172 protein-coding genes, 8 tRNA genes, 1 other RNA gene and 1 pseudogene (1 of these 182 running past the window's edge) are annotated in these 169311 nt (G+C 63.2%); 111 read left to right on the top strand and 71 right to left on the bottom strand.

Annotated features, from left to right (window positions below; all coding sequences use genetic code 11):
• Both N0K08_RS17935 and N0K08_RS17930 read right to left on the bottom strand, forming a co-directional pair.
• Positions 1 to 1641, bottom strand: a 1641-nt coding sequence (locus tag N0K08_RS17935) for a DUF5801 repeats-in-toxin domain-containing protein (RefSeq protein ID WP_261501765.1), incomplete at its 3' end; no start/stop codon positions are given.
• A gap of 864 nt (positions 1642 to 2505) precedes the next feature.
• The gene (locus N0K08_RS17930; RefSeq protein WP_261501764.1) at positions 2506 to 3708 is read right to left on the bottom strand and encodes an MFS transporter; all 1203 of its coding nucleotides are present in this window, start codon (positions 3706 to 3708) and stop codon (positions 2506 to 2508) included.
• Between the two features lie 106 nt (positions 3709 to 3814).
• Between N0K08_RS17930 and N0K08_RS17925 the strand changes: the two genes are divergently transcribed.
• Together N0K08_RS17925 and N0K08_RS17920 are read left to right on the top strand one after the other, a co-directional pair.
• The gene (locus N0K08_RS17925) at positions 3815 to 4261 is read left to right on the top strand and encodes a winged helix-turn-helix transcriptional regulator (protein WP_261501763.1); all 447 of its coding nucleotides are present in this window, start codon (positions 3815 to 3817) and stop codon (positions 4259 to 4261) included.
• Positions 4262 to 4363: 102 nt separating this feature from the next.
• Positions 4364 to 4924, top strand: a complete 561-nt coding sequence (locus N0K08_RS17920; protein ID WP_261501762.1) for a methylated-DNA--[protein]-cysteine S-methyltransferase — start codon at positions 4364 to 4366, stop codon at positions 4922 to 4924.
• A gap of 57 nt (positions 4925 to 4981) precedes the next feature.
• Here N0K08_RS17920 and N0K08_RS17915 read toward each other — a convergent pair whose 3' ends face one another.
• Both N0K08_RS17915 and N0K08_RS17910 read right to left on the bottom strand, forming a co-directional pair.
• The gene (locus tag N0K08_RS17915) at positions 4982 to 5356 is read right to left on the bottom strand and encodes a nucleotide pyrophosphohydrolase (RefSeq protein ID WP_261501761.1); all 375 of its coding nucleotides are present in this window, start codon (positions 5354 to 5356) and stop codon (positions 4982 to 4984) included.
• Positions 5357 to 5413: 57 nt separating this feature from the next.
• The gene (locus N0K08_RS17910; RefSeq protein ID WP_261501760.1) at positions 5414 to 5572 is read right to left on the bottom strand and encodes a hypothetical protein; all 159 of its coding nucleotides are present in this window, start codon (positions 5570 to 5572) and stop codon (positions 5414 to 5416) included.
• Positions 5573 to 5671: 99 nt separating this feature from the next.
• Here N0K08_RS17910 and N0K08_RS17905 point away from each other — a divergent pair, with 99 nt between their 5' ends.
• The 3 genes from N0K08_RS17905 to N0K08_RS17895 all read left to right on the top strand — a co-directional run bounded on the left by N0K08_RS17905 (position 5672) and on the right by N0K08_RS17895 (position 9877).
• Complete coding sequence (locus N0K08_RS17905; protein WP_261501759.1) at positions 5672 to 6394, top strand: Crp/Fnr family transcriptional regulator; 723 nt, start codon at positions 5672 to 5674, stop codon at positions 6392 to 6394.
• 224 nt (positions 6395 to 6618) lie between these two features.
• Complete coding sequence (locus N0K08_RS17900) at positions 6619 to 8157, top strand: methyl-accepting chemotaxis protein (protein WP_261501758.1); 1539 nt, start codon at positions 6619 to 6621, stop codon at positions 8155 to 8157.
• A gap of 1 nt (position 8158) precedes the next feature.
• Positions 8159 to 9877: a putative bifunctional diguanylate cyclase/phosphodiesterase gene (locus N0K08_RS17895; protein WP_261501757.1), complete on the top strand. Its 1719-nt coding sequence runs from the start codon at positions 8159 to 8161 to the stop codon at positions 9875 to 9877.
• Positions 9878 to 9913: 36 nt separating this feature from the next.
• Here N0K08_RS17895 and N0K08_RS17890 read toward each other — a convergent pair whose 3' ends face one another.
• Positions 9914 to 10918, bottom strand: coding sequence for a Bug family tripartite tricarboxylate transporter substrate binding protein (locus N0K08_RS17890; RefSeq protein WP_261501756.1), 1005 nt, complete (start codon positions 10916 to 10918; stop codon positions 9914 to 9916).
• Between the two features lie 26 nt (positions 10919 to 10944).
• Positions 10945 to 12153, bottom strand: coding sequence for a CaiB/BaiF CoA transferase family protein (locus N0K08_RS17885; RefSeq protein ID WP_261501755.1), 1209 nt, complete (start codon positions 12151 to 12153; stop codon positions 10945 to 10947).
• Positions 12154 to 12308: 155 nt separating this feature from the next.
• Between N0K08_RS17885 and N0K08_RS17880 the strand changes: the two genes are divergently transcribed.
• Together N0K08_RS17880 and N0K08_RS17875 are read left to right on the top strand one after the other, a co-directional pair.
• Positions 12309 to 13226, top strand: a complete 918-nt coding sequence (locus N0K08_RS17880) for a LysR family transcriptional regulator (protein ID WP_261501754.1) — start codon at positions 12309 to 12311, stop codon at positions 13224 to 13226.
• Positions 13227 to 13413: 187 nt separating this feature from the next.
• On the top strand, positions 13414 to 14601 hold the full coding sequence (locus N0K08_RS17875) for a tetratricopeptide repeat protein (RefSeq protein WP_261501753.1): 1188 nt from the start codon (positions 13414 to 13416) through the stop codon (positions 14599 to 14601).
• Here N0K08_RS17875 and N0K08_RS17870 read toward each other — a convergent pair whose 3' ends face one another.
• Genes N0K08_RS17870 through N0K08_RS17860 form a run of 3 tightly spaced genes read right to left on the bottom strand, consistent with a single transcriptional unit; the run spans position 14602 to position 17868 of the window.
• Complete coding sequence (locus N0K08_RS17870; RefSeq protein WP_261501752.1) at positions 14602 to 15582, bottom strand: Bug family tripartite tricarboxylate transporter substrate binding protein; 981 nt, start codon at positions 15580 to 15582, stop codon at positions 14602 to 14604.
• 49 nt (positions 15583 to 15631) lie between these two features.
• A complete protein-coding gene (locus N0K08_RS17865) occupies positions 15632 to 16648 on the bottom strand; it encodes a hydroxymethylglutaryl-CoA lyase (protein WP_261501751.1) in 1017 nt (338 codons plus the stop codon).
• Positions 16645 to 17868, bottom strand: a complete 1224-nt coding sequence (locus N0K08_RS17860) for a CaiB/BaiF CoA transferase family protein (protein WP_261501750.1) — start codon at positions 17866 to 17868, stop codon at positions 16645 to 16647. Before N0K08_RS17860 ends, N0K08_RS17865 begins: the two co-directional genes overlap by 4 nt.
• 199 nt (positions 17869 to 18067) lie before the next feature.
• On the opposite strand from N0K08_RS17860, the gene N0K08_RS17855 reads away from it, so the two are divergent.
• The gene (locus tag N0K08_RS17855) at positions 18068 to 18952 is read left to right on the top strand and encodes a LysR family transcriptional regulator (protein ID WP_261501749.1); all 885 of its coding nucleotides are present in this window, start codon (positions 18068 to 18070) and stop codon (positions 18950 to 18952) included.
• A 157-nt stretch (positions 18953 to 19109) separates the two neighbouring features.
• Positions 19110 to 20267, top strand: coding sequence for a GGDEF domain-containing protein (locus tag N0K08_RS17850; RefSeq protein WP_261501748.1), 1158 nt, complete (start codon positions 19110 to 19112; stop codon positions 20265 to 20267).
• 33 nt (positions 20268 to 20300) lie between these two features.
• Here N0K08_RS17850 and N0K08_RS17845 read toward each other — a convergent pair whose 3' ends face one another.
• Complete coding sequence (locus N0K08_RS17845) at positions 20301 to 20837, bottom strand: carboxymuconolactone decarboxylase family protein (protein WP_261501747.1); 537 nt, start codon at positions 20835 to 20837, stop codon at positions 20301 to 20303.
• 227 nt (positions 20838 to 21064) lie between these two features.
• On the opposite strand from N0K08_RS17845, the gene N0K08_RS17840 reads away from it, so the two are divergent.
• On the top strand, positions 21065 to 22216 hold the full coding sequence (locus N0K08_RS17840) for a GGDEF domain-containing protein (protein WP_261501746.1): 1152 nt from the start codon (positions 21065 to 21067) through the stop codon (positions 22214 to 22216).
• A 283-nt stretch (positions 22217 to 22499) separates the two neighbouring features.
• Here N0K08_RS17840 and argG read toward each other — a convergent pair whose 3' ends face one another.
• From argG to N0K08_RS17820, 4 genes are all read right to left on the bottom strand, one after another.
• Entirely contained in the window at positions 22500 to 23837 is a 1338-nt protein-coding gene (argG, locus tag N0K08_RS17835) for an argininosuccinate synthase (protein ID WP_261501745.1), read from the bottom strand.
• Between the two features lie 45 nt (positions 23838 to 23882).
• A complete protein-coding gene (ppnP, locus tag N0K08_RS17830) occupies positions 23883 to 24200 on the bottom strand; it encodes a pyrimidine/purine nucleoside phosphorylase (protein ID WP_261501744.1) in 318 nt (105 codons plus the stop codon).
• Positions 24201 to 24364: 164 nt separating this feature from the next.
• Positions 24365 to 25090, bottom strand: a complete 726-nt coding sequence (locus tag N0K08_RS17825) for a glycine zipper 2TM domain-containing protein (protein WP_261501743.1) — start codon at positions 25088 to 25090, stop codon at positions 24365 to 24367.
• Between the two features lie 148 nt (positions 25091 to 25238).
• Positions 25239 to 25583, bottom strand: coding sequence for an ArsC family reductase (locus N0K08_RS17820; RefSeq protein ID WP_261501742.1), 345 nt, complete (start codon positions 25581 to 25583; stop codon positions 25239 to 25241).
• A gap of 59 nt (positions 25584 to 25642) precedes the next feature.
• Here N0K08_RS17820 and folC point away from each other — a divergent pair, with 59 nt between their 5' ends.
• The 14 genes from folC (at position 25643) to N0K08_RS17750 (ending at position 33897) form a co-directional block, all read left to right on the top strand.
• Entirely contained in the window at positions 25643 to 26968 is a 1326-nt protein-coding gene (gene folC, locus N0K08_RS17815) for a bifunctional tetrahydrofolate synthase/dihydrofolate synthase (protein WP_261501741.1), read from the top strand.
• 22 nt (positions 26969 to 26990) lie between these two features.
• Complete coding sequence (locus tag N0K08_RS17810) at positions 26991 to 27863, top strand: SPOR domain-containing protein (protein ID WP_261501740.1); 873 nt, start codon at positions 26991 to 26993, stop codon at positions 27861 to 27863.
• 41 nt (positions 27864 to 27904) lie between these two features.
• Positions 27905 to 28396, top strand: a complete 492-nt coding sequence (locus N0K08_RS17805) for a CvpA family protein (RefSeq protein ID WP_261501739.1) — start codon at positions 27905 to 27907, stop codon at positions 28394 to 28396.
• Between the two features lie 73 nt (positions 28397 to 28469).
• Entirely contained in the window at positions 28470 to 29978 is a 1509-nt protein-coding gene (gene purF, locus N0K08_RS17800; protein ID WP_261501738.1) for an amidophosphoribosyltransferase, read from the top strand.
• 198 nt (positions 29979 to 30176) lie between these two features.
• Positions 30177 to 31391 (top strand): O-succinylhomoserine sulfhydrylase, encoded by a 1215-nt coding sequence (locus tag N0K08_RS17795; protein WP_261501737.1) that lies wholly within the window; start codon positions 30177 to 30179, stop codon positions 31389 to 31391.
• Complete coding sequence (gene gltX / locus N0K08_RS17790) at positions 31388 to 32791, top strand: glutamate--tRNA ligase (protein WP_261501736.1); 1404 nt, start codon at positions 31388 to 31390, stop codon at positions 32789 to 32791. Before N0K08_RS17795 ends, gltX begins: the two co-directional genes overlap by 4 nt.
• 62 nt (positions 32792 to 32853) lie before the next feature.
• Positions 32854 to 32929, top strand: a tRNA-Ala gene (locus N0K08_RS17785).
• 34 nt (positions 32930 to 32963) lie between these two features.
• Positions 32964 to 33039: transfer RNA gene (locus tag N0K08_RS17780), tRNA-Glu, on the top strand.
• Positions 33040 to 33096: 57 nt separating this feature from the next.
• Positions 33097 to 33173, top strand: a tRNA-Asp gene (locus N0K08_RS17775).
• A 37-nt stretch (positions 33174 to 33210) separates the two neighbouring features.
• A tRNA-Ala gene (locus N0K08_RS17770) sits at positions 33211 to 33286 on the top strand.
• A gap of 29 nt (positions 33287 to 33315) precedes the next feature.
• Positions 33316 to 33391 (top strand) — tRNA-Glu (locus N0K08_RS17765).
• Between the two features lie 49 nt (positions 33392 to 33440).
• Positions 33441 to 33517: transfer RNA gene (locus N0K08_RS17760), tRNA-Asp, on the top strand.
• Positions 33518 to 33695: 178 nt separating this feature from the next.
• Positions 33696 to 33771: transfer RNA gene (locus tag N0K08_RS17755), tRNA-Glu, on the top strand.
• A 49-nt stretch (positions 33772 to 33820) separates the two neighbouring features.
• Positions 33821 to 33897, top strand: a tRNA-Asp gene (locus N0K08_RS17750).
• A 317-nt stretch (positions 33898 to 34214) separates the two neighbouring features.
• On the opposite strand, the gene N0K08_RS17745 is transcribed toward N0K08_RS17750, so the two are convergent.
• The gene (locus tag N0K08_RS17745; RefSeq protein ID WP_261501735.1) at positions 34215 to 34973 is read right to left on the bottom strand and encodes a 3-hydroxyacyl-CoA dehydrogenase; all 759 of its coding nucleotides are present in this window, start codon (positions 34971 to 34973) and stop codon (positions 34215 to 34217) included.
• Between the two features lie 20 nt (positions 34974 to 34993).
• On the opposite strand from N0K08_RS17745, the gene N0K08_RS17740 reads away from it, so the two are divergent.
• Positions 34994 to 35128, top strand: coding sequence for a hypothetical protein (locus tag N0K08_RS17740; RefSeq protein WP_261501734.1), 135 nt, complete (start codon positions 34994 to 34996; stop codon positions 35126 to 35128).
• On the opposite strand, the gene N0K08_RS17735 is transcribed toward N0K08_RS17740, so the two are convergent.
• Both N0K08_RS17735 and N0K08_RS17730 read right to left on the bottom strand, forming a co-directional pair.
• A complete protein-coding gene (locus tag N0K08_RS17735; protein WP_261501733.1) occupies positions 35121 to 36170 on the bottom strand; it encodes an extracellular solute-binding protein in 1050 nt (349 codons plus the stop codon). The genes N0K08_RS17740 and N0K08_RS17735 overlap by 8 nt on opposite strands.
• A gap of 263 nt (positions 36171 to 36433) precedes the next feature.
• Complete coding sequence (locus N0K08_RS17730) at positions 36434 to 36979, bottom strand: phasin family protein (RefSeq protein WP_261501732.1); 546 nt, start codon at positions 36977 to 36979, stop codon at positions 36434 to 36436.
• A 247-nt stretch (positions 36980 to 37226) separates the two neighbouring features.
• Between N0K08_RS17730 and N0K08_RS17725 the strand changes: the two genes are divergently transcribed.
• The 6 genes from N0K08_RS17725 (at position 37227) to N0K08_RS17700 (ending at position 44513) form a co-directional block, all read left to right on the top strand.
• A complete protein-coding gene (locus N0K08_RS17725; protein WP_261501731.1) occupies positions 37227 to 37712 on the top strand; it encodes an acyl-CoA thioesterase in 486 nt (161 codons plus the stop codon).
• A 130-nt stretch (positions 37713 to 37842) separates the two neighbouring features.
• Positions 37843 to 39051, top strand: a complete 1209-nt coding sequence (gene pncB / locus N0K08_RS17720; protein WP_261501730.1) for a nicotinate phosphoribosyltransferase — start codon at positions 37843 to 37845, stop codon at positions 39049 to 39051.
• Positions 39052 to 39080: 29 nt separating this feature from the next.
• Positions 39081 to 40493, top strand: a complete 1413-nt coding sequence (locus N0K08_RS17715; RefSeq protein ID WP_261501729.1) for a sodium:proton antiporter — start codon at positions 39081 to 39083, stop codon at positions 40491 to 40493.
• An 18-nt stretch (positions 40494 to 40511) separates the two neighbouring features.
• The gene (locus N0K08_RS17710) at positions 40512 to 41516 is read left to right on the top strand and encodes a 2-hydroxyacid dehydrogenase (RefSeq protein ID WP_261501728.1); all 1005 of its coding nucleotides are present in this window, start codon (positions 40512 to 40514) and stop codon (positions 41514 to 41516) included.
• A 61-nt stretch (positions 41517 to 41577) separates the two neighbouring features.
• A complete protein-coding gene (rmuC, locus tag N0K08_RS17705) occupies positions 41578 to 43320 on the top strand; it encodes a DNA recombination protein RmuC (protein ID WP_261501727.1) in 1743 nt (580 codons plus the stop codon).
• Positions 43317 to 44513: an MFS transporter gene (locus N0K08_RS17700; RefSeq protein ID WP_261501726.1), complete on the top strand. Its 1197-nt coding sequence runs from the start codon at positions 43317 to 43319 to the stop codon at positions 44511 to 44513. Before rmuC ends, N0K08_RS17700 begins: the two co-directional genes overlap by 4 nt.
• Before the next feature lie 178 nt (positions 44514 to 44691).
• Here N0K08_RS17700 and N0K08_RS17695 read toward each other — a convergent pair whose 3' ends face one another.
• The 18 genes from N0K08_RS17695 to gyrA form a co-directional block, all read right to left on the bottom strand.
• Positions 44692 to 45567, bottom strand: a complete 876-nt coding sequence (locus tag N0K08_RS17695) for an LOG family protein (RefSeq protein WP_261501725.1) — start codon at positions 45565 to 45567, stop codon at positions 44692 to 44694.
• 90 nt (positions 45568 to 45657) lie between these two features.
• On the bottom strand, positions 45658 to 46041 hold the full coding sequence (gene crcB, locus N0K08_RS17690; RefSeq protein WP_261501724.1) for a fluoride efflux transporter CrcB: 384 nt from the start codon (positions 46039 to 46041) through the stop codon (positions 45658 to 45660).
• Between the two features lie 15 nt (positions 46042 to 46056).
• Positions 46057 to 46440 carry a monovalent cation/H(+) antiporter subunit G gene (gene mnhG, locus N0K08_RS17685; RefSeq protein ID WP_261501723.1) on the bottom strand — a complete coding sequence of 128 codons (384 nt, stop codon included), beginning with the start codon at positions 46438 to 46440 and terminating at the stop codon, positions 46057 to 46059.
• On the bottom strand, positions 46437 to 46715 hold the full coding sequence (locus N0K08_RS17680) for a K+/H+ antiporter subunit F (protein WP_261501722.1): 279 nt from the start codon (positions 46713 to 46715) through the stop codon (positions 46437 to 46439). The genes mnhG and N0K08_RS17680 overlap by 4 nt, the downstream gene beginning before the upstream one ends.
• Positions 46712 to 47200, bottom strand: a complete 489-nt coding sequence (locus tag N0K08_RS17675; RefSeq protein WP_261501721.1) for a Na+/H+ antiporter subunit E — start codon at positions 47198 to 47200, stop codon at positions 46712 to 46714. Before N0K08_RS17675 ends, N0K08_RS17680 begins: the two co-directional genes overlap by 4 nt.
• A complete protein-coding gene (locus N0K08_RS17670) occupies positions 47197 to 48891 on the bottom strand; it encodes a monovalent cation/H+ antiporter subunit D (protein WP_261501720.1) in 1695 nt (564 codons plus the stop codon). The genes N0K08_RS17675 and N0K08_RS17670 overlap by 4 nt, the downstream gene beginning before the upstream one ends.
• A complete protein-coding gene (locus N0K08_RS17665) occupies positions 48888 to 49253 on the bottom strand; it encodes a Na+/H+ antiporter subunit C (RefSeq protein ID WP_261501719.1) in 366 nt (121 codons plus the stop codon). Before N0K08_RS17665 ends, N0K08_RS17670 begins: the two co-directional genes overlap by 4 nt.
• Entirely contained in the window at positions 49253 to 52186 is a 2934-nt protein-coding gene (locus tag N0K08_RS17660) for a monovalent cation/H+ antiporter subunit A (protein WP_261501718.1), read from the bottom strand. The genes N0K08_RS17665 and N0K08_RS17660 overlap by 1 nt, the downstream gene beginning before the upstream one ends.
• Before the next feature lie 222 nt (positions 52187 to 52408).
• Positions 52409 to 52756, bottom strand: a complete 348-nt coding sequence (locus N0K08_RS17655) for a ComEA family DNA-binding protein (protein WP_261501717.1) — start codon at positions 52754 to 52756, stop codon at positions 52409 to 52411.
• 103 nt (positions 52757 to 52859) lie between these two features.
• The gene (lapB, locus tag N0K08_RS17650) at positions 52860 to 54017 is read right to left on the bottom strand and encodes a lipopolysaccharide assembly protein LapB (RefSeq protein ID WP_261501716.1); all 1158 of its coding nucleotides are present in this window, start codon (positions 54015 to 54017) and stop codon (positions 52860 to 52862) included.
• Complete coding sequence (locus N0K08_RS17645) at positions 54007 to 54327, bottom strand: LapA family protein (protein ID WP_261501715.1); 321 nt, start codon at positions 54325 to 54327, stop codon at positions 54007 to 54009. The genes lapB and N0K08_RS17645 overlap by 11 nt, the downstream gene beginning before the upstream one ends.
• A 66-nt stretch (positions 54328 to 54393) precedes the next feature.
• Positions 54394 to 54741, bottom strand: a complete 348-nt coding sequence (locus N0K08_RS17640) for an integration host factor subunit beta (protein ID WP_261501714.1) — start codon at positions 54739 to 54741, stop codon at positions 54394 to 54396.
• Between the two features lie 106 nt (positions 54742 to 54847).
• Entirely contained in the window at positions 54848 to 56533 is a 1686-nt protein-coding gene (gene rpsA, locus N0K08_RS17635) for a 30S ribosomal protein S1 (RefSeq protein WP_261501713.1), read from the bottom strand.
• Positions 56534 to 56691: 158 nt separating this feature from the next.
• Complete coding sequence (locus N0K08_RS17630; RefSeq protein ID WP_261501712.1) at positions 56692 to 58725, bottom strand: bifunctional 3-phosphoshikimate 1-carboxyvinyltransferase/cytidylate kinase; 2034 nt, start codon at positions 58723 to 58725, stop codon at positions 56692 to 56694.
• 23 nt (positions 58726 to 58748) lie between these two features.
• Positions 58749 to 59654, bottom strand: a complete 906-nt coding sequence (locus N0K08_RS17625) for a prephenate dehydrogenase (protein WP_261501711.1) — start codon at positions 59652 to 59654, stop codon at positions 58749 to 58751.
• 15 nt (positions 59655 to 59669) lie between these two features.
• On the bottom strand, positions 59670 to 60767 hold the full coding sequence (gene pheA, locus N0K08_RS17620; RefSeq protein WP_261501710.1) for a prephenate dehydratase: 1098 nt from the start codon (positions 60765 to 60767) through the stop codon (positions 59670 to 59672).
• Positions 60768 to 60780: 13 nt separating this feature from the next.
• The gene (serC, locus tag N0K08_RS17615) at positions 60781 to 61890 is read right to left on the bottom strand and encodes a 3-phosphoserine/phosphohydroxythreonine transaminase (protein ID WP_261501709.1); all 1110 of its coding nucleotides are present in this window, start codon (positions 61888 to 61890) and stop codon (positions 60781 to 60783) included.
• Positions 61891 to 62002: 112 nt separating this feature from the next.
• Complete coding sequence (gene gyrA, locus N0K08_RS17610; protein WP_261501708.1) at positions 62003 to 64672, bottom strand: DNA gyrase subunit A; 2670 nt, start codon at positions 64670 to 64672, stop codon at positions 62003 to 62005.
• A 227-nt stretch (positions 64673 to 64899) separates the two neighbouring features.
• On the opposite strand from gyrA, the gene ompA reads away from it, so the two are divergent.
• The 4 genes from ompA to ssrA all read left to right on the top strand — a co-directional run bounded on the left by ompA (position 64900) and on the right by ssrA (position 67409).
• Complete coding sequence (gene ompA, locus N0K08_RS17605) at positions 64900 to 65553, top strand: outer membrane protein OmpA (RefSeq protein WP_315968015.1); 654 nt, start codon at positions 64900 to 64902, stop codon at positions 65551 to 65553.
• An 81-nt stretch (positions 65554 to 65634) separates the two neighbouring features.
• Positions 65635 to 66348 (top strand): bifunctional 2-polyprenyl-6-hydroxyphenol methylase/3-demethylubiquinol 3-O-methyltransferase UbiG, encoded by a 714-nt coding sequence (ubiG, locus tag N0K08_RS17600; protein WP_261501707.1) that lies wholly within the window; start codon positions 65635 to 65637, stop codon positions 66346 to 66348.
• Positions 66345 to 67019: an HAD-IA family hydrolase gene (locus N0K08_RS17595; RefSeq protein ID WP_261501706.1), complete on the top strand. Its 675-nt coding sequence runs from the start codon at positions 66345 to 66347 to the stop codon at positions 67017 to 67019. Before ubiG ends, N0K08_RS17595 begins: the two co-directional genes overlap by 4 nt.
• A 12-nt stretch (positions 67020 to 67031) precedes the next feature.
• Positions 67032 to 67409, top strand: a transfer-messenger RNA (tmRNA) gene (ssrA, locus tag N0K08_RS17590).
• A 119-nt stretch (positions 67410 to 67528) separates the two neighbouring features.
• Here the strand turns inward: ssrA and N0K08_RS17585 are convergent.
• The 4 genes from N0K08_RS17585 to N0K08_RS17570 form a co-directional block, all read right to left on the bottom strand.
• On the bottom strand, positions 67529 to 68704 hold the full coding sequence (locus tag N0K08_RS17585; RefSeq protein WP_261501705.1) for a site-specific integrase: 1176 nt from the start codon (positions 68702 to 68704) through the stop codon (positions 67529 to 67531).
• Positions 68665 to 68916: an excisionase family protein gene (locus tag N0K08_RS17580; RefSeq protein WP_261501704.1), complete on the bottom strand. Its 252-nt coding sequence runs from the start codon at positions 68914 to 68916 to the stop codon at positions 68665 to 68667. The genes N0K08_RS17585 and N0K08_RS17580 overlap by 40 nt, the downstream gene beginning before the upstream one ends.
• 92 nt (positions 68917 to 69008) lie before the next feature.
• Positions 69009 to 69701, bottom strand: a complete 693-nt coding sequence (locus N0K08_RS17575) for a hypothetical protein (protein WP_261501703.1) — start codon at positions 69699 to 69701, stop codon at positions 69009 to 69011.
• Between the two features lie 80 nt (positions 69702 to 69781).
• Positions 69782 to 71806 carry a DNA cytosine methyltransferase gene (locus tag N0K08_RS17570; protein ID WP_261501702.1) on the bottom strand — a complete coding sequence of 675 codons (2025 nt, stop codon included), beginning with the start codon at positions 71804 to 71806 and terminating at the stop codon, positions 69782 to 69784.
• An 84-nt stretch (positions 71807 to 71890) separates the two neighbouring features.
• Here N0K08_RS17570 and N0K08_RS17565 point away from each other — a divergent pair, with 84 nt between their 5' ends.
• Together N0K08_RS17565 and N0K08_RS17560 are read left to right on the top strand one after the other, a co-directional pair.
• Positions 71891 to 72475 (top strand): hypothetical protein, encoded by a 585-nt coding sequence (locus N0K08_RS17565; protein WP_261501701.1) that lies wholly within the window; start codon positions 71891 to 71893, stop codon positions 72473 to 72475.
• 234 nt (positions 72476 to 72709) lie between these two features.
• Positions 72710 to 73888 (top strand): annotated as a pseudogene (locus N0K08_RS17560) (IS30 family transposase).
• A gap of 500 nt (positions 73889 to 74388) precedes the next feature.
• On the opposite strand, the gene N0K08_RS17555 reads toward N0K08_RS17560, so the two are convergent.
• From N0K08_RS17555 to N0K08_RS17515, 9 genes are all read right to left on the bottom strand, one after another.
• The gene (locus tag N0K08_RS17555; protein WP_261501700.1) at positions 74389 to 74748 is read right to left on the bottom strand and encodes a KTSC domain-containing protein; all 360 of its coding nucleotides are present in this window, start codon (positions 74746 to 74748) and stop codon (positions 74389 to 74391) included.
• Positions 74749 to 74804: 56 nt separating this feature from the next.
• Positions 74805 to 76649 carry a YqaJ viral recombinase family protein gene (locus N0K08_RS17550; RefSeq protein WP_261501699.1) on the bottom strand — a complete coding sequence of 615 codons (1845 nt, stop codon included), beginning with the start codon at positions 76647 to 76649 and terminating at the stop codon, positions 74805 to 74807.
• The gene (locus N0K08_RS17545) at positions 76646 to 77599 is read right to left on the bottom strand and encodes a recombinase RecT (protein ID WP_261501698.1); all 954 of its coding nucleotides are present in this window, start codon (positions 77597 to 77599) and stop codon (positions 76646 to 76648) included. The genes N0K08_RS17550 and N0K08_RS17545 overlap by 4 nt, the downstream gene beginning before the upstream one ends.
• 99 nt (positions 77600 to 77698) lie before the next feature.
• A complete protein-coding gene (locus tag N0K08_RS17540) occupies positions 77699 to 77902 on the bottom strand; it encodes a hypothetical protein (RefSeq protein WP_261501697.1) in 204 nt (67 codons plus the stop codon).
• Between the two features lie 192 nt (positions 77903 to 78094).
• Positions 78095 to 78436 (bottom strand): hypothetical protein, encoded by a 342-nt coding sequence (locus N0K08_RS17535; protein WP_261501696.1) that lies wholly within the window; start codon positions 78434 to 78436, stop codon positions 78095 to 78097.
• Positions 78437 to 78618: 182 nt separating this feature from the next.
• Entirely contained in the window at positions 78619 to 79089 is a 471-nt protein-coding gene (locus tag N0K08_RS17530; protein WP_261501695.1) for a hypothetical protein, read from the bottom strand.
• A gap of 574 nt (positions 79090 to 79663) precedes the next feature.
• Positions 79664 to 80083, bottom strand: coding sequence for a hypothetical protein (locus N0K08_RS17525; protein WP_261501694.1), 420 nt, complete (start codon positions 80081 to 80083; stop codon positions 79664 to 79666).
• Positions 80076 to 80336, bottom strand: a complete 261-nt coding sequence (locus N0K08_RS17520) for a hypothetical protein (RefSeq protein ID WP_261501693.1) — start codon at positions 80334 to 80336, stop codon at positions 80076 to 80078. The genes N0K08_RS17525 and N0K08_RS17520 overlap by 8 nt, the downstream gene beginning before the upstream one ends.
• Before the next feature lie 36 nt (positions 80337 to 80372).
• Positions 80373 to 80810: a S24 family peptidase gene (locus N0K08_RS17515; protein WP_261501692.1), complete on the bottom strand. Its 438-nt coding sequence runs from the start codon at positions 80808 to 80810 to the stop codon at positions 80373 to 80375.
• A 326-nt stretch (positions 80811 to 81136) separates the two neighbouring features.
• On the opposite strand from N0K08_RS17515, the gene N0K08_RS17510 reads away from it, so the two are divergent.
• The gene (locus N0K08_RS17510) at positions 81137 to 81385 is read left to right on the top strand and encodes a transcriptional regulator (protein ID WP_261501691.1); all 249 of its coding nucleotides are present in this window, start codon (positions 81137 to 81139) and stop codon (positions 81383 to 81385) included.
• A 1-nt stretch (position 81386) separates the two neighbouring features.
• Here the strand turns inward: N0K08_RS17510 and N0K08_RS17505 are convergent, their stop codons facing one another.
• Positions 81387 to 81878 carry a hypothetical protein gene (locus tag N0K08_RS17505; protein WP_261501690.1) on the bottom strand — a complete coding sequence of 164 codons (492 nt, stop codon included), beginning with the start codon at positions 81876 to 81878 and terminating at the stop codon, positions 81387 to 81389.
• Positions 81879 to 81990: 112 nt separating this feature from the next.
• Between N0K08_RS17505 and N0K08_RS17500 the strand changes: the two genes are divergently transcribed.
• From N0K08_RS17500 to terL, 11 genes are all read left to right on the top strand, one after another.
• Positions 81991 to 82197 carry a hypothetical protein gene (locus N0K08_RS17500; RefSeq protein ID WP_261501689.1) on the top strand — a complete coding sequence of 69 codons (207 nt, stop codon included), beginning with the start codon at positions 81991 to 81993 and terminating at the stop codon, positions 82195 to 82197.
• A 239-nt stretch (positions 82198 to 82436) separates the two neighbouring features.
• Positions 82437 to 82715, top strand: coding sequence for a helix-turn-helix domain-containing protein (locus tag N0K08_RS17495; RefSeq protein WP_261501688.1), 279 nt, complete (start codon positions 82437 to 82439; stop codon positions 82713 to 82715).
• The gene (locus N0K08_RS17490; RefSeq protein WP_261501687.1) at positions 82712 to 83539 is read left to right on the top strand and encodes a helix-turn-helix domain-containing protein; all 828 of its coding nucleotides are present in this window, start codon (positions 82712 to 82714) and stop codon (positions 83537 to 83539) included. Before N0K08_RS17495 ends, N0K08_RS17490 begins: the two co-directional genes overlap by 4 nt.
• Positions 83539 to 84324 carry an ATP-binding protein gene (locus tag N0K08_RS17485; RefSeq protein ID WP_261501686.1) on the top strand — a complete coding sequence of 262 codons (786 nt, stop codon included), beginning with the start codon at positions 83539 to 83541 and terminating at the stop codon, positions 84322 to 84324. Before N0K08_RS17490 ends, N0K08_RS17485 begins: the two co-directional genes overlap by 1 nt.
• Positions 84321 to 84641 (top strand): hypothetical protein, encoded by a 321-nt coding sequence (locus N0K08_RS17480; RefSeq protein WP_261501685.1) that lies wholly within the window; start codon positions 84321 to 84323, stop codon positions 84639 to 84641. Before N0K08_RS17485 ends, N0K08_RS17480 begins: the two co-directional genes overlap by 4 nt.
• The gene (locus N0K08_RS17475) at positions 84638 to 85372 is read left to right on the top strand and encodes a metallophosphoesterase (RefSeq protein WP_261501684.1); all 735 of its coding nucleotides are present in this window, start codon (positions 84638 to 84640) and stop codon (positions 85370 to 85372) included. The genes N0K08_RS17480 and N0K08_RS17475 overlap by 4 nt, the downstream gene beginning before the upstream one ends.
• Positions 85369 to 85785, top strand: coding sequence for a recombination protein NinB (locus tag N0K08_RS17470; protein WP_261501683.1), 417 nt, complete (start codon positions 85369 to 85371; stop codon positions 85783 to 85785). The genes N0K08_RS17475 and N0K08_RS17470 overlap by 4 nt, the downstream gene beginning before the upstream one ends.
• Entirely contained in the window at positions 85785 to 86357 is a 573-nt protein-coding gene (locus N0K08_RS17465; protein ID WP_261501682.1) for a recombination protein NinG, read from the top strand. The genes N0K08_RS17470 and N0K08_RS17465 overlap by 1 nt, the downstream gene beginning before the upstream one ends.
• Positions 86354 to 86860, top strand: coding sequence for a hypothetical protein (locus N0K08_RS17460; RefSeq protein WP_261501681.1), 507 nt, complete (start codon positions 86354 to 86356; stop codon positions 86858 to 86860). The genes N0K08_RS17465 and N0K08_RS17460 overlap by 4 nt, the downstream gene beginning before the upstream one ends.
• Before the next feature lie 3 nt (positions 86861 to 86863).
• Positions 86864 to 87418, top strand: a complete 555-nt coding sequence (locus N0K08_RS17455) for a helix-turn-helix domain-containing protein (RefSeq protein ID WP_261501680.1) — start codon at positions 86864 to 86866, stop codon at positions 87416 to 87418.
• Complete coding sequence (gene terL / locus N0K08_RS17450) at positions 87399 to 88817, top strand: phage terminase large subunit (RefSeq protein ID WP_261501679.1); 1419 nt, start codon at positions 87399 to 87401, stop codon at positions 88815 to 88817. The genes N0K08_RS17455 and terL overlap by 20 nt, the downstream gene beginning before the upstream one ends.
• Here terL and N0K08_RS17445 read toward each other — a convergent pair.
• Positions 88810 to 89865, bottom strand: a complete 1056-nt coding sequence (locus N0K08_RS17445) for a DUF4238 domain-containing protein (RefSeq protein WP_261501678.1) — start codon at positions 89863 to 89865, stop codon at positions 88810 to 88812. The genes terL and N0K08_RS17445 overlap by 8 nt on opposite strands.
• 48 nt (positions 89866 to 89913) lie before the next feature.
• Between N0K08_RS17445 and N0K08_RS17440 the strand changes: the two genes are divergently transcribed.
• Both N0K08_RS17440 and N0K08_RS17435 read left to right on the top strand, forming a co-directional pair.
• Positions 89914 to 91287, top strand: coding sequence for a DUF1073 domain-containing protein (locus N0K08_RS17440; RefSeq protein ID WP_261501677.1), 1374 nt, complete (start codon positions 89914 to 89916; stop codon positions 91285 to 91287).
• A gap of 212 nt (positions 91288 to 91499) precedes the next feature.
• The gene (locus tag N0K08_RS17435) at positions 91500 to 92423 is read left to right on the top strand and encodes a phage minor head protein (protein ID WP_261501676.1); all 924 of its coding nucleotides are present in this window, start codon (positions 91500 to 91502) and stop codon (positions 92421 to 92423) included.
• Here the strand turns inward: N0K08_RS17435 and N0K08_RS17430 are convergent.
• Complete coding sequence (locus N0K08_RS17430) at positions 92420 to 93118, bottom strand: hypothetical protein (RefSeq protein WP_261501675.1); 699 nt, start codon at positions 93116 to 93118, stop codon at positions 92420 to 92422. The genes N0K08_RS17435 and N0K08_RS17430 overlap by 4 nt on opposite strands.
• A gap of 83 nt (positions 93119 to 93201) precedes the next feature.
• Here N0K08_RS17430 and N0K08_RS17425 point away from each other — a divergent pair, with 83 nt between their 5' ends.
• From N0K08_RS17425 to N0K08_RS17360, 14 genes are all read left to right on the top strand, one after another.
• On the top strand, positions 93202 to 94491 hold the full coding sequence (locus N0K08_RS17425) for a hypothetical protein (protein ID WP_261501674.1): 1290 nt from the start codon (positions 93202 to 93204) through the stop codon (positions 94489 to 94491).
• Positions 94492 to 94500: 9 nt separating this feature from the next.
• Complete coding sequence (locus tag N0K08_RS17420) at positions 94501 to 94962, top strand: hypothetical protein (RefSeq protein WP_261501673.1); 462 nt, start codon at positions 94501 to 94503, stop codon at positions 94960 to 94962.
• Between the two features lie 9 nt (positions 94963 to 94971).
• Positions 94972 to 95970 (top strand): bacteriocin family protein, encoded by a 999-nt coding sequence (locus N0K08_RS17415; RefSeq protein ID WP_261501672.1) that lies wholly within the window; start codon positions 94972 to 94974, stop codon positions 95968 to 95970.
• A 12-nt stretch (positions 95971 to 95982) separates the two neighbouring features.
• On the top strand, positions 95983 to 96480 hold the full coding sequence (locus N0K08_RS17410; RefSeq protein ID WP_261501671.1) for a hypothetical protein: 498 nt from the start codon (positions 95983 to 95985) through the stop codon (positions 96478 to 96480).
• Positions 96477 to 96848, top strand: coding sequence for a DUF7370 family protein (locus N0K08_RS17405; protein WP_261501670.1), 372 nt, complete (start codon positions 96477 to 96479; stop codon positions 96846 to 96848). The genes N0K08_RS17410 and N0K08_RS17405 overlap by 4 nt, the downstream gene beginning before the upstream one ends.
• Positions 96845 to 97186, top strand: coding sequence for a hypothetical protein (locus N0K08_RS17400; protein WP_261501669.1), 342 nt, complete (start codon positions 96845 to 96847; stop codon positions 97184 to 97186). The genes N0K08_RS17405 and N0K08_RS17400 overlap by 4 nt, the downstream gene beginning before the upstream one ends.
• A gap of 78 nt (positions 97187 to 97264) precedes the next feature.
• Complete coding sequence (locus tag N0K08_RS17395) at positions 97265 to 97543, top strand: hypothetical protein (protein ID WP_261501668.1); 279 nt, start codon at positions 97265 to 97267, stop codon at positions 97541 to 97543.
• 21 nt (positions 97544 to 97564) lie between these two features.
• Positions 97565 to 97912 carry a phage tail termination protein gene (locus tag N0K08_RS17390; protein ID WP_261501667.1) on the top strand — a complete coding sequence of 116 codons (348 nt, stop codon included), beginning with the start codon at positions 97565 to 97567 and terminating at the stop codon, positions 97910 to 97912.
• Between the two features lie 11 nt (positions 97913 to 97923).
• Positions 97924 to 98376: a phage tail tube protein gene (locus N0K08_RS17385; protein ID WP_261501666.1), complete on the top strand. Its 453-nt coding sequence runs from the start codon at positions 97924 to 97926 to the stop codon at positions 98374 to 98376.
• A gap of 11 nt (positions 98377 to 98387) precedes the next feature.
• Positions 98388 to 98732: a hypothetical protein gene (locus N0K08_RS17380; protein WP_261501665.1), complete on the top strand. Its 345-nt coding sequence runs from the start codon at positions 98388 to 98390 to the stop codon at positions 98730 to 98732.
• Positions 98732 to 99295, top strand: coding sequence for a DUF6246 family protein (locus N0K08_RS17375; protein ID WP_261501664.1), 564 nt, complete (start codon positions 98732 to 98734; stop codon positions 99293 to 99295). The genes N0K08_RS17380 and N0K08_RS17375 overlap by 1 nt, the downstream gene beginning before the upstream one ends.
• Positions 99296 to 99548: 253 nt before the next feature.
• Positions 99549 to 99725, top strand: a complete 177-nt coding sequence (locus tag N0K08_RS17370; RefSeq protein ID WP_261501663.1) for a hypothetical protein — start codon at positions 99549 to 99551, stop codon at positions 99723 to 99725.
• Between the two features lie 32 nt (positions 99726 to 99757).
• On the top strand, positions 99758 to 100231 hold the full coding sequence (locus N0K08_RS17365; protein ID WP_261501662.1) for a hypothetical protein: 474 nt from the start codon (positions 99758 to 99760) through the stop codon (positions 100229 to 100231).
• 174 nt (positions 100232 to 100405) lie between these two features.
• Positions 100406 to 103609, top strand: a complete 3204-nt coding sequence (locus tag N0K08_RS17360) for a tape measure protein (protein WP_261501661.1) — start codon at positions 100406 to 100408, stop codon at positions 103607 to 103609.
• Between the two features lie 3 nt (positions 103610 to 103612).
• Here N0K08_RS17360 and N0K08_RS17355 read toward each other — a convergent pair whose 3' ends face one another.
• The gene (locus N0K08_RS17355; protein WP_261501660.1) at positions 103613 to 104017 is read right to left on the bottom strand and encodes a hypothetical protein; all 405 of its coding nucleotides are present in this window, start codon (positions 104015 to 104017) and stop codon (positions 103613 to 103615) included.
• 71 nt (positions 104018 to 104088) lie between these two features.
• Here N0K08_RS17355 and N0K08_RS17350 point away from each other — a divergent pair, with 71 nt between their 5' ends.
• The 8 genes from N0K08_RS17350 to N0K08_RS17315 are packed head-to-tail and all read left to right on the top strand — an operon-like array spanning position 104089 to position 111168.
• Positions 104089 to 104565 (top strand): hypothetical protein, encoded by a 477-nt coding sequence (locus N0K08_RS17350; RefSeq protein ID WP_261501659.1) that lies wholly within the window; start codon positions 104089 to 104091, stop codon positions 104563 to 104565.
• Between the two features lies 1 nt (position 104566).
• Complete coding sequence (locus N0K08_RS17345) at positions 104567 to 105049, top strand: DUF1833 domain-containing protein (RefSeq protein WP_261501658.1); 483 nt, start codon at positions 104567 to 104569, stop codon at positions 105047 to 105049.
• Positions 105046 to 105447, top strand: a complete 402-nt coding sequence (locus tag N0K08_RS17340) for an NlpC/P60 family protein (protein WP_261501657.1) — start codon at positions 105046 to 105048, stop codon at positions 105445 to 105447. The genes N0K08_RS17345 and N0K08_RS17340 overlap by 4 nt, the downstream gene beginning before the upstream one ends.
• Positions 105441 to 107906 (top strand): phage tail protein, encoded by a 2466-nt coding sequence (locus N0K08_RS17335; RefSeq protein WP_261501656.1) that lies wholly within the window; start codon positions 105441 to 105443, stop codon positions 107904 to 107906. Before N0K08_RS17340 ends, N0K08_RS17335 begins: the two co-directional genes overlap by 7 nt.
• Entirely contained in the window at positions 107903 to 109996 is a 2094-nt protein-coding gene (locus N0K08_RS17330) for an SGNH/GDSL hydrolase family protein (protein ID WP_261501655.1), read from the top strand. Before N0K08_RS17335 ends, N0K08_RS17330 begins: the two co-directional genes overlap by 4 nt.
• A 52-nt stretch (positions 109997 to 110048) precedes the next feature.
• Entirely contained in the window at positions 110049 to 110447 is a 399-nt protein-coding gene (locus N0K08_RS17325; RefSeq protein ID WP_261501654.1) for a hypothetical protein, read from the top strand.
• On the top strand, positions 110444 to 110746 hold the full coding sequence (locus N0K08_RS17320) for a hypothetical protein (protein WP_261501653.1): 303 nt from the start codon (positions 110444 to 110446) through the stop codon (positions 110744 to 110746). The genes N0K08_RS17325 and N0K08_RS17320 overlap by 4 nt, the downstream gene beginning before the upstream one ends.
• Positions 110743 to 111168, top strand: coding sequence for a glycoside hydrolase family protein (locus N0K08_RS17315; protein WP_261501652.1), 426 nt, complete (start codon positions 110743 to 110745; stop codon positions 111166 to 111168). The genes N0K08_RS17320 and N0K08_RS17315 overlap by 4 nt, the downstream gene beginning before the upstream one ends.
• A 116-nt stretch (positions 111169 to 111284) precedes the next feature.
• Here the strand turns inward: N0K08_RS17315 and N0K08_RS17310 are convergent, their stop codons facing one another.
• Positions 111285 to 111626: a hypothetical protein gene (locus N0K08_RS17310; protein WP_261501651.1), complete on the bottom strand. Its 342-nt coding sequence runs from the start codon at positions 111624 to 111626 to the stop codon at positions 111285 to 111287.
• A gap of 194 nt (positions 111627 to 111820) precedes the next feature.
• Here N0K08_RS17310 and N0K08_RS17305 point away from each other — a divergent pair, with 194 nt between their 5' ends.
• Positions 111821 to 112231 (top strand): GNAT family N-acetyltransferase, encoded by a 411-nt coding sequence (locus N0K08_RS17305; protein WP_261501650.1) that lies wholly within the window; start codon positions 111821 to 111823, stop codon positions 112229 to 112231.
• Positions 112232 to 112838: 607 nt separating this feature from the next.
• Here the strand turns inward: N0K08_RS17305 and N0K08_RS17300 are convergent.
• On the bottom strand, positions 112839 to 113783 hold the full coding sequence (locus N0K08_RS17300) for a DNA adenine methylase (RefSeq protein WP_261501649.1): 945 nt from the start codon (positions 113781 to 113783) through the stop codon (positions 112839 to 112841).
• 44 nt (positions 113784 to 113827) lie between these two features.
• Entirely contained in the window at positions 113828 to 115507 is a 1680-nt protein-coding gene (locus N0K08_RS17295; protein WP_261501648.1) for a hypothetical protein, read from the bottom strand.
• A gap of 1286 nt (positions 115508 to 116793) precedes the next feature.
• Between N0K08_RS17295 and N0K08_RS17290 the strand changes: the two genes are divergently transcribed.
• Together N0K08_RS17290 and N0K08_RS17285 are read left to right on the top strand one after the other, a co-directional pair.
• Positions 116794 to 116973: a CsbD family protein gene (locus N0K08_RS17290; protein ID WP_261501647.1), complete on the top strand. Its 180-nt coding sequence runs from the start codon at positions 116794 to 116796 to the stop codon at positions 116971 to 116973.
• 189 nt (positions 116974 to 117162) lie between these two features.
• Positions 117163 to 117372: a hypothetical protein gene (locus N0K08_RS17285; protein WP_261501646.1), complete on the top strand. Its 210-nt coding sequence runs from the start codon at positions 117163 to 117165 to the stop codon at positions 117370 to 117372.
• Between the two features lie 13 nt (positions 117373 to 117385).
• Here N0K08_RS17285 and N0K08_RS17280 read toward each other — a convergent pair whose 3' ends face one another.
• Positions 117386 to 117565 carry a hypothetical protein gene (locus N0K08_RS17280; RefSeq protein WP_261501645.1) on the bottom strand — a complete coding sequence of 60 codons (180 nt, stop codon included), beginning with the start codon at positions 117563 to 117565 and terminating at the stop codon, positions 117386 to 117388.
• A 15-nt stretch (positions 117566 to 117580) separates the two neighbouring features.
• Here N0K08_RS17280 and N0K08_RS17275 point away from each other — a divergent pair, with 15 nt between their 5' ends.
• On the top strand, positions 117581 to 118444 hold the full coding sequence (locus tag N0K08_RS17275) for a DMT family transporter (RefSeq protein ID WP_261501644.1): 864 nt from the start codon (positions 117581 to 117583) through the stop codon (positions 118442 to 118444).
• On the opposite strand, the gene N0K08_RS17270 is transcribed toward N0K08_RS17275, so the two are convergent.
• The 4 genes from N0K08_RS17270 to N0K08_RS17255 form a co-directional block, all read right to left on the bottom strand.
• Positions 118441 to 119607, bottom strand: a complete 1167-nt coding sequence (locus N0K08_RS17270; protein ID WP_261501643.1) for a mandelate racemase/muconate lactonizing enzyme family protein — start codon at positions 119605 to 119607, stop codon at positions 118441 to 118443. The two genes, N0K08_RS17275 and N0K08_RS17270, sit on opposite strands and share 4 nt — an antisense overlap.
• A gap of 25 nt (positions 119608 to 119632) precedes the next feature.
• The gene (locus N0K08_RS17265; protein ID WP_261501642.1) at positions 119633 to 120337 is read right to left on the bottom strand and encodes an SDR family NAD(P)-dependent oxidoreductase; all 705 of its coding nucleotides are present in this window, start codon (positions 120335 to 120337) and stop codon (positions 119633 to 119635) included.
• Positions 120327 to 121292 (bottom strand): Bug family tripartite tricarboxylate transporter substrate binding protein, encoded by a 966-nt coding sequence (locus N0K08_RS17260; protein ID WP_261501641.1) that lies wholly within the window; start codon positions 121290 to 121292, stop codon positions 120327 to 120329. The genes N0K08_RS17265 and N0K08_RS17260 overlap by 11 nt, the downstream gene beginning before the upstream one ends.
• A gap of 71 nt (positions 121293 to 121363) precedes the next feature.
• The gene (locus N0K08_RS17255) at positions 121364 to 122302 is read right to left on the bottom strand and encodes a dihydrodipicolinate synthase family protein (protein ID WP_261501640.1); all 939 of its coding nucleotides are present in this window, start codon (positions 122300 to 122302) and stop codon (positions 121364 to 121366) included.
• A 122-nt stretch (positions 122303 to 122424) separates the two neighbouring features.
• On the opposite strand from N0K08_RS17255, the gene N0K08_RS17250 reads away from it, so the two are divergent.
• The 13 genes from N0K08_RS17250 (at position 122425) to N0K08_RS17190 (ending at position 140241) form a co-directional block, all read left to right on the top strand.
• Positions 122425 to 123378, top strand: a complete 954-nt coding sequence (locus N0K08_RS17250) for a LysR family transcriptional regulator (protein ID WP_261501639.1) — start codon at positions 122425 to 122427, stop codon at positions 123376 to 123378.
• Positions 123379 to 123590: 212 nt separating this feature from the next.
• Entirely contained in the window at positions 123591 to 124673 is a 1083-nt protein-coding gene (locus N0K08_RS17245; RefSeq protein WP_261501638.1) for a LuxE/PaaK family acyltransferase, read from the top strand.
• The gene (locus N0K08_RS17240; protein ID WP_261501637.1) at positions 124670 to 126148 is read left to right on the top strand and encodes an acyl-CoA reductase; all 1479 of its coding nucleotides are present in this window, start codon (positions 124670 to 124672) and stop codon (positions 126146 to 126148) included. Before N0K08_RS17245 ends, N0K08_RS17240 begins: the two co-directional genes overlap by 4 nt.
• A gap of 2 nt (positions 126149 to 126150) precedes the next feature.
• Positions 126151 to 126897, top strand: coding sequence for an ABC transporter ATP-binding protein (locus N0K08_RS17235; protein ID WP_261501636.1), 747 nt, complete (start codon positions 126151 to 126153; stop codon positions 126895 to 126897).
• Positions 126894 to 127691, top strand: a complete 798-nt coding sequence (locus N0K08_RS17230; RefSeq protein WP_261501635.1) for an ABC transporter permease — start codon at positions 126894 to 126896, stop codon at positions 127689 to 127691. The genes N0K08_RS17235 and N0K08_RS17230 overlap by 4 nt, the downstream gene beginning before the upstream one ends.
• Positions 127692 to 127696: 5 nt before the next feature.
• Entirely contained in the window at positions 127697 to 128716 is a 1020-nt protein-coding gene (locus tag N0K08_RS17225) for an ABC transporter substrate-binding protein (RefSeq protein WP_261501634.1), read from the top strand.
• A gap of 19 nt (positions 128717 to 128735) precedes the next feature.
• The gene (locus N0K08_RS17220) at positions 128736 to 129503 is read left to right on the top strand and encodes an SDR family oxidoreductase (protein WP_456301237.1); all 768 of its coding nucleotides are present in this window, start codon (positions 128736 to 128738) and stop codon (positions 129501 to 129503) included.
• Positions 129504 to 129594: 91 nt separating this feature from the next.
• Positions 129595 to 130959, top strand: a complete 1365-nt coding sequence (locus N0K08_RS17215; protein WP_261501632.1) for an efflux RND transporter periplasmic adaptor subunit — start codon at positions 129595 to 129597, stop codon at positions 130957 to 130959.
• 61 nt (positions 130960 to 131020) lie between these two features.
• Positions 131021 to 134215, top strand: coding sequence for a multidrug efflux RND transporter permease subunit (locus N0K08_RS17210; protein ID WP_261501631.1), 3195 nt, complete (start codon positions 131021 to 131023; stop codon positions 134213 to 134215).
• Between the two features lie 27 nt (positions 134216 to 134242).
• Positions 134243 to 137419: a multidrug efflux RND transporter permease subunit gene (locus tag N0K08_RS17205; protein ID WP_261501630.1), complete on the top strand. Its 3177-nt coding sequence runs from the start codon at positions 134243 to 134245 to the stop codon at positions 137417 to 137419.
• A 59-nt stretch (positions 137420 to 137478) separates the two neighbouring features.
• Complete coding sequence (locus N0K08_RS17200; protein ID WP_261501629.1) at positions 137479 to 138981, top strand: efflux transporter outer membrane subunit; 1503 nt, start codon at positions 137479 to 137481, stop codon at positions 138979 to 138981.
• A gap of 411 nt (positions 138982 to 139392) precedes the next feature.
• The gene (locus N0K08_RS17195) at positions 139393 to 139737 is read left to right on the top strand and encodes a hypothetical protein (protein ID WP_261501628.1); all 345 of its coding nucleotides are present in this window, start codon (positions 139393 to 139395) and stop codon (positions 139735 to 139737) included.
• Positions 139738 to 139863: 126 nt separating this feature from the next.
• A complete protein-coding gene (locus N0K08_RS17190) occupies positions 139864 to 140241 on the top strand; it encodes a SpoIIAA family protein (protein WP_261501627.1) in 378 nt (125 codons plus the stop codon).
• Between the two features lie 57 nt (positions 140242 to 140298).
• On the opposite strand, the gene fusA is transcribed toward N0K08_RS17190, so the two are convergent.
• The 3 genes from fusA to N0K08_RS17175 form a co-directional block, all read right to left on the bottom strand.
• Positions 140299 to 142422: an elongation factor G gene (gene fusA / locus N0K08_RS17185; protein ID WP_261501626.1), complete on the bottom strand. Its 2124-nt coding sequence runs from the start codon at positions 142420 to 142422 to the stop codon at positions 140299 to 140301.
• A gap of 246 nt (positions 142423 to 142668) precedes the next feature.
• Complete coding sequence (locus N0K08_RS17180) at positions 142669 to 144039, bottom strand: dihydrolipoyl dehydrogenase (RefSeq protein ID WP_261501625.1); 1371 nt, start codon at positions 144037 to 144039, stop codon at positions 142669 to 142671.
• 50 nt (positions 144040 to 144089) lie between these two features.
• Positions 144090 to 144893: a sulfite exporter TauE/SafE family protein gene (locus N0K08_RS17175; RefSeq protein ID WP_261501768.1), complete on the bottom strand. Its 804-nt coding sequence runs from the start codon at positions 144891 to 144893 to the stop codon at positions 144090 to 144092.
• Between the two features lie 203 nt (positions 144894 to 145096).
• Here N0K08_RS17175 and N0K08_RS17170 point away from each other — a divergent pair, with 203 nt between their 5' ends.
• The 3 genes from N0K08_RS17170 to N0K08_RS17160 all read left to right on the top strand — a co-directional run bounded on the left by N0K08_RS17170 (position 145097) and on the right by N0K08_RS17160 (position 148234).
• Entirely contained in the window at positions 145097 to 145765 is a 669-nt protein-coding gene (locus tag N0K08_RS17170) for a response regulator (protein WP_261501624.1), read from the top strand.
• Entirely contained in the window at positions 145762 to 147090 is a 1329-nt protein-coding gene (locus N0K08_RS17165; RefSeq protein ID WP_261501623.1) for an ATP-binding protein, read from the top strand. The genes N0K08_RS17170 and N0K08_RS17165 overlap by 4 nt, the downstream gene beginning before the upstream one ends.
• Before the next feature lie 97 nt (positions 147091 to 147187).
• Positions 147188 to 148234: a TerB family tellurite resistance protein gene (locus tag N0K08_RS17160; RefSeq protein ID WP_261501622.1), complete on the top strand. Its 1047-nt coding sequence runs from the start codon at positions 147188 to 147190 to the stop codon at positions 148232 to 148234.
• A 16-nt stretch (positions 148235 to 148250) separates the two neighbouring features.
• Here N0K08_RS17160 and N0K08_RS17155 read toward each other — a convergent pair whose 3' ends face one another.
• From N0K08_RS17155 to N0K08_RS17145, 3 genes are read right to left on the bottom strand one after another with little or no spacing between them, the layout of a single operon-like run.
• On the bottom strand, positions 148251 to 148811 hold the full coding sequence (locus N0K08_RS17155; protein WP_261501621.1) for a TetR/AcrR family transcriptional regulator: 561 nt from the start codon (positions 148809 to 148811) through the stop codon (positions 148251 to 148253).
• Positions 148808 to 149344: a dihydrofolate reductase family protein gene (locus N0K08_RS17150; RefSeq protein ID WP_261501620.1), complete on the bottom strand. Its 537-nt coding sequence runs from the start codon at positions 149342 to 149344 to the stop codon at positions 148808 to 148810. Before N0K08_RS17150 ends, N0K08_RS17155 begins: the two co-directional genes overlap by 4 nt.
• A 34-nt stretch (positions 149345 to 149378) precedes the next feature.
• Positions 149379 to 149810, bottom strand: a complete 432-nt coding sequence (locus N0K08_RS17145) for a helix-turn-helix domain-containing protein (RefSeq protein WP_261501619.1) — start codon at positions 149808 to 149810, stop codon at positions 149379 to 149381.
• A gap of 81 nt (positions 149811 to 149891) precedes the next feature.
• On the opposite strand from N0K08_RS17145, the gene N0K08_RS17140 reads away from it, so the two are divergent.
• The 16 genes from N0K08_RS17140 to N0K08_RS17065 all read left to right on the top strand — a co-directional run bounded on the left by N0K08_RS17140 (position 149892) and on the right by N0K08_RS17065 (position 162060).
• Positions 149892 to 150377 (top strand): DUF2938 domain-containing protein, encoded by a 486-nt coding sequence (locus N0K08_RS17140; RefSeq protein ID WP_261501618.1) that lies wholly within the window; start codon positions 149892 to 149894, stop codon positions 150375 to 150377.
• 110 nt (positions 150378 to 150487) lie between these two features.
• Entirely contained in the window at positions 150488 to 150832 is a 345-nt protein-coding gene (locus tag N0K08_RS17135; RefSeq protein ID WP_261501617.1) for a hypothetical protein, read from the top strand.
• A 321-nt stretch (positions 150833 to 151153) separates the two neighbouring features.
• Positions 151154 to 151306, top strand: a complete 153-nt coding sequence (locus N0K08_RS17130) for a hypothetical protein (RefSeq protein WP_261501616.1) — start codon at positions 151154 to 151156, stop codon at positions 151304 to 151306.
• Positions 151307 to 151557: 251 nt separating this feature from the next.
• Positions 151558 to 152010 carry a type III secretion system chaperone gene (locus tag N0K08_RS17125; RefSeq protein ID WP_261501615.1) on the top strand — a complete coding sequence of 151 codons (453 nt, stop codon included), beginning with the start codon at positions 151558 to 151560 and terminating at the stop codon, positions 152008 to 152010.
• Positions 152011 to 152051: 41 nt separating this feature from the next.
• Positions 152052 to 152477, top strand: coding sequence for a type III secretion system chaperone (locus tag N0K08_RS17120; protein ID WP_261501614.1), 426 nt, complete (start codon positions 152052 to 152054; stop codon positions 152475 to 152477).
• A 31-nt stretch (positions 152478 to 152508) separates the two neighbouring features.
• Positions 152509 to 152937, top strand: a complete 429-nt coding sequence (locus tag N0K08_RS17115; protein ID WP_261501613.1) for a CesT family type III secretion system chaperone — start codon at positions 152509 to 152511, stop codon at positions 152935 to 152937.
• 16 nt (positions 152938 to 152953) lie between these two features.
• Entirely contained in the window at positions 152954 to 155239 is a 2286-nt protein-coding gene (locus N0K08_RS17110; RefSeq protein ID WP_261501612.1) for a hypothetical protein, read from the top strand.
• Positions 155240 to 155299: 60 nt separating this feature from the next.
• On the top strand, positions 155300 to 155716 hold the full coding sequence (locus N0K08_RS17105) for a hypothetical protein (protein ID WP_261501611.1): 417 nt from the start codon (positions 155300 to 155302) through the stop codon (positions 155714 to 155716).
• A gap of 100 nt (positions 155717 to 155816) precedes the next feature.
• On the top strand, positions 155817 to 156116 hold the full coding sequence (locus N0K08_RS17100; RefSeq protein ID WP_261501610.1) for a hypothetical protein: 300 nt from the start codon (positions 155817 to 155819) through the stop codon (positions 156114 to 156116).
• Entirely contained in the window at positions 156113 to 157546 is a 1434-nt protein-coding gene (locus tag N0K08_RS17095; RefSeq protein ID WP_261501609.1) for a TolC family protein, read from the top strand. The genes N0K08_RS17100 and N0K08_RS17095 overlap by 4 nt, the downstream gene beginning before the upstream one ends.
• A 2-nt stretch (positions 157547 to 157548) precedes the next feature.
• A complete protein-coding gene (locus N0K08_RS17090; RefSeq protein ID WP_261501608.1) occupies positions 157549 to 158922 on the top strand; it encodes a multicopper oxidase family protein in 1374 nt (457 codons plus the stop codon).
• Between the two features lie 18 nt (positions 158923 to 158940).
• A complete protein-coding gene (locus tag N0K08_RS17085; RefSeq protein ID WP_261501607.1) occupies positions 158941 to 159426 on the top strand; it encodes a cupredoxin domain-containing protein in 486 nt (161 codons plus the stop codon).
• 27 nt (positions 159427 to 159453) lie between these two features.
• On the top strand, positions 159454 to 159942 hold the full coding sequence (locus tag N0K08_RS17080) for a DUF411 domain-containing protein (RefSeq protein WP_261501606.1): 489 nt from the start codon (positions 159454 to 159456) through the stop codon (positions 159940 to 159942).
• A gap of 23 nt (positions 159943 to 159965) precedes the next feature.
• Complete coding sequence (locus N0K08_RS17075; RefSeq protein WP_261501605.1) at positions 159966 to 160376, top strand: copper-binding protein; 411 nt, start codon at positions 159966 to 159968, stop codon at positions 160374 to 160376.
• 132 nt (positions 160377 to 160508) lie between these two features.
• Positions 160509 to 161321: a class I SAM-dependent methyltransferase gene (locus tag N0K08_RS17070; protein WP_261501604.1), complete on the top strand. Its 813-nt coding sequence runs from the start codon at positions 160509 to 160511 to the stop codon at positions 161319 to 161321.
• 64 nt (positions 161322 to 161385) lie between these two features.
• The gene (locus N0K08_RS17065; protein WP_261501603.1) at positions 161386 to 162060 is read left to right on the top strand and encodes a phosphoribosyltransferase; all 675 of its coding nucleotides are present in this window, start codon (positions 161386 to 161388) and stop codon (positions 162058 to 162060) included.
• A 98-nt stretch (positions 162061 to 162158) separates the two neighbouring features.
• Here N0K08_RS17065 and N0K08_RS17060 read toward each other — a convergent pair whose 3' ends face one another.
• On the bottom strand, positions 162159 to 163541 hold the full coding sequence (locus N0K08_RS17060) for an aminotransferase-like domain-containing protein (RefSeq protein ID WP_261501602.1): 1383 nt from the start codon (positions 163539 to 163541) through the stop codon (positions 162159 to 162161).
• Between the two features lie 163 nt (positions 163542 to 163704).
• Between N0K08_RS17060 and N0K08_RS17055 the strand changes: the two genes are divergently transcribed.
• Positions 163705 to 163938: a hypothetical protein gene (locus N0K08_RS17055; protein WP_261501601.1), complete on the top strand. Its 234-nt coding sequence runs from the start codon at positions 163705 to 163707 to the stop codon at positions 163936 to 163938.
• Positions 163939 to 163947: 9 nt separating this feature from the next.
• Here the strand turns inward: N0K08_RS17055 and N0K08_RS17050 are convergent, their stop codons facing one another.
• Genes N0K08_RS17050 through N0K08_RS17040 form a run of 3 tightly spaced genes read right to left on the bottom strand, consistent with a single transcriptional unit; the run spans position 163948 to position 167736 of the window.
• Positions 163948 to 164994: an XdhC family protein gene (locus N0K08_RS17050; RefSeq protein WP_261501600.1), complete on the bottom strand. Its 1047-nt coding sequence runs from the start codon at positions 164992 to 164994 to the stop codon at positions 163948 to 163950.
• 5 nt (positions 164995 to 164999) lie between these two features.
• Positions 165000 to 167249 carry a xanthine dehydrogenase family protein molybdopterin-binding subunit gene (locus N0K08_RS17045; protein WP_261501599.1) on the bottom strand — a complete coding sequence of 750 codons (2250 nt, stop codon included), beginning with the start codon at positions 167247 to 167249 and terminating at the stop codon, positions 165000 to 165002.
• Positions 167250 to 167262: 13 nt separating this feature from the next.
• Positions 167263 to 167736 (bottom strand): (2Fe-2S)-binding protein, encoded by a 474-nt coding sequence (locus tag N0K08_RS17040; protein ID WP_261501598.1) that lies wholly within the window; start codon positions 167734 to 167736, stop codon positions 167263 to 167265.
• Positions 167737 to 168083: 347 nt separating this feature from the next.
• On the opposite strand from N0K08_RS17040, the gene N0K08_RS17035 reads away from it, so the two are divergent.
• Positions 168084 to 168992 carry an AraC family transcriptional regulator gene (locus N0K08_RS17035; RefSeq protein WP_261501597.1) on the top strand — a complete coding sequence of 303 codons (909 nt, stop codon included), beginning with the start codon at positions 168084 to 168086 and terminating at the stop codon, positions 168990 to 168992.
• A gap of 256 nt (positions 168993 to 169248) precedes the next feature.
• On the opposite strand, the gene N0K08_RS17030 is transcribed toward N0K08_RS17035, so the two are convergent.
• A protein-coding gene (locus N0K08_RS17030) for a tetratricopeptide repeat protein (RefSeq protein ID WP_261501596.1) crosses the window boundary here: on the bottom strand, positions 169249 to 169311 show its 3' portion. 723 nt of this gene lie beyond the right edge of the window; the window shows 63 of its 786 coding nt (coding positions 724–786); the start codon falls outside the window, past its right edge; it ends in the stop codon at positions 169249 to 169251.

The following is a 169311-nucleotide window of genomic DNA, read 5'->3' as shown; positions in this document are numbered from 1 at the left end:
CGTGAACACCAGGACGTTGGTCGTCGCCGTGCGGCCTTGGACCACGCCGCCCACCAGCGACAGGTTCACCGCCTCGTTGGTGGCCGTGTCCACCAGCCCCGAGGCACCCACCACCACGCCCAGTGCATAGCTCAGCCCGCTGGCACCGGCACCGTCAGCGCCGAAGACCGGGCTGAAGTTGGCCGCGAAATTGGCCGTCGCATTGGTCGCCAGCACGGTCTCGTCCACTGTCAGCGTCGGCTCGGTGCCGGTCGTGCTGACGCTGGGCCCGTCGTCTTCGAAGGACATCTTGGAGCCGATTTCTGCGGTTCCCGTGGAGATCTGGAGCAGTTTGAAGCCGCCAATATCGAAATCGGCGTGGTCATTGCCCTTGGCCGTCAGTGCGGCCCCGTTCTCGACGAGCACGCGGTCGTGATCGGTCGTCGTGGTGTATTCGATCCGGTAGCCGGCCAGGACGCCAGTGATGGTGGCGACACCGGCTGCAAAGCTGATGGCTATGCTGGGATCATTCACCGATCCATTCGAGTTTTCGATAACCTGCCCGGTTGCGGCATTGATCACGCGAACATTCGTGATGGCGACGGTGTTGTCGTTTGCATAGCCATTGATGAAATTGACGCCACTCTCAGCGGCCGTGTTGAGGGCGGTGATCTTGACCTGGGCACTCTTGCCGCTTTGCAACTGGACCACGTCGAAGGAGGCGGTCCGTGTGCCGAAGACGGCGGTGAAGTCGATATTGGCTTCAACGTCTGCTTCGTTCTGGTCAAGATTGGGAATGGTGAAGTTCTGCAGGGCGCCAGTGACGAACGTGAAACGGATGCCCTCCTGCTCAGTGATCATCTGGTTGTTGGTGCCAAATGTCGTTGGGCCGCCCGCCTGGCTGGTATTGATCGTGTCGCCGGTGTTGATGTTTACGCCAGTCGACTGATCGGCCGGATTCTTGCCGGTCGCGATGATAGACACGTCCGAAATCCTGCCGTTGACCACCGTGGGGTTCGCCGTCGTGAACATCAGGAAGAGGTTCTGTCCGGAAGGGGCGTTGGCCAGACTGAACGTCGAGTCCTGGGTGGTTCCGATGAAGACCTTGTTCAGCAGATTGAGCGAATCATCGGGGTTGGTGGGGTCGTTGTGATAGAGCGGCTGGTACAGCGTGGTCCAGATCTTGCCTCCCGTCATCGACGCTCCGGTCTCCTCGATATAGGCAGCGAAAACGATCGCCCCATTGGGGTCCGCGCTGCCATCCGTTGCGGCTGCGCGACCGAGCACGATGTTGTTGTCCGTCGTGTCGGTATAGAGGTAAATGTTGGCACCGCTGGCGGTGTCAAGTCCGCTATCGAGCCCATCAAGCAGGGCGCCGGTGGAGTCGGTAAATCGGATATCCGTGATGGTTCCGCCGGAATCAGGCGTGATCGTGAAGGCATTGAGGCCTGTGTTTGAACCGTCGTAGCCACTCAATGCGGCGTCGATGGCCGCACCAGCGTTCAGCGTCGTCAGGCGCCCGGAAAACGCCAGTGGCAGAGAGCTCGCCAAAATGTCATTGTCGTCAGCGTCTCCCGGAATCGCTGGCGTGATGGTTGCGTTCTGCAAGTTCGGTGTTTCGTCAAGAGCCACCTTGACGCCGGTTGTCGTGATGAGTGCCATGATCGTTCTTCCCTTGGCAACTGAATGCCTGAGTTGGTGCCCTCAGGAGACATTTGCAAATCAATCCTTTCTGCGATTCAAGGCGGCCGAAGCGATGTCGAAGGCGGGAATGAAAGGGCCTTATGTTTAGGGCAGTTTGATAAAGCCGAAATGATTCTGCGATCGGGTATCTGCGCCAGCAATCCTCAAAAAATGGCCAAGCTACTTGCGTCAGGAGGGTCTCATTTCGCAGGTTTTTTGCCCTTTTGAGCTCAGTCTCCAGAGGGAAAAGTCATGTTTTCATGGTTTCCATGGGCGAAAAAATGGGGGTGTTTTTTTGTGTCAGTTCTGGTGGGTTCCAGAAAAATGTGTTAAGGATTTTCAATTTCTGGGAGCATCCGGAACAGGGGCTTTGTTGAGCACATGGACTGCCCTGAATTCATCCATCTGCAGCAGCACGTAGGCAGGCAGCTGGCTTGCTGGCCTAAAATTCTTGAGGCAGAGCGGCGCGCTCAGCAGCGGCTTGGAGCATCGCCAGCGCCGGCTGAAGAATCTGTTGCGCGGTCATTTTTTGACAATGCCCATGCTGGCGAAGGATTCATGCGGGAATGCTCAGCCGGAACCCGGCCCGCACTCTCCAGGCGGGTCTCGCCCCCGTGCAAAGAGGCGATCTGACGCACCATATTTCTCGCCCGAACTCAGACCGTTGGCCGCATCGCAATTTCCGCCGTTGGTCGCCATCGCCGGGGTATGCAACACGTCGTCCACCTGGAACACCTTCATTGAGGAGCCTGGGAGGGTATTCCTTGGCAGAAAAATGAAGCTGAGCGTTTCTGAGCACCGCAAAGCCGTCACCAGTAGCCAGCCAGGTGGTGGTCTTTGCCGTCATCGAAAGCAGGCCGGCGCAGTGCTGCGCCAGGTCACCCACCAGAACAGCAGCGCTGTCAGGCTGACGGCCGCCCCCAGCAGGCATACGCCTTGCCAGCCGGCATGGGCGTAGGTGATGGTCGTGCCTATGGCCCCGAGCCCGCTGCCGACCGCGTAGAACAGCATGTAAAGCCCAATCAGGCGGCTGTGCGCTTCTGGCCGGGTGCGAAAAATCAGGCTCTGGCTGGTGACATGCAGCGCCTGACCGCCCAGGTCGAGCAGCACGATGCCGAGCACCAGGGCCCACAGCGACTGCTCCATCAGCGACAGCGGCCACCAGGCCAGTACCAGCACGGCGAGTGCCGCCGCGCTGGTGCGCTGGCCATGGCCGCGATCGGCCCAGTGCCCGGCGCGTGCCGCCGCCAGCGCGCCCACCACGCCGACCAGTCCAAACGCGCCGATGAGCGTGTGCGAAAAGCGGTAGGGTGGCGCACTCAACGGCAGTACCAGCGCACTCCAGAAGATGTTGAACGCGGCGAACATCAGCAGCGCCAGGATGCCGCGCACTTGCAACACCTTTTCCTGCCGCAGCAGCGTCAGCATGGACGCGATCAGGCGCGGATAGCTCAAGGTGTTGGTGGAGACGGGCAGGGCGGGCAGACGGCGCCATAGCGGCAGTGCGACCGCCAGCATCAGCACTGCCGAGCAGAAGTACACGCCGCGCCAGCCGGCCAGGTCGCTCACGCCACCAGAGAAGACGCGGGCCAGCAGCAAGCCGATGAACACGCCGCCCTGCGCGGCGCCGACAACGCGCCCCTGCTCATGGGGAGCGGCCGCACTGGCTGCGTAGGCGATCAGCCCCTGCGCCATGGCCGTGCCCAGCAGGCCCACGCAAAGCATGGCCGCCAGCAGCGCGGACGCCGATTGCGCCATGCCTACGGCCAGCAACGCCGCCACCAAGCCGAGCATTTGCACCGCCATCAGGCGTCGGCGATCCATGCGATCGCCCAGCGGCACCAGCAGCAGCAAAGCCAGCGCGCAGCCGATCTGCGTGGCCGTGACCACACCACCGACGGCCGCATGGCTGATCGCGAAATCTCGCGCCAGCGCATCCAGCAAAGGCTGCGCGTAGTAGACATTCGCCACGCTCAAGCCACTGGCGGCGGCGAACAGCCACACCAGGCTGCGTGGCAAGGTCGGGGGGAGTGAAGAAGTCGTCATGATTCAACATGCAATCTAGTTGCAAAACAAAACTAGTTGAATGCTATGACATACGGTTTTAAAATGCAACCACATTCATTTCGCTTTTCAACCCATCGGAGATGTCATGCCACGCCGTGAACCCTTGACCGCTGAGCCTTGTCCGGTCGCCCGTTCCGTCGATGTCGTCGGGGATCGCTGGTCGCTGCTGATCGTGCGCGATGCCTTCGACGGCATGCGCCGTTTTGGTGACTTCCAACGCAGCCTGGGCGTGGCCCGCAACATCCTGTCCGATCGCCTGCGCAGGCTGGTCGAGGCGGGCGTGCTGCAAACGCAGGCGGCATCGGATGGCAGCGCCTATCAGGAATACGTGCTGACGGCCAAGGGGGAGAGCCTGTTCCCCATCGTGGTGGCGCTGCGGCAATGGGGGGAGCAGCATTTGTTCGCGCGTGGCGAGCGCCACTCCGTGCTGATAGACAAGCGCACGGGACAGCCCATTGCGCTGATGACGCCGCAGTCCACGGATGGCTCATTGCTGCTGCCGGCCGCTACCGAGGTGCAAAAAGTGCCGTAAGGCGATATCGCCGTGCATGTCGCATCGGCTCACCTTGCGGGCCATGCGCCGCCGCCCCATCTCTTGCTGGATAGCCAGCGTATCCATTTCATCGGACCCACCATGGCAGCACTGAATTTTCGACTGGAAAGATTCTCGACCCCGATAGGCCAGTTGCTGCTGGTCAGCGACGAACAGCAGCAGGTGCGTGCCCTCGACTGGCATGACTATGAGGAGCGCATGCATTTGCTGATGCGGCGCCAATACAAGGGGCTTGCCCTGGCGCTGCGGGAGACCAGCGCGGTGTCGCCCGCCGCGCGCATCCTGCAGGCCTATTTCGAAGGCGACCTGGGCGGCATAGAGAACATCCAGGTGGCCTTGGGCGGGACCGATTTCCAACGCCAGGTATGGCTGGCGTTGCGCAGCATTCCGGCGGGCCAGGTGCTCAGTTATCGGGATTTCGCCATGCGTCTGGGTCGGCCAGCGGCCACCCGGGCGGTGGGATTGGCCAACGGCGCGAATCCCGTCAGCATTGTGCTGCCATGCCATCGCGTCATTGGCAGCAATGCCTCGCTGACCGGCTATGGCGGTGGGCTGCACCGCAAGCGCTGGCTGCTGGAACATGAAAATGCCATTCCCGCCCTCGAAGCCGTGCCGCAAACCGCAAGCCTGCCGGGGTTCTGAGATGGAGCATCGCTGCCGCTGCCGCTGCACGTCACGCAATGATGACGAGCTGGACCGTCATGATTGGGGCAATTGGTCGTACTTGGTGCTGACGCCCCGCGATGCGGCGACAGGGTATTTGGCGGCATTGGAGGCCAGCTTGCTGACGATGGCGGCATTGAGGTCCACCCCCAGCACGTCCGCCAGATGAATGAGGTAAAGCGCGACATCCGCCAGTTCATCGCTCACCGCGCGGGCCGTTGCCGGCGCCGAAGCCGCGCCATGTGAATCGGCCTCGCTCATCCACTGAAAGATCTCGGTCAGCTCACCGACCTCGCCCGAGAGGGCCATGACCAAATTCTTGGGCGAATGGAACTGTTGCCAGTCCCGCTCCTGGGCAAATTGCCTGAGCGCCTGGGTTGCGCCGTCTACGGCTATCAAAGTCTTGTTCACGTTCTGTCCTTTTCAGGACAGATTGTTGCCGATTCGCCTGGACTGGGCGCTTCTTTGTCACGGGTCGGGATGAACCTGCAAAGCCGGTGCGATCAGCGAATCGCTGGCTTCCAGAAGGGGTTGCGGCATTTCATGGCGGGTGCCCATGAAACATGGCAAACGGAAATCCGGTGCGGCAAACGACAATAGGCGCATATTTGTAACCAAACGAATCATCTCGCCCCATCGAATGCATTATTTCCATCGCTTTGCTCAAGCCATGCACATGTGTACCGCCCGCTTGTCGATGCCTCTCCCCACGGATCCGCACCAGCCATGACCGTCCGTTCCAGGCGTGTGATGGGGGCCGCATCCGGAAACTGTCAGCAGTGCTTTACCCAGCAGTCATGCCCGGTGATCTGCACCCTGGGTGATCGAGTGGCCGAGCTTCAAGTCAAGGAGCACAGCTTTCGCGCCGGTGATGTGCTGGTGACGCAAGGAGCGACCTCGGCCGTCATCCTTATCATCAAGTCGGGCGCCACCATGCTGCTGCGCGACTCAGGCTACAGCCAGCGCCAGTCGATCGGCATGTTCGGGCGGGGTACGGTGATCGGCAGCTTTGGATTGCTGGGCCGGACCAATCCGGTCACACATGTCGGCATTCTGGAAGGTCGCTATTGCGAGCTGTCGCCCGCATCGCTGCAGCGCAGCGGGTTGCTCGAAGATCCTGTTTTCCTGGGCCACATACTCAATGCACTGGCGCATGTGCTCGAGAGCCATTTCAACTGGTGCCAGTTGAGCAAGGGCGACGGCGTGGTGCGGCGGCTGGCCGGGGCCTTGTTGCATCTGAGCGATCTGCAGTGCAGCTTGCGTGTACGCCTGCCGACCCAGACCATCCTGGCCGGTCTGCTGGGGACTACACGCGAGTCTATCGCCCGGGCTTTTGCCCGGATTGAAAGGGATGGCGGCGCCAGCCGCTGCGGCCGCAATTACTGCGACCTTCACTTGCCCAACCTGTTGCGGCATCTCGAAACACCGAGTCCGTCCTCGCTGCAATAACTCCACGAGTCAGGCTGCCTGGGCGGGCGTCGCTTTTCCGCACAGCAGGGGCGGCATGCAGTGACATGGATCACATCTGATGCAGATACCAGACCAATCGGGTGGATGCCCGCTATGGTCGGCACAGTTATTTTCCACAATGGTTTCTTCGCTGTCGCAGCGCCGCACGGAAGCGGCGGTGCGACCGGCGGATGCCCTGCATGTTGACCTGATCTACTTTCCCTATGAAAAACAACGGCCCCGTCACGCAGCGTGAGTACCCTGTGGGTGAGCATGAGACATTGCTGTCTGCCACCGACTTGAAGGGCCGCATCACGTATGCCAACGACGCCTTCATCGCCTGCAGCGGCTTTCAGCGCGACGAGCTGTATGGCAAGGCTCACAACCTGGTGCGGCACCCCGACATGCCGACCGCGGCCTTTGATGACATGTGGAGCACCGTCAAGAGCGGCCGCACCTGGACGGCACTGGTCAAGAACCGCCGCAAGGACGGCGATCACTATTGGGTGCGCGCCAACGCCGCGCCCATCCGCCAGCAGGGTGAAGTGACGGGCTACCTGTCGGTGCGCACCCGGCCCGACCGCGACAGTGTGGCCGCGCACGAGAATATCTATCGCGAGATCCGCACGGGAAGCCCACAGCTGGGCTTGCTGCGTGGCCAGGTGGTGCGCAAGAGCCTGCTGGGCTGGCACACGCGCTGGCGCTTCGTTTCGCTGGCCACGCGCATGCGCTTGGGCTTGAGTGCCTTATGGCTGGTGGGCGCCGCAGCCATGGCGTGGTCGGGGGGGCAATGGCCAGCGCTGGCGGGCTGGACGCTGGCCGTGCTGCTCAGCGGCTGGTGGTTGCGCGCGGCGCTGCATGGGCCGCTGCGACAGCTCGTGGCGCAGGCGCAGGCGGTGGCCAGCGGTCAGCGCGCCGCGCCCTTGTTCCTGAACCGCTGCGACGAGATCGGCGTGGTGATGCGAGGCATCGATCAGGCATCGCTCAACCTGATCTCGTTGGTGGGCGACATCCAGGGCAAGGTGGTTCGTCTGCGCAGCGGCGCGGGCGACCTGAAGCGGGGCAACGATGAATTGGCCCAGCGCACCCAGGAGGCCGCAGCCAGCCTGGAGGAAACCGCCGCCGCCAATGAACAGCTGGCCGCGACCGTTGGCAGCAACAGCGAGACCGCCATCCAGGCCGCGCAGATGGCGGCGCAGGCGGTGCGGGTGGCATCCCAAAGCGCGGCCATGGTGGCGCAAGCCCAGGAAGAAATGCGCGGCGTCTCGGCATCGAGCCAGAAGGTGGCCGACATCACCCGCCTGATCGACGCCATTGCCTTCCAGACCAACCTGCTTGCACTCAATGCCGCGGTCGAGGCGGCGTGCGCAGGTGAGCATGGCAAGGGTTTCGCGGTCGTTGCCTCGGAGGTGCGCGCCCTGTCGGTCAAGAGCGCGAGTGCCGCCAAGGAGATCAAGGAGCTCATGGACGCATCCATCGCGCAAATCGATGTGGGCAACCGCAGCGTAGCTTCGGCCGCCAGCATGCTGACCGAAGCCGTGCAGGTCGTCGAGCGCGTGGCCGCCATGATGGACGGCATACGCCTGGCCGGCCAGGAGCAGGCACATGGGGTGGCACAGATCAACCTGGCGCTGGCACAACTGGAGCAAATGACCCAGCTCAATGCCGTGCAGGTGCAGCACAACGCCCAACTGAGCCAGGTGCTGGGCGAGCAGGCCTTGCGCCTCGACGAGGCCGCATCGGTGTTCCAGCAAGGGGTGTGAAATGTACCGAACTTCCAACGAAGAAGACCTCGCCATGGCCGCACTGGAAGCTGCGCCGGACGGCATACTTATCGTGGATGATGTCGGCACCATCCTCAAAGCCAACCCGGCCACGGAGTTGTTGACTGGCTACAGCCCCGACGAGTTGTGGGGCCAGCCGATCAGCGTGTTTCTGCCGCCGCACATGCGCAGCAAGCACAGCCATCTGGTGAAGAGCTTTTTTCTGCACCCGGTGTCACGGCCCATGGGTATGGTCAGTCAGTTGCAACTGCTGCGCAAGGACGGCCTGCCGGTACCCGTCGACATCGCCTTGGGGCACTGCACCATGGGCGAGCGCTCGGTGGCGGTGGTATTCATACGTGACATGACCGCGGTGAAGCGTCTGCAGGAAGATATGCACTACCAGGCCACGCACGACGGACTCACGGGACTGGTGAACCGTTGGATGTTCATGCAGCACTTCGAGCAGGCCATCCAGCGGGCACGGCGCAGTGGCCGGATGATGGGACTCTTGCTGCTGGACCTCGACGAGTTCAAGGACGTCAACGATTCCCATGGCCATGCGGCGGGCGATCAGGTGTTGATCGAGGTGGCACGCAGACTGCGCAGCGGCTTGCGCGCCGGCGATGTGATTGCTCGGCTCGGTGGTGACGAGTTCACCGTGCTGCTGCCCGAGCTGCCATCGAAGGACCATGCGGTAGAGGTCGCGCAGAAGCTGCAGCGCAGTCTTTCGGCGCGCTGCCAGCTCACGATGGGTGAGGTCAGCCTGAGCGCCAGCATCGGAATGACCGTGTTCCCTGATGATGCGCAGGACACAGGCACGCTGATGCGCTTTGCCGACATGGCCATGTACGCGGCCAAGGCCCATGGGCGGAGCACGCACGCCATGTACCGGCCCGAAATGAGTGAAGCCCTGCGCCAACGCAGCCAGATTCACGAGCGGCTCAAGCGTGCCGTCGAGGCGCAGGCCCTCGAGCTGCACTACCAGCCCCAGGTGGATGTGAGCACAGGAACCATCGTGGGCGTGGAGGCGCTGCTGCGCTGGCAGGATGCCGAGTTGGGGAACGTGCCGCCCGATCGCTTCATTCCAGTCGCCGTGTCCACCGGCCTGATTCATCCGCTGGGTGACTGGGTGCTGGAAACCGCTTGTCGCCAGGCTGCCGAGTGGGCGGACAACGGAACACCGGTGCGCGTTTCCATCAACCTGTCGGCGCAGCAGTTTCGCCAGCAGCAGCTGCCGATGCGCCTGCAGCAATTGCTGGATCAGTACGGCGCGCGGGCCGAGCTGATCGAACTCGAGATCACGGAGACCGAAGCCATGGCCGACCCCGATGCGACCCGGCAGGTGTGCGCCAGGCTCTGCGCTTTGGGCTTCAGTATTGCGTTGGACGATTTTGGCACGGGCTACTCATCGTTGTCGTACCTGCGCCTGCTGCCGGTGTCACGCTTGAAGATCGACCGCGAGTTCATCCGCCAGCTGACGCACAACGACAACGATGCGGTGCTGGTACGCGCGGTGATCGCGATGGCCCACACCCTCGGTCTGCCGGTGGTGGCCGAAGGTGTGGAAACAGCCGCGCAATTGGCATTTCTGCGCAGCAATGGATGCGAAAGCTTCCAGGGTTGGTTGTTCGCCAAGGCCTTGCCTGCGGTTGATATCTCGCGCATGCTCGGCACCCCCGGCAGCCCGATCACGTTGACGCAGCGCTACTTTGCCTAGAGCTGCGCGTGAACTGCGGCTGCAGGGCGCCTGGCTTTACAGCGCCGAGATGTTCTTGTCCTTGGCGATCTTGCTCCAGCGCGTGTAGTCGGCCGCCAGGCGCTTGCGCATGGTTTCGGAGTCCTGGTAGTTGGCCACGGCGCCCGCGCCGATCAGCTTCTTTTGCAGCTCGGGGTCAGCCAGGATCACTTTCAGTTCCTTGTTCAGCTGGTCCACCACGGCGCGGGGCGTGCCCAGGGGGGCGATCAGGCCGCCCCAGGTGTCGGCGTCAAAGCCGGCAAAGCCCTGCTCGGCCACGGACTTGATGCCCGGCAGCAGCAGTTTGGCCTTGTTGGAGCTGCCGGCGATGGCGCGCAGCTTGCCTGCCTGGATGTGGGGCAGGGCGGCGACCACGTCGGCAAACATCACCGGGATCTGGCCGCCGATCAGATCGGTCACGGCGGGGGCGCTGCCGCGGTAGGGAATGTGCTGCATCTCGAAGCCGCCCAGATCCTTGAGCTGCTCCATCGACAGGTGGCCGAAGCTGCCGGTGCCCGAGCTGGTGTAGTTCAGCGGCGTTTCCGCGGCCTTGGCGTGGGCGATCAGCTGCTGCAGGTTGGTCACGTTGGGCAGCACGCGCGGGTTGATGACGATGGCCATGGGCAGGTCATAGACCGTGGCCACGGGCAGGAAGTCCTTGCGCACGTCGTAGGCGTTGTTGTTGAACAGCAGCGGAGCGAGCAGCGCCGGCATGCCGAACATCGACAGGTTGTAGCCGTCGGCGGGGGACTTGATGAACGCGGCCGTGCCGATCGAGCCCGAGGCGCCGGGGCGGTTTTCCACGATCATGGTCTGGCCCAGGCGTTCGCTGAGCTTCTGCGCCACGATGCGCGCGGCCGTGTCGGTGGGGCCGCCGGGCGGGAAGGCGACAACGATCTTCACCAGCTTGTTGGGCCAGGCCGGATCGGCGGCGAAGCTGATGCCCGAAACGGCGCTCAGCGCGCCGGCGGCGCCAGCGGCCAGCAGGTGGCGGCGATTGAGGGAAGCTTGTGGCTTGGTCATATCTTGTCTCCAGTAAAAAACGCTATTTAGATGATGTTGCTCGCGCGCAGTGCGGCAATGGCGTCGGGGGCCATTCCCAGCTGCTCGCTCAGCACGGCGTCGGTATGTTCGCCCAGGTGGGGCGGGGGCATGCGCACGGGAAGGCGTTCGCCGTCCATGGCGTAAGGGGGGGCGAGCACGGCTTGCGTACCGGCTTCGGTGTCGTCATAGCGGTGCAGCAGACCCGCGGCCTGCGTGCGCTCGGACTGCAGCGCGTCGAGCAGGCCCAGCACTTCACCGCAGGGAATCTGCGCGGCTGTGAGCTGGGCCAGCAGTTGGGCGCGTGGTCGCTGGCGCAGCGCTGCGTGGATCAGCGGCATCAGGACATGGCGGTGGGCCGAGCGTGCGGTGTTGGTGGCAAAGCGCTCGTCGGTCGCCCATTCGGGGTGGTCGATGATTTCGTTGCAAAAGCGCTGGAACTGGCCGTTGTTGCCCACGGTGATCACCAGCGGGCCGTCGGCGGCTTCGAACACGCCGTAAGGCACGATGGACGGGTGGGCGTTGCCGAACTTCGGCGGGTCGCCATCCTTGAGCAGCGCTTCCATGCCGTAGTAGCTGGTGATCATCAGGCCGCAGTCGTACAGCGCCATCTGCACATGGCGTCCCTTGCCCGTGGTGTGCCGCTCGTACAGGGCGGCGAGGATGGCCTGGGCGGAATACATGCCGGTGAACATGTCCACGGCGGCCACGCCGAATTTGAGCGGGCCCTGGCCTTCTTCACCATTCATGGCCATCAGGCCGGCTTCGCCTTGCACCACCAGGTCGTAGCCGGGGCGCTTGGCTTCGGGGCCGGAGCGCGAGTAGCCCGAGATCGAGCAATACACCAGGCGCGGGTTGAGGGCGCTGAGCTGTTCGTAGCCCAGGCCCAGCTTTTCGGCGCCGCCGACCTTGAAGTTCTGGATCACCACGTCGCTTTTCGCGGCCAGCTGCAGCGCGATCTCCTGGCCCTTGGGCGACTGCAGATCCAGGCTGATGGAGCGCTTGTTGCGGTTGGCGCTGTTGAAGTACGAGGTGTTGCGGCTGCCCACGCGCACGCCCCAGTCGCGCGTGTCATCGCCGCGGCTCGGGTGCTCGACCTTGATCACATCGGCGCCCAGGTCGGCCAGCGACATGGCGCACATGGGGCCGGCCAGTACGCGCGACAGATCGAGAACACGCAGACCAGCCAGCGGCTGGATGGGAAGGGGAGCGTTCATGCAACAAGGCCTTGTCCAGGAAATCTAAAACGAGGCACACAGACCCCACTAATTCGCGGTGCGTGCGATGCACCGTTCAGGTGCGTATTTTCATATGTTTAAAAAATTTAGCAATTGTGATAAAAATTGGACATTGTGTATCTGAAATATTGACAATGAATCTGGCGAATCTGTCCCTTCTGGTGGACATCATCGAAGCGGGCAATCTCAGCAAGGCCGCCGTGCGCCTGGGCGTGAGCCGGGCCAATGTGAGCCAGCGGCTCAACCAGTTCGAGCGCGAGCTGGACCAGCAGCTGCTGCGCCGCACCACGCGCCAGATCGAGCCCACCGAACTGGGCTGGAAGCTGTATGAACACGGCCGCGCCATCCGCCAGGAGCTGCTGGCCGCCACCGAGTCGGTGAGCAGCCTGGGCCAGAGCCTGCAGGGCACGGTGCGCTTGTCGGTGCCCAGCGGCTATGGCCAATTGACCATGTCGTCCTGGCTCACGGAGTTCATGCAGCGCTATTCGGGCGTCACGCTGGAGGTGGTCTTCGACAACGATATCGAGGACTTGCTCGAAGGCAAGGTGGATTTCGCCATGCGGGTGATGACCGAGCCGCCGCCGCATCTGGTCGCGCGCAACATGGGGCCGGTGCACTATGTGGCCTGCGCGGCGCCCGCCTTGGCGCAGGCCGGCGGAATGCCGAGCAGCCTGGCACAGCTGCACCGCGTGCCGCTCATCACGTCGAATCTCACCGGTCAGAAGCTGCGCCTGGCCGGCCACCACGTGGGCAGCAGCGCGCAGCTGCGCATAGAGCCGCGGCTGATGTCGGCCAACTTCTACTTTCTGCGCGACGCGGTTCTGCAAGGCCTGGGCGTGGGCATCGTGCCCGACTACATGGTGCGCGAGCCGCTGCAGCGCGGCGAGCTGGTGCGCCTGCCGTTCGAGCCCGGCAGCCTGGACTTCCTGTCCACGAACAAGTACCTGCTGTACATGCCCACGCGCTACCAGACCAAGGCAATCGCGACGCTGATCGACTTCCTGCTGGGCAAGGCGCAGGAGCAGGGCGCCCTGCCTGACGGGCCGCGGTGAGCGTTCGGCCTGGGCCGCGGCAGCGTGAAACCGGTTCTTGCCGGCTTGTTTGGCGGCAAAATCAAGCCATCCGCTGCATCGCGTCGCGCACGCTTTCTCTTCTTCTCTTTCTTTCCCGGACCACGCCGCCGAGCCCAGGTTTGATCTCCTCAAACGCTGTGCAAACCGTCCGCACCCCATCCCCCGTATGAAACACTCCCTGCATCGCCTGTTGAACACGCTTTTGATCGCCACGCCACTGGGCCTGGCGGCCCTGCCCGCCGCCGCAGGCTGGGACGAAGGCCTCGCGGCCTACAACGCGCAGAATTTTCCGCTCGCCCTGAAGGAGTTCCAGGCGCTGGCCGACCAGGGCGATGCCCGCGCGCAACTCAAGCTGGGCATCATGTACGACCATGGCCGGGGCCTTGCCAAGAGCGCCGCCGACGCCGCGCGCTGGTACCTCCAGGCCGCCGCACAAGGCGATGTCACCGCGCAGAACAACCTGGCCGTGCTCTACAGTGAAGGCGACGGCGTTCCCAAGGACGAGGCGCTGGCCGCCGCCTGGTACCGCAAGGCCGCCGATCAGGGCTTTGCCAGCGCGCAGTTCAACCTGGGCCTGATCTACCAGAAGGGCCAAGGCGTGGCGCAGGATGAGCGGCTGGCCGCCCAATGGTTTCGCAAGGCGGCCGAGCAGGGCCACCGGGGTGCGCAATTCAACCTGGGCGTGATGCTGGACGAAGGCCTGGGCATGGCCAAGGACGAGGCCCAGGCGGTGCACTGGTACCGCAAGGCGGCCGAGCAAGGACAGCGCGACGCGCAGAACAACCTGGCCATGATGCTGGAGGAGGGGCGCGGCGTGGCGCCCAATGCGCAGGAGGCGGTCGACTGGTATCGCAAATCGGCGCTGCAGGGCACGCACAGCGCGCAGTTCAATCTGGGCATAGCCTACGACCAGGGACAGGGCGTGGCCGTGGACAAGCGCGAAGCCGCGAAGTGGTACCTGCAGGCCGCGAAGGGCGGGAATGTGAATGCCCAGTTCAATCTCGGCCTGATGTATGCCGGCGGCCAGGGCATTCCCCAGGACCAGGCCCAATCGCTGCACTGGTACGGCCAAGCCGCGGAGCAGGGCGATGCGGGCGCGCTGCAGAACCTGGGCGGTATCTACAGCAAGGCCCTGGGCGTGCCCCGCAACCGCGTGGTGGCCTATGCGCTGTACGACGCGGCGGCGGCACGCGACCCGTCGGCCGAGAACTTCGCGCCAGGCCTGCGCGACAAGCTGATCAAGTTTCTCAACCCGACCGAGCTGGCGCAGGCCAAAGCCCTGGGCCAGTCCCTGCGCAGCCCGGACGCGCCGGTGCTGCAAACCATCAGCGAGCAACTGGCGCGCAAGCGCTGATCACTCCGCCTGGATGTTGGCTTCCTTCACCACTTTGGCCCACATGTCCCAGTCGCGCTTGACCATGGCGCCCAGCGCCTTGCCGTCCTTGAAGTCGGCGGTCGCGCCCTGATCCAAGGCTTTCTTCTGGAAAGCGGCATCGCCCAGCATGGTGCGCACATCGGCTTCGAGCTTGCGCACGATGGCATTGGGGGTCTTGGCGGGCGCAAACAGCGCAAACCACGAAGTGGCGTTCACGCCGGGAAGGCCTGCTTCCGCCGTGGTGGGCACGTTGGCCAGGCTGGGCAGGCGCTCCTTGCCGGTCACCGCCAGCACCTTGAGCTTGCCGGCCTGGATATGGGGCATGAACGGCGGCGCGGTGCCGAAGGTCAGATCCACCTGGCCGCTGAGCAAGTCCTGCAATGCCGGGCCCGTGCCCTTGTACGGCACGTGCACCATGCGCACGCCCGCGGCTTGTTCCAGCTGCACGCCGGTCACGTGCTGCAGCGAGCCGTTGCCCGAAGAGGCGTAGTTCAGCTTCATCGGGTTGGCCTTGGCGTAGGCCACGAGTTCCTGCATGTTGTTCACGGGCAGATCACGGCGCACCACCACGATTTGCGGGGCGGACAGGACATTGGCCACGGGCACGAAGTCGGCCAGCTCCCAGGGGCTCTTGGCCAGATGGGGCGAGATCACGTGAAAGCCCGAATACTGCATCAGCAAGGTATAGCCGTCGGCTTCGGCGCGCTTGACCTGTGCTGCCGCGATGTTGCCGTTGCCGCCGCCCTTGTTCTCCACGACGATGGTTTGTCCCAGCGCCGGGCCCAAGGCCTGCGCCGTCATGCGGGCGGCCAGATCGGTGGTGCCTCCGGCGGATGCCGGCACCACCATGTTGATGGACTTGCTGGGGTAGTCGGTGCGCGCGGCGGCAGTGCCGGCCAGGCCCAGGGCCAGGCCGGTCGCCAGCGCGAGCTGGGCAAATTGTTTACGCGTCATTGTCATTGGTGTCTCCTTCGATTTTGTAATGGGCCAAGCCCTTGTAGTGGGGGCCTCAAAGCCCCTGTTCTGTCGCCTGCAGCCGCTCCTGCGCGCGCGCTCGAACCTCTTGCAGCGATGCGGGCGCGGGGTGCAATTGGTGCACCGTGCCGGCCTTGACGATCGCACTGGGAATGTCGTGGCCGATCTGCGCCGGCAGGCCCGCGGCCACCTGCGTCAGCGCCGCCAGGTCCACACCGGTGTCATAGCCCATGAGCTGCAGCGCATGCACCAGCTCCTCCGTGCAGGCATTGCCACTGGCGCCTGGCGCGTAAGGGCAGCCGCCCAGGCCGCCCACCGACGCGTCAAACCGGTCCGCCCCGGCAGCGATGGCCGCCAGCACATTGGCCAGGGCCATGGCGCGCGTGTCGTGGAAATGCAAGGTCAGCGTGGTCTGCGGCCAGCGGCGCTTGAACGCCGCCACCAGGGCATGCACCTGCGCCGGATGGGCCATGCCCGTGGTGTCGCACAAGGTGATGCCTTGCACGCCCAGGGCGATGAAGCGCTGCGCCCAGTCGAGCACGACTTCGGCCGGCACATCGCCTTCCATGGGGCAGCCGAAGCTGCACGACAGCGAGACGTTGACGGCCACCTGGCCCTGCTGTGCGACGGCAATCACCTCCTGCAGGCCGGCAAAGGACTGCACGCGCAACATGCGCAGATTGCACAGGTTATGCGTTTCGCTGACCGACATCACGAGGTTCAACTCATCCGCGCCGGCGCACATCGCGCGCTCGGCGCCTTTGACGTTGGGCACCAGGCAGGTCATCACGGTGCCGGGTGGGCGTTCAATGCCGCGCAGCACCAGCTCCGCATCGGCCAGCGCGGGAATCGCCGTGGGCGACACAAAGGCCGTCACTTCCACCTTGGCCATGCCGGCGTTGGACAAGGCATTGACCATGGCAATCTTCTGCGCCGTGGGCACAAACACTTTTTCCATTTGCAGGCCGTCGCGCGGGCCGACTTCCTGGAGGTAGATGCGCCGGCCCGCGCCGTTCCAGACCTGGGCCGCAGCTACGCCGGTCGCGGTCATTGGATCACCCCCTGTGCGCGCAGCGTGGCAATCTGCTCGGGGCCCAGGCCCATGCCGGCCAGCACCGCGTCGGTGTCGTCGCCCAGCTGGGGCGCGCTGGAGCGGATCGTGCCCGGCGTGGCCGACAGCTTGGGCACGATGCCCGGCACTTCGAGGCTGTAGCCGTCGCGCGTTTGCTGCTGCAGGATCATGTCGCGCGCCCGGTAGTGCGGGTCTTCGCAAATGTCTTTCGCGGTGTAGACGCGGCCTGCGGGCACGCGGGCCGCTCCCAGTTGCTCCAGCACGTCGGCGATGCTGCGGGTTTGCGTCCAGGCGCCGATCGCGGCGTCGATTTCCTGCACGCGCGCCACGCGCCCGGCGTTGCTGGCGAGATCGGGGGTGTTGCCCAGGTCTTCGCGGCCGATGGTCTGCATCAGGCGCTTGAAGATGCTGTCGCCATTGCCCGCGACCAGCACCCAGCCGTCGGCGCAGGGGTAGGCGTTGGATGGCGCAATGCCTGGCAAGGCGCTGCCGGCCGCTTCGCGCACCGCGCCAAAGGCGCTGTACTCGGGAATCAGGCTTTCCATGACGTTGAACACGGCTTCGTGCAGCGCCACATCGATCACCTGGCCTTTGCCGCCATGGGCCTTGCGGTGGTAGAGCGCCGTGAGCACGCCGATGGTGCCGTGCAGGGCCGCCAGGGTGTCGCCGATCGACACGCCCACGCGCACCGGCACGCGTCCGGGCTCGCCCGTGAGATGGCGCAGGCCGCCCATGGCTTCGCCGACCACGCCAAAACCGGGCAGATCGCGGTAGGGGCCGGTCTGGCCGTAGCCGGAGATGCGCAAGATGATCAGGCCGGGGTTGATGGCATGCAGCTCATCGGGCGACATGCCCCAGCCCTCGAGCGTGCCGGGGCGGAAGTTCTCGATCAGCACGTCCGCTTCCTTGAGCAGCTGGCGCGCCAGGTCCTGGCCTTGGGGCTGGCGCAGATCCAGGGCCACCGATTTCTTGTTGCGCGACTGCACCTGCCACCACACGGAAGTGCCGTCCTTGATCATGCGCCAGTTGCGCAGGGGATCGCCGTCCCCGGGCGCTTCGATCTTGATCACATCGGCGCCAAACTCGCCCAAGGTCTTGCCGGCGAAAGGGCCGGCGATGAGTTGCCCCATCTCGATCACGCGCACGCCCGCGAGTGCGCCAGCGTCCAATGTAGGCAGGTGTTCCAGAGTTTCTTGCATTCGTTTCTTCTCTCTTCGCAGCGCAGATGTCGCAGCGTGAAGTGGGCCATGATGCAAAAGTGCGCCCGTTGCGCAAAACGCTGATTCACGTTGCTGCCATCGCATTTCGGCATAGCTGCGAAAAAATTCAGTAGATACCCTTGGTAAAAAAAGCCGAGAACGCGAGTGCATTGCATTTTTGGCAAAGCAAAATGCCAGGATGCGACTTGATCCCACCTCTTTGCGCCTGTTCGTCGCCGTCATGGAAGAGCAGGCCATTGCCCGCGCCGCGGTGCGTGAGCACATTGCCACCTCGGCCGCCAGCCGCCGCCTGGCGGAGCTGGAGACGCAGCTGAAAGTGCGCCTGTTCGAGCGCAGCAACCGCGGCATCGCGCCCACGCCGGCCGCCTACACCTTGCTGGGCATGGCGCGCAGCGTGCTCGGCGAGATGGACGGCATCGCGCGGCAGATGCGCGAGTACGGCAGCGGCATGCGCGGCCATGTGCGCATGGTGGCCAACATCTCGGCGATCACGCAGTTCCTGCCCGCGCAGCTGCAGGGCTTCATGACGCAGCACCCCGAAGTGCAGGTGCATCTGCAGGAGAAGATCAGCAGCGAGATCGCGCTGGCGGTGGCACAGAACACGGCCGATTTCGGCATCCTGAACGCAGGCCGCTATGGCGGTGACCTGTCCTATCTGCCTTACCGTCAGGACGAGTTGATCCTGATCGCCCCGCATGGCCACCCGCTGACGCAGGAGGAGCAAGTGGACATGCAGCAGGCGCTGGCCTATGACTTTGTGGGCGCGCATCCTGGCAGCGCCATCAACGCCATGCTCACGCGCAGCGCCGCGCAGCTGGACATGCCCTTGAAGCTGCGCATCCAGGTGACCAGTTACGACGCCTTGTGCCTGATGGTCGCCGCCGGCCTGGGCGTGGGCGTGTTGCCGCGCCAGAGCGCGGCCTTGTATGCAGGCACGCTGGCCATCACCGCGGTGCGCTTGAACGAAGCCTGGGCCCAGCGCCAGTTGCTGCTGTGCATGCGTTCCCTGGATGCCCTGCCGCCCGTCGCCCGGGCGCTGGTGGAGCATCTGGTGCGGCCTTGAGGGCGCTGCAAAAGCGGGTTCGTGTGGACGTCCATCGCGCATGCGGGCGCGGGTCAGCCGGCGGAAAAAATTCGGGTGTTTGCACGGCGGAAGCTACACTTTGCGCTCTCTCGGTGGCGTTTTCCCTGGCAGACCGTAAGTTTTCCCTACCTTTTCCGTGCCTTCTGATCCCTATTTCGCGCTGATCGTGCCAGCCTGTTCGTTGCTGTTGGGCGTGGCATTGATTGCCTGCTGGACAGCCATGCGCCAGCAGCGCTATCTGCTGTGGATTGCGGCCGGCTTCATCGTGGTGGCGTTCCCCTTGGGGGCGCAAAGCCTGATGAGCAATAACCAGTTGCCGAACTGGGCAGTCCTGGCGGGTGCGCTCTACCTGGGCAGTGTTTGGGCGATTTCGCGGGGCATGGCCGAGCGCTACGGAGGCACGGCGCATCCCCGGGTGGCGCTGCTGATTGCTGCCGTGACGCTGGCGCTGCTTTACTACTTCTCCGCAGTCTCGGACAAGTTGTGGCTGCGCATCCTGATCTTGAACGCCGGGATGTTTCTGCTGCGCGTGCTGCCCGTCCGGAGCATTCTTCGCCGGGCAGTCTTCACCAATGGTTTGGAGCGCTTGCTGTGGGCCAGCTATCTGCTGCTGGTTGCGAACTCCGTGGTTCGCCCGCTGGCCATCATCATCCTGATGCCCGCGGAGCACATGGGTGAGCTGACGCAGTCGGGATTGTGGCGGGCCATGCTGGCGGTCAATATGCTGATCGGCCTGGCTTATGTGCTGACGCTGCTGGCATCTTCCGTACGGAATATTTTGCAGACCTTGCGCAACGAGCGCGACCACGATGCGTTGACCTGTCTGCTCAATCGCCGCTCCTTTTGGGAGTCTGCGCAGCAGTGCCTGCACGGCCCCAGGCCGCCGGGCTGGGCGCTGCTGGTGTGCGATGTCGACCATTTCAAGGCGGTCAACGATGCCTGGGGGCACGCTGCCGGCGACCGGGTATTGCAGATCGTGGGACAGACCCTGCTGCAGCAGGTCCGGCAGGAGGACCTGGTGGCCCGCTTTGGTGGCGAGGAGTTTGTGGTGCTGCTGCGCTGCGCCAATGTGTCGGACGCCGCAGGCGTGGCAGAGCGCATGCGACGGCAGCTTGCCCAAACCCATTGCCATGCCATCAAGGGCGCGGTCACGGCCAGTTTCGGCGTGGCCTGGGTGCTTTCCTTCCAGGATTTGCCGCAAGCGCTGGAGCGTGCCGATGGCTTGCTCTACCAGGCCAAGAAGTCGGGTCGCAATCAGGTGATCTACGACGTCCAGGCCATTGGCCGCCTTTGAGTGGCGGCCGCCGCCCGGCGGCAGTCTTGCGGGTCAGGCAATGGCTGGGAAGTCCAGGGTCGTATCGTTGATGCGGTTGACCAGGTTGGTGAACGTGATCGATGAGATCACGAGTGCGATTTCTATCACCTGGCGCTCGCTGTAGCCGGCCGTTCGCAGCGCTTTCAGCGCGGCGGCAGGCAGGGTGCCGCGTGTGGTGACCAACTGGTGGACGAAATGCACCAAGGCATCCCGCTTGGCGTCGCCGGTCGAGGCGTTGGCCCGAATCTGTTTCATGGCCTCAGGCGTGAGTCCGGCGAGCTTGCCCATGAGCGTGTGCGCGGCAAGACAATAGTCGCAACCCGCGGCTTCGCTGACCGCCAGCTTGATGGCTTCGATATCGCTTTTCGACAGCGAACCCTTGGCGATCGTCGCTTCCGTGACGAGCATGCTGGCCAGTGCATCCGGGCTGTGGCTGCCTATCGTGGCATAGGCGTTGGGCACCTTGCCAGCCGCTTTCTTGATATTGCCGAACAATTCGGCGGCGGCACCGGTCGCTTCGGCGGGCTGGATCATGGAAAGACGAGACATGGCTGAGCTCCTTGGATAAAGGGGGGGCAACAAGCGCCTTGCAGCGTGTGTGGAAGAATACGCCAGCGCTCCAGATTTCCCTATGCTGCTGGAGCCTATTTCATGCGCCATGGTTTGCCGTGGCGGTTCTGATCCATCCGTGGCCATGTAGAAAATGACGCCCGCCAGGCGGCCCTTGCACTTCGCGCCGTCTCGGTGGTGCATCGCCAGTCTTCCCTGCCTCCACCGTGCCTGCTGATCAATATTTCGCGCTGATTGTGCCGGCTTGCTCCTTGCTGCTTGGCTCGGCATTGATTGCCTGCTGGACGGCCATGCGCGAGCAGCGCTATCTGCTGTGGATTGCTGCGGGCTATATCGTGCCGGCCTTCCCTTTGGCGGCGCAAAGCTTGATGGGCAATGCGCAGTTGGCGGACTGGGCGGTCCTGGCCGGTGCTTTTTATCTGGCGGGTGCCTGGGCGATTTCACGGGGCATGGCCGATCGCTATGGGGGCAGGGCGCATCCAGGGCTGGCGGCGGGGATTGCGGCCGTCACGCTGGCACTGCTTTACTACTTCTCCCAGGTACTGGACCAGCTGTGGCTGCGCATGCTGATCCTCAACGCGGGCATGTTTGGAATCCAGGTGCTGCCGGTTCGCAGCATTCTTCGCGTGGCGGCCTTCAGCCATCGCCTGGAGCGCTGGCTGTGGGGCAGCTATCTGCTGCTGATCGCATACACCTTGATCCGCGCCATGGTGGTCGCCGCTTTGCTGCCGGCGGCGCATATGGATGAGCTGACGCGCTCGGGATGGTGGGTGCTGATGCTGGCCGCGAACATGGTGATCAGCCTGGGATATCTGCTGATCCTGCTGGCCTGCACGGTGCGGGAGACCTTGCAGACCTTGCGCAACGAGCGTGACCGCGATGCATTGACCGGTCTATTGAACCGGCGCTCCTTTGTGGAGTCTGCGCAGCAGCGCCTGCGCGGCCCCAAGTCGCCGGGCTGGGCGCTGCTGGTGTGCGATGTCGACCATTTCAAGGCGGTCAACGATGCCTGGGGCCACGCTGCCGGAGACCAGGTCCTGCACACGGTGGGGCAGACTCTGCAGCAGCAGGTGAGGGAGGATGATCTGGTGGCCCGCTTTGGTGGCGAGGAGTTTGTCGTGCTGCTGCGCTGCGCCGATATGTCGGTTGCCGCCAGCGTGGCGGAGCGCATGCGAAGGCAGCTGTCCCACACCCATTGCAGCGCCATTGCGGGGGCGGTCACGGCCAGTTTCGGTGTGGCCTGGGTGGCGTGCTTCCAGGACCTGGCGCAAGCGCTGGAGCGTGCCGATGCCTTGCTCTACCAGGCGAAGAAGTCGGGGCGCAATCAGGTGGTGTGCGACGGCCAAGCCCTGTCATGACAGGTCGACGTTCCAGAGCGACGATCAGGGCGCGGGCGCAGGCCCATGGGCGCCGTCCTGGTACTCCATGAACTTGCGCCATGCCATGGGGTCCTCCTTTGCGTTGGACGACGGTGCTGTGCACAGTCAGGAACGAGGCAGGAGCGCCAGGGGGACCGTGCGCTTCTTGCTGGGGCATTTCCATCTGGGATGGCTGTGAAGCTCAAACCCCAATCTTCGCCGCATGAAAAAAGCCACGCCTATCTCGCGATGGCGTGGCTTTTTCATGCCCTCAGGCGCGGGCTCAGGACTTGTCGGTGCCCAGTTGGGGCAGTGCCGAGTTGCTGCCCATGGACAGCAGGCCGGCCTTGGCGTAGATCGCCAGCTTGTCGCGCGTGTCCATCAGGTCCAGGTTGCGCATGGTCAGCTGGCCGATGCGGTCCGCGGGCGAGAAGGGCGCGTCTTCGACTTTTTCCATCGACAGGCGCTCGGGCTGGTACGTCAGGTTGGACGACTCGGTGTTGAGCAGCGAGTAGTCGTTGCCGCGGCGCAGTTCCAGCGTCACGGTGCCGGTGATGGCGCGGGCCACCCAGCGCTGGGCGGTTTCGCGCAGCATGATGGCCTGGGGGTCGAACCAGCGGCCCTGGTACAGCAGACGGCCCAGGCGCAGACCGTTGATGCGGTACTGCTCGATGGTGTCTTCGTTGTGGATGCCGGTCACCAGACGCTCGTAGGCGATGTGCAGCAAGGCCATGCCCGGGGCTTCGTAGATGCCGCGGCTCTTGGCTTCGATGATGCGGTTCTCGATCTGGTCGCTCATGCCCAGGCCGTGGCGGCCGCCGATGCGGTTGGCTTCGAGGAACAGTTCCACGGGGTCTTCAATGCGCTTGCCATTGAGGGCCACGGGACGGCCTTCCTCGAAGGTCACCGAAACTTCCTCGGCCTTGACTTCGACTTCAGGCTTCCAGAATGCCACGCCCATGATGGGGTTCACGATGTGCATGCCGCTGGACAGCAGTTCCAGGTCCTTGGCTTCGTGCGTTGCGCCCAGCATGTTGGAGTCGGTCGAGTAGGCCTTTTCGGCGCTCATCTTGTAGCCGAAACCTTCCTTGGTCATGAAGGCCGACATTTCGGCGCGACCGCCGAGTTCGTCGATGAAGGCCTGGTCCAGCCAGGGCTTGTAGATGCGCAGCGCGGGGTTGGTCAGCAGACCGTAGCGGTAGAAGCGCTCGATGTCGTTGCCCTTGAAAGTCGAGCCGTCGCCCCAGATGTGGACGTCGTCGGCCTTCATGGCGGCCACCAGCATGGTGCCGGTCACGGCACGGCCCAGGGGCGTGGTGTTGAAATAGGTGATGCCGCCGGTGGAGATATGGAAAGCGCCGGCCTGGATGGCGGCAATGCCTTCATTGGCCAGCTGGGTGCGGCAGTCGATCAGACGGGCCTGCTCGGCGCCGTATTCCATGGCCTTGCGGGGAATTTCGTCGTAATCGGCTTCGTCGGGCTGGCCCAGATTGGCCGTGTAGGCGTAGGGCACGGCGCCCTTGTTCTTCATCCAGCGCAGCGCGGCGCTGGTGTCCAGGCCGCCGGAGAAGGCGATGCCGACTTTTTGGCCGACGGGGAGGTTTTTGAGAATGGTTTCCATATCAGTGCACTCTGGGTAAGAGAAAAAGGGACGCGGCCGCAAGGCTCAGGCGTAGTGACAGATGTAGTGGTAAGCCTCTGTCACGCGAATGTCGAACTTCGAATTCGCGGGAATGTGGAAGGACTCACCGGCCTGGGAGCTGAGCCATTGGTCGGTGCCGTCCAGGCGGTATTCGCAGGCGCCGCCCACGCATTCCATGATTTCAGCAGCAGCCGTGCCAAAAGTCAGCGTGGCGGGCAGGACCACGCCCACCGATTTCTTGGTGCCGTCGGCAAGGGTGAAGCTGTGGCTCACGCACTTGCCGTCAAAGTACACGTTGGCTTTGGTTGTGAGGGTAACGCCGGCGAAGATTTCGGTGGTCATGAAAAGCGCAGTCCGTGGAAGTGGGCAAAGGACTGATTTTAGGCCAGTCAGCTTGCCCCGTGCTGCATGCATGGACGTCGCCATGCAAAGCGCCCCGGCAAGCACAGCTCGCGGGGCGCTGGGTGGGGCCTCAGCCGCCGGATTTTCCGGTGTCAGGCCGGCATTCAACGACGCCAGCCGTGTGGGCGAGGGCGGTAACCATGGCCGTAGTAATAGCCACGGGGGCGGAATGCATAGTGCGCGCCGGCGGCAATCGTGGCGCCAATCAGGATTGGCGCGATGTAGTCGGAAGCGCGGTAGCCCGAGTCCACGGGGTAGGTGTAGACGGGCTGGGGCGTGGCATAGGTGACCGGTGGCAAGGCCTGGGCAGGATAGCCTTCGCTGCTGTAGTAGCCGGGGTTGTAGGCGGGAGCGTAGCTGGGCGCCTGGGCCGGCTGCACGCTCAGCGCAATCCAGTCGCCCGGAGGGGTGGCGGTGCGCGTCGTGTACTGGCGACCGGCGTACTCATAGACCACGTCGTAGCCCACGGCCTGGTTGCGGTAGAAATTCTGGGTGGTGCAGCGGCGCACGGTTTCGTAGCCCACGCTGCCATTGCCTTCAAGCTGGTTGCCCAGCATGGCGCCGCCCACCAGGCCCGCGCCCGTGGCGGCTGCGCGGCCACCGCCGCTGCCGATGGCATTGCCCGCCAGTCCGCCGACCACGGCGCCCAGGACGGCGCCCGCGCCCGAGCTGCGCTGGCGCACGGGCACGGTTTCGTCCTGGCAGACCTGCTGCGGCACGGATACCTGCTGCTGCACCGGGGAAACGGACAGCACGCGGCCTTGTTCCTGGGCCATTGCAGCGCCGGTAGACAAGGCGGCTGCAGCCCCGATCCAGATCATGTTCTTCATGGCTTTCGCTCCTTTGTGGCCGAAGACGCTCACGCCCAGGCCGTAAGAGAAAGTGTAGGGGTGGTCGGTGAACCGTGTGAGCCAGGTGGGTAAACGGATGTAAAAAAATGTATTCCTACGCCATCCACGCAACGCCTGGCCGGCACTTTTAGCTGCGCGCCGCCCAGTCCTCGGCTTTGAAGCCGACACTGATGCTGCCGTCGGACCATTCGACCACGGGGCGCTTGATGAGGCTGGGCTGGGCCGTGACCAGTGCGCTGGCGCTGGCAGCGTCGGTGACGCCTGCCTGGGTGGCCGCATCGAGCTTGCGCCAGGTCGTACCCTGGCGGTTGACGATTTTTTCCCAGCCCAGGGCCTCTACCCAGCGAGCCAGGTGCTCGGGCGGAACGCCCTGCTTCTTGAAATCATGGAACTGGTAGTCCTGGCCGTGGGCGGTGAGCCACAGGCGGGCTTTCTTGACGGTGTCGCAGTTGGGAATGCCAAAAACAATCATGGGGGATACTCGCAGTGAAGCCTATGAATTTGCCGCCGCTGGGCGACAATGCGCGCAGTATGCACACCACATTCCCCACTCTGGAAGCATGGCTCTCGTATTGTGAGCGCTTGCACCCCCAAAACATCGCCATGGGCCTGGATCGCGTGCGCGAAGTGGCCCAGCGCCTGGAACTGCGTTTTGACTGCCCGGTGATCACCGTGGCCGGCACCAATGGCAAGGGCTCGACCTGCGCCATGCTGGAAGCCGTGGCCTTGCAGTCCGGCTACAAGCCCGGGGTCTATACCTCGCCGCACCTGGTGCATTTTGAGGAGCGTTGCCGCATTGGCGGTGAAATCGCCAGCGCCGAGCAGTTGATGGGCAGCTTTGAAGCGGTCGAGGCTGCGCGCGTTCAGGGCGGCAAGGAAGTGCAGCTGACCTATTTCGAATTCACCACGCTGGGCATCATGCATTTGCTCAGCCGCTCGGGCCTGGACGTGGCCATTTTGGAAGTCGGCCTGGGCGGGCGCCTGGATGCGACGAACGTGATCGACACCGACTGCGCCATCATCACCAGCATCGACATCGACCATGCCGAGCTGCTGGGCAAGGACCGCGAAACCATTGGCCGCGAAAAGGCCGGCATCATGCGTCCCGGCCGTCCGGTGATCGTCAGCGATCCGGTCGCGCCGCAAAGCGTGATCGACCATGCCAACGAGATCGGCGCGCAGCTGTGGAAGTTCGGCGAGGACTTCAATTTCTCCGGCGACAAGCAGCAATGGGGCTGGGCCGGCCGTGGGCGCCGCTATTCGGGCCTGGCCTATCCCGCGCTGCGTGGCGCGAACCAGCTGGTCAATGCCTCGGGCGCGCTGGCCGCATTCGAAGCCTTGCGCGAGCGCTTGCCGGTCACGGCCCAGGCCGTGCGCACGGGCATGGCCATGGTCGAGCTGCCCGGGCGTTTCCAGATCGTGCCCGGCCAGCCGACGCTGGTGCTCGATGTGGCGCACAACCCGCATTCGGTGGCGGCCTTGACCGCCAACCTCGACGCCATGGGCTTTTTCCCCACGACCCATGCGGTTTTTGGCGCCATGTCCGACAAGGACCTCGCACCGATGTTCGCCAAGGTCGGCCCGCTAATCGATCGCTGGTACTTCTGTGACCTGCCCACGCCGCGTGCCGATACGGCCGTTAGCCTGCAGCAGAAATGGAATGCCGTGCAAATGGTGGCGGGTGGACGGCGCGAAGCGGCCACCAGCCTGCATGCGACTCCCGAGTTGGCCTTGCAGGCCGCCGTGGCGGCAGCGGACCCCGCTGATAGAATCGTGGTCTTTGGTTCGTTTTATACGGTAGGTGGTGTGCTGCTCCATGGCACACCGCGCCTGCAAGCCAAACATTTGGGCGAATAAGCCCCGCACGAGTCCGCACTTCATGGCATTTTTCAAGTTTTCTTGGCCTGGCAAGGCTGCTGACAAGTCCGCCCCACGTTCCCGCTCGGCGCAGGTCGAGAGCGTGGATGTGATGCGCAGCCGCGCACGCCACCGGTTGATCGGCGCTGCCGTGCTGGTGCTGGTCGGCGTGGTGGGTTTTCCGCTGCTGTTCGACACCCAGCCCCGGCCCATTCCCGTCGATGTCCCGATTGAAATTCCCGACCGCGGCCATGTGGCACCGCTGGTAGTGCCTGGCGCCGGTGCCGCGGCGGCGCGGGAGTCCGCTCCCTTGACGCCCGAGTCCTCGCTGGACAAGGGCGAAGAGGTGTTCGAGCCCCAGCAGCGTCCTGCAGTCGCCGCGACGCCTGGCCCCGTGCTCACGCCGCCGGCCATGGTGCCGCCGCTGCCGCAAGTGGCGGCGCGGCCCGATCCGGTCAAAGTGGAGCCGCCCAAGCCCAAGGTCGAAGCGCCCAAGCCCAAGGTGGAAGCACCCAAGCCCAAGCCTGAACCGAAGCCCGAGCCCAAGCCCGAGCCGAAACCAGAAAAACACGAAGCCAAACCCGAGCCCAAGCCGGCCAAGGTCGATGACGCGGCGCGCGCGCGCGCCCTGCTCGAAGGCCGTCCAGCGGCGGCTGAAACCACGGCTGAACGCATGGTGGTCCAGGTTGGCGCTTTCAGCGATGCCGACAAGGCGCGAGAAATCCGCGCCAAGCTCGAGGGCGCGGGCCTCAAGGCCTATACCCAGGTGGTCACGACCAAGGATGGCCAGCGCACTCGGGTGCGCGTGGGCCCGTACAACAGCCGCGCCGAAGCCGACAAGGCAGCGGGGCGGATCAAGGGCCTGGGTTTGCCGGCCTCGGTGATCAAGCCCTGATGCCAGTGGTGGCATTGGGGTCGCAAACGGCGGGTGCTTGAATGACCGCTGTGGACTGGTTTTTTCTGGCGGTGGTGCTGGGTTCGTTTCTGCTCGGCGCCTGGCGCGGACTGGTATATGAACTGCTGTCGCTGGTAGGGTGGTTGGTGGCTTTTGTCGCCGCGCGCTACTGGGCTGAGAATATGGCCTTGTGGCTGCCTTTGGGCGATATCGATGGGTCTGTGCGCTATGCCGCGGGCTTTGTCGTGGTGTTCATCGGGGCGGCATTTGCCTGGGGGCTGCTGTCCTGGCTCGCCAAGCGCTTGATCGACGGCGTCGGCTTGCGGCCTGTGGACCGCACGCTGGGAGCGGTGTTCGGCCTGCTGCGTGGTTGTCTGCTGGTGCTGGTAGTGACCCTGGTGGTCGGCTACACGCCTTTGCAGCAAGCGGATGGCTGGCAGCAATCGCTGATTGCGCCAGTGCTGAGCGGCTTGCTGCAGGAGTGGATGCCGGCGCTGCCGCAGGAATTGGGAAGGTATTTGCCTTCAAGATAAGGGCAGGGTGGCTCCAGAAGGGCGGCCTTGCAAGAATGGCGGGACTTTTCCCGCGGATGGATGGAACGCAACTATGTGTGGAATCGTCGGTGTAGTCAGCACTGCACCCGTGAATCAGCTGATCTATGACGCGCTGCTGCTGCTGCAGCACCGCGGTCAGGATGCAGCGGGCATCGTGACCCAGCAGGAACGCAAGTTCTTCATGCACAAGGCCAAGGGCATGGTGCGCGACGTGTTCCGCACGCGCAATATGCGGGCACTGCCTGGCAATATTGGCCTGGGACAGGTGCGTTACCCAACAGCCGGCAATGCGGCCAGCGAAGAAGAGGCCCAGCCTTTCTACGTCAACGCGCCGTTCGGCATTGTCATGGTGCACAACGGCAACCTGACCAATGCCAAGGCGCTGCGCGCGGAACTCGCCGACACGGACCATCGCCATACCAACACGGACAGCGACTCGGAAGTGCTGCTGAACGTGCTGGCCCATGAGCTGGCCCGTGCCACGAGCGGCGCGCCGCTCAAGAGCGTGGACGTGTTCAAGGCGGTGCGCGCAGTGCACAGCCGCGTCAAGGGTTCGTATGCGGTGATCGCACTGATCGCCGGCTACGGCCTGCTGGCGTTCCGTGACCCCTACGGCATTCGCCCGCTGTGCATGGGCCGCGGCGCTGACGGCACCATCATGCTGGGCAGCGAGTCCGTGGCCCTGGAAGGCACGCTGCACACGCTGGACCGCGACATCGCTCCCGGCGAAGCCGTGTTCATCTCCACCGACGGCACGGTGCAGTTCGAGCAGTGCTCCGACAAGAGCGAGCTGCACCCCTGCATTTTCGAATACGTCTACCTGGCCCGTCCGGACTCGGTGATGGACGGTATTTCCGTCTACCAGGCGCGTCTGAACCTGGGTGAATCGCTGGCCAAGCGCGTGATCTCCACCGTGCCGCCGAGCCAGATCGACGTGATCATGCCGATTCCGGAATCGAGCCGTCCGAGCGCCATGCAGCTTGCCCAGTTGCTGGGCCTGCCGTACCGCGAAGGCTTCGTCAAGAACCGCTATGTGGGTCGCACCTTCATCATGCCCGGCCAGGGCGCGCGCAAGAAGTCGGTGCGCCAGAAGCTCAACGCCATCGGCAGCGAGTTCAAGGGCCGCAACGTGCTGCTGGTGGATGACTCCATCGTGCGCGGTACGACGTCCAAGGAAATCGTGCAGATGGCCCGCGATGCCGGCGCCAGCAAGGTCTATCTGGCCAGCGCCGCGCCGCCAGTGCGCTTCCCCAACGTCTACGGCATCGACATGCCCACCAAGAGCGAGCTGGTCGCCCACGATCGCACGGTGGAAGAAATTCGCCAGGTGATCGGCTGCGACGCGCTGATTTACCAGGACGTGGACGGCATGAAGAAGGCGATTGGTTCGCTGAACCCCGCCGTGAACGGCTTTGAAGCTTCGTGCTTTGACGGCGTGTACGTGACTGGCGACATTTCCGAAGGCGATATTGCCGCCCTCAATGCAGGCCGTACCGGTGTTGCCGAAGAAGGCGATGTAGACACTTCGCGCCTGTCGCTGCCCAACGCCCAGGACGCCTGAGCACCACAACGATTGCAAGCAGCGGTGCGCGCAGATCGCCTGTAAGCCAATGAAAAAGAGCTGAAAACGCGGGAGCGCCAGAGTTTCGAGGTAGATGCCTCGAAGCCTGGCGAGCCCAGCGGGTTTGGCTCATTTTTCTTTGTGCTGACGGCCGGCCCAGTGCCACTGCGCCTCCACTGGACAACCAGGAATTCAACCGTGACCGAACGATCCCTTCCCGACGGCCTGCACCCTGACACCCTCGCGGTGCGTGAAGCTGTGGAACGCAGCCAATGGGGCGAGCACAGCGAAGCGCTGTACCTCACCAGCAGCTTTGTGCAACCCGACGCCGCCACCGCCGCGCGGCGCTTCGCCAATGAAGAGCCGGGTTACACCTACAGCCGCACGTCCAACCCCACCGTGACCAGCTTCGAGCGGCGTCTGGCCTCCATGGAAGGCACGGAATCGGCAGTGGCGACCTCGACCGGCATGTCGGCCATCCTGCTGCTGGCGTTGACCATGCTCAAGGCGGGTGACCATGTGATCTGCTCGCAGTCCATGTTCGGCTCGACCATCAAGCTCATCGGCACCGAAATGGCGCGTTTTGGCGTGACCACCAGCTTCGTGTCGCAGACCGATGTGGCTGCCTGGCAGGCTGCGATCCGCCCCGAAACCCGTTTGCTGTTTGCCGAAACCCCGACCAATCCGCTGGGCGACCTGTGCGACATCGCGGCCCTGGCCGAGATCGCCCACGCCCATGGCGCGCTGCTGGCCGTGGACAACAGCTTTGCTTCGCCCGTGCTGCAGCAGCCCGTGAAGTTCGGCGCCGACCTGGTCGTGCATTCGGGCACCAAGCTGCTCGACGGCCAGGGCCGGGTCATGGCCGGCGCGGTCTGCGGCTCCAAGGCGCTGGTGGAAGACAAGATGGGCGCCTTCATGCGCGGCGGCGGGCTGAACCTGGCGCCGTTCAACGCCTGGGTGGTGCTCAAGGGCATGGAAACCCTGTCGCTGCGCGTCAAGGCCATGAGCGCGGCCGCGCTGGAACTGGCCCAGTGGCTGCGGACCCACCCCAAGGTGGCGCGTGTCTATTACGCCGGCCTGCCAGACCATCCCCAGTACGCGCTGGCCATGCGCCAGCAGTCGGGCATGGGCGGAGGTGTGTTGGCCTTTGACGTGGTCGGCTCGGACCCCGAAGCCTTGCGCGCCAATGCGTTCCATGTGATCGACAGCACCCGCGTGTGCAGCATCACGGCCAACCTCGGCGACGTGAAGACCACCATTACCCACCCGGCCAGCACTTCGCATGGCCGCCTGGCCGAAGATCAGCGCCTGGCCGCTGGCATCAGCCAGGGCCTGATCCGCCTGTCGGTCGGCCTGGAACATATTGAAGACATCAAGGCAGATCTCTGCCGTGGACTGGATACCCTGTCATGAGCAACAAAGTACGCACCCGTTTCGCCCCTTCGCCCACCGGTTTCATCCACCTGGGCAATATCCGCTCGGCCCTGTACCCCTGGGCTTTCGCACGTGCCCATGGCGGCGATTTCATCCTGCGCATCGAAGACACGGACGTGGAACGCTCCAACCAGGCGTCGGTCGACGTGATTCTGGAAAGCATGGAGTGGCTGCAGCTGACGCCTGACGAAGGCCCGTTCTATCAGATGCAGCGCATGGACCGCTATAAGGAAGTGCTGGCCCAGCTGCAGGAAAAAGGCCTGGTCTACCCTTGCTACATGAGCATGGAAGCACTGGACGCGCTGCGCGAGCAGCAGATGGCCAACAAGGAAAAGCCGCGCTATGACGGCACCTGGCGCCCCGAGCCGGGCAAGGTGCTGCCGCCCGTGCCCGAAGGCGTTCAGCCCGTGCTGCGCTTCAAGACGCCGCAGGGCGGGGTGGTGGCCTGGGAAGACAAGTGCAAGGGCCGCATCGAATTCCAGAACAGCGAACTCGATGACCTGGTGATCGCGCGCCCCGACGGCACGCCCACCTACAACTTCTGCGTTTGCGTCGACGACATGGACATGCAGATCACCCACGTGATCCGCGGTGACGACCATATCAACAACACGCCGCGCCAGATCCACATCTTCGAAGCGCTGGGCGCTCCGGAGCCGGTGTTTGCCCACCTGCCCACGGTGCTCAACGAGCAGGGCGAGAAGATGAGCAAGCGCAATGGCGCCAAGGCCGTGACGCAGTACCGTGACGAAGGCTATCTGGCCGACGCCATGGTCAACTACCTGGCCCGCCTGGGCTGGAGCCATGGCGATGATGAAATCTTCAGCCGCGCCCAATTCCTGGAGTGGTTCAATCTGGACCACCTGGGACGCAGCGCCGGCCAGTTCGACGAAGCCAAGCTGCGCTGGGTGAATGCCCAGCATTTGAAGGCCATGGACGACCAGGCCCTGGCCGTGCTGGTCAAGCCTTTCCTGGAAAAGCGCGGCATCGCTGCGGCCGAGCTCGATGCCGGCGACCAGCTGGTGCGCATTTGCGGCCTGTTCAAGGACCGCTGCGAAACCCTGGTGGCGCTGGCCGACTGGGCCCAGGTGTTCTACCGCGACGTCACGCCCAATGCCGAAGAGCATGCCAAGCATGTGACCGAAGCCGTGCAGCCGGCGATTGCCGCGCTGGCCGCGGCGCTGGCGGAATGCGAATGGACTCGTGAAGCGATCTCCGCAGCCTTCAAGGAAGTGCTCAAGGCACAGGGCTTGAAGATGCCGCAATTGGCCATGCCCGTGCGCGTGCTGACGGTGGGCTCAGCCCACACGCCATCGGTCGATGCAGTGCTTGAATTGCTCGGTCGTGAAAAAATTGCTGCGAGATTGCAAAAGGTCTAAAAACCTGTCTATAATTCGAGTCTTCAACGACACACAGCAAGAAATTGATTGTGTTGTCAAGAGGGGGTATAGCTCAGCTGGGAGAGCGCTTGCATGGCATGCAAGAGGTCATCGGTTCGATCCCGTTTACCTCCACCAAAAAAAGTTGAAGACGGACTAGTTCCAAGGTTTTGACCCTATCGTCTAGAGGCCTAGGACATCACCCTTTCACGGTGAGTACCGGGGTTCGAATCCCCGTAGGGTCGCCAAGTTTGAAGCACTTGGGTTTTGCAAATTTATTTGCTCAATCACAAAGCTTTCTGCCAGGAGTGGTAGTTCAGTTGGTTAGAATACCGGCCTGTCACGCCGGGGGTCGCGGGTTCGAGTCCCGTCCACTCCGCCACAGTTAAAGGGTTCATGCCTTACAGCACGGATCCATTGGGGGTATAGCTCAGCTGGGAGAGCGCTTGCATGGCATGCAAGAGGTCATCGGTTCGATCCCGTTTACCTCCACCAAAAATTGAGAACGGAAGTTCCAAGGCTACGACCCTATCGTCTAGAGGCCTAGGACATCACCCTTTCACGGTGAGTACCGGGGTTCGAATCCCCGTAGGGTCGCCAAGTTATAGCGCTTGGCCTGTATCAAGTACAGGCGCAAAGCTATCTACCAGGAGTGGTAGTTCAGTTGGTTAGAATACCGGCCTGTCACGCCGGGGGTCGCGGGTTCGAGTCCCGTCCACTCCGCCATAGTTTGAGGGTTGACGCTTGCGTTGATTTCGCTGATTGCGAAAAAGGCACTGTGTTCTGCGCAGTGCCTTTTTTCGTTAGGTATACAGCTCGGTTGGGAGAGCGCTTGCATGGCAGGCAAGAGGTCATCGCTTCGATGGCTTCCCCAGAGAAATGAGAACGGAAGTTCCAAGGTTTTGACCCTATCGTCTAGAGGCCTAGGACATCACCCTTTCACGGTGAGTACCGGGGTTCGAATCCCCGTAGGGTCGCCAAGTTATAGCGCTTGGCCTGTATCAAATACAGGCGCAAAGCTATCTACCAGGAGTGGTAGTTCAGTTGGTTAGAATACCGGCCTGTCACGCCGGGGGTCGCGGGTTCGAGTCCCGTCCACTCCGCCATGATTGTTGGTCAACGTCTGTGTTGATTCGGCTTTTACGAAAACGGCACTGTGCTTTGCGCAGTGCCGTTTTTCGTTGTGCGTAAAAAATGCTGAATGGTATTTGCCGCGGAAATAAGGCGGAGTGCTCGCCCGGGCATATTCGAAATACCCGGGCCATGCGGATTTTCTTTTGCGCCCCGAGTTTGGCGAAGGCGCAAAGTACCGCATTGGGCCGCTATTTCTCTTTCCCGCTGTGCCGCCGGCAATGCCCTAGCGCGGGATCGGTGTCACGCCTGCGCCAGCAGCCCTGCGCGGGCCCTGGCGCGCAGGCGCGCATCAGCGTGGTGCCAGGCGGATAGCGCCGTCGAGGCGTATGACTTCGCCGTTGAGCATGTCGTTTTCGAAGATATGGCGCGCCAGCTTGGCGTAATCCTCGGGCGTGCCCAGGCGGCTGGGGAAGGGCACGCCGGCAGCCAGCGCGTCCTGCACTTCCTGGGGCATGCCGAACAGCATGGGCGTGCCGAAGATGCCGGGAGCGATGGTCATGTTGCGGATGCCGTTGCGCGCCAGATCGCGGGCAATGGGCAAGGTCATGCCGACGATGCCGCCCTTGGACGCCGCATAGGCCGCCTGGCCGATCTGGCCGTCATAGGCCGCGACGCTGGCCGTGGAAATCATCACACCGCGCTCGCCCGTGGATTCGGGTTCGTTCTTGCTCATGGCCTCGGCGGCCAGGCGAATCATGTTGAAGCTGCCGATCAGGTTGACGGTGATGGTCTTGCTGAAAACGCCCAGCGAATGCGCGCCGCTCTTGCCCACGGTTTTCTCGGCCGGCGCGATGCCGGCGCAATTGACCAGACCCATCAGCTTGCCCAGCTGGGTGGCCTGCTCGACCACGGCCCGGGCGTCGGCTTCGTTGCTGACGTCGCAGTGTACAAAGCTGCCGCCTATGTCCTGGGCGACGGCGCGGCCCTTTTCGTCCTGCATGTCGGCAATCACCACCGTGCCGCCCTGGACTGCCAGCATGCGTGCCGTGCCTTCGCCCAAGCCTGATGCGCCACCCGTCACAATGAATACCTTGCCTGCGATGTCCATGGTTTGTCCCTTTGATTGACGTGAACGTAAACGTCAATTATGGCGACAAACAGGCGCTGCTGTCCTGCGCAAAGGCGGCAATGTGCGGCAAGAAGGCAAAAAAAAGCCCGGCCATGGGGCCGGGCTGTTGCGCTGTGCGCTGGCTTATCAGTTGAAACCGACGCGGTCCAGCATCTGCTGCACCTTGGTCATGTTCTTGCCCACAGCGCTGATCGGGATGGTTTCGCTCTTGAAGGGCTTGCCATTGGTCATTGCCTTGAGGGCAGGGTTGTCCAGCTGGATGCCCTTGGCGGCAGGCCACTCGTTGTTGCCGTTGGCAAAGTAGTTCTGCGCAGCAGGGCTGGCCAGGTATTCCAGGAACTTGACCGCATTGGCCTGGTTCTTGGTGTGGCGGGCGACGGCGCCGCCGGCAATGTTCATGTGCGTGCCCCAGGATTGCTGGTTGGGGAACACCACGCCGACCTTGTTGGCCACAGCCACTTCGTCGGGCTTGCTCGAACGGATCATGCGGGCCAGGTAGTAGCTGTTGGTGACGGCGATATCGCACTCACCCGAGGCCACGGCCTTGATCTGGTCGGTGTCGCCACCCTTGGGGGGACGCGCGAGGTTGGCGACCACGCCCTTGAGCCAGGTTTCAGCCTGTTGCTCGCCCATGTGCTCGGTGATGGCACCGAACAGGCTCAGGTTGTAGGGGTGCGAACCCGAGCGGATGCACAGCTTGCCCTTGAATTTGGGATCGGCGAGCGACTCGTAGGTCTGCACATCCTTGGGGTTGACCTTGATCTTGTTGTAGACGATCACGCGGGCCCGGGTGGACAGACCGAACCACGAAATGCCGCCGTCGGCAGCGGGTTGGCTGCGCAGGTTGCTGGGAATCGCGTCTTCCAGGGGCTTGGAGTGGATCGGCAGGAACAGGCCGTCGACTTCGCCGCGGTACAGGCGCGCGGCATCCACCAGCAGGATCACGTCGGCGGGCGACGAAGTGCCTTCGGCCTTGAGGCGTGCCAGGATGCCGGCGTCATCCGCGTCCACGCGGTTGACCTTGATGCCAGTGGCCTTGGTGAAGTTGTCGTAGAGCGCTTCGTCCGTGGCGTAGTGCCGGGCGGAGTAAAGGTTGACGACGCCATCGTCGGCAAAGGCTGCGCCTGCAGCAGCCAGTGTGCAGGCAGCGATCAAGGTATTGAGAATCTTCGGCATGGCAAAGCAGTGGTTGTGTGGAGTCCGTAGATGATACGTTAAACGCGAATTGTTCTCAATAATTTCAAGAGAATTTGGTCACTGCCGGCGTGCGGGCAAAAAAAAGCCCGGTCAAGGACCGGGCTAGAAAGGATCCAAGAAACAGGGTTTCGAGAGGATCCAAGGAGACAACTGGTGGTTTTGACTTTCGCCAAAACGATGGGTCTATTATGCGGGTATTCCCTGAATTTGTGCAGGGAATATCGCTAAAAACCTTGTGTCAATTAGTTACTTTGCGTGCTGGCCTTGACAGCCTCGCTCACGTTCTTGGTGGCAGCTTGCAGATTGGCCTGGGCCATGTCCGAAGCTTGCTTGACAGCCTTTTGCACCGATTCCACGGCGTTGTTGGCGGCCGAAACAGCATTCTTCATGACGCTCACAGCGGCTTCGGTGCCGGCGGGAGCATTCTTGGTCGTGCTGTCGATCAGGTCGCCGATGTCCTTTTGCACTTCGGCTGCGCGGGCTTCGACAGCCTGGGTGAGCTCAGCGCCCGTGCCGTTGGCGATGTCGAACAGGCTGCGGCTGTAAGCAGCGGTTTTTTCTGCCAGGGGCTGAAACCACTGGGCTTGCAGGGCCAGCAATTGCTGCGCATCCTTGACGCCCAGCAGCTGCTGGCTGTGGCTGGCGGCGTCCGACAGTGCGGCACGCGAGGCCGACACGTTCAGTTCGACCAGCTTTTCCACGCCGTCAAAAGCTTTTTGGGTCAGGCCGAACAAAGTCTCCAGGTTGGACTTGTGGGCGTTGAGGATGGTTTCAGGGGTCAGCGTCATGTAAATTCTCCTTGGGTGACGGTATTCATACCGGGCTTGCGAGATATCTGCGCTGAGTGACCCGAGGTCATGTTGCAGTGCAGCATGAGTGCGATTCTAGGCGGTCTTGGCGCAGATGCAAGCTTTTTGTTGCGCTGCAACAAATTTGCTGAAAAGGCGTGTCTGACATCCCCGTGACATGAAAGCGGCCAGGAATGCGGGTTGGCAGGGAGCGACAGCGCTGGGGCGGGTTGGCACAATCGTGGCCATGTCCGACGCTGTCTCCACCCCCACTTCCTCCCCGGCCGCCGTGCCATCCGTGGCCCGTGCCGCGCCGCAGCCGCGCTCGGCCTATCGGGCTTTTCGCAGCATTTCCACGCGCTGGGGGGACAACGACGTTTACGGTCACGTCAACAATGTCGTTTACTACAGCTGGTTTGACACCGCGGTGAACGCCCATTTGATAGAGCAGGGCGCGCTCGACATCGAGCATGGCACGACCATAGGCCTGGTGATCGAGACCCAGTGCAATTACTTTGCGCCCCTGGCGTTTCCGCAGACCGTCGAAGCCGGCATCCGCGTGGCGCGCGTGGGCAGCAGCAGCGTGCGCTACGAGGTGGGGCTGTTCGCGCAGGGTGAAGCAATGACGGCAGCGGCTGGGCACTTCATCCACGTCTATGTGGACAGAGTCACGCGCCGGCCCTGTGCCTTGCCGGCGCGCTTGCGCGAAGTGCTGCAGTTGCTGGCCGGGTGAACTCAGGGTGGTGCAAGCGCCCGTTCTCGCCGTGGACGGGCGGCTCTGGCAGGCCTGAAGGCACGATGGGATCGCCTACACTGTGGGTTGCCTGCCATTGCCAGCGAGGACCCTGTCCCTCGTCTCGCCCATGATCATTACCAGTTTGCTCGACACCGACCTGTACAAGTTCACCATGATGCAGGTGGTGCTGCACCAGTTTCCGAGCGCTCAGGTCGAATACCGTTTCAAGTGCCGCAACCCCGGCGTGGAACTGGCGCCCTATGTCGAGGAGATCCGCGAGGAAATCCGCTGCCTGTGCAGTCTGCAGTTCAGGGATGCGGAGCTGGCCTATCTGAGCAGCTTGCGTTTCATCAAAAGCGATTTCGTCGATTTCCTGGGGCTGTTTCGCCTCAATGAGAAATACATTGAAGTGACGGCCTTGCCCAGCGGCGAGATCGACATCACGATTCGCGGTCCCTGGCTGCACACCATCCTGTTCGAGATCCCGGTGCTGGCCATCGTCAACGAGGTGTATTTTCGCAATACCCAGCAAGTGCCGGACTTCCCCGAAGGGCGCCGGCGCCTGGAGGAAAAGATCGACCTACTGCAGGGCGAAGGCCTGGAGTCGCTGAAGATTGCCGACTACGGCACACGCCGGCGCTTTTCCCGGGCCTGGCACGAGGAAGTGCTGCGCGTGCTGTGCGCACGCCTGGGCACGGGCGAGGGGCGCGCGGGATCGGGTCGCCTCGCAGGCCAGTTCGCGGGCACCAGCAATGTCTTGTATGCGATGAAGCTGGGCGTGACGCCGCTGGGCACCTTGGCGCACGAGTACCTGCAGGCCTGCCAGGCGCTGGGGCCGCGGCTGCGCGACAGCCAGGTGTTCGGCTTCGAGTCCTGGGCGCGCGAGTACCGCGGCGACCTGGGCATTGCGCTGTCGGATGTCTACGGCATGACGGCCTTTCTGCGCGACTTCGACCTGTATTTCTGCAAGCTGTTCGACGGCGCGCGCCATGACAGCGGCGACCCGTTCAGCTGGGGCGAGCGCCTGCTCGAGCACTACCGCATCAATCGCGTGGATCCGCTGACCAAGACACTGATCTTCAGCGATGGACTGACGGTGCCGCGCACCATTGCGCTGTACCGGCGCTTCCACGGCCGCTGCCTGCTGGCTTTCGGCATAGGCACCAATCTGACCAACGACCTGGGCTACGAGCCGCTGCAGGTCGTGATCAAGATGACGCGCTGCAACGGCCAGCCCGTGGCCAAGCTGTCGGATTCGCCGGGCAAGAGCATGTGCGACGACGAGAAGTACCTGGCCTATCTGCGCCAGGTGTTTGACATTGCCCCGACGGCCTGAGCCGGCAGGCGCAGAAGGAATCCTTTTTCATGAAATTTTCGCGTGGTGCGGCCGTGGCCGCCTTCTTGGGGGCGCCGGGCTGGGCCTTGGCGGCCGACATCAACGGCGGCGCGCTGTCGGGCTGGTGGGGCGTGCCGTTCGCGGGCCTGCTGCTGTCGATTGCGCTGGTGCCGCTGCTGGCGCCGATTTTCTGGCACCACCATTTCGGCAAGGTGACGGCGGGCTGGGCCCTGGCGTTTTTGCTGCCGTTTGCCGCGATGTTCGGCCTGGGCGCGACGGGCGCGAGCCTGGTGCACGCACTGCTGGGCGAATACCTGCCGTTTGTGATCCTGCTGCTGGCGCTGTTCACGGTGGCGGGCGGCATTTACATCCGCGGCAGCCTGCGCGGCACGCCAGCGCTCAACGTTGCCATCCTGGCCACGGGCGCCGTGCTGGCGAGCTTCATGGGCACGACAGGCGCTTCCATGCTGCTGATCCGTCCGTTGATCCGCGCCAACGCGGGGCGCAAGCACACGGCCCACATCGTGGTTTTTTTCATTTTCATCGTCTCCAACGCCGGCGGGGCGCTCACGCCTTTGGGCGATCCGCCGCTGTTCCTGGGTTTCCTCAAAGGCGTGGATTTCTTCTGGACCCTGAAGCACATCTTCCCCCAGACGCTGTTCCTGGTGGGCACCTTGCTGGCGCTGTTTTTCGCGCTGGACAGCTGGTTCATGCGCCAGCCCGGTGAATGGTCGGCGCCGGCTACGGCCAGCGACAGCGCGGAGCGCTTCGGTTTTGACGGCAAGGCCAATTTCGCGCTGCTGGGCGTGATCGTGGCGCTGGTGTTGACCAGCGGCATCTGGAAGTCGTCCGTCGCGTTCGACATCGCCGGCACGACCGTGGGCCTGCCCGGTCTGGTGCGCGATCTGGGGCTGCTGGCCGTGGCCTGGGTGTCGCTGCGCATCACGCCTTTGGATGTGCACGCGCGCAACCAGTTCGGCTGGGCGCCGATGGCCGAAGTGGCCAAGCTGTTTGCCGGCATTTTCCTGACCATCATCCCGGTCATTGCCATGCTCAAGGCCGGCGTGGACGGGCCGTTCGGTGCCATCGTGCGTGCGGTCACGCGCGCCGACGGCTCGCCCGATCCGGCCATGTACTTCTGGGCCGCGGGCACCTTGTCGTCGTTTCTCGACAATGCGCCGACCTATCTGGTGTTCTTCAACACCGCCGGTGGCGACGCGCAGCAGCTCATGACGGCGCTGGCGCCGACACTGGCCGCCGTTTCCGCGGGCGCGGTGTTCATGGGCGCCAATACCTATATAGGCAACGCGCCCAACCTGATGGTCAAGGCGATTGCCGAAGACCGTGGCGTGAAGATGCCCAGCTTCTTTGGCTACATGCTGTGGTCGGTCGGGATCTTGCTGCCGCTGTTTGCCCTCATGACCTGGATCTGGTTTGTTTGACCTGAAAGAGAGACTGCCGTGAGTCGACCCAAAATTCTGCTGTCGCGCGCGATTGCGCCCGAAGTGGTGGCGCATTTGGCGCAGCATTTCGAAGTGCAATCCAACCCCCAGGACGTCCAGTGGACGCGGGCGGAGCTGATTGCCCGGCTGCAGGGCCAGGACGGGCTGCTCGATACCGGCACGCAGCGCATCGATGCGGACTTGCTGGCCGCCTGCCCGCAACTGAAGATCGTGGCCAATCTGTCGGTGGGCTTCAACAACTTCGATGTGCCGGCCATGGTGGCCGCGGGCGTACAAGGCACGAACGCGCCGGATGTGCTGACCGAGACCACGGCCGACTTCGGTTTTGCGCTGCTGATGGCCACGGCGCGGCGCATCTGCGAGAGCGAGCACTATCTGCGCGCCGGCAAATGGCAGTCCTGGAGCCACGACCTGTTTGCCGGTGCCGAAGTGCACGGCACTACGCTGGGCATTCTGGGCATGGGCCGCATAGGCCAGGCGATTGCGCGGCGCGGCGCCCATGGCTTTGGCATGAAGGTGATCTATCACAACCGATCGCAGCTCACGCCCGAACTGGAAGCCGAGTGCAAGGCGCGTTACGTGGACAAGCAGGAGCTGCTGCGCAGCGCCGACCACCTGGTGCTGGTGCTGCCGTATACGGCACAAAGCCACCACGCGGTGGGCGCGGCCGAGCTGGCGCTGATGAAACCCACGGCCACGCTGATCAATATCGCGCGCGGCGGCATCGTCGATGACGCAGCCCTGGCCCGCGCGCTGCGTGCGCGCACGATTGCGGCCGCCGGCCTGGACGTGTTCGAAGGCGAGCCCAGCCTGCACCCCGATCTGCTGGAAGTTCCCAATGTGGTGCTGACCCCGCATATCGCCAGCGCTACCGGGCCCACGCGCCGCGCGATGGCGCAGTTGGCGGCGGATAATCTGCAGGCCTTTTTTGCAGGCGAGGGCGCGCTCACTCCGGTGAACACGCCGGATGCCGCGGCGGCACGCGTGCGCGCAGCGCTCTGACGGCCAGCGGCGGCCTAGGCGCGACGTTTCGTCCTTTTTCCTATTTTTTTGAAGTATCACTTTGTCCTTTGAATCCCTGGTCGTGCTTGCGGCGCTCGCGTTGGTGGTGGTTTTGCAAATCCTGGCCTTGCTGCGCCGCGCTGGGGGGGAGAGCGCCCAGCAGCTGCAATCGCTGGAGCGCAGCATGCAGGCCACCCAACTGGCCATTGCCAAGAACGAAGGCGCCCTCGAAGGCATGGGCCAGCAGCTGCGTGGCTTGACGCAGACCCAGCAGATGGGCGCGCAGGCCTTGCGCCAGGTGATCGATGAGGGCCTGGCCCAGACCACGGCCGAGTCGCGTGCCGGCCGCAGCGAACTGGTCGAGGCCTTCAACGGCTTCGAAGCGCGCCTGGCCCAGCGGCTGCAGGCGGCGGACCAGGCCCTGGTTCAGCGGGTGGTGGGACTGCAAGCCACGCTGGGCGAGGCCCTGGCGGGGTTTCGCAGCGAACTCACGGCGACCACGGCCGCGCTGACCGGCGAGAGCGCGCGCTCGCGCCAGGCCATGGCCGACAGCACGGCCTTGTTCGAGCAGCGCATCCAGCAGCGTTTCGAAGCCCTGGCCGAAGCCACGCGCGGTACGCTGGATTCGCTCAAGGGCGATGTGCAAAGCCAGTTGACGGCCATGTCGACAGCGCTCAAGGACCAGCTCGAAGGCAACGGCCACCAGATCCGCCACCAGTTCGGGGTGCTGCAGGACGCCGTGAGCCAGCAGCTCGCGGGCCTGGTGCAGGGCAGCCAGCAGAGCGCCGAGCAGCTGCGCAGCGCGCTCAACGAGCGACTGGCGGCCATCCAGGCCGACAACTCGAGCAAGCTCGAGGAAATGCGCCGCACGGTGGACGAAAAACTCCACGCCACGCTGGAGCAGCGCCTGGGGGAATCCTTCAAGCTGGTCAGCGACCGGCTGGAGCAGGTGCACAAGGGCCTGGGCGAAATGCAGACGCTGGCCGGCAGCGTGGGCGATCTCAAGCGCGTGATGACCAATGTGAAGTCGCGCGGCACCTGGGGCGAAATGCAGCTGGGCGCGATCATCGACAACGTGCTCACGCCCGAGCAGTTCGCGCGCAACGTCAAGACCGTGCCAGGCAGCGACGAGCTGGTGGAATTTGCCATCCGTCTGCCCGGCCGTGCCGATGACCAGCCCGTCTGGCTGCCCATCGATTCCAAGTACCCGGTGGAGCACTACCAGCGGCTGATGGATGCCCAGGATGCGGCGGACAAGCTGCAGATCCAGAGCGCGGGAACGGCGTTCGAGACGTCGATCAAGTTCGAGGCCAAGAAGATCTACGCCAAGTACGTGTCGCCGCCGCACACCACCGACTTCGCCATCCTGTACCTGCCGACCGAAGGCCTGTTTGCCGAAGTCATGCGCCGGCCCGGTCTGGTGGAAGCCATACAGAACGACTGCCGGGTGATGATCACCGGCCCGGCCAACCTCGCGGCCATGCTCAACAGCCTGCAAATGGGCTTCAAGACACTGGCCATCGAGCAGCGCTCGTCGGAAGTCTGGGGCTTGCTGGGCGCCGTCAAGACCGAGTTTGCCAAGTTTGGCGAAGTGGTCGCGGCGACGAAGAAATCCATCGATGCCGCCGCGCGCAAGTTCGATGAAGTGGGTGTGCGCACCCGGGCCATACAGCGCAAGCTGCGCGAGGTGCAGGACTTGCCCGCGCCTGTGCCCGCGGCGGTCACGGTGCCGGGGCTGCAGGTCGTGGATGTCGACACGGACGATCTCGACGCCGACGAGTCGGTGCAAGGCGGTGCGCAATGAACGCCGCATTGTTCAAGGTGATCGCCTCGCAGGTGGCCGTGCATACCACCATGGCCGGGGTGCGGCTGGCCGCGCCGCTGCTGGCGCTCAAGCAGGGTTACAGTGCACCGGCGGTGGGCGTGTTGCTGGCATTGTTTGCGCTGACCCAGGTGTTTCTGGCCCTGCCGGCGGGGCGCTATGCCGACCGCCATGGCTTTCGCAAACCCTTTTTCGGTGGCATGCTGCTGGCGAGCATAGGCTGCGCCGCGGCCATGTTTTTCCCCACGTTTGCCGTGCTGTGTTTCACGGCGCTGTGCACGGGCGGAGCGGCCGGCATTGTGGTGATTGCGGTGCAGCGCCATGTGGGCCGCGTGGCGCACGAGCCGGCGCAGCTCAAGAAGGTGTTCAGCTGGCTGGCCATCGGGCCGGCGATTGCCAATTTCATCGGGCCTTTCGCCACCGGTCTGCTGATTGACCACGCGACTTTTGGCGGCAGTGATACGTCAGGCTACCGCGTGGCGTTCGGCCTGCTGGCACTGAGCCCCATCTGCGCCTGGCTGTGGGTGCGCAATACCCCGGAAACGCCGCTGGCCCCGCGCCCGGCAGGCACGGGCACGCAACGCGCCTGGGACCTGCTCAACGACCCGGCGTTTCGCATGGTGCTGATCGTCAACTGGCTGCAGTCGGCGAGCTGGGATGTGCATACCTTTGTGCTGCCGCTGCTGGGCCACGAGCGCGGCATGAGTGCTTCGGTCATCGGTACGCTGCTGGGCCTGTTTGCCATCGCGGCGGCGGCCATCCGCCTGCTGATGCCGCTGGTCGCGGACCGGCTGCGCGAAGGCGCGGTCATCGCCTGTGCGATGGCGGTCACCGCCTGTATTTTCATCGTCTACCCGTTCACGAACAGCGTGCTGACCATGGGCCTGTGCTCGGTGCTGCTGGGCTTTTCGCTGGGCTCGGTACAGCCCATGGTGATGAGCATGCTGCACCAGATCACGCCCCAGCACCGCCAGGGCGAGGCGCTGGGCCTGCGGCTGATGGCGATCAATGCGTCCAGCGTGGTCATGCCCATGCTGTTTGGCGCGGCCGGGGGCGTGATAGGGATTTCGGCGCTGTTCTGGACCGTGGGCGTGGGCGTGAGCGCGGGAGTGCGCGCGGCCTGGCGTCTGGGCCAGGCCGGAGACAAGGCGCAGGCGGCGCAGTTGCCGCCTTAGTAATCCACAGCGCTCGCCGTCGCCCCAAGCCCATGCAACTGGCGCGTCCTAGCTCAGGGGCACCGAGCAAGCGCCGCCGCGCAGCGAGGGTGCCGTCCCTGGCCGGGCGCCCCCCTCCACCGAAGGTTGAGAGGGGGAAGCGGGGGCCGGCCATCCGGCGAAGCCGCTCAGGGGGTGCTTACATGTAAGCGCCGGTCTCGTTGTACTTCTTGATCAGTGCCCAGGCTTCGGCCGGGTCGTCGGTGTAGTGGAACAGTTCCAGATTCTTGGCCGAAATCGTGCCCTCTTCAATCAGCAGGTCGAAGTTGATCAGTTTTTTCCAGAACTCGGAGCCGAACAGAATCACCGGCACGGACTGCGTCTTGTGCGTTTGCACCAGGGTCAGCACTTCGAACAGTTCATCCAAGGTGCCGAAGCCGCCGGGGAAGGCCACCAGGGCCTTGGCGCGCATCATGAAATGCATTTTGCGCAAGGCAAAGTAGTGGAATTTGAAGCTCAGCTCGGGCGTGATGAAACGGTTGCCGTTCTGCTCATGGGGCAGGGCGATGTTCATGCCGATGTTGGGTACGCCCACATCATGGGCGCCGCGGTTGGCGGCTTCCATGATGCCTGGGCCGCCGCCGGTGCAGATGTAGAGGCGCTCTTGCGGTGACTGCTTGAGGCTGTCGGTGGCGACGATGCGCGCGAACTGGCGGGCCTGGTCGTAGCGCTGGGCGTTGCGCACTGCCTGCTGTGCCTGGGCGATGCACTGCGCATCGCCGCTGGCCTGGGCTTCCTCTAGCTGGGCGGCCGCCTGCTCCGGATCGACAAAGCGTGCGCTGCCGTAGACCACGATCGTGTTCTCGATGCCGTGCTCTTGCTGGGTCAGGTCGGGCTTGAGCAGCTCGAGCTGCATGCGGATGCCGCGGGTTTCGCGACGGAACATGAATTCCGGGTCGGCAAAGGCCAGGCGATGGGAGTTGGTTTGCAATGCGTTGCCGTTGTGGGCCTGGTCGTGCAACTGGGCCCAGGCATCGGCCAGGTCGGTTTCAGACAGGGGGTTGGAAACTTGCATGTGTCCTCGATCAAGTGAAAGCCAAGGTGGCGAATGAATAGCGACTGCTGTGCCCTTGTTCAACTCACTATACGCTCACAAACTCATAGCTCAGAGGTGGCGCGGCCACAGCGCCTGGGTGCTGGCGATGCCGGCCACTGTCATGGCCAGCGAGCCCAGCACATGCACGCTGGTCCAGCCCAGTGCCGCCGCATAGCGCTGGTGCTGCAGCATGGTGATGACTTCGGCCGAAAAGCTGGAAAACGTGGTCAACGCGCCCAGGAACCCGGTGACCAGGGCCAGGCGCCACACCGGGTCGAGTTGCGGCAGGGCATTGAAGACGGCGACGCAGATGCCGATCAGGTAGCCACCCACCAGGTTGGCGGCCAGCGTGCCCCAGGGCAGGCTGTGGCCGACGCTGAGCCACACTCCCAGGCGCCAGCGCGCCAGGGCCCCGAGGCAGGCGCCGATGCAGATGGCAAGAACCGGCAGCATGGCGTCGTCCGTGGATCAGTACCGGTTGTCCGGATGCGCCGGGTCGCTGGGCACGACGCTGCTGACGGACGCGGGCACATTCTGGCCGGTACGCCGGGCCCGGAACAGCGCCGCGCGCATCAGGAAAATCGTGGTGATGGGCGCGGTCACCGAGACGAAGACGGCGATCAGCAGGGCGTGCAGTGCCAGGCGCTGCTCGAGCACAGAGAAGAACAGCACGGTGGCGTACATGATGCACCAGCAGGCCAGCGTGGCGATGATGGACGGCGAGTGCACGCGCTCGAAATAGCTTTTGAGGCGCACCAGGCCCAGGGCACCCAGCAGCGCGATAAAGGCGCCGAAAACCACCAGCAGAGCGACGACCACCTGGGCCCAGATCGGGAGTACGGCTTCGGTCATTCGATGGCCTCCCCGCGCAGCAGGAACTTGGCCATGGCCGTGGAGCCGACGCAGCCGAACAGCGCGATCAACAGCGCGGCTTCGAAGTAATCGGTGCTGCTGTACATGATGCCCAGCACCAGCATGGCCAGCATGCCGGTGGTGTACATGCAGTCGAGCGCGAGCACGCGGTCCTGGGCCGCAGGCCCCTTGATCAGGCGGATCAGCGCGCAGGCCATGGCCACCACCAGCAGAAAGAGCGCCAGGGACAGCGCCCAGTTGAAATAGGGGCTCATTCGAAAATCTCCATCAGGGGGCGCTCGTAGTGGTGCTTGACGTGGTCTATGACTTCCTGGGGGTTGCCCACTTCGAGCACATGCAGCAGCAGCATGGAGCGATCACGCGACAGTTCTGCCCAGGCCGTGCCCGGCGTGATGCAGACAATCATGGCCAGCACGGCCAGGGCGTTGGGGTCGCGCAGTTCCAGCGGAATGTGCACGAAATCCGCCGCATGCTTGCGCTGCGAGGGAAACATCAGAAAGCGCACCACGGTCAGGTTGGACACGGTGGAGTCGTAGACCACGGTGGCGGCCAGCCGAAGAACGGTCAGCGGGTGGCGGATGCGCACCGGCAGGGGCCGCAGGCCGCGCAGCAGTATGGGAATCAGCAGGCCCAGAATGGCGCCCAGCAGCATGTGGCCGCCACTGAGCGTCTGGTTGAGCAGCAGCCAGAGCAGGAACAAGGCCACCGACAGCAGTGGCGCGGGCAGCAGATGCTTCATGGAGCCTCCTGTGCAGTGGATGGCGCCGGGTTGGGCACGGGCCGCTGTGTCAATACGGCGCGGATATAGGTATTGGGCGAGTGCAGGGCATCGGCCGCGTGCTGCATGTAGCGCATCACCGGACCGGCCTGCACGGTCATGAGCAGGCAGCACAGCAGCAGCACGGCGATGGGCAGGCCTTCGGCGACACGCAACTGTGGCGTGTTGCGATCGTGGCTGGCCCAGAAATGGCGCATGCCGACGCGGATCAAGGCGATCGAGGCAATCAGCCCCGTGCCGATCATCAAGGCCAGCAAGGCCCAGCCCCAGAAACCGGGCTGGTAGCCTGCGGAAGTGCCTATGCCCAGCGGATTGAGCACGGCGTTGAGCATGGCCAGCTTGCCCACGAAACCCGACATCGGTGGCAGGCCCGCGATCACCAGGGTGCAGACCATGAAGGCCAGGCCCAGGAAAGCGGCCGCCGCGGGAATCACACGGCCGATCAGCACTTCCTCGTCTTCGTCGAGGTTCAGGCCGGCCGTGGGCACCAGTTCAGCGTTGAGGAAGGGCGCTTCGTCGTCTTCGTAAGGCGCGGTGCGCGCGCCGGCATTGCGCCAGCGGTCGATCAGATCCGACAGCAGGAACAGCGCGGCGATGGCCAGCGTGGAGCTGGGCAGGTAGTACAGCAGGCCGGCCGTCAGCAGGTTCTGGCCGAAGCCGGCGGCGGCGAGCAGCGATCCCGAGGACAGGATGGCGGCATAGCCGGCGAGGTTGGACAGGCGCTGCGAGCCCAGCATGCCGATGGCGCCGAAGACCATGGTCAGCATGCCGCCGCCGATCAGCCAGGCGCTGCCGAACAGCGCGGACTCGCCGGCCTGGCTGCTGAACAGCAAGGTCCACAGGCGCAGCACGGTGTAGACACCGAGCTTGGTCATCATGGCGAACAGCGCCCCCACCGGGGCCGTGGCCGCGCTGTAGGCCGGCACCAGCCAGAAGTTCAGCGGCCACATCGCGGCCTTGATCAAAAAGGCCATGGCCAGGATGGCGGCCGCGGCGTGCAGCAGGCCGCGGTCGGAGGCCTCCACTTGGGGAATGGCGGCGGCCAGGTCGGCCATGTTGAGCGTGCCGGTGATGCCGTAGAGCATGGACACGCCGACCAGGAACAGCGAAGACGCGGCCAGGTTGATCGCGATGTAATGCAGGCCCGACTGGATGCGCGCGCGCCCCGAGCCGTGCAGCAGCAAGCCGTAGGAGGCGACCAGCGTGATCTCGAAGAACACGAACAGGTTGAACAGGTCGGCCGTGAGGAAGGCGCCGGCCAGGCCCATCAGCTGGAACTGAAACAGCGGGTGGTAGTGCACGCCGGCGCGGTGCCAGCGGGCGGCGGCGAAGACGATGGACGCCAGGGCCACGATGCTGGTCAGCACCAGCATCATCGCCGACAGCCGGTCCAGTGCCAGCGAGATGCCGAACGGTGCGGGCCAGTTGCCCGGCAGGTACACGCCCATGGTCACGGGCGCGCCGGCCTGGTCGGTCCATGCCAGCAGGGCGGCGGCGATCACCAGCCCCAGCAGGGTGGACAAAATATTGATGCCCAGCTTGAGGCGCTGCTGCTCTTCGCGCATCAGCAGCATCATCGCTGCGGTGAGCATGGGCAGCGCGATGGGCGCCAGCATCAGGTGCGGCATGAGTTGGCTGGTGATGTCGTTCATGGCATCTCCTGCACATCACGCGAGTGGACGCCGTCCACATGGTCATTGCCCGCCGTGCCGCGGGAGGCCAGCAGCACCACCAGGAACAGCGCGGTCGAGGCAAAGCCGATGACGATGGCCGTGAGCACCAGGGCCTGGGGCATGGGGTCAGCATAGTTCAGCAGATCCTGGGCCACGCCGGGCCGCAGCACGGGTTCCTTGTCGATGGACAGGCCCTGACGGCCCATGCTGAAGATGAACAGGTTGACGGCATAGGCCATCAAGGACAGGCCCATGATGACCTGGTAGGTCCGCGGGCGCAGCAGCAGCCAGACGCCCGAGCCGGTGAGTACGCCGATGGCGATAGCGAGCACGATTTCCATCAGTGGGCTCCCTCGGTCTCGTCCAGGTGTTCATCATCGAGCAGACGCGCGTGGTAGCGGTGGCCGCGTACGGATTGGTGGGCAATGGCCGTCAATATCAACATCGTGGAGCCGACGACCAGCGAAAACACGCCCAGGTCGAAGAAGGTGGCGCTGGCCAGGTGGATATCGCCAATCAGCGGCAGCGTCAGGTGGAAGGTGTGGCTGGTCAGGAAGGGATAGCCGGCGGCGACCGCGCCCAAGCCCGTGAACAGTGCCAGCAGCAGGCCGGTGGCGATCCAGCGGCGTGGGTAGAGCGCGAAGTGGGCTTCGACCCATTGAGTGCCGGAAATGATGTACTGCAACAGTAGCGCGACCGAGAACACCAGGCCGGCGATGAAGCCGCCGCCGGGCTCGTTGTGGCCGCGCATGAACAGGTAGACCGCGACCAGCGTGGCAAAAGGCAGCAGCAGCCGGACCAGCACGGCCGGCACCATCAGATAGCCGACGGCCGTATCGCTGGCATGGCGGGGGTTGACCAGATCGGTCTGCAGATCGCCGGGCACGAAACGTTGTTGCTCGGGCAGGTCCATGGTCTCGCGTGCCGGCCTGAAGCGCCGCAGCAGCGCGTACACCGTCAAGGCCACCACGCCCAGCACCACGATTTCGCCGAAAGTGTCAAAAGCACGGAAGTCCACCAGCATCACGTTCACCACATTGGCGCCGCCGCCGCCCGTGAGCGCGTTTTCGAGGAAGAAGGTCGAAGTGCTGTCGTGGAAAGGCCGACTCATCATGGCAAAAGCCAGCCAGGCCATGCCACTGCCCGCGGCCACGGCCAGGCCCAGGTCGCGCAGGCGGCGCGCGCGCGCCCGGCTATGGGTGGACAGGGCGGGAATGCGCAGGTTCTTGTCCCGCTTGGGCAGCCAGCGCAGGCCCAGCAGGATCAGCACCGTGGTGACCACTTCCACCACCAGTTGGGTCAAGGCCAGGTCGGGGGCCGAGAACCAGAGGAAAGTAATGCAGACGCACAGGCCGCACACGCCCAGCATGATCAACGCGGCCATCCGATGGAACTTGGCTTTCCAGGCGGCGGCGAGCGCGCAGGTGCAGCCCAGCACCCACAGCAGCACGAAGGCCGGAGACAGCGGCAGCGTGCCTCGGTTGCCCAGTTGCATGCCTTGCATCCACAGCGGCATGAAGCCCGCGGCCAGCGCCAGGCACACCAGCCACAGCATTTGCCACTGCAGGCGCATGGTGCTCAGCGCGCGGCGCCCTTTGCGGCCCGCGCTCTGCAGCAGTGTCAGCGAAGTTTCGAAAAAGCGCCGGCCGTCGAAGTAGTGCGCGATGGGCGCGGTTTCCGCACGGCCGGCCTTGCGCAGCCAGGTCAGCAGGGTGTGGATGCCAATGCCGCCGATGAGCGCCAGAATGCTCATGATCAAGGGTGCATTCACGCCATGCCAGACGGCGAGACTGAATTCGGGCAGGGTGCCGCCCACCACGGGCAGTGCCGCGGCGCGCAGGAAGTCGCCCATCGCCCAGGCCGGGAAAACTCCGACCACCAGGCAGGCCAGCACCAGCAGCTCGACAGGAACACGCATCCAGTGCGGCGGCTCGTGCGGCGTCAGCGGCAGGTCGGTGGCGGGCTTGCCGAAAAAGACATCGGCCGTGAAGCGCAGCGAATAGGCCACGCTGAACATGCCGGCGAGCGTGGCGGCAACGGGCAACCAGGTGCGCACCCAGGGGGAGGCATCAAGGTAGACCGTTTCGGCAAAGAACATTTCCTTGGACAGGAAGCCGTTGAGCAGCGGCACGCCGGCCATGGCCGCGCTGGCCACCATGGCCAGGGTGGCCGTGACGGGCATCATGGTGCGCAGGCCCGACAGGCGGCGGATGTCACGCGTTCCGCTTTCGTGGTCGACGATGCCCACGGCCATGAACAGCGAGGCCTTGAACGTGGCGTGGTTCATGATGTGGAACACGGCGGCCACGGCGGCCAGCGGGCTGTTGAGGCCCAGCAGCAGGGTGATCAAGCCCAGGTGCGAGATGGTGGAGTAGGCCAGCAGCGCCTTGAGGTCGTTCTGGAACATCGCCAGATAACCGCCCAGCAGCAAAGTGCACAGACCTGCGCCGCCGACCAGCCAGAACCAGGCGTCGGTGTCGCCGAGCACGGGCCACATCCGGGCCAGCAGGAACACGCCGGCCTTGACCATGGTCGCCGAGTGCAGGTAGGCCGAGACCGGGGTGGGCGCGGCCATGGCATGGGGCAGCCAGAAATGGAAGGGGAATTGCGCGCTTTTGCTCAAGGCACCGAGCAGGATCAGCACCAATGCCGTCAGGTAGAGGTGGTGATCGCGAATTTGCTGACCGGCCGCGAGGATGTGGTCAAGGTCGTAGCTGCCGACGATATGGCCCAGCACCAGCATGCCGGCGAGCATGCACAGGCCGCCCGTGCCGGTGACGGTCATGGCCATGCGCGCACCTTGGCGCGCGTCCTTGCGGTGGTGCCAGTAGCCGATCAGCAGAAAGGAAAACAGGCTGGTCAGCTCCCAGAAAAAGGCCAGCTGGATCACATTGCCCGACAGCACAACGCCCATCATGGCGCCCATGAAGGCCAGGAAGAACGAGAAGAAGCGCGGCACGGGGTCCGCGGGGGACATGTAGTAGCGCGCGTACAGCACCACCAGCGAGCCTATGCCCAGCACCAGCATGCAGAACATCCAGGCAAAGCCATCCATGCGCACGATCAGATTCAATCCCAGGGCCGGCATCCATTCGATTTCCTGGCGCAACACGCCGCCGGCGGCCACCTCGGGGAACAGCATGGCGGTCTGGATGGCACAGCCCAATGCGATCAAGCCGGCCAGCGTGGACTCGGTATTGCGGGCATTGGTCGGCAACACGGCAGCCAGCAGGCTGCCGAGGAATGGCAGAAGAATGAGAAAGATCAAGGGCATGTGCGTTTCATTTTACGGGCAACCGTCGCAAATGCGCTATGAAAACCTGAGCAGGTTTTCAATTATGGTCATGGTGTAGACATAAAAAAAGGCCCCCATGCTTCCGACTGCCTGTGGCCGCTGCCCCCAAGGGGGCGTTTTCATCCTGGGGCGGCCTGCCGATAAAAAACCCGCCTGAGCGGATGCTGTGGCGGGTGCGGTTCTGAGCGGGTGTGCAGGCTTTCAGGGGCGGGCCTGCAGCTGGATTCTGGCGGGTGCGGCGGAGGGCATGGCGGATGCCTGGGGGGTCGAGGGCGGGGGCGGGCTCAAATACGGCTGGCCGTTGACCGTGAGCCCGCTCGCGGAAAGCTTGGCTGCGGAAGCCCTTCCCACGCCATGCACGCGGTCGATCAGATCGGACCAATCGATGAAAGGGGATTTCTTGCGTTGGGCAATGATTCGCTCCGCCAGTGCGGGTCCTATGCCTTTGACGGCATCCAGTTCGGCCTTGGAGGCCTGGTTGGCGTCCAGCCCGGCGAAAGCACAGGCGGCATACAGCAGCGCGGCAACAGTCAGTAGTTTTTTCAGCATCCGGCGCTCCTTGTGCAGGCAAAGCTGAGCTTCGCCCCGAACATCGTACTGTAGGCGCGAGCCTGGCTTGAACCGGGGAAAACCCCGGAACGTGCGGTCAGCGCTACAGCTCTTCCACGCGGCGCGCGGGGTAGCTGTCCCAGCTCTGGCAACCGGGGCAGTGCCAGAAATGTTGCCGCGCTTCAAATCCGCAGGCGGCACAGCGATAACGTGTCAGCGGCTTGCTCGCATGCTCGAGCGCCCGTTGTATCGAAGGGTGGTGTTGCTCGTCGTGCAGCGTTTCGCTGGCCAGCCAGCGCGTGGCGGCCACCAGCGAAGGCTCCTTGCCCAGATGCTGGATGTAGCGCTCGCGGCCGGGCGCATCCGCCTGGCCGCTGTCCGCGTCCAGGGTGACCAGGGCTTGCAGCAGGTCCAGCGAAGGCGTCTGGCGGTACTGGTCTTCGAGCCAGCGCTGAATCTCCTGCATGTTGCCCAAGGCCTTGGCGATGTCCGGCAGCAGGGCGGCGGCCAGGGGCAGGGCGCTCGGGCTGTTGTGGGCCAGTGCTTGCAAGGTGCTCCAGGCCTGCTGGTGCTGGCCCATGCGGTGCTGCAGGCGAGCCAGGTCGATGTGTGCACGCGCGGCGCCCGGTGCGAGCTGCAATGCCTGTTGGTAGGCTACCTGTGCCTGCTCCAGCTGGCCGTTCGTGGCCTGCACATCGCCTTGTTCGCACAGGTAGTGCGCCAGGCGCGCGCTGAAGTCGCCCTGGCCCGCGGCCTGCATGCGCTGGGCGATCTCGCTGGCCTGTTTCCAGTCGCGCGAGCGTTCGTAAATGGCCAGCAGGGCCAGTCGCGCTTCGGCTTCGTAGCTCGTGCCTTCGAGCCGGCGCAGCGCGTCTTCGGCGCGGTCCAGCAGTCCGGCCTTGAGAAAGTCGAGCGCCAGTGCATGCTGGGCACGGTTGCGGTCGGTGCGGTTCAGGTCGCCGCGTGACAGCAGGTGCTCATGGACCCGCACGGCGCGGTTGTATTCGCCGCGGCGGCGAAACAGGTTGCCCAGTGCAAAGTGCAGCTCCGACGTATCGGGGTCGTTCTGCACCGCCTCGATGAAGGCATCGATGGCCTTGTCCTGCTGCTCGTTGAGCAGAAAATTCAAGCCCTTGAAGTAGGCCTTGGGGGCGCTGCGGTTGTATGCGCGCATCTGGCGGGCGTCGAAACGCGAGGCCAGCCAGCCCAGTGCAAACGCCAGGGGCAAGCCCAGCAAGATCCAGCTGATATCAAATTCCATGGAGATTGTGTGGGGGCAAAGAGGGCTGGGATTCCGCCGTGTCCGCGACAGTCGCGGGTGCTTCGGTTGCGGCGACTGCCGGTGCTGCTGCACGCTGCGCGGCACTGCGGTGCTTCAACCAGCGCGGCACCATGCCTAGCACCCCTGCCACCAGCCCTGCGGCAAAGGCGGTCAGCACGACCAGCACCAGAGGCGCGGTCCATTGGGTGCCAAAGAAAAAATGCACCGTGGCGTTTTGCTGGTTGTTCAGCGCAAAGGCGAACAGCGTAAAAAAAATGGCCGCCTTGAGCAGCCACAGTATGTATTTCATGCGACCCCTTGTGTGACTGTTGGATTTTAGACTTTAGTTCACAGGCGAGGGGCGTTCGCTGCGGCGTCAGGGCAGATTGCCGGCGCGCAAGGCACTTGCAGCCAGCAGTGCCTGGGCACCGCCGAGTTCAAACGTGCGCTGGTCCACGGCTTCGCGCAAGGCTTTGCCGGGCTTGAAGTGGGGGACGCGCTTTTGGGGAATGTGCACGGCTTCGCCGCTGCGTGGGTTGCGGCCCATGCGCGCAGGGCGGTGGTTGACAGAAAAGCTGCCAAAGCCGCGGATTTCAATGCGCTGGCCACGTACCAGGGCATCGCCCACTGCATCCAAAATGGTTTTGACAGCGAGTTCGGCGTCGCGTTGCGTCAATTGACCGAAACGAGCAGCCAGTTCTTCGACGAGATCAGAGCGGGTCATCGAAAAGGAATCCTGTGGGTACCGGAGAAAACCGGTTTGAAAGAAAAAAAGCGGCGGGCGCCTGTAGCGCCCGCCGCATTCAACTCAAGTCAAGCGGGTGAGTGCTTTACTTTTCCGAGTTGTCCAGCTTGGCGCGCAGCAGTGCGCCCAGGCTGGTCGTGCCGGCGCTTTCGCGCGTCGATTGTGCCGACAGGGATGCCATGGCTTCTTGTTGGTCGACCATGTCCTTCTGCTTGATGGACAGTTGAATGTTGCGGGTCTTGCGATCCACGTTCAACACCACGGCAGTGACTTCGTCACCTTCCTTGAGCACCGAGCGGGCATCTTCCACGCGGTCGCGGGAGATTTCCGAAACGCGCAGGTAGCCCAGGATGTCTTCGCCGAGGTCGATTTCAGCGCCACGAGCGTCCACGGTCTTGACCTTGCCGGTCACGATCTGGCCCTTGTCGTTGACAGTGGCGAAGGTCGTGAAGGGATCGCTGTCCAGCTGCTTGATGCCCAGGCTGATACGTTCGCGTTCCACGTCCACGGCCAACACGATGGCTTCGACTTCTTGGCCCTTCTTGTAGTTACGAACAGCGGCTTCGCCGGTTTCGTTCCACGACAGGTCGGACAGGTGAACCAGGCCGTCGATGCCGGCAGCCAGACCAACGAACACGCCGAAGTCGGTGATCGACTTGATCGGGCCCTTGACGCGGTCGCCGCGCTTGGTGTTCTGGGCAAATTCTTGCCAAGGGTTGGCCTTGCACTGCTTCATGCCCAGGGAGATGCGACGCTTGTCTTCGTCGATTTCCAGGACCATGACTTCGACTTCGTCGCCCAGGGACACGAGCTTGGAAGGAGCAATGTTCTTGTTCGTCCAGTCCATTTCGGAAACGTGGACCAGGCCTTCGATGCCGGGTTCCAGTTCCACGAATGCGCCGTAGTCAGCAATGTTCGTGACCTTGCCGAACAGACGGGTAGCCGAAGGATAGCGACGCGAAACGCCCATCCAAGGATCGTCGCCCATTTGCTTCAGGCCCAGGGACACGCGGTTCTTTTCGGTGTCGAATTTCAGGATCTTGGCCGTGATTTCTTGGCCAGCCGTCACCACTTCCGATGGGTGACGCACGCGACGCCATGCCATGTCGGTGATGTGCAGCAGACCGTCGATACCGCCCAGGTCCACGAACGCACCGTATTCGGTGATGTTCTTGACCACGCCTTGGACGATAGCGCCTTCCTTCAGCGTTTCCATCAGCTTGGCGCGCTCTTCGCCCATCGAGGCTTCCACCACAGCGCGGCGGCTCAGCACCACGTTGTTGCGCTTGCGGTCGAGCTTGATGACCTTGAATTCCAGGGTCTTGTTTTCGTAAGGCGTCAGATCCTTGATCGGACGCGTGTCGATCAGCGAACCGGGCAGGAATGCGCGGATGCCGTTGACCAGAACGGTCAGGCCGCCCTTGACCTTGCCCGATGTGGTGCCGGTCACGAATTCGCCGGATTCCAGGGCCTTTTCCAGGGCCAGCCAGGAAGCCAGACGCTTGGCGGTGTCGCGCGACAGGATGGTGTCGCCGTAGCCGTTTTCGATGGAACCAATGGCCACCGAAACGAAGTCACCGACTTGGACTTCGACTTCGCCCTGATCGTTCTTGAATTCGTCGAGGGGCACGTAGGCTTCGGACTTCAGGCCGGCGTTAACCACCACGAAGTTGTGCTCAACGCGCACGACTTCAGCGGTGATGACTTCGCCAGGACGCATTTCCGTGCGTTGCAACGATTCTTCAAAGAGGGCGGCAAAAGATTCAGACATGTATTTCCTTAGCCGCAAACAGGTTTCCGAGAGCACTATTGCTGACGTTTTTAAGGCTGCTTGCGGAGGTTTCGTGCGGATAAATCCGCGGGCTATAGTTCACCAACCCCCATGCCATTCGCTAGCCAGGGCGAAAAAGCGGCAGGGGGAACCGGGGTTCAGTCTTTCAGGCCAGGCTTGAAAGGCTGTCGCTCTTGCCACCATTGCAGCACCTGCGTGACCACCTCTTCGATGGAAAGCACGGAGCTGTCGAGCAGCAATGCGTCTTGTGCGGGCTTGAGCGGCGAGGCACTGCGCGACATGTCGCGAGCATCACGTGCCTCAAGGTCTGCACGAAGCGCGCTGATGTTAGCGGAAATTCCTTTGGAAATCAACTGTTTATACCTTCTCTCAGCACGGCATTCGGCCGAGGCGAGAAGGTAGACCTTGAGCGCGGCGTTGGGGAAGATCACCGTGCCCATGTCGCGGCCGTCGGCCACCAGGCCGGGCAGGGTCTGAAAATTCCACTGCAGTGTCAGCAGGGCCTGGCGCACGGCGGGCAGGGCCGAAACGCGCGAGGCATCCATGCCGGCGGCCTCGCTGCGGATGGCTGCGCCTATGTCTTCGTCGCCCAGCAGAATCTGCTGCGCGGGCGTGAAGCGTATGGGCAACTCGCGCACCAGGGTGGCGATCTCGGCTTCATGCGCTTCGTCCAGGTCCAGGCCGGCGCGGCGCGCGGCCAGGCCGGCGATGCGGTACAGCGCGCCCGAGTCCAGGATGCCATAGCCCAGGCGCCGTGCCACTTCGGCGGCGATCGTGCCTTTGCCCGAAGCCGTGGGGCCGTCGATGCAGATCACCGGAATGTTCGCGCGCGGCGTCTGGCAGACCGAGAACAGGGCCTCGAAATAATCGGGGAAAGTCTTGGCCACGCACTGCGGGTCTTCGATGCGCACCGGCAACTGCGCCGGATTGAAGGCGGCCAGCGAAAAGCACATCGCGACGCGGTGGTCGTCATAGGTGTGGATGCTGGCGGCGTGCCAGTCGGCGGCCTGGGCCGGCGGCGTGACGCTCAGGAAGTCCGCGCCTTCTTCGACGCTGGCGCCGAGCTTGCGCAGCTCGCAGGCCATGGCGGCGATGCGGTCGGTTTCCTTGACGCGCCAGCTGGCGATATTGCGCAAGGTGGTCGTGCCTTCGGCATACAAGGCCATCACCGCCAGCGTCATGGCCGCGTCGGGGATGTGATTGCAGTCCAGGTCTATGGCCTGCAGCGGCCAGCGCCCGCGGCGCACCTGCAGCCAGTTGGGGCCGCTTTCTATGTGCGCGCCCATGGCCCGGGCGGCTTCCACAAAGCGGATGTCGCCCTGGATGGATTGCGCGCCCACGCCCAGGATGCGCACGCCTTCGGCGGATTCGGTGCCCGCGGCGATGGCGCCCAGCGCGATGAAGTAGCTGGCCGACGAGGCATCGGCCTCGACATGGATGTCGCCGGGCGAGCGGTAGCGGCTGCCGGCGGGAATCGTGAAGCGCTGCCAGCGGTCGTTGTGCACCGTGATGCCGAAGTGCTTGAGCAATTCCAGCGTGATGTGGATGTAGGGCTTGGAGATCAGCTCGCCGACGACTTCGATGGTGACGTCCTGGTCGACCGCGCGCAGCGGCAGCGCCATCAGCAGCGAAGTCAGAAACTGGCTGGAGACGTCGCCGCGCACCTGGATGGGCTGTGCCAGCTGGCCCGAGGCAAAGTCGGGCTGGGCGATGCGCAGCGGCGGATAGCCGGCGTTGCCCAGGTAGTCGATGCGGCAGCCCAGTTGGCGCAAGGCGTCGACCAGATCACCGATGGGGCGTTCATGCATGCGGGCGACGCCGCTGAGCGTGAAGTCGCCGCCCAGCACGGCCAGGGCCGCCGTCAGGGGGCGCATGGCCGTGCCCGCGTTGCCCAGGAACAGCTCGGCACTGGCGTTGGCGGGCAGGGCCGCGGCGATGCCGGTGATGCGCAGCACATCGTCCTTGCGCTCCAGCTTGCAGCCGAGTTGTTCGAGCGCCGTGAGCATCACGCGGGTGTCGTCCGAGTCGAGCAGGTCGTGTACCGCGGTCGTGCCTTCGCTGAGCGCAGCCAGCAGCAGCACGCGGTTGGAAATGCTCTTGGAGCCGGGCAGGCGGACTTCGCCTTCGGCCGTGGCGAGTGCGGGAACGTCGAGAAATTCGGTCTGGAACATGTCGCCTCTGCAGCGTGAGGGGCTCAGGAGCCCAGGGAATCGGAAGGGGTGGCGGCGGCCATCTGCGGGGCGGCCATGCGCCAGTGGGCGCGGGCGGCGCTGGCCAGCGTGAGCCGGTCCTGCAAGGCCTGGCCGTCATCTTGCTCCATGAGCTGCTCCAGGTTCTGCAAGGCCTGCCGGAACTGGCGCGACTGGGTCAGCACCTGTTCGCGATTGGCCAGCAGGATGTCGCGCCAGATCTTGGGGTCGCTGGCGGCGATCCGCGTGAAGTCACGAAAGCCCGGGCCGGCCAGGGCCAGCGTGGCGTCCGCCTGGGGCTGGGACAGCACGCTTTGCATCATGGCAAACGCCAGCAGATGGGGCAGGTGGCTGACGGTGGCCAGCGTCGCATCATGGGCTTCGGGCGACATGCTGTGCACCTGACAACCCAGGGCCTGCCAGACTTCGCGGGCCTGCTGCAGCTGCACCGTGAGCGTGCGCTCGGTGGGCGTAAGCACCACCTGGCTGCCCACATACAGGTCGGCATCGGCGTGCTCGACGCCGGCCACTTCCTTGCCGGTGATGGGGTGGGCCGGCACGAAAGAGCCGATCTGGTCGCGCAGCGCCGAGCGCGCGGCCTGCACCACGTCGGTCTTGGTCGAGCCCACATCCATGATCAGCATGCGCGGCGTGACCAGGTGCTTGATGGACTTGAGCGTGGCTTCGGTCGCGGCCACGGGCACGGCCAGCAGCACGATGTCCGCGCCCGCGGCGGCCAGCAGTGCCGACGGTGCTTCGACATCGATCACGCCCAGCTGGCGCGCACGTTCGGTGGTGGAGGGCGACTTGCTGTAGCCCACCACGCGCTTGACCAGGCCGGCCTTCTTCAGGGCCAGCGCAAACGATCCACCCATCAGGCCGCAGCCTATGAGTCCCAATTGTTCAAACATCCACAGGCTCCGGCGTCAGGCAGTGATGGGGTAGGCGCCCAGCATCTTGTAGAAGGCGCACAGACCTTGCAGTTCCTGCAAGGCCTTGGCCACATGGGGCTCCGAAGGGTGGCCTTCGAGGTCGATGTAGAAGTAATACTCCCACTGGCCGGTGCGTGCCGGGCGCGACTCGAAACGCGTCATCGACACGCCATGGGTCTTGAGCGGCATCAGCAGGTCGTGCACGGCGCCGGGGCGGTTGGGCACGGAAATGATCAGGCTGGTGCAGTCCTTGCCCGTGGCGGCGGGCATGGCCAGGGTCTGCGGCAGGCAGATGATGGCAAAGCGCGTGCGGTTGTAGGCCTCGTCCTGGATGGCGTGGGCCACGATGTGCAGGCCGAATTGCTGGGCCGCGCGGTCGCTGGCCAGGGCAGCCCAGCCGGGGTTGAGCGAGGCCAGGCGCGCGCCTTCGGCGTTGCTGTCCACGGGGCGGCGCTCGGCATGGGGCAGGTGCTTGGTCAGCCAGGCCTGGCACTGGGCCAGGGCCTGCGGGTGGGCCACCACGACGTCGATGTTTTCCGCCGAATTGCTCAGGCGCAGCAGGTGGTGGCGGATCAGCAGGCTGACTTCACCGACCACATGGCAGGGCGTGTGCAGGAACATGTCCAGCGAGCGCGTGACCACGCCTTCGGTCGAATTTTCCACGCCCACCACACCGTACTGGGCGCTGCCCGCGGCCGTGGCATGGAAGACTTCGTCGAAGTTGGCGCAGTACATCAGGTCGGCCGCGCCGCCGAAGTAGTCGACAGCAGCCTGTTCGCAGAAGGTGCCGGCCGGGCCCAGCACGGCCACGCGCTGGGGCGATTCCAGCGCCAGGCAGGCCGACATGATTTCGCGCCAGATGGCCGAGACATGGTTGTTGCGCAGCGGGCCGGGGTTGGCCGCTTCGATCTTCTGTATCACCTGGGCCACGCGGTCAGGGCGGAAAAAAGGCGTGCCTTCGCGCTTCTTGACTTCGCCGACCTGTTCGGCGACATGCGCGCGCTGATTGACCAGCGACAGCAGCTGTTGGTCGATGCTGTCGATCTGCTGGCGCAAATCCGCGAGATCGGGCGAGGCTTGGGGCGTGTTCATGGCTGTGGGTCTCTCAGGCGTTTTGTTGTTCGAAGGCGTGCAGGTAGTCGACCAGGGCTTGGACGCCGGCCAGGGGCATGGCGTTGTAGATGCTGGCGCGCATGCCGCCCACCGACTTGTGGCCCTTGAGCTGCAGCAGGCCGCGCTCTTTCGCACCGGCCAGGAAGGCGTCGTTGAGCGACTCGTCGCGCAGGAAGAACGGCACGTTCATGCGCGAGCGCGCATTCGGCGCGACCTTGTTCAGATACAGCTGCGACTGGTCGATGCTGGAGTACAGCAGCTCGGCCTTGGCGATGTTGCGCGCTTCCATCGCGGCGATGCCGGTCAGATCGCCTTCACGCTGGCGCTTGAGCCACTGGAAGGTCAGGCCGGCGATGTAGATGCCCCAGGTCGGCGGCGTGTTGTACATCGACTGGTTGTCGGCGACGGTCTTGTAATTGAACGCGCTGGGGCAGGCGGGCAGGGCATGGCCCATCAGGTCTTCGCGCACGATGACGATGGTCAGGCCGGCCGGGCCGATGTTCTTTTGCGCGCCGCCAAAGGCCAGGCCCACGCGGCTCCAGTCGACCGGGCGCGAAGCCACGTGCGATGAGAAGTCGATCACCAGCGGAGCATCGCTGCCCAGCGCCTTGAGGTCGGGCAGCTCATGGAATTCGACGCCGTGGATGGTTTCGTTACTGCAGATGTGCACATAGCTCGCGCCGCGGCTCAGGTCCCAGCTGGCCGCGGGCGGGATGGCGGTGAAGTTGCTGTCTTCGCTGCTGGCGGCGACATGCGCCTGCGCCGCATACTTGCCGGCTTCCTTGACCGATTTCTGGCTCCAGCTGCCGGTCAGCACGAAGTCCACCGTGGCGGCGTGCGACAGGTTCAGCGGCACGATGGCGTTCTCGGCCAGGCCGCCGCCCTGCATGAACAGGATCTTGAAGTTCGCGGGCACGGCCAGCAATTCGCGCAGGTCGGCTTCGGCCTGCTCGTAGATGGAGATGAATTCCTTGCCGCGGTGGCTCATTTCCATCACCCCCATGCCACTGCCATGCCAGTCCAGCATTTCGGCAGCAGCTTGCTCCAGAACTTCGGCAGGAATGGCCGCGGGGCCGGCGGAAAAGTTGTAGGGGCGATTCATGATGGCAACAGGAATGAAGAGAGGTTCTGGCTCTGGGAGCGTGGGCACCCGGAGCTTTGGGGAGGGGGAAACAAGCACGCCGGCTAGGCCGGCGTGCTGGGAGTGGCCGGAATCAGACCTGGGGGGTTGCGTCGTCGCTGCCGTCGACCGCTGGGCTGTCTTCGGCTGGGACGTCTTCCGGTTCCGCTGGGGCATCGTTTTCGGCGATGCGCTGCAGGCCGCTGAGCTGGGTGCCTTCGTCCAGGGCGATCAAGGTCACGCCCTGGGTGGCGCGGCCGAGTTCACGGATCTCAGAGACGCGGGTGCGAACCAGCACGCCCTTGTCGGTGATCAGCATGATTTCGTCATCCGCGCGTACCAGCGTGGCGGCGACCACCTTGCCGTTGCGCTCGGACTGCTGGATGGCAATCATGCCCTTGGTGCCGCGACCATGGCGCGTGTACTCGGAAATGCTGGTGCGCTTGCCGTAGCCGTTCTGGGTGGCGGTGAGCACGCTTTGCGGGTTGCTGTCCGAGTCTTCGGCGACCAGCATGGCGATCACGCCCTGGCCTTCTTCCAGCATCATGCCGCGCACGCCGCGTGCCTGGCGACCCAGGGGACGCACGTCGTTTTCGTCAAAGCGCACGGCCTTGCCGCCATCGCTGAACAGCATCACGTCGTGGGCGCCATCGGTCAGCGCGGCGCCGATCAGGAAGTCGCCGTCGTCGAGGTTGACGGCAATGATGCCGGCCTTGCGCGGGTTGCTGAACTCGTTGAGTGCCGTCTTCTTGACCGTGCCCATGCTCGTGGCCATGAACACATAGCGGTCTTCAGGGAAGGTGCGCATTTCGCCGGTGAGCGCCAGCACCACGTTGATCTTCTCGCCTTCCTGCAGCGGGAACATGTTGACGATGGGGCGGCCGCGCGAGCCACGCGAGCCCGCGGGCACTTCCCAGACCTTGAGCCAGTACAGGCGGCCGCGGTTGGAGAAGCACAGCAGGTAGTCGTGCGTGTTGGCGATGAACAGCTGGTCGATCCAGTCGTCTTCCTTGGTGGCAGTGGCCTGCTTGCCGCGGCCGCCGCGCTTCTGGGCGCGGTATTCGGACAGAGGCTGGCTCTTGATGTAGCCGGTGTGGCTCAGCGTGACCACCATGTCGGTAGGCGTGATCAGGTCTTCGGTGGAAAGATCCTGGGCGCTGTACTCCACGGTGCTGCGGCGCGCGCCGATCTTGCTCTGGCCGAACTCGCCCTTGAGGGCCGTCAGCTCTTCGCCAATGATCACGGACACGCGGGCGGGCTTGGCCAGGATGTCGAGCAGATCCTCGATCACCGACATCACGTCCTTGTACTCGGCCACGATCTTGTCCTGCTCCAGCCCGGTCAGGCGTTGCAGGCGCATTTGCAGGATTTCCTGGGACTGGGTCTCGGACAGGCGGTACAGACCGTCCTGGCCCATGCCGAATTCCACTTCCAGGCCTTCGGGCCGGTAATCGTCGGCACTCACCAGGCCGCCGTCGGCGCGCGTGCGGGTGAGCATCTCGCGCACCAGCTTGCTGTCCCAGGCGCGCGTCATCAGCTCGGCCTTGGCCACGGGGGGCGTAGGCGCATTGCGGATGATGGCGATGAATTCGTCGATGTTGGCCAGGGCCACGGCCAGGCCTTCGAGCACATGGCCGCGATCGCGGGCCTTGCGCAGCTCGAACACGGTGCGGCGCGTGATCACTTCACGGCGGTGCTGCAGGAAGACGGCAATCAGTTCCTTCAGATTGCACAGGCGGGGCTGACCGTCGATCAGCGCCACCATGTTCATGCCGAAGGTGTCCTGCAGCTGGGTCTGCTTGTACAGGTTGTTGAGCACCACTTCAGGCACTTCGCCACGCTTGAGTTCGATTACCAGGCGCATGCCGGACTTGTCCGATTCGTCCTGGATGTGGCTGATGCCTTCGATCTTCTTCTCGTGCACCAGCTCGGCCATGCGCTCCTGCAGCGTCTTCTTGTTGACCTGGTAGGGCAGCTCGTCAACGATGATCGCCTGGCGCTGGCCGCGGTCGATGTCCTCGAAGTGGCACTTGGCGCGCATCACCACGCGGCCACGGCCGGTGCGGTAACCGTCCTTGACGCCGTTGATGCCGTAGATGATGCCGGCCGTGGGGAAGTCGGGCGCGGGCACGATTTCCATCAGCTCGTCGATCGTCGCCTCGGGGTTCTGCAGCATGTGCAGGCAGGCGTCGACCACTTCGTTGAGGTTGTGCGGCGGAATATTGGTGGCCATGCCCACGGCAATGCCGGAGGAGCCGTTGACCAGCAGGTTGGGCAGGCGGCTGGGCATGACCAGCGGCTCGCGTTCGCTGCCGTCGTAGTTGGGCCCGAAATCGACAGTTTCCTTATCGATGTCGGCAATCATTTCATGGGCGATCTTGGCCAGGCGGATTTCGGTGTAACGCATGGCCGCGGCGCTGTCGCCGTCGACCGAGCCGAAGTTGCCCTGGCCATCGACCAGCATGTGGCGCAGGGAGAAATCCTGGGCCATGCGAACGATGGTGTCGTACACGGCGGAGTCGCCGTGCGGGTGATATTTACCGATCACGTCACCGACGATACGGGCGGATTTCTTGTACGGCCGGTTCCAGTCGTTGTTGAGCTCATGCATGGCATAGAGCACACGACGGTGCACCGGCTTGAGGCCGTCGCGTGCATCGGGCAGCGCGCGGCCCACGATCACGCTCATGGCGTAATCGAGATAACTGCGACGCATCTCCTCTTCTAGGCTGATGGGCAGAGTTTCTTTGGCAAACTGGGTCATGGACAGCGACTTTGACGGCAAGGGATGTCCATTTTAGAGTCATTGGGCTGTAGTTGCTGCGCAACATATCCCGGGAATTACGCTTTTGTCGTACCGACCCCACCCGCCAGCCTGGGCAATTCGCATGTTACGTATGGCACAATCATTTCCAACGTTCTTGGTGATGGCCACTAATGACGTCCACAAATACGCAGCGCGGCTGCGGCTTTTTCCCCAAGAGGAGAACCATGAAGAAACTGAACAAAGTGGCAATGCTGTTTGCCTGCGCCGCACTGGCAACTGCTGCTGGCGCCCAAGTTAAGGCTGCTAACGGCGGCAATGTCATCGACAACTGGCAAAATGGCACCAGCGAACTGACCTGGAAAAACGGTACGAACGAACTGTGCTGGCGTGATGCCAACTGGACACCTGCAACGGCTGCTGCCGATTGCGACGGTGCTCTGAAGGCAGCACCTGTTGCTGTGGTGGCTGTGCCTGTTGTGGTTGCTCCTGCACCCGCAGTGGCTCCTGCTCCTGCAGTGGCAACCAAGGTCACCTATGCTGCTGATGCATTCTTTGACTTCGACAAGTCTGTTCTGAAGCCCGAAGGCAAGGCCAAGCTCGACGACCTGATCTCCAAGGTCAAGGACGTGAACCTGGAAGTCATCATTGCCGTGGGTCACACCGACTCCGTCGGCTCCGATGCTTACAACCAGAAGCTGTCGGTGCGTCGTTCGGAAGCCGTCAAGGCTTACTTGGTGTCCAAGGGCATCGAAAAGAACCGCGTTTACACTGAAGGCAAGGGCGAAAAGCAGCCTATCGCTGACAACAAGACGGCCGAAGGCCGTGCTAAGAACCGTCGCGTTGAAATCGAAGTGGTGGGCACTCGCGCCGCTAAGTAATCTTCGGATTACCCAGGAAAAGCCCCGGAAACGGGGCTTTTTTTATGTCCCATAACAAACCAGCAAGAAGGAAATGCACCGATGCCTGAAGCCATCAATGCAGACCCGGCCGAACTGGCCAAGTTCTCCGATCTGGCCCACCACTGGTGGGATACGGAAAGTGAATTCAAGCCGCTGCACCAGATCAATCCCCTGCGCCTGGATTGGATCAACAATCTCGCCCCGCTGGCAGGCATGGATGTGCTGGATGTGGGTTGTGGCGGCGGCATTCTGGCCGACTCCATGGCGCGCAAAGGCGCGGTGGTGACCGGCATCGACCTGGCCACCAAGTCCCTGCGAGTGGCCCAGCTGCATGCGCTGGAAGCGCAAACTCCGAACATTCGCTATGAAGAAATTGCCGTCGAAGCCATGGCCGAACGCCAGCCTGCAAGCTTCGATGTAGTGACCTGCATGGAGATGCTGGAGCATGTTCCCCAGCCTGAATCGGTGGTTCGAGCCTGTGCGGAGCTGGTCAAACCCGGTGGATGGGTCTTTTTTTCCACACTCAATCGCAACGTTAAATCTTTTGCGCAAGCAATTGTTGCAGCGGAATATGTACTCAACATGCTGCCCCGTGGTACGCACGAGTACGCCAAGATGATCCGGCCCAGCGAGTTGGCAAGCTTTTGCCGCGCCGCTGGCCTCGATGTGCTGCACGCCAAGGGCCTGCAACACAATCCTTTGACTGGGCGTTACTGGCTCAGCGCCGACACCAGCGTCAATTACATGATCGCCACCCAAAGGCCCGCGCAATGAGCATGGCTTTCAAAGGCATACAAGCCGTGCTGTTCGATCTGGACGGCACCTTGATCGACAGCGCCCCCGACCTCGGCGCCGCCGCGGACCAGATGCGCGTGGCGCGCGGCTTGCCCTCGCTGCCGGCTGAGCATTACCGCCCCATGGCTGGCGCGGGCGCGCGCGGCATGCTGGGCGTGGCCTTCGGCATCACTCCCGCAGCCCCCGATTACGACGCGCTGCGCGAAGAGTTCTTTTGCAACTACGAAGCGCGCATGACGCAGACCACCTATGCTTTCGACGGGGTCGCCGAATTGCTGGCCGATATCGAGGCGCGCGGCCTGCTGTGGGGCATCGTGACCAATAAATCGTCGCGCTTCACCGATCCGCTGACACGCGCCATGCCCTTGTTCAATGGCGCCAAAGCCGTGATCAGCGGTGACACTACGCCGCATTCCAAGCCCCATCCCGCGCCGCTGTTCGAAGCCGCGAGCCGCCTGGGCCTGCCGCCCGAAGCCTGCATCTACGTCGGCGACGACGAACGCGACATTGTCGCCGGCCGCGCCGCGGGCATGAAAACCGTCGCCGCCCTCTATGGCTACCTCGGCGCCGTCGACGCCGCCGAGCACTGGGGAGCGGACGCCGCAATTAAATACCCCCACGAGCTCTTGCAATGGCTCGATGTGGCCTAAAATGTGACTCATGGGGCTGTCCTGGTTTCGACGTGGGTTCGGAGCCGGTGTGGTGCATGTCGAGCTTGAGTGACGCTCGTAAATCTCCATTCAACAAAACTAACTGCAAACGACGAACGTTTCGCACTCGCCGCTTAATCCGGTGAGCTTTGCAACAGCACGTTGATGGGCTGGGCAAGGGGGTCGCAAGACTTCCAGGCTGCAAAGGAATTTTCATCAACTGGTTTCATGCCGGGTACCTTGGTATGGAACGAGAAAATAGGGTGCTGGTTTTGCTCACAGCGTGTGCCTGCGCGGTGAGTGAGACGAGATCTAAATCAGAACACTAAACATGTAGATCTGCCCGGTAAAGGCTTGCGGACGCGGGTTCAATTCCCGCCAGCTCCACCACCATAAACAACGCCACACAATGGAATCCCCACTGTGTGGCGTTTTTCTTTGCCCGTCTAATTGCCTGTTCTTGCCGTGAAATTCACACCGGAATCACACCGGATTCACACCAGCGCATTTCATTGCACCGACCGGAGTACCGCCTTGGGCTTCTGGAAATCCTCGCGGATGAATTTGCCGTAGGTGCGAAACACCATCTCCACATCCTCATGCCCCAGTTGCTGGGCGACATACCAGGGGTTGCCGCCGGCGGTCAGCAGGGTTGAGGCGTAGGTGTGCCGGATCTGGTACGGGTTGCGGTATCCGATGCCTGACCTGGCCATGATCGGCAGCCAGGCCGTCTTGCGCACCTGGGCGTCCGTTGCCCATGGCTGTAGCGTCCGAGGGTTGAGCCAGATCCGCTCCCCACGCAACTGGCTGATGGGCTTCTGCGCGCGCAGTGCTTCCATGGCTTCGGGGTTGAGGTCTAGCGTGCGGATGCCGGCGGCAGTCTTTGGCGCCTTCAGAACGCCCACCACCTGGTTCTGCTCAATCCGGGCCGTCGCTTTGTCCCAGTCAATGTGCCGCCACTCCAGCGCCTGCAGCTCGCCTGGCCGGAGCCCGGTATTGAACCAGAACTGGAACATGGGGCGCTCATCAAGCCGGCAAGCCTGCAGGATGGCTTCGCGCTCGGCCTGCGTGAAGGGCTGGATCACGTAATCGCTGGCCTTGCTGGTCTGGCGGATCAGCTTCACCAGGGCGATGCGGTCAAAGGGGTTGAACTCGATCAGCTCATCATTGAGCGCATCTTCCATCACTGACCGCAGTGGGATCAGCATGTTGCGGATGGCCTTGCTGGTGCAGTCCATTTCGCTGACCCAGTCGCGCAGGGCGCTGGGCGTGACCTCGTGCAGCTTCCATCCATGCCAGTGTCGCATGCGCTCGCCAGTGAGGCTCTTGGCGTAACCGCGGAACGTTGCCGGCGACATCTTTCCGTTTTCGACCTGCTTCCGGTAGAGCTTCAGCTGCTTGTCCAGCATGTCCTGCATCAGGCTGGATTGAGGATCGGGTGCTTTGGCTTTTGGGCTGCCTGGGAAGTAGTCGGGATAGGCGAACGTGCCGTCCTTGATCTTGCGCAGGATTTCGCTGCGCAGGTTGGCCGCGTACTGGATGCTTGCTTTGGAGATGGGGCAGGGCGGCAGCAATTCCCGGCACTGCATGCCTTGCCAGGTGAAGGCGATCTGTATGCGCGTGACCGTCGCCTGGACCCGGATGGTCACGCCCGGTGGGGTTGCGAGAGCTGGTTTTTGATCCATTGGTCGGCTTCCTTGATGTTGACGTAGAGGCGCCGCGCGATGACGGCGCAGTGCTTGCCGTCGAGCCAGATGCCAGCACGACGACGGTTGTGGATTGCCATGGGCGTCACGCCGGTCAGCTCTTGGAATTTCTCGGCCAGAACCCACTCCGGCTCCACGGAGGCCGCAACGGTATGCGGAGCGCGGGAAGCTTCTGTATCTTTGTGTTTCATGATTTGGGCCTAAAAAAAGCCCGCTTACTGGGCGGGCTGGTCAAAGTCAGGGATAGGTGCGCGCTTGTCTCGGCGCTCTCGTTTGCGGCGGCTCATGGGGCGGGCGCCTTTCCGAGCTCGGCCTCGATGGCGCGGGCGAAGCGCCGCGGCCAGTCGGGCGATTCGTGAAAGTGCGTTTCGTCGTCGATCTCGCTGATTCGCTCGTCTGTCAGCGGTGGGCGCGTCTGCGCGGCCTTCAGCTGGCGCGCAGCCCACTTCACGCGGCGCAGAACCTCCGGCTCTCCGGGAACATCGGGCCAGTCATCACCGAAGCACGCTGCCACGGCGGCTATCTGGGCCAGGCTGTTGTCGAGTTGCGCTGCGGGTGGCCGTGGGGCTCCTTCCATGATGCTCTGCACATCGGAAACCAGCAGGGCGCCCGCGACGGCTCGATCCTTGATCGCGGCCAGAAGGGCAGAGCGCTCCTTGTCCAGCACGGCCTGCACCTGGGCTTTGGTATAGAGCTTGATCCCTTCTGGAAATGCCTTGTCTATGGTCGAGGTGTCGTTGCCTGGACGGCTGGACAGCACTTTGGCCACCGGATCGATGCCCGCCGGCTGCGCGCGCGAGGCTTCGATGGCCAAGGCTGCGTAGTGCCGGGCGGTCTTTTCTTTCTCCTGCTCGCCGATGTTGGCGTTTGCCCTGGTCGGCGCGCAGCCGCATGCTACCGGCGTAGGGCAGGGCTTCAGGCCCAGGGCGCAAGCTTCGGCGTCGTGGCAGCGCAGGGCTGGGGTAGGTGGCGTCATCGTTTTATCCCCGTTTATTTGGTTTGGATAATTGGGCGGAGGGGCGCAGGGGTGACTGGGTGGGGTTTGGCCGATGGCGTTCATGCTGCTGTCACTCCGTAAATCAGTGCCTCATGGGCGAAGTTGGCGGCCACCAGGGCTTCGGCCACCGGTGGGGAAACGCTGTTACCGCACATGCGGACCTGGGCCGTGGCCGTCAGCGGGATGCGGGGCAGGGCCAGCGGGTGGCCGGTTTGCTGCCCGTCGATGAACAGGAGGGCCGGGTCCGGGATCTCGTCGATCTGGTATCCCTCGGGGAAGCCCTGGGCCCGGTAGAGCTCGCGCGGCTTGAGCATGCGCAGCGTGATGTCGACCAGCACCCATGCCTGGCCGGCGTGCATGACCAGCACCAGGCAGGCCGGCTCGGGGAAGTGCTCGGGCAGATGCTGGTGCAGCAGCTCGGCGCACAGGCGGGCGCGCTCCGCATGCTCATCGCTGAGCAGGGCGGCCGGCACCTGCAGCACCTTGACCAGGCCCATGCGCGCCTTTGTGGACACGGTGTGCATGGGGTCGCCGCACGCGCTGTCTTGCCCGGTTGCCGCACCGTAGTACTTGACCAGGTAGGCCGTGACCAGGCGCTGATTACTGCCGGCCGCGGTGATTGTTGACATCGGGTCATCCGCTGCGCGGCCGTCGCCCTCGTAAAACCCGCCGTTGGCCTGTTCCAGGTGCACCGCCGCCAGCGCGCTGGTTGCTCCGCTGGCTGTGACCGTGTTGAGCGGAGTCTCCAGGCTGCGGATTCCATGGCTGAATCGCTTGGTTCCGCATTTGCCCTCGCCGTGGCCCATGTCCACCAGGTGAGCGGCGACCAGGGCGCTTTTGACGCCGCCGGCCACCACGGTTCCCAGGGGCAGGTCCAGGTCCTGGGCCCGCGCGGCCTGGCCCTGGCGCTCGCCGTAGCCGATGGTGATCAGATTGGCGCCCACCAGGGCGTGGTGCGTGCCGCCCGCCGAAACGGTCGACAGCGGTGCCCGGACATCGCGCCCACCCAGGTGCTGCTCGGTGGTGCCGCGCAGCGGGAGCAGGGTTGGCGCGACCACGGAGAAATGCCCGCCTTTGACCTGGGCGCAGATGGTGCGCAGCGGCTCGTCGGCGGCCATGGTGCGCTGATTGCTCGCATTGGCGTGCTCCGTCAGGTAAGGCGCGAGCTTCGGCTGGGCCACGCAGCTGTCGGCCTTCGCCGTGATGGTCTGCATGGGCTGGCTCACATGACGCTCGGGCGATTGGCCCATGCGGCCGCCGACGCCCACGATGAATGGGCTGGCGCTGGTCAGCACATGGCGCCACAGGCCCTTTGCCACGCGGCGCATGGTGTTGGGCACCAGGGGCTTCTTGCGGCCGAAGACGCTGGCGGCTGGCAGATCGAAGTCGATGCACTCGGCGGCAGAGCGGTGCGCGGCCAGCTTGCCGGCCAGGACCTCTCGGCTGGTGGGCTCACCATGGGAGTCCTCGGGCCACACGATGGGCAGGCCGTCGCGGCGGGCGATCAGGAACAGTCGCTTGCGGATCGTCGGGGCGCCGTAATCGCAGGCTCGCAGCACCCGGTGGTCCACGGTGTAGCCCAGGCCGCGAAGCTGGTGCACAAAGCTGTCGAATGTCTTGCCCTTGCGATTGGGGCAGGGCCGGGCGTTGCCATCGGCATCGAACACCAGCGGGCCCCAGTCCTTGAATTCCTCGACGTTCTCCAGCATCAGCACGCGCGGCTTGCACTTGGCCGCCCAGCGCATGCCAACCCAGGCCAGACCCCGAATCTCTTTTGCCACCGGCGTGCCGCCCTTGGCCTTGCTGAAATGCTTGCAGTCGGGCGACAGCCAGACCAGGGCCACGGGTTGATTGCGCGTGACCTTGATCGGGTCAACCTCCCAGACCGATTCGCACAGGTGCTGGGTGTGGGGGTGGTTCAGCGCGTGCATTGCCAGCGCCTGCGGGTCGTGGTTGATAGCGATATCGACTGGGCGCCCAAAGGCAGCTTCCAGGCCGGTGCTGGTCCCGCCGCCGCCGGCGAAGTTGTCGATGATGAGCTCGCCCGGGAAGGCCAGCGGCAGGGTGAATGCGTCACGCTTCATGGGCGTCCTCAGAAATGAAAAAGCCCGCTGGTGCGGGCTATTTGTGCGAGATACTTCCATCCATTAAAGTGGAGGATGTGTCAGATGGAATATGAAATTTCTCGCACTTGCATGCTTGTTAATATGGGATTGACAAGAAGCGAGTGCGCATCGTGGGTGCAGGCTTGGGGTTCTATTTTTGCAATAGTGGCCAGCGTTTGGATTGCGCGCAATTCTTATGCAAAAGAACTGTCTCGTCGGAAAGAAGAGGAGGAGCTTAATGTGCAGCTCTCTGCAATTCCAGTCGTTTCAGTTTTGACGGGTACTGCGAGTTTCTTGGAGAAATTTTTGAAATTCCTTCCGGAAAATGCAGATGACTACAAGAGAGATAATTTGATATTGTTGGATCAAAATATTCATCAAATAGTACTTCCGTTGGATAATCTGATAAGGCCTATGGGATGTGTAAATTTAGATGTCGCAAGCTCGATGTCTATCGCTATAGAGGGGGTTAGGCAGCTTAAGGAAAATCTAGCGCACGAATTAATGTGGCCCGGGCCTGTTAGAGATAATGCAAAAATTGCAATTTTTGAATTGTTGTCATTGATAAATTTTCATGTTCAGTTGTCAAGTAAATCGCTGCGCGAATTTCTTGCTAGTCGTGGAGTACCTCTAGATAGGGATGTTTGAATTAGCAGTCAGGCTCATATAGCTAAAACCCATGCGAATGGCTTGTTCAATGGTTGTGGCGGTGCCTACTGTAGGCGGCCATGCCTCAGTGCCCGCAGGGCAGGCCCAGGCCTTCTTTGAGGTAGTCTGGCGCTGGCGCTGTTGCAGGCTGTTGCTGCTCGGCGTCTGGTCGAGGTTGCGGATTCAACTGGTCGATGCAACACAATGACTGCCTCTGGCGGAAGGAGTGTTTGCATGAAGCAAAGACCGCGGATTTACTACACCGAGACGCAAAAGGCACTGATGTGGGAGCGCTGGAAAGCTGGCGATACCCTGCACCAGATCGGCAAGCTGTTTGATCGACCGCACACCTCCATTCATACCATTCTGGCGGTGACAGGGGGCATCAAGGGGCTATCTCACATCCGCCCTCCCGCGCGCCACCGATCTCGCTTGGCGCTGACCATGGCCGAACGCGAAGAGATATCCCGTGCATTGGCTGCAGGTGAATCCATCCGCTGCATCGCCACTCGCTTGAGAAGGTCCGCATCCACCATCAGCCGCGAGCTCTGCCGCAATGGTGGGAAGACCTGCTACCGGGCGACGCGGGCTGATGAGCTCGCCTGGGAGCGAGCGCACCGGCCCAAGATATGCAAACTTGCCAGCAATCCTGCCCTAGCGCAGATCGTTGCGGACAAGTTGCAGAATCAATGGTCACCCGAGCAGATTGCAGGATGGCTCAAACGGACTTACCCATGTGAAAAGGATTTATAGGTGTCTCACGAAGCTATCTACCGCACGCTATTTGTTCAGACGCGCGGAGCCTTGAAGAAGGAGCTTCTTGCGCACTTGCGCAGAACAAGGAGCATGCGTCGCTCACGTCACTACACCCAGAAGACCAGCATCCACGGCAGGATCGTCGATGCGGTATCCATCAGCGAACGGCCAGCCTGCGCAGAGGATCGAGCAGTGCCTGGCCATTGGGAAGGCGATCTGCTATTCGGAGATGCCTACAGCCAGATCGCAACCCTGGTGGAGCGGCAAACGCGCTACGTGATGTTGGTCAAGCTGATAGACAAAGACTCGTACACCGTTGCAGCAGCCCTGGCCAGGCATGCACGCACCCTGCCAAAAGAACTCTATCGTTCATTGACCTGGGATCGCGGCACGGAAATGGCGGGCCACAAGCGCTTCACATTGGCAACGGATATCCAAGTCTACTTCTGTGATCCGCAAAATCCTTGGCAGCGTGGCACCAATGAAAACACGAACGGATTGCTCAGACAGTACCTTCCCAAAGGCATCGACCTGTCAGGACACTCACAAGACAGCTTGGATGCCATCGCGAGACAATTGAATCAACGTCCTCGGAAAACTCTGGGGTACAGAACACCTGCTGAAATGTTCGATGAATGTGTTGCATCGACCGGTTGAATCCACAGTCGGTGGTGGCGCCTGACAGTTAACTCGGGCGAAAAAAAACCCGCTGTCGCGGGCTCTTCTTGAAGACTACTTACGGAAGCACACTCACATTTGTCAATATCGCAAAACTCACTCCGATGGAGAGCTTTTTAAAATCAATTTTCCATTTTTTTGCATCCATACGCATTCCTCCGTCAAGTTCAAGTTTCAAATCAAATTTACGTTTGTCTGAATGAGGGGGGATATTTTTGGAAATACATCCAACTGGTGCCACCTTATTGTGAGTGCTATTTGTATTCCAGGGGCCCTGTGCTCCCGTAAATAGACTTTGGCTAACTAGTCAAAACAATAAATGGTTAGGGCAATTCCGGGTGGCATCGGAATCGTAAGATTTTACACCTTGGCACTTGAATTCGCAAGAATTTATTCAGTGCCCGCAGGGCCGGCTTGGCGTCTTCGTTGGTGCGCAGGGCGTGCGCGCTTAGCGCGCGATTGGATATCGGCGGGGCTGTTCATGTCCGAGAGGTGCCGCCATCAATTTGAGTTGGCGCATCGGCATCGGCATCGCCGTCGGCGCTCGTTCCGACCGGAACCAGCACAGAGGCGGGGAACTTGTCGAAGGGCAAGGCCTTGATGTGCTCGCCGAAGAACTTGCCAATGGAGGCGGCGGCCATGAACTGCTGGTGCAACTCGGGCGAAACGTCCGGGTAGTGGTAAATGTGGCCTGGGCCGCGGGTGAACGTCACGGCCATGGTGCTGTTGGCCGCGTTGTAGCCAATCGCTGCGACCTGGTTGGATTCCACGGTGGTCAGGGGAATGTGCGTGTAGTCCTTTTCGGCGAAGGCTGCGGCGGGAGTCTTTTTGAAGTTCATGATTTATCTCGAATGGTGAAACAAGAAAGCCCGCTGGGCGGCGGGCTTGGCTGGGGTTATGCGGTGATCAGCAGCCCTTGCAGGTGCTTGACCATGGCCGCCAGGATCTTCGGCACATCGCTGGCCGGGTAGTGCTTGGCGGCCTTGATCGTCTTGGCCTCAAAGCCCAAGTCGGCCAGGCCGGCGGCGTCGACCTTGATGGGAGCGATCAGGGTGTTGATCTGGCCCAGGGTCATGGTTTCGCTGGCATCCACCAGCGCGGCGCCTGTTCTTGCGGCGCTGATCACCTGCTTCGCGTCGATGGTGGCGACAGCCTCATCCCGCACGAATGTCGCAACAGCGCTCAGGTCGCTCAGCAGCGGCGCGGGAAGGGCGTCTGCCTTGTAGGCTTCAGCAATGGTGGCTTGCGCATCCTTCTCGGCCTGCAGCGCCTTCTCGCGCTCTGCAGTGGCGGCGGCTTCTTCGGCCAGGCGCTTCTGCTCCTGTTCGGCGCGCACCGTGGCTTCGGCCTTGGCTTGCTCTTGGGCGCGGATCTTCTCGCGCTCGGCTTCCAGGCGCTGGGCATCTGCCTGCTTTTGGTTGCCAATGCGAAGAGCGGCCAGGGCCTGAAAGTCCTCGGCCGCTTTGTTGCCCGCTAAGGAGAAGTCCGGGAACAGATTGACCCAGTCGCCGTCCGTTTGCTTCAGGTGCTCGCGGTTGGCCTTGTAGCGCGCCGCCGCTGCATTCGCGCTGGCCTGCTGGTTGCCTAGCTCAGCCTGCACCTTGTCGGTCATGCTGTCCAGCGACTTGAGGCCCTTGACCACCGACGCGAACACAGGGCCCGGGCTGGCAAGGTAGCGCGCGTCCAGGCTGCGATTCAACTCGGCAATGTGCTCATCGAGCGAGCGCTGGGCGGACAGCACGATCTGCTCCTTTCGCACATCCTTCTCGGTCTTCACCTTCTTCTCGATGGCGATGGCCTTCTTGGTGGCGATATCGTCCAGTTGCTCGAGCACACGCAGCACCTCGTCCACGCTCTCCATGCCGCCGCGCACGCGCTGCACGGCCTCCTTCATCTTGGCCGACACGTCGCGCAGCCACTTGCCATCGGCATCACCGTCCGCAAAATCCTGGTCGGTGACCAGTTCCATGTTCACGGCGTTGATCCGATCCAGCACCACCACTTGGAATTCGTCCAGGTTGCTGGCGGTGATGGAGCCACTGGCTTCGATGCGCAGCGCGGGCAGGGCCTGCTGGATCTTGGCGGCGATGGGGTCGGACTTGGGTGGGGCATAGGCAGCCACGTCCTTCTCCAGCAGCTCCCAGCCGGCGACGATCTGGGCGCGCAGCTCAAGGTTCGGCGTGTACCAACAGTGGCGTTCTTGGATCAGCACCCACTCGCCGGTGTCGCGGTCTGCCTCCCACTTGCTGGCCATGAACAGGATGCGCGTGCAGCCCGAGACCATGGCCTGCTGCTCCATTTGCACCTGGTAGTGCAGTGGCAGCAGGAGTCCCGCCTGCTCGTTGCGGTACTCCGGGGCGACAGTGTCGATATCGTCGAATGCCGCCAGCAGGCCTTTGTTCAGGCTCTTGTGCTCGAATGCGGCGTCTTCCAGCATCGTCAGCCCGTCGAAGCTGGCCGAGTACTTGCCCTCAGCGCCCACGACCGGGTAAAGCTCTTCGCCGGCAATCTCTTCGGCCAGCGGCCGGGCCAGGGCTTCGAACTGATGGCCGGCATCGAAGATGCGCTGCTGCGCGGGCCCGACTTCGGGTGTGATGCCCGTGGCAAGCTCGGCAATCAACTCGCCGCGGGTCTTGTAGGGGCTGCAGCTCATCATGGCCGGCGCATCGCTGGCGTTGAAGTGCTGCGCGCGGTGGGCATGCCACTCGGGGCTGCCCTGGAGAAGGTTCACGATTTTCATGCTTGGGCTCCATCGAGCTCGGCCAGGCGAGCTGCAAAGATTTCGTTCAGGCGCAGGCGCTGCGCTTCATCGGTGACGGCTTCCATCAGGTTGGCTGCCTCATAGAGCTGGTCGTGGTCTTCGGAGGTGCGCAGGCGCTCGGCCAGTGAATCGGTGCTCACTACAGGTGCGCCAGATGTGTCCGGCTGCTTTGGCTTGATGGCGCGCAGCGTGGCCTTCTGGTCATCGGTGAATGCGCGGTTCGTTGCCTTCGATAGCACGAAGGTCATCAGGTCGTTGGCAGACTTCTTGCCGGCCTCGATGGGGCTGCGCCACTGGGGCAGCTTTCCGGCGAATTCCTCGTCGGTGTACGGCGTGACCACCACCTCGACCGCGCCCATGCTCTTTTCGACCGGGGCCTGGCCGGCGGCGGCCATGTCCTGCAGCTCTTCAGCGACGGCCATGCCGCGCAGGACATCGGGGAATACGTCGCGCAAGGCGAAGGCTCGGGCCCGCATCTGGCGCATGCGCTTGGGGTACTGCATCCATGGGCCTTGCTTGCCGGCCAGGCCGGCGCGCTTGGCGTCCTCCATGCTGAAGGTGCGGACCTGCTCCTGGCCTCCCTTGCGCTTGACCCGGCAGGTGGCGGTTTCACCGTCATCGTCCTCGGTCACGTACTCGCAGACCGGGCTGCTCAGCACCAGCGCGATCACCGCATCACCCCAGAGGGCGGGGCGGCCATTGATCACCGCCAGGTTCTGCAGGGACTGCAGAGGCTTGAGCCCCAGCTCAGCCCCCCACTGCATGGCGATCAGGCAGTTTCCCGGCTTGCCCTTGAAGTCCTTGGGCACCATGTCGCTGTCGGCGAGGTAGTTGGAGAAGGTCAGGGCCTGCTCGAAGTTCTGCGGGCTGAGGTCGAAGCCGCCGGCGGGCTTGAGCTGGTGGGCAGGGGATTGGACGATGGCGTTCATGAAGGCCTCAAAGGGTGGGGATGGGGTTGGTGATCAGCAGGGCTGCAGCCAGGCTCAGCGCCATGAAGCCGGAGCCGAGAAGAAGGTGGAGCAGGGGTTTCAAGGCAGATTCCTCAGGCATTCCAGGCTCTTGTCGTCAGTCCAGACTGCCGTGGCGTGCGGCCCGCACATGGCCTGGCCGGCGAATTCCCGGCTGCTGAGCGCTGCGGCGTCTTCGAGGTCGGCCTCGGTGCTGGCCTGCGCGGCGATGTGCCCCACGCCCAGCGTGATGAGCAGGGCGAGAATCCAGTAGGTGAGCTTCATGTGGCACTCCAGAATGAAAGAAGCCCGCTGGGTGGCGGGCTTAGATTGCGTCTGCGCTGCCCAGGGGCGGCGAGGGGTGATGGTCGAGCAGCTGGCGGACCAGCTCGGGCGGCAGGGGGAGCCCTTAGTCCTGGGCGCTGGTGGTGCTCACGACACGCTGGTGCTGCGCGATGGCGGGGTGCATGTGGTCAGTCATTTGGTGGCGAGGTCTTGCTCGGCGCGTTGGTAAGCGAACTCCAGGAGCCAGTCGAGCAGTGCGCCCCCGGCATCCATGAGCGCGGTGTCGTTCCGGCCCTCGTGGTAGCTCGGGCCCAGTCGATCGCTTGCAGCGCAAATCTTCTGGAGGACGTTCAGCGGCGCTGCTTTCAGCGCTTGCTCAGCAAACTCGGGCACGTAGCCCGGGCCGTATGCCTCCTTGACGTGGGCGTCGATTGCCGCCTCATGCGCCTCTTGGGCATCCTGCGGCGTCGCATGGTTGGCTGCGTCGGCCAGCGGGCAGGGAGATGTCACTGCGAGGGGGAGCCTTGCACTCATGGTGTTCTCCAGAAACGACAAAGCCAGCGCGAGGCTGGCCGGTGGGGATAAAGAGCCGCGTGTGCCCGGGAATGAAATAGGGAGGGGCGGAGACGCCGGGCGCGGCAAAAAATGAGCAAGCCCGCGAAATGCGGGCTTGGTATAGACGGCGGATTTGTTTGAAATTCGTATGGAGCGGGGGGTCAGTGTTTGCGATTTTTCCCAAGACCGTAAGCGCCGCCATTGGTCACAAGATTTCGATCAAAGATATCTTCGCCTTTTGGTGGCATGCCTGATGCGCTTCTCCAATACTCTTCGCGTTCTCTTTCACTTTTGAACAGATTTTTTGGCTCCGCCAATCCGTAGATTGCTCTCATGTCAGCAGGGATCGGGGAGTTGTGTACTTTGAAAAAGTGATCCGGGATCAGATGCAGTTCCACGGATTGTCGACAAGTGCTGCATTGAACTTTTGTTGCCAAAAACAGCTTGCGAGCACGCTCAACTGAGAGGCGATTTCGCTCGGCGACTACTTTGACAATCTCCAATGCCTCCGCGCGTTTTCGCTCAGAAATTTTCACTGGGTCATGAGCTTTTTTCTGATGCTTGGCTAGATTTCTGACCTGAACACCGCATTCTGGGCACGATTGAAGTGCAGGCAACTCTTGCTTTTCCATAGACGCACACCCTCCCTATTTGATGGCGAGGAATATAAGCTATCAATCCGCAGCGCTCTCGGGTGAAAGCGCTCTGGATTGCCCGATGTCGCTCGGGGTCAGCGCCGATTGCTCGGTGGGTTTTCTGTTCTTGGCAGCCCTGTTCGCCTCACCCTTTTGACCGTGTACGCATCTTTGGCGACTGGATACGGCGGGGATGCCGCGCAGAGCTGTGGCCATGCCCACAGGTGCTATTGAGCCGGACGAACACCAAACAGGCTGGTGAGCAACATCGGCGATAAGAGGTTTAAAGGGCCTGGGAGGTCGTTCGATGCCGTGCCACCCACCGCGTGGTGCACAAACCTGCTGCGCTCCTGGGAGCTGGACCCGCCCTCTGCATCCTGTTGGGCTTACCGGCTGTCGTGTCGCTGGCCGGGGTCGTTCGCTGTTTGTGCTGCGATGGGCTTAATGTAGCGGTGCTAAATCAATCGGTCAATAGCTGCGCTAAATATTTTTAACGCAATGATGTAGCGGTGCTGCGCCGAACGGACGCAAAAAAGCCACCCGAAGGTGGCTTGGTGGGGCTCTGAGGCGCTCAGTTCGGCGGCTTTTCCGCAGGGGCTGGCGCAGGCTGGGGTACATTGATGATGATGGGCTGCTGCTGGGCAGGTTGCGAGATTGCTTGCTGCTGTGGATGCTGCTTCGCTGTATTCCAGATGGTCAGTAGAAGCCCAAGGATGCCTATCACGGCCACTGAAATCATGCCAAGCAGAGCCGTGTGGGTCCAGCGCGCATTCTCAAGCAGAAGCTTGTGGACCGCCTCGCGACCCTCTGCCATATCTGCGCGCAACTCTGCGAAATCTGTCTTTGTTGGCAGATTTTTGACAGCTTCCTCCAGGGACTTGACGCGCATTTCCATGCCGTCATTATCAGATGGTGGGCTGCCGCCTGCCATCTTTTTTTCGATGGCCCTAAGACGTCTTTGGGCATCAATGTCGTGGGCGAAATCAGCCATTGGCGTAGCCCTCAAGCACGGACAGCATCTCACTCATGCGCACATCCAACTCGGCGAATGCCTCGTCAGTTAATCGATGAATTTTGCTCAGGACTTCTTTGGATTCTTCGTGACTGGTAGGTGCCAGTTCTTGGAGTCTGTCTTCAATTGTGTTGATATGTATACGCAATATGCCTAGGGACTGATTGCTTGCGAGCTGCGATTTAGTTGCTGCTAGAACAAATTGACGCAGTCTTTCGTGGTCGGTGCTCATGGTTTTTCCTAAATTCTTATAAGGCGTTTGGAAGCCTCAAAACACCATCGAATCTGCACCCACGGCGCCGGCCACGCGGTTGATGCATTCGATCTCTTCGCGCGGGATGGTCATGGGGGCGTAGCCGTTGTTGATGCTGAGCAGCTGCACCTCGTCGCTGCGCGCCCAGTTGAGCTGCTTGAGCAGGCACTTGCCATTAGTCAGCTTCACAACGACGTCACGACCCGACTGGGCCTCGATGCTGGGCGTGATCACCACGTACTCACCGGCACGGTAGCGTGGGTGCATGGAGTCGCCGCGGATGCGCAGGGCATAGGCGTGAGGGTCGCCTGTCCAGTACTCCACCCATCCATCGGGCGTGTTGTCTTGCACCAGGTAGCCCTCATCTCCGCCGCGCACGCTGCCAGTGATGGGGATGCGGCGCGACTTCTTCAGCTCCAGGGCCGGTTCCACGTTCGACTGCGTCAGATCCACGGGGCTGGTAAGCCTCGGAACATCCTCAACCATCTTGGCGAGCCTGGGGCTGATCTCAGCCAGGGTCACACCGAGGCCCTTGGCATATGCAAGGCCTGCCTCCAAGCCTATAGGCCTGTGCCCACTCTGATGCTGAGAGAGCATGGAGGGCCCTCCCGGGATGCCGTGCTCTTTGGCGAACTGCGCCTTGTTGCCGACGCTTGAAAGCAGGCGCTTTAGGTTCGCCGCTTCTTCGTCTTGAGTCCATTCATTCATGTTAGCAATGCTAATGATCATTTTGTTTAGCGTGGCTTGATAATTTTATATAGCTGTGCTAAATTCATTTCATGAAACATGCAGCACTAGCACGGCAAGCGAGCGACGAAAACGGCGGCCCGACTGCGCTCGCACGCAAGGTGGGTCGCACTCCCTCTGAAGTCTCTCAGTGGATCAGTGGCGTCCGTCCAATCCCAATGGCAAGCGCGGCTCTCGTCGAGAGCGTGTCGTCGGTGACCCGAAAGCAACTTTTCCCTGATGACTGGGCGCAAATCTGGCCCGAGCTCATCACCCAGCCCCAGGAGGCCGCCCATGGCTAAGTCAACCCGCAAAACCAAGCTGTTTAGCTTGCGTGCCGCCGGGGAGGCTCAGTTGGTGCCCCTTGCTGCGCTGGCAATTAAGGTGCGCCGGGAAGCTGCTCTCGCCAAATGCCGACTCCTCAAAGCTCAGCGCCGACTTCTTTCCGTCGCTGTGGCAGGCCTGACAGAAGTACGGCGGCCTGTGGGTCGCGCCACTGACTGGCTTCGACATAAGGACATGGGCGCCACCAATCAGTTCAATCAGTTCGTATTCATTCACTGCGTCCAGGCGCTTCTTCAGTTCCAGATTTTCTTGCTGCAGCTGAGCTTTCTCTGTCTTGACCGTCGTCAGCTCATCTTGCAGCGCATTGAGCGCCTGCTGGATCTCGAAAGCGCGCTTCATGAGATCTAGTTTGATGCTCATGACTTTGGTTTCGTCGCGCGTTGCAACGAAGCCCTCCGCGATGCCTTTGATCGCGGCCAGTGACGTCATTGCCTCAGGTATTCCGAACATGTCCGCCCTCCTTGTGGCTTTGGGTTGTGTGAGAACTCCCAGCATAGCCCAGGGTGCGGCGGGCACCCCCTCCACCCCCGCCCACAAGACCTCCACCAAGGAAGCCTGACCTATGTACGCCGATCCCACCCACATCCGCAAGAAGCGCGTGAACCTGTCCCTCAACGACTCTGAGGCCCGCTTGGCCGAGGCAATGGCGGAGTTCAACGGCATGCAGACGTCCGTGTTTTTGCGTGAATTGATCCTGGAAGGGTTGACGCGTGTGCATGGTGCCAATTCTGGGGTGAATGCTCCGGAATTGCGAGCAGCACATCAGTGACGCAGGCGTGTCTTTTCTCAACGTTTGCGTAACGCGGAATGAACCCCTGTGCCATCACCACCCCCACACCAGCAGCCGGTCGATCTGTCGAACCGGGAAGCTGCAGCACTCGAGGCCTATGCCAAAGCGCATGGCCTGACAACAGAGCAGGCTGCCACGCAGCTTGCACAAAGCACCCTTGCCGCGCGCTACCGCATCAAAGCGCAGCCGGCCAGGGTGTTGCCGTTTCGGAGACGCCGATGAATACCTCTTTCTTTGTGCGCGCGCACGATCCCATCACCAGCGTCACGGCGGCCGAGGCTGTCAGCGCATTCTCTGGCCCGCACTGCGAGCGAATCCTGGCCGCCCTGGCTCAAGGTCCGGGCACGGCGGATGAACTCATGGACCGCACCGGTCTGACCGTTGTGCAGATTGACCGGCGGCTGCCTGAACTTTTCCGTAACGGAAAAGCGCGCGTGGTGCAGTTCAACGGCGAAGACCTGATCCGTGACGGCTATCGCGTCTGGGAGGCCGCATGAGCGTCGACTACATGACCTTGGCTTGGCGCACTGAGTTGCAAGCTGGCCCGCGCCTGGTGCTGCTGGCTGTATGCGACAACGCCAACGACGAGGGCAACTGCTTTCCTTCTGTCCAGAGCCTGGCCGACAAGTGCGGTCTGTCTGTTCGCGCTGTGCGCGGGCACCTGTCCGCAATGGACGCGCAAGGGCTACTGGGGCGCAACGAGCGCATGGGCCGCAGCTCGGAATACCAAATCGATTTGAAGGCGCTGCGCGCCGCTGTTTTCAAGTGCCTGTCGGCCAGGAAATATCTGACCGAGTACGACAAGGGAATCTTGCGCTCATGCGCACCAGATCCTGAGGAAAAACAGACCCCGGCAGATTCTGCACCCCGGCAGATTTTGCCGCCCACCCCGGCAGATTCTGCCGGTCACCCCGGCAATAACTGCATACCCCCCCGGCAGATTCTGCAGGCCCCCTCGGCAGATTCTGCCGCCATAACCATCAATGAACCATCACTGAACCAACAAGTGAAGAAAGACAAGCGCGTTGCCGCGCCAGCTTTCGCCCTGCCGGACTGGATCGATCAGCAGCACTGGGACGCATGGCACTCCTGCGACAAGCGGAAAAAGGCAACGAACGAGCAAAAGCAGATGGCAGTCAACAAGCTGGCCAAGTGGCGCGACGAGGGCGTCGACCACGCTGCTGCCCTGGAGAACGCCGCCATCGCTGGATGGCAAGGGCTGTTCCGGCCTGATGTCCCGGCCTCCGCGATGACTCCTGGCCGCCGCACCCCCGCCCCCGAGAACTTTGCCGCCCGCACCTACGTTGGAGGAAAGCTGTAATGCTGCAACTGTCCGAACTGGCCGCCCCAAAGGCCGCAAAACCCACCCGAACCGACGCCTGCGAGACGCACGGCGAATTCGAAGCCATCAACTTCATTGGCCGAATCTGGTCGAAGTGCCCGGTGTGTGCAGACGAGGAAACAGCCGCCCGCAAAGCCAAAGAAGCCGCTGCCGAGCGCGCTGCGCACAAGGGCGCATGGGAAGAGCAGATTGGCCGAGCCTGCATCCCGCCGCGCTTTGCCGACCGCACGCTGAAAAACTACATCGCCACGACCCCCGCGCAGCAGCATGCCCTGGCCTTTGCCACCGCCTACGCGGATGACTTCGACAAGGTTATGGAAACAGGCCGGTGCGCAATGTTCGTCGGCAACATCGGCACTGGCAAGACCCACCTGGCGGCCGGCATCGCCCTGCGCCTGATGCGCCGCGACAACCGGCTTGTGTTGTTTTCGTCAGTGATGCAGGCAGTGCGCAGCATCAAGGAGACTTGGCACAAGGACAGCGACGCGTCCGAGGCGCAGGCCATTGCCACGCTGGTGCGGCCTGACTTGCTGATTCTCGACGAGGTGGGTGTGCAGTTTGGCAGCGAGACCGAGAAGCTGCTGATGTTCGAGGTGCTGAACGAGCGCTACGGCGCGCGTAAGCCGACGCTGCTGATGTCGAACCTGTCTCTGGACGAGGTGAGGGCGTACCTGGGCGAGCGCATTTTTGACCGCCTCCGCGAGGACGGCGGCGAGGCCGTGGCGTTTGACTGGGTCAGCTATCGCGGGCAGGTGGCAGCATGAGCGCCGCCATCACCCTCGATGCCATCAAGGCTCGCTGCACGCTGGCTGACGAATGCTGGATCTGGAAGGGCGCCACAGTCCATGGCCGGCCATGCATTGCGTTGCGCCGTGGCGGCAAGCGCGTGAATTTCTCGGCCCAGAAGCAGGCGCTCAGCGCCGCGGGTAAGGCATCGCCATGGGGTGGGCCTGTCCAGTGCCGCTGCGACAACGCGCTCTGCTGCAATCCGGCGCATCTGGTCCAGGTCAGCCAGGGCAGGGCCTGGCGTTTCGCTGGCAATCCGTTCGCCCAGCTGATGGCGCAGGGAGTCCGGCCATGAGCTTGATAAAGCGATTCGAGCGAAACAACTGCGGGCGCGACCTCATCGTGGGCGACGTCCATGGCTACTTCGGCAGGCTGCAGGTTGCAATTGATGAGGTCGGATTCGATCCCGGGCGCGACCGCCTGTTCTCCGTTGGCGATCTTGTTGACCGCGGCCCCGAATGCGACTTGGCGCTCGAGTGGCTGGCAAAGCCGTGGTTTCACGCAGTTCGCGGAAACCACGAGGACATGGCGATCCGCTGGCCGAACGGCAACATGGATGCGCGCAATTACGTCGCAAATGGCGGCGGTTGGAATGTCTCGAATCCTCCCGAGCTTTCGCGCGAGTTTGCAGAGGCATTCGCGGCGCTGCCTATCGCGATGGAGTTGGAGACTGAACGCGGCCTGGTGGGCATCGTGCACGCCGACTGCCCATTCTCATCGTGGGAGCAGTTCGTCGAGGTGCTGGAGACCGAGCAGTTGAGCGGCGCCCTGAAAAAAGCAGTCTTCGAAGCGGCAATGTGGTCCCGGGAGCGCATCAGCGGCCATGCCTCCCTGGACGATGTGGCCGGCGTGCGCGCGGTGGTGGTCGGGCACACGCCTGTGCAGCGCGCGACAAGCCTTGGGAATGTGCACTACATCGACACCGGCGGCTGGTTCCCCGCCCACCGCCCTGAAGGTCGCTTCACGCTGCTGGATGCGTCCACGCTGCGCGGCGCCACGGTCAGTCGACTCTGGGAGGGCGCATGACCGATCGCCTGGAGATAGAGCTGCACAACCGCGCGCAGGCCTGGGCCCTGATCCAAGGCCAGCTGTACCCGTTCCTCAAGTCCGTGCTGCAGGGTGGCGGACGCTGGGTGCTGACCGTCACGCGCCGCAAGCGCACGCCGAAGCAGAACCGGCGCTACTGGGGTGGCGGCGTCCTTGCCCAGATCGCCGCCCAGGCGACCACGGCAGGAGGACGGATGTACAGCACTGAGAACTGGCATGAGGTCTTCAAACAAATGTTCATCGGTGTGGAAGAGCTGCCCAATGGAAACGTGGTCGGCAAGAGCAGTACCGGCCTGACGACGGTCGAGTTTTCCGAGTTCTGCACCCAGGTCGAGGCCTACGCGGCCACGCAGTTGGGCGTGACGTTCTACGACCTGTGGGAGGGCAACTGATGCTCCCGTTCAACCCAAAGCCCCGCCCGTGCAAGGTTTGCCGTAACGGATTCGTGCCATCCAAGCCCCTGCAGGCGGTGTGCGGCCTCAAGTGCGCAGTCAAGAAGGTCAAGCAGGACAAGGCCGAAGACCGCGCCCAGATTCGGACCCGCAAGGAGGCGATCAAGAAGCTGCCCGAGCTCAAGGCCGAAGCGCAGACCGCCTTCAACGCCTTCATTCGTGAGCGCGACAAGCACCAGCCGTGCATCTGCTGTGGCTTGCCGCTGGGCGCCGGCGCCTTGGGCGGGTCCTTCGATTGCGGCCATTACCGCTCCGTGGGCAGCGCCGCGCACCTGCGCTACGACGAGCGCAATGCACACGCACAGCGCAAGCAGTGCAACCGCTGGGGCGCTGGCCGGGCCGTCGATTACCGCATGGGTCTGATCGAGCGCATCGGCCTGGCTGCGGTGGAAGCGCTCGAGGCCGACAGCCAGGTGCGCAAGTTCACCGCCGACGAGCTGCGCGAGATCCGCGACACCTACAGAGCCAAGACCAAAGAATTGAAGAAAACGAGTAAGGAGGCCACCCTTTGAGCCTGCACCGCAAACCGAGTCTCCGTAGCATGGATGGCTACACGCTGCCCCTGTTCCCCTGGCTGGCGGCGACGAAATGCCCGCCGGCACGATCCCCCGCACCAACGCCCAAGCCGAAGAGCGCGGCAGCCAAAGCCAAGAGCAGCAAGCGCGATCCGATCCTGACCATCCGCCGCGTAAAGGGCCGAGTGGGGCAGGGCGTCCCCCCGGAGGCGGTTTCCGCCCCTGTGTCTGTCTTCAGCCTCGCCACCAGCATGTTCAAGCTCCGTTCCAAGACCACAGCAACACCCGAGCCGAAGGCCAGCAAGTACGCATCTCGCGTACAGCCGACAAAGGGTGTCCTGCGGGTGGAGGGGGCTGCATACCCTGCCCGGTGGACTGCTGAGGACTACAAGCGCGAGGAGCAGCGCCGCGCCCGCCAGCGTCCGCCCCGCCCGGTTGCCAAGGCGCGCACCAAGAGCGAGAAGCTGCGCGAGCTGCTGGGCGCCGGGGAGGGCGGGTAAGGCATGGCACGGCCATCAAAGCTCAAGCCTGAGCAGTGGACCGAGATCACCAAGCGGCTGCTTGCAGGAGAGAAGGCAGCCGACTTGGCCCGGGAATACGGCGTCTCCAAAACAGCCATAAGTGCCCGAGTTTCGAAACGCACAGAAACTATCCAAACCGTTGCACATCAAGTAGTTGCAGCGGAGCGGGCACTTTCAGAGCTGCCGATATCGGAACAGTTACTTGCCGTCAACTTAGCCTCCAAGCTGCGGGCGATCAGTGACAACCTGGCCAGCGCTGCCCAGTACGGCGCCCAGACCGCCCACCGCCTGAGCGCGCTTGCGAACAGCGAGGTGTCGAAGGTCGATGACGCTGAGCCCCTGAAGTCCATCGAGAGCCTCAAGGGCGTTGCGGCGCTGACCAAGCTCGCCAACGACAGCGCAAGCATTGCCCTGAACCTGCTGGCCGCCAACAAGGAGACGGTCAAGGAGCTGAACGTGAATGGGCCTGCGAACCAGTACAACGTCACCCCGGGCCAGCTGAAGGAAGTTGTCGAGAGTGTCCAGGCCAAGTTTTAGCCCGGCCGAGCGCTTGGCGGCCGTGGGCTGGGCCCGGGAGGATCTCTACAGCTTCTCGCGCTGGATGTTCCTGCAGCGCAAGAGCTTCGTCTGGCAGCGCGCCCGGCACCATCAACTGATCTGCGATGCGCTGATGCGCGTGTACCGCGGCGAGTGCAAACGCCTGGTGATCAACATCCCGCCGCGGTATTCCAAGACCGAGCTGGCCGTGGTGAACTTCATCGCCTGGTGCTTCGGCAAGGTGCCGGACTGCGAGTTCATTCACGCCAGCTATTCCAGTGCACTTGCCACCAACAACAGCACCAACGTGCGCGGCCTGGTGCAGCATGAGGGCTATCGCGAGATCTTCCCCGGGCTACAGCTGGCCAGCGACGCCCAACATCACTGGAAAACCTCCGAGGGCGGGGTGATGTACGCCACCGGCACCGGCGGCACCATCACCGGCTTCGGCGCGGGCAAGCACCGGGACGGCTTCGGCGGCGCCATCATCATCGATGACCCGCACAAGGCCGATGAGGCGAATTCCGATGTGATCCGCAAGGGCGTCATCGACTGGTTCCAGAACACGCTGGAGAGCCGCAAGAACAGCCCAGACACGCCGATCATCGTCATCATGCAGCGCCTGCACGAGGAAGACCTGGCCGGCTGGCTGCTTGGTGACCGGGGTACTGATGGCAAGGGCCCGGCCGTCGCCGGCGGCAATGGCGAGGTGTGGGAAAACCTCTGCCTGTCGGTGTGGAATGACGACGGCACGCCGCTATGGCCCGAGAAGCACGATGTCCCGACCCTGGGCCGCATGGAAAAGTCAGCGCCCTACGTGTTCGCCGGCCAGTACCGGCAGCTACCCGCACCGCCCGCCGGCGGCACGATCCAGCCCGATATGCTGCAGGTGGTGGACGCGATCCCGCACAACGTGGTGGAGTGGTGCCGCGGCTGGGACTTGGGTGCGTCGACCAGTGGCGACTTCACCGCCGGCGGCAAGGTGGGCTGGCTGAGCGACGGGCGCTACATCATCGCGGACATGAAGCGCGAGCAGTTCGAGACGAACAAGCGCGACACCCTGATCAAGAACACCGCCCTGGCCGATGGGCGCATGTTGAAGCAGAGCTTGCCGCAGGACCCGGGCCAGGCCGGTAAGTCTCAGGTGGCCGCATTTGCCAAGCTGCTGGCCGGCCACAACGTGCATTTCAGCCCGGAGACCGGCGACAAGGTGACGCGGGCCACGCCCATGGCCAGCCAGATCAATGCAGGGAATGTGCTGCTGCTGCGAGGCACATGGAATGACGCGTTCAAAGATGAGTGCCGCATGTTCCCTTTTGGCAAGTACGATGATCAGGTGGATGCAGCGGCGAGAGGGTTTAATCAATTGCTGCACCCACAGGTGGGGATATTTACCTGAAATATTCCTGATATTCTTCGCGAGTGTTAATTTCGCTGGGGAATTCGATGTTTTTCACAGAGAGGAAGGAAAGATTTAAATCGATTGGTATTTGTGGTTCATACGTCATTAATATGGAGCTTGAAGTTCCATCACTTCTTGCTTGATGATTGAACTCGCGACTCACAAGATTTTTTCCGACTAAATTTGAATGCTCTGTCTTCCATAAGTATTGGAGGTAGCTATCATCTGAATTTTTTGCGTAGTAGACGCAATTTGAAGCTGTATGGAATTGAAGCCTGTTTAGCGAAGTAATGTCAGAGGCAATATTTGTTGTTCTAATTCCATTTTCTCCTTTGCGCACATTGTAAGACAACGGGTCGTAGAAAATTGCCATTGTTTTTTTATTGATCGGAAAGATTATTATCAACCCCAAGGACTTCATTCCCAAAACGCCTTTGTAGTTTACGTTGCGGCGCAATAAATTATAGTAAACGCATGGAGCGTCGCTAAATATAAATGGTTTTAGTGAATTGTTTTTTAATAGGACAAGTTTTAAATCTTTAAGTTCATAGATATTCTCTGCTGCAATTCGCATGCGCTGCAGTTGCATGGTTGAATCCACAGCGTGAACAAGCGGCATTGATTCTGTGAGTGCGGATTTTTCCTCTTCGCTATAATTTGGGTTATTATTAATTTCTGCCTCTAACCACATTCTGATTATCGCGGTGTCCGTCTCTGTCGAGGTCTGCCGCGAGGACTCTGTTCTTGTTCGCTGTACTGCAATCCAAACAAGAAACCTCTCTAATGTCTCTTCGGGCAATTGGTGAGTCGCTGTACAGCTTGCAATGTCGGCTAAAGATGTGCCCGATATGCCTTCGAGCTCCGCAAGTCGGGTTTCAATATTTGCATCGCCATAGAACCAAGCTTTGCTCGCTTGGCCTTTTATTGAGGCAGATGGAATGATTGAGCCATCTGAAATTTTGAGCGCTCGGATCGATCTTCCATCATCAGAAAACAGTCGGAAGTATCGTTGAGGTACGTAATGCTGATTTTTTCCTGCTGCCATAGCTCCTCCTTTTAATCTAATGTACCGCTGCTCCGTAGCATGGGGTGAATGACCGACCTCGTCACCAACTCCTACGAAATCGCCCGGGCTCGCACCCAGTTCCTGGGTGACCTCGGCCTCGACGCCAAGCGGCCCACGGCGTGGGCGCAGTACGGCTACAGCCAGCACATCAGCTTCGACATGCTGCTCGCCGCCTATGAGCGCGGCGGTGCAGCCCATGGCGCCGTGCACAAGCTGCTCGACGGCTGCTGGCAGAAGCTGCCGCGCATCAAGAGCCCGGCCAGCGACAAAGAATCGCCTTGGGAAAAGAAGGCGGCTAAGGTGCTGCGCGGCATCAATGCCTGGGCCAAGCTGCGTGACCTCGACCGGCGCAACCTGGTGGGGCGCTATGCGGCACTGATCTATCGGGTGGGCGACGGCAAGAAGCTCTCTGAGCCCCTGGAGCGCGCCACGCGGCTGGTGGACCTGATTCCTGTTTACGAAAGCCAGATCAAGATCACGTCCTGGCACAGCGACGCCAATGCCGAGAACTACGGCACGCCCTCCATGTTCCAGTACCGCCGCATGGCACTGCCGGGCGTCGACACCCAGGGCAGGCCAGAGGAATGGGCCGATGTGCACCCCAGCCGCGTGCAAATCCTGGCCGAGGGATCGGTGGGCGACTTCTTCGAGGGCGTGCCGCTGCTGCGCGCCGGCTTCAATCGGCTGGTCGACCTGGACAAGATTTCCGGGGGCTCGGGCGAGAGCTACCTGAAGAACAGCGCGCGGACCATCGTCTTCAAGTACGACACCGGTGGCATGCCCATGGCAATCCCTGGGCCTGACGGCAAGGAGCCGCTGTCGGTGCGCGAGGCCCACGAATCACAGGCCCGGGCCCTGAATCGCAGCAGTGATGCATCGATCGTCATGCAGGGCGGTGACGCCACCACGCTGCAGACCACCATCAGCGATCCCACTGGGCCGTGGACCATCGCCGCCAATGAGTTCGCCGCTTCGGTGCGCATCCCTTTCACCATCCTGTTCGGGCAGCAGACCGGCCGCCTGGCCAGCGACGAAGACAAATCGGACTTTGCCAACCGCTGCGCAGCCCGACAGGATGGGGAACTGACGCCGATGCTCGAAGAGCTGGTGCGCCGCCTGCAGGCCGCTGGCTTGATCGATTCGGGTGAGTTCGAAGTGGAGTGGCCGCCGGTCAACGCGCCTAGTGAGAAGGATAAGGCCGAGCTGCTGGGCAAGATGACGTCCGCCATGCAGCAGGCTTTCCAGGCGGGTCTAGTCGAGCCTCTATTTGACGCGAACGAGTTGCGCGCCGTGATGGACTTCGAGCAACGCGATGACGACGGCATGCCCACTGAGGGTGATCCGGCGCGCAGTGAGCGACAAGACCAGGACGATGGCGAGCCTAGTCCTGGTACTCGATGACGAAGCGAATCTTGGGTATGCCTTCTTGACCCCCTAGCGGCATCGTCTCTGAGAGCGGGCCGGGTTCTGCCAGGACTTTGTAGTTTGTGAGTCCTGCTTGCTCCGCATATGCGTGAGCCTCTTCCTCGGTCTTGAATGATTCAGTGTGTGCCATAGCGCTGTCTCCTTTGGAATGGTCTCCATAGCATGCATCAAGATGCCGAACCACTCCAATGCCATTTGAACGCCCTCGCAACCCGGCCATTCCTGGCACACCCCGCGACCGGACAGGCTCCGCCGGACTGCTGCGCCGCGCGCTGACGCAGATTAACCAGCGCTTCGACGGACTGCGCAAGGACGTGCTGGCCATCTTCGGGCACATCCCCGTCTTTGCCTTAAACGACGAGGCCGGACTGGTCCGCTACGGCATCACGCCTGAGGTGATGGACCAGACTATGCTGGACATCCAGGCGGCTCTGGCTCGCTGGCTTCAGGATGGGCGCGAGGCGCGGTATCTGTTCTGGTGGAATCCGTTCGTTGACCAGGCCTCCCAGCTGGGCACGGCGCAAAGTGCAGCCAACCTGGCGCAGCTGTCATCGATCTATGCCACGGCGCGCAGCCTCGATCAGGTGGTCCGCAGCGAGTCTTACCGCGTGCGCGTGGGCCTGGCCCGCATCAAAGGTTATGAGCACTGGACCGGCCTCAAGGGTGAAGCACAGAGCAAGCTGGCCGGCATCATCGGCCGGGCGGTGGTTGATGGCCTTAATCCGCGCGCCGCGGCGAAGCTGATCGCCGAGGGACTGGACATCTCCAGGGGCAAGGCCCGCCAGTACGCCCAGACCGACATTACCGACACCCTGCGCCAGTCGCGCTGGGCCGAAGCCGAGGCGACCAGCGAGGAGCTGGGCATCAAGATCGGCATGCTGTGGACATCGGCGCTGCTGCCGACCACCCGCCGCACGCACGCCACACGCAATGGCGGCGTGTACTCGACCGATGAGGTGCGGGCGTTCTACTCGCGGGACGGCAACCGCTACAACTGTCATTGTGGACAGACCGAGTGTTTGCTGGATACGAATGGGCGGCCTGTTCTTACCGATCGCTTGAGAAAAACAATAGATACAGAGCTTAAAAATTGGACTGCGGCTAAGAATTAAGCGGATAAGTAGCTATTTTTTAATCGTTTAAACGTATTAAGGCCTCTTCCACTTGCCATATCGACAATTAAACTTACTCCGTATGGGGTAATGGAGTTGTCGTTCGTAAGAATTCCAAAATTACGGAGAGAATGAATTGTGATTGGGAAGATGTTAGAAAATGGTCTGTCTTTTTGGATGGATTCTTTGATGAATCTGTTAATAACCATGAAAAGCTCGTCGTGTCTCTTTGATTTGTCCAGCTCTACGACCCTGACGGTTGTGATTCCATCAACTATCTCTCGTAGACCTCTAATCGCTACATTGAGCATTACGACGTCTGAAGGATTCTCGGAATTTAATGATTGAGCCGTAGTTAGGTTGTCAACTGCCTTTCGTAATTGATCCGCTTCCGTTGTGGCTGCCTTAAGTTCATTAACAAGTCTTTCGCGCTCTTCGGCCGTAAGCTCCTCGTTGACAAGCTTTTTTGTGGTGATGTCGACTTTTTCTTCCGACGCTATTGCAGCTGCTGAAAAAGCATCGACCATCTCACCTGTGACGCCTGCGTAGCTAATCTTCTTTAGCCGTTCGAAGGCACTAACAGCTGCGCCAAATGATTGCGATATCTCTTTGCGAAAGCCAAATGCAATGCCTGCTATCACTGCAGGCCATGCTGTGGCCTTGGTCATTTCCACCAAAACAGTCCATTCGTCCATAGCTACTCCCTGATCTTGGAGGCAAATGTTAGCCGGGAAAAGGTGGCTCCCTAGCATAGCTTGCATCTCAACGAGGCAAGTCCATGAGCACAAAACGCGTTCACATCGTGGCCGCCGTCAACGCGGCCAACATCAGCAAGACCGGCAACACCTACACGATCCGCGACGTCTGCGGCGCCACTGACGGCATCGTGATGAATGGCCGGCTGTATCCAGCCGAGCAGCTCGCCGCCGGCGCGCCAGGGCTCAACGGCAAGCCGGCGCCGGCCGGGCATCCCAAAAACAGCGCGGGCAAGTTCATCAGCGCGGCGAATGGCGAGGCCCTGGCAACGGCCTGGATCGGCGCGTACTGCACCAACGCGCGCCACGAGGGCGGCCGCACTCTGGTCGACATCATCGTCAATGGCGAGATGGCCCAGGCCACGCCCAAGGGCAAGGCGCTGGTCGAGCGCCTAGATGCAGCCATCGCGGGCACCAACGCCGACGCGGTCCATGTCAGCACCGGCTTGAATCTGGTCGAGGTCGTTGCCAACGGCGAGAGCCTCGGCAAGAAATACACCTCGATCGCCACCAACTTGCAGTACGACCATCTCGCCATTCTGCTTGACCAGCCGGGCGCCGGCACGCCAGAGCAGGGCGTGGGCATGTTCCTCAACTCCGCCGGTGACGAGGCCGAGGTCGAGACCGTGGAGGTCACCAATGCGCCCATCGCGCCCGAGGACAAGCGCTTCGACGGTGCTATGGGCTGGCTGCGCGGCCTGTTCGCCAACAAGGATGTCAGCTTCGACCAGATCACATCCCAGCTGCAGGCGCTGATGGCCGAGGGCCAATGGATTCGGGAGGTCTTCACCTCCTATGTCGTCTGGTCCAACCGCGATGGGAAGCTGTGGCGCCAGGACTATCACAAGGCAGAAAACGGCTCCCTAGCATTGGTCGCACAACCTGTTGAAGTCACTCGGCAGGTGTCCTATGAACCCGTCACGAACCAACAGGAGATTGACACCGTGAAAGACCAGATCATTGCCGCGCTCAACGCCGCAGGCATCAAGACCGAAGGCCTGACCGACACGCAGGCCCTGTCTGCCTACAACTCGGTCGTCAAGAAGCCCGTCGAAGACGAGCTGGCGGCCGAGAAGGGCAAGTCCAAAAAGCTCGAAGACGACAAGAAGGCTGTCGAGAACGCCGAGCGTGATGCCCTGGCTGCGGAACTGGCCACCAACAGCCAGCTCACCGTGGACGACCTCAAGCTGTTCCCGCTCGAGCGCCTGAAGGCGTTCAAGACCAACGCTGCGGCCGCGCCCGTGGTGGTTGGCAACAGCGGCCAGAAGGCGCCGGGCGACGAATTCGCCGGCTACGACCTCAACAAACTCTAAGGAGCCGACATGGCGAATCGTATTTCCCGCACCGGCGGCGTCGTGCCGCGCCCCCGCACCATCACCGACAAGACCCTGGCCGCTGCGTTGCTGCCCGGCACGTTTGTCCTGGTGGGCGCAACCCAACTGACCCAGGCCACGGCCGTGGGCGGCGGCCGGTTGGCCGTGCTGGGCGACCGTGACTTCTACAGCTCGCTGGGCATCGGCGGCGCAACCGACCCGCTGATGACGCCCTACAAGGCGGGCGAGACCGGCGTGGCCTACCTGCCCAAGCCTGATGACGAGTTTCTGTGCGCTATGGCCGCAGGCACTTACACCTACGGCCAAGAGCTGACGGTGGGCGCCGCTGGCCGCCTGACGGCCGCAGTCGCTACCGGTGTCGTGGTCGCCCATTTCGACCAACCCGGCAAGACCGTGGCGGCCGGCGAGCTGGCCGATGTGGTCATCGCCAATTCCTACACCAAGCCCTAAGAGGTCCACATGCTGATCTTCACCAACGAACAACAGACCGCCATCATGGCCGCGCGCGCCGGCTTCAACACGCGCGCCACGGCAATGGCTGCCGGCATCGTGGCGGGCCTGGAAGGCAACTCCTTGGCGATCCCACTGGACGCCTGGCGCCGCATCGACACGCGCGTGCAGCAGATCTCGCGCACGCGCCTGCAGATGTTCAATCGCCTGGCGGCGGCCAGCACCATCCCGGTGTCTATCGCCGACCTGGTGAACTTCTACCCGCAGGTCAGCGACAGCGGTGAGGTGCTGGTGACTATGGACGGTCGCAACGCCGCCAAGGCCGACCAAGCGGTCGTCAAGTACGCCGGCACCCCGGTGCCTATCCTGAACTCCACAGCACGCTTCGGCTGGCGCCAGATGGAAGTCATCCGCAAGGGTGGCGGCATGATCGACACGGCCACCATCGGCAACCACCAGCGCAAGGTGGCCGAGAAGCTGGAGGACATGGTCCTCAATGGACTGTCTGGCATCGAGGTCGACGGCAACGTGATCTACGGCCTGCGCAACCTGCCGGCGCGCAACACCTTCGTGCACGGCTTCACCCTGGCCACCGCAACTGGCGCGCAGTGGCTGTCGGTCATCAAGCAGGCCATTGCGGCAGCCATGGGTGACAACCAGTACGGCCAGGTCACGCTGTTCGTCAACCAGGCAGACTACACGGCCGCCGACACGACCGACTATGCCGCCAACTACAGCGGCACCATCCTGCAACGCCTGAATGCCGTCAACCAGATCAAGGAAATCGTCCCGGTGGCCTCGGTTCCCCCGAATGAAGTCCTGGGCATTGTGGACATTGACGGCGGCGAGTGGGGCGGCATCCTGTCGGCCATGCCCGTGGTGACGCGTCCCAAGAACCGCATCGAGCCGGAAGACGACTACCTGTTCAGCGTGATGGCCGCAGCTGCCCCGCAGTTCCGCAGCGATTACATCGGCCAGTCGGCATTCCTGCACGGCACCCAGGCATAAGGAGCGGCGCACATGAAAGTCATCATCCAGACTCTCAAGGCGCCCTGGCCCACAGGGGCCAAGGTGGGCGATGTGGTCAGCTTCGAGGGCGAGGTCGCCCCGGCCTGGGCTGTTGGCAAGTACGCGCTGGCGCCCGATGGCGCTGAGGCGGACCATAAGTATGAGCCGGCTTCGGTAGGGACTGTCAGCGTCAGCGTGTCTGTCGACTCAGAGGAAGTCCAGCAGGCCTTCCACCAGCTGCGCGAGGAGGCTTTGCGCCGAATCTCCGAAGCAGATGACAAGACCGCTGAGGTGGATGCGCAGTTGCAGGCCAGTCGTATCGAGAACGAAGGCCTGACCAGCCGTCTGGCGGAGGCTGAATCGCTGATCGCCGGTTTGCGGGAAAAGCTGGAGGCCGCCCAGTCCGACGATGCCAAGGTCAAAGCCGCTCTGGCCGAGGTCGAGCAACAGGCTGAACAGGAAAAGGCTGCTATCGCTGCAGCGGACGCCAAGGCGAAGGCCAAGAAGTGATCACCAGCACGCAAGCGCAGCAGTACCTTGACCAGGCCCTGGGCGTGAGCGTGCCGGCGTTCATCGTGGAGGCCGCGGTCGCGAAGGTGGCCACGGCAGAAGCGAAGATGATCGAGGCAGGCTACTCGGACTATGACCGCGTCATGGTCCAGTGCCTGGCCGTCACCATCATTGCCGCCGCCGGCGCGCCGCGGCGCCTGGCTTCGCAGTCTGCGCCTTCCGGCGCAGGTCGCAGCTTCAAGAATTTCGACAACGCCTTGGCGGCGCTTCGCCGCTCGCTGGCCGCGCTGGACAAGGCAGATACCGTCACGGACTTGGTCGGTCCAGACCCTGCCGCATCGGCATTCATGTTCGTGGTGAACGGATGAGCGCCGCAGCGAATTGGTCGTATACAGCCAAGGCCACCTTCTGGGCCTTCATGGGCCGCGACGACTGGACCAACGCCAATACCTACGGCTCGCCCGTCGTCATCGATTGCGACTACAGCGCTGAGTCAGTCCGCATGACCGATGCAAAGGGCGTTGAGTTCACGACTCGGCAGATCATCTACACCGAGCGAGCGGACATCAAGCAGGGAGATTTCATTCTGATCGGCGAGTCTGCCGATGCGTCGCCCATTACGGCCGGTGCGTTCGAAGTGCGCGCAATCACCCGTGATGCCGACACCTTCGACCGGGTGGCCGACGACTACAAGCTGCTTACGTAGACCATGGCCAGTAAACCGCGTACCACCAGCAAGCTGCCTCAATTCACCGCTAAGGTGCAGGCAGGTGCTGCTCGCGGCATGACGCAAGCCCTCATCCTGGGCGCCAGTGAGGCCAGTGTCCTGACGCCGATAGACACCAGCACGCTGCTCAATTCTCAGTTCCGCAACGTGGAAAAGAGCGGCAGCAAGGTCGTTGGCACTGTGGGGTACACGGCCAGCTACGCCATCCCGGTGCACGACCCTGAAAACCCGCAGAACTTCCGTCGCCCGTCAGCCAGCAAGGAATTTCTGAAGCTTGGCTTCGAGCGCGCCGAGCCCAACATTCGCGCCGTGATCAAAGGCAGCATCAAGACTTAGCGCCTCCCTAGCATTGGGCGCATGACCGCATCCGATGCCTTGCGCAATTTCATTGCCCCACTTCTGCCTGGCTGGCGTATCCAGTTCGGCCGCTGGGTGGACGGCGCCAACACTGACCGCTACGCCGTGATCCGGCCCGCCGGCGGCATGCCCGCCGAGTTGGTGCGCCGCCCGCAGTTTTCTCTGATGTTGATCGGAGCGCTGGACGATGCCGCCCAGATTCCAGAGACCTCCGCCAATGCGCTGGTCGAGGCCATGCGTGCCAGCAGCGGCAACCTTGTTTTCCTGCAGCCGGCCGAGCCGGTGTTCTGGGCCACCGCTGACGGTCGGCCTGTTTTCGAAATCGCCATCTCGGCAATCACCAACTGAAGGAGCTCACCATGGGTGCTTTTACTGGACGCGACGTACTTGTCGAGTTCGCCATCGCGGATGAAAATGTATTGCCCGCCGGCCTGGCCTACAAGCGCCTGGGCATGATGCGTGGCAAGAGCATGAAAACCAGCTGGGACACGGCGGACACCACCGCCGACCAGTCGCCTCAATTCACCAAGACCGCTTTGGTGACGTTCAAGTCTATGGAGTTCTCGGGTGATGGCGTGAGCTACACCGATGCTCTGTACAACCAGAGCGAGTTCAAGGTCAACACCATCAGCCCCGGCATCGCCACCGCAAACCAGCCTAAGGCTTGGCTGCGCATGACCGACCCGGACGGCGGCAAATATGAAGGCCCGTTCATCGTCACGGAATGGTCTGACGAACGGCCTCATGCGGACGCTGCGACTTGGAGCATCTCCGCTACCAGCAACGGCGCTGTCGTCTTCACTCCGGCGTAAGGGGGTAAGCCATGGCCGCCATCACATCCATCAATGCAGTTCAGCAGGGCGCTTTCTCTGCGCCCGTTTCCACACTCACGGCCGATGACACCATCACCTTCACGCCTGCGCGCAAGCAGCTGCTGGTGCTGAGCAACACCACGGCGGGCGAACTGACGGCAACTCTCGACGGCGCAGCCGGCACCACGGTCTACGCCCAGGGCATCGGCCCGGTGTCGGTGGCAGCTGGCCTGGCCATTGACGTTCCCGCAGGTGAGTGTCGTGCCGTGGTGCTGGGCACCGTGAGCGCCTATTGCCAAGGCGTGGTGCACCTGACCGGCGGGGCAGGCATCGAAGCACAGTTGTTCGACCTCTGATGCTGATCGAGTGCGGCTTTGTCCGGGCCACCACCAGCGAGGGCGCTGAATTCACGTTCACGCCTTCGCTGGGGTGCATTGCTGCGCTTGGCAGCCCGCAGGAGATCGTCAGGCTGTACGCCGGCCTGCACGAGGCCAGCGCCGCCAGGGATGCCGCCTACATCCTGGCAAGTCTGTGCGACCAGGACGACTCGACGCCGTTGATCGGCTGGACCGACGAGGATGGCAGCCATCCCGGCCAGATGCCTGAGGTTGAGCAGATCATCATGGCTCGCCACCTGATGCAACACGGCATTGCTGGCAAGGCCCGGCCAGGCGACAGCAAGGATGACGGCAAGTTTTCCGACAAGTTCGAAGCCTCCGAGTACATCGCCGCGGCGCGTGTGCATCTGGGCCTGTCTAGCGCCGACGCCGAAGCGCTGAGCATGACCGAATTTCAGATGATGTTCGAAATGAAGTTCCCGAGGAAGGCGGACGGCAAGCGCGACGTTCCGACGCGGGAGGAATACGAGGCTTCGCTGGCGGCGATCGAGGGGCGGCGAGCCAAGAGGCCTGAATCATGAAGATGACGGGGCTTGTTGACGCGCTGCGAGTGAAACACTCCTGATGCCAAGAACAAGTGCGAAGTGCCTACTTGGGAGGAGTGCAGAACGGCGATTGTGAGACGAGTCGGAGGCTTTGGCTTGAGGGGGCGGGCTCACAGGTCAGCGTGTAGATGTAACGATTCGTGGTTGTAATCGTGATAGACTTCGCGCAATTCTTGATATCGCCATATGGCTTTTGAGAATTTCTTCAAACAACCCAAGGAACAACACCATGAATGATAAGAAAGTTTTTGGCTCTCTTCGCGTCGTGGCTGGTTGCTCGTTGGTGGGCGCTATTGTGTTCGGCGCATTTTTCAGCTGGGTGGATGTGCCCGGGGATGTCCGATCCTATGGTGCATTGCTTGGTGCGGCGGCAGGCGTTTACGCCAAGGTTGCGCATTTGCTGTAATGGCGACCGGATCGTTGACTCATTGACTCATCGTGGCGCCCAACGAACCCGACTTTTTTTTCCGAGGTTTAGCCAAGCTGCTCTCTTACGTGGATGGCAATTGGGTTGACATCTGCTCAATCTTAACTGCACTCGCGTATGTTGGATGGCAGTGGCAGAAGCGTCCAAAGGTAGGGCGGGGGCCATTTATCTGCCGGGATATCGGCATCGAATTCGTAAATGCAGCCTCAATTTTCCCGCTCGTATTGTTGACCCTTTCTTTTGTTTCCTCGAAATTTACTGAGGCGCTTCTTTCGGGAAACAAAATTATCTTGTCGATTGCAGGTGGCTTCGCTTTGTTTGCCCTTCTGGAGGATCGTAAAAGTCCTTCTGTTGTTCTACAGGCTTTGGATTTTGTTGGACCCCCACAAATGCCAGCTGCCAATGCCCCATTTGTCGAGCCCAAGGTAGCTCCTATTCGAAATGGAGCTCAGCAGGTGACGAGAAAGCGTGGAAAAAAGCGTTAACGAGCAATAAGAGCCCTCCGTATCGCGGGTCTTTTTCATTTGCGCCCAGCAAGGGCGCGCACCTGCAGGCGCAAGCCCCGTCACGAACTGGTCATAGTGAGTGAAGTGAAGCGCAACTGCGTGTGAACCGCTGAGGCTCCCTAGCATGACTCCAATCATCTTGGAGATCATGCTGTGGCCGAAAAAATCGGGGAAATTTACTATGCCGTGACGCTGGACACGGCGCAGATGATCGACGGTCAGCGCAAGGTCGACCGGGAACTGAAGAACACGACAGGCAGTCTTGATGCATTCGGCGCCAAGCTGACCGCTGTAGCCAGCGCCATTGGCGCCTACGCCGCTGCGCTGTACCTGATCCGCCAGTCTGACGCCTTCACGAAAATGAACGCCCAGCTCAAGCTGGCGACGGAATCCACCCGGGAGCTGGCGGTAGCGCAGGCTGATGTCCGGCGTATCGCCAAAGAGGCGCAGACCGATATTTCCGGCGTTGCCACTTTGTACGCCCGCATCACCAATGCCACCAAAGAGCTGGGCACTTCACAGGCGCAAGTCGCGGCGATCACGCGCACTGTGGCGCTGGCCCTGAAGGTAAGCGGCGCCGGAGCCGCCGAGTCAGCCAGCGCAACGCTGCAGCTGTCCCAGGCCTTTGCCAGTGGAGTGCTGCGCGGCGAGGAATTCAATGCCGTCAGCGAAGCCGCACCGCGCTTGATGAAGGCCCTGGCGGATGGCATGGGCGTGCCGATCGGTCAGCTACGCGGCATGGCCGAGCAGGGCAAGCTGACAAGCGACGTGCTTGCCAACGCTTTGCCCAAGGCGCTGCAGGACCTCGAGCAAGAGGCGAAGGAGATCCAGACGATCAGTGGCGCGTTCCAGCAGCTCAGCAATGAGTTGATGCTGTTCATCGGCCAGCAAACGACCGCCAGCGGCTCGGCCAAGCTCACAGCTGATGCAATTGGCATATTGGCGAACAACCTCGATTTGATCGCTGCCGCAGCCATCGGCTTCGCGGCGACCAAGTTGGCCGGCGTGCTGCTGGCCGCCGGGACTGCGGCCACAGCAAACACCGTTGCGATGATTGAAGGCGTGGCCGCACAGCGGGCGGCCATAGCTGCATCTCAGGCAGCAGCTGCCGCAGCCCTGGCCGAGTCGGCTGCCAAGCTGGAAAACATGACCCTGACTCAGGCCATGATCGCTCTTTCCCGTCAGGAGCTGGTCGCCAAGTTGGCGGCGACAAATCAGACGCTCGCCCAGGCTGCTGCACAGGCTGCAGCCTCGCGTGCCGCCGGCGCTCAAAGCTTTGCGCTTGCCATGCTGCGCGAAGCCGAGATGACAACGGCCGCGGCCCAGGCCTCCCGTGCCGCGATATTGCGTGAGCTGGCAGTGCTGGGGGCGCAACAAGCCGCCGTCACCACGGCCCTTACCGCTGCGACAGCAGCTAATACCGCCGCTCAGACAGCCAATGCCGCCGCCCTGGGCGCCTCGGGCGCGGCCTCGACGGTCGCTAGTAGAGCGCTGACAGCAATGGGCGGGCCGATCGGTCTGATCACCACGTTGCTTGGGCTTGGTGTCACTGCGTGGATGATGTGGGGTAATTCGGCAAAGGATGAAAGCGCCAAGGCGGCGGGCGAAGTGGAGGCCAGCGGGCGCGAGATCATTGCCAGCCTGGACAGGCAGAACGCCAAGCTGCGCGAGCGCCTGGCCCTGGCAAAGGCCGGGAATGTCGAGGCAGCCAAGAGCGGCGGAAAGAATGAGGAAAAGCTGGCATCCACGCTCACGGAAATCAATGCGCTCAAGAAAAAAGGGAGTGCGCTGACTGGGGCAGACCAGATCCAGTTGATTGAGCTTGAGGGGCAGTACCGGGACATTTCTGCTGCCCTGGCAACCAACCGCCAGTTGACAGGGGAGATAACCAGCCTGGGGCAGAAGTCAAAGGCCGCAGAATTTGCCGTCAAGTACGCATCCGATCTTGAGCGCGTGAATGCAGAAATCGAGAAATGGAAGAAGGCGCTCGGCCCAGAATTCACGCCAGACATGGAGCAGCGCATTCGGCAGAAGATCATGCCGGACAAGAAGGGGGCTCCCAAAAAGACGGCAGACGAGCGTTTCGATGATGCGAGCTACCTGTCCAGTCTGCGCAAGGCCCAGGCGTCAGAGATCGGCATCATCAATGAAACCGAGACCGAAAATCTGCGCCGCCATAAGAAGCTTCTGGATGAGAAGAAGATCAGTGAGGCCACGTATGCCGAGGCCGTGAAGCTCACCAAGCAGGCGGCCGAGGACGACACGTTGGCGTTGATGGTGAAGACTGGGAAAGCCTTCGACAAGCTGCGAGATGATGATGCCAAGAAGGCGAAAGCAGCGCTCGACAAGCGAAAGCAGCGGGAGAAAGAAGCTGTCGATTACGCAGCCGGGCTGACAAAGGCGGTCAACCCAGTTGATGCACTGCGCCAGGAATACCAAGCCAAGCTGGAATTGGTGACGCAATATGAGCAGATGATGGCTCAGGCAGGTGTTGATGCGACCGAGCAAGGCCAGCAGACGCGCACGCAGATAGCGACTGAATACGAGTTGCAGCGGCGCGCTCTTGCCGAGCAATCGTTCCGCTCCCAGGGAGAGGCTCAGGCGTTCCTGATTGACTCGCTGAACAGCCTGTCCAGCACCGCCACTTCCTCGATCATGGGACTTATCCAGGGCACCGCGACAGCGCAAGACGCCATGCGCAACCTGGCCGGCGTTGTGCTGAATGAGGCTGTTGGCGCTCTGATGCAAATCGGCGTCCAACAGATTAAAAATGCGCTTCTGGGCAATACACTGGCTGCAGCAGACAAGGCGAGGGCGGCTGCAAACGGGGCCGTTTACGCTGCAAGTGTCAGCGCCCAGGTGGCTGGCATGAGCGCCATGGCCGCTCAGAATGCCTTTGCCGCGACTGCTGCTATTCCGATCATCGGGCCAGCTTTGGCGCCCGCGGCCGCAGCGGCAGCTGGCGCGCTTGCGACGGGTCTCGGTGCCCCAGCCATCGCGACAGCCCCTCTGGCTGGTGCTCGCCAGTACGGCGGACCGGTGTCCAGCGGCGGCATGTACCGCGTCAACGAAACAGGCGCGCCCGAGATGTTCACCGGCTCCAACGGCCAGCAATACATGCTGCCCACGAAGTCCGGACAGGTGACGGCGGCTGACAAAGTGGGCGGTGGCGGCGGTGAACAACCGTGGGTCATCAATGTGTACAACGCCCCGCCCGGGACGACTACAGGGGTGAACCAGAGCGCGAGAACGGTCGATATCGCCGTAGCCCAGGTGGCCAGTCAGATCGCCAACAAAGAAGGCAAGGTGTGGAGCGCGCTGCGCGGGTCAACCAACGTGCGGAGCGCGCTAGGGTGATCGCTACTTGCGCGGCTGATCCAGCGTGGCGGGTTCAATTTTCCCGGCAGACAAGCCCATGCCAGAGCCAAACGCGCTGCTTGAGCTGCTTGTGTCAAGCAGCTTGTCGCTCGCGTCAAACCGCAGCGTAGCCGTCGTTGACGTTGAGTCCGATCCGCCCACGAATCCGCCTACAAATGGGATGAAGGTCTCCGGCCTTACCTTCGCCTCGTAGTGGCTGTAAATCACCATAGATGTCCCGTCGGCAAGGCGCATTTGCATATTGGGCGCACCAATGGCGGCAATCACCTGGGCCTTGGTTGTCTCGCCAGTCTTGAAACTGGCCAGTTGACCATCCGTGACCTTTACGCCGCCGGCGGCGCACCCAGCAAGTGCCGCAGCAAGCGCGATAACTGCAATGATCTTCATGCATCCCTCGTAAGTGATTGTGTTCTGGCGTCAGTCTACGTCATGGGTCGCCCTCCCTAGCATCAAGGGAGATGTCCACGCCAGCCTACCCATCAACTCTGCCGCTGCTACTGCGGGCTTCGAAAAGCCGCAGCCAGCCGGCGAACTTCACTGTTGCCGAGCCGCGCCGTGGTTACGGCTACGCACAAGGCACGGGCGGGCCAGCGCCGGTGTTCTGGGATGGTGAATTTCGCTTTCGGCCAGATCAGGCGGTCGCGTTTCAGCTCTGGTTCATCCAGAAGATCAATCGCGGCCTGCTTGAATTCATGATGCCGATCCGTACGGAGTTCGGGCTTCTGGAGCATGTCTGCCGCTTCCTGCCCGACGGCTTGGCCGATGCGGTCGAGGAGGGCGGCTGCTACACCTACAAGGTCAAGCTCATGGCGCGGGCGCAGGTGATCCCGCAAGGCTACATCGACGCTGCAGATTTGATTGTTGGCCTGCCGGATTGGCAGTTGTGGGCTGAGCTGTTGGACCAGACGGTCAATGTGGCCATGCCGGAGGCTTGACGTGGACAAAGAGACCTTCTGGGCCGTGAAATCCCCGCTTCCCCAGTATCAGGCGATCGTCTTCGAGCACCCAGCATTCGATGCTCCGATTCGCCTGGTTGCCGACCAGTTCGAGCCTGTCACTTTGGGTGGTCATGTGCACCAACCTGTGCCCATGACCATCAAACCGCCCGACCAAGCCGGCGACGCTACGGCGAAGCTGACGCTGGCGTTCCCGCGCGCAGTTGTAGGCCGCGAGTTCAAGCGACAACTCAAGCTGGTTCGCGATGCCGGCTCGCGTGCGCCCATCGTGGTTCGTTATGACGTCTACCTTTACGACCTGACGATTCCTGCCGTCTCGTGGCTGCTTTACATCGCAGAGCAGGGGGGGGTCACCTTCAATGCCGAGGCGGTCCAGGTGTCCGCGACCGTGGACAACCCCATGCTGAAATCCAGCGGATTGATTTATGACCCTGCCACGTTCACAGGGCTCGAGATCCTATGAGCGCGCTACTGACCCCTCAGCAATTCACCAGCAAGGTGGTGGGCGCGCCCTGGGCGCCGCGTCGCGCCGACTGGGGTGCCATGAACTGCTACGGGCTTGTGATGCTCTATTTCCGCCATGTTCTTGGCATCGAGCTGGAGGAGATGCCTCATTCCGACATCGTTGCCGGGTTTGCTGCATCCCGAGGCTGGCGGGAGTGCGAGCCATGCGCTGGCGTGACTTGCTTTATGGCGTGGCATGACAGCGCACCTGCGCATTGCGGCGTTCTGCTTTCTGAGTCTGAGTTGCTGCACGCCGACGGCAGTGAAGATCGCCCTGGCAGCGTGCGCGTTTCCCGCCTTCGTGCGATGCAGCAGATCTACGGAGTCATTCGTTTTTACCTATACGAGCCATGCTGACAATTCTCAATGACCCGACCGGAACCCTTGGCTTGCATCGCTACGCATGGGATTTCAGCAAATCCCTGCAGGACAACATAGCCCAGCATCTGGAAAGCGGAGTGGATTGCAAAGTGCTGGTCAACGGCCTGGAGATTGACCCACTCACAGAACCGCGCATGGATGCGCTGCCATCAATCGCCGACTTCGTGACCGTTGTGCGCTGTCCTGGCGTGGCAATACCGGCCGCAGCTATGTACTGGCTGGCTGCGGCCGCAGTTGCTGCTGCCGTCATTGTCATCGCGACGATGCCGAAGCCGCCAGATGTCTCTGGCGCCGGTAAGGACAGCCCAAACAACAGCCTCACGGCCCAGACCAACAGGGCGCGCGCCTACCAGGCCATCCCGGATGTCTACGGCTACCGCCGCGTCTGGCCGGACTTGATCCAGCCGTCGACGGTCGAGTACATCGACAACATCAAGTACGTGACCGAATGGCTGTGCATCAGCCGCGGCATCGGCGACATCACCAGCGTCAATTACGCCGAAACGCCGATCGGTGACATCGACGGCGCGAGCTACGAGGTGTTCGCCCCGGCCGCTTCTGGCGGTTACCCGGAGTTCAGCACTACGACACTTGCTGATGTGCTGGAGACATTTGCCAGCGACGAAGTGAACGGGCAGGAGTTGGGCTACTCCGTTCCATATCCGGCCATCGTGATGGTGGGATCGTTTGCTGCAGTCACCGGGGAAACCACCTTCACCATCACATTGCCGGATGGGCCGCTGCTTGATCAGCTCAAGGGCCTGGCCCCAGGCGGGACTGCTCTCGTGAAGTTCGAGTACAGCGATATCTCTCACGAGGCGGTTCTGTTCAATCAAATTTGCACGGTCCAGAGCTATGCGGTGGCTGCAGGAAATGCCACCTTCACTTTTGGGTCCACTGAATGGCTGGAAGGCGATGCCGAGCCTGGAATCTCATTCACGATCACTCCAAATGGCGCCACGCAAACAGCCAATGGCCCCTACACGCTTCCGGTGGATGGCGACAGAATCCGCTGGAACGCGGTGTTTCTGCGCGGCCTCAAGGGCGCTGTCGCTATCCGGGCCGAGTGGTGGAAAATCGATGGAGCAGGGGCTGAAATCCCCGGGACCCGGCAGAGCCAGAACGACACCTACAGCGCCGACACCTACGATCAGCGGTTCTACACCACACAGGTGACGCCTAGCGCCGGCCATGGTCGCTACCGCGTGCAATTCACCCGATTGACTGCGCAGATCGGTGAGGGCGGCTCTGATGTGGCTAAGCTCGAGGAGCTCTACGCCGTGCGGCATTACGGCGCAAAGGTGTTGCCTGGGGTAACCGTGATCCGCGTGACCACCAAGGCCACGGCCGAGGCAACCGGGTTCAGTGATAGAAAGTTCAATCTGCGTTGGCATCGCCACGTCCGCACGCTGACCACTGACACCTTGGGCGCATCACGTAATTTCGCGCGAGCCATGGCTCACATTTGGACTATTGCAGGCAGCGACATCGCGCAGCTTGATGTCGAAAAGCTTGCGGCCATCAATGCAGAGTTTGGCGAAGCCTCGGATCTGTTGCGATTCGATGCCAGCCTGGACGATGCCGACATGAGTTTGGGCGAGCGTATGCAGCTGGCTGCCGATTCGGCGCGCTGCGTGCTGTGGCGCGACGGGCAGAAATGGACCGTGACGCGCGACCAAGCGCGGGCCTATCCAGAACTGCAGCTGGATTACCGCAACCTGGCCAGCACCGGCGATTCAGCGATCAGCTACGCCGCCCACCTCCCGGCCTCAAATGACGGGGTCGAACTCGAGTACGTGGATGAGGCCTCGCAGTCGAAGAAGTCCTATATCCGGCTCGACATTGCGTCGGGCGCCGTGATCGGGGGGCAGAGCGCAAATCCCAAAAAGATCAAGCTGTCCGCTTGCGCCACAGCGGCGCAGGCCGTCAATCGCGCCCAGCTCGAGGCGAGACGACTGCTGTACCAGCGGGTCAGTGTCAGTGACACCGCACTGAGCGATGGCGGCTCGCTCGGCCTGGGCTCCTTGGTGCGCTGGATTGACCCCAACGACTTTGCCGGTGACGACGGGCTGCAGGCGGGCGAGGTCATGTCCATCGATGGCAACTTGATCGCGACCAGTGAGCCGGTGGACTGGAAGGGCGAGACAGAGGGGCGCATCCTCTTCACGGGCGCCAACGGTGCGCACCTGGGGGCTCCTGTCCAGTGCTATCCAGCCGGATCAGGAATCCAGCTCGCAAGCGTCCCGGCCGGCATCTACATTGCCAGTGCAGACCGTCAACTCGGCAGCCGCTACGCGTTCGCCGTGGGGTTGACCAGCGCCGAAGTCGAGTCTGCCGGCCTGTACACCGTCACCTCGATCAAGCCGGAATCTTCGGGCAAGGTCTCCCTAGCATTGGCCGCATATGACAGCCGAATCTATGGAGCCGATGCATGACGACCCCGACCGCTAACCCCGTTCCTAGCCAAGCCGCCACAGATTTGCTTTTCAATGCTGAAAGAATTGATCAGTTGCTGAACGGCGAGGAGTCCAGCTACACCGACCGGTTCGGGCGTGCGCGACGCACCATTGCCGCTCTGGAGGCCGAATACCCCAATGCCCAGGCCAATGCAGATGCAGCGGCAGGGAGTGCGGAGGCTGCATCCTCGGCGAAAGCCTTGGCTCAGGCTGCGAAGGCTCAAGCCGAGACGGCAAAAACACAGGCAGAAGCTGCCCGCGATGCTGCGGCGGTAAATGGAAAGGTATACGCCACGACTGCGGCAGGGCTTGCCGCGACCAGCGGCGCGGGTGACGCCAACCGATATTTCAGCGTGCCATCATCCGATTCTTCTGAATACCTCATTCTCTACCTGAACAGCGCAGGTGCGGCGGTGGAGCAGAAGCGCTACCAGAGCTCTATCACTGGCGTGGATGGCGCTTACAACTTGGTCAACCCGGCGGCGCCTGTGATGATTGGCGGGCTTAATGGGCTTGCCAACTGGGACCCAAATGCAGCGTACAACAGCATTGCAATCCGAGTAGAAGCCGGCGCTTCTATTGTTCTCAATAACACCGCAAATCTCTATGTTGGGGAATTTCGCGCAGCATTCTTTTCGGCGCTGCCACCTTCTGCAGGCACAAGGATAAGCGGCGCGAATTCTGCTGCAATAAAAAATAACAACGGCGATTTCTACCTCGCAGAGGTAGTTCCCGTAGGCGCAAAATATATCGTCGTGAACGTCAGGTTCAATGCGGCATCGATTGATTGGTTTGTTGCGCGCGGAATGGTTTATAGCGGAAGGTCGGCTTTCGAGCCTGAAGTAGGCCGCGTCAATGAGTTGCCGATCTTTGATATTGGTATTCGCAAAGATTTTCAGACGGAGGAAGGGGATGAAAATCTTTACAACGCGATCAACAATCTGGCGGATCAATACGTAACAAGTAATTATGTTCTGGGAGCCTCTAGCGCTGCACAGGCATGGCGCGTGGCCGTCATTCCTGTGGAAGAGGGGAAGATGTACGCGGTGCACTTCGGTCCTGTAATGACCTCTGGAAATTGGCGATATGGAATTTATGCAAACGGAATACGCCAAGCAAATTCGCTTGGACCGGCTGCCAAGGTGCTTTACTCTGATACCTTGAATCCGTCCGTAAAGACATTTATCGTGCCGACCGGGCAGGGTATCACGCACGCATTCATAAACGCGAAGGTCGGCGGAGACGATCACACCGCGACGATGATTGTGCAGATCGGGTCCACCGTGCCTGTCATCCCGCTTGCTTACTCAGCGGCCTTGCCCAAGGTCGGCGCAAGGCTCATCAAGGATCGCACGGCGCGCTCAAAAATAGCCAACCTCATGCGTAGGACTGCGTCCGGTACGCGCTTTGTCGGAAAGAAGTTTTATCACTTCGGAGACTCGATCACGGAAGGCACAGAAGGCGGCTACGTGAAGTACGTTCAAAACGTCGTGCAATGCATCTCCACGAACTATGGAAGTTCCGGCGCACGAACCGGGCGCCTTGTGGCTCTGGCTACGGACCAGCTGAATCGCCAAGAAGTCGGCGGGCCAGCAACGAACCCTGACTACACGGGGGTTGCTGGCGTGACGATCATGATAGGGACAAACGACATAAACGGAGGCGCGATAGGGTCGTTGGTCGACATCCCTGCAAAATCTTTGCAAGACGTTCCTTTCACTCCTGCTGGTGGGCCTTTGGTTTCGACGCCGGATCAGTACTGGGCACTTTTCCCGAATACTTTTTACGGAAACGTTGGGCTTGTGATCGAGTACATCAAATACCGCAACGCAAATACGTTGATTTATTTGGTCTCTCCTCCGCACAACACAGCTTACGACATGACTGTGATTCGCGCTGCGCTTGCTGCACTCGCAAAGTTCTACTCCATCAGGTTCATTGACGCGCAAGACGAGGCGGGGTTGGAGCGCAAGCAATTCATGAAGTACAGCTACGACGGCTCGCACTTGAACGTGCTCGGAAATGATCTCTGGGGGAACTACGTCGGCCATCGTATTGCTCACTCTTAGAAGAGCAACCAGCCCGCTCCGGCGGGTTTTTTACGCCTCAAGAAAGGTGAGCATGGGCACAAATCAACTTGATCCCGTTTCCGTGGCCATCGCGCTGGCCGGCGTGCTGTTCGGCCCGGCGCTGGCCGGCGTCATCGGCCCCTACGCCGTGATCATCATTAGCTGCACAGTGGGCGCAGGCTGGGCCTTGGGCCGGCGCGACCCCGCAGCGCGGTTGTCGGCGGCCTGGTACTTCCTGCGGCTCAATGCCACGGCCGTCATCGTGACCGTGGGCCTGGCCCGGCTCGCAGGCAGTTGGATGGGAGGCGATGACCACGCCTGGCTGCTGGCGCCTATCGCGCTGATCGTGGGCGGCGTGGGCGATGACTGGCCCGGGGTTGGCCGCTGGCTTTTCCTGCGGTGGCTGCGGTTTTTTGAGCGCCGCGCCGGCGGCGATGGAGGTTCGACATGACGTGGCAAACCAACCAGTTGATGGCCATGGTCAATCTGATCATCTGCAGCGGCATAGCCTGGGCCTGCATCTGCCGGCTCAACTCTGAAATCTGCCGGCGGTTCCGGCTCTCTCGGGCGCGCTACACGCTGCTGCTGGGCGGAGCGCTGGCCAGTGGCCTGCAGCCCTTGCTGTGGGGCTCCTGGCCCACGGTGGGGGCGGTGATTCTTGCCGGCTGCGTGCTGGCAGGCCTGGCACTCAACGTTGTGCGCTGGTATGGCCAAGTTGGTCACCCGATGCGCAGGAAGGAAGATTTATGAAGAACGAACTCACAAAGCAACTGCGCCGCGACGAGGACGAGGTGCTGAGCGCATACCAGGACCATCTGGGCTACTGGACGATTGGTGTTGGCCGGCTGATCGACAAGCGCAAAGGCGGCGGCATCACGCCAGAGGAATCGGCCTACTTGCTGAACAACGACATCGACAAACGCCAGGCCGAGCTGCTGCGCCGCGCGCCGTGGATGGAGGGCCTTGACCCGGCCCGCTTCGGCGTCATGCTGAATATGGCGTTCCAGATGGGTGTCGACGGCCTGCTGGGTTTCCAGAACACGCTGGCGATGGTGAAGGCCGGCGACTACGCAGGTGCCGCAGCTGGGATGTTGAACAGCAAGTGGGCCACACAGACTCCGGCGCGTGCGCAGCGCTTGTCTGTGCAGATGCGGTCGGGGGTGTGGCAATGATCGCCCGCATCAAAGCCTACGCCTGGCAGCTGCTGGCCCTGATGCTGGCCTGCCTGCTGCTTTGGCAGACCCTGCGCCTGGCCAGCGCCGAAGTTGCGGAGGCTCAGGCCAAGCAATCACTGGCCACGCATGTCGCCGCCCAGGCCCAACTGGCCCAGGCCGAAATAACGAAGAAAGCCGGCGCGCTGCTCGAACATGCAGGCGCCCAACAGGACAACACCCATGACTTTACCCAAGCGCTTCGCGATCTTGAGGCTGCCCGTGCCGCTGATGCTGGCCGCATTGCAGGCCTGCAGCACGACATCCGCGCTGCCGCCACCCGCCACGCCCAGCTTGCCGGTGACGCCGCTGCCGCGCGAGATCTCGCAGATCAACACGAACGACTCGCAGCCCGTGTTGCAGAGGGCGCGGGAGTGGTTGGAGAGTTTGTCGACCTGGTCAAGCGTCGAGACGCTCAAGTGATAGCTCTAAAGGGGCAGTTAGCTGCAGATGGGGCATTGGTGGGACGCGTGCCTTCGGGTCGTTAAGATCGCTGGAGTGCTGAGCGCGTCGGCGGGGAAACAGTCTGGCAAGCTAATGCAATCGTTACTATAGTTGTGAACGTTTTCGATATTGCTATTCAAGCATTAGGCGTAGCCTTGTTGGAGGATGAATGCTCATAATTGAAAAAATTGAGGGCTTTGAAGTTATCTCGGATGAGATTCTTCGCGATATAGCCCAAAGAGCACACGGTGGATGGTCAACAGAATATATTGCTAAATACAATGGGGCTGAGGTTGGGTTGCTCTCATTTGATTTTTATCAAAATAAAATGGAAAGCAAAATCCATGAAATATATGTACTTTCTGAATTTCGTGAAAAGGGAATAGGTCGTAAATTGCTTATGTATGCGGAAGAGGTCGCCATGGAGCTTCGCTGTTTTAGCATCGCCCTGGAACCTCATCCTTTTGATCGTACCGTTAGCCTGGATATGCTTATTTCATGGTATGCAAGGAATGGATACACGCCGCTAGTGAGTAACCCGAAAATGATGGTAAAAAACCTCGTTTACGCTGTGCGCTAAATATTTGAGCGTGTGGCGCGAAGTGGCGTAATAAGGCGCTTTTGCAAGCGTTCAGTGCTGGGCGGATCGCTTGGCTTTGAGGTGATCTCTTGGGGCGATGAGGCCATATCAGCTGATATCTGGGCCGCTGTCACTCGTAACATTTAGCGCCCTAGTCGCCGCTCCCGCGCGAGATCTCGCAGATCGACACCAGCGGCTCGCCGTCCGTGTTGCTGAGGGTGCGGGCGTGGTTGGAGAGCTTATCGGCTTGGTCGAGATCCGAGACGCCCAAGTGAGGGTGTTGCAGGGGCAGCTGCAGCTAGATAGGCATGCGCTGAACGACTGAGGTGAGGCCGCTAATCATCGCCACCACCATCCCATCGATGTACAGCGCGAAGAGCTGGCTGCCGTGTGCCATGGCGTGGAGCGGGTGAAGATTTGAAAGAAGAGTTGGCACGACGGTGCATGCAGCTTGTTGACGGTTGGCACAGCTATGCGCCCGGGCAACGCACGATGGAGTGCGAGCGTGTGGTTGAAGAGATCCGCGCCGCGTTTGAGAGGCGGTCCCCCGTGAGTTGGCTTGCAAATACACGGCTGTGTGCCGTGGGCACAGAAAACTATTTGAATATTAAGAAAGCTCGGATACTAATTCTTGGTTGATATTTTCTTGAGCTCCAAGAAAAATTTCAGGCGAGAACAATTCAAAATTTTGTTTCAATGATGTGCTGCTGCTGTGTAAAAGTTCTGCGGGGGCAATGAGTTTTTTTGATAGGACGAGAAATTCGGAGGCTTTTCTTTTGACTTGAGCGTAGTAAGTTAGCCCCTTTCGATAAGAGGGTAAGCCTTTGTATAGTTTTTCAATTTCAGGTGTGTCATCGTATGTTAGCATCCACTTGCAGTTTAAGGAGCGAATAAGTTTCGCTAAACGCGTATGGTCTTCAGGGTGATAAAAGCTAAGATATAAATCTCGCCCCTGTGCATAATAAGGGGGGTCAATATTTATCAATGATTTTTTTGGTAAGGTTTTATCCCACTCTTGAAGGCAATTTTCTGCATCTAGTCGAGTTAACTTGATTGCGTCGCGATAAACATGAATGCGCTGAATTTTTCTAATTAAATCTTCTCGATTAAATCGACAGTCAAGCTTGTAGTTTCCATTCTGCGCTTTTCCACCAATAACTCCTCCTTTTATAATCCCTGAGCGGTTGGTGCGATTTAAAAATAAAGTGGCAAAAGCCAAGTCTTGTGTGTTGGAGTTGCTATCTTTCAGAACGATGCGCTGCCGCTCCCACTCTGTCATGGTGATTTCTGTTTTGATGATGCGCTCACACAGTGGATCCGGTTCATGCACGACGGCGTACCAGAAAGCGTAGATAGCTGGATCGATGTCGTTGAGCCAGACTTCGGCTGCATCGCCGTTCAGTAGCAATCGCCAAGCAATACCAGCTCCACCGGCAAAAGGTTCAGCGTAGACGCCACGCAGTAGCCCATTGGCTCGGAGTAAATCGAGGACGAAGGGCGTTAACTGGGTCTTACCACCTGGGTAACGAAGAGGAGAGTAGGTAACAGGCATTGTTCAGTACCATAGCAAAGGCTGGCTCAGCTGGCCAGCATCTTTTATGGAATCGGTGAGGTGCTTACAGGAATAGCATCTAGCATGTAACGGAGCGCCGGCTCCCAAGTGTCAAACACACCGTTAAGTTGGCGCTTGTTTGGAATTGTTCCGCCGTGAATGCCGGTGCCAAGCGTATAGAGACTGTGGGCTACATGAGAATTTGTTGAGGCTTGGTTCAAAATATCTTGAACATTTCGTGGGGCTTCAGCTGCTTTCGAATCCTGTGCGCATCTTTGTACAAGCTCCAAGTCGTTTCCATATTTTCTTGTCGAATTGGTTCGCCGGTAATAGAGGACCAATATTCTTTCTACAAATGCACGCAAGAGATAGTTTGCCGCGAATTCATGCTCGTCCGTTTCGGTGATGAGCATTTCTTTTCTTAGTTTAATTAAAATCTTGTCGTCAATTTTGACGAGAAATCTAGACTCTAAGACTTTATTTCTTTCGGACCTGTCCTTTACGCTTCGTACAGATGATGTGCCTCCATAGGTCTCATTTGCAGAAGAGACAGTTGGCTGGCTTTCAGGATCCGCAGTAAAAGCGTTAAACAGGTCTGAGTCTTCGTTTTCTGTACTTGGTGCCGGATCGATTACAGTCGTTTCATCTGATCCATTACTCATTAACGCCGTGCTCAGTGCCGTTGCGTGCTGTTGAGCATAGTCGGTATTATATGGGTTTTTTTGTTCTTCCTGATTTAATTGGGGTCCGAATGAATTGGTTGCGCCAGTGTTGTTCGAATTTGAAGTGCTATAATTCGAAGATCCACCAATTGAAGATGGTTTTGGATTGGGTGGAGCGGATGTGGGTGTGTTGGATAGAATTTCTATCGGCTGTGATAACTTGGTCTCTGGAGGGAATTTATTCCTTGCTATATCCAGTAGATAGTTCAAGCACTCTCTTGCATCGGCGCGGGAGTGAACGATGGCACGTTCATTCTTGCTCGTTGGAATACTATCTAGAGAGAATTTTTCTAAAATTCCATCGATAATATATGGGTTATGAGTGTAGATTAAATGATTGTTGTTGCTCAGTCCGCCGATTCCAATAATTGTTTGGCGACTCTTGCTGTTTAAATATCGTGCCAGAGTTGTGATTTTTATTTGTTTTTTCTGCTGGTCATCAATTCGCCCTATCCCAATCAAACGATCAACTACAGCAAGTGCCAATATATTCGCGTGGGCTGTTGATTTTTCGGCGTTATCTTTGCTAGCACGTCGAGCTTTTGCTTCAGCATCCCATCCATCAGTTCCTACGCCATCTTGAGTTCCCATATGTCTTCTGTCTAGCCAAGGCTGAGCTGCTTTGCGATCAGAAAATATATAAGTGTTTAATTCTTTTGGGACATTCCTTGATTTTGCAATCCTTTCAAATCGTTCCTTGAACGCAGTGTCAGGGGCGCGGCCTGGATCAGCAAGCAGTAGGAGTGCGCAAGTTCTTCTATTGCCCTCAAGTGCAATATAGTGACCTTTGGTATCTTCGGAGGGGACAACTCCTATGATTTCTAGAGGGCTTAAAGATTCCATTTCTGCAATATCTTTGGCCAAAGCGACCAGCTTATCGTTGCAAAGCGCTCTGATAATTTCACTTTCACGACTTTTATAGTCGTGTCGTGGATTATCGGAATCCAAATGGATATTTTTTGCAGATATTTTGAAATATTCTGTTGATACCTTTTTAATCACTTTGCCCCCTGAATGAATATTTACTATTGGGGTGAGTGTAACATCTTGTGATAAATGTGCCCTGTAAGCTTGCCTCGTCTGGCATCTCGAGACTCTGTATCGTCTATAAGCATTGCGCGAGGCTTTGCCTAGAACGGCTCCGGTGACGCATCTCTACGATCGTAAAGTGCAACCGCGAGCCTCCGTCGTCATGCACAGTGAACGCGTCAAAGGCGCGGAGAAGGTGCGCTGCGCCCGCAACAAGAAAGCCTGCATTGCGCAGGCTTTCTTCTGTGTAGCTTCTAGTGTAGTTTTTCGGCGGCTCTCGAGTTCTTCAGAGGAGAGTGAGGCTCAGCCATCGAACGGCAGCCAAGCTGATGATGCCCATGCGACGATGAAGGTGCCCGCGAGTACTTGTCGGCTGGCGGGAAAAAAATGGGCAGAGACTGTTGCAGAGTCTCTGCCCATTTTCTTCCCAATAACGCTGGGAAACGGCTTGAAATCAAGCTAATTTGGTGCCAGAGAGGGGAATCCAGCCGGCACGTCTTACGGCAGGGGGCTACCATCGGCTCAGCACCCTATGCATGTCTTGGACATGCGTGTTCAGGTCAGGCTTGAGGGTCAAACCTTGGGCGTGCATATCGCATGCGAAATCTCCGACTTGATCAGAGGTCCTACGTGCGAGCGGGCGCGCCTCCCACTGACGGCGGATTTCGCGCTCTTTTTCGGCTGTGCGACTGGCCTTACTTTTTGTCATCAAAAGCTCCTTGAACCCTCAAATTGGGTGAAAGGATCTCGCCGTCACGACCTCCGTCGTGATCAACAAGCGATTGCACTTTCTTACAATAATCCCGCGTTCTACGCAGAAATGCGGACGGCGGTTCAATTGAGTGGCGCGAATCGAACTGGTTTTGCTGCCTGAGGTGGTGCAGGCCATGGTGCATGGCAATGCGTCAAATCACACCGTAATCACACCGATGCCCGTAAACCCGCATGGATGCTGGATGGTCTGCGGGTTCAATTCCCGCCAGCCCACCACCATATAGAACGCCACACAATGGGATTCCCATTGTGTGGCGTTTTTCTTAGTGCATCGAGTTGCCTGCTATTGCCGTGAAATTCGCACGGAAGATCCCTTTTGGGGAGGCAAGTAGTGCTTTGGGCAGTCCTCATTAACTGCGCATGTAGGTTGACGCCTGCGGTTCTGCCGCGCTTTCTCCTACGGTCATCCATGCGATAGAGGTCCATTTTTCATAGGCACTTCAATCATTGGATCGCCCAGGCGGTTCACGCAATAAAGGAAGAATGTGAACAAAGATCAAATCAAGGGCGCCTTGAAGGATGCCGCGGGCAAGGTTCAGCAAAAAGCTGGTGAAGTCATCAACTGCCGGCAGCAGCAAGTCAAGGGTATTGCCAAGCAAGTCGAAGGCAAGACCCAAAAAGCGGTTGGCGATGTGAAGGAAGCGGCCAAGGACGCCCTCAAGTAATCTGTCATCTTCCCGGCCATGCCGGGATGACCCAAGGCCCTGATTGCTCGCGCTGTCGGGGCTTTTTCGTTGTGGACCTGGGTGGGGACAGGGCGGTCTGCGGAGCGAAAGTTGGTGCTTGGCGGACCTGGAAGATGTGGAGATCGTTTTGCGGCCACAATCGGTGCTGTCTTCAATCTGGAAATATTCGTGAATCAACCCATTGCACACGCCGAGCTGATTGCCAGCTACCGTAAAGTCGCCGCCGAAGCTGCCAAGAAAGCAGAACTGATCCCAGCTGCACGCTCCAAGGGCCCTGGCGTCATCAAGTCGGTGACGGAAACAGCGTCCAAAGCGGCCCGCCGCCGCGACGTGCTCGCGTCCAAGCTCGCCAAGCTGGGCGTCGTGCTGGCAGACTGATTGCTGTCTGCGGTCATGTTCGCCAGCGGTGAACTGACCCACTTTCTCGGTGATCGAAAATCACAAAAACAAGCTGCAAGCCCAATGAATACTTGGACTTGCGGCTTTTTTTGACTGCGCCCACCACGCCTTGGCGTTGCGCAGTCAGCAGGATGGACTCTGCCGGCAGCTGTACCATGGCTTGGTCGGCCACTTCAAGGGCTTGTCCATGCCGTTGTTCCACACCGCTGTGCTGACTGCTCTGGCCATGCTGGCCTTTGCCGCCAATTCGCTGCTGTGCCGTCTGGCGCTGCAGTCCCAGGCCATGGATGCGGCCAGCTTCACGGCGGTGCGCCTGGTGTCGGGGGCGCTCATGTTGGCGCTGGTCGTGCGCCTGCGCCGCGCACCCACGGTGGGCGGTGGCAACTGGTGGTCAGCCGGGCTGCTGTTTCTCTATGCCGCAGCCTTTTCCTTCGCTTATGTGAGCCTGCCGGCGGCCGTGGGGGCGTTGCTGCTGTTCGGGGCCGTGCAGGCCACGATGGTGGGTGTCGGCCTGTGGCGCGGTGAGCGTCTGGCGCTGCGGCAGTGGGCCGGACTGGTGCTGGCCTTGGGCGGCCTGGTGGTGCTGCTGCGGCCTGGGTTGTCGGCGCCGCCCTGGGGCGCGGCCCTGCTCATGCTGGTCGCGGGCATGGCCTGGGGCGCTTACTCGCTGCGCGGCAAGGGGGCGACCGACCCCATGGGCGTGACGGCCGGCAACTTTCTGCGCGCCGCGCCGCTGGCACTGCTGTTGGCGGCCCTGTTGCTGGGCCAGTCTTCTCTGAGTGCGGCAGGGCTGGCGTACGCGCTGTGCTCGGGGGCGCTGACTTCGGGGCTGGGCTATGTGGCCTGGTATGCGGCACTGCCCGGCCTCAAGGCCGGAGCGGCCGCCTCCGTGCAGCTCAGCGTGCCACTGCTGGCGGCGCTGGGGGCCGTGGCGCTGTTGGGCGAAACCTGGACGTTGCGGCTGGCGCTGGCGGGCTGCGCGATCCTGGGCGGCATCGCCCTGGTCGTTATTCCCCGGTCTGGCGGGAAAAAGGAGGCAGGCAAGGCCTAGCTGCTCAGCGCCCGCATTTCCTTGAGCAGATCTGATTTGCCTTCGAAGCCAATGCCTGGGAGTGGGGGCAACGTCACATAGCCGTTGTCCACTTTCACGCCATCGGGGAAGCCGCCGTAGGGCTGGAACAGGTCGGGGTAGCTTTCATTGCCGCCCAGGCCCAGGCCGGCAGCGATGGCCAGTGACATCTGGTGGCCGCCGTGGGGTATGCAGCGGCTGGGGGACCAGCCGTGTTCCTTGAGCATGTCCAGCGTGCGCAGGTACTCCACCAGGCCGTAGCTCAGGGCGCAGTCGAACTGCAGGTAGTCACGCTCGGGGTGCATGCCGCCGTGGCGAATCAGGTTGCGCGCATCCTGCATGGAGAACAGATTCTCGCCCGTGGCCATGGGGCCTTTGTAGACTTCGCCCAGTTTGGCCTGCAGCTCGTAGTCCAGAGGGTCGCCGGCTTCCTCGTACCAGAACAGCGAGTATTGGGACAGGGCCTTGCCGTAATCGACGGCGGTCTTCAGATCGAAACGCCCGTTGGCATCGACCGCCAACTGCTGGCCGGGGCCCAGGATCTTCAGCACCGACTCGATGCGTTCGCAGTCCTCGGCGATGCTCGCGCCGCCGATCTTCATCTTCACTACCGAGTAGCCGCGCGCCAGGTAGCTTTCCATTTCTTGCCGGAGCTTGTCCAGGCCCTTGCCGGGGTAGTAGTAGCCACCGGCGGCGTAGACGAAAACGCGGGGATTGGGCGTGCCGCTGCCGTAGCGCTCGGCCAGCAGCTGGAACAGCGGCTTGCCTTCGATCTTGGCGACGGCATCCCAGATGGCCATGTCGATGGTGCCCACGGCCACCGAGCGCTCGCCGTGGCCGCCGGGCTTCTCGTTGGTCATCATGCAGGCCCAGATCTTGTGGGGATCGAGGTTCTCACCGGATTCGTCCATCAGCGTCGCTGGATCGGCCTCGAGAACGCGGGGGATGAAGCGATCGCGCATCAGGGCGCCTTGCCCATAGCGGCCGTTGGAGTTGAAGCCGTAGCCGATGACGGGCTTGCCGTCGCGGATCACGTCCGTCACCACAGCCACCAGGCTGAGGGTCATCTTGGAGAAGTCGATGTAGGCGTTGCGAATGTCCGACTTGATGGGGCGTGTCGACTCGATGATGTTGACGATTTTCATGGTTGCTTTTTCTCAGTACAGGTGTTCATTGCGACAGGGAGGAGCCACCGCAGATGTTCAAGTTCTGGCCGGTGATGGCGGCTGCCGCGGGGGACAACAGGTAGGAGACCAGTGCGGCGATCTCCTGGGGTTCGATCAGGCGGCCCATGGGGGGCATGCGGGGCGCGCTGCCGGCACGGGCCGGGTCTTTGAGCATGGGCGTCGCCGTTGCACCGGGCGAGACGACGTTCACCGTGACGCCGTTGGGCGCGACTTCCACGGCCCAGCTGCGTGCCATGGCGATGACCGCGGCCTTGGTGGCGGCGTACTGGCCGCGCCCGGGCAGGCCTTGGGCCACTCGGCTGCCGATGAAGACCACGCGACCGAAGCCGCGCCGGGCCATGGCCGGGACCAAGGCGTCCGCCAGCCGGGAGGCCGCGTCCACATGGAGCTGCCACATCAACGCACCGGCTTGCGCATCCAGTTGGCCCAGGGGTCCGACGCGCAGCACGCCGGCGGCATGCACCAGGGCATCGACGTCTTGCAGGCCGGTGGCGATGGCGTCGGTCTGCCCGCCATGGGTCAGATCCAGTGCTTGGTGCGCGAATGCGCCGTGCGCTATCGTGGGGGCCGACAAGTCGACACCGGTGACGCGCCAGCCGTTCGCCAGCAGGTCTTCACAGATGGCCTTGCCTATGCCGCCACTGCTGCCGGTGACGACGGCGTGCAGCTGCCGGGCGTCATTCGACACGGATCTTCCCCTCGGTCACGATCTTTTGCGAGCGCTCCATGTCTTCCTTCTGGAACCTGGCGAAGTCTTCCGCCGTACCGGGGGTGGCCAGAATGCCTTGCTCCCTGAGCTTGTCCTTCATGTCGCCGGCCAGGGCCTTGTTCACTTCGGTGTTGAGCTTCTTGACGATGTCGGCGGGCAGCTTTGCCGGACCCCACAGTCCGTACCAGCTGTAGAACTCGTAGCCGGGGATGGTCTCGCCCACGGTGGGCACGTCCGGCAGACTGGCGGCGCGCTCCGCGGAGGTCACGGCCACCACGCGCAGCATGCCGCTCTTGTGGTACTGCAATGAGCCAAGAATCGGGTCGATGAAGCCGTCGATCTGGCCGCCAATCAAGTCCTGGAAGGCCGGCGCCGTTCCCTTGTAGGGGACGATCAGGTAGTCCAGCTTGCCGGACCGCTTGAGCAGCTCGGTGGACAGGTGCCCCGCGGAGCCTATGGAGCCCACGGCGAATGACATCTTTCCGGGGTGGGCCTGCGCATAGGAAATCAGCGACTTGATGTCGGTGATGGGCAGGTTCTTGTTCACGGCGACCGACAGCGGCGCCTTGGCGACCAGCGCCACCGGGGCGAAGTCCCGGGTCACGGCATAGGGCACGGACTTCATCGTCATCGGCGCCGTGGTGAACGTCGAAGCATTGAACAGCAGGGTGTAGCCGTCAGCGTGCGCCTTGGCCACGACGTCGCCACCGATCACGCCGTTGCCGCCTGGGCGGTTCTCGATGATGAAGGACTGGCCCGTTTGCTCGCTGAGCTTTTGTGCCAGCTGTCGGCCCACGGTGTCCAAGGTGCCGCCCGGTGGAAAGGGGATCACCACCTTCACGGACTTGGTGGGATAGGCCTGTGCCGAAGCGATGCCGGCGATGGCCAGGCTGATGGCGCCCATGGTCCATCGGATGAAGTTCTTGCGTTGCATGTTCTTTGTCTCCTGTCGTTGTTCTAGGAAAGTCCATGGCCGTGGCTCCTTGAGGGGCCACGGCAGCGTGATCAGCGCTTGAGCAGTCCTGCCTGCGCTACGGCGGCGCGCAGTGCGGCAGTCTCTTTTTCATTCGGGGCTTCGGTCGGTGGGCGCACCGTGGCGTCATCGATCACGCCGGCCAGGTACATGCCGCCCTTCATGCGGGCATGGGCCTCACCGGTAGGCTCGCCACCGCCGTACACGGCGTCTTTCAGCGGGGTGATGACGGCCTGCACTTCCATGGCCTTCTTCAGGTCGCCGGCCTGGACGGCATTCCACAAGTCGATGATCAGTTGGGGAATGAAGGTGGCGAATCCGACCAGGGCGCCATCCACGCCTTGCACCATGGAGGCCAGCAGGTATTCGTCGTGGCAGGTCAGGATGGCCTTGCTGGGATCCGCTTCGCGTATGGCCTGGATGTCGCGCGCATATTTGTTCATGTCGCGCTGGCCCACCTTGAAGGCTTGCAGGTAGGGCAACCGGGCCAGTTGGGCGAGCAGCTGCGAAGAGTAGGAGGCACGGGTCCACGCCGGGTAGACGTGGCACACCAGATCCAGGTCGGGCGCGGCCTTGTGGATGGCTTCGAAGTACTGCAGGGCGTGGTCCGGGGTGAAGCCAAACCGCAGCCAGTGGTGGGGAGGCATGACATCCAGCGCCACGGCGCCTGCTTCCTTCGCGGCCCGGGCATGCTCGGCAGCTTCCGCCAGGCCTTCGCACACGATGGACGAGATGACGGGCAGGCGACCCTTGAGCTCATCAGCGACGATGCGGGTGACTTCGGCGCGTTCGCGGGGGGTGAGGGAAAACACTTCGCCGGTGTGCCCATTGGTCATGATGGCGACCACGCCCTGGTGACCGGCCAGCCAGGAGGCGAGCTTGCGCAGCGCCGGTTCGTCGATCTTGTGATCCGGCGTGAACGGGCAGGAAATGGCAGGGATGATCCCTTTGTAGTTGGCAATCGATGGCATGTATAGTCTCCGGACGTTGGCTTTGCGGGTCTGCGCAGCCATCATTTCTCGGGGCGCCCATCCGCGCCAATACTAGAAATGCATACAACTATCTGATTCATGGAACGCCTCGAGCGCAGAGCATGGGACCCGGCAATCGCAATCTGGATCTGGAGTGGCTGGAAGACTTCATTGCCCTGGCTGAAAGCGGCAATTTCTCGCGTGCGGCAGAGGCGCGTGCGATTGCCCAGCCGGCTTTCAGTCGTCACATTCGGGGGCTGGAAGAATGGGTGGGCGTGGATTTGTTTGACCGCAGCGCCCATCCCGCGGCGCTGACGGCTGCCGGCCAGCGGTTCCTGCCTTTGCTGGAAAAGGTGCTGGGCGATCTTGAAGCTTCGCGCATCAAAGCCCGGGCCGCACACGACCAGGAAGAGTCCACCCTGCGGTTTGCGGCAACGCACTTTCTGTCGCTGACGTTTTTCCCGCGCTGGCTCACCGGCATCGAGTCGCAGCTGCACATCGGCGCCTTGCAGACGATGTCGGACAGCTCTCGCAGTTGCGAATTCCTGATGTTCCAGCGGCGCGTGCAGTTCGTGCTGTGCCATGGGCACGAGAACGTGCCGGGAAGGCTCGATGAACAGGAGTACCCCATGCTCCTGCTGGACAGGGACATGCTGCTGCCCGTGTCCGTGCCGCATCCCGACGGCACCATGGGCAAGGCCTTGCATGCCATTGGCAATGCGCCGCCGGTACCGATGCTGGCCTATAGCGAGGAATCCGGGCTGGGGCGGATCATGCGAGCGCAGTTGCGGCCCAATATGGTCAAGACGGGCAGAAACACCTCCGAGTCCGATCTGCAGGAGGTCTTTACCGCGCACCACGCGGTGCTTTTGAAGACCATGGCATTGGAGGGGCGCGGCATCGCCTGGCTGCCCCAATCGCTGATCACAGCGGAGCTGGCCAGTGGCGCCTTGGTGGGCGCGGGGCCCAAGGCCTGGAACATCCCTGTGGAGGTAAGGATGTACCGGCAGGGCGCGGTGATGTCGGACAAGGCCGAGGCCCTGTGGAGCCTGGCCAAGAAGCAAGCGCTCGCCTGACCCTGCTGGACCGCTCGCCCGGCGCTACTGCGGTAAGATAGCCCTCGCTCCGGGGTGCACGCCAGTGCTGAGATCTACACCCGAGAACTTGACCCGGGTCATTCCGGCGGAAGAAGAGCTTGCACCCTGACGTGGCCGCGCTGGATTGATTGTTGCGCGCCCACGGGCGAGGGGCCTTCGGAGCATCAGTTTTAAGCTCTCGAAGGAATTCCATGGACAAGGCCGCCTCGCTGGTCGCAGATCTGCTCGCATTCATCGCCATGGATGCCTGCTCCGACGAACAGTTCGACGCACTCGCCCTGCGCCTGTTCGCTCACCAGTACGAATCCAATGTGCCGTTTCGCAGTTTCTGCCAGCGGCGCGGCGCCACGCTGCGCAATGTCAAGACCTGGAGCGACATCCCGGCCGTGCCCATCGATGCGTTCAAGGCGATGGAGCTGCGCAGCGAGCCGGCTTCGGAGGGCGAGCGCGTGTTCATGACCAGCGGCACCACGGGCCGGGCGGCGCGCGGGCGGCACTTTCACCCCCAGCTCGATGTCTACGACCTGTCGATGCAGCGCCACTTCGCGCAGCGCTTCATGCGGGGCGACGCGCGCCTGCCCATGGGCATTCTGTTTCCCGACGAGCAGGCCATGCCCAACTCCTCGCTGGCGCATTACCTGGCGCTGGCTCAATCCGAATTCGGCACGGCCGACAGCCGCTACTTCCTGACGCCGGACGGCCTGGACATGGTGGGCCTGTGCGCCGTGCTGGAGGAGTCCGAACGCAGCGGCCAGCCTTATGCGCTGCTGGGCGCGAGCTTCAGCCTGGTGCATGTGATGGACGCCTTGCGCGCCCAGGGCCGCAGCTTTCGTCTGCCCGCGGGCAGCCGCATTCTGGACACGGGCGGCTACAAGGGCCAGTCGCGCGAGCTGCCGCTCGAAGACTTCTATGCCGATCTGTCGCAGCTGCTGGGCGTGCCGCGCACGCACTGCATCAACATGTACGGCATGACCGAGCTGAGCACGCAGTTCTATGACGACGGCAACACCACGCTGCCTTCGGTCAAGTCGGGGCCGCACTGGATTCGTTCGCGCCTGGTCGAGCCGGTCACGGGCCGCGATGTGGCGCCCGGCGAGCGCGGCATTCTGGTGCACTGCGATCTGGCCAACTACAACGCGGTCACCACCATCCTGACCGAGGACGTGGGCCTGTGGGCCGACGGCGGATTCCTGCTGCTGGGGCGTGCCGAGGGTGCGGCCGCCAAGGGCTGCTCGCTGGCCGTCGAAGAGTTCGTGAAGGCCGCCACGGCATGAGCATCCAGCGGATCACCGCGGGCTATCTGCCCGGGCTGCGCGACGACGAAGTGCAGTGGCAGGTGCTGGCGTTCGCCCAGGGCGGCCGGCGGCTTGAAGTGTCCGTACCGGTGCTGACGGGCGCGCAGATGCAGGCGCTCACCGGGCGCGTGCGCGCGGCGGCGGATCGCCATCTGCGCACCATGCCTGTGGCCGAGATCATCGAGGCCATCGACCGCGCCATCGCGCGCCTGCTCGACCGCAATGACCCGTTTCGCCGCCAGGCCGAGGCCTGGTTGCCCGTGGTCAGCGGTTATGACGCCGACATGGTGCGGCTGGGCCTGACGGGATTTTTCAAGACATTCCGCGCCGCGCAGCTGCGGCGCTTCGTGGCCGAGGACTTTGCCAATCCTGGCGTGCTCGATGGTTTTCAGCCCGCGCCCAAGGGCGGTGCGGTGCGCGCTTTCGGGCCCGATCTGCTGGTGCACAGCTGGGCCGGCAATGTGCCTGCGCTGTCGCTGTGGAGCCTGCTTTGCGGCCTGCTGGTCAAGGCGCCGAGCATTGGCAAGCTCGCCAGCGCCGAGCCGCTGTTCGCGGGCTGGTTCGCGCGGCTGCTGGCCGAAGTCCATCCGCCGCTGGCTGATTGCCTGGCCGTGGTCTGGTGGGATGGCGCGGGCGGCGAGACCGGTGCGGGTGCCGAGGGCGCGGCCGCGCTTTACGCCCAGGCCGACACGGTGCTGGCCTATGGCGGCAATGCATCGCTGGATGCGCTGCGCCGGCGCCTGCCCGTGACCACGCGCTTTCTGCCGCACGGCCACAAGCTGGGCTTTGGCCTGGTCGGTGCGGCGGCGCTGGACATGCTCAAGGCGCCCGCCGTCGCGCGGCTCGCGGCCTGGGACGTGATGCGCTACGACCAGCAGGGTTGCTACTCGCCCCATGTGTTCTATGTGGAGCGCGGCGCACCGGTGTCGCCGCGCGCCTTTGCCGACTACCTCGCGGCCGAGCTGGCCAATCTGCAGCGGCGCTTTGCGCGCCGGCCGCTGGAGCTGGAGGAGGGCGCGGCCGTCGCCAAATGGCAGCAGGCCGTGGAGTGGCGTGCGCCTTCGGGCGATGAAGACCTGCTGATCGGCCCGGTCGACGCGGCCTGGAGCGTGGCCTACAGCGACAGCCTGCAGCCGCTGGCGCCGACAGCCTTGTACCGCACGATTGCCGTGGTCGGCGTGGATTCGCTCGATGCCGTGGTGCCCGTGGTGGCCGCGCAGCGCGAATTCCTGCAGACCGCGGGCATCGCGGCCGGGCCCGAGGATTTGTACCGGCTGGCCGGCCTGCTGGGCGCGGCCGGCGTCACGCGCATCAGCGCCATAGGCGCCATGAGCATGCCCGAAGCCGGCTGGCACCACGACGGGCGCTTCAATCTGCTCGATCTGGTGCGCATGACCGAGATCGAGCAGTCGGCGGAAGTCGCGGCGCAGCCGTTTGCGCCCTATGCGGATTGACCATGGCGTTTCTTGATATCGAACAGGTGGTGTTCACCTATCCCGGCCGCTCGCCCGTGGTGAATGGCGTGGACTGGCGCATGCAGGCCGGCGACTTCCACTGCCTGCTGGGCCGCAGCGGCTGTGGCAAGACCACCTTGCTCCAGCTGGCCGCGGGCCTGTTGCGCCCGCAATCGGGGCGCATCGTGCTGAGCGGTGGCGAGCTGGCCGCGCCCGGCCCGCAACTGGGCTTCATGTTCCAGGCACCCACGCTGCTGGACTGGCACAGGGTGCTGGGCAATGTGCTGCTGCCCGTGTCGCTGCAGCGCAAGCCCACGCCGCAGGACGAGGCGCGCGCGCTGCAACTGCTGCGGCAGTTGGGCCTGGCCGGCCATGCGCACGACTATCCGCGCCAGTTGTCGGGCGGCCAGCAAAGCCGCGTGGCGCTGGCCCGGGCCTTGATCCTGGAGTCGCCTTTGCTGCTGCTCGACGAGCCTTTTGCCGCGCTCGACGCCATCACGCGCGCCGAGCTGCAGGACGATTTGCTGCGCACCTGCCGCGAGCTGGGCACCACGGTGCTGTTCGTGACGCACGACATCAACGAGGCGGTGTATCTCGGCGATCGCATCGCGCTGATGCAGGGCGGGCGCATCGTCGACGACATCGCAATCACGCTGCCCGCGCCGCGCACCCAAGCCCTGCGCCACGGACCCGCCTTCAACGAAATCTGCGCGCGCGTGCGCGCCTCCATGGACAGGGCCAGCGCATGAACCCCACGCCACTGCAGGCACGGCTGATGTCCGCTGCACTTTTGCTGGTTCTGCTGGGCCTTTGGGAGCTGGCGGTGCGGCAATGGGGCCTGTCGGCCCTGGTGCTGCCCGCGCCTTCGGCCGTGGCGGCGGCGCTGTGGACGGGGCTGGCCTCGGGCTATTTCTGGCCACATATCGCGGCCACGCTGCAGGCCCTGGTACTCGGTCTGGCTGCGGGCGGTCTGATCGGCTTGTTCGCCGGCATGGCGCTGGCCGAGTCGGCGCTGCTGGAACGCGTGCTCAAACCCTATGTGGTGGTCAGCCAGGTCGTGCCCAAGCTCGCGCTGGCGCCGCTGTTCGTGCTGTGGTTCGGTTTCGGCCTGCTGCCCACGGTGCTGATCACGGCGCTGATCTGCTTTTTTCCGCTGATGGAAAACACGCTGACCGGCCTGCGCCAGGTCGATGCCCAGCGGCTGCAGCTGTTTCGCATGCTGGGCGCCACACGGCTGCAGACGCTGCTGCGCCTCAAACTTCCCACGGGCCTGCCCGCCATTCTCGCGGGCCTGCGCGTGGCCGTGGTGCTGGCGCTGGTCGGCGTCGTGGTGGCCGAGTTCATGGGCGCGAGCCAGGGCCTGGGTGCCGTGGTCATTGCCGCGCAAGGAATGATGGATACCACCTTGATGTTTGCGGCGCTGGTCATCATCGCGGCCATGGGCCTGCTGCTGTACCAGGCCTGCATCGTGCTGGAGCGCCGACTGCTGCGCGCCCACGCCTTCCCCACTTCGCCAAGCGCGCGTTCGCGCGCCAACCTTTGATCGCCATGACTGCAATCCACCACCTGTCTTCGTTCATTTCCCGCCGCAGCCTGCTGGGAGGCCTCACCGGCCTGGCCCTCGTGGGCACGGCCGGCGCCGCCTCGGTCCAGGGCAAGATCCGCCTGGCGGGCTGGAGCAAGCCCATCAGCGAGATCACCAACATCCTCGCCGAGCCTGAAAAGGGCTTCTTCAAGGCCCAGGGCGTGGAGCTGGCCTACCTGCCGGGCGCGGGCGGCGGCGACGCGATTCGCAACATCCTCAGCGGCCAGGGCGATGTCGCGTTCACCGATCCCGGCTCGTTCTTCATGGCGCTGGACAAGGGCGAGAAGCTGGTCGCCATCTACGACATCTATCCGCAGAACGTGTTCAACGTGGTCTCGCTCAAGTCCTCGGGAATCCAGAAACCCGCCGACCTCAAGGGCAAGAAGATCGGCGTTTACAGCCTGTCGAGCGGCACGCGCCAGAACCTGCTGGTGATGCTGCACCAGGCGGGCCTCAAGGAGTCGGATGTGCAGATCGTCGTCACCGGCCTGCTCAACTTCGCGCCGCTGATGCAAGGCCAGGTCGATGCCACGGCCGCGACCGACACCGGGCTGGCCGTGGGCCTGCGCAAGGGCATTGGCGAAGTCAACGTGATGCAGGTGCGCGACCACCTGAACATTTCCAGCGACATGTTCGTGGTGCGCGAGCAGGTGCTGCGCGAGAAGAAGGATTTGCTCAAGGCATTTTTGCAGGGCTACCGCGACAGCGCGGCCTGGATGATCGCCAACCCCGACGAGGCTGCGCAGCTGGCCGGCAAGTACGCGATCGACGGCACGAACCGCGAGATCAATCTGGACGTGATCCGTTTGCGCAATGCGTCGTCGCTGCCCACGGCGCAGGCCAAGGGTGCCGCACCCCGGCTCGGCAGTTTCGATCTCGCGGCGCTGCAAAAGGGCGCTGACGCCTACCGTGCGTTGGGTCTGGTGCAAAGGCAGCTCAAGATGTCCGATGTGGTGGACACCAGCCTGATTCCAGGAGCCTGAGATGGTGCAGGATCCGGCAATGGGGCTGCGCGGCAAGGTGGTGCTGGTCACGGGCGCGAGCCGCGGGATTGGCGCGGCCATCGCCGTCGCGTTTGCGCGCCAGGGCGCGACGGTGGCCATCAACCACCTGTCCAACGATGCGGCCGCGGCCCAGACCGTGGCGGCCTGCGAAGCCGCTGGCGGCGATGCCTGGGCCGTCAAGGCCGATGTGGGCTCGCAGCCCGCGGTGCAGGCCATGGTCGACGGCATCGCGCGCGAAGCCGGGGCCATCGACATCGTGGTCAACAACGCTTTTCGGCCCTATGCCTTCGACCCCGAGCGCCGCAGTCCATTCGACGCGCTTGAATGGAGCGACTATCAGGCGCAGTTCGACGGCGCCGTGGGCGCGGCCTTCAATGTCTGTCGCGCCGTGCTGCCGCAGATGCGCCAGCGCGCGCGCGGCAGCATCGTCAACATCGTCAGCAACCTGGTCGAACACCCGGTCGTGCCCTACCACGACTACACCACGGCCAAGTCCGCGCTGGTGGCTTTCAGCCGCAATCTGGCCAGCGAGCTGGGGCCCGTGGGCATTCGCGTCAACTGCGTGGCGCCGGGCCTGGTCTACCCCACGCAAGGCACTCAGGGTACGAAGGAATCGTTCCGTGAGTCGCTGATCGCTGCCACGCCGCTGCGGCGCCTGGCACGGCCCGAGGACGTGGCCGGGCCGGTGCTGTTCCTGGCTTCGGAGCTCAGCGGCTTCATGACGGGGCAGGTGCTGCTGGTGGATGGTGGCCTGGTGATGCGCTGAACGGCGGGCGCCGGTAGTCAAATGACGTAAAGTTTGCAACAAAGCCATGACACGGCGCTAGCATGACGCTAGTTGTCGTTTGGAGTGGTCTATGCATTTTCCGCAAAGCGTGCGCGGACGGGTGTCCGTGGCGTGGCTGGCGCTGGTGGTTGCAGCATTGCTGCTGGTGGCTGGGCTATGGTGGTGGCAGGGGCAGCGCCAGGCAGCGAACACTTCCGGGACGTCGGCGCAGACGCCTGGGCGGGGAGGGCGCACGGGGCCAGCCGCTGGCGGGGCTGCGCAGCCGGTCTCGGTGGACGTGGTGGACCGGCGCGACATGCGCGTGCTGGTCAGTGCCATCGGCACCATGAATGCACGGGCCACGGCCGTGGTGCGGGCCAAGGTGTCGGGCGAGTTGCAGAAGTTGCATTTCAAGGAAGGTGACGAGGTCAAGGCCGGCCAATTGCTGGCTGAGATAGACCCGCGCAGCTTTCAGGCGGCCTTCGGCCAGGTGCAGGGCGCGCTGCAGCGTGACCAGGCGCAGCTCAAGAACGCCCAGCTGGATCTGCAGCGCTACCAGGCGTTGCTGGCGCAGGACTCGATTGCCAGTCAGCAGGTGGATAGCCAGGCGGCCCTGGTGCGCCAGCTGCAGGGCACCGTGGCGGCCGACCAGGGGCAGGTCGATGCAGCCAAGCTGCAGCTGAGCTACACCAAGGTCACGGCGCCCATCGCGGGCCGCCTGGGCCTGCGCCAGGCCGACCTGGGCAACGTGGTCAATCCTTCGGACACCAACGGGCTGGTCACCATCACCCAGGTCCGGCCCATCGATGCCGTGTTCTCCCTGCCGGAAGCGCACGTCAGCACCTTGGCCCAGCAATTGGCCCAGGGCCAGGAACTGCCCGTGGAGCTGTGGGACCGCGAGCAAAAGCAGATCCTGGGCAAGGGCCGGCTGAATGCGCTGGACAACGCCATCGACACCGGCACCGGAACGGTCAAGGCCAAGGCGGCGTTCGCCAATGCCGACGGTCGTCTGTTTGCCAACCAGTTCGTCAACGTGAAGCTGCAGGTCAACCAGCTCGATCAAGTGCTGACCGTGCCCGCGACGGCCGTGCAGAACAACTATGTCTATCTGGTGCAGGCCAACCAAACCGTCACGCAGCGCAAGATCCAGGTGGGCGTGACCGATGGCGATCGTGTGAGCGTGCAGGGCGATCTGCGGCCGGGCGATCAGGTGGTCACGGATGGTATCGACCGTCTGCGCGAAGGCGCGCAGGTCACGGTGATCGATGCGGCCAAGGTCCAGAAGGTGGACCAGGCGGTGCAGGACGCGTCCAGCCTGCCGCAGAGCATGCGCAACCTCACCCCCGAGCAGCGCGCGCAAGTCGCCAAGATGAGCCCCGAGGAGCGCAAGGCCTTCTTCCAGAAGCTGCGCGCCGAGCGAAATGGCAAGGCCGCAGCCTCCGGTAACGGCCGTTGACGCGGTCGTCCCTGAACTGACCCTACGCTGAACACACGCGGCACAGTCGACCTCGGCCACCATGAACCTTTCCCGTCTTTTCATCCTGAGACCCATTGCCACCTCGCTGTTGATGGTGGCGGTGCTGATCTCCGGAATCCTGGCCTACCGGCTGCTGCCGATTTCGGCGCTGCCCGAGGTGGACTATCCCACCATCCAGGTCATCACGCTGTACCCCGGGGCCAGCCCGGATGTGATGACTTCCAATGTCACCGCGCCGCTGGAGCGCCAGTTCGGCCAGATGCCGGGACTGGACCAGATGTCCTCCACCAGTTCGGGCGGGGCCTCGGTCATCAACCTGCGCTTTGCGCTGGACATGTCCATGGATGTGGCGGAGCAGCAGGTGCAGGCGGCCATCAACGCCGGCGCCAATCTGCTGCCCAGCGACCTGCCCATGCCCCCGCTTTACAGCAAGGTCAATCCCGCGGATGCGCCGGTGCTGACGCTGGCCATCACTTCGCCTTCCTTGCCCGTGATCCGTGTCAACGATCTGGTGGAAAACCGCCTGGCGCCAAAGCTGTCCCAGGTCAAAGGCGTGGGCCTGGTGGCGATTGCCGGTGGTCGCCGGCCGGCGGTGCGCATCCAGGCCAATCCCACGGCGCTGGCCGCCTACGGCATGACGCTGGACGATGTGCGCACCGCCATTGCGGCCGCCAACGTCAAGGCGGCCAAAGGTGGGTTTGACGGGCCCTACCGTGCCTCGACCATAGATGCCAACGACCAGCTGCAGACGGCTGCTGAATACCGCAACCTCATCATCGCTTTCAAGAACGGCAACCCGATCCGCCTGGCCGATGTGGCCCAGACGGTGGACGATGCGGAGAACATGCGGCTGGCGGCCTGGGCCGGCACGCCCGAGCAGGGCTCCAGCGCAGCGGTGATCCTCAATATCCGGCGGCAGCCCGGCGCCAACGTGATCGAGACCGTGGACGCGATCCAGGCCCTGCTGCCCCAGCTGAAGGAGACCTTGCCCGCCTCGCTGGACGTGCACGTGCTCACCGACCGCACGGTCACCATCCGCGCTTCGGTGGAGGACATGCAGTGGGAGCTGGCGCTGGCCATCGTCCTGGTGGTGATGGTGATCTTTCTGTTCCTGCGCAGCGGCACGGCCACACTGATTCCCAGCGTTGCCGTGCCGCTGTCCCTGGTCGGCACGTTTGGCGTGATGTATCTGGCGGGCTTTTCCATCAACAACCTCACGCTGATGGCGCTGACCATCTCCACCGGCTTCGTGGTGGATGACGCCATCGTGATGATCGAGAACATTTCCCGCTACGTGGAAAAGGGCGAGCCGCCGATGCAGGCGGCGCTCAAAGGCGCCAAGCAGATCGGCTTCACCATCATTTCGCTGACGATCTCGCTGATTGCGGTACTGATTCCACTGCTGTTCATGGGCGACGTGGTGGGGCGGCTGTTCCATGAGTTCGCCATCACCATGGCGGTGGCCATCCTGATTTCGGCCGTGGTGTCGCTGACGCTCACTCCCATGCTGTGCGCGCGCTTGCTGCGCCACAAGCCGGTGGTGGAGGGGCAGGTGGCCGCGCCGCCTTCCCGCAGCCCCTGGGGCCGGGCCGCGGATGCGATAGGCCGGTGGTTTGAGCGCATCATCATCCGCTACGGCCGCTGGCTGGACTGGGTGCTGGACCACCGTCCGCTGACCTGGGCGGTGTTCCTGGCCACGCTGCTGATCACGGTGCTGCTGTACTTTGTCGTGCCCAAGGGATTTTTCCCCGGGCAGGACACGGGCACCATTGCCGTCACCACCGAAGCCGGCCAGTCCATTTCCTTCGCCGCCATGGCCGACCGCCAGCAGGCCCTGGCCGAGCAATTGCTCAAGGACCCGGCGGTGCAGAGCATTTCCTCCTTCATCGGCGTGGACGGCACCAACACCACGCTCAACACCGGACGCATGCAGATTGACCTGCTGCCGCACGGCCAGCGTGATGCCATGTCCGCGGTGGTGCGGCGCCTGAGCGACGCAGCCGGGCAGGTGTCGGGCATTCGCCTGTATGCCCAGCCGGTGCAGGATCTGGCCATTGAAGACCGGCAGGCCCGTACCCAGTACCAACTGCTGTTGTCGTCGCCCGACATGCCGCAGCTGGAGAACAGTACCAAGGCCCTGGTGGAGCGGCTGCGCCAGCTGCCGCACTTGCTGGACGTGGGCAGCGATCTGCAGAACCAGGGCCGCCAGGCCTATGTGGAAATCGATCGCTCCCAGGCCAGCCGGCTGGGCGTGACGGTGTCGGCGGTGGACACGGCGCTTTATAACGCCTTTGGACAGCGGCTGATTTCCACCATCTTTACCCAGTCCAACCAGTACCGGGTGGTGCTGGAGGTGGCACCGCAATTCAAGCTCGGGCCCGAGGCCTTGCAGTCCATTTACGTGGCTTCCAGCACCGGCGTGCCGGTGCCGCTGACTTCGGTGGCCTCGGTGCGCGAGCGGCCCATGGCACTGGCCGTCAACCATGTGGGCCAGTTGCCGGCAGCCACCATCTCGTTCAATACGGCGCCCGGCGTGTCCCTGGGGGCCGCGGTGCAGGCGGCCCAGCAGGAAATCCAGTCGCTGCGCGGCGAGGGACTGTTGCCGCTGTCGGTGGATGCGCAATTCCAGGGCGCGGCGCTGGCTTTTCAGGCCTCGCTGTCCAACACCTTGCTGCTGGTGCTGGCGGCCGTGGTGACCATGTACATCGTGCTGGGCGTGCTCTATGAAAGCACCATCCACCCCATCACCATCCTGTCCACGCTGCCTTCGGCCGGGGTAGGGGCGCTGCTGGCCTTGCTGTGGGCGGGGCTGGATCTGGACATCATCGCCATCATCGGCATCGTGCTGCTGATCGGCATCGTCAAGAAGAACGCCATCATGATGATCGACTTCGCGCTGGAGGCCCAGCGCGAGGAAGGCATGAGCGCGCGCGACGCCATCCATCAGGCCTGTCTGCTGCGCTTTCGCCCGATCCTGATGACCACGCTGGCGGCCTTGCTCGGGGCGCTGCCGTTGATGCTGGGGACCGGCGTGGGCAGCGAACTGCGTCATCCCTTGGGGGTGACCCTGGTGGGCGGACTGCTGGTCAGCCAGCTGCTGACGCTGTTCACCACGCCGGTGATCTATCTCACTTTCGAGAACTGGGCAGAACGCTGGCGCGCGCGGCTGGGCATGTCGGCCGTCAAGCACCTGCCGCGCAGCGAGGCCGATGTGCAGGAGGACGGTCATGCCTAGTCCTGCAGAGACCAGAGGGGTGGGTGCATGAGCCCGTCCACCCTCTTCATCTTCCGCCCGATAGCGACCATGCTGCTGACTATTGGCATGGCCCTGGCCGGTGGTGTGGCCTATTTTCTGCTGCCGGTGGCCCCGCTGCCGCAGGTGGACTACCCCACGATCTCGGTCACGGCCAGCCTGCCGGGTGCTGCCCCGGACACCATGGCCGCTACCGTGGCCACGCCGCTGGAGCGGGCGCTGGGGGCGATCGCCGGCGTCAACGAGATGACGTCCAGCTCCAGCCTGGGCAGCACGCGCATCACGCTGCAGTTTGACCTCTCGCGTACGGTGGACAGCGCCGCGCGCGACGTGCAGGCCGCCATCAATGCCGCGCGCACCCTGCTGCCGTCGGGCATGCCCAGCAATCCGACCTACCGCAAGGTCAACCCGGCGGATGCGCCCATTCTGATCCTGGCGCTGACCTCGGCCAGCCTCACGCGCGGGCAGATGTATGACGCGGCGTCCACCGTGCTGGCGCAAAAGCTCTCCCAGGTGGAAGGTGTGGGCCAGGCCAGCATCAGCGGCGGCGCCTTGCCGGCGGTGCGGGTGGCGCTGGATCCCGTGCGCCTGGCGGCCAACGGCATTTCGCTGGAGCAGGTGCGTACGGCCATCACCAGCACCAACGCCAACCGGCCGTTGGGCGCGCTGGAGCGCGAGGACCATTACTGGCAGGTGGCCACCAATGACCAGGCGTCCAAGGCCGCCGACTATGCCCCGCTGGTGCTGCGCTGGAATGAGGGCCATGCCGTGCGCCTGCAGGACGTGGCCGATGTCAGCGATTCGGTGCAGGACGTGCGCAATTTCGGCGTGGCCAATGGCAAGCCTGCCGTCCTGCTGCAGATCTACAAGCAGCCCGACGCCAACATCCTGGAGGCGGTGGATCGCGTGCGGGCGCTGCTGCCGCAGCTGCAAGCCTCCATTCCCGCCGGCATCGACATGACCATCGTTTCCGACCGCACGCCTACGCTGCGGGCCTCGTTGCTGGAGGTGGAGCGTTCGCTGCTCATTTCGGTGGCGCTGGTGATCCTGGTGGTCTTCCTGTTCCTGCGCAATGCCCGGGCCACCCTGATTCCGGCGGTGGCCGTGCCCGCGTCGCTGATGGGGACCTTCGGCATCATGTACCTGTGCGGTTACACGCTGGACAACCTGTCGCTGATGGCCCTCACGGTGGCCACGGGCTTTGTGGTTGACGACGCCATCGTGGTGCTGGAGAACGTGATGCGCCACATGGAGCGGGGCAAGTCGGCGCTGCAGTCCGCCCTCCAGGGTGCGCGCGAGATCGGTTTCACGGTGGTCTCCATGAGCCTGTCGCTGATCGCGGTGTTCGTGCCCATCCTGTTCATGGGCGGCATCGTGGGACGCTTTTTCCGTGAGTTCGCCGTGGTCATGTCGGCGGCCATTCTGGTGTCCATGGTGGTGTCGCTGACGACCACGCCCATGATGTGCGCGGCCTTGCTGCGCACTCCAGCCCAGCAGGCCAGGGCACGCGAGCGGCACCGCGGCCGCTGGCGCCAGCGTTGGGACGGCTTCTGGCAGCGTGTCTCGGCGGCCATAGGCCGGGCGGAAAAGGCGCTGACCGACGGCTACCGTCGCTCGCTGGCCTGGTGCCTGCGCCGCCAACCCGTGGTGGTGCTGGTGCTGCTGGCGGTGATTGGCGTGAATGTCTATCTGTATACCGTGATTGAAAAAGGCTTCATGCCCCAGCAGGACACGGGCCGGGTAATGGGCTTCATCCGCGCCGATCAATCGACCTCGTTCCAGGCCATGGAGCGGCGCATCCAGCGCTTTCTGGCCATCGTGCAGCAGGACCCGGCCGTGGAGTACGTGACCGGCTTCACGGGCGGCGGCCAGCGCAATGCGGCCAACATCTTCATGTCGCTCAAGCCGATGGCCGAGCGCAAGGTCTCCAGCGACGAGGTCATCAACCGCCTGCGCGACAAGCTGAAGAACGAGCCCGGGGCCCGCCTGTTCATGGTGGCCCAGCAGGACGTTCGCATCGGCGGGCGCCAGAGCATGGCCTCGTACGATTACACGCTGCAGGCCGACGACAACGCCGAGTTGCGCACCTGGGAGCCGCGCATCCGCCAGGTGCTGTCCACGCTGCCTGAGTTGACCGATGTGAACAGTGACGTACAGGACAACGGCCTGCAGACTTCGCTGGTGATCGACCGCGACCAGGCCAAGCGCCTGGGACTGACGGTGGCGCAGATCGACAACACCTTGAACGATGCCTTCGGCCAGCGCCAGGTGGGCGTGATCTATAACCCGCTCAACCAGTACCGCGTGGTGATGGAAGCCGCGTCCCAGTACCTGCAAAGCCCGGAAACCTTGCGCGGCTTCTTCTTCGTCAACAGCAGCGGCGAGCAAGTGCCGTTGACGGCATTTGCCAAGATCACCACCACCAACACGCCGCTCTCGGTGAACCACCAGGGCGGCACGCCGGCCAGCACCATCAGCTACAGCCTGTCGCCCAACGTGTCTCTGTCCCAGGCCAATGACGCCATCCGTCAGGCCATGACGGGTCTGGGCGTGCCCGTGTCCCTGCGTGGCAGCTTCAGCGGCACGGCGGGGGCCTTCCAGCAGATGTTGGCGGGGCAGCCGCTGCTGATCCTGGCGGCCATTCTCACCATCTACCTGGTGCTGGGCATTCTGTACGAGAACCTGGTCCATCCCCTGACCATTCTGTCCACGCTTCCGTCCGCGGGCGTGGGGGCGCTGCTGGCGCTGATGCTGTGCAAGACCGAGTTTTCGCTGATCGCCTTCATTGGCGTGATTCTGCTCATAGGCCTGGTCAAGAAGAACGCGATCATGATGATCGACTTCGCGCTGGAGCGCGAAAAGGCGGGCCACACCACGGCCGCCCAGGCCATCTACCGGGCCTGCGATCTGCGGCTGCGCCCCATTTTGATGACCACCATGGCGGCCATCTTTGGCGCTCTGCCGCTGGCACTGGGCCGGGGCGACGGGGCGGAGCTGCGCCAGCCGCTGGGCATCGCCATCGTCGGCGGCCTGCTGGTGAGCCAACTGCTCACTCTCTACACCACCCCGGTGGTCTATGTGTTGCTGGATCGTGCGCGCGCGCGTTGGCGGCGCGCCTGGCAACAGCGCCCTGGCTGGCTGCGCCGCGGCGCGGGCACGGCGGCCGCACCGGAGGCGCATGCATGATTGCCTGGATTGAATTTATGCAAGAAATAGCTCTGCGACATCAACCACATAGGCTTGGTGTGCTCACATTTTTGAAAAAATCCAGGGCCACTGTGCCGCTGGCCGTGGGCTTGCTGCTCGCCGGGTGCTCCACGGCCCCCAGCCACCAGCGCCCGGCGCTGGTCGTGCCTGCGGCCTTCAAGGAGGCCACGCCACTCGCGGCCGACCTGGGCGTATGGCAGACCGCCCGCCATGGCGGGGCGAGTGAAGACGGTCTTGCTCCGTCTGCCATCATCCCCTCGGCATGGTGGACGCTTTATGGCGACACTACGCTCAACCAGTTGCAGGACCAGGCGGCGATCACCAGCCCCAGCGTGGAGCAGGCCGTCGCCCGGCTGCGCGCCGCCCAGGCGGCCGTGGCCAGCAGCCGCGCAGGCCTGTTCCCCACGCTGGGGGCCTCGGGCAGCGGCAACCGCGCGCGCAATGCCTCCAGCAGCAACGCCAGTGCAGGGGCAGGCATCAACAGCAGCTACTCCCTGGGCCTGAATGCCAGCTGGGAGCTGGACTTGTGGGGGCGACTGTCCGGCCAGGTGGATGCCAGCCAGCTGAGCGCCCAGGCCAGCCAGGACGACCTGGCTGCCGCGCGCCTGTCCAGTCAGGCCACGCTGGCCCAAACCTATTTCTCGCTGCGTGCCGCTGAAGCGCAGGTGCAATTGCTGCAGGACAGCCTGCAGGTTTACTTGCAGAGCTGGGAGCTGACGCAAAACCGCTACCGCGCCGGCGTGGTCTCGTCGGCCGACGTCGCCCAGGCCGAAGCGCAGTACAAAACTACCCAGGTCCAACTGCTGGAGGCACAAACCACCCGCACCCAGTTCGAGCACGCGCTGGCCGCATTGCAGGGCCAGGCGCCGGCCCTGTTCAGTCTGCCCGTGACCGGCCAGTTGCCCGCGCCGCCACAGGTGCCCGGTCTGCTGGCCTCGACCTTGCTGGAGCAGCGGCCGGACATCGCCGCAGCAGAACGCCGCATGGCCGCTGCGAACGCCCAGGTGGGCGTGGCACGCGCCGCCTACTTTCCCGCGCTGACCCTGTCGGCGGCGGGGGGCTACCGCAGCAGCACGCTGTCGTCCCTGCTGAGCGCGCCCAACCTGTTCTGGTCGCTGGGGCCTGGCTTGGCGCTGGCGCTGTTCGATGGCGGCGCGCGCACGGCCGCGGTGGAATCGGCGCGGGCGGCACTGGACCTGGCAGGCGCCACGTACAAGCAAACCGTGTTGACGGCGCTGCAGGAAGTGGAAGACAACCTGGTGGCCGCCACCCACCTGGCCCAGGAGCAGCAGATACAGGCCGAGGCCGTGGCGGCCGCGCAAAAAGCGCTGACGGTGGTCAGCAACCAGTACAAGGCAGGCACGGTGGCCTACCTGAACGTGCTCTCGGCCCAGACCACGGTGCTGAGTGCGCAGAACAGCCTGGTCAGTGTGCAGAATCGACGCCTGGCGGCCATCAATACGCTGCTGAAGAATGTGGCAGGACGGTGGGAGCCGCTGCAAGCGCAGGCCGCGTCAGCGCAAACGCGTATGGCAGAGTGAAACACCCGCTTCGACCCGGGCTTGCCCTGCACAGCAGGAAAAGCCCGCGGTGTGCGACTGAAACAATGCTTACAAAATGAGCCAGACCACCGACAGGTGGTTCCAATAGACTCGCGCCCTTTAGCTTGCAAGGGTAGTGACTGATGAAGAAGCTTTTCGGGATTTCCGCACTGGTGTGGCTGTTGGCTGGGTGTGTTGTCGCTCCGCCTTACTGGCATGACCACGGCGGGCGCGGCCATGGCCGCGGACATGGGCACGGTCACGGGCACGGTCACGGCCATCGCTGAGCATTGCAGAGAAATCTAAAGCCCCGAGGGGTCTGTTGACCGACAGCGCGGCGGCTTGACAGCTGTGGGGCGAGGTGTACAACAGAGTTGCTCAATGCGTCGTTCGTCGACCAAGGAGAGCAGCATGAATGCATCGATCACCCCACGGGCCGCCGGCAGGCCCATCGACCCAGATCTTGCCGAGCAGGCCCATCCCGGCCACGGCGTGCCGTCACAGGATCCTGACCCCGAGGCCCAATTTGAGTTGGACGCAGAGGAGTCGGAGCGCGAATCCCACTCGGTTTTCATGGGCGGTGGCCTGGTTGCCGGAGCGGCTGTGGGCGCTGCCATCGGTGCCGCGCTCGCGGGCCCCGCAGGTATTGTCGTCGGCGGCACGCTGGGCAGTATCGCGGGCGCGTTGGGCGGCGCCGCCGCCGGCACTGTCGTCCATCCGCAAGACCCCAGGTTCCACGAGAAAAAGCACGCCTGAAGCTGTTGGGGCAGCTGCGCCGCGTGACGGATTTTCGACCTTTACGCCAGCGCGGGAGGGCGCGGGTGGACTCGGTTTTTTCGCGCCCAAGCGCGTACAGTAGTAGTCCTACTGCAGGAGTTGCACATGCTGAAATACTCCCTGATGAAGCCCGAAGGTATCTTGTTGCTGGACCCGCGCGGGCCCTTGACGCAGCAGGACTTCGAAAACCTGACCAAGGATGTGAACGCCTACCTGGCAGAGCACGACAAGCTGCATGGCGTGATGATCCGGGCGGAGGATTTTCCCGGCTGGGAAAACTGGTCCGGGCTCAGCGCCCATCTGCACTTTGTCCGCGATCACCACAAGCAGGTGGCGCATATCGCCATGGTCACCGACAGCCATCTGGCGGGCATGGCCGAGTTCCTGGCCAAGCATTTCACGGCGGCCGAGATCCGGCGTTTCCCCTATGCCGAAGACTCCCAGGCGCTGCAGTGGCTGCTGGACAGTGTACTGACGACTTGAAACGTCCCCGCCGCTCGCCCTTAGTCAAGGCTCAGGGCGAACGGGGGACATGGCAGGCTAGCCCTGTCTTCTGGCCGATGGCGAGGAGGTAATGGCCGCCACGACCTGCGCCGGCGCTTCCGAGTAGCGCTTGAATTCCATGGTGTAGGTGGCGCGGCCCTGCGTCATGGAGCGCAGGTGCGTGGCGTAGCCGAACATTTCGGACAGCGGCACTTCGGCCTTGATGGTCTTGCCGCCACCGGAAATGTCATCCATGCCCTGCACCATGCCGCGCCGCGAAGACAGGTCGCCCATGATGCTGCCGGCGTAGTCCTCGGGGGTCTCCACTTCCACGGCCATCATCGGCTCCAGGATCACCGGGCTGGCTTTCTTGGCGGCATCCTTGAAGCCGAAGATGGCCGCCATCTTGAACGCCTGCTCGGACGAATCCACGTCGTGGTAGGAGCCGAAAGTCAGGCGCACGCGCACATCGACCACCGGGTAGCCCGCCAGCACGCCCGAATTCAGGGCTTCGCGCACGCCTTTCTCGACCGCCGGAATGTACTCGCGCGGCACGGCGCCGCCCTTGATCTCGTCGACGAACTCGAAGCCTTTGCCGGCCTCAAGCGGCTCCAGGGTGAAGACCACATGGCCGTACTGCCCCTTGCCGCCGGACTGGCGCACGAACTTGCCGTCCACATCGGTGACTTTCTTGCGTATGGTTTCCCGGTAGGCGACCTGCGGCTTGCCGACGTTGGCCTCGACGTGGAATTCGCGCTTCATGCGCTCGACAATGATCTCCAGATGCAGCTCGCCCATGCCGGCGATGATGGTCTGGCCCGATTCCTCGTCGGTGCGCACGCGAAACGACGGGTCTTCCGACGCCAGGCGCGAGAGTGCCATGCCCATTTTTTCCTGATCGGCCTTGGTCTTGGGTTCGATCGCCTGGGCAATCACCGGATCGGGGAAAGACATCTTCTCGAGAACAATGGGCGCGTTGGGATCGCACAGCGTCTCGCCCGTGGTCACGTCCTTGAGGCCCACGCAGGCGGCGATGTCGCCGGCGCGGATTTCGTCGATTTCCAGGCGGGCGTTGGCATGCATTTGCACGATGCGGCCTATGCGCTCCTTCTTGCCGCGTATCGGGTTGTAGACCACGTCGCCCTTGGACAGCACGCCCGAGTAGACGCGCACGAAAGTCAGCTGCCCCACGAAGGGATCGGTCATGAGCTTGAAGGCGAGGGCGGCGAACTTCTCGTTGTCGTCCGCATGGCGCACCAGCAGGGCGCTGGCATCGTCGTCTTCGCTGTGGCCCGTCACCGGCGGCACGTCGAGCGGCGAGGGCATGAGTTCGATCAAGGCGTCGAGCAGCCGTTGCACGCCCCGGTTCTTGAACGCCGAGCCGCACAGCATGGGCTGGATTTCGGTGGCGATGGTGCGCAGGCGCAGGCCGGCAATGATGTCGGCCGCGTCGAGGTCGCCGGTTTCGAGGTACTTGGTAGTGAGCTCCTCACTGGCTTCCGCGGCGGCTTCGACCATCTTCAGGCGCCATTCATTGGCCGAGGCCTGGAGCGGCTCGGGAATGTCCCGGTACTCGAACTTCATGCCCAGCGACTCGTCGTCCCAGATGATGGCCTTCATCTTGATGAGATCGACCACGCCGTGAAAGTCGGCCTCGGCGCCTATGGGGATCACGATGGGCACGGGGTGGGCGTTGAGGCGGGTGATCATCATCTGGTGGACGTGAAAGAAATCAGCGCCCACGCGGTCCATCTTGTTCACGAAGGCCAGGCGCGGCACCTTGTACTTGTTGGCCTGGCGCCAGACCGTCTCGGACTGCGGCTGCACTCCGCCCACGGCGTCATAGACCATGACCGCGCCGTCGAGCACGCGCATGGAGCGCTCCACCTCGATGGTGAAGTCCACGTGGCCGGGCGTGTCGATGATGTTGATGCGGTGCGCAGGGAAGTTGTGTTCCATGCCCGACCAGAAGGCGGTGGTGGCGGCCGAAGTGATGGTGATGCCGCGCTCCTGCTCCTGCTCCATCCAGTCCATGGTGGCGGCGCCGTCATGCACTTCGCCGAGCTTGTGGTTCACCCCGGTGTAGAACAGGATGCGCTCGGTCGTTGTGGTCTTGCCGGCATCGATATGCGCGGAGATGCCGATGTTGCGATAGCGTTCTATGGGGGTGTGACGAGCCATGGCGGCCTCCCTGAAAAACAGTTCTGCAAATTGACGACCCGAGCGCCAGCAGACCCGGCAGGAGCATGTACTCACGGCGCTCGGCAACCCATTGCGCTTTTTTCTTGCGCCTTTGCATTGTGCGCGCGCTTGCCAAAGGCTGCGCGCGCCGCGTGCTGCCAGGCCGGTTTGCAGCCGCTTTTCAGGCGCGGATGCAGCTCCAGCCGCTTTGTTGCGCCTGCAGGATGACTTTCAACGGGCGCGCCTTCATTTCCTGTGGATCTGGCTGGCGGCGGACTGCAGCGCGCCTTGCAGCATTTCTTCGATGCTGGGGTGGTAATAAGGCATGGCCAGCAGCTGATGGACGCTTTGCCCGGACTGAATGGCCCAGGCCAGCAGGTGCGCCAGATGCTCGCCCTGGGTCAAGACCATGCTCGCGCCCAGCAGCACGCCGGTCTGGCGCTCCACATAGACATGCAACAGGTTCTCGGGCGCGCCCAGCACCTTGGAGCGTCCGTTGCCGCTGCCTTGCGCCACGCCGATGACCGCATTCTGCTGCGCGGCGGCCGCATGGCCCAGGCCCACGCTGCACACGTCCGGGTCGGTGAACAGGATGGCGATGGGTACGCTGCGCGGCGCTGGCGTCCAGGCCTGGCCATTCAAATGGGCCAGGGCGGCTTGCGCGGCCATCTTCCCTTCGTCGGCGGCCTCGTGCATCAATGCCCTGTCGGGCTGTACATCGCCCGCGAAGAAGAGGGGCAGATCCGCGGCCCGCATGCTGACCGGGTCGATCCGTACCTGCCCCGATGCATCGAGGGGTACGCCGGCTGCCGCCAGATTCAGGGTTTCCGTATTGGGCGTGCGCCCGGCCACGACCAGGAGGCGGTCGACGGTGGCCTGGTGTTCGCCGGCACGCATTTGCACGCCATCCTCCGTCGGATGGGCTTCGACCGGTGCTCCCAGCCACAGCGGCAGTTCGGCCTGAAAGCGCGACAGCGCCCGGGCCTGGATTTCCGGGTCCTGGATGCCGCCTATGGTGTGCTGCTGGTCCGCCCCGACCACGTCCACATCCAGACGCGACAAGGCCAGGCCGAGTTCCAGGCCTATGGCGCCCAGGCCGAGCAGGCCTAGCCGCCGCGGCAGCGTTTCCAGCTCGAAGAGCGTGTCCGTGGTCAGGATGCGATCGGCCAGGCCGGCGAAGGCCTTGGGCACCACCGGGCGCGAACCCGTGGCGACGATGCAGGTGGCCGCGGCGATCTGTTGCTGGCCCACCTGCAGCAGCCCTGGCGCGATGAAGCGGGCTTCGCCCATGATCAGGCAGTCGCCAGCGGCCTTGCGCGTGCGCTCGGCCGCACCGCCAGCCAAGGTGTCGCGCGTCTGGCGCGCGTGTGCCCACAAGGCCTGCGGACCTTCGGCGGACAGCACGGCGCCGGCGGGCAATTGCCTGGCCGTGGCCCAGCGCATGCCCGCATGCAGGACCGCCTTGGACGGCATGCAACCCACGCGGGCGCAGGTCGTTCCCAGCGGTCCTCGGTCGATCAGCACCACGTTCTTGCCGGCCGCCTTCAGGGCGTGAAAGGCCGCCATGCCTGCCGTGCCCGCGCCGATGACGGCCACATCCACTGTGATTTTCTGCATTCCAATATCCTGTTGCTGAAGTCAAAAAAGGGGGCGGGGCCGGCGCCGATTCACTGTCCGATGCTGCGCAGCAGCATCATGGCCGCGACGCAGACGCAGGCCACGGCAAACAGCCGCTGCATCACCGAGGCAGACAGGCGCGGCGCGAGCCGGCGGCCGGCGAGCATGCCGGCGACCGCCGCCAGGGCGAACACTGCGCCCGGGCCGCTGGCCGACATGCCCTGGCTCCAGGCGACGGAAATCGTGACCCCCGACAGCAGCGCAATCACCAGCAAGGAGGTCGAGACGATGCTGTGCATGCGCAGTTCACTGAAATAGGCCAGGGCCGGCACGATGATGAAGCCGCCGCCCACGCCCAGCATGCCGGTGAACAGGCCGGAGACCACGCCCACCGCGGCCAGCGTGGCGGCGGTGCGCAGGTTCCAGACCAGGCGGCCCGTGTCTTGCGACACCTTGCAGACTTTCGTGTGCAGCAGCGCTGCTTGCGCGTCCGCAGCGGCGGATCGAGACGACTGGTACATGCGGTAGGCGGCCACCAGCATCACGGCCACGAACAGGCCGTTGAGCCATGGGGCGGGCAGGCGGTGCGCGAGGTGGATGCCCAGCGGCGCGGTCAAGGCGCCGGCGGCGGCCAGAACCATGGCCGCCTTGTAGCGCACAATGCCCTGGCGCAGGCCTTGCACGGCCCCCACGCCCGCGGCCATGCCTACAGCCAGCAAGGCCAGGGGGGCGGCGCTTTGCAAGTCCATCCCCAGGCCGAAGACCAGCGCAGGCACCGCAAAGATGCCGCCGCCGGCACCGGTCAGCCCCAGCACCGCGCCGATCAGCAGGCCCAGCAGCCCGCCCGTCAGCATGGCGCCCGCCCGCTGCTCACGGCACCAGGCCAAAACCGTACGATTCCCTCAATTCTGTGATGCGCTGACAAAGCCTGTCCTCCCCGTTGGCCCCCAGAGTGCCAGCCTTCGATTAAGCGAGACTTAAGCCCGCATGCGGCCCGTGGGCAGCCCGGAATCGGGCGTTAACATGGCTTTTTTGGGCAAGACAGGGCGGAGTCGGGATGCGGGTATTACTGGTCGAGGACGATGAGCTGATCGGCAAAGGGATAGTGGCCGGCCTGCGCAGGCAGGGCATTGCGGTGCAGCATGTGGGCACGGCCGCGCAAGCCCAGGCGGCGCAGATGGAGGAGCTGTTCGACGCCATGGTGCTGGACCTGGGGCTGCCGGATTGCGACGGCCTCGAACTGTTGGAGGTGGTGCGTGCCTTCGAGCCGGGCTTGCCGGTGCTCATCCTGTCCGCGCGGGACTCCGTGGAGCACAGGCTCCAGGGCCTGCACGGCGGCGCCGACGACTATCTGGTCAAGCCTTTCGATTTGCGCGAGCTGGCGGCGCGCCTGCATGCCCTGGTCCGGCGCACGCAGGGCCGTGCGGGCCACAGCATCACGGCCGGCCCGCTGCGGCTCGCGCCCGAGAGCGGCCAGGCGTGGCTCAGCGGGGAGGCCGTCACGCTGTCGCGGCGCGAGATGGACCTGCTGGCCCATCTGGCCGCCGCCAAAGGCGGATGGATCTCGCCCGAGCGCCTGAACGAGCGCCTTTACGGGCTCAACGAGGAAGTGCTGAGCAATGCGCTCAACGTCCACATCCACAACATCCGGCGCAAGCTGGGGGCGCAAGCGATAGAGACGGCCCGCGGACTGGGCTACAGGCTGGGCTGGGAGATAGCAGCATGAGCTTGCGCCTGAGGGTGGTGTTGATCACCGGTGTTTCGCTGGTGCTGCTCTGGGCGGCGGCCGCCGGCTGGATGATGCGCGGCGTGCAGACCCATCTGGACCAGACCCTGGACGGCCGGCTGGCCATGTCGGCGCGCATGGTCTCGGGCTTGCTCGAGCGCGCGGCGCTGGGGGCCGACGCGACCGGTGCCGACTTCAACGAGGCCATCCGCGTGCGCGGCAGCGAAGGCATTGCCTGCGAAATCCGCGCGCTGCAAGGCGAGGTCCTGGCCCGGACCAGCCCCAACCCGCACTCGGCTTTTGCCGATCTGGCCGAGGGGTTGAGCACACAGCAGGTGCAGGGCATGCCATGGCGCGTCTATGTGCTGCGCACCGGCGGCTACCAGATCACGACGGCCGAGCGCATGGAGCAAAGGCAGGTCCTGCTCAACGAAATGCTGCGCGCCGCCGGCGTGCCGTTTGTGATCGCCGTCCTGGGCAGTCTGGTCGCGTTGTGGATAGGCATTGGCCGCGGCCTGCAACCGCTGAAGGCCTTGTGCCGCCAGCTGCGCAGCAAGGAGATGGACGACACCACGCCCATTGCCGTCAGGAACCCTCCCAAGGAGTTGCGCACCGTGCTGGACGCCATGAACGCCTTGCTGGGCCGGCTGGCACAGGCGCTGTCCAGCCAGCGGGCGTTCACCGATGCCGCGGCGCATGAGCTGCGCACACCCTTGACCGTGATCGACACCCACTTGCAGGTCCTGCGCATGACGGACGGCGAGGAGGCGCAGGCCTCGCTGGCCAGCGCCGAGGCAGGCGTGCGCCGGCTCGGAAGAACGCTGGACCAGATGATGACGCTGGCCCGCACCGAAGCCAGCGTGGACAAGGCCGACGACTGCGAATCGGTGCTGGCGGCGGTCCGCGGCGTGCTCGGTGCCATGCCAGGGCCGGCCAGGGCGCGAGTTCAGCTCACGAGCGAAGGCGCCGATGGCGGTAGCCCCATTCCCCGGTCCATGCTGGAGGCGGCCGTGCGCAATCTTGTCGACAATGCCTTGCGCTACGCCCCCGAGCCCACGCACATCGCGGTCCATCTGCGGTTCGATGTGGCAGCCTGCGCCTTGACCGTGGCCGACCGCGGGCCGGGCCTGAGCCCTGAACAGGCGGCCCAGGTGGGGCGGCGCTTCTGGCGTGCCGACCAAGGCCGCCAGCGCCAGGACGGCTCAGGCCTGGGGATTTCCATCGTGCGCGCCATTGCCCAGCGGTTCGGCGGTGTTTTGACGCTCCAGGCCAGGGAAGGGGGCGGGCTGGTGGCGGCGCTGACGATTCCGCTGCGCGGGCAGTGAGCCAGGCCTTCCGTTACAGATCCCGTGCAAAGCCTGGAACCCTGGGCCGATTTCGTGCTCCAACCTGCTTCCTATCCACTCACTACCGACGGAACCCATGACACACGACGAAATCCGCGCGACCTTGATTCTGTGCCTGCTGGCCTCGTTTGCCGATGGTGAAAAGCATGACCGTGAACGCGAGCAGATTCGCCAGGTGGCCGAAGGCTTGGCGGGTGAGCAGGGCGTCAATCTGCCCGGCCTCTACCAGGACGTGCTGCTGCGCCGCGTGAAGCTGGAAGATGTGCTGGCGCAATTGAGCAGCACGGAATCGCGCCAGCTGGCCTATGAGATGGCGGTGTGCGTGTGCGATGCCGACGGCCAGACCAGCCCCAAGGAACAAGCCTTCCTGGCCCAGGTCCGCCAGGCCTGGGGCATGGGCGGCGCGGCGGCCGAGCCATCCGCGGTGGTCGGCACGGCCTGGGGGCGTGGCGATGGCAGTTTCGAGGCGCAGGCCCATGCCGTGGCCGATGCGCCGCTGCAAGCCGCCATGCCCGAAGCACTTTTGCCCCAAGGCGCGGCCGTGCCCCATCCCGCGGCAGCCGACGCCTTGCCCACCACGGCAGCGCAGCGGCGCCCGGGCAGCTTGTCGGCCGCGGAGATGGACAGCAAGATCGTGAAAGCCGCCATCATGAATGGCGCCATCGAGCTGCTGCCCGAAAACCTGTCCACGCTGGCCATCATCCCCTTGCAGATGCGCCTGGTCTATCAGATCGGCCAGAGCTACGGCTATGAGCTCGATCGCGGCCACATCAAGGATTTGCTGGCCGCCTTGGGCGTGGGCCTGACCTCGCAATACCTGGAAGAAGCCGGGCGCAAGCTGCTCAGCGGCTTGCTGGGCAAGGCCGGCAAGGGCTTGTTTGGCGGCCTGGGACGCCAGGCGGTGAGCAGCGGCATGAGCTTTGCGTCGACTTACGCACTGGGCCATGTGGCCAACCAGTACTACGCCGGGGGGCGGGCACTGTCTACCGACATGCTCAAGGACGCCTACCAGCATGTGATGCAGGATGGCCGCGAACTGCAGGCGCGCTACCTGCCGCAAATGCAGGAAACCGCGCGCGGCCTGAACACGGCCAAGATCATGGCCATGGTGCGCGGCGCTTGAGCGCCTGATCCAGGCCTCAGCCGCGGATGAGTCTTCCCAGCAAGAAGCGGATGGTGCCGCGGTAATCCGCGGTGGGGTCCGCGCCGGCGCGGGCCAGGGCAATGGAAATCGCGTGGCCATGCGCGTGGTCCACCAGGATGTCGCGGGTCATCTGTGCCTCCTGGGGGCTCAAGCCGGTTTGCTCCAGCAAGTTCGCCAGCTGTGCCGTGATGCGTTGCGCCTCTGCGCTTCTGGCCTCCTGTTGGGAAAAGAAGCTGATGAAGACATGCGGGTGTCGCGTCACCGCGGCGCCGTAGGCTTCAAGAAACTCGGTCAGCGCTGCAAGAGGTGATTCGCCTTCAGGGGGGAGTTGCACCGGGGCGAGGATGCTGTCGAGCAGATTGGCGACGAGGGCGCTGCGTCCGTCGACGTAGCGATACAAGGCCATGGGCGTGACGCCCATGGCGGCCGCAATCTTTCGAAGGCTCAGGCCCGAGGCACCTTCCTGGTCGAGCAGCGCCAACGCATGGCGGGTGATGTCCTCAGGGCTGACCACGGGCTGCTTGTTGGCGGGCCGCCCGGGTTTGCGCGCCGTCACGCGACCACCGCATAGTGCGATTGCACCAGCCCCGAGGGAAAGCTGTGCGTGCCGAGGTGCTGCAAAGGCAGCTCATGCGCAAGATCGCCAAACAGCGGCAAGCCACGCCCCAGAAGCCGCGGGATGCGGGTCAGGACGATGTCGGCAATCAGTCCTTCGCGCAGAAAGGACTGGATCAGCTGTCCGCCGTCCACATAGGCCCGGCGCCAGCCTTCCACGCCCACCCGCTCCAAGGCCTCGCGCGGCGAGCAGTTCCAGATGCGTAGCTTGCCGATCTGGTCTGGCGGCACATCGGCCTCGGTGAGCCTGCGTGAGAGCACGATGACCGGCTTGTCGAACGGCCAGTCGCCGAAGGTGCAGACCTTTTCCCAGGTGGTGCGGCCCATGATGATGCCGTCAACCGTGGCATAGAAGCGGTTGAAGCCATGGTCTTCGGCGTCCGCGCCGTTGGGGGTGAGCCAGGCGATGTCGCCATCTTCGCGGGCGATATAGCCGTCCAGGCTGGCTGCAATGAAGACGTGGGCAGTGGTCATATGCGGATTAATTATACGTAGTATATTTATTCCTTCACAGGCTGGCGCCGCCGTGCCCCGCCGCCAGCACCAGCGGCTGGATCTCCCCCGCGCCCGCGGCACGCATCAGGCGCTGGAAATGCGGGCAATCCAGGTGCCGCTCTTCGGGGCAATTCGCTGCGTGGCGCAGGCCGTCGCGCACGGCCTTCATTTGCCGGATGGTGCGGTCGATGGCATCGGCCTTGGCCAGCAACTTCTGCTTGTCGATGTGTGCCGCGCCGTCGGCATGGAGCATCTGGCCGATCTCCTGCAAGGAAAACCCCGCCGCCCGCCCCAGCGCGATGATGGCCAGCTGCTCCAGGATCCGCGGGCCGAAGAGGCGACGCTGGGCCTGCCGGCCTATGGAGTGGATCAGGCCTTTTTCTTCATAAAAACGCAGCGCGGACGTTGTCAAACCTGAGCGCCTTGCCACTTCGGAGATGTCCATATTCAGCTCTTGCGTTCAAGTGCACTTGAACCTCTAAAGTGAAAAACCTGAATGTAGTTCTTCGAAGAAAGCAGGGGTTTTATGGGTGATTCGGCTGCGATGGTGGTGCAGGTATTGGGGTTGGGGGCAGGGGCGACCCTGGTGATGGACCTGTGGTCCTGGCTGCTGAGGCGCATGGGCGTGGCCACACTGGACTACGCGATGCTGGGGCGTTGGTGCGGGCACTGGTTCAAAGGGGTCTGGTTTCACCGTTCCATCCAGGCGTCCGCCGTGGTCCGTGCCGAGAAGGCCTGGGGCTGGGCGCTGCACTACCTGACGGGATTGGTTTTTGCGGCGGCATTCGTGGCGCTGGTCGGCCCGCAATGGCTGGGCCAGCCGTCTCTTGCGCCTGCAGCCGTGTGGGGCGTGTCTACCGTGCTGCTGCCGTGGTTGCTGCTGCAGCCCGCACTCGGCGCGGGCATCGCCGCCGCCAGGACGCCACGCCCATGGGCCAGTCGCGCCCTCAGTCTGGGGACGCATGCGGTGTTTGGCCTGGGTTTGTTTCTCAGCGCCAAGGCCATGGCCTGAAGCGAGAGCCTCGGGGCTGGCGCGGGCTTGCAGTCTGTGGGCGTTGGCTGGCTTGGAAATGCGCGATACGGCGGCTTTCCAATGTGCGATCTTGGCGATAGCATGGTGGCATGAACACCGATACACAGGTTGATCTCTATCCGTGCCCTTTTTGCGGCAAGTCGCAGAACCAGGGACCCGTGCATGACGAGAGTTGCTTTTTCACGCTGAGTGAAAAGCTCAAGGCCGCTCATGGGCAGGATGCTGCCCTGGCCGAAAAAGTCGCGAACGCGTGGCGACAGCGCGTGGTGCCACAGGGCTACAAGCTGGTGCCCGTGGAAATCCAGCCGGGCCATGCCGCGGACTGGGGCCATAAGCAGGGGCGCAAGACAGCGGTGGCTCCGCAGGATGCGGCGGCTTTTTACGCGGACTTCGTCGAAGGCGTGGAGAGTCCCTGGGGGCGCCAAACCTCCTAGCCGCTCGGCCCGATGCCAGGGCGCAGGCCATCAAGGAGGCGGACTGTGGGGAATCCTTCTTCTTCATGGCCCCGCTTTGCCCCGCGGGGGAGGGCACATGTTTAAGCCGTATGCTGGCAGCTAGCGGTCATTTCGTCCTCACTGGTTAACGTGCAATGCAATGGACTCGACTGTAGAAGTGCGCGTCTATAGACCGTATTGAGTTTTCATGGGTGGATGTCAAGACGGCGTCAAGAGGGGCGCCGTCGTTACTTTTTGACATGATTCGAGGCTGTTGCCTGCGCCTACACTCGGCAGCGTCAGTAACTCACGAAAGCCCCCATGAAAAAACTCCTCGGATTGACTTTGTTGGCCGCCCTGTTGTCAGGCTGTGCCGTGTATACGCCCGGCGGCTCGGTGGTAGTAGACCCCGGCCAAGGTGGCGGCCGCGGTGGTTTTTGCCCGCCGGGCCAGGCGAAGAAGGGCAATTGCTGAAGTAGGGCGGCTTTTGCACCGCGCCCGCGGCGTCGGGTCAGCGGTGTGAGCAGGGCGTGATCGGCGCGGCGATCATGCGATACCAACGGCGTTCACCTCGGTCCAGTGAGCGCAGCCCATCCAGGACGTCCTTTTTCGGCGGACCAGGAGGGGCGCAGCAGCCTTTGTTCTCGGCCATGGAACTCTGGCGACCTACAGGTTACAGACACTACAGGCACGCCGGATTGGCGCGCTGCCCGTAGGAGTTTTGGATGCCTCATGAGCCTTATCTCATTTTGCTGGACGCGCTGGCGCAACATCTGCGTGGCGTGGACTCGGCGGCTTTCGTTCAGGCGCAATGCCTGGTCATCGACGGAAAGCGGCTTGATTTTCTCCTGGAACGTGATTCCTTCGATGCGGCGGAAGACCGGCTGATCGTGCGCTGTGAGGTGCGGCGCTTGCCTGAGGCCGCTTCCGAGGCGGTGTGCCGTCTGCTGCTGCAAGCGGACAACCTGTGGGCAGGTACGCGTGGCGCCACGCTGGGCTTGCTGGGCGACGACGTCGTCCTCTTGAGCGAGTCGGCACGCATTGCCTCGCTCGATGGGCCGGGGCTGGCGGCTCTGGTGGCAGGCGTGCACCGCCAGGCCGCGGCCTGGGGAGGCAAGCTGGACCGCGCGACCCGATCGGAGGTCACCAACGCTCTGCCTTTGCATGCGCGCGCCTGAGTCAGCGCGGGTTCTGCCTTTTCTGCCATGAGGTCACACATATGACATCAGACGAACAATACCGCGCAGCGCTTGCCGCGCTCGCTTTGGAAATCGGCGTGGACGCCCAGGCCCTGGCCGTGCGCGAAGAGCTGGTCATCGACGGGATTCCCGTGGGCCTGTCGCGGGTCCAGCGTGCGGGTGGCGATGCCATCCAGGGGGCTTGCAAGATCGGGCTCCTGCCACGCCAGCCTTCGGTGGCCTTGCTGCGCCTGCTGCTGCAGGCCAACACGCAGGGGCGCGCCACGGGTGGGGCCACGCTGGGCCTGCAGCATGCCGCCGACGAGCTCGTGCTGGCCAGCGTGCATCCACTGGACACGCCGCCGGCGGCGCTGGCCCGCGGCTGCCGCACGCTGGTCGAAGTGGCGGCTGTCTGGGCCGCCGCCGTCCACCAACCCCTGCCGGTCGCCGCGACCGCCGCAGCTTGATTCGCCATTGAATCCCCCATAGGAATACACCATGACCCGTTATCAGCAGTTGCTCGAAAACTACGCCCGTCTGGCCGGCCTTGAGCCTCCGGCCGAGTTGCTCTCCACCCAGGAGTTGCGGGTGGCAGACCTGACGGTTGGCTTCAACGCGGAAGGGGGGGAGGACAGCGGCAGCATTGTCTTCTTCACCAGCCTGGGTTTGCCTGCGGCGCAGATGCCACGTGAGCAGTTGCTGCGGCTGATGCTGGAAGCCAATGCCTTGTGGGTCGGTACCGGGGGCTGCACGCTGGGCCTGCAGGCCGATACGGGAGCGGTGCTGCTGTGCGCGCGGGCGCCGCTGGCGCTGTGCGATGCGCCGGCGCTGGTGGGCGCGATCGATGCCTTTGTCGACGTGGCACTGCTGTGGCGCGAAATCGTGCAAGGCCGTCACATGATCGATCTGCCGGTTCTGGCAGCCTGAGGAGCGGGAGCACAGCATGCCGAACATTTCCAGTCCCCTGGGCGCTGGCGGCGCCCCTTCCTGGCCATCCCGGGATTCCAATGACAAAGCCGAGGCTTCCTCCGCCGTGCAGCCGGGCCGATTGCCGGCAGCCGTACCCGGCACGGGAGACCTGGGCGGGAGGATTTTGACCCTGGGCAGCGGCGAGTCCCACGCGCAACTGCAAAGCGATGCCCGCAGGGCTTCGGCCGACAATGTCATGCCGGAAGACGATGACATTTTCCACGACTGCAAGGTGATTGACGGGCCGCCCCTGGATGTGGAAGCTGCCCCCCTGACTGCAGCGAATGCACGGGCGCGTCAGCAGACCGAGACGCAGGAGCAGGAGCAGCAGGCCGGGATTTTCAACTGGTTCCTCAACTCAGTGGGTGACGCGCTGGGCAACGTGTTTTTCGGGCATGGCGTGCCGGACGATGATGGGCATGGCGTGCCGGACGATGATGGGCATGGCATGCCAGACCATGATGATGAGCAAGACATATCGAGCATGGGGCCCACGCCCCTTGATCTGGTGTCGGGCGTTGCTGGGTCCGTCATGTCCGTGTTTTCCAAGGCTGAAGGCTTGCCCGCCGAGACCCCCAAGCCGTTGACCGTGGCCCAGAAGAATGCAGCCCGGCTCGAGGAACTCAATGGGCAGATCGATGATCGATTGCACATGCTGGATGTGCAGCTGAAGAAAATGGGTGCGGCCACCGAGCACTTGCATGCGCCTGCCCGGCGGAACTCGGCGCAGCTGGGGATTTACGGCAATGTGCAGTGCTTCAATTACACCGTTCGCGGCTACTTGTCCGCAGCCGTCCCCTTTCTGGGGAAACTCGCAGCGGTTACGGGTGCGTCTACCGCAGTGACGGCAGTGGCTCCATTGGTGGGGGGGCCGCTGGTGGGTGCGGGTATCAAGGCGACGGCGGCGCTGACCGGCGCGTATGCGGCAGGAAAATCGATACAGAGTCTTCCCGGGGAGGCGACCGCCAGCGGGGGGGATGCTCTCACCAAGACGGTTTACGAGGAACTCGACTTCTTGCTGACGCAGCAGAAGAATCTGTTGGAGCAGGAAAGCGCCCGTACGCTGCAATCGCAGCGCATCGAAGGCGGGATCGAGACGCGCAAGCTGCACATTGTTCAATTGAAGACGGAACTGGCGCAGCTGGCGCAGTTGGGCAAGCCGGAATCGGTCGCTGTCGGCGGTGTCCCGTCCAGTGCGCCGCGCCACAGCGTCGCGCTGGGCAGCGGAGCGCAGCGCACACAGACATTGAGCGTGGTGGCGCATGCGCGCGATGCGTTTGCCACACTCTTCGGGCCTATTGGACGCAGTCTGGCCAGCGTGGGGCGCTTCATCTCCAGCCTGCCCAGCTTGCCCGGCCGTCTGCTCGACCGCTGGGCCGCGGCCAAGCAGGAGCAGGCCTATATGGACAACCTGCTGCAGGTGCTGGGTGGGCGCCGTGACAACAGCCTGGTGGGCGTTGTCGGGGCTGGCGCCATGGTGCGTGCCGAGGGGGTACGCTCTGTGCTGACGGACGCGGAGATCGACGCGCAGCTGCACATGGGTGAGAACCTGGTCCGCGCGCTGCAGGAGGAGCCCAGCGCGAACTTCGGTCGCGTGCTGTACAAGCCCGCGGGCAGCGCGGCGGGGCATGCGGTTGCGGCCACGCTCACGACGGCACGTGCGATCGCCTGGTATGCCGAGGCGATAGCCCACGCGCCCGTCGGCACGGGTGGCCTGGCGTCCCGGATCACACGCAATGCAGACGGCAGCATGACCGTATCCGACCCCGGAATGAAGCTTTTCAGTTTTCTGCGCAGCGTACCGACGGCATATGCGGCGGCTGGCGGCGACCCATCCACTCTCCGGATCGACGATCACCGCCAGGGGATGCCCGGCGCAATGAATGGCATGGAGTTCAAGCAGGTGCTGGACGGGGCGGGCAATCCCCAACTGCAGCTGGCGTTCACGCAGGGGCTGGGCACGCCGGTCTTCAAGCCGCTGGCCAACGAGAAGGCGGTGATTCTCAGTGCCAGGAAGGCGATTTTTCACGCAAATTCCGGCCAGTTGCCGCAGCCGCTGTCGGACTTCTCCCTCTGGACGCAGGATGAACGGGAAGCGCATGTCCAGCGCACCGAGGCCCGGTTGAAGGAGCAGCAGACGCTGCTGGAGCTGGACGCGCAGCAGCTTGAAAGGCTGCAGGATTGGAGCGATCCGGAATTCCAGGCCGGCGTGTTGTCTTCGAGGCAGCCGTCGGCGGTGGGGAACAGGCCGCAGGGCTGACGCCAGCGCGAGGGGCGAGCAGGTATTGCGCGTGAGCGATGGAACTAATACGCTCGAAGCGTGTCCATCCCCTTCATGCGCCGCCTGTTTTCCCTGTTCATCGTCCTGCTGCTGGTCCTTCGCGGCCTGCTGGGCGATGCCATGGCCATGGGCGAAATGGTGGCCGTGCCCAGCCCTTCGTTCGCTGCGGCACTGCATGAGCATGGCGCGGACCAGGGCGAAAGCCACCATGCTTCCCCGGATCAGCATGCCCACGGCAGTTCCCCGGACGCAGGCTGTACAGCCCAGGACAGCAGCGCATGTGAGCATGCCCATGGCCTGTCCTGCGCGGCCTGCGGCATTTGCCACTCGGCGGTCTCCCCGCCTGCTTCGCTGGCCCGCACCGCCGAGGCCGCTGCCGGCATTCGGCCCGCGGGTCTGAGCCCCCGCTTTGTCAGCGCCTTGCCGCTGCAAGCCGTCAAACCACCCATTTCCTGAGACCTGACACCCGAAGTGCGTCCGCGCTGGACGTTCTTCGCTGTGCGCAGACGCGTTGACCGCGTCTGACGCTGCGTTTGTCATGTCGAAGGAGAACCGTATGCGCTTGGCGCGACTTTTGCCTGTGTGGGGGCTGGCCGGATGGGCCTGCACCGCCGCCTGGGCCCAGACTTCTGTTTCATCTGCTGCCGATGCGCCGGCCCGCCCCGTGGCCGCCTGGCTGGACCCGGCGGCGCCCAGCCGCCCCTTGCAGCACCTGTCCTTGCCGCGCAGCGGCACCGTCATCGATGCACCGCAGGATTGGCGCGCCGCCCATGCGGCCGTGGCCGAATTTCCGCGCGGCCACGCCGATGTCGTGCGCTGGGAAGCCGCGCAGCCGGCGCACAAAGGCCAGCCATGACGCGCCGCCTCGCTACTTTGGGCAGCCTCGCGGCCGCCGCGCTCCTGGCCGGTTGCGCCAGCGTTGCCCCCGATGGCTTGCGCGGCGCGGTGCAGGCGCATACCCAGGACCGTCTGCCGGCTGGCGCTGCCATGCCGTCGCCCGAGGCCGCGGCCCGGCAGGAGGCACAGGCCCGCATCGCCCAATGGCTGCAGCAGCCCGTGGATGCCGACACGGCCGTGCGCATTGCGCTGCTGAACAATCCCGCCCTGCAAGCCCGCCTGGCCCAGTTGGCCCAGCAGGATGCCGAACGCGCCCAGGCGCTGACCCTGCTCAACCCCACGCTGACGCTGGGGCGTTTCACCAGCCCGCATGAACGCGAAATCGAGCGTCAGTTGAGCCTGAGCGTGGTGCAGCTCATCACCTTGCCCTGGCGTGCGCGCTGGCAAGGCTGGCAGATGGAGAAGGCCACGCTGGACGCGGCGCAGCAGGTGCTGCTGCTGGCCGCCGACACCCGCCGCGCCTGGCTGCGCGCCGTGGCAGCCCAGCAGTTGCTGGCGGCCCATGAGCGCATGCACGCAGCGGCGCAGGCCGGCGGGGAACTGGCTGCGCGCATGGCCAAGGTGGGCAATTTCAGCCGACTGCAGCAGGCGCAGGAGCTGCGTGTGGTGCAGGACACTGCCGCGCAACTGGCCCGGACACGCCTGGCGGCAGCGCTGGAGAGCGAGCAATTGGCGCGCTTGATGGGGCTGTGGGGGCCGCAGGCAGACTTTGCTTTGCCCGCGCAACTGCCTGCGCTGCCCAAGGCGGCCGAGCTGCGCAGCGGCGGCGACGCCGAAGCCACGGCCTTGCGCGAGCGGCTGGACCTGCGCGCCTTGCGCCGCGATCTGGACACGGTGTCCGACCGCAGCGGCTGGGCCGGCGTGGGCGCGGTGTTTGGCGATCTGGGCCTGACCTACAGCCGCAACACGAGCGACGAACGCCCCAGCGGCCACAGCGAAGTCACGCGCGGCTGGGAGCTGGACATCGCCTTGCCGCTCTTCGACTGGGGCGGATCGGCCACGGGCCGCGCGCGCGCCGAGTTGCAGCGCAGTGCGGCCCAACTGCGCGATACGGCCCTGGGCGCACGCAGCCAGGCGCGCACCAGCTGGCTGCGCTACCGCACGGCCTGGGACCTGGCGAGGCAGCAGCAGACGGAAGTCCTGCCGCTGTCGCAGCTGCTGCAGGAAGAAGCCGTGCTGCGCTACAACGGCATGTTCATCAGCACCTGGGATCTGCTGGCGCAGGCCCGCGCCACCACCCAGGCCGTGGCCACGGCCACCGAGATGCAGCGCGACTTCTGGCTGACCGAAGTCGATCTGCAGCTCGCTCTTCACGGCACGTCGCCCGGCACGCTCACGGCGCTGGACACGACGGCCGCCGCTTCCTCCACTTCCGCACCAGGCCATTGACCATGAACCGCCGCAATTTCTTCACCGGCGCCGCCGTGGCCGCTGCTTCCGTCAGCTCCGTGGCCATGGCCGCGCTGCCCGAGCCTGTCTCGCAGGCCTCGGCCGATACCGCGCCGCCGCTGGCGCCGCCCAACGGCCGGCCCTACCACCCGGTGGTCACGCTCAACGGCTGGACCACGCCCTGGCGCATGAACCAGGGCGTCAAGGAGTTCCATCTGGTGGCCGAGCCCGTGGTGCGCGAAGTGGCACCGGGCTTTTTCGTCAACATGTGGGGCTACAACGGCCAGAGCCCGGGGCCGACCATCGAAGTGGTGGAAGGCGACAGGGTGCGCATCTTCGTCACCAACCGCCTGCCCGAGAACACCACCATCCATTGGCATGGCCAGCGCCTGCCCAACGGCATGGACGGCGTGGGCGGCCTGAACCAGCCGCATATCCCGCCGGGCAAGACCTATGTCTACGAGTTCGAGGCGCACCGCCCGGGCACTTTCATGTACCACCCGCATTCCGACGAAATGGTGCAGATGGCCATGGGCATGATGGGACTGTGGATCACCCACCCCAAGGGCCGGCATCCGCTGATCGCCGAAGTGCAGCGCGACTATGCGTTCCTGCTCTCGGCCTACGACGTGGAGCCCGGCGCCATGACGCCGCGCGTCAACGAGATGACGGATTTCAATATCTGGACGTTCAACAGCCGGGCCTTCCCCGCGATCACGCCGCTGGTGGCGCGGCAGAACGACAGGGTGCGCATACGCGTGGGCAATCTGACCATGACCAACCACCCCATCCATTTGCACGGCCATGAGTTCGAAGTCACCGGCACCGACGGCGGCCCCGTGCCGAAGTCGGCCCGCTGGCCCGAAGTGACCACCGACGTGGCCGTGGGCCAGATGCGGCAGGTGGAGTTCACCGCCGACGCACTGGGCGACTGGGCATTCCATTGCCACAAGAGCCACCACACCATGGGCGCCATGGGGCACGACGTGCCGACCATGATTGGCGTCGACCACCGCGGACTGGTGGGCAAGATCCAGAAGATCGTGCCCGACTACATGCTGATGGGCGAGCGCGGCATGGGCGACATGGGGACCATGCAAATGCCCTTGCCGGACAACACTTTCCCCATGATGAGCGGCACCGGCCCGTTCGGCCCCATAGAGATGGGCGGCATGTTCACCACGCTCAAGGTGCGTCAAGGCCTGGGCGCGAACGACTATGCGGACCCAGGCTGGTTCGCCCAGCCCAAAGGCACGGTGGCCTACGAATGGAAGGGCGCGCCGTTGGCATCGACGGCTCCGCGCCAGACCGCACCCGGGCAGGCACCGGGCGCCGCGAGCGCGCGCAAGCCGGGTACCGACCACGAATACCATTGATACTGCCAGGAGAACGCTATGAAAACCATGCACTGGATTGTTGCCGCTGTGCTGTCGCTGGGTGCCAGCGCCGTTTTTGCCCATGGGAGCGCGCCGCATGCAGCAGCCGCTGCCGTGGCCAAGGAACAAAAAGACTGGGGCATCGCCGGCGATGCCGGGCCGGCCGTGCGCACCATCACTTTGCGCATGACGGACGACATGCGTTTTGCGCCCGCCCATTTCACGGCAAAACAAGGCGAGACCGTGCGCCTGCGCGTGGAAAACAAGGGCCAGATCCTGCACGAAGTGGTGCTGGGCACCAAGGACACGCTGGCGGCGCACGCGCAGATGATGCTGAAATTCCCCGGCATGGAGCACGAAGAGCCCTATATGGCGCATGTGCCGCCGGGCCAGAGCGCCGATCTGCTGTGGAACTTCAACCGCACCGGGAATTTTGACTTTGCCTGCCTGATTGCCGGCCACTTCCAGGCGGGAATGACGGGCACGTTCACCGTCACGCCTTGAGCATTTACTTTGAAGAAGGAGAAAACCATGACCCCACAACCCAACCGCCGCCACTCCCTGGGACTGCTGGCCGCGCTGGCTGCCAGCGCCTGCCTGCCCGCGCTGGCAGCGCCCGCCAAGACACCCCTGGAAGTCTGGAAAGACCCGAACTGCGGCTGCTGCCAGGACTGGGTGGTGTTGATGGAGAAAGCCGGCTTTGCCGTCACTGTGCACGACACCGGCAACAACGCCGTGCGCGCCAAGCTGGGCTTGCCCCAGCGCCTGGGCTCCTGCCACACGGCGCTGGTGGGCGGCTACCTGCTCGAAGGCCATGTGCCGCCGGCCGACGTGCGAAAGCTGCTCAAGAACAAGCCCAAGGCCCTGGGCATCGTCGTGCCCGGCATGCCCGTGGGCAGCCCCGGCATGGACGGCCCCGAGTACGGCGGCCGCAAGGACCCGTATGACGTGCTGCTGGTCACCAAGAACTTGATGGGCGGCGACGTGAGCACCACGGTGTTCACCAGCTACCGTTCGTGAACTCCCCGCGAAGGACACATTCCATGTCGATATCCACTACCTCTGCCGCACGGGTCCAGCGCTCGCGCCACGCTGCATGGCAACTGGGCGCCTTGGCGGCTCTGGGCCTGGCCCTGATCTGGAGCCAGGCCCAGGCCACCACCCACGACCCTTCCGGCCACGCAGGCCATGGCGCGGCGCCGACGGCCCAGGCGGGCGCCAGCGCACCGTTCAGCGAAGGTGAAATCACCCGCCGCGATGCGCGCACCGGCAAATTCACCATTCGCCACGGCGAGATCGCCAACCTCGACATGCCGCCCATGACCATGGTCTTTGCCTTGCAGGACTCGGCCCAGGGGAGTGCCTTGCAGGCGGGGGACAAGGTGCGGTTTCAGGTCGAGAAAGTGAATGGCGCGCTGCTGATCACGCATATCGAAGCGGCACCGGCCCACTGACGATACCGACCGCAGGGCGACATTGACGCGCAGGGCATGTGCGGCGCACCATAGCGTACGGTCGCCCATGCCCTGTCCGCTGGAATGAGTCGGTGGGCCCAGGGCAGCGTTCAGGACTTTCCAGGAGGTCTTATGGCTGAAAGCGATAAAGTGTTCGCGGGCGCTATTCCCGAGCGCTATGACACCTTGATGGTCCCCCTGATCTTTGCGGCCTATGCCGCCGATCTGGCGGAGCTGGTTGCGGCTTCCTCGCCCGGCGCGGTGCTGGAAACCGCGGCCGGCAGCGGCGCCGTCACGCGGGCGCTGGCGCCCAAACTCGGTGCCCACGCGCGCTACGTCGTGACCGACCTCAACCAGCCCATGCTCGACTATGCGGCCGCTCGCCAGGGGCCCGACCGCCGCATAGAGTGGCAGCAGGCGGATGCGCTGGACCTGCCATTCGAAGATGCCTCATTTGACGTCGTCTGCTGCCAGTTCGGCGCCATGTTCTTCCCCGACCGTGTTGCCGGTTATGTGGAGGCGCGCCGCGTGCTCAGGCCCGGCGGGCATTTCGTCTTCAATGTCTGGGACCGCATCGAAGAGAACGCTTTCGCCGACGAGGTCACCCAGGCCGTCGCCGCGCTGTTCCCGCAAGACCCCCCGCGCTTCCTGGCCCGCACGCCGCACGGCTACCACGACACCGCCTTGATCCGCGAGGAATTGCTCCTCGCAGGCTTCACCCACATCGCCATAGAGACGCGCGCGGAAGTCAGTCGCGCCCCCTCGGCCCGCGCTGCCGCCATCGCCTATTGCCAGGGCACGCCGCTGCGCAACGAAATCGAGGCGCGGGATGCGAGCTTGCTGGAGCGCGCTACGGACCTGGCGGCGCAAGCCATTGCGCGCCGCCATGGGGACGGGCCGGTGGCGGGGAAGATCCAGGCGCACGTGGTGGTGGCGGTGGGGTAGGGTGCTTGCCTGTAGCGCGAAATCAGGCGCATAGTCAGCTTGTGGACGCTGAGGAGCCGAAGACATGAAGTCGGATATCCCGTTTCGTGACCGGGTGGCGGCGGGCCGGGCTCTGGCCGCGGCGTTGGCGGCATGGCGCGAGCAAGCCGATGTGCTTGTGCTGGCCTTGCCACGGGGCGGCGTGCCCGTCGCCTATGAAGTTGCCTGCGCACTGGCTCTGCGGCTGGATTTGATGCTGGTGCGCAAGCTAGGCACGCCCGACCATAAGGAACTGGCGATGGGCGCCATTGCCAGCGGCGGCGTGCAGGTGTTGAACGATGATGTCATCCGTCAACTGGACATACGCCCAGCGGCCATCGACGCAGTCGTGCGAGAGGAAGCTCTGGAGCTGCGGCGCCGTGATCTGGCCTATCGGGGCGCACGTCCCGCGCCAGCCGTGGCCGGGCAACGGGTGATACTGGTCGATGACGGATTGGCGACGGGTGCCACCATGCGTGCGGCGATCGCGGCGGTACGCCAGCAGGCGCCGGCCTGCATCGTAGTCGCCGTACCGGTCGCGCCCGCGCAGAGGCTGGCGATGCTGCGCCCATTGGTCGATCAACTGATCTGTCCGTTCACCCCAGTCCCCTTCCTTTCCATTGGCCAGTGGTATCTCGATTTCGCCCAGACCACGGATGAGGAGGTAAAGACCTTGCTGAGCCAGGCTTGGCGTAGGGAACTGCGTGACGCTGCGCCATAGCCCAGCGCTCAGCCGCTGGAGTGAGCCGGGTGACAACCGCCCCAAGGCAGGTCGTGTCCCGCACGGCCCACGCAGCTTTCTTCCAGTTTCCTGGACAGTCAAACCACGGCAGCGCTGAACGACTCGGGCCGCCGCGCAAGCAGGTGGGACAGCCGTTGAAGACCCGCCTTCAAGCGCCCACGGTCCTTGATGCTGCCCAAGGAGATCCGAATGGCATTCACGGATCCGCTGCCAGTGGCGAATGCCTCCGCCGGCGTGACTGCGATGCCCTCGCTTTCGGCGGCACGCGCGAGCTGCGAGGAGTTCCAATACCCCGGCAGCTCGAGCCATACATGCAGGCCGTCACCAGCGCCGCTGTAGCGCCCCGCCAGAACATCCCTGGCCATGCGGTGGCGCAGACGCGCCTCCTTGCGTACGCCTTGCATCAATGTTTCAGCCGAGCCGTCGAAGATCCACTGCGTGGCCAGTGCGGCCGTCAGAGGAGCGACCATCAGCGCAAAGGATCTCAGCGCGACCAGGAAACGTTCGCGTTCGTGCGCGTCGCGTATGAGCACGAAGGCGACACGCAAGCCGGGCGTCAGGCATTTCGACAGGGTGGAGATGTAGTACACCTGTTCCGGTGCCAACGTGGCAATGGGTGGTGGCGGGGCATCGGCAAGAAGCCAGTAGGGATCGTCCTCGACGATGCGTACATTGCAGCGCTTGGCGATGCTGGCGATCTCCTTGCGCCGGCGCTCCGCCATGGTGATGGCGGTCGGGTTCTGCAATGTCGGATTGAGGTAGACCAGCCCAGGCTTGTGCTCGCGGCAGGCTTGGCTTAGCGCCTCGGGCAGCATCCCGTGCTTGTCCGCTGCCACCGCAATGATGCGCCGGCCGAATTGGGCCGCCGCGGTACGCAAGCCGGGATAGCTTGCGGGCTCTGCCAGGATCACATCGCCGGGCTCCGTCAGCGCAAGAATCAAGGCGGCGATCGCCGCTTGCGCCCCCGGACAGACCAGCACCTGCGCTGAATCCAGGGAGCCAAACATCGGCTCCAGCCATTTGGCTCCCGCCTTGCGGTCAGAGTCGCTTCCCCCTCCCAGGTGGTAAGTCATCAGCAACGCGCTATCTGCCCGCATCAATACTTGAGACAATCCCTGCTTCAACATGTCGTCGAAGTCCACGCCATCCGGCGGTGGCGGGGTGTTCATGCTCAGATCGAGGACAGAGGTCAATTCGACTTTCGGCGCCGCGACATAAGTGCCTCGAGCGCCGCGTCCCTCCAGCAGGTGGCGGCGTCTGGCTTCGTCGTATGCGCGCGTGATCGTCGTCAGGTCGACGTTCAGCTGGGCGGCCAGCTGGCGCTGCGGAGGCAGGCGGTCACCGGGGGTCAAGGATCCGTCCGCCAACGCTGCCTGCAAGGCATCCGCAATCTGCAAAAAACGGGGACCGCCCTGCGCGGCCAATCGCGGCAACCAGATTGGCAATCTGTCATCTTGCATGGTTTTCAACGCCGACGTTTGGTCTCAATGTATGGAAATTGCTTTTAAGTAGTATGTGCCAGAACGTGCAGCAAAATCATCCTTGTATGGCAGTGGCTGACGTTTTCGCCTCTCCCATCGGGGAGGTCGTGCAGTGTCAAGTCATAGGTTGGAAATTCTCAAAATGATCGATTGGATCCCCGTAGCCTTCGTTATCTTCAAGGTTGTCACGCTCAGCATCTGCATGTTCTTCGCCGTCAAATGGCATTACGACCAAGGCAAGAAGGGGAAGGACACGCGCGCGGTGCTGATCGCGGGCGGCAAGGTGGCTGGCATCTTCATGCTGACGCTCCTGGTCCTGGGATTCGCCACCTTCGCCATTGCCAGGATGATAGGTTTGGACTTGAACCTCCCATGATGGCAAAGCTTAGACCACGCAGCCACTCGCGGCGATAGTTTCGACCTCCGGAACTTCGTGGCAAGACTTGCCGTCCGCGACCTTCACCGAGGTGCTCAACGGGATGCCGTTCTTGACGGCCACCACTTCCGCCATGATGGAGAGCGCGATTTCCGCGGGCGTCTTGCTGCCTATGTACAGGCCTGCCGGGCCATGCAGGGCCTGCAATGCGGTGTCGGAGAGACCGAAGTGCTCTCGCAGCCGCTGGCGGCGCATCTCGGTGTTGCGGCGCGAGCCTATGGCGCCGACATAGAACGCGTCGGATTGCAATGCGTCTATGAGTGCCAGGTCATCGAGTTTCGGGTCGTGCGTCAGGGCGACGACGGCGGTGCGCGCATCCGGTTGCAGTCGCAGGATCATGTCATCGGGCATCTCCTGGCTCACCACCACGCCGGCCAGGCTCCAACTGGCGCGATGCTCCTCGCGTGGATCGCAGACTATCACTTCAAAGCCCAGGCCCAGCGCCATCTGGCACAGGTAGCGCGAGAGATCGCCGGCGCCAATGACGATGAGGCGGGCCTGCGGGCCCAGGTAGGTGGTGAGGTGGCTGTCGTCCAGTTGGGGCAGGCCGTCGCGCCGGCCTGGGTGCAGAGCCACCTGGCCGGTGTGCAGGTTCAGCACCCGCTCGGTGCTGCGCCGCAGCTGACAGGCCAGCAGCAGCTCATCCAAGCGGCTGTGCGCGGCCAGAGGCTCCAGCACCAGCTCCACCGTGCCGCCGCAAGGTAGGCCGAAGCGGTGCGCCTCATCGGCGGAGATGCCGTAGCGCAGCACGCTGGGCGTGAGCGTGGCGCAGGCGGCCTCCATACCGCCTTGCCGGATGCGGTGGATCAGGTCGTCCTCGATGCAGCCGCCCGATACCGAGCCGACCGTCTCGCCACGTCCGTTGATGGCCATGAGCGAGCCGGGCGGCCGGGGAGATGAGCCCCAGGTGCGAGCGACAGTGACCAGCACCACGGATTGGCCGGCCGCCTGCCAGCGTTGCGCGCTGCGCAGGACCAGCGTGTCGAGGTCTTCCATGGCGCTCAAGCCAGGTTGAAGGGCAACTGGCGCAGCCGCTTGCCGGTGAGCTGCGCGATGGCATTGGCAAACGCGGGCGCCAGCGGCGGCAGGCCGGGCTCGCCCATGCCGGTGGGGGCGTCGGCGCTGCGCACGATGTGCACGTCGAATTCCGGCGCGTCGGTGATGCGGGGCACGGCGAAGTCGCCGAAGTTGCTCTGCTGCACCTCGCCGTCCTTCAAGGTGATGGCGCCGCCCGGCAGGCACATCGACAAGCCCATGATGGCCGCGCCCTGTACCTGGGCCTCGACGCTGCGCGGGTTGACGGCCAGGTTGCAGTGCACGCCACCCGTGACCCGGTGCAGCACCGGCTGGCCATCCTTGACGGAAGCTTCCACGACATAGGCCACCACGGTATTGAAGGACTCATGCACCGCCACGCCCCAGGCGCGGCCGCTGGGCAGTTGCCGCTTGCCATAGCCGCTCTTGTCCACCGCCAGTTGGAGCGCGGCGCGGTGGCGTGCGTGCTTGCTGCCGAAGAGCTGCATGCGGTAGGCCACCGGGTCTTGCTGGGTGGTGCGGGCGATCTCGTCGATCAGGGTTTCCATCACGAAGGCGGTGTGGGTGGATCCCACGCTGCGCCACCACAGCACCGGCACGTTGATTTCGGGGTGTTGCACGGTCAGGCGCATCGGCAGAGGGTAGGGGTCGCGCATGCCTTCCGTGGTCGTGCCGTCGATGCCGTCCTTGATCTGGAAGGACTCGAAGATGGAGCCCTTGGTGATCGACTGCCCCACGATGGCGTGGTCCCAGGCCAGCACCTTGCCCTGTGCATCGAAGCCTATGTGCGCGCGGTGCAGGTGCATGGGCCGGTAGTAGCCGCCCTTGATGTCGTCCTCGCGGCTCCACACCAGGCGCACCGGAGCGTTCAGTCCGGCAGTGCGCATGGCCTTGGCGATATGGCAGGCCTCGACGACGAAGTCGCTGTTGGGCGAGAAGCGCCGGCCGAAGCCGCCACCCGCCATCTGTACATGCAGCGCGACCTGTTCGGGCTTGATGCCCAGTACACGCGCCGCCGCGGCGGCATCCAGGCCGGCGCACTGGGAGCCCACCCACAGCTCGGCGCGGTCGCCGGACAGCTGGACGGTGCAGTTCAGCGGCTCCATGGGTGCGTGGGCCAGGTAGGGGAAGACGAATTCCGCCTCCAGCTGCCGGGGGGCCTGGGTCAGCGGCGCCATATCGGCGTCGAATTTGCGCGGGCCCGGCTTGGCGGCCAGTTCGCGGTACTGGACCAGTTGCTTCTCGCTATCCACCTTCTCGACGGTGGAGGTGTCCCATTGCAGCTGGAGCGCGTCGCGGCCCAGCTTGGCAGGCCAGTAGCCCTCGGCCACCACCGCCACGCCTTCGGCGCCACGGTCCAGCGGCACGCGCAGCACGGCCTTCACGCCCTTGATGGCACGCGCCGCGCTGTCGTCCACCGAGGCCAGGCGCGCACCAAACACCGGCGGGTGCGCGACCACGGCCGTGAGCTGGCCGGGGAGCTTCATGTCGATGCCGAAGTCCTGGCGCCCGCTGCTCTTGGCGCGCGCATCCAGGCGGGTGGTGGGCTGGCCGATGAGGCGAAAGTCCTTGGGGTTCTTCAGCGTGACTTTTTCGGGCACTGGCAAGGCCATGGCGGCTTCGGCCAGCTCGCCGTAGCCCAGCTTGCGGCCGCCCGGGCCCAGTACCGTGCCGGCCCGGGTGCGCAGCGTGGCTGCATCGACCTTCCAGCGCGCCGCGGCCGCGGACAGCAGCATGGCCCGGGCGCGCGCGCCCAGCTCGCGGTACTGCGTGAAACTGTTCTTGATCGACTGGGAGCCGCCCGTGATGTGCATGCCGAACAGCGGATCGAAGTAGGCCGCGTCGTTGCTGCCGTTCTGGCTGCGAACCAGGCGCCAGTCGGCGTCGAGCTCCTCGGCCAGAATCATGGGCAGGCCGGTCTGCACGCCTTGGCCGAACTCCAGCCGGTTGATCGTCACCGTGACTTCGCCGTTGGGTGCGATCTGCACGAAGGCCAATGGTTGCTGCGTGGGCTTGAGGGCACCCGTGGGCTTGGCAGCGCCATCGGCCTGTGCCATGGCCAGGTGGGGAAACGCGCCGAGCGCCAGGCCGCCGATGCCGGTCATCTTCAAGAAGCTGCGGCGGGGCAATGGCGCGACGTCTTCTTGTGAAGGTGTCGCCATCAGGCGTTGCAGAATGCGCGGCAACTCGCTGGGGTCCATATGGGTGGGCAGCATGCTGGGTACTCCTTCAGGTCAGGGCTTTGGCGGCATCGGCCACGGCGGCGCGAATGCGAGCGTAGGTACCACAGCGGCAGATGTTGCCCGCCATGGCCGAATCAATCTCGGCAGCGCTGGGCTGCTTGCCGCGCGGCAGCGATTTGAGGAAGGCGGTGGCGCTCATGACCTGGCCGCTCTGGCAGTAGCCGCACTGCGCCACGTCGTGCTTGACCCAGGCGGCGTGTACGGCGGAGCCGACGCGGTCACTGCCATCCGTCGCGGATTCGATCGTGGTGATCTTCTTGCCCTCGGCGGCGGAAATGGGGGTCACGCAGGAACGGATGGCTTCCCCGTCCAGATGCACGGTGCAGGCGCCGCACAATGCCGCCCCGCAACCGAACTTGGTGCCTGTCATGCCCAGGTTGTCACGCAAGGCCCAGAGGATGGGGGTGCCGGGGTCGGCGTCGACCGTGTGTTCACGGCCGTTGATGTTGAGCGTGTTCATGGTGGGTCAGTTCTCCGTGGGGTGGGGGAGTGATGCCTGGCGGCGATTTTCTTCTGAGCGCCAATTTACCCAAATCCGCAATGCGGTGGGCAATACTTTGCAGGAAGCACCAGGGCGTTGTCGTCTGGTGATTCCCGATGCTGGCAGTTGCATTCGAGTGTCTGCTGCTGCCTTGCATTGCACTTGCCATTTCCGATTCTTGTCTTGCCTTTTTCGATGTTTCCTTGCCCGGGGGCCATCCAGGCGCGGCATCGGATATACAGTGCTCCTGCGCGCAGTCGTGGCGCGGCAGAGGGGACCCATTCCCTGAATTCCAGAATAAGTTCAACCCTCCAGGCGAGCTGACCATGTCCATCGAAACCTTGGCCTACGAAATCGGCAGGATTGCCCAAACTGATGGCGATCATCCCACCGGCATTCCGCAGCTCACGCTCCACCAGCGCAGCGCCAGGACGGAGCCCATGCACTGCATTTACGGACTGGGGCTTGGCATCACGGCACAGGGCGGCAAGCAGGTCACGCTTGGCGATCAGGTGATTGCCTACGGGCCTGGTCAGTCCTTGTTGACGACGGTCGATCTGCCCGTGGTCTCGCATGTCACCCAGGGCAACCTGGCCCAGCCCTTTCTGGGCATGATGCTGCGCCTGGATGGCAATGCCCTGGTGCAATTGGCGACGGAGATGGACCTGCCGCCGCTGTCACGGGAGCCGGTGACGCGCGCGATGTCGCTGCGTCCGCTGGAAGCGCCTTTGCTCGATGCGTTGACCCGCCTGGTCCAGCTGCTGAGCGAGCCTCAACTGATTGCCAGCATCGCGCCCCTGATCCAGCGGGAGATCATGGTGAGATTGTTGTCCGGCCCGCATGGGCCTTACCTTCGGCAGTTGGCGGCGGCGGGCTCGCCCAGTCACCAGTTGGCACAGGCCATGGCCTGGCTCAAGCAGAACTTCAGCCGCGAGGTCCTGGTGAACGAACTCGCCTCCCGTGTGCACATGAGCCCTTCGACATTCAGGCAACATTTTCGCAACCTCACAGGCATGAGCCCCGTGCAATATCAAAGGCAATTGCGCTTGCAGGAGGCGCGGCAGCTGATGCTGAACCAGGCCCTGGATGCCAGCACGACCGCCGCGCGCGTGGGATACGAAAGCGCTTCGCAGTTCAGCCGTGACTACAGCCGCCTGTTTGGCGCTCCGCCCCAACGCGATATCCGGAGAATGCAGCGTCTGTCTTTGGTGGAGGTGGCGGCATCTGAGGCCTGAATAGGGGGTCTCTAGATTACTGAGCGCTGAGCCTCGCTGCGCAATGAAGATGCTTGATGGCCCTTCGGTCCTTAGACGGGCTCAGGACTGAGGGTGAATCACGGCAATGAAGCAACCGCCGACGCGCGTGTCTTTGCTGGTGGGGAAGTTCGTGAAACCCTTTTTCAAGGTTCCGAAAACGAAGATGAGTTGTGGCATCGCGCACCTGCGCCTGAGACGCGAAACAGCAGAGATTGTCTTAATGGCCGCGTTGAATTCAGGACTTTGGGCATGAGGGCATTCCCGGTGAGCCAGAACTGCAAATGGCTTTGATGCGTCT

It is taken from the genome of Acidovorax bellezanensis (assembly GCF_025421555.1).
GTDB classification, from domain to species: domain Bacteria; phylum Pseudomonadota; class Gammaproteobacteria; order Burkholderiales; family Burkholderiaceae_C; genus Comamonas; species Comamonas bellezanensis.
Note: the sequence above shows the minus strand (reverse complement) of the source record. Positions and strands in the feature narration are given on the sequence as shown.

Coding starts and splice junctions, on each gene's coding strand:
- N0K08_RS17930 (WP_261501764.1), bottom strand. CDS start 3,708: ATGACGACTTCTTCACTCCCCCCGACCTTGCCACGCAGCCTGGTGTGG.
- N0K08_RS17925 (WP_261501763.1), top strand. CDS start 3,815: ATGCCACGCCGTGAACCCTTGACCGCTGAGCCTTGTCCGGTCGCCCGT.
- N0K08_RS17920 (WP_261501762.1), top strand. CDS start 4,364: ATGGCAGCACTGAATTTTCGACTGGAAAGATTCTCGACCCCGATAGGC.
- N0K08_RS17910 (WP_261501760.1), bottom strand. CDS start 5,572: ATGATTCGTTTGGTTACAAATATGCGCCTATTGTCGTTTGCCGCACCG.
- N0K08_RS17905 (WP_261501759.1), top strand. CDS start 5,672: ATGACCGTCCGTTCCAGGCGTGTGATGGGGGCCGCATCCGGAAACTGT.
- N0K08_RS17900 (WP_261501758.1), top strand. CDS start 6,619: ATGAAAAACAACGGCCCCGTCACGCAGCGTGAGTACCCTGTGGGTGAG.
- N0K08_RS17895 (WP_261501757.1), top strand. CDS start 8,159: ATGTACCGAACTTCCAACGAAGAAGACCTCGCCATGGCCGCACTGGAA.
- N0K08_RS17890 (WP_261501756.1), bottom strand. CDS start 10,918: ATGACCAAGCCACAAGCTTCCCTCAATCGCCGCCACCTGCTGGCCGCT.
- N0K08_RS17885 (WP_261501755.1), bottom strand. CDS start 12,153: ATGAACGCTCCCCTTCCCATCCAGCCGCTGGCTGGTCTGCGTGTTCTC.
- N0K08_RS17880 (WP_261501754.1), top strand. CDS start 12,309: ATGAATCTGGCGAATCTGTCCCTTCTGGTGGACATCATCGAAGCGGGC.
- N0K08_RS17875 (WP_261501753.1), top strand. CDS start 13,414: ATGAAACACTCCCTGCATCGCCTGTTGAACACGCTTTTGATCGCCACG.
- N0K08_RS17870 (WP_261501752.1), bottom strand. CDS start 15,582: ATGACAATGACGCGTAAACAATTTGCCCAGCTCGCGCTGGCGACCGGC.
- N0K08_RS17865 (WP_261501751.1), bottom strand. CDS start 16,648: ATGACCGCGACCGGCGTAGCTGCGGCCCAGGTCTGGAACGGCGCGGGC.
- N0K08_RS17860 (WP_261501750.1), bottom strand. CDS start 17,868: ATGCAAGAAACTCTGGAACACCTGCCTACATTGGACGCTGGCGCACTC.
- N0K08_RS17855 (WP_261501749.1), top strand. CDS start 18,068: ATGCGACTTGATCCCACCTCTTTGCGCCTGTTCGTCGCCGTCATGGAA.
- N0K08_RS17845 (WP_261501747.1), bottom strand. CDS start 20,837: ATGTCTCGTCTTTCCATGATCCAGCCCGCCGAAGCGACCGGTGCCGCC.
- argG (WP_261501745.1), bottom strand. CDS start 23,837: ATGGAAACCATTCTCAAAAACCTCCCCGTCGGCCAAAAAGTCGGCATC.
- ppnP (WP_261501744.1), bottom strand. CDS start 24,200: ATGACCACCGAAATCTTCGCCGGCGTTACCCTCACAACCAAAGCCAAC.
- N0K08_RS17825 (WP_261501743.1), bottom strand. CDS start 25,090: ATGAAGAACATGATCTGGATCGGGGCTGCAGCCGCCTTGTCTACCGGC.
- N0K08_RS17820 (WP_261501742.1), bottom strand. CDS start 25,583: ATGATTGTTTTTGGCATTCCCAACTGCGACACCGTCAAGAAAGCCCGC.
- folC (WP_261501741.1), top strand. CDS start 25,643: ATGCACACCACATTCCCCACTCTGGAAGCATGGCTCTCGTATTGTGAG.
- N0K08_RS17810 (WP_261501740.1), top strand. CDS start 26,991: ATGGCATTTTTCAAGTTTTCTTGGCCTGGCAAGGCTGCTGACAAGTCC.
- N0K08_RS17805 (WP_261501739.1), top strand. CDS start 27,905: ATGACCGCTGTGGACTGGTTTTTTCTGGCGGTGGTGCTGGGTTCGTTT.
- purF (WP_261501738.1), top strand. CDS start 28,470: ATGTGTGGAATCGTCGGTGTAGTCAGCACTGCACCCGTGAATCAGCTG.
- gltX (WP_261501736.1), top strand. CDS start 31,388: ATGAGCAACAAAGTACGCACCCGTTTCGCCCCTTCGCCCACCGGTTTC.
- N0K08_RS17745 (WP_261501735.1), bottom strand. CDS start 34,973: ATGGACATCGCAGGCAAGGTATTCATTGTGACGGGTGGCGCATCAGGC.
- N0K08_RS17735 (WP_261501733.1), bottom strand. CDS start 36,170: ATGCCGAAGATTCTCAATACCTTGATCGCTGCCTGCACACTGGCTGCT.
- N0K08_RS17730 (WP_261501732.1), bottom strand. CDS start 36,979: ATGACGCTGACCCCTGAAACCATCCTCAACGCCCACAAGTCCAACCTG.
- N0K08_RS17725 (WP_261501731.1), top strand. CDS start 37,227: ATGTCCGACGCTGTCTCCACCCCCACTTCCTCCCCGGCCGCCGTGCCA.
- pncB (WP_261501730.1), top strand. CDS start 37,843: ATGATCATTACCAGTTTGCTCGACACCGACCTGTACAAGTTCACCATG.
- N0K08_RS17715 (WP_261501729.1), top strand. CDS start 39,081: ATGAAATTTTCGCGTGGTGCGGCCGTGGCCGCCTTCTTGGGGGCGCCG.
- N0K08_RS17700 (WP_261501726.1), top strand. CDS start 43,317: ATGAACGCCGCATTGTTCAAGGTGATCGCCTCGCAGGTGGCCGTGCAT.
- N0K08_RS17695 (WP_261501725.1), bottom strand. CDS start 45,567: ATGCAAGTTTCCAACCCCCTGTCTGAAACCGACCTGGCCGATGCCTGG.
- crcB (WP_261501724.1), bottom strand. CDS start 46,041: ATGCTGCCGGTTCTTGCCATCTGCATCGGCGCCTGCCTCGGGGCCCTG.
- mnhG (WP_261501723.1), bottom strand. CDS start 46,440: ATGACCGAAGCCGTACTCCCGATCTGGGCCCAGGTGGTCGTCGCTCTG.
- N0K08_RS17680 (WP_261501722.1), bottom strand. CDS start 46,715: ATGAGCCCCTATTTCAACTGGGCGCTGTCCCTGGCGCTCTTTCTGCTG.
- N0K08_RS17675 (WP_261501721.1), bottom strand. CDS start 47,200: ATGAAGCATCTGCTGCCCGCGCCACTGCTGTCGGTGGCCTTGTTCCTG.
- N0K08_RS17670 (WP_261501720.1), bottom strand. CDS start 48,891: ATGAACGACATCACCAGCCAACTCATGCCGCACCTGATGCTGGCGCCC.
- N0K08_RS17665 (WP_261501719.1), bottom strand. CDS start 49,253: ATGGAAATCGTGCTCGCTATCGCCATCGGCGTACTCACCGGCTCGGGC.
- N0K08_RS17660 (WP_261501718.1), bottom strand. CDS start 52,186: ATGCCCTTGATCTTTCTCATTCTTCTGCCATTCCTCGGCAGCCTGCTG.
- N0K08_RS17655 (WP_261501717.1), bottom strand. CDS start 52,756: ATGCTGAAAAAACTACTGACTGTTGCCGCGCTGCTGTATGCCGCCTGT.
- lapB (WP_261501716.1), bottom strand. CDS start 54,017: ATGGAATTTGATATCAGCTGGATCTTGCTGGGCTTGCCCCTGGCGTTT.
- N0K08_RS17645 (WP_261501715.1), bottom strand. CDS start 54,327: ATGAAATACATACTGTGGCTGCTCAAGGCGGCCATTTTTTTTACGCTG.
- N0K08_RS17640 (WP_261501714.1), bottom strand. CDS start 54,741: ATGACCCGCTCTGATCTCGTCGAAGAACTGGCTGCTCGTTTCGGTCAA.
- rpsA (WP_261501713.1), bottom strand. CDS start 56,533: ATGTCTGAATCTTTTGCCGCCCTCTTTGAAGAATCGTTGCAACGCACG.
- N0K08_RS17630 (WP_261501712.1), bottom strand. CDS start 58,725: ATGTTCCAGACCGAATTTCTCGACGTTCCCGCACTCGCCACGGCCGAA.
- N0K08_RS17625 (WP_261501711.1), bottom strand. CDS start 59,654: ATGTTTGAACAATTGGGACTCATAGGCTGCGGCCTGATGGGTGGATCG.
- pheA (WP_261501710.1), bottom strand. CDS start 60,767: ATGAACACGCCCCAAGCCTCGCCCGATCTCGCGGATTTGCGCCAGCAG.
- serC (WP_261501709.1), bottom strand. CDS start 61,890: ATGAATCGCCCCTACAACTTTTCCGCCGGCCCCGCGGCCATTCCTGCC.
- gyrA (WP_261501708.1), bottom strand. CDS start 64,672: ATGACCCAGTTTGCCAAAGAAACTCTGCCCATCAGCCTAGAAGAGGAG.
- ompA (WP_315968015.1), top strand. CDS start 64,900: ATGAAGAAACTGAACAAAGTGGCAATGCTGTTTGCCTGCGCCGCACTG.
- ubiG (WP_261501707.1), top strand. CDS start 65,635: ATGCCTGAAGCCATCAATGCAGACCCGGCCGAACTGGCCAAGTTCTCC.
- N0K08_RS17595 (WP_261501706.1), top strand. CDS start 66,345: ATGAGCATGGCTTTCAAAGGCATACAAGCCGTGCTGTTCGATCTGGAC.
- N0K08_RS17585 (WP_261501705.1), bottom strand. CDS start 68,704: ATGGATCAAAAACCAGCTCTCGCAACCCCACCGGGCGTGACCATCCGG.
- N0K08_RS17580 (WP_261501704.1), bottom strand. CDS start 68,916: ATGAAACACAAAGATACAGAAGCTTCCCGCGCTCCGCATACCGTTGCG.
- N0K08_RS17575 (WP_261501703.1), bottom strand. CDS start 69,701: ATGACGCCACCTACCCCAGCCCTGCGCTGCCACGACGCCGAAGCTTGC.
- N0K08_RS17570 (WP_261501702.1), bottom strand. CDS start 71,806: ATGAAGCGTGACGCATTCACCCTGCCGCTGGCCTTCCCGGGCGAGCTC.
- N0K08_RS17565 (WP_261501701.1), top strand. CDS start 71,891: ATGGAATATGAAATTTCTCGCACTTGCATGCTTGTTAATATGGGATTG.
- N0K08_RS17555 (WP_261501700.1), bottom strand. CDS start 74,748: ATGAACTTCAAAAAGACTCCCGCCGCAGCCTTCGCCGAAAAGGACTAC.
- N0K08_RS17550 (WP_261501699.1), bottom strand. CDS start 76,649: ATGAAAATCGTGAACCTTCTCCAGGGCAGCCCCGAGTGGCATGCCCAC.
- N0K08_RS17545 (WP_261501698.1), bottom strand. CDS start 77,599: ATGAACGCCATCGTCCAATCCCCTGCCCACCAGCTCAAGCCCGCCGGC.
- N0K08_RS17540 (WP_261501697.1), bottom strand. CDS start 77,902: ATGAAGCTCACCTACTGGATTCTCGCCCTGCTCATCACGCTGGGCGTG.
- N0K08_RS17535 (WP_261501696.1), bottom strand. CDS start 78,436: ATGAGTGCAAGGCTCCCCCTCGCAGTGACATCTCCCTGCCCGCTGGCC.
- N0K08_RS17530 (WP_261501695.1), bottom strand. CDS start 79,089: ATGGAAAAGCAAGAGTTGCCTGCACTTCAATCGTGCCCAGAATGCGGT.
- N0K08_RS17525 (WP_261501694.1), bottom strand. CDS start 80,083: ATGGCTGATTTCGCCCACGACATTGATGCCCAAAGACGTCTTAGGGCC.
- N0K08_RS17520 (WP_261501693.1), bottom strand. CDS start 80,336: ATGAGCACCGACCACGAAAGACTGCGTCAATTTGTTCTAGCAGCAACT.
- N0K08_RS17510 (WP_261501691.1), top strand. CDS start 81,137: ATGAAACATGCAGCACTAGCACGGCAAGCGAGCGACGAAAACGGCGGC.
- N0K08_RS17505 (WP_261501690.1), bottom strand. CDS start 81,878: ATGTTCGGAATACCTGAGGCAATGACGTCACTGGCCGCGATCAAAGGC.
- N0K08_RS17500 (WP_261501689.1), top strand. CDS start 81,991: ATGTACGCCGATCCCACCCACATCCGCAAGAAGCGCGTGAACCTGTCC.
- N0K08_RS17495 (WP_261501688.1), top strand. CDS start 82,437: ATGAATACCTCTTTCTTTGTGCGCGCGCACGATCCCATCACCAGCGTC.
- N0K08_RS17490 (WP_261501687.1), top strand. CDS start 82,712: ATGAGCGTCGACTACATGACCTTGGCTTGGCGCACTGAGTTGCAAGCT.
- N0K08_RS17485 (WP_261501686.1), top strand. CDS start 83,539: ATGCTGCAACTGTCCGAACTGGCCGCCCCAAAGGCCGCAAAACCCACC.
- N0K08_RS17480 (WP_261501685.1), top strand. CDS start 84,321: ATGAGCGCCGCCATCACCCTCGATGCCATCAAGGCTCGCTGCACGCTG.
- N0K08_RS17475 (WP_261501684.1), top strand. CDS start 84,638: ATGAGCTTGATAAAGCGATTCGAGCGAAACAACTGCGGGCGCGACCTC.
- N0K08_RS17470 (WP_261501683.1), top strand. CDS start 85,369: ATGACCGATCGCCTGGAGATAGAGCTGCACAACCGCGCGCAGGCCTGG.
- N0K08_RS17465 (WP_261501682.1), top strand. CDS start 85,785: ATGCTCCCGTTCAACCCAAAGCCCCGCCCGTGCAAGGTTTGCCGTAAC.
- N0K08_RS17455 (WP_261501680.1), top strand. CDS start 86,864: ATGGCACGGCCATCAAAGCTCAAGCCTGAGCAGTGGACCGAGATCACC.
- N0K08_RS17445 (WP_261501678.1), bottom strand. CDS start 89,865: ATGGCAGCAGGAAAAAATCAGCATTACGTACCTCAACGATACTTCCGA.
- N0K08_RS17440 (WP_261501677.1), top strand. CDS start 89,914: ATGACCGACCTCGTCACCAACTCCTACGAAATCGCCCGGGCTCGCACC.
- N0K08_RS17435 (WP_261501676.1), top strand. CDS start 91,500: ATGCCATTTGAACGCCCTCGCAACCCGGCCATTCCTGGCACACCCCGC.
- N0K08_RS17430 (WP_261501675.1), bottom strand. CDS start 93,118: ATGGACGAATGGACTGTTTTGGTGGAAATGACCAAGGCCACAGCATGG.
- N0K08_RS17425 (WP_261501674.1), top strand. CDS start 93,202: ATGAGCACAAAACGCGTTCACATCGTGGCCGCCGTCAACGCGGCCAAC.
- N0K08_RS17420 (WP_261501673.1), top strand. CDS start 94,501: ATGGCGAATCGTATTTCCCGCACCGGCGGCGTCGTGCCGCGCCCCCGC.
- N0K08_RS17415 (WP_261501672.1), top strand. CDS start 94,972: ATGCTGATCTTCACCAACGAACAACAGACCGCCATCATGGCCGCGCGC.
- N0K08_RS17410 (WP_261501671.1), top strand. CDS start 95,983: ATGAAAGTCATCATCCAGACTCTCAAGGCGCCCTGGCCCACAGGGGCC.
- N0K08_RS17400 (WP_261501669.1), top strand. CDS start 96,845: ATGAGCGCCGCAGCGAATTGGTCGTATACAGCCAAGGCCACCTTCTGG.
- N0K08_RS17395 (WP_261501668.1), top strand. CDS start 97,265: ATGACGCAAGCCCTCATCCTGGGCGCCAGTGAGGCCAGTGTCCTGACG.
- N0K08_RS17390 (WP_261501667.1), top strand. CDS start 97,565: ATGACCGCATCCGATGCCTTGCGCAATTTCATTGCCCCACTTCTGCCT.
- N0K08_RS17385 (WP_261501666.1), top strand. CDS start 97,924: ATGGGTGCTTTTACTGGACGCGACGTACTTGTCGAGTTCGCCATCGCG.
- N0K08_RS17380 (WP_261501665.1), top strand. CDS start 98,388: ATGGCCGCCATCACATCCATCAATGCAGTTCAGCAGGGCGCTTTCTCT.
- N0K08_RS17375 (WP_261501664.1), top strand. CDS start 98,732: ATGCTGATCGAGTGCGGCTTTGTCCGGGCCACCACCAGCGAGGGCGCT.
- N0K08_RS17370 (WP_261501663.1), top strand. CDS start 99,549: ATGAATGATAAGAAAGTTTTTGGCTCTCTTCGCGTCGTGGCTGGTTGC.
- N0K08_RS17355 (WP_261501660.1), bottom strand. CDS start 104,017: ATGAAGATCATTGCAGTTATCGCGCTTGCTGCGGCACTTGCTGGGTGC.
- N0K08_RS17350 (WP_261501659.1), top strand. CDS start 104,089: ATGTCCACGCCAGCCTACCCATCAACTCTGCCGCTGCTACTGCGGGCT.
- N0K08_RS17340 (WP_261501657.1), top strand. CDS start 105,046: ATGAGCGCGCTACTGACCCCTCAGCAATTCACCAGCAAGGTGGTGGGC.
- N0K08_RS17335 (WP_261501656.1), top strand. CDS start 105,441: ATGCTGACAATTCTCAATGACCCGACCGGAACCCTTGGCTTGCATCGC.
- N0K08_RS17330 (WP_261501655.1), top strand. CDS start 107,903: ATGACGACCCCGACCGCTAACCCCGTTCCTAGCCAAGCCGCCACAGAT.
- N0K08_RS17325 (WP_261501654.1), top strand. CDS start 110,049: ATGGGCACAAATCAACTTGATCCCGTTTCCGTGGCCATCGCGCTGGCC.
- N0K08_RS17320 (WP_261501653.1), top strand. CDS start 110,444: ATGACGTGGCAAACCAACCAGTTGATGGCCATGGTCAATCTGATCATC.
- N0K08_RS17315 (WP_261501652.1), top strand. CDS start 110,743: ATGAAGAACGAACTCACAAAGCAACTGCGCCGCGACGAGGACGAGGTG.
- N0K08_RS17305 (WP_261501650.1), top strand. CDS start 111,821: ATGCTCATAATTGAAAAAATTGAGGGCTTTGAAGTTATCTCGGATGAG.
- N0K08_RS17300 (WP_261501649.1), bottom strand. CDS start 113,783: ATGCCTGTTACCTACTCTCCTCTTCGTTACCCAGGTGGTAAGACCCAG.
- N0K08_RS17275 (WP_261501644.1), top strand. CDS start 117,581: ATGCCGTTGTTCCACACCGCTGTGCTGACTGCTCTGGCCATGCTGGCC.
- N0K08_RS17270 (WP_261501643.1), bottom strand. CDS start 119,607: ATGAAAATCGTCAACATCATCGAGTCGACACGCCCCATCAAGTCGGAC.
- N0K08_RS17260 (WP_261501641.1), bottom strand. CDS start 121,292: ATGCAACGCAAGAACTTCATCCGATGGACCATGGGCGCCATCAGCCTG.
- N0K08_RS17255 (WP_261501640.1), bottom strand. CDS start 122,302: ATGCCATCGATTGCCAACTACAAAGGGATCATCCCTGCCATTTCCTGC.
- N0K08_RS17250 (WP_261501639.1), top strand. CDS start 122,425: ATGGGACCCGGCAATCGCAATCTGGATCTGGAGTGGCTGGAAGACTTC.
- N0K08_RS17245 (WP_261501638.1), top strand. CDS start 123,591: ATGGACAAGGCCGCCTCGCTGGTCGCAGATCTGCTCGCATTCATCGCC.
- N0K08_RS17240 (WP_261501637.1), top strand. CDS start 124,670: ATGAGCATCCAGCGGATCACCGCGGGCTATCTGCCCGGGCTGCGCGAC.
- N0K08_RS17235 (WP_261501636.1), top strand. CDS start 126,151: ATGGCGTTTCTTGATATCGAACAGGTGGTGTTCACCTATCCCGGCCGC.
- N0K08_RS17230 (WP_261501635.1), top strand. CDS start 126,894: ATGAACCCCACGCCACTGCAGGCACGGCTGATGTCCGCTGCACTTTTG.
- N0K08_RS17225 (WP_261501634.1), top strand. CDS start 127,697: ATGACTGCAATCCACCACCTGTCTTCGTTCATTTCCCGCCGCAGCCTG.
- N0K08_RS17220 (WP_456301237.1), top strand. CDS start 128,736: ATGGGGCTGCGCGGCAAGGTGGTGCTGGTCACGGGCGCGAGCCGCGGG.
- N0K08_RS17215 (WP_261501632.1), top strand. CDS start 129,595: ATGCATTTTCCGCAAAGCGTGCGCGGACGGGTGTCCGTGGCGTGGCTG.
- N0K08_RS17210 (WP_261501631.1), top strand. CDS start 131,021: ATGAACCTTTCCCGTCTTTTCATCCTGAGACCCATTGCCACCTCGCTG.
- N0K08_RS17205 (WP_261501630.1), top strand. CDS start 134,243: ATGAGCCCGTCCACCCTCTTCATCTTCCGCCCGATAGCGACCATGCTG.
- N0K08_RS17195 (WP_261501628.1), top strand. CDS start 139,393: ATGAATGCATCGATCACCCCACGGGCCGCCGGCAGGCCCATCGACCCA.
- N0K08_RS17190 (WP_261501627.1), top strand. CDS start 139,864: ATGCTGAAATACTCCCTGATGAAGCCCGAAGGTATCTTGTTGCTGGAC.
- fusA (WP_261501626.1), bottom strand. CDS start 142,422: ATGGCTCGTCACACCCCCATAGAACGCTATCGCAACATCGGCATCTCC.
- N0K08_RS17180 (WP_261501625.1), bottom strand. CDS start 144,039: ATGCAGAAAATCACAGTGGATGTGGCCGTCATCGGCGCGGGCACGGCA.
- N0K08_RS17175 (WP_261501768.1), bottom strand. CDS start 144,893: ATGCTGACGGGCGGGCTGCTGGGCCTGCTGATCGGCGCGGTGCTGGGG.
- N0K08_RS17170 (WP_261501624.1), top strand. CDS start 145,097: ATGCGGGTATTACTGGTCGAGGACGATGAGCTGATCGGCAAAGGGATA.
- N0K08_RS17165 (WP_261501623.1), top strand. CDS start 145,762: ATGAGCTTGCGCCTGAGGGTGGTGTTGATCACCGGTGTTTCGCTGGTG.
- N0K08_RS17160 (WP_261501622.1), top strand. CDS start 147,188: ATGACACACGACGAAATCCGCGCGACCTTGATTCTGTGCCTGCTGGCC.
- N0K08_RS17150 (WP_261501620.1), bottom strand. CDS start 149,344: ATGACCACTGCCCACGTCTTCATTGCAGCCAGCCTGGACGGCTATATC.
- N0K08_RS17145 (WP_261501619.1), bottom strand. CDS start 149,810: ATGGACATCTCCGAAGTGGCAAGGCGCTCAGGTTTGACAACGTCCGCG.
- N0K08_RS17140 (WP_261501618.1), top strand. CDS start 149,892: ATGGGTGATTCGGCTGCGATGGTGGTGCAGGTATTGGGGTTGGGGGCA.
- N0K08_RS17135 (WP_261501617.1), top strand. CDS start 150,488: ATGAACACCGATACACAGGTTGATCTCTATCCGTGCCCTTTTTGCGGC.
- N0K08_RS17130 (WP_261501616.1), top strand. CDS start 151,154: ATGAAAAAACTCCTCGGATTGACTTTGTTGGCCGCCCTGTTGTCAGGC.
- N0K08_RS17125 (WP_261501615.1), top strand. CDS start 151,558: ATGCCTCATGAGCCTTATCTCATTTTGCTGGACGCGCTGGCGCAACAT.
- N0K08_RS17120 (WP_261501614.1), top strand. CDS start 152,052: ATGACATCAGACGAACAATACCGCGCAGCGCTTGCCGCGCTCGCTTTG.
- N0K08_RS17115 (WP_261501613.1), top strand. CDS start 152,509: ATGACCCGTTATCAGCAGTTGCTCGAAAACTACGCCCGTCTGGCCGGC.
- N0K08_RS17110 (WP_261501612.1), top strand. CDS start 152,954: ATGCCGAACATTTCCAGTCCCCTGGGCGCTGGCGGCGCCCCTTCCTGG.
- N0K08_RS17100 (WP_261501610.1), top strand. CDS start 155,817: ATGCGCTTGGCGCGACTTTTGCCTGTGTGGGGGCTGGCCGGATGGGCC.
- N0K08_RS17095 (WP_261501609.1), top strand. CDS start 156,113: ATGACGCGCCGCCTCGCTACTTTGGGCAGCCTCGCGGCCGCCGCGCTC.
- N0K08_RS17090 (WP_261501608.1), top strand. CDS start 157,549: ATGAACCGCCGCAATTTCTTCACCGGCGCCGCCGTGGCCGCTGCTTCC.
- N0K08_RS17085 (WP_261501607.1), top strand. CDS start 158,941: ATGAAAACCATGCACTGGATTGTTGCCGCTGTGCTGTCGCTGGGTGCC.
- N0K08_RS17080 (WP_261501606.1), top strand. CDS start 159,454: ATGACCCCACAACCCAACCGCCGCCACTCCCTGGGACTGCTGGCCGCG.
- N0K08_RS17075 (WP_261501605.1), top strand. CDS start 159,966: ATGTCGATATCCACTACCTCTGCCGCACGGGTCCAGCGCTCGCGCCAC.
- N0K08_RS17070 (WP_261501604.1), top strand. CDS start 160,509: ATGGCTGAAAGCGATAAAGTGTTCGCGGGCGCTATTCCCGAGCGCTAT.
- N0K08_RS17065 (WP_261501603.1), top strand. CDS start 161,386: ATGAAGTCGGATATCCCGTTTCGTGACCGGGTGGCGGCGGGCCGGGCT.
- N0K08_RS17060 (WP_261501602.1), bottom strand. CDS start 163,541: ATGCAAGATGACAGATTGCCAATCTGGTTGCCGCGATTGGCCGCGCAG.
- N0K08_RS17055 (WP_261501601.1), top strand. CDS start 163,705: ATGATCGATTGGATCCCCGTAGCCTTCGTTATCTTCAAGGTTGTCACG.
- N0K08_RS17050 (WP_261501600.1), bottom strand. CDS start 164,994: ATGGAAGACCTCGACACGCTGGTCCTGCGCAGCGCGCAACGCTGGCAG.
- N0K08_RS17045 (WP_261501599.1), bottom strand. CDS start 167,249: ATGCTGCCCACCCATATGGACCCCAGCGAGTTGCCGCGCATTCTGCAA.
- N0K08_RS17040 (WP_261501598.1), bottom strand. CDS start 167,736: ATGAACACGCTCAACATCAACGGCCGTGAACACACGGTCGACGCCGAC.
- N0K08_RS17035 (WP_261501597.1), top strand. CDS start 168,084: ATGTCCATCGAAACCTTGGCCTACGAAATCGGCAGGATTGCCCAAACT.